The organism is Gordonia sp. B8661-1 (assembly GCF_059427765.1).
Genome location: NZ_JCAHRL010000003.1, coordinates 345,306 through 560,593 on the forward strand (window position 1 = coordinate 345,306; position 215,288 = coordinate 560,593).

At 66.9% G+C, this 215,288-nt stretch carries 196 protein-coding genes, 5 tRNA genes and 1 riboswitch (1 of these 202 only partly in view); of the genes, 140 read left to right on the forward strand and 61 right to left on the reverse strand.

What is annotated here, in order from left to right; all coding sequences use genetic code 11:
- Positions 1-141, reverse strand: the start of a protein-coding gene (locus tag AC4JJG_RS09055; RefSeq protein WP_495401022.1) for a potassium channel family protein. It extends 525 nt beyond the left edge of the window; 141 of the gene's 666 nt are visible here — the first part of the coding sequence; it begins with the start codon at positions 139-141; its stop codon lies off the left edge, out of view.
- 180 nt (positions 142-321) lie between these two features.
- Here AC4JJG_RS09055 and AC4JJG_RS09060 point away from each other — a divergent pair, with 180 nt between their 5' ends.
- The 3 genes from AC4JJG_RS09060 (at position 322) to dxs (ending at position 5,747) form a co-directional block, all read left to right on the forward strand.
- Entirely contained in the window at positions 322-2,328 is a 2,007-nt protein-coding gene (locus AC4JJG_RS09060; RefSeq protein WP_495400799.1) for an APC family permease, read from the forward strand.
- Entirely contained in the window at positions 2,325-3,653 is a 1,329-nt protein-coding gene (locus AC4JJG_RS09065) for a class I SAM-dependent RNA methyltransferase (RefSeq protein ID WP_495400798.1), read from the forward strand. Before AC4JJG_RS09060 ends, AC4JJG_RS09065 begins: the two co-directional genes overlap by 4 nt.
- A gap of 108 nt (positions 3,654-3,761) precedes the next feature.
- Positions 3,762-5,747: a 1-deoxy-D-xylulose-5-phosphate synthase gene (dxs, locus tag AC4JJG_RS09070; RefSeq protein ID WP_495400797.1), complete on the forward strand. Its 1,986-nt coding sequence runs from the start codon at positions 3,762-3,764 to the stop codon at positions 5,745-5,747.
- Between the two features lie 112 nt (positions 5,748-5,859).
- Here dxs and AC4JJG_RS09075 read toward each other — a convergent pair whose 3' ends face one another.
- Both AC4JJG_RS09075 and AC4JJG_RS09080 read right to left on the reverse strand, forming a co-directional pair.
- The gene (locus AC4JJG_RS09075) at positions 5,860-7,122 is read right to left on the reverse strand and encodes an HRDC domain-containing protein (RefSeq protein WP_495400796.1); all 1,263 of its coding nucleotides are present in this window, start codon (positions 7,120-7,122) and stop codon (positions 5,860-5,862) included.
- A 19-nt stretch (positions 7,123-7,141) separates the two neighbouring features.
- Complete coding sequence (locus AC4JJG_RS09080; protein ID WP_495400795.1) at positions 7,142-7,771, reverse strand: DUF3000 domain-containing protein; 630 nt, start codon at positions 7,769-7,771, stop codon at positions 7,142-7,144.
- Between the two features lie 177 nt (positions 7,772-7,948).
- Between AC4JJG_RS09080 and hemE the strand changes: the two genes are divergently transcribed.
- From hemE to hemQ, 3 genes are read left to right on the forward strand one after another with little or no spacing between them, the layout of a single operon-like run.
- Positions 7,949-9,046 (forward strand): uroporphyrinogen decarboxylase, encoded by a 1,098-nt coding sequence (hemE, locus tag AC4JJG_RS09085; RefSeq protein WP_495400794.1) that lies wholly within the window; start codon positions 7,949-7,951, stop codon positions 9,044-9,046.
- Positions 9,047-9,056: 10 nt separating this feature from the next.
- Complete coding sequence (locus AC4JJG_RS09090; RefSeq protein ID WP_495400793.1) at positions 9,057-10,478, forward strand: FAD-dependent oxidoreductase; 1,422 nt, start codon at positions 9,057-9,059, stop codon at positions 10,476-10,478.
- Positions 10,479-10,496: 18 nt separating this feature from the next.
- The gene (gene hemQ, locus AC4JJG_RS09095; protein WP_495400792.1) at positions 10,497-11,192 is read left to right on the forward strand and encodes a hydrogen peroxide-dependent heme synthase; all 696 of its coding nucleotides are present in this window, start codon (positions 10,497-10,499) and stop codon (positions 11,190-11,192) included.
- A 35-nt stretch (positions 11,193-11,227) separates the two neighbouring features.
- Here hemQ and AC4JJG_RS09100 read toward each other — a convergent pair whose 3' ends face one another.
- Together AC4JJG_RS09100 and AC4JJG_RS09105 are read right to left on the reverse strand one after the other, a co-directional pair.
- The gene (locus AC4JJG_RS09100; protein WP_495400791.1) at positions 11,228-11,398 is read right to left on the reverse strand and encodes a hypothetical protein; all 171 of its coding nucleotides are present in this window, start codon (positions 11,396-11,398) and stop codon (positions 11,228-11,230) included.
- 59 nt (positions 11,399-11,457) lie between these two features.
- Entirely contained in the window at positions 11,458-12,453 is a 996-nt protein-coding gene (locus AC4JJG_RS09105) for a Dyp-type peroxidase (protein ID WP_495400790.1), read from the reverse strand.
- A 155-nt stretch (positions 12,454-12,608) separates the two neighbouring features.
- Here AC4JJG_RS09105 and AC4JJG_RS09110 point away from each other — a divergent pair, with 155 nt between their 5' ends.
- On the forward strand, positions 12,609-13,145 hold the full coding sequence (locus AC4JJG_RS09110) for a hypothetical protein (RefSeq protein WP_495405756.1): 537 nt from the start codon (positions 12,609-12,611) through the stop codon (positions 13,143-13,145).
- A gap of 24 nt (positions 13,146-13,169) precedes the next feature.
- Here the strand turns inward: AC4JJG_RS09110 and msrB are convergent, their stop codons facing one another.
- From msrB to AC4JJG_RS09130, 4 genes are read right to left on the reverse strand one after another with little or no spacing between them, the layout of a single operon-like run.
- Positions 13,170-13,616, reverse strand: coding sequence for a peptide-methionine (R)-S-oxide reductase MsrB (msrB, locus tag AC4JJG_RS09115; protein WP_495400788.1), 447 nt, complete (start codon positions 13,614-13,616; stop codon positions 13,170-13,172).
- A complete protein-coding gene (locus AC4JJG_RS09120) occupies positions 13,613-14,836 on the reverse strand; it encodes a glycosyltransferase family 87 protein (RefSeq protein ID WP_495400787.1) in 1,224 nt (407 codons plus the stop codon). Before AC4JJG_RS09120 ends, msrB begins: the two co-directional genes overlap by 4 nt.
- 57 nt (positions 14,837-14,893) lie before the next feature.
- Positions 14,894-16,477: an alpha/beta hydrolase gene (locus AC4JJG_RS09125; RefSeq protein ID WP_495400786.1), complete on the reverse strand. Its 1,584-nt coding sequence runs from the start codon at positions 16,475-16,477 to the stop codon at positions 14,894-14,896.
- A 14-nt stretch (positions 16,478-16,491) separates the two neighbouring features.
- On the reverse strand, positions 16,492-17,292 hold the full coding sequence (locus AC4JJG_RS09130; protein WP_495400785.1) for a dihydrofolate reductase family protein: 801 nt from the start codon (positions 17,290-17,292) through the stop codon (positions 16,492-16,494).
- A 35-nt stretch (positions 17,293-17,327) separates the two neighbouring features.
- Here AC4JJG_RS09130 and zapE point away from each other — a divergent pair, with 35 nt between their 5' ends.
- Positions 17,328-18,341 carry a cell division protein ZapE gene (zapE, locus tag AC4JJG_RS09135; protein WP_495400784.1) on the forward strand — a complete coding sequence of 338 codons (1,014 nt, stop codon included), beginning with the start codon at positions 17,328-17,330 and terminating at the stop codon, positions 18,339-18,341.
- A 39-nt stretch (positions 18,342-18,380) separates the two neighbouring features.
- Here the strand turns inward: zapE and AC4JJG_RS09140 are convergent, their stop codons facing one another.
- Complete coding sequence (locus AC4JJG_RS09140) at positions 18,381-18,941, reverse strand: GNAT family N-acetyltransferase (RefSeq protein ID WP_495400783.1); 561 nt, start codon at positions 18,939-18,941, stop codon at positions 18,381-18,383.
- A 139-nt stretch (positions 18,942-19,080) separates the two neighbouring features.
- Here AC4JJG_RS09140 and AC4JJG_RS09145 point away from each other — a divergent pair, with 139 nt between their 5' ends.
- From AC4JJG_RS09145 to AC4JJG_RS09155, 3 genes are all read left to right on the forward strand, one after another.
- Complete coding sequence (locus AC4JJG_RS09145) at positions 19,081-20,109, forward strand: alpha/beta hydrolase (protein ID WP_495400782.1); 1,029 nt, start codon at positions 19,081-19,083, stop codon at positions 20,107-20,109.
- Positions 20,110-20,210: 101 nt separating this feature from the next.
- Positions 20,211-21,377 carry an acyl-CoA dehydrogenase family protein gene (locus tag AC4JJG_RS09150; protein ID WP_495400781.1) on the forward strand — a complete coding sequence of 389 codons (1,167 nt, stop codon included), beginning with the start codon at positions 20,211-20,213 and terminating at the stop codon, positions 21,375-21,377.
- Positions 21,368-22,741 carry a phosphotransferase family protein gene (locus AC4JJG_RS09155; RefSeq protein ID WP_495400780.1) on the forward strand — a complete coding sequence of 458 codons (1,374 nt, stop codon included), beginning with the start codon at positions 21,368-21,370 and terminating at the stop codon, positions 22,739-22,741. The genes AC4JJG_RS09150 and AC4JJG_RS09155 overlap by 10 nt, the downstream gene beginning before the upstream one ends.
- Before the next feature lie 54 nt (positions 22,742-22,795).
- Here AC4JJG_RS09155 and AC4JJG_RS09160 read toward each other — a convergent pair whose 3' ends face one another.
- The 7 genes from AC4JJG_RS09160 to AC4JJG_RS09190 form a co-directional block, all read right to left on the reverse strand.
- Positions 22,796-23,140: a hypothetical protein gene (locus tag AC4JJG_RS09160; RefSeq protein WP_495400779.1), complete on the reverse strand. Its 345-nt coding sequence runs from the start codon at positions 23,138-23,140 to the stop codon at positions 22,796-22,798.
- Between the two features lie 63 nt (positions 23,141-23,203).
- Positions 23,204-24,079, reverse strand: a complete 876-nt coding sequence (locus AC4JJG_RS09165; RefSeq protein ID WP_495400778.1) for an LLM class flavin-dependent oxidoreductase — start codon at positions 24,077-24,079, stop codon at positions 23,204-23,206.
- 28 nt (positions 24,080-24,107) lie between these two features.
- Positions 24,108-25,106: a DUF808 domain-containing protein gene (locus AC4JJG_RS09170; RefSeq protein WP_495400777.1), complete on the reverse strand. Its 999-nt coding sequence runs from the start codon at positions 25,104-25,106 to the stop codon at positions 24,108-24,110.
- 157 nt (positions 25,107-25,263) lie between these two features.
- Positions 25,264-25,557 carry a hypothetical protein gene (locus AC4JJG_RS09175; protein WP_495400776.1) on the reverse strand — a complete coding sequence of 98 codons (294 nt, stop codon included), beginning with the start codon at positions 25,555-25,557 and terminating at the stop codon, positions 25,264-25,266.
- A gap of 226 nt (positions 25,558-25,783) precedes the next feature.
- Positions 25,784-25,858, reverse strand: a tRNA-Val gene (locus tag AC4JJG_RS09180).
- Positions 25,859-25,876: 18 nt separating this feature from the next.
- A tRNA-Cys gene (locus AC4JJG_RS09185) sits at positions 25,877-25,950 on the reverse strand.
- A gap of 22 nt (positions 25,951-25,972) precedes the next feature.
- Positions 25,973-26,045: transfer RNA gene (locus tag AC4JJG_RS09190), tRNA-Gly, on the reverse strand.
- 219 nt (positions 26,046-26,264) lie between these two features.
- On the opposite strand from AC4JJG_RS09190, the gene AC4JJG_RS09195 reads away from it, so the two are divergent.
- Positions 26,265-26,339: transfer RNA gene (locus tag AC4JJG_RS09195), tRNA-Val, on the forward strand.
- 689 nt (positions 26,340-27,028) lie between these two features.
- Entirely contained in the window at positions 27,029-27,646 is a 618-nt protein-coding gene (locus tag AC4JJG_RS09200) for a uracil-DNA glycosylase (RefSeq protein ID WP_495400775.1), read from the forward strand.
- Positions 27,647-27,752: 106 nt separating this feature from the next.
- Here the strand turns inward: AC4JJG_RS09200 and AC4JJG_RS09205 are convergent, their stop codons facing one another.
- Positions 27,753-28,304: a hypothetical protein gene (locus tag AC4JJG_RS09205; RefSeq protein ID WP_495400774.1), complete on the reverse strand. Its 552-nt coding sequence runs from the start codon at positions 28,302-28,304 to the stop codon at positions 27,753-27,755.
- Positions 28,305-28,535: 231 nt separating this feature from the next.
- On the opposite strand from AC4JJG_RS09205, the gene AC4JJG_RS09210 reads away from it, so the two are divergent.
- From AC4JJG_RS09210 to AC4JJG_RS09320, 23 genes are all read left to right on the forward strand, one after another.
- Positions 28,536-29,888 carry a glycosyltransferase 87 family protein gene (locus tag AC4JJG_RS09210; protein WP_495400773.1) on the forward strand — a complete coding sequence of 451 codons (1,353 nt, stop codon included), beginning with the start codon at positions 28,536-28,538 and terminating at the stop codon, positions 29,886-29,888.
- Positions 29,889-29,942: 54 nt separating this feature from the next.
- Complete coding sequence (locus AC4JJG_RS09215) at positions 29,943-30,356, forward strand: TIGR02611 family protein (protein WP_495400772.1); 414 nt, start codon at positions 29,943-29,945, stop codon at positions 30,354-30,356.
- 142 nt (positions 30,357-30,498) lie between these two features.
- Entirely contained in the window at positions 30,499-32,568 is a 2,070-nt protein-coding gene (gene thrS / locus AC4JJG_RS09220; RefSeq protein ID WP_495400771.1) for a threonine--tRNA ligase, read from the forward strand.
- Complete coding sequence (locus AC4JJG_RS09225) at positions 32,558-33,115, forward strand: ATP adenylyltransferase (RefSeq protein ID WP_495400770.1); 558 nt, start codon at positions 32,558-32,560, stop codon at positions 33,113-33,115. The genes thrS and AC4JJG_RS09225 overlap by 11 nt, the downstream gene beginning before the upstream one ends.
- A gap of 49 nt (positions 33,116-33,164) precedes the next feature.
- Entirely contained in the window at positions 33,165-33,851 is a 687-nt protein-coding gene (gene pgsA, locus AC4JJG_RS09230) for a phosphatidylinositol phosphate synthase (protein WP_495400769.1), read from the forward strand.
- A 25-nt stretch (positions 33,852-33,876) separates the two neighbouring features.
- Positions 33,877-34,821 (forward strand): phosphatidylinositol mannoside acyltransferase, encoded by a 945-nt coding sequence (locus tag AC4JJG_RS09235; protein ID WP_495400768.1) that lies wholly within the window; start codon positions 33,877-33,879, stop codon positions 34,819-34,821.
- Positions 34,818-35,942 carry a glycosyltransferase family 4 protein gene (locus AC4JJG_RS09240; RefSeq protein WP_495400767.1) on the forward strand — a complete coding sequence of 375 codons (1,125 nt, stop codon included), beginning with the start codon at positions 34,818-34,820 and terminating at the stop codon, positions 35,940-35,942. Before AC4JJG_RS09235 ends, AC4JJG_RS09240 begins: the two co-directional genes overlap by 4 nt.
- A 12-nt stretch (positions 35,943-35,954) precedes the next feature.
- Positions 35,955-36,491, forward strand: a complete 537-nt coding sequence (locus tag AC4JJG_RS09245; protein WP_495400766.1) for an NUDIX hydrolase — start codon at positions 35,955-35,957, stop codon at positions 36,489-36,491.
- A gap of 90 nt (positions 36,492-36,581) precedes the next feature.
- Positions 36,582-37,547 carry a pyridoxal 5'-phosphate synthase lyase subunit PdxS gene (gene pdxS / locus AC4JJG_RS09250; protein ID WP_495400765.1) on the forward strand — a complete coding sequence of 322 codons (966 nt, stop codon included), beginning with the start codon at positions 36,582-36,584 and terminating at the stop codon, positions 37,545-37,547.
- A gap of 28 nt (positions 37,548-37,575) precedes the next feature.
- Complete coding sequence (locus AC4JJG_RS09255) at positions 37,576-38,499, forward strand: PP2C family protein-serine/threonine phosphatase (protein WP_495400764.1); 924 nt, start codon at positions 37,576-37,578, stop codon at positions 38,497-38,499.
- Between the two features lie 136 nt (positions 38,500-38,635).
- A complete protein-coding gene (locus tag AC4JJG_RS09260; protein WP_495400763.1) occupies positions 38,636-39,160 on the forward strand; it encodes a helix-turn-helix transcriptional regulator in 525 nt (174 codons plus the stop codon).
- A 55-nt stretch (positions 39,161-39,215) separates the two neighbouring features.
- Positions 39,216-40,070 carry an acyl-CoA thioesterase gene (locus AC4JJG_RS09265; protein WP_495400762.1) on the forward strand — a complete coding sequence of 285 codons (855 nt, stop codon included), beginning with the start codon at positions 39,216-39,218 and terminating at the stop codon, positions 40,068-40,070.
- Positions 40,067-40,684, forward strand: coding sequence for a pyridoxal 5'-phosphate synthase glutaminase subunit PdxT (pdxT, locus tag AC4JJG_RS09270; protein WP_495400761.1), 618 nt, complete (start codon positions 40,067-40,069; stop codon positions 40,682-40,684). Before AC4JJG_RS09265 ends, pdxT begins: the two co-directional genes overlap by 4 nt.
- A 104-nt stretch (positions 40,685-40,788) precedes the next feature.
- The gene (locus AC4JJG_RS09275) at positions 40,789-41,544 is read left to right on the forward strand and encodes a YebC/PmpR family DNA-binding transcriptional regulator (protein WP_495400760.1); all 756 of its coding nucleotides are present in this window, start codon (positions 40,789-40,791) and stop codon (positions 41,542-41,544) included.
- Positions 41,545-41,647: 103 nt separating this feature from the next.
- Positions 41,648-42,226 (forward strand): crossover junction endodeoxyribonuclease RuvC, encoded by a 579-nt coding sequence (ruvC, locus tag AC4JJG_RS09280; protein WP_495400759.1) that lies wholly within the window; start codon positions 41,648-41,650, stop codon positions 42,224-42,226.
- Entirely contained in the window at positions 42,223-42,822 is a 600-nt protein-coding gene (ruvA, locus tag AC4JJG_RS09285) for a Holliday junction branch migration protein RuvA (protein WP_495400758.1), read from the forward strand. The genes ruvC and ruvA overlap by 4 nt, the downstream gene beginning before the upstream one ends.
- Positions 42,819-43,919: a Holliday junction branch migration DNA helicase RuvB gene (ruvB, locus tag AC4JJG_RS09290; protein ID WP_495400757.1), complete on the forward strand. Its 1,101-nt coding sequence runs from the start codon at positions 42,819-42,821 to the stop codon at positions 43,917-43,919. Before ruvA ends, ruvB begins: the two co-directional genes overlap by 4 nt.
- A 181-nt stretch (positions 43,920-44,100) precedes the next feature.
- Positions 44,101-44,484, forward strand: coding sequence for a preprotein translocase subunit YajC (yajC, locus tag AC4JJG_RS09295; RefSeq protein WP_495400756.1), 384 nt, complete (start codon positions 44,101-44,103; stop codon positions 44,482-44,484).
- A gap of 180 nt (positions 44,485-44,664) precedes the next feature.
- Positions 44,665-46,326, forward strand: coding sequence for a protein translocase subunit SecD (secD, locus tag AC4JJG_RS09300; protein WP_495400755.1), 1,662 nt, complete (start codon positions 44,665-44,667; stop codon positions 46,324-46,326).
- Positions 46,323-47,555, forward strand: coding sequence for a protein translocase subunit SecF (secF, locus tag AC4JJG_RS09305; protein ID WP_495400754.1), 1,233 nt, complete (start codon positions 46,323-46,325; stop codon positions 47,553-47,555). Before secD ends, secF begins: the two co-directional genes overlap by 4 nt.
- A 97-nt stretch (positions 47,556-47,652) precedes the next feature.
- On the forward strand, positions 47,653-49,287 hold the full coding sequence (locus AC4JJG_RS09310; RefSeq protein WP_495401021.1) for an ABC transporter substrate-binding protein: 1,635 nt from the start codon (positions 47,653-47,655) through the stop codon (positions 49,285-49,287).
- Positions 49,280-49,885, forward strand: a complete 606-nt coding sequence (locus AC4JJG_RS09315) for an adenine phosphoribosyltransferase (RefSeq protein ID WP_495405757.1) — start codon at positions 49,280-49,282, stop codon at positions 49,883-49,885. Before AC4JJG_RS09310 ends, AC4JJG_RS09315 begins: the two co-directional genes overlap by 8 nt.
- Before the next feature lie 85 nt (positions 49,886-49,970).
- A complete protein-coding gene (locus AC4JJG_RS09320) occupies positions 49,971-52,310 on the forward strand; it encodes a RelA/SpoT family protein (protein WP_495400752.1) in 2,340 nt (779 codons plus the stop codon).
- Between the two features lie 120 nt (positions 52,311-52,430).
- Here the strand turns inward: AC4JJG_RS09320 and AC4JJG_RS09325 are convergent, their stop codons facing one another.
- Positions 52,431-53,384: a peptidylprolyl isomerase gene (locus AC4JJG_RS09325; protein ID WP_495400751.1), complete on the reverse strand. Its 954-nt coding sequence runs from the start codon at positions 53,382-53,384 to the stop codon at positions 52,431-52,433.
- Between the two features lie 223 nt (positions 53,385-53,607).
- On the opposite strand from AC4JJG_RS09325, the gene AC4JJG_RS09330 reads away from it, so the two are divergent.
- The 10 genes from AC4JJG_RS09330 to AC4JJG_RS09375 all read left to right on the forward strand — a co-directional run bounded on the left by AC4JJG_RS09330 (position 53,608) and on the right by AC4JJG_RS09375 (position 65,894).
- A complete protein-coding gene (locus AC4JJG_RS09330; RefSeq protein WP_495400750.1) occupies positions 53,608-54,345 on the forward strand; it encodes an MBL fold metallo-hydrolase in 738 nt (245 codons plus the stop codon).
- Positions 54,342-55,625 (forward strand): histidine--tRNA ligase, encoded by a 1,284-nt coding sequence (hisS, locus tag AC4JJG_RS09335; protein ID WP_495400749.1) that lies wholly within the window; start codon positions 54,342-54,344, stop codon positions 55,623-55,625. Before AC4JJG_RS09330 ends, hisS begins: the two co-directional genes overlap by 4 nt.
- 91 nt (positions 55,626-55,716) lie before the next feature.
- The gene (locus AC4JJG_RS09340; RefSeq protein WP_495400748.1) at positions 55,717-56,598 is read left to right on the forward strand and encodes a CPBP family intramembrane glutamic endopeptidase; all 882 of its coding nucleotides are present in this window, start codon (positions 55,717-55,719) and stop codon (positions 56,596-56,598) included.
- A gap of 65 nt (positions 56,599-56,663) precedes the next feature.
- Positions 56,664-57,050 (forward strand): SseB family protein, encoded by a 387-nt coding sequence (locus AC4JJG_RS09345; protein ID WP_495400747.1) that lies wholly within the window; start codon positions 56,664-56,666, stop codon positions 57,048-57,050.
- The gene (locus tag AC4JJG_RS09350) at positions 57,031-57,663 is read left to right on the forward strand and encodes a hypothetical protein (protein ID WP_495400746.1); all 633 of its coding nucleotides are present in this window, start codon (positions 57,031-57,033) and stop codon (positions 57,661-57,663) included. The genes AC4JJG_RS09345 and AC4JJG_RS09350 overlap by 20 nt, the downstream gene beginning before the upstream one ends.
- Before the next feature lie 23 nt (positions 57,664-57,686).
- Positions 57,687-62,717, forward strand: a complete 5,031-nt coding sequence (locus AC4JJG_RS09355) for a putative T7SS-secreted protein (RefSeq protein ID WP_495400745.1) — start codon at positions 57,687-57,689, stop codon at positions 62,715-62,717.
- 1 nt (position 62,718) lies between these two features.
- Positions 62,719-63,228 (forward strand): hypothetical protein, encoded by a 510-nt coding sequence (locus AC4JJG_RS09360; RefSeq protein ID WP_495400744.1) that lies wholly within the window; start codon positions 62,719-62,721, stop codon positions 63,226-63,228.
- A gap of 96 nt (positions 63,229-63,324) precedes the next feature.
- The gene (locus tag AC4JJG_RS09365) at positions 63,325-63,831 is read left to right on the forward strand and encodes an RHS repeat-associated core domain-containing protein (RefSeq protein WP_495405758.1); all 507 of its coding nucleotides are present in this window, start codon (positions 63,325-63,327) and stop codon (positions 63,829-63,831) included.
- 250 nt (positions 63,832-64,081) lie between these two features.
- A complete protein-coding gene (locus AC4JJG_RS09370; protein WP_495405759.1) occupies positions 64,082-64,681 on the forward strand; it encodes a hypothetical protein in 600 nt (199 codons plus the stop codon).
- Positions 64,682-65,441: 760 nt separating this feature from the next.
- Positions 65,442-65,894 carry a hypothetical protein gene (locus AC4JJG_RS09375; protein WP_495400743.1) on the forward strand — a complete coding sequence of 151 codons (453 nt, stop codon included), beginning with the start codon at positions 65,442-65,444 and terminating at the stop codon, positions 65,892-65,894.
- A 162-nt stretch (positions 65,895-66,056) separates the two neighbouring features.
- On the opposite strand, the gene AC4JJG_RS09380 is transcribed toward AC4JJG_RS09375, so the two are convergent.
- Both AC4JJG_RS09380 and ypfJ read right to left on the reverse strand, forming a co-directional pair.
- Positions 66,057-67,691 carry a DUF885 domain-containing protein gene (locus AC4JJG_RS09380; protein WP_495400742.1) on the reverse strand — a complete coding sequence of 545 codons (1,635 nt, stop codon included), beginning with the start codon at positions 67,689-67,691 and terminating at the stop codon, positions 66,057-66,059.
- Positions 67,688-68,560 carry a KPN_02809 family neutral zinc metallopeptidase gene (gene ypfJ / locus AC4JJG_RS09385; RefSeq protein ID WP_495400741.1) on the reverse strand — a complete coding sequence of 291 codons (873 nt, stop codon included), beginning with the start codon at positions 68,558-68,560 and terminating at the stop codon, positions 67,688-67,690. Before ypfJ ends, AC4JJG_RS09380 begins: the two co-directional genes overlap by 4 nt.
- Positions 68,561-68,773: 213 nt before the next feature.
- On the opposite strand from ypfJ, the gene aspS reads away from it, so the two are divergent.
- The 13 genes from aspS (at position 68,774) to aroB (ending at position 86,441) form a co-directional block, all read left to right on the forward strand.
- Positions 68,774-70,582: an aspartate--tRNA ligase gene (aspS, locus tag AC4JJG_RS09390; RefSeq protein ID WP_495400740.1), complete on the forward strand. Its 1,809-nt coding sequence runs from the start codon at positions 68,774-68,776 to the stop codon at positions 70,580-70,582.
- Positions 70,583-70,618: 36 nt separating this feature from the next.
- Entirely contained in the window at positions 70,619-73,297 is a 2,679-nt protein-coding gene (locus AC4JJG_RS09395; protein WP_495400739.1) for a circularly permuted type 2 ATP-grasp protein, read from the forward strand.
- A gap of 1 nt (position 73,298) precedes the next feature.
- Positions 73,299-74,222: a transglutaminase family protein gene (locus AC4JJG_RS09400; RefSeq protein ID WP_495400738.1), complete on the forward strand. Its 924-nt coding sequence runs from the start codon at positions 73,299-73,301 to the stop codon at positions 74,220-74,222.
- 132 nt (positions 74,223-74,354) lie between these two features.
- Positions 74,355-75,512, forward strand: coding sequence for a hypothetical protein (locus AC4JJG_RS09405; protein WP_495400737.1), 1,158 nt, complete (start codon positions 74,355-74,357; stop codon positions 75,510-75,512).
- A 6-nt stretch (positions 75,513-75,518) separates the two neighbouring features.
- The gene (locus AC4JJG_RS09410) at positions 75,519-76,871 is read left to right on the forward strand and encodes a replication-associated recombination protein A (RefSeq protein ID WP_495400736.1); all 1,353 of its coding nucleotides are present in this window, start codon (positions 75,519-75,521) and stop codon (positions 76,869-76,871) included.
- 115 nt (positions 76,872-76,986) lie between these two features.
- Positions 76,987-79,701: an alanine--tRNA ligase gene (alaS, locus tag AC4JJG_RS09415; protein WP_495400735.1), complete on the forward strand. Its 2,715-nt coding sequence runs from the start codon at positions 76,987-76,989 to the stop codon at positions 79,699-79,701.
- Positions 79,698-80,144, forward strand: coding sequence for a Holliday junction resolvase RuvX (gene ruvX, locus AC4JJG_RS09420; RefSeq protein ID WP_495400734.1), 447 nt, complete (start codon positions 79,698-79,700; stop codon positions 80,142-80,144). Before alaS ends, ruvX begins: the two co-directional genes overlap by 4 nt.
- A gap of 100 nt (positions 80,145-80,244) precedes the next feature.
- Positions 80,245-82,203: an endolytic transglycosylase MltG gene (locus tag AC4JJG_RS09425; RefSeq protein ID WP_495400733.1), complete on the forward strand. Its 1,959-nt coding sequence runs from the start codon at positions 80,245-80,247 to the stop codon at positions 82,201-82,203.
- A 1-nt stretch (position 82,204) separates the two neighbouring features.
- Positions 82,205-83,032, forward strand: a complete 828-nt coding sequence (locus AC4JJG_RS09430; RefSeq protein ID WP_495400732.1) for a shikimate dehydrogenase — start codon at positions 82,205-82,207, stop codon at positions 83,030-83,032.
- Positions 83,033-83,130: 98 nt separating this feature from the next.
- Positions 83,131-83,523, forward strand: a complete 393-nt coding sequence (locus tag AC4JJG_RS09435; RefSeq protein WP_495400731.1) for a prepilin peptidase — start codon at positions 83,131-83,133, stop codon at positions 83,521-83,523.
- 40 nt (positions 83,524-83,563) lie between these two features.
- Positions 83,564-84,772, forward strand: coding sequence for a chorismate synthase (gene aroC / locus AC4JJG_RS09440; RefSeq protein WP_495400730.1), 1,209 nt, complete (start codon positions 83,564-83,566; stop codon positions 84,770-84,772).
- The gene (locus tag AC4JJG_RS09445; RefSeq protein ID WP_495400729.1) at positions 84,769-85,338 is read left to right on the forward strand and encodes a shikimate kinase; all 570 of its coding nucleotides are present in this window, start codon (positions 84,769-84,771) and stop codon (positions 85,336-85,338) included. Before aroC ends, AC4JJG_RS09445 begins: the two co-directional genes overlap by 4 nt.
- Positions 85,335-86,441 (forward strand): 3-dehydroquinate synthase, encoded by a 1,107-nt coding sequence (aroB, locus tag AC4JJG_RS09450; RefSeq protein ID WP_495400728.1) that lies wholly within the window; start codon positions 85,335-85,337, stop codon positions 86,439-86,441. Before AC4JJG_RS09445 ends, aroB begins: the two co-directional genes overlap by 4 nt.
- Before the next feature lie 257 nt (positions 86,442-86,698).
- Here the strand turns inward: aroB and AC4JJG_RS09455 are convergent, their stop codons facing one another.
- Positions 86,699-87,196, reverse strand: a complete 498-nt coding sequence (locus AC4JJG_RS09455) for a B-4DMT family transporter (protein WP_495400727.1) — start codon at positions 87,194-87,196, stop codon at positions 86,699-86,701.
- Between the two features lie 108 nt (positions 87,197-87,304).
- On the opposite strand from AC4JJG_RS09455, the gene AC4JJG_RS09460 reads away from it, so the two are divergent.
- From AC4JJG_RS09460 to pyrF, 10 genes are all read left to right on the forward strand, one after another.
- Entirely contained in the window at positions 87,305-88,456 is a 1,152-nt protein-coding gene (locus tag AC4JJG_RS09460) for a M24 family metallopeptidase (protein WP_495400726.1), read from the forward strand.
- Between the two features lie 57 nt (positions 88,457-88,513).
- Positions 88,514-89,077 carry an elongation factor P gene (gene efp / locus AC4JJG_RS09465; protein ID WP_495400725.1) on the forward strand — a complete coding sequence of 188 codons (564 nt, stop codon included), beginning with the start codon at positions 88,514-88,516 and terminating at the stop codon, positions 89,075-89,077.
- Between the two features lie 21 nt (positions 89,078-89,098).
- Positions 89,099-89,596, forward strand: coding sequence for a transcription antitermination factor NusB (nusB, locus tag AC4JJG_RS09470; RefSeq protein WP_495400724.1), 498 nt, complete (start codon positions 89,099-89,101; stop codon positions 89,594-89,596).
- Between the two features lie 164 nt (positions 89,597-89,760).
- On the forward strand, positions 89,761-90,417 hold the full coding sequence (gene pyrR, locus AC4JJG_RS09475; RefSeq protein ID WP_495401019.1) for a bifunctional pyr operon transcriptional regulator/uracil phosphoribosyltransferase PyrR: 657 nt from the start codon (positions 89,761-89,763) through the stop codon (positions 90,415-90,417).
- A complete protein-coding gene (locus AC4JJG_RS09480) occupies positions 90,417-91,376 on the forward strand; it encodes an aspartate carbamoyltransferase catalytic subunit (protein ID WP_495400723.1) in 960 nt (319 codons plus the stop codon). Before pyrR ends, AC4JJG_RS09480 begins: the two co-directional genes overlap by 1 nt.
- A gap of 18 nt (positions 91,377-91,394) precedes the next feature.
- Entirely contained in the window at positions 91,395-92,711 is a 1,317-nt protein-coding gene (locus AC4JJG_RS09485) for a dihydroorotase (protein WP_495400722.1), read from the forward strand.
- Positions 92,708-93,250: a PH-like domain-containing protein gene (locus AC4JJG_RS09490; protein WP_495400721.1), complete on the forward strand. Its 543-nt coding sequence runs from the start codon at positions 92,708-92,710 to the stop codon at positions 93,248-93,250. Before AC4JJG_RS09485 ends, AC4JJG_RS09490 begins: the two co-directional genes overlap by 4 nt.
- The gene (gene carA, locus AC4JJG_RS09495) at positions 93,247-94,416 is read left to right on the forward strand and encodes a glutamine-hydrolyzing carbamoyl-phosphate synthase small subunit (RefSeq protein WP_495400720.1); all 1,170 of its coding nucleotides are present in this window, start codon (positions 93,247-93,249) and stop codon (positions 94,414-94,416) included. Before AC4JJG_RS09490 ends, carA begins: the two co-directional genes overlap by 4 nt.
- Positions 94,416-97,751, forward strand: coding sequence for a carbamoyl-phosphate synthase large subunit (gene carB, locus AC4JJG_RS09500; protein ID WP_495400719.1), 3,336 nt, complete (start codon positions 94,416-94,418; stop codon positions 97,749-97,751). The genes carA and carB overlap by 1 nt, the downstream gene beginning before the upstream one ends.
- A gap of 4 nt (positions 97,752-97,755) precedes the next feature.
- Positions 97,756-98,583, forward strand: a complete 828-nt coding sequence (pyrF, locus tag AC4JJG_RS09505) for an orotidine-5'-phosphate decarboxylase (RefSeq protein ID WP_495400718.1) — start codon at positions 97,756-97,758, stop codon at positions 98,581-98,583.
- A 19-nt stretch (positions 98,584-98,602) separates the two neighbouring features.
- On the opposite strand, the gene AC4JJG_RS09510 is transcribed toward pyrF, so the two are convergent.
- The 5 genes from AC4JJG_RS09510 to AC4JJG_RS09530 form a co-directional block, all read right to left on the reverse strand.
- Positions 98,603-99,121 (reverse strand): hypothetical protein, encoded by a 519-nt coding sequence (locus AC4JJG_RS09510; RefSeq protein ID WP_495400717.1) that lies wholly within the window; start codon positions 99,119-99,121, stop codon positions 98,603-98,605.
- A 171-nt stretch (positions 99,122-99,292) separates the two neighbouring features.
- Positions 99,293-99,955, reverse strand: a complete 663-nt coding sequence (locus AC4JJG_RS09515) for a hypothetical protein (protein ID WP_495400716.1) — start codon at positions 99,953-99,955, stop codon at positions 99,293-99,295.
- 226 nt (positions 99,956-100,181) lie between these two features.
- Positions 100,182-100,652, reverse strand: coding sequence for a hypothetical protein (locus tag AC4JJG_RS09520; protein ID WP_495405760.1), 471 nt, complete (start codon positions 100,650-100,652; stop codon positions 100,182-100,184).
- 110 nt (positions 100,653-100,762) lie between these two features.
- On the reverse strand, positions 100,763-101,989 hold the full coding sequence (locus AC4JJG_RS09525; RefSeq protein WP_495400714.1) for a DUF6973 domain-containing protein: 1,227 nt from the start codon (positions 101,987-101,989) through the stop codon (positions 100,763-100,765).
- Positions 101,989-102,276 (reverse strand): hypothetical protein, encoded by a 288-nt coding sequence (locus AC4JJG_RS09530; protein ID WP_495400713.1) that lies wholly within the window; start codon positions 102,274-102,276, stop codon positions 101,989-101,991. Before AC4JJG_RS09530 ends, AC4JJG_RS09525 begins: the two co-directional genes overlap by 1 nt.
- Positions 102,277-102,902: 626 nt before the next feature.
- Between AC4JJG_RS09530 and mihF the strand changes: the two genes are divergently transcribed.
- The 23 genes from mihF (at position 102,903) to ppc (ending at position 128,161) form a co-directional block, all read left to right on the forward strand.
- The gene (gene mihF / locus AC4JJG_RS09535; protein ID WP_012834141.1) at positions 102,903-103,217 is read left to right on the forward strand and encodes an integration host factor, actinobacterial type; all 315 of its coding nucleotides are present in this window, start codon (positions 102,903-102,905) and stop codon (positions 103,215-103,217) included.
- Positions 103,218-103,228: 11 nt separating this feature from the next.
- Positions 103,229-103,828 carry a guanylate kinase gene (gmk, locus tag AC4JJG_RS09540; RefSeq protein ID WP_495400712.1) on the forward strand — a complete coding sequence of 200 codons (600 nt, stop codon included), beginning with the start codon at positions 103,229-103,231 and terminating at the stop codon, positions 103,826-103,828.
- A gap of 70 nt (positions 103,829-103,898) precedes the next feature.
- The gene (gene rpoZ / locus AC4JJG_RS09545; RefSeq protein WP_495400711.1) at positions 103,899-104,195 is read left to right on the forward strand and encodes a DNA-directed RNA polymerase subunit omega; all 297 of its coding nucleotides are present in this window, start codon (positions 103,899-103,901) and stop codon (positions 104,193-104,195) included.
- A gap of 20 nt (positions 104,196-104,215) precedes the next feature.
- Positions 104,216-105,484, forward strand: a complete 1,269-nt coding sequence (gene coaBC / locus AC4JJG_RS09550; protein ID WP_495400710.1) for a bifunctional phosphopantothenoylcysteine decarboxylase/phosphopantothenate--cysteine ligase CoaBC — start codon at positions 104,216-104,218, stop codon at positions 105,482-105,484.
- 119 nt (positions 105,485-105,603) lie between these two features.
- A complete protein-coding gene (metK, locus tag AC4JJG_RS09555) occupies positions 105,604-106,818 on the forward strand; it encodes a methionine adenosyltransferase (protein WP_495400709.1) in 1,215 nt (404 codons plus the stop codon).
- Between the two features lie 131 nt (positions 106,819-106,949).
- A complete protein-coding gene (locus tag AC4JJG_RS09560) occupies positions 106,950-108,887 on the forward strand; it encodes a primosomal protein N' (RefSeq protein WP_495401018.1) in 1,938 nt (645 codons plus the stop codon).
- 40 nt (positions 108,888-108,927) lie between these two features.
- Positions 108,928-109,860, forward strand: a complete 933-nt coding sequence (gene fmt, locus AC4JJG_RS09565) for a methionyl-tRNA formyltransferase (RefSeq protein ID WP_495400708.1) — start codon at positions 108,928-108,930, stop codon at positions 109,858-109,860.
- Positions 109,857-111,305, forward strand: a complete 1,449-nt coding sequence (locus AC4JJG_RS09570; RefSeq protein ID WP_495400707.1) for an RsmB/NOP family class I SAM-dependent RNA methyltransferase — start codon at positions 109,857-109,859, stop codon at positions 111,303-111,305. The genes fmt and AC4JJG_RS09570 overlap by 4 nt, the downstream gene beginning before the upstream one ends.
- Positions 111,306-111,327: 22 nt before the next feature.
- Entirely contained in the window at positions 111,328-112,035 is a 708-nt protein-coding gene (rpe, locus tag AC4JJG_RS09575; RefSeq protein WP_495400706.1) for a ribulose-phosphate 3-epimerase, read from the forward strand.
- 16 nt (positions 112,036-112,051) lie between these two features.
- Positions 112,052-113,080, forward strand: a complete 1,029-nt coding sequence (ribD, locus tag AC4JJG_RS09580) for a bifunctional diaminohydroxyphosphoribosylaminopyrimidine deaminase/5-amino-6-(5-phosphoribosylamino)uracil reductase RibD (protein ID WP_495400705.1) — start codon at positions 112,052-112,054, stop codon at positions 113,078-113,080.
- 72 nt (positions 113,081-113,152) lie between these two features.
- Positions 113,153-113,306: riboswitch (FMN riboswitch) on the forward strand.
- A 65-nt stretch (positions 113,307-113,371) separates the two neighbouring features.
- Positions 113,372-114,004: a riboflavin synthase gene (locus AC4JJG_RS09585; RefSeq protein ID WP_495400704.1), complete on the forward strand. Its 633-nt coding sequence runs from the start codon at positions 113,372-113,374 to the stop codon at positions 114,002-114,004.
- Between the two features lie 3 nt (positions 114,005-114,007).
- The gene (locus tag AC4JJG_RS09590; protein ID WP_495400703.1) at positions 114,008-115,348 is read left to right on the forward strand and encodes a bifunctional 3,4-dihydroxy-2-butanone-4-phosphate synthase/GTP cyclohydrolase II; all 1,341 of its coding nucleotides are present in this window, start codon (positions 114,008-114,010) and stop codon (positions 115,346-115,348) included.
- Positions 115,345-115,848 carry a 6,7-dimethyl-8-ribityllumazine synthase gene (gene ribH, locus AC4JJG_RS09595; protein ID WP_495400702.1) on the forward strand — a complete coding sequence of 168 codons (504 nt, stop codon included), beginning with the start codon at positions 115,345-115,347 and terminating at the stop codon, positions 115,846-115,848. The genes AC4JJG_RS09590 and ribH overlap by 4 nt, the downstream gene beginning before the upstream one ends.
- A 47-nt stretch (positions 115,849-115,895) precedes the next feature.
- Positions 115,896-116,327, forward strand: a complete 432-nt coding sequence (locus AC4JJG_RS09600; protein WP_495401017.1) for a PH domain-containing protein — start codon at positions 115,896-115,898, stop codon at positions 116,325-116,327.
- 132 nt (positions 116,328-116,459) lie between these two features.
- A complete protein-coding gene (gene uvrC, locus AC4JJG_RS09605; protein WP_495400701.1) occupies positions 116,460-118,478 on the forward strand; it encodes an excinuclease ABC subunit UvrC in 2,019 nt (672 codons plus the stop codon).
- Positions 118,471-119,355 (forward strand): RNase adapter RapZ, encoded by an 885-nt coding sequence (gene rapZ / locus AC4JJG_RS09610; RefSeq protein WP_495400700.1) that lies wholly within the window; start codon positions 118,471-118,473, stop codon positions 119,353-119,355. The genes uvrC and rapZ overlap by 8 nt, the downstream gene beginning before the upstream one ends.
- Positions 119,352-120,362 (forward strand): gluconeogenesis factor YvcK family protein, encoded by a 1,011-nt coding sequence (locus AC4JJG_RS09615; RefSeq protein WP_495400699.1) that lies wholly within the window; start codon positions 119,352-119,354, stop codon positions 120,360-120,362. Before rapZ ends, AC4JJG_RS09615 begins: the two co-directional genes overlap by 4 nt.
- A gap of 213 nt (positions 120,363-120,575) precedes the next feature.
- The gene (gene whiA, locus AC4JJG_RS09620; protein ID WP_495401016.1) at positions 120,576-121,553 is read left to right on the forward strand and encodes a DNA-binding protein WhiA; all 978 of its coding nucleotides are present in this window, start codon (positions 120,576-120,578) and stop codon (positions 121,551-121,553) included.
- Between the two features lie 168 nt (positions 121,554-121,721).
- A complete protein-coding gene (gene gap, locus AC4JJG_RS09625) occupies positions 121,722-122,744 on the forward strand; it encodes a type I glyceraldehyde-3-phosphate dehydrogenase (protein ID WP_495400698.1) in 1,023 nt (340 codons plus the stop codon).
- Positions 122,745-122,777: 33 nt separating this feature from the next.
- Positions 122,778-123,989 carry a phosphoglycerate kinase gene (locus AC4JJG_RS09630; protein WP_495400697.1) on the forward strand — a complete coding sequence of 404 codons (1,212 nt, stop codon included), beginning with the start codon at positions 122,778-122,780 and terminating at the stop codon, positions 123,987-123,989.
- A complete protein-coding gene (gene tpiA / locus AC4JJG_RS09635) occupies positions 123,989-124,783 on the forward strand; it encodes a triose-phosphate isomerase (RefSeq protein ID WP_495400696.1) in 795 nt (264 codons plus the stop codon). The genes AC4JJG_RS09630 and tpiA overlap by 1 nt, the downstream gene beginning before the upstream one ends.
- A 116-nt stretch (positions 124,784-124,899) precedes the next feature.
- Positions 124,900-125,133, forward strand: a complete 234-nt coding sequence (gene secG, locus AC4JJG_RS09640) for a preprotein translocase subunit SecG (protein ID WP_495400695.1) — start codon at positions 124,900-124,902, stop codon at positions 125,131-125,133.
- A 166-nt stretch (positions 125,134-125,299) separates the two neighbouring features.
- Positions 125,300-128,161, forward strand: a complete 2,862-nt coding sequence (gene ppc / locus AC4JJG_RS09645) for a phosphoenolpyruvate carboxylase (protein WP_495400694.1) — start codon at positions 125,300-125,302, stop codon at positions 128,159-128,161.
- A gap of 122 nt (positions 128,162-128,283) precedes the next feature.
- On the opposite strand, the gene AC4JJG_RS09650 is transcribed toward ppc, so the two are convergent.
- Positions 128,284-129,411, reverse strand: coding sequence for a substrate-binding domain-containing protein (locus AC4JJG_RS09650; protein ID WP_495400693.1), 1,128 nt, complete (start codon positions 129,409-129,411; stop codon positions 128,284-128,286).
- A 57-nt stretch (positions 129,412-129,468) separates the two neighbouring features.
- Between AC4JJG_RS09650 and AC4JJG_RS09655 the strand changes: the two genes are divergently transcribed.
- The 3 genes from AC4JJG_RS09655 (at position 129,469) to fmdA (ending at position 131,621) form a co-directional block, all read left to right on the forward strand.
- Positions 129,469-129,837, forward strand: a complete 369-nt coding sequence (locus tag AC4JJG_RS09655; protein ID WP_495400692.1) for a MarR family winged helix-turn-helix transcriptional regulator — start codon at positions 129,469-129,471, stop codon at positions 129,835-129,837.
- A 240-nt stretch (positions 129,838-130,077) separates the two neighbouring features.
- The gene (locus tag AC4JJG_RS09660; RefSeq protein WP_495400691.1) at positions 130,078-130,347 is read left to right on the forward strand and encodes an FmdB family zinc ribbon protein; all 270 of its coding nucleotides are present in this window, start codon (positions 130,078-130,080) and stop codon (positions 130,345-130,347) included.
- Positions 130,348-130,376: 29 nt separating this feature from the next.
- Positions 130,377-131,621 (forward strand): formamidase, encoded by a 1,245-nt coding sequence (gene fmdA, locus AC4JJG_RS09665; protein WP_495400690.1) that lies wholly within the window; start codon positions 130,377-130,379, stop codon positions 131,619-131,621.
- An 18-nt stretch (positions 131,622-131,639) separates the two neighbouring features.
- Here fmdA and AC4JJG_RS09670 read toward each other — a convergent pair whose 3' ends face one another.
- The 6 genes from AC4JJG_RS09670 to tkt all read right to left on the reverse strand — a co-directional run bounded on the left by AC4JJG_RS09670 (position 131,640) and on the right by tkt (position 138,944).
- The gene (locus tag AC4JJG_RS09670) at positions 131,640-132,335 is read right to left on the reverse strand and encodes an NAD(P)H-dependent oxidoreductase (RefSeq protein WP_495400689.1); all 696 of its coding nucleotides are present in this window, start codon (positions 132,333-132,335) and stop codon (positions 131,640-131,642) included.
- A gap of 78 nt (positions 132,336-132,413) precedes the next feature.
- Positions 132,414-133,145, reverse strand: coding sequence for a 6-phosphogluconolactonase (pgl, locus tag AC4JJG_RS09675; RefSeq protein ID WP_495400688.1), 732 nt, complete (start codon positions 133,143-133,145; stop codon positions 132,414-132,416).
- The gene (locus AC4JJG_RS09680; RefSeq protein WP_495400687.1) at positions 133,142-134,065 is read right to left on the reverse strand and encodes a glucose-6-phosphate dehydrogenase assembly protein OpcA; all 924 of its coding nucleotides are present in this window, start codon (positions 134,063-134,065) and stop codon (positions 133,142-133,144) included. Before AC4JJG_RS09680 ends, pgl begins: the two co-directional genes overlap by 4 nt.
- Positions 134,066-134,115: 50 nt before the next feature.
- Entirely contained in the window at positions 134,116-135,675 is a 1,560-nt protein-coding gene (gene zwf, locus AC4JJG_RS09685; RefSeq protein ID WP_495400686.1) for a glucose-6-phosphate dehydrogenase, read from the reverse strand.
- 5 nt (positions 135,676-135,680) lie between these two features.
- Positions 135,681-136,799 carry a transaldolase gene (gene tal / locus AC4JJG_RS09690; protein ID WP_495400685.1) on the reverse strand — a complete coding sequence of 373 codons (1,119 nt, stop codon included), beginning with the start codon at positions 136,797-136,799 and terminating at the stop codon, positions 135,681-135,683.
- A gap of 63 nt (positions 136,800-136,862) precedes the next feature.
- Positions 136,863-138,944: a transketolase gene (tkt, locus tag AC4JJG_RS09695; RefSeq protein ID WP_495400684.1), complete on the reverse strand. Its 2,082-nt coding sequence runs from the start codon at positions 138,942-138,944 to the stop codon at positions 136,863-136,865.
- A gap of 261 nt (positions 138,945-139,205) precedes the next feature.
- Here tkt and AC4JJG_RS09700 point away from each other — a divergent pair, with 261 nt between their 5' ends.
- The gene (locus tag AC4JJG_RS09700; RefSeq protein ID WP_495400683.1) at positions 139,206-140,216 is read left to right on the forward strand and encodes a heme o synthase; all 1,011 of its coding nucleotides are present in this window, start codon (positions 139,206-139,208) and stop codon (positions 140,214-140,216) included.
- 212 nt (positions 140,217-140,428) lie between these two features.
- On the opposite strand, the gene AC4JJG_RS09705 is transcribed toward AC4JJG_RS09700, so the two are convergent.
- Both AC4JJG_RS09705 and AC4JJG_RS09710 read right to left on the reverse strand, forming a co-directional pair.
- Complete coding sequence (locus AC4JJG_RS09705) at positions 140,429-141,397, reverse strand: quinone oxidoreductase family protein (protein WP_495400682.1); 969 nt, start codon at positions 141,395-141,397, stop codon at positions 140,429-140,431.
- A 42-nt stretch (positions 141,398-141,439) separates the two neighbouring features.
- Positions 141,440-141,964: a MarR family winged helix-turn-helix transcriptional regulator gene (locus AC4JJG_RS09710; protein ID WP_495400681.1), complete on the reverse strand. Its 525-nt coding sequence runs from the start codon at positions 141,962-141,964 to the stop codon at positions 141,440-141,442.
- Between the two features lie 99 nt (positions 141,965-142,063).
- Between AC4JJG_RS09710 and AC4JJG_RS09715 the strand changes: the two genes are divergently transcribed.
- Both AC4JJG_RS09715 and AC4JJG_RS09720 read left to right on the forward strand, forming a co-directional pair.
- The gene (locus AC4JJG_RS09715; RefSeq protein WP_495400680.1) at positions 142,064-142,885 is read left to right on the forward strand and encodes an SDR family NAD(P)-dependent oxidoreductase; all 822 of its coding nucleotides are present in this window, start codon (positions 142,064-142,066) and stop codon (positions 142,883-142,885) included.
- A gap of 45 nt (positions 142,886-142,930) precedes the next feature.
- Complete coding sequence (locus AC4JJG_RS09720; RefSeq protein ID WP_495400679.1) at positions 142,931-143,311, forward strand: hypothetical protein; 381 nt, start codon at positions 142,931-142,933, stop codon at positions 143,309-143,311.
- A gap of 118 nt (positions 143,312-143,429) precedes the next feature.
- Here the strand turns inward: AC4JJG_RS09720 and AC4JJG_RS09725 are convergent, their stop codons facing one another.
- The 4 genes from AC4JJG_RS09725 to mptB all read right to left on the reverse strand — a co-directional run bounded on the left by AC4JJG_RS09725 (position 143,430) and on the right by mptB (position 148,059).
- Complete coding sequence (locus AC4JJG_RS09725) at positions 143,430-144,416, reverse strand: COX15/CtaA family protein (RefSeq protein WP_495400678.1); 987 nt, start codon at positions 144,414-144,416, stop codon at positions 143,430-143,432.
- On the reverse strand, positions 144,413-145,231 hold the full coding sequence (locus AC4JJG_RS09730) for an ABC transporter permease (protein ID WP_495400677.1): 819 nt from the start codon (positions 145,229-145,231) through the stop codon (positions 144,413-144,415). Before AC4JJG_RS09730 ends, AC4JJG_RS09725 begins: the two co-directional genes overlap by 4 nt.
- Positions 145,228-146,136: an ABC transporter ATP-binding protein gene (locus AC4JJG_RS09735; protein WP_495401015.1), complete on the reverse strand. Its 909-nt coding sequence runs from the start codon at positions 146,134-146,136 to the stop codon at positions 145,228-145,230. The genes AC4JJG_RS09730 and AC4JJG_RS09735 overlap by 4 nt, the downstream gene beginning before the upstream one ends.
- Before the next feature lie 120 nt (positions 146,137-146,256).
- On the reverse strand, positions 146,257-148,059 hold the full coding sequence (mptB, locus tag AC4JJG_RS09740) for a polyprenol phosphomannose-dependent alpha 1,6 mannosyltransferase MptB (RefSeq protein ID WP_495401014.1): 1,803 nt from the start codon (positions 148,057-148,059) through the stop codon (positions 146,257-146,259).
- Positions 148,060-148,268: 209 nt separating this feature from the next.
- Between mptB and AC4JJG_RS09745 the strand changes: the two genes are divergently transcribed.
- Genes AC4JJG_RS09745 through AC4JJG_RS09780 form a run of 8 tightly spaced genes read left to right on the forward strand, consistent with a single transcriptional unit; the run spans position 148,269 to position 155,198 of the window.
- Positions 148,269-149,102 (forward strand): helix-turn-helix transcriptional regulator, encoded by an 834-nt coding sequence (locus AC4JJG_RS09745; RefSeq protein WP_495400676.1) that lies wholly within the window; start codon positions 148,269-148,271, stop codon positions 149,100-149,102.
- A complete protein-coding gene (gene sufB / locus AC4JJG_RS09750; RefSeq protein WP_495400675.1) occupies positions 149,099-150,562 on the forward strand; it encodes a Fe-S cluster assembly protein SufB in 1,464 nt (487 codons plus the stop codon). The genes AC4JJG_RS09745 and sufB overlap by 4 nt, the downstream gene beginning before the upstream one ends.
- Complete coding sequence (sufD, locus tag AC4JJG_RS09755) at positions 150,562-151,746, forward strand: Fe-S cluster assembly protein SufD (RefSeq protein ID WP_495400674.1); 1,185 nt, start codon at positions 150,562-150,564, stop codon at positions 151,744-151,746. Before sufB ends, sufD begins: the two co-directional genes overlap by 1 nt.
- 43 nt (positions 151,747-151,789) lie before the next feature.
- On the forward strand, positions 151,790-152,563 hold the full coding sequence (sufC, locus tag AC4JJG_RS09760) for a Fe-S cluster assembly ATPase SufC (protein ID WP_495400673.1): 774 nt from the start codon (positions 151,790-151,792) through the stop codon (positions 152,561-152,563).
- Positions 152,564-152,587: 24 nt separating this feature from the next.
- Positions 152,588-153,877, forward strand: a complete 1,290-nt coding sequence (locus AC4JJG_RS09765; RefSeq protein ID WP_495400672.1) for a cysteine desulfurase — start codon at positions 152,588-152,590, stop codon at positions 153,875-153,877.
- Complete coding sequence (gene sufU, locus AC4JJG_RS09770; RefSeq protein WP_495400671.1) at positions 153,877-154,347, forward strand: Fe-S cluster assembly sulfur transfer protein SufU; 471 nt, start codon at positions 153,877-153,879, stop codon at positions 154,345-154,347. The genes AC4JJG_RS09765 and sufU overlap by 1 nt, the downstream gene beginning before the upstream one ends.
- Positions 154,344-154,775 (forward strand): metal-sulfur cluster assembly factor, encoded by a 432-nt coding sequence (locus tag AC4JJG_RS09775; RefSeq protein WP_495400670.1) that lies wholly within the window; start codon positions 154,344-154,346, stop codon positions 154,773-154,775. The genes sufU and AC4JJG_RS09775 overlap by 4 nt, the downstream gene beginning before the upstream one ends.
- A gap of 24 nt (positions 154,776-154,799) precedes the next feature.
- A complete protein-coding gene (locus AC4JJG_RS09780; RefSeq protein WP_495400669.1) occupies positions 154,800-155,198 on the forward strand; it encodes a DnaJ family domain-containing protein in 399 nt (132 codons plus the stop codon).
- Positions 155,199-155,371: 173 nt separating this feature from the next.
- Here the strand turns inward: AC4JJG_RS09780 and AC4JJG_RS09785 are convergent, their stop codons facing one another.
- Together AC4JJG_RS09785 and AC4JJG_RS09790 are read right to left on the reverse strand one after the other, a co-directional pair.
- Complete coding sequence (locus tag AC4JJG_RS09785) at positions 155,372-155,821, reverse strand: GyrI-like domain-containing protein (RefSeq protein WP_495400668.1); 450 nt, start codon at positions 155,819-155,821, stop codon at positions 155,372-155,374.
- Positions 155,822-155,887: 66 nt separating this feature from the next.
- Positions 155,888-156,709: a MerR family transcriptional regulator gene (locus AC4JJG_RS09790; protein ID WP_495400667.1), complete on the reverse strand. Its 822-nt coding sequence runs from the start codon at positions 156,707-156,709 to the stop codon at positions 155,888-155,890.
- Between the two features lie 88 nt (positions 156,710-156,797).
- Here AC4JJG_RS09790 and AC4JJG_RS09795 point away from each other — a divergent pair, with 88 nt between their 5' ends.
- Both AC4JJG_RS09795 and AC4JJG_RS09800 read left to right on the forward strand, forming a co-directional pair.
- Complete coding sequence (locus AC4JJG_RS09795) at positions 156,798-158,216, forward strand: 3' terminal RNA ribose 2'-O-methyltransferase Hen1 (RefSeq protein WP_495400666.1); 1,419 nt, start codon at positions 156,798-156,800, stop codon at positions 158,214-158,216.
- Positions 158,125-160,734, forward strand: coding sequence for a polynucleotide kinase-phosphatase (locus tag AC4JJG_RS09800; protein WP_495400665.1), 2,610 nt, complete (start codon positions 158,125-158,127; stop codon positions 160,732-160,734). Before AC4JJG_RS09795 ends, AC4JJG_RS09800 begins: the two co-directional genes overlap by 92 nt.
- Before the next feature lie 142 nt (positions 160,735-160,876).
- On the opposite strand, the gene AC4JJG_RS09805 is transcribed toward AC4JJG_RS09800, so the two are convergent.
- Together AC4JJG_RS09805 and AC4JJG_RS09810 are read right to left on the reverse strand one after the other, a co-directional pair.
- Entirely contained in the window at positions 160,877-161,995 is a 1,119-nt protein-coding gene (locus tag AC4JJG_RS09805; RefSeq protein WP_495400664.1) for a lycopene cyclase family protein, read from the reverse strand.
- On the reverse strand, positions 161,992-162,786 hold the full coding sequence (locus AC4JJG_RS09810) for an SDR family oxidoreductase (protein WP_495400663.1): 795 nt from the start codon (positions 162,784-162,786) through the stop codon (positions 161,992-161,994). Before AC4JJG_RS09810 ends, AC4JJG_RS09805 begins: the two co-directional genes overlap by 4 nt.
- An 85-nt stretch (positions 162,787-162,871) precedes the next feature.
- Between AC4JJG_RS09810 and AC4JJG_RS09815 the strand changes: the two genes are divergently transcribed.
- Positions 162,872-164,500 carry an ABC-F family ATP-binding cassette domain-containing protein gene (locus AC4JJG_RS09815; protein ID WP_495400662.1) on the forward strand — a complete coding sequence of 543 codons (1,629 nt, stop codon included), beginning with the start codon at positions 162,872-162,874 and terminating at the stop codon, positions 164,498-164,500.
- A gap of 59 nt (positions 164,501-164,559) precedes the next feature.
- A complete protein-coding gene (locus AC4JJG_RS09820; RefSeq protein ID WP_495400661.1) occupies positions 164,560-165,282 on the forward strand; it encodes a hypothetical protein in 723 nt (240 codons plus the stop codon).
- Here the strand turns inward: AC4JJG_RS09820 and AC4JJG_RS09825 are convergent, their stop codons facing one another.
- The 3 genes from AC4JJG_RS09825 to AC4JJG_RS09835 all read right to left on the reverse strand — a co-directional run bounded on the left by AC4JJG_RS09825 (position 165,283) and on the right by AC4JJG_RS09835 (position 169,089).
- Entirely contained in the window at positions 165,283-166,842 is a 1,560-nt protein-coding gene (locus tag AC4JJG_RS09825) for an acyl-CoA synthetase (RefSeq protein ID WP_495400660.1), read from the reverse strand. It lies immediately after the preceding gene.
- Between the two features lie 95 nt (positions 166,843-166,937).
- Complete coding sequence (locus AC4JJG_RS09830) at positions 166,938-168,479, reverse strand: acyl-CoA synthetase (protein ID WP_495400659.1); 1,542 nt, start codon at positions 168,477-168,479, stop codon at positions 166,938-166,940.
- Positions 168,480-168,651: 172 nt separating this feature from the next.
- Positions 168,652-169,089: a MarR family winged helix-turn-helix transcriptional regulator gene (locus tag AC4JJG_RS09835; protein WP_495400658.1), complete on the reverse strand. Its 438-nt coding sequence runs from the start codon at positions 169,087-169,089 to the stop codon at positions 168,652-168,654.
- A gap of 92 nt (positions 169,090-169,181) precedes the next feature.
- Between AC4JJG_RS09835 and AC4JJG_RS09840 the strand changes: the two genes are divergently transcribed.
- Positions 169,182-169,829: a maleylpyruvate isomerase family mycothiol-dependent enzyme gene (locus tag AC4JJG_RS09840; protein ID WP_495400657.1), complete on the forward strand. Its 648-nt coding sequence runs from the start codon at positions 169,182-169,184 to the stop codon at positions 169,827-169,829.
- Positions 169,830-169,863: 34 nt separating this feature from the next.
- Here the strand turns inward: AC4JJG_RS09840 and AC4JJG_RS09845 are convergent, their stop codons facing one another.
- Entirely contained in the window at positions 169,864-170,430 is a 567-nt protein-coding gene (locus AC4JJG_RS09845) for a TetR/AcrR family transcriptional regulator (protein ID WP_495400656.1), read from the reverse strand.
- 33 nt (positions 170,431-170,463) lie between these two features.
- Complete coding sequence (locus AC4JJG_RS09850; RefSeq protein ID WP_495400655.1) at positions 170,464-173,280, reverse strand: aconitate hydratase; 2,817 nt, start codon at positions 173,278-173,280, stop codon at positions 170,464-170,466.
- Between the two features lie 412 nt (positions 173,281-173,692).
- On the opposite strand from AC4JJG_RS09850, the gene AC4JJG_RS09855 reads away from it, so the two are divergent.
- The 9 genes from AC4JJG_RS09855 to AC4JJG_RS09895 all read left to right on the forward strand — a co-directional run bounded on the left by AC4JJG_RS09855 (position 173,693) and on the right by AC4JJG_RS09895 (position 182,622).
- Complete coding sequence (locus tag AC4JJG_RS09855) at positions 173,693-174,316, forward strand: Rv1476 family membrane protein (RefSeq protein WP_495400654.1); 624 nt, start codon at positions 173,693-173,695, stop codon at positions 174,314-174,316.
- Between the two features lie 333 nt (positions 174,317-174,649).
- Positions 174,650-176,167: an NlpC/P60 family protein gene (locus AC4JJG_RS09860; RefSeq protein ID WP_495400653.1), complete on the forward strand. Its 1,518-nt coding sequence runs from the start codon at positions 174,650-174,652 to the stop codon at positions 176,165-176,167.
- A gap of 223 nt (positions 176,168-176,390) precedes the next feature.
- The gene (locus AC4JJG_RS09865) at positions 176,391-177,569 is read left to right on the forward strand and encodes an AAA family ATPase (RefSeq protein ID WP_495401013.1); all 1,179 of its coding nucleotides are present in this window, start codon (positions 176,391-176,393) and stop codon (positions 177,567-177,569) included.
- Positions 177,556-178,494 (forward strand): DUF58 domain-containing protein, encoded by a 939-nt coding sequence (locus tag AC4JJG_RS09870; RefSeq protein WP_495400652.1) that lies wholly within the window; start codon positions 177,556-177,558, stop codon positions 178,492-178,494. Before AC4JJG_RS09865 ends, AC4JJG_RS09870 begins: the two co-directional genes overlap by 14 nt.
- Positions 178,495-178,502: 8 nt before the next feature.
- Positions 178,503-179,480 (forward strand): VWA domain-containing protein, encoded by a 978-nt coding sequence (locus AC4JJG_RS09875; RefSeq protein ID WP_495400651.1) that lies wholly within the window; start codon positions 178,503-178,505, stop codon positions 179,478-179,480.
- Between the two features lie 101 nt (positions 179,481-179,581).
- Positions 179,582-180,313, forward strand: coding sequence for a 3-oxoacyl-ACP reductase FabG1 (gene fabG1, locus AC4JJG_RS09880; RefSeq protein ID WP_495400650.1), 732 nt, complete (start codon positions 179,582-179,584; stop codon positions 180,311-180,313).
- A gap of 57 nt (positions 180,314-180,370) precedes the next feature.
- Positions 180,371-181,210, forward strand: coding sequence for an NADH-dependent enoyl-ACP reductase InhA (gene inhA, locus AC4JJG_RS09885; protein ID WP_495400649.1), 840 nt, complete (start codon positions 180,371-180,373; stop codon positions 181,208-181,210).
- Between the two features lie 10 nt (positions 181,211-181,220).
- On the forward strand, positions 181,221-182,282 hold the full coding sequence (locus AC4JJG_RS09890) for a ferrochelatase (protein ID WP_495400648.1): 1,062 nt from the start codon (positions 181,221-181,223) through the stop codon (positions 182,280-182,282).
- 136 nt (positions 182,283-182,418) lie between these two features.
- Positions 182,419-182,622 (forward strand): hypothetical protein, encoded by a 204-nt coding sequence (locus tag AC4JJG_RS09895; protein ID WP_495400647.1) that lies wholly within the window; start codon positions 182,419-182,421, stop codon positions 182,620-182,622.
- A gap of 44 nt (positions 182,623-182,666) precedes the next feature.
- Here the strand turns inward: AC4JJG_RS09895 and AC4JJG_RS09900 are convergent, their stop codons facing one another.
- On the reverse strand, positions 182,667-183,440 hold the full coding sequence (locus AC4JJG_RS09900) for an Rv1486c family protein (RefSeq protein ID WP_495400646.1): 774 nt from the start codon (positions 183,438-183,440) through the stop codon (positions 182,667-182,669).
- 111 nt (positions 183,441-183,551) lie between these two features.
- On the opposite strand from AC4JJG_RS09900, the gene AC4JJG_RS09905 reads away from it, so the two are divergent.
- From AC4JJG_RS09905 to AC4JJG_RS09915, 3 genes are all read left to right on the forward strand, one after another.
- Positions 183,552-184,397 carry a DUF3097 family protein gene (locus AC4JJG_RS09905; protein ID WP_495400645.1) on the forward strand — a complete coding sequence of 282 codons (846 nt, stop codon included), beginning with the start codon at positions 183,552-183,554 and terminating at the stop codon, positions 184,395-184,397.
- Between the two features lie 78 nt (positions 184,398-184,475).
- Complete coding sequence (locus AC4JJG_RS09910; RefSeq protein WP_495400644.1) at positions 184,476-184,904, forward strand: NfeD family protein; 429 nt, start codon at positions 184,476-184,478, stop codon at positions 184,902-184,904.
- Between the two features lie 56 nt (positions 184,905-184,960).
- The gene (locus AC4JJG_RS09915; protein ID WP_495400643.1) at positions 184,961-186,223 is read left to right on the forward strand and encodes an SPFH domain-containing protein; all 1,263 of its coding nucleotides are present in this window, start codon (positions 184,961-184,963) and stop codon (positions 186,221-186,223) included.
- A 4-nt stretch (positions 186,224-186,227) separates the two neighbouring features.
- Here AC4JJG_RS09915 and AC4JJG_RS09920 read toward each other — a convergent pair whose 3' ends face one another.
- The 3 genes from AC4JJG_RS09920 to AC4JJG_RS09930 form a co-directional block, all read right to left on the reverse strand.
- On the reverse strand, positions 186,228-186,830 hold the full coding sequence (locus AC4JJG_RS09920) for a hypothetical protein (RefSeq protein WP_495400642.1): 603 nt from the start codon (positions 186,828-186,830) through the stop codon (positions 186,228-186,230).
- Complete coding sequence (locus tag AC4JJG_RS09925; protein ID WP_495400641.1) at positions 186,827-187,432, reverse strand: hypothetical protein; 606 nt, start codon at positions 187,430-187,432, stop codon at positions 186,827-186,829. Before AC4JJG_RS09925 ends, AC4JJG_RS09920 begins: the two co-directional genes overlap by 4 nt.
- A gap of 105 nt (positions 187,433-187,537) precedes the next feature.
- The gene (locus AC4JJG_RS09930) at positions 187,538-188,251 is read right to left on the reverse strand and encodes a TVP38/TMEM64 family protein (protein ID WP_495400640.1); all 714 of its coding nucleotides are present in this window, start codon (positions 188,249-188,251) and stop codon (positions 187,538-187,540) included.
- A gap of 211 nt (positions 188,252-188,462) precedes the next feature.
- On the opposite strand from AC4JJG_RS09930, the gene AC4JJG_RS09935 reads away from it, so the two are divergent.
- The 3 genes from AC4JJG_RS09935 to meaB are packed head-to-tail and all read left to right on the forward strand — an operon-like array spanning position 188,463 to position 193,674.
- Positions 188,463-190,409: a methylmalonyl-CoA mutase family protein gene (locus tag AC4JJG_RS09935; RefSeq protein WP_495400639.1), complete on the forward strand. Its 1,947-nt coding sequence runs from the start codon at positions 188,463-188,465 to the stop codon at positions 190,407-190,409.
- Complete coding sequence (gene scpA, locus AC4JJG_RS09940; protein WP_495400638.1) at positions 190,406-192,670, forward strand: methylmalonyl-CoA mutase; 2,265 nt, start codon at positions 190,406-190,408, stop codon at positions 192,668-192,670. The genes AC4JJG_RS09935 and scpA overlap by 4 nt, the downstream gene beginning before the upstream one ends.
- On the forward strand, positions 192,667-193,674 hold the full coding sequence (gene meaB / locus AC4JJG_RS09945; RefSeq protein WP_495400637.1) for a methylmalonyl Co-A mutase-associated GTPase MeaB: 1,008 nt from the start codon (positions 192,667-192,669) through the stop codon (positions 193,672-193,674). The genes scpA and meaB overlap by 4 nt, the downstream gene beginning before the upstream one ends.
- 236 nt (positions 193,675-193,910) lie before the next feature.
- Here the strand turns inward: meaB and AC4JJG_RS09950 are convergent, their stop codons facing one another.
- The gene (locus AC4JJG_RS09950; protein WP_495400636.1) at positions 193,911-194,933 is read right to left on the reverse strand and encodes a nucleoside hydrolase; all 1,023 of its coding nucleotides are present in this window, start codon (positions 194,931-194,933) and stop codon (positions 193,911-193,913) included.
- A gap of 82 nt (positions 194,934-195,015) precedes the next feature.
- Between AC4JJG_RS09950 and AC4JJG_RS09955 the strand changes: the two genes are divergently transcribed.
- The gene (locus AC4JJG_RS09955; RefSeq protein ID WP_495400635.1) at positions 195,016-195,945 is read left to right on the forward strand and encodes a mechanosensitive ion channel family protein; all 930 of its coding nucleotides are present in this window, start codon (positions 195,016-195,018) and stop codon (positions 195,943-195,945) included.
- Between the two features lie 58 nt (positions 195,946-196,003).
- Here the strand turns inward: AC4JJG_RS09955 and AC4JJG_RS09960 are convergent.
- Positions 196,004-196,089: transfer RNA gene (locus tag AC4JJG_RS09960), tRNA-Leu, on the reverse strand.
- 65 nt (positions 196,090-196,154) lie between these two features.
- Between AC4JJG_RS09960 and AC4JJG_RS09965 the strand changes: the two genes are divergently transcribed.
- Entirely contained in the window at positions 196,155-197,501 is a 1,347-nt protein-coding gene (locus AC4JJG_RS09965) for a M20/M25/M40 family metallo-hydrolase (protein WP_495400634.1), read from the forward strand.
- A 56-nt stretch (positions 197,502-197,557) separates the two neighbouring features.
- Complete coding sequence (locus tag AC4JJG_RS09970) at positions 197,558-198,118, forward strand: YbhB/YbcL family Raf kinase inhibitor-like protein (RefSeq protein WP_495400633.1); 561 nt, start codon at positions 197,558-197,560, stop codon at positions 198,116-198,118.
- A 180-nt stretch (positions 198,119-198,298) separates the two neighbouring features.
- Here the strand turns inward: AC4JJG_RS09970 and AC4JJG_RS09975 are convergent, their stop codons facing one another.
- From AC4JJG_RS09975 to AC4JJG_RS09985, 3 genes are read right to left on the reverse strand one after another with little or no spacing between them, the layout of a single operon-like run.
- Entirely contained in the window at positions 198,299-199,402 is a 1,104-nt protein-coding gene (locus tag AC4JJG_RS09975; RefSeq protein ID WP_495400632.1) for a quinone-dependent dihydroorotate dehydrogenase, read from the reverse strand.
- On the reverse strand, positions 199,396-199,710 hold the full coding sequence (locus tag AC4JJG_RS09980) for a DUF5703 family protein (protein ID WP_495400631.1): 315 nt from the start codon (positions 199,708-199,710) through the stop codon (positions 199,396-199,398). The genes AC4JJG_RS09975 and AC4JJG_RS09980 overlap by 7 nt, the downstream gene beginning before the upstream one ends.
- A 24-nt stretch (positions 199,711-199,734) precedes the next feature.
- Entirely contained in the window at positions 199,735-200,817 is a 1,083-nt protein-coding gene (locus AC4JJG_RS09985; RefSeq protein ID WP_495400630.1) for a YncE family protein, read from the reverse strand.
- Positions 200,818-201,012: 195 nt separating this feature from the next.
- Between AC4JJG_RS09985 and AC4JJG_RS09990 the strand changes: the two genes are divergently transcribed.
- The 6 genes from AC4JJG_RS09990 to AC4JJG_RS10015 all read left to right on the forward strand — a co-directional run bounded on the left by AC4JJG_RS09990 (position 201,013) and on the right by AC4JJG_RS10015 (position 205,845).
- Positions 201,013-201,855 (forward strand): undecaprenyl-diphosphate phosphatase, encoded by an 843-nt coding sequence (locus AC4JJG_RS09990; RefSeq protein WP_495400629.1) that lies wholly within the window; start codon positions 201,013-201,015, stop codon positions 201,853-201,855.
- Positions 201,856-201,869: 14 nt separating this feature from the next.
- Complete coding sequence (locus AC4JJG_RS09995) at positions 201,870-202,592, forward strand: MSMEG_4193 family putative phosphomutase (protein WP_495400628.1); 723 nt, start codon at positions 201,870-201,872, stop codon at positions 202,590-202,592.
- Between the two features lie 25 nt (positions 202,593-202,617).
- A complete protein-coding gene (locus AC4JJG_RS10000; RefSeq protein WP_495400627.1) occupies positions 202,618-203,310 on the forward strand; it encodes a DUF3090 domain-containing protein in 693 nt (230 codons plus the stop codon).
- Positions 203,311-203,351: 41 nt separating this feature from the next.
- A complete protein-coding gene (locus AC4JJG_RS10005) occupies positions 203,352-204,197 on the forward strand; it encodes an SCO1664 family protein (RefSeq protein WP_495400626.1) in 846 nt (281 codons plus the stop codon).
- Between the two features lie 66 nt (positions 204,198-204,263).
- A complete protein-coding gene (mshC, locus tag AC4JJG_RS10010) occupies positions 204,264-205,508 on the forward strand; it encodes a cysteine--1-D-myo-inosityl 2-amino-2-deoxy-alpha-D-glucopyranoside ligase (RefSeq protein WP_495400625.1) in 1,245 nt (414 codons plus the stop codon).
- Positions 205,509-205,536: 28 nt separating this feature from the next.
- A complete protein-coding gene (locus AC4JJG_RS10015; RefSeq protein ID WP_495400624.1) occupies positions 205,537-205,845 on the forward strand; it encodes a hypothetical protein in 309 nt (102 codons plus the stop codon).
- A gap of 6 nt (positions 205,846-205,851) precedes the next feature.
- Here AC4JJG_RS10015 and AC4JJG_RS10020 read toward each other — a convergent pair whose 3' ends face one another.
- Together AC4JJG_RS10020 and AC4JJG_RS10025 are read right to left on the reverse strand one after the other, a co-directional pair.
- A complete protein-coding gene (locus tag AC4JJG_RS10020) occupies positions 205,852-206,937 on the reverse strand; it encodes an alpha/beta fold hydrolase (protein ID WP_495400623.1) in 1,086 nt (361 codons plus the stop codon).
- Complete coding sequence (locus tag AC4JJG_RS10025) at positions 206,937-207,842, reverse strand: PAC2 family protein (RefSeq protein ID WP_495400622.1); 906 nt, start codon at positions 207,840-207,842, stop codon at positions 206,937-206,939. The genes AC4JJG_RS10020 and AC4JJG_RS10025 overlap by 1 nt, the downstream gene beginning before the upstream one ends.
- 51 nt (positions 207,843-207,893) lie before the next feature.
- On the opposite strand from AC4JJG_RS10025, the gene metH reads away from it, so the two are divergent.
- Positions 207,894-211,478, forward strand: coding sequence for a methionine synthase (gene metH, locus AC4JJG_RS10030; RefSeq protein WP_495400621.1), 3,585 nt, complete (start codon positions 207,894-207,896; stop codon positions 211,476-211,478).
- A 77-nt stretch (positions 211,479-211,555) separates the two neighbouring features.
- Here metH and AC4JJG_RS10035 read toward each other — a convergent pair whose 3' ends face one another.
- A complete protein-coding gene (locus tag AC4JJG_RS10035) occupies positions 211,556-212,326 on the reverse strand; it encodes an alpha/beta fold hydrolase (RefSeq protein ID WP_495400620.1) in 771 nt (256 codons plus the stop codon).
- 87 nt (positions 212,327-212,413) lie between these two features.
- Here AC4JJG_RS10035 and AC4JJG_RS10040 point away from each other — a divergent pair, with 87 nt between their 5' ends.
- The 4 genes from AC4JJG_RS10040 to hisG all read left to right on the forward strand — a co-directional run bounded on the left by AC4JJG_RS10040 (position 212,414) and on the right by hisG (position 215,143).
- Positions 212,414-213,217 (forward strand): MmyB family transcriptional regulator, encoded by an 804-nt coding sequence (locus AC4JJG_RS10040; RefSeq protein WP_495400619.1) that lies wholly within the window; start codon positions 212,414-212,416, stop codon positions 213,215-213,217.
- Between the two features lie 33 nt (positions 213,218-213,250).
- Positions 213,251-213,955, forward strand: coding sequence for an HAD family hydrolase (locus AC4JJG_RS10045; protein ID WP_495400618.1), 705 nt, complete (start codon positions 213,251-213,253; stop codon positions 213,953-213,955).
- A gap of 6 nt (positions 213,956-213,961) precedes the next feature.
- Complete coding sequence (locus AC4JJG_RS10050) at positions 213,962-214,225, forward strand: phosphoribosyl-ATP diphosphatase (RefSeq protein WP_495400617.1); 264 nt, start codon at positions 213,962-213,964, stop codon at positions 214,223-214,225.
- Positions 214,226-214,297: 72 nt separating this feature from the next.
- On the forward strand, positions 214,298-215,143 hold the full coding sequence (hisG, locus tag AC4JJG_RS10055) for an ATP phosphoribosyltransferase (RefSeq protein ID WP_495400616.1): 846 nt from the start codon (positions 214,298-214,300) through the stop codon (positions 215,141-215,143).
- Positions 215,144-215,288: the final 145 nt, after the last annotated feature.

The window sequence follows — 215,288 nt, forward strand, 5'->3', positions numbered from 1 at the left end:
GGTCGTGCCGGTGAAGTCCGGACTCAGCCGGCTGAACGCGGCTTCGGAGCGGTCGATGACGGCAACTTCGTGACCGCGTTTCTGCATCGCCATGGCCAGCGACGACCCGACGCGCCCGCACCCCATGATGACTACTCGCACGTCCATCCTTTCCCTTGCGCTTCCGCCCGGATCGGCCGTCGATCACCGATCGGTACGGGCCGGGTGCCGGGCACATTGCGCGGACGCCTCGAACCTACCGTCCGGCGGTCGTGGTCGCGCCATCGACCGCGATTCCGGGTCCTCGTGGCATTCGGTGTGTGCACGCTCTAGGGTTGCCTGGTGTCCACCGTGTCCAAGGTGTCCGTGGCGACAAAACGGCTGCTGCTCGGACGACCGTTCCGCAGTGACCGGCTCGGTCATACCCTCCTGCCCAAGCGGATCGCTCTGCCGGTCTTCGCCTCCGACGCCATGTCGTCGGTCGCCTATGCGCCGCAGGAGATCTTCCTGGTGCTCTCCGTCGCCGGGCTGAGCGCCCTGGCGTTCACGCCCTGGGTGGCGCTGGCCGTCGCCGTGGTCATGGTCGTGGTCGTCGCGAGCTACCGGCAGAACGTCCATGCCTATCCGTCGGGTGGCGGCGACTACGAGGTCGCCACCGTCAATCTCGGGCCGAATGCCGGGCTCACCGTCGGCAGCGCGCTACTGGTCGACTACGTGCTCACGGTCGCGGTATCGATCGCGTCCGCGGCGGAGAACATCGGCTCGGCGATACCGTTCGTGGCCCACCACAAGGTGTGGTTCTGTGTCGCGGCCATCGTGTTGCTCGCGGCGGTGAATCTGCGTGGCATCAAGGAATCGGGGAGCCTGCTCGCGATTCCGACCTACGCCTTCATCATCGGGGTCGCCGCGATGCTGCTGTGGGGCTTCATCGAGATCTTCATACTCGGCGACGAGATCCGCGCGGAGACGGCTGATTTCGGTATCCGCGCCGAAGAACCGCACCTGGCCAACATCGCCTTCATCTTCCTCGTGGCGCGCGCCTTCTCGTCCGGTTGTGCCGCATTGACGGGTGTGGAGGCGATCAGCAACGGGGTGCCGGCCTTCCGGAAACCCAAGTCGCGCAACGCCGCGACCACACTGCTGATGCTCGGCGGGTTCTCCATCGTCCTGCTGCTGGGCATCGTGATGCTGGCCAAGGAGATCGGTGCCAAGTACGTCGCCGATCCCGCCCGTGACCTGATCGGGGCGCCCGAGGGCTATCAGCAGAAGTCGATGATCGCGCAGCTGGGGCATGCGGTCTTCGACGGCTTCACCCCGGGATTCTATTTCGTCGCCGTCGCGACCGCCCTGATCCTGATGCTGGCCGCGAACACCGCCTTCAACGGGTTCCCGGTCCTCGGATCGGTCCTCGCCCAGGACCGGTATCTGCCCCGTCAGCTTCACACCCGCGGCGATCGTCTGGCATTCAGCAACGGCATCCTGTTCCTCGCTCTGGTGGCGATCGTGTTCGTGGTCGCCTTCGGCGCCGAGGTCACCGCGCTCATCCAGCTCTATATCGTGGGTGTGTTCGTGTCGTTCACCCTCAGCCAGACGGGCATGGTGCGGCACTGGACCCGGCATTTGAAGACCGAGACCGATCCGCGCGCGCGGGCACGGATGTACCGGTCGCGGATCATCAACGCGATCGGCCTGGTGATGACCGCGACGGTCCTCGTCGTCGTCCTGATCACCAAGTTCACCGCCGGCGCATGGATTGCGATCCTGGCGATGGTGCTGATCTTCACCCTGATGAAGCTGATCCACCGCCACTACGCCACCGTGCAGCGCGAACTCGATCTCGAGGACGAGGACGCGGTCCTGCCGAGCCGGACCCACTCCATCGTGCTCGTGTCGTCCCTGAATCTGGCGACGAAACGGGCCGTGCTCTACGCCCGTGCGACGCGGCCGGATGTCCTGGAGGCGATCACGGTGAACGTCGACGATCGGGACACCCGAAAGCTGGTGTCCCAGTGGGAGGCCAGTGATGTCACGGTGCCGCTCAAGGTGATCGCCTCGCCGTACCGGGAGATCACCCGGCCGGTCATCGAATACGTACGACGGGTGCGCCGCGAGTCGCCCCGCGATGTCATCACGGTGTTCATTCCCGAATACGTCGTCGGACACTGGTGGGAACAGATCCTGCACAACCAGTCGGCCCTGCGGCTCAAGACGCGACTGCTGTTCGAACCGGGCGTCATGGTCACGTCCGTTCCGTGGCAGCTCAATTCGTCGGACCGCCTCAAGGACCGTTCTCTCAGCTACGCGGCCCCCGGTGACACCAGGCGCGCTCTCGGTGACGACCCACAGTGAGCGGCGGCTCCGACGACGGCCTGGTGACATTGCGGCCGGACCGACCGGCCAACGGCGGCGAGGCGGTCGCGCGCCTCGACGACCGGGTGGTGTTCATCCGGGATGCGATTCCCGGTGAACTGGTCACCGCGCGCATCACCGACGACCGTGGACGCTTCCTGCGTGCCGAGACCGTGGAGGTGCTGGAACCGTCGGCGCATCGCGTCGTCCCGGCCTGTGAGGCGGTGGTGCACGGTGCGGGATGTTGCGATCTCGGATTCATCGACGACGCCCATGCCCGACGCCTGAAAGGGCAGGTTCTCGGCGACGCACTCACACGCATCGGCGGGTTCACCGCCGCTGACCTCGACCGGCTGGGCGTGGACGCGGACGTGGTGCGGCCGATGGGAGTGCATGGTCCCACCGCTGCGGCGGGCACCGAGACGGGCTGGCGCATCCGGGCACGACTGGGCGTGGACCGCGCGGGTCGCGCAGGACTGTTCACACGAGGCGGTCCGGGGATCATCTCGGATCACGCCTGTACCGCGCTGGATCCGGTGGTGCGCGACATCATCGGGTCGGAGGGCCACCGGCCCGGGGCGGAACTGGCCGTCGTGGTCGACGGGAACGGTGGTCGTCACATCACCGAACTGGCTCCGCCGCCCGATGCGCGACGAGCCCGGTCCCGCGACTCACGTGGGCGGGCGCAGGCACGCCGGCGGAGCCGTGAGGCGCCGCGCGCACGACGCGTGATCGAGGGTGACGCCGACGCCGTCCATCGCGTCGGCGGACGATCCTGGCGCATCCCGGTGACCGGATTCTGGCAGGCGCACCGGCAGGCGCCGGACACCTATTCGCGAGCGGTTGCCGACATGGTCGAGGCGGCAGGCCCGTCGGGCGTCGGTCCGGTCGCGTGGGATCTGTACGGCGGTGCCGGGGTCTTCGCGGCGGCGTTGCTCGACGGGCCCGCACCCGACGCAACCGTCCATCTCGTGGAGTCCGATCGCGACGCGATCGCCGCGGCCGCGACGACTTTCGGCGACGAGCGGGTGGTCGGACACCGCGGCGATGTGTCTTCCACGATCGGCGACCTGCCTGCTCCCGACGCCGTCGTCCTCGACCCGCCGCGCACCGGTGCCGGACGTGAGGTCGTGGCCGGCGTCGCGGCGGCCGATCCGGACGTCGTGGTGCTCGTCGGGTGTGATGTCGGACGCTTCGCGCGGGACCTCGGTGTGTTCCGGGACGAGGGCTACGAGGTGCGCGACGTGCGGGCCTTCGACGCGTTTCCGCAGACACATCACGTGGAGGCGATCGCCTGCCTCGTCCCCGCGCACCGATTCCGCTGACGTCGACCCGACGGCGCCGTGGCGGCACGGGCAGTCGGTGCCCGCGCACGTGCAATCGGGGTCCGTAGACTGTCCTGACAACAGCCCGCGACGGTTATGGAGGAGTCGATGAGCGTGCTCGAGGGAATCGATTCACCGGCAGATCTGCGTTCGTTGTCGACGAACGAGATGATCGCGCTGGCAGGGGAGATCCGCGAGTTCCTCATCCACAAGGTGTCCGCGACGGGCGGGCACCTCGGACCGAATCTCGGCGTCGTCGAACTGACCCTGGCACTTCATCGCGTCTTCGATTCCCCGTCGGACCCGATCCTGTTCGACACCGGTCACCAGTGTTACGTCCACAAGATCGTCACCGGGCGCCGCGACGGCTTCGGTGACCTTCGCCAGCAGGGCGGCCTGACCGGCTATCAGGAGCGCGCCGAGAGCGACCACGACTGGGTCGAGTCCTCGCATGCCTCGGCGGCCCTGTCGTACGCCGACGGGTTGTCGAAGTCCTTCGAACTCACCGACCAGTCGGACCGCACCGTGGTCGCGGTCGTCGGCGACGGCGCGCTCACCGGAGGAATGTGTTGGGAGGCGCTCAACAACATCGCGGCCGGTGATCGGCCTGTCGTCGTCGTGGTCAACGACAACGGGCGCTCCTACGCCCCGACCATCGGTGGCCTGGCACAGCACCTTTCGGGTCTTCGTCTCCAGCCCGGTTACGAGCGGCTTCTCGAGGAGGGGCGGAAGGTGGTGCGGCAGGTACCGGTCGTCGGGGAGTCGGCCTATGCGGTACTGCACGGCATGAAGAGCGGTCTCAAGGATCTGCTGGCGCCGCAGGCGATGTTCACCGACCTGGGCATCAAGTATGTGGGGCCGGTGGACGGACACGACATCACGATGCTGGAGTCGGCCTTCCGTCAGGCGCGTAGTTTCGGTGGCCCGGTGATCGTGCACACCGTCACCCGCAAGGGCATGGGTTATGCGCCCGCCGAGAACCATGAGGCCGACCAGATGCACTCCACCGGGGTGATCGACCCGAAGACGGGCCGTGCCACCAGCGTGTCGCCGCAGGACTGGACGTCGGTATTCTCGGCCGCGCTGGTCCAAGCGGGGGCGCGGCGCCGCGACGTCGTCGCGATCACCGCGGCGATGGCGGGTCCCACAGGTCTGGCCGCCTTCGGCGAGAAGTACCCGGATCGGGTGTTCGACGTGGGTATCGCCGAGCAGCACGCGATGACCTCGGCCGCGGGCCTCGCGCTCGGCGGACTGCATCCGGTCGTCGCGATCTATTCGACCTTCCTCAACCGGGCCTTCGATCAACTCCTGATGGACGTGGCGCTGCTGAAGCAACCGGTGACGCTGGTTCTCGACCGCGCGGGCATCACCGGCCCGGACGGGCCCAGCCACCACGGCATGTGGGATCTGTCGCTGTTGTCGCTCGTCCCGGGTATTCGCGTGGCGGCGCCGCGGGATGCGGTCCGCTTACGCGAGGAATTCGACGAGGCCCTGGCGGTCGCCGACGGGCCGACCGTACTGCGGTTCTCCAAAGGTGCGGTGCCCGAGGACATCCGGGCGGTGGAGCGGCTCGCCGACGGGGTCGACGTCCTGCACCGGGCAACGCAGCGGACGAGTTCGGTGTCGGGCGACGTCCTGATCGTCGCGGTGGGCGCTTTCTGCGGCATGGCCGTCGACGCCGCCGAGCGACTGGCCAGCCAGGGCATCGAGGCCACCGTGGTGGATCCGCGCTGGGTGCTCCCGGTGCCCGGATCGATCGTCGAGTTGGCGAAGCGGCATCGGCTGGTGGTCACGCTGGAGGACAGCGGCGTCCGTGGCGGCGTGGGGTCGGCCGTCGGTGACGCGCTCGCCGACGCCGAGGTCAACGTGCCGATCCAGCATCACGGCATTCCGCAGCAGTTCGTGTCCCATGCGACCCGTGGCCAGATCCTGGCCGAATTCGGTCTCACCGCACAGGATCTCGCACGCAGCATCACCGCGACCGTGTCGCGCATGCAGTCCGTCGGTGCGATGGACGCGGAGGATTTCGCGGACGCCGGCGGCGGCGAGAAGGCAGCCAAAGCCGAGTCGTCACGGACGTCGGACTCGGACTAAACGTTCGGCGGTCTCGACACGCGGTTACTCGACCAACGCGTGCTCGGCCGAGTTTGTCGCTGATTGAGTCGCCTCCGAGTGCAGCGAGGACGCGTATCGAGATCCGTTGACCTTACTCGGCGGGAGAAGCCACCGTATTCAGTGCGTCGCTGATCGCCTGGCTGCACAGGTCGCGCTGCCAGGGCCGGGCGTTCTCGTCCGCCAGCCGGCGATCGACCCGCTCGACGGTCGCGGGCACGCCGACGCCGTCCCAGCACAGATGGCGGATCGCGTCGGGGGCCACGAGATTCTCGACCGGCAGGTCGTTGTTCTCCGCGATCTCCCGGACTGCGGGGCGGACGACTGCGGCACGCGCCGCGGCCTCCGGATTGCGCTGATCCCATCGATTGATGGGCGGCAGCCCGGTCGACGGTGTCTTGCGCGGTGGCAGTTGGCCGTCGGGCAACTCCCGTGCGCGTCGCAGCGCGTCGAGCCAGACGCCGGATTGGCGACGCTGGCGTGGGCCCCCGAAGACCGGCAGCCGGGTCAGTTCGGCGGCGGTCGTGGGCATGGCGGTGGCGGCCGTGATGATCGCAGCGTCCGGCAGGACCCGGCCGGGTGCCACATCGCGGCGCCGGGCGATCTCTTCACGCGCGGTCCACAATTCGCGGACCGCGGCCAGACCGCGAGCGTTCTTGATCGAGTGGATGTTGGAGGTCTTGCGCCACCGGTCGGTTCGCGGCGGCGGCACCGGACGCGTCCGGACGTACTCGAATTCCTGCCGGGCCCACCCGTCCTTGCCGCTGTCCGCGAGGGCCGCATCCATCGCGTCGCGCAGTTCGACGAGGACTTCGACGTCGAGGGCGGCGTAGTTCAGCCAGTCGTCAGGGAGTGGACGCTGTGACCAGTCGGCAGCACCGTGGCCCTTCTGCAGTCCGAGTCCGAGGAATTCGGCGACCATCGCGGCGAGATTGACCTTCGCCAGACCGAGGAGCCGTCCCGCGAGTTCGGTGTCATACAGCGTGTGGCATTCGAATCCGAGTTCCCGCAGACAGGGCAGATCCTGGTCGGCCGCGTGCAGGACCCACTCGGGACCGGCCAGTGCCTCGATGACGGGCGCGAGCGCGTCGGGCTCGGGAATCGGGTCGAGCAGGAAGCTGCCCGACCCCACCCGCTTGATCTGCACGAGGTAGGCGCGTTGCGAATAGCGATAACCGGATGCCCGTTCGGTGTCGACGGCGATCGGGCCGGTGCCCGACGCGAGTTGCGCGGCCGCCTCCGCGAAGTCCGCAGCGCTGGTCAGCACACGCGGTACGCCGTCGGCGGGATGGAGAAGCGGCGTCGGCTCGGGGATCGGCGGATCCGCCTCTGCCACCTGCCGGTCGTCGGTGGTCATTGTCGGATCGTAGTCGTTCTCAGACGGAGCCGAGCTCTGTGACACCGACCGGGGGCAGGCCGGCGGCCGAGGACAGCACTTCGCAGAACGCCTCGAGGTGTCCGGCGAGCTCCAGACCGCTCGCCGTCCACGAGGCGCGCAGTTCGAGTTGGTGGGCGCGGGGCGGGCCCGCGATATCCCCGTAGCGGACCGAGGTGGTCGATGTCACGGTGCCACCCAGGGCGGTGACCTCGATACGACGGTCGGTGATCGTGTCCGATCGCGACGCCGTTTCGCCGATCGGCACACCCAGCGCGTCGGAGAGCCAACTCCAGGCGACCTCCGGCAGCAGCGGATCCATGGCGAGTGCCGCCTCGACCTCGGCCTGGATGAACGCGACCATCCGCATGGTCCCGTTCCATGCCTCCTGACCGGCCGGGTCGTACAGCAGGATGAGACGTCCGAACGAGCTGCCGGTCGAGTCGACGGGGACATCGTCCTGGTCGTCGGCGGTGCGCACCTCCGCGCCGATGGCATAGCTGTACGGGGCCAGACGCTGGGGCGGCCGAATCGGGCCGACCTCGATCTCCGGCCGGATTCGCGCCGCATTCAGAGACGCGACCGCGACACGGAAGTCATCAGGCTCCGTCGGAGCTCCAGGAGAGGTCACACCCCAGACGGTAGGACCGGGCACGTCGTGGTGGGCGGAGGCGCGCCGACGTAAATCCTCGGAGGCGCGCCGACGTGAATCTGCGGAGGCGCGCCGAGGTGAGGCCGAGGTGGTAGGCCGTCGTCGCCGGCCCGATTCGCCCGGAACGGACAGGGGAGAGCCGTCGCGGGAGGTGACATGGCAGAGTGGGCGTCGATGTCCGAGAATCGAGTGTCCCCCAGCTCAGGAAGCCGTGCCCGCCGCGCACACCTGCCGCTCGTCGCGGCTGCCACCGGGCAGCAGCCGAGCCGCAGGCCGGTGTGGTTCATGCGTCAGGCCGGTCGCTCCCTGCCCGAATACCGTGCGATCCGTGCCGATCACGGCATGCTGGAGTCCTGCTTCGACGCGGGGCTCGTCTGCGAGATCACGATGCAGCCGGTCCGCCGCCACGACGTGGACGCGGCCATCCTGTTCTCCGACATCGTCGTACCGCTCAAGGCGGCCGGCGTCGACCTCGACATCGTCGCGGGCACCGGGCCGGTGATCGCGCATCCGGTGCGCACCGCCGACGACGTCGCGGCCGTTCCGCGCCTGGAACCGGAGTCGGTGGGGGCCATCGCGCATGCCATCGAACTGATCCTGGCCGAACTCGGTGACGACACCGCGCTGATCGGCTTCGCGGGTGCGCCCTTCACGCTCGCCTCGTACCTCATCGAGGGCGGCCCGAGCCGCAACTACGAACGCACCAAGGCGATGATGCACGGGGCTCCCGAGCTGTGGCACAAGTTGATGGGCAGACTCACCGACGTCACCCTCGGGTTCCTGCGCGTGCAACTCGAGGCAGGCGTCGACGCCGTGCAGCTGTTCGACTCGTGGGCGGGAGCGCTGTCGCTCGCCGACTATCAGACCCACGTCGCACCGCACAGCTCACGGGTCTTCGCCGAGATCGCCGAATACGGTGCGCCGCGTATACATTTCGGGGTCGGCACCGGCGAGCTGCTGCATGCGATGGGCGCGGCCGGCGCGGATGTGGTGGGCGTCGACTGGCGGCTGCCGCTGGACGAGGCGGCGCGCCGTGTCGGCCCCGGCAAGGCACTCCAGGGCAATCTGGATCCGACACTGCTCTTCGCCGGGCGTGACGTGGTCGACACCGCGGTCCGGCGGATCGTCGCCGAAGGCGACCGCGCACGGGCGCACGGAGCCATCGGTCACGTGTTCAATCTCGGCCACGGCGTGCTGCCCGGCACCGATCCCGACGAACTGACCCACGTGGTCGAGCTCGTCCACAGTCTGTGACGCCCCGGCCATGACGGGGTCGGCGACGCAGCGGAGGATCGCCGTCATCGGCGGCGGAGTCTCCGGGCTCACCGCCGCGTACCGCCTGCGCCGTGCACTCGGCGCCGACGTCGCACTTGATCTGTTCGAACGCGGCGACCGTCTGGGCGGCATCCTGCGCACCGTCGGGGTCGGCGGTCAGACGGTCGACGTGGGAGCCGAGGCGTTCATCGTGCGGCGCCCCGAGGCGATCGACCTCGTCACCGAACTCGGACTCGCCGATCGGGTGGTCGCACCGACGACCCGGCGTCCGGCCATCTGGTCGGGCTCGCGCCTGCACCCGCTGCCCGCGCCCGCGTTGATGGGGATTCCGGCCGGACCCGAATCCGTTGCGGGGCTTGTCGATCCGGCGGATCTGGCGCGAATCGAGAGTGAGCGGGACCGGCCCTGGTCGTGGACACCGGGCGCGGATCCGACGGTGGGTCAGCTGGTGGGGGAGCGCTTCGGACCGTCGACCGTCGCGCGGAGCGTGGATCCCATGCTGGGCGGCGTCTACTCGAGCCTGGCCGGTGACATCGGGCTGCGGGAGGCGCTCCCGGCACTGGCCGGCGCGCTCGACGACGGCGCACCCGGCCTCACCGCCGCCGTCACCGAATTGATCAGTCGCGGAACGGGTTCGGGACCGGTCTTCGGCACACTGGTGGGGGGATACGCGGTTCTGATCGAGGCGCTGCGACAGGCCGCAGGCATCGACGCGCACGTCGACCGTGGCGTGGACGAACTGCGATCCACCGCGAACGGGTGGTCGGTGATCGCCGACGGCCGTGCCGTCGACTACGACGGCGTCGTGCTCGCGGTGCCGGCCGCCGACGCCGCCCGACTGCTCGCGCCGTCGGCCCCCGAGCCGGCCGCCGCGCTGGCCGACGTGCCGGGTGCGTCGTCGGTGGTGGTGTCGATCGCGCTGGAACCCGGCACCCGGGTACCGGATCATTCGGGCGTGCTCGTCGCCACGGGAGAAGCGCTGCACGCCAAGGCATTCACGTTCAGTTCGCAGAAGTGGGCACATCTGTCGGCGCCCGACCGTCCGGTGTCGGTGCGCGCGTCCTTCGGGCGCCACGGTGCGCCTGTTCCGGACGTGGACACCGAGCCGGGTGTCGACGACCGTCTGCGCTCGGAGGCTCTCGACGATCTCGACGCCGTGTGTGCCGCGGCCGGAGTCGCCGCGCCGTCGAACAGCGTCGTCGACGTGACCGTGCGTCGCTGGGACCGCGGGCTCCCCGTCTATCGTCCCGGTCATCTGGCCGCGATGGAGCAGGTCGTCGCCGGACGCCCGCGACGGCTGGTGCTGGCCGGAGCGACGTATGCCGGGGTCGGAGTGCCCGCGTGCATCGGTCAGGCAACGCGAGCCGCCTCCCAGCTCCTCGGTGACCTCGATGGTGACGCCCCCATGTGACGGTGGCACGATGGAGACATGAGCCGCCTGGACTACGCAGAACTCAACGCCACCATCCGCTATCTCATGTTCTCGGCCTTCGCCGTTCGCCCCGGCGACCTGACCGACGAGCGTGATGCGGCGAAGTCCGACATCGCCGAGTTCATCAAGTCACTCGAGGACGACGGTGTCGTGGTGCGCGGTATGTACGACGTGTCGGGTCTGCGGGCCGACGCCGATTACCTGATCTGGTGGCATGCCGAGACCATCGAGCAGTTGCAGGCCGCCTACGCACGGTTCCGCCGCGAGACGATTCTCGGCAAGGCGTCGAACCCGGTGTGGAGCAACGCCGCCGTCCACCGGCCCGCGGAGTTCAACAAGAGCCACATCCCCGCGTTCCTGGCGGGCGAGGAGCCGGGCAACTACATCTGCGTCTACCCGTTCGTCCGGTCGTACGAGTGGTATCTCCTGCCCGACGACGAACGCCGCAAGATGCTGGCCGACCACGGAATGGCGGCGCGGTCGTACAAGGACGTGCGCGCCAATACGGTGCCGGCCTTCGCGCTCGGCGATTACGAGTGGATCCTGGCCTTCGAGGCCCCGGAGCTGCACCGGATCGTCGACCTGATGCGCGACCTCCGTGCCACCGAGGCTCGACTGCACGTGCGCGAGGAGACGCCGTTCTTCACCGGGCCGCGCATCGATCCCGCCGAACTCGTGGACGTGCTGCCCTGATCAGCTGAGCAGGGCAGCACGCGAACCGTGTGCGGTCAGACCTCGCCCTGCAGCTGATCGCGCTCGATCTCGGAGTCGGTATCCAGATCGGTGCCGATGGCCTCGCGGGCGTTCCACTCGGTCTCTTCTTTTTCTCGCTGGGCCTCTTCCGGGGTCTCGTCGAGTGCCGAAAGATCGTTATCTGGGTTCTTCGGATCGTTGACCATGAGGCCAATGTAACCCCGCACCGCTTCGTACGCAGTACTAATCGGTGCGGGAGTCCGGCCTAGGAACCGAGATCGGCGAGGAAGCCCGGTGCCGGCGCGAAGAACACCACGCCGGTCACGGCTTTCGAGAAGTCGAGGATGCGGTCGTGGAGCGGCGGAGGGTCGCCGAGGAACATCCGCTCGAGCATCTTGTTGATGACCCACAGGTGCCGTGAGTAGCCGATGAAGTAGGTGCCGTACGTACCGTCGCCGGGCGTCGCGAACGGCATGTTGTCACGCAGGATGTCGTGCTCGCCCTCGTCGTCGGTGATGGTGCACAGCGTCTTGTGCGACTTCTGCTGATCGGGACCGGCATCCGGCAACTCGACGTTGTCCCACTGGGTTCGCCCGATGATGTCCTCGCGCGCCTCGACAGACTCCGATGTCCACTCCGGCAGGTCGTGCAGGTATTTCTGCACCACGATGTAGCTTCCGCCCGCGTAGTCCGGGTCTTCGTCCCCGACCACGGCCGCCGCCGGAATGGCAGGAGCCAGGGGGTTGGCGGTGCCGTCGACGAAGCCGAGGAGGTCACGGCCGTCGAAGTAGCGGAATCCGGCGGTGCTGTCCACCAGGGTGACGGCGTCGCCGAACTGATTCAGCAGGATCTTCTGGAACTCGACGATGAGATCCATGGTTTCGGCGCGCATGTGGTACAGGAGGTCGCCCGGCGTCGACACCGCGGTATGCGCGGCTCCCTTGATCTCGGTGAACGGTGCCAGTTCCGTCGGCAGCGGCTTGCCGGTGACGGCCTCCCACACGCGGTGGCCGATGCCGACCGTGCAGTTGAACTGATTCATGCCCGTGCGGGAACGAACGTCCTTGACCAGGTCGTCGGTCGAGCCGAGGACGGACCGCACGGTCTTGTGCGCTTCGTCGGAATCCTTGACCGAGAGAACGAGAAAAGTGGCGGAATGGAGGTTCGGTGGGACGACGGTCTGGACCGGTGCATCGAGCGGACGTACCGGGGGCTGTGGCTGATTGATGGCAGCTCTCCTCTTCGAATCCGTCCCCGACATGGACTGGTTGTGCGCACGCGGCCGAGCGCGTGACGAGTGATTCGACCCCTCTCTGCACGCTACCAACGATCGGCGGTGCACGGCCTGCCAACTGTGGGTCGTTCACGTCCCGGACACCGTGCGCCGGGGTCACGCCGCGGGCTACGATCGGCCGAATGGGCGGAAACACGCGATCCGGGCCGACGAAATCGGCCGGACCACAAGGTATTCCGCAGGAGTGGACCGTGGCGCGCAGAATCCTGCCGTGGCGACCCCGGTTCGGCGACGAGTTCCCGCCGACGGCGGAGCGCGTCGTCCGGATCGATCAGACGCGTGGGGGAGCGGTCGTGATCAGGCCGCACGTCGATGAGCTCGTCGAGACGGAGGCTCAGGAGACGACCACTGATCGCCTCCTGAGCCTGTTCGACGCTCCGCTCCGCGTCGCGGATCTCGTCGCCGACGCATTCCTGTACGCGGTGTGCTTGGTCGTCGCCGTGCTCGCGGCACCCGTGGTGATCGTTCTCCGGTGGCTCCGGCTGATGACCTGGCGCATCGATGTCCGCGTCGGCGGACAACTCGTCGACAAACAGTTCGTCCGAGGGCTGTCCGCATCCCGGGAGCGTATGGATCACATCGCGGACCTGTTGCACCGCAACCGATTTCGTACTACCGACAGGTTCGCTCAGTTGACGGTGCCCGACGCCCCGAGGTGAATCCGAGGTGAATACAGACGCGCTCTACGTCTCCTCGGGCTCCAGCGTGAGGCTGATGCTGTTGATGCAGTACCGGAGGTCGGTGGGGGTGTCGTAGCCCTCGCCCTCGAAGACATGTCCGAGGTGACTTCCGCAGTTGGCGCACAGCACCTCGACCCGCCGCATGCCGAGTGAGTTGTCCTCGCGTTCGATGATGGTGTCACCGGCGAGCGGGGAGAAGAAGGACGGCCAGCCACAGTGCGATTCGAACTTCTCGGTGCTGCGGAACAATTCGGCTCCGCAGGCGCGGCACCGATACACACCAGGGGTGGTGGTGTCGGTGTATTCGCCGACGAAGGGTGCTTCGGTGCCTGCCTGTCGCAGCACACGGAATTCCGCCGGGTTCAGGCGGACGCGCCATTGGTCGTCGGTGAGGGACTTGGCCTCGTCCGCGGTCAGCGGGGTGGAGGTATCGCCGGTTCCGTCGGTCATTTCTCCACGGTAACCGGATTATCGGAGAGGATGCCACCGGCGACCCCGGCCTTGCGCATGTCGAGGTACCGGAACAGCAGGGAACAGAAGACCGCGATCATCAGGAGCGACCAGCCCCAGGTCACCTTGTTGAACTCAAGCATCCGCCCGAAGGCCTCCCACCGGACCGAGTAGAACTGGTCGAAGGTCATGCACCCGTAGACACCCAGCCAGGCGGGCCAGTTCCGCATCGGCGAGCCGGGCAGGAAGACGGTCATCAGCAACGGGAAGAGCAGCATCGAGTAGTAACCCTGGCCGAGTGCGCTGACCAGGAATTCCGTCACGAGAAGCACGCCGGATGAGGCGGCCAGCCACAGGACCTCGTCCGTCTTGCGGTAGTAGCGATACAGGAACCACAGGGAGAACACGGCCATCAGCACAAAGGCGACGCGGAGCAGGAGCACCAGCCAGTCGGCGACACCGAAGTATGCGCCGTTGCCCGCGATGGAGCTGTTGTAGTAATCGCGTGCTTCACGCAGATACGGCACCGTGCGGTTCACGAAGTCGTTGGCGTCGGTGATCATCACCCAGCCAAGGACGTTGAGTAGCAAGGGTATCGCGACCGCGGCGATGAACACCCGCCACTGTCTGCTCAGCAGCGGCAGCAGGAGCAAGGGAAGCAGCACCGGTTTCACCGCGAAGGTCAGACCCAGCGGAACGCCTGCCCAGAGGTCTTTTCGCTCGACCATCAACACCAGGAAGGCGAGCATGCCCAGCAGTACGAACGAGTTGAAGTTCGTGAAGATCAGGGTGTGCGACACGGTCTCGGTGCTGAAGAAGAAGAACAGGACGACCGGGATGACCCATGACCGCGCGCCGAATCCGAACAGGCGGGCCAGCAGGTAGGCGCTCAGCAGGAGGGCGATGACGCTCGCGGCGATGAAGAGCCAGCGCGCGCGTTCGTAGTCGATGGCCGCCAGCGGTGCCATCAGCAGGGTGCCGGACGGCGGGTACAGGTAGTGCGGGTCGACGGTGGCGTAGTTCTCGCCGTAGACCGGCTGATCGTTGAGGAACCGGAATGCCGCCGCGTAGACGGGACGGAAGTCGTCGGTGCGGTCACCGTTCACTCCCAGGATGACCGAACGCTGGAACAGCATCATCAGCGAGATCGGCCACAACACCATCGGGATGATCCGCTCCACACTCACCGGTGGATGCAGGTACCTGTCGAGAATCGCCACCCGCGAACCGTACTACGTTCGCGCGCCGAAACGTCGCGCCGACCCGACTGCCGACGGTCAGGAAGGGCATCCGCGGTCGGTCGGCCCCGACAGCGGTTCGTTCCCCATGTACTGGCTGATCAGGTCGCCGACGCAGGAACTGCGAGCGGCCGCGGAGTACCCGAGGCCGTCCCAGCTGACGGTGGTCGGCCGGACGCCCGCCTTGATGAACAAGGAACCGAGTGCCTCGCGTCCGCCGGGGCCGTTGATCGGATCTCCGGCGGCCGTGACGATCAGCGGGTTGACCGGCAGCGCGTTCGGCGGATTGACTGCGTTTGCCGGCGCCCACGCATTGCACCGGAGGAGTGACAGTGCGCGGTCGGCCCCGGACAGCGGGTTCTGTTTGGACCAGGCGGTCACCAGTCCAGCTATCTCGTTCTGTCCGACGGGCCCGCGGACGTCATTGCAGCGGGACACCTGCTGGCCGTCGGTATGGCGGAGTTCGGTCGCCTGTGCCGCCCGCCGCTCGAGCGCACCGGTGTCGCCGCGGTCGGCGGCCGCGATGTCCCCCGCGAGGTCGCGTACGGACGCCGGTTCGGGACCGAGAAGTGCCAGCGATGTGGTGATCGCGGACAGTGCCTCGCTGTCCGACAGGGGGCCGAGGCGCCCGGTCCGTCCACGCTCGAGGACGTCGCCGATGGTCGTCATGCCGTCGGCGCCGAGCGCACACGACCCGAGCGCCGAGCAGCGTTGGGTGAAGGCGCGCAACGCGTTCTGGATGCCGTCGGCCTGTTGCTTGGCCCGGTCACGCGTCGGAGCACCGAAAGCGGTCGGCGTATCCAGGATCAACCGTCCCGCGCGGCCCGCGTAATTGCTCGAATAGGCGAGAGCGACATCGGAGCCCTCGCCGATGCCCAGCAGCGCGAGGCGGTCGACGCGCCACGCGATCCGCAGGGCTTCCAGATCGGCTGCCGCGCCCGCCAGTCCGAAGTCCAGTTGGTTGGGCTCGAGGGTCTCGGTGCACCCGTCGGATGCCGAGGATGCCGCACGTGCCAGCCGGTCGATCCGGGCCGTCGTCGAGCCTGGGCCGTCCCCGCTCGGGAGACCGCTGCGGACCAGCGTGGACCGTTCGACGCGGGTCATGCAGTCCACCGCATTGCTGCGCGGGATGCCGCGCCGGTCCACGGCGACGACCGGGTGCTTCTCGAGCAGTGAGCGTCCCGCGCCGGACGCCAGCACCAGCAGGGTCCGCGACGACGGAAGGTCGGCGCCCGAGGTGAGCACGATCGGCGCGGCATCGCGCGGCGTGGACGCCAATTGTGCGCGGGTCACCGCGACGGTCACGGTGCCGCCGTCGGGCCGTTCCGGATCCAATTGCACGGGAAGGTCGGCGCAGTCGAGGCGGACCCCGGCGGGCGTGGCCACGCCACCGAGTTCGGCATTCAGGCGGTTGCCACAGGTCGACCAGTCGAGATCGGCGGCCGGCGTGGGAATGGCCGGGAGTGCCTTCTGCTCCGAGGACTCCGAGGTGGCTGGATCGCCCCCGTTGTCACCGCCACCGGTGATCACTCCGGGCCCCGGATCCGGTCCCACCGTGCAGGCCGAGAGGACGACGGTGGCGCATACCGCCAGGGACATCACTGCCGGCATCAGTCGTCGCATGACCGCGAGCCTAGTCACTGATCGGTGAGCACCTGCGCGTCCGGCCGGGTCCATCGCGTGTACACATATCCGTCGCTGTCGGTGAGGATCATGGCCGGACGCATCCGATGCGGCTTTTCCTCGGCGTCGTGGTGCGCGATGCGGCTGACGTCGCCGGCCACCAGGACCGGACTGGTGGTCACGCACAGTTCGTCGACGGCGTCGGCATCGATCCAGGAACCCAGCAGTGTCGGCCCGCCCTCGTTGAGAACGTTCAGCCATCCGCGTTCGGCGCACACATCCAGCACCTCGGGCACCTCGACATCGTCGTCACCGCAATCGATGATGGTGGCCCCGGCGTCCAGAAGTGCCTCGCGGCGAGCAGGATCCGCGTTCCGGCAGGTCAGGATCACGGTGTCGTCCGCGGCGATCGGAACGTAGTCGGCGGGGATCGTCAGGGTGCGGGACAACAGGGCCAGTGCGGGTGCGGGCGCCTGGCCGCGCGCCTCCCGGTCCGCGGCGAGAACGTCATCCGGCGTGGGCTGGCGATATCCCTCGATGGTCGCGGTGCGGGCGCCCACGAGCACGACGTCGGCGAGCGAGCGCAGGACCCGGAACAACGCGCGGTCCCCGGCATCCGCCAGACTTCCTGCACGTCCGTCGAGTGTCACCGCCCCGTCGATGGAGGCGATCATGTTGCCCCGGACGTACGGTCGCGGCAGGCAGGGGGGCGATGCCGGCCGATCGGGGTAGCGGAACGCGTTCGCGAGCCACCGCAGTGTCTCGTCATCATCGGTTCCGGATGTGACCTGGATCGCTTTCTGTAGACCGAACATGCGACCATCATTCCCCAGATCGCTACTCTCCTCGTATGACGGCACGACTCTGCGATCGAAACCCCGCGGTCGCACCGGAGGCGCTCATCGACGAGATGGTGCCACCGTCGACGTTCGACTCGGTGAGCTTCGACTCCTACATCCCGGACCCGGCGGAACCGAGCCAGGCCGAGGCGGTCTCGAAGGCCCGCGACTTCGTCGCCCGGGTCGGCAAGGTCCGTAGCGGAAAACGCGGCCTGTTCTCCCGGAAGTCCAGCGCGCAGGGTCTCGGTCTTTACCTCGACGGCGGATTCGGTGTCGGCAAGACGCACCTGCTCGCCTCGATCTACCACGCCGTCGACGGCCCCAAGGCGTTCGCCACGTTCGTCGAGCTCACCCATGTCGTCGGAGTTCTCGGCTTCATGAACGCGGTGGAGCGGCTCTCGCAGCACACCGTCCTCTGCATCGACGAATTCGAACTCGACGATCCCGGTGACACGATGCTCGTGTCGCGACTTCTCTCCGAACTGACCGCCAAGGGCGTGTCCATCGCGGCGACTTCGAACACGCTGCCCGGACAGCTGGGCGAGGGACGGTTCGCCGCGCAGGACTTCCTGCGGGAGATCCGGAAACTGTCGTCGGTCTTCGAGACCATCCGCGTCGACGGCCCCGACTACCGGCACCGTGATCTGCCGCCCGCTCCGGAGCCGCGCACGGATGCGGAGCTCGCCGACCTCGCGGAGCACACCGCGGGCGCCACCCTCGACGAGTTCGATGCGCTGTGCGAACACCTCAGCACGCTGCACCCGTCGAAGTACAAGGCGCTCGTCGACGGTGTCTCACTGGTGTGCATCAGTCAGGTGCACCCGGTCGCCGATCAGTCGGTGGCTCTGCGGTTCGTCGTCCTGGCCGACCGCTTGTACGACGCCGGTATCCCGGTGACCGTGTCCGGTGCGAAACTCGACGAGATCTTCACCGACGAGATGCTTGCCGGTGGCTATCGGAAGAAGTACCTGCGTGCCACGTCCCGACTGCTGGCGCTGTCGCGTTTCGCGGAATCGGCGGTCTGAGGGCCGGCGGTCTGAGGGTCGTCCGTCTCGGTCGGCGTCCTATTGCAGCGGTTGGGTGTAGATGTAGTCGTGCTCGACGGACCCGGCGAGATCGAATGTCTTCTCACCGGCCTTCGTGAAACCGGCCTTGCCGTAAAACCGTTGTGCGCGAATGTTTTCCTGGTTGACACCGAGCCACGCGAGGACGCTGCCGCGTTGCCGGCACACGTCGAGTGCGTGGTCAATCAGAAGTCGGGCGGCTGACGGTCTCCCCGCGCGGGTGTGGTGATCGGCGAGTACGTACATTTTCGAGATCTCCGATACCGGCCGCTCGGTGACGACGGCGGCGACGTCGGACTGCGTGGGCTCGCGATGATGCAGGAGGCAGTAACCGATGAGGCCGCCGCCCGGGCGGTCCCGGATCCCGAGAACATCGCTGGCCGGATCGGTGATGTGCCGCGCGAACTCGCTCGGTGACAGGTTCTCGGCGATGAACCGTTCGATCATCGGGGCGGCCGAATGCGGGGGACATGCCAATGGAAACGTCGCCGCCGCGACATCGGCGACCTCATGGGCCAGGGCCGGATCGGTGATGGCCTCCGTGGCGGGATGATCGGACATGATTCGCAATCTACGCCGGGGCATTCTCTCGACCGATTCGACGTCCGCGTGCTTAGATCTACCCGAAGTCGTGACCGATTCGTCGCGACCATCAGGACCGGCGTATCTGGGCCGTCCACGGGGAGATTGAGAAACGTTGATGCGAACACTGCGGGCGAGTGCTGCCGTCCTGGGGACCGTCGCTGCCCTGACCATCAGCGGAGTGGCTTCCGTTGGCCCCGCGTCGGCGGCACCGTCGGACCGCGTTGCGGGCCCGCGCTCGTCGGAAAGGGCTCCCGACGGGTCGCGGATCGTGAATGTATCGATGACGTCGCAGCGTCGGGCGGAGGTCACCGTCGACTCCCGGTCCATGCGTAAACGGGTACGTGTCACCGTGCTGCTGCCCGCGAAGCGAAGTGCACCCCGACCGACGCTCTATCTGCTCGACGGTATCGACGGTGGCGTGTACACCAACTACACCGAGAGCGGCTGGACCAATCAGACCGACATCGTGCGATTCATGGCGGACAAGCCGGTGAACGTCGTTCTGCCGATCGGAGGCACCGCCTCCTATTACACGGACTGGTCGTCGCCGGATCCTGTTCTGGGGCTGAATAAATGGGAGACCTTCCTGACCGAGGAACTGCCGCCGCTGATCGACGAACGGTTCCACGGCAACGGACGTAACGCCATCGGCGGGTTGTCGATGGGCGCGCTCGGCGCGATGACCATCGCCGTCCGCAACCCACGCCTCTATCGCGGCGTGGTCGCACTCAGTGGATGCCTCGACCAGAGCAGCGCCGAGATGCGGCAGGCGACCGCGGCCACGGTCGCCACCCGGGGCGGCAATCCCGACAACATGTGGGGTCCCCTGGACGCGCCCGACTGGGAGGCCCACGATCCGGCCACCAACATCTCGGTGCTCAAGGGGAAACCGATCTTCGTCTCGTCCGGCAACGGTATGCCGGACCCGGCGCTCGGCCTCGCCGGACTGGCCTCGCCGGTCGGTGGCGTTCTCGAGGGTGTCGTGCTGCGATGCACCCGAGCGTTCGAAGCACGCGCCAAGCAGGCGAAAGTGCCTGTGACCTACCATTACCGGGCGGGTCTGCACTCCTGGGGGTACTGGAATCAGGACATGCGCCGTGCGTGGCCCACCGTCGCGAAGGCCCTGCGGGTTCCCGGCCACTGACCGGGTCGGCGGGTGCGGTGAGACGAATGTGCGATCTTGTCGCGCCCGGACTGGCAGGATGAGACCACGGCCGTACACCCCCGGGCCGTGGAAGGGGAACCATGTCCACCGATCTCGACGATCTACGTGCCCGGATGCGTACCTTCATCGATGACGAGGTGATCCCGGCCGAACCCGCCCTCCTCGCCGAGGAAACCCACGCCGAAGCCCTGGACGAATTACGTTCGCGTGCCAAACAATTGGGTCTATGGGCGCTCGGACATCCCGCCGATGTCGGTGGCGGAGGGGTGCCCTTCCTGGATTTCGTCTATCTCAACGAGATCATCGGCCGTTCCGAATTCGGTCAGCTGGCGGTCGGCTCGGTGACGATGCAGGACACCATCATGCTGCACAAGCATGGCACCGACGAGCAGAAGGAACGCTGGATCACCGGGATGGTCGACGGGACGATGCTCCCGTCTGTCGGGCTGACCGAGCCGGAGGTCGCGGGTTCCGATCCGACACTGATCGCGACGCGCGCCGAACTCGTCGGCAACGAATGGATCATCAACGGGCACAAGTGGTTCACCACGGGGGCCGATCAAGCTGCGTACTGCACCGTGTTCGCCCGCACCGAAGACGAGTCGGTCCCGCGGCACGCGCGTATCAGCTCGATCATCGTACCCACCGACACTCCGGGCTTCGAGATCGTGCGGGCCATCCCGACGATGGGTCACGACCCGAGTGATCACTTCGAGGTCCGCCTCACCGATGTCCGCGTGCCGGCGCAGAATCTGCTCGGTGAGCGCGGCAAGGGGTTCGTGATCGCCCAGGATCGCCTCGGCCCCGGCCGCATCTTCCACTGCATGCGGTGGCTGGGGCAAGCGCAGCGTGCCTACGAATTGATGTGTGAGCGTGCGAATTCGAGGTTCGTGCACGGTTCGCTCCTGGCGGAGAAGGGAGAGGTGCACAGGTACATCGCGGAGTCGGCGGCCGAGATCCAGGCGGCACGTCTCATGACCCTGGACGCGGCCCGCGTGATGGACACCGGCGACGATGCACGCGTCGAGATCGGGCTCATCAAATTCTGGGGTGCCCGCATGCTGCACAACGTCGTCGACCGAGCCATCCAGGTGCACGGCGCGTTGGGACTGACGGCCGATCTGCCACTGGAACGGATGTACCGCCAGGCGCGCTACGCACGTGTCTATGACGGCCCCGACGAAGTGCACCGGATGTCGACCGCACGACGCCTGCTTCGTGACCCGGACGCGGCGCCGTGGCGGTGACCGGCGCTGCGGCATTGGCGGACGGAGTCGCCGGAATCCTCACGCGCGCATACGGTGTGGACGTCACCGTGGACTCGGTCCGGCAACTGACCGGTGGCGCGAGTCGCGAGACCTGGGCCGCCGAGGTGACGTCGGCGGGTCCCGTCCCCTCGGTCGTGGTGTTGCGCCGTGACCCGCCCGGCCACGGCGAACCGGACCGGATGCGTGCGGAAGCGGCATGTCTGCGGGCCGGTGCGGCCTCCGGCGTGCCTGTGCCCGCGTTGCTCGCGGCGGGGGACGACGCCCGGGGCATCGACGCGCCCTATGTCCTCACCGAACTCGTGCCCGGGGAGGCGCTCGCGCGAAAGATTCAGCGGAACACCGAATTCGAAGAGGTTCGGCCGCTTCTGGCGCGGGATATGGGCCGCGTTCTCGGGCTCATCCACCGGACACCGACCGACGGGCTGGACGGATTGTCGCGGGAGGATCCGCTCGAGTCGCTCGAGCGGTTACACCGGGGTTTCGACGATCCGCGGCCGGTCGTCGAGGCGGCGTTGGGCTGGCTGCACGAGCATCGCCCGTCCCCGCGGGACGATGCATTGGTGCACGGCGACTTCCGCCTCGGCAATCTGCTCATCGACGGCAGGGGCATCACCGGAGTACTGGACTGGGAACTCGCGCACATCGGTGACCCCATGGAGGATCTTGGCTGGCTGTGTGTGCGGGCCTGGCGGTTCGGCGCGCCGCTGCCCGTCGCCGGAGTCGGTCATCGGGAGGACCTGCTCGACGGGTACGAGGCCGTCACCGGCGTACGGCCGGATGCCCAGGAACTGTTGTGGTGGGAGGTCTTCGGCACCCTGCGCTGGCTGGTGATCAGTCAGATGCAGGCACATCGCCACCTCAGCGGTGAAGAACATTCGCTGGAACTCGCGGCCATCGGGCGCCGGGTCTGCGAATCGGAATACGACCTACTGCTGGTGTTGGATCTCCTCGACGAGTCGGCAGTGCCGCCGTCGGGGCGGACCGGGACCGATGCCGACAGTCTCCACGACCGTCCATCGGTCGAGGAGATTCTCGCCCTCGTGTCGGAGACGATGGCCGGTGACGTCCTGGACGCGTTACCCGCGGACCGTGGCCGGGAGCGCTACCTGGTGAAGATCTGCCTCAATCTTCTCGGCATGGCCGGACGCGAGGTCGGCGCCGCTGATGCGCCGCACGTCCGGCAGGCAGTGACCGCCGCCGGCGTCGAGGACGAGCGCGCCCTGGCCCAGGCCATCCGGTCGGGAGCCGCGAAGGCAACGGATCCCACGGTGCGACAAGCAATGTCGGCGGCCGTGCTGGAACGGCTGCGAGTTGCGAATCCCCGCTATCTGATCGATCGATGATCCCTGTGCCCCGTGCACCTCACTCACCGTGGACGCTGAGCCGGCGTCACCTGCTCAGTAGGTGTACGGACCGGCCCGCCAGCGCTTTCCGTCGCATCGAAGGCCCTTGAAGCGGACTGTCTGACCGATCTGGTACTTCCCGTTGCATCGTTCTCCGGCCCGACGAGGTTGCGGGTCCATACTTCCCGTCGTGCGGGCCCAGGTGTTGCCCTTCCGGCCCTTGAGGCAGATCACCCGGTCTGCCGTGTTGTGGGTGTACCAGACGGTGCCCAGCTGAGCTCTGCTGCAGTGCTTTCCGATGAGCACGGGAGCAGCCTCGGCGGTGGCGGGTACGACGGTGACCAGTGCGCCGGTTGCCGCCAGCGCGGCGAATCCCGCGATGATCCGAGTTTTCATCATGTGCGGAAGTCTAGCGGTGGTCGGCGCTGGGACCGAGCCATGTCATCCGAATGGTGGAGGCATTCAGCGTGCGTCGGCGACCAATTCGCAAGTGGCCGGAGCGACCTCGTCGGCGAAGCGGGCGAGATCCGTCGGATCGTCGGTGGCCAGGATGTAGGTGCTGAACCCGAGCGTCAGAGTGATCTCGGCCAGTTGCTCGGCCCACTGTGCGGGCGAACCCTGGAGAAGCCCTGCGCCCGTGCCGAATCGGCCGTCGATGTTGTAGACGCGCGTGATCGCCGACGGGTCCCGGCCTGCCGCCCGTGCGGCGTCATCGATCTGTTCGGCCATCGCCGGGATCTTCTCCGGTCCGACCACACCGAGGCTGGGCACCCAGGCATCCGCGGTGGACCCGGTGAGACGCAGCATCTTCGGTCCGAGGGCGCCCAGCCAGATCGGGATGTCATGCGCGGGCGGGGGACCGGCGTGCAGTCCCTTCGCCGCATAGAACTCGCCGTCGACGTGCAGCGTGCCGCCGGCCCAGAACCGGCGGATCAGATCGATGGCCTCGGTCAGTGCGCGGACGGCCTCACCGGGCGTGCGCCGGGGTCCGCCGGCAGCGACGATCGCGTCCCAGAACGCGCCCGCTCCGAGGGCGAGTTCCACTCGGCCGCCGGTGATCCGGTCGAGGGATGCGGTTGCCTTCGCCAGCATGACCGGTGGTCGCAGCGGCAGACACGCGACATCGGGGGTCACCCGGAGACGTACGGTACGCGCGCCGATCACCGACAGCAGCGTCCAGGTGTCGAGGAACCGCTTCTGGTAGGGGTGATCCTGGATGGCGACGAGGTCGATGCCTCGCTCCTCGGCGATGCCGACCAGGCCCATGAGGTTGTCGAAGTTGTCGGCGTCCGGGCTCGGGAAGAAGCCGAACTCCAGCGGCAGTCCGTAATCGGGCATGGCCCCTCCTGTGTCGCGGTCGACGGTGCTATCGCTCTGTCGGTGGGTCCGTGTGCTCAGCTGCCGGTGAGGCGGTGTGATCGGCGGGCTCACTCTTCTTCGATCGCTTGGGGATGACGTGCATGATGGCCACGACGACGGCACCCACGACGAGTCCGACGAGCGCGGAGACGGTGGTCCCGGCGATCCACGACAGCACACCGCCGAACCAGCCGTGCACGAGTTCGGCGAACCAATGCTCGAGATCGTGCAGTCGGTCTGCGGGCCAATGGAATCCGGCCTCACCGAGATTGACGATCAGGATGTGGCCGCCGACCCAGAGCATCGCGGCGATGCCGACGACGCTGAGTGTCGCCATCACCTTCGGCATGGCGGAGACGAGCCCCCGGCCGATGCGGCTCATCACCGGCGAATCGCGTCGCGCGAGTGAGAGACCGACATCGTCCATCTTCACGATCACGGCAACGACACCATAGACGAGGGCGGTGATCAGGAAGGCGACGACGATCAGAACCAGCAGGCGTGTGAGGAACGGTTCGGAATCGACCGAGGAGAGCGCGATGACCATGATCTCGGCCGACAGGATCAGATCGGTGCGGATCGCGCCGTTGACCATTGTCTTCTCGAAAGCCGGTCCGCGCTCGGCGGTCTCGTCGGCCTCCTCCTCGTGACCCGTGATCGCCTCGTACACCTTCTCGGCGCCCTCGTAGGCGAGGAACAGGCCGCCGGCGATCAGCAGATAGGGGAGTGCCGCCGGCAGAAACTGACTGAGCAGCATCGCGATCGGGAGAATGATCAGCAGTTTGTTGCGGATCGAACCGAAGGCGATTTTGCCGACGATCGGCAATTCACGGTCGGGCGTGAACCCGTGAACGTATCGCGGGGTGACCGCGGTGTCGTCGACGACTACACCGGTCGCCTTGATGCTCGCCCTGCCCGCCGCGGCGCCGATGTCATCGATGCTTGCGGCCGCGGCCTTGGTGAGCGCCGCGACGTCGTCCAGCAGGGCGACGAGACCTCCGGCCACGGGAACCTCCCAAAGAGTTTGTCGTTGCTTGTATGTCCGGTTTGGAGGATACGTTGCCACGCCTACCGAAGTCGTGAGCGAACCCCGCGTCGGCGTTACGCTCTGCGGCCGGTTTGCAGGTGCCCCGCTTCGTGGTTCTCGTGGCGATGGGTTGTGGTCACGTGGAGTGTCGCGACAGGTATTCGATGAGAGCGGCACGAACCACGGCCGAGGCGGACTCGCCGCTCGATTCGACGTAGGCTGTCAGCTGTTGGTCCAACGCCCGCGGCAGTCGAAAAGCCCGTAGTGGTGACATGCCGCGCGGCTGTGCCGGGCGGCCTATCGGCAGCGAGTGCGGTGCCGGATTGATTTCCCCCGCACCCGGAATCAGGGTGAAATCGCCGCGCTCAAAGTCGTCCGCCAGGGCGTCCAGTTCGGGGTCGTGCTCAATCTCGTCCATCTCGTCATCCATCTGACATCCTCGAATTGCCTCCGTCTGGCGTTCAACCGTGCCTGCCCGCCAGATGCGGTGATCACCCGGCGCTTTCCGGAGTGTAAGGCTGCTTGAACGGGTTTCGCGGATGTGTGGCCCGTGACCGGGTGTCGACCTGCTTCTCGAAGTACTCGCGTGAACAGAGCGCAACTATCGCAGAACAAGTTCAGCCCCGGTGGCAACCGGGGCTGAACTGCTCTAACTCTGGTGCGCGATACAGGGATTGAACCTGTGACCTCTTCCGTGTCAGGGAAGCGCTCTCCCGCTGAGCTAATCGCGCAGGATATGAAATTGGTGGTGGAGGTGGCGACGGGAATCGAACCCGTGTACACGGCTTTGCAGGCCGTTGCCTCACCACTCGGCCACACCACCAGATGCGAGTCGACTCGCGCCGAGCGGATGACGGGATTCGAACCCGCGACCCTCACCTTGGCAAGGTGATGCGCTACCAGCTGCGCTACATCCGCGTGGTCGGGAGCTGATCTTGTGGATCGTTGTTGCTCTCGACGCGAAGCAGAACACTATCGGACGCGACGCAACTACGCCAAATCGCCAGGTCAACGGCGTGGCGTCGAGTAGTGGCCGAACAGTCGTCCGGCGGCCGACGCGCGAGCCGTCCGATTTTGGGAACACGGCGACCACCGTGTAATCTTCTGGCTCGTGCACCGGCGCCTCGCGCCGAGCGCGGTCCCGTGGCTCAGTGGAAGAGCGTCCCGTTCACACCGGGAAGGTCGCTGGTTCGATCCCAGCCGGGACCACCAAGCCGGAGCGTTTTTGCTGGCCAGCATGCATAATACGTGCAATAGCGGCTTAACGAACCCATGCCAGACCGCTTCGATCGGCCCAAGTCTGATGTAGTCAGACAAGCTAGGAGTGGTTGGCCCCGTTAGAAGCCGAGAAGCGCAGAGCGCTTGCCTTCGCTGAGTCGGTCTCGCTTCGCGGTCACTTCATCGGTCCGCCCTCTGACTAGTCCGCCCGGTCTGGTCAATCTCACCGGAGCTTTGCTCCTGCCGTGAGAAGCCAGTCAGCTCTGTTGGGCGTGTCGGCACATGCGATCACGCACGAACTCTGGTTGCCGGAGGATCTCAGCAGCGAAAGTGCGATCAGGCCGGCTAACAGAGTGGTCTATCTATTGAGGGTCGCTAGCAAATGGTCGGCCAGGGCCATCGAGTAAGCAGATTGTTCGTGGAGTGCCGTAGCGGGCGAACCGCTTGCGCGCCACGTCTCCGAATAGCGCTTAGTTACTCGGGAGCGTGAGCCGTGGGCCAGGTGCCCGATTGGATCACGGCCAGGTGGTGCGCGTTGTCGGTCTCGGGGATCTCCAGTGCTCGGCAGACGTCGGCGTGCCGAGCTTCGCCGCTTCGGTGCAGCAGGGCCTCGCGGAAACAACTCCGGGGATTTCCTCCCATCGGGGCGTCGCGCTGTCGGCCGGGGCCGATACAGTTCCCGCATGGTCCGAAAGATGGCTGATCCTCGCTACAGGCGCGAGCAAGCTGACGGTGTCTATCTGCCGCACGTTGAGCCGATCAATCGCCTCGTCGACGAACTCCGCACCGACGGGGAATGGATGCCCTACGTCGCTCCAGCGATGGGCGGCATCAATGCACGATTGCTTGTAATCTTCCGTGACCCGGGGCCGAAGACCCGTGAAGGTCACGGCAGCGGGATGCTGAGCCCCGAGAACGATGACCCGTCGGCCGAACGGCTCATCACGTTGCTCACGGACGCAGGCATCAGCATTGGCGATTTGATGGGCTGGAACACGTACCCTTGGTACGTCAATCGCAAGCCGACGTCTGTCGAGATCGACCGGGGTCTGCCGGTGCTTCGTCGGGTGGCGGCGTTGTGTCCACAGTTGCGGGTCGTGATGGCGCACGGCGGCGATGCTCAGGTCGCGTGGAAGCGATTTCGGCGACGCTATCCCAATGACGTGCGGGGTCTCACTACCATCGAGACTTATCACACCAGCCGACAGGCGCTGTGGACGCCAGATGCCGCTATCCGCGAGCAACGCGAAGCGCACCTCCGTAGTTCGTTCGCAGAGGCCGCCGACGCACTGCGTGACTGACTCAGCTCAGCGTGTGTCCGGGCAGGTTCGATCCAAGCTGGCCCACTAGGTCGAGGCGTTATCCGGTTGTCATGCACGACGTCTGCACAACATCGCACTCGAAAGACTATGGCCTCGGCGAAATGTGCGCCGGGGAAGGTTCAGTGCAGAATCCAATCGCGCGGGCGAACACGGGTGCCGGCTGGCCCCTGGCGCTTTCCTGCCGAAATAGAAACACCTCTGCGTGACACCGGAGAGTGTCGCTGTGCGCAGTGAGCGCGGTGAAGTTGACCTGGTATCCGAACTGGTCGCCCTTGTACGGAACATCGAGGACCGAGTTGGTCGCGTGGTCGGTCGGAGCAACCTCCAACCAGGTCGTCCGAGTGATCGGGGTGCGATTGGGGAGCAACTGCGCCATGACCTCATCGGCGCCGATCTCAGCGTGTGTGTCACCGATAACCGTTGTGAGGCCGACAACGGCCGGTAAGTACACGCAGAACCAGCCGACGAAGAAGATCACCGACCGTCGCCAGCGCCACATCGCTGCCCAACGGAGCTTCCACAGGGCGACAGGCGTGATGAGCAGCAGGAGCGCGCCGAAGAACCCCACATATTGCCAGCCGCTGATGATGGGAGCGGACACATCGGTGAGCTGCGTCCATGTGATGTCGATCAGCACGAGGTTCCTTCGTCGGGCGAGCAACACTCGCGGAGCACCCGCGCGGCGTCGACAGTACCGTCCGGGAAGTTCGATTCGACCGCCGGATGAGTGCGGGCGTGAATCATGCTGCGGTTGAGACGATACAGAGGCGGAGAGTGGATCGACCACCCGTGATGCCGACAAGCCGGATCAATCGGACGTTGCGTGTTTCGCCACGCAAATGAGTCAACCGCCCGATACCGTCATCATGTGGACGACGCGGCGTCGGCGGAGGTGGACCGGCCGACGATCACCTGGTGGATGCTCGCGGGTGCGGCGGTCGCCGCGGTGGGCGTGATCGTCTGGCACATCACCGCGTTCCCCATCGACAATCCGCTGTACGGGTTATTCCACAACAACACCGATCTGATCGTTTATCGCGGGGGAGCGGACACGCTGCTGCGGGGCGATTCGTTGTATCGGACGACCGTCGCCATCGGTATGTACTTCACGTATCCGCCGTTCGCGGCGATCGTGCTGGCGCCGCTCGCGTGGATCGGGCAGGGCGTCGCGAATGTGCTCTGGTTCGTCGCGATCATGGCATGCCTGGTGGCGGTGATCGTCCTCGGCTTCCGTAGCCTGAGCTATCGGATCGGGTTGCGGCTCTTGGTGTTCGGCGGATTGCTGGCCATCTGCTCGACTGCTCTCGAACCCGTCCGGACGACAATCTGGCTCGGCCAGATCAACATTTTCCTGATGTTTCTGGTGCTGCTCGATCTGGTGTTCCTCGGCGCGGCGGCCGCCCGGTACCGCGGTGTGGGCGTGGGCATCGCGGCAGGCATCAAGCTGACGCCGGCGTTCTTCCTGGTCTATCTCGCCGCAACGCGCAGGTGGCGCGCCGCCATCGTCGGTGTCGCGACCTTCGCGGCGACCGTCGTGATCGGTTTCCTTGTGGTGCCGCGTGATTCGTGGCGGTACTGGACGGGCGACTTCGCGGGTTCGGCGCGCATCGGCCGAGTGGATTCGCCCGCGAACCAATCGGTCAAGGGTTTCCTGTCGCAGATGCTGGCCTACTACGACGTCGAGCGATATCTCCATCCGATGCGGGGCGGACCGTACTTCGCGGCGCCGACATGGATGTGGCTGCCCATCGCCGTGCTCGTCGGCACACTCGGGGTGTGGGCCGCGGTCATCGCCCATCGTCGCGGGCAGGAACTGCTCGCGGTGTCGACGACAGGCATGACCGCATCGATGGTGTCGCCGTTCTCCTGGGGACACCACTGGGTGTGGTTCGTGCCGCTGCTGGTCGTCGCCATCGACTACGCGGGGCGCAACGCCGACGCTCGCCGACGGTGGTGGCGATGGCTGGTGCCCGGTGCGATCATCGCGCTGTCCTTCACCTACTGGCATCACTGGTACGAGAGTGGTCCGCGGCTGTTCGGAGCCGACCACGCGATCGCTCTGGGACTCTTCATGATGCCGCGCTGGCCCGACCCGCAGTGGTACGACCGGATTGTGGTGACGCTGTATGCGGGCTGCTACCCGTTGATCGCACTGTGCACGATCGGGGTCATCCTCCTGGGTGAGCGCGCGCGGCGACGTCGAGTTCCGGCTCTCCCGTAGTCTGGATGGCCGATCAGGCAAGTCGGTCATTGGGGCAGGCGGGAAGGACACGAGTTGCGCAGGCGACGACTACGAATCTGGGCCCGGCAACGCCGCTACCTCATCCGCCGGAATCCGCGGCTGCATTCCATCTATCGCATCGCCGTCGGCACCATCGGGGCCATCGTCCTGCTGTGCGGCATCGTGGCCATCCCATATCCCGGGCCCGGCTGGCTGATCGTGTTCCTCGGTCTGGGCATCCTCGCATCGGAATTCAACTGGGCGCACCGTCTGCTGACCTTCGCGCGCGGACGCTACGACGCGTGGATGCAGTGGATAGCCCGGCAGCACTGGTCCATCCAGGGCGGTGTCTGGCTCAGTACGGCGGCCATCGTGGTCGGCACACTGTGGCTGCTCGGAGCCGTGTACATGGTCGCGACATGGGTCAATCTGGAGGCCGACTGGATGGCCAGCCCCATCCTGTCGTGACACCGAGATGCGTCGCGGTGACTTCCTGTCGTTGATCGAGGGTGTCCCAGGGGGTCGTCGGTGAACGCGCGCGGATAATATCGGGAGTCGCACTCATGTTTGTGTTTGTGCCGATGTGTTCGTCCTAAGTGAAGGAGCTCCCGTGCCCGACGACGTCCAGGTGATCATCCCCGCCACCATCACGGTGCCGGCCGGGACCACCGCGGGCACTGCGCTGCGCGAGCACGAGCTGCCGAACAAGGGGCCCGAGGCCATCGTGGTGGTACGTGACGCCGAAGGCCAGTTGCGTGACCTCTCCTGGGCGCCCGACGCCGATGCCGAGGTCGAGCCCGTCGCCGCCAACACCGAGGACGGCCGTAGCGTCGTTCGGCACTCCACTGCGCACGTCCTCGCGCAGGCCGTCCAGGATCTGTTCCCGGACGCAAAGCTCGGCATCGGTCCGCCCATCAAGGACGGCTTCTACTACGACTTCGAGGTCGACGAACCCTTCACCCCCGAGGACCTGACGGCCCTCGAGAAGAAGATGAAGCAGATCATCAAGTCGGGGCAGAAGTTCTCGCGCCGCGTCTACGACTCCAAGGACGAGGCCCGCGCCGAACTCGCCGGTGAGCCGTTCAAGCTCGAACTCATCGACGACAAGGGTGCCGCCGACGATGCCGAGGTGATGGAGGTCGGCGGTGCCGAACTCACCGCCTACGACAATCTGAATCCCCGTACGGGCGAACGCATCTGGTGCGACCTGTGCCGCGGTCCGCATGTGCCGACGACCAAATACATCAACGCCTTCAAGCTGACCCGTAGCTCGGCGGCCTACTGGCGCGGCAACCAGGACAATGCCGATCTGCAGCGCATCTACGGCACCGCCTGGGAGTCGTCGGAAGCCCAGGACGCATACCTGGAGATGCTGGCCGAGGCCGAGAAGCGGGATCATCGCCGGCTCGGTGCCGAACTCGATCTGTTCAGCTTCCCCGACGAGATCGGCTCCGGCCTGCCGGTGTTCCACCCCAAGGGCGGAATCATTCGCAAGGAGCTTGAGGACTACTCACGCCTGCGGCACAGTCAGGCGGGCTACGAGTTCGTCTACACCCCGCATGCCACCAAGGGGGACCTGTTCTCCCTGTCCGGGCATCTCGACTGGTACGCCGACGGCATGTACCCGCCGATGCAGCTCGACGAAGAACTCAACGCCGACGGCTCCGTGCGACGGCCGTCCATCGACTACTACCTCAAGCCGATGAACTGCCCGATGCACAACCTGATCTTCCGCTCCCGGGGGCGCTCGTATCGCGAACTTCCGTTGCGGCTCTTCGAGTTCGGCACCGTGTACCGGTACGAGAAGTCGGGTGTGGTGCACGGCCTGACCCGTGCGCGCGGCTTCACCCAGGACGACGCGCACATCTATACGACCCGCGAGCAGATGGGCGAGGAAGTCCGATCGCTCCTGCAGTTCGTGCTCGACCTGCTCCGCGATTACGGCCTCGACGATTTCTACCTGGAACTGTCGACGCGGAACCCGGACAAGTCCATCGGCTCGGACGAGGCGTGGGAGGAGGCCACCGAGGTGCTGCGCGACGCCGCCGCGAGCTTCGGACTCGACCTCGTCGACGATCCGGGCGGCGCGGCCTTCTACGCGCCGAAGATCTCGGTCCAGGCGCGTGACGCCATCGGCCGCACCTGGCAGATGTCCACCATCCAGGTCGACCTGATGCTGCCGGACCGCTTCGACCTCGAATACACGGGCTCCGACGGCGCCAAGCATCGTCCGGTGATGATCCACCGCGCCCTCTTCGGCTCCATCGAACGGTTCTTCGGTGTGCTCACCGAGCACTACGCGGGCGCCTTCCCGGCCTGGTTGTCGCCGGTGCAGGTCGTCGGTATCCCGGTGGCCGAGGCCTTCGGTGATCATCTGCAGGGGGTCATCGATCAGCTCGTCGCCCGCGGTGTCCGGGCCGAGGTCGATCACTCCGATGACCGCATGCAGAAGAAGATCCGCAACCACACGACCGGCAAGGTGCCGTTCATGCTGCTGGCCGGGGAGCGGGACGCCGAAGCCGGCGCGGTGAGCTTCCGCTTCCGCGACGGCACGCAGGTCAACGGGGTGCCGGTGGATCAGGCCGTCGAGGTGATCGCCGAGTGGGTGTCCTCGCGGCGCAACGATTCGCCGACCGCCGACCTGGTCGGTGAGATCGTCGGGAGTGCCGATGACTCCTGACGACGGCGAGACGATCCGCGATTGCGGCACCGGGCAGCCCGATCGGCTCCAGCGCCTGTGGAGTCCGCATCGCATGACCTACATCACGGCGGATCCCCCACCGACGAACGAGAAGTCGACCGGTCACCCGTTCCTCGACATCCCGACGATGTCCGACGAGGACGGTCTGATCATCGCCCGCGGCGACACCGTGTACGCGGTGCTGAACCTGTACCCGTACAACCCGGGACACACGATGATCGTCCCGTATCGGCAGGTCGCGGACCTCGAAGACCTCACCGATGCGGAGTCGGCCGAATTGATGGCGTTCACCCAGCGGATCATCCGGACCATCAAGTCGGTGTCCAATCCGAACGCCTTCAACGTGGGCCTGAACCTCGGGTATGCCGCGGGCGGATCGCTGTCGGAACATCTGCACCAGCACGTGGTGCCGCGGTGGGTGGGCGACGCCAACTTCATCACGGTTGTCGGCGAGACCAAGGTCATGCCACAGTTGCTGCGCGACACGCGCGCTCTGCTGGCCGACGCGTGGCGCGCACAGACATGATCGACCGGATGAGGTCGATGCCCGTCCGGAGAAGGAGAGGTGCGGTCAGATGCTGAGCATCCGTGGCCGGTCCTCGGTGTCCAAGGTGACGTTGCCCCTCGGCAGGGCTCTCCTGCGCACCGGGCTCACACCCGATCTGATGACCCTGATCGGCACCGCGGCCACCATCGCGGCCGCCCTCACACTGTTCCCGATGGGCCACCTGTTCGTCGGCACGCTGGTGATCTGGCTGTTCGTGATGTTCGACATGCTCGACGGTGCGATGGCCCGCGCCCGGGGCGGCGGCACCCGGTTCGGCGCCGTACTCGACGCCACCTGCGACCGCATCGCCGACGGCGCGATCTTCGCCGGGCTCGCCTGGTGGTGTGCGGTGACGCAGCCCCACGAGCTGCTGTTCGCGGCCACGCTCATCTGTCTCGTCACGTCGCAGGTCATCTCGTACGCGAAGGCCCGCGCCGAGGCCAGCGGTCTCAACGGCGACGGCGGGTGGATCGAGCGACCCGACCGGCTGATCATCGTGCTCGTCGGTGCCGGGCTGACCGGCCTCGGCCTCGATTGGGCCATCCACGTCGCCATGTGGGTGCTGGCGGTGCTCTCGGTCATCACCGTCGGACAGCGCATGTGGTCCATCTACTCCTCGCCCGGCGCCCGGGATCTGATCCCGCTGGCCACCTCGAACACCGACGATCCGGAACCGCCTGCGGGCGAATCGGATTCGCCGGCGACGGACCGGTGACCATGCGTCACCCGAAGGTGCAGTGATGTCGGCTGCCGACGACGTCTCGTTCGGTGCCCGTCTGGCCGATCTCGGGTACGGAGCGGGCTGGGCTGCCGTCCGCCACGCACCCGACGGTCTGGCCCGGGGACTGTTCGACCGCGCCGCCGGTATCGCCGGAAAGCGCAACGGTGGCCCCGATCAACTACGGAAAAACCTCGCCCGGGTGATCGGTACCGCTCCCGACGAGGTGCCCGACCGGCTGGTGGCCGATGCCGTGCGGTCCTATGCCCGCTACTGGTACGAGGCGTTCCGATTGCCGGCCCTGGACCTGAAGGAGACCGCGGAAACGGTCACGGTGTCGCAGCGTGCCCGCGACCACGTCGACGACGCCATGGCGCGCGGCAAAGGACTCGTGCTCACGCTGCCGCACAGCGGCAACTGGGACATGGCCGGCGTGTGGCTGGTACAGCACTACGGCCGGTTCGCGACGGTGGCGGAGCGTCTGAAGCCTGAGTCCCTGTTCACTCGATTCGTCGAGTACCGCGAGTCGCTGGGCTTCGAGATCTTCCCGACCTCCGGCGGCGCGCAGCCCCCGTTCGACCTGCTGGCGGAGCGTCTGCGGGCAGGCGGCATCATCTGCCTGATGGGGGAGCGGGACCTCACGGGTCGCGGTATTCCGGTGAACTTCTTCGGTGAACGCACCCGTATGCCGGGCGGCTCCGCACGACTGGCCATCGAGACCGGGGCGATGCTCCTACCTGTGCACCACGCGTTCACCGACGCGCCGAACTCGGTGATCACAAGCGGTGAGCCGATCGACGTCTCGGTGGGCGTGCAGCGGGCGACGCAGGCGCTCGCCGAGGCCTTCGAGGTCGGCATCGCCGCGCGGCCGCAGGACTGGCACATGATGCAGCCCCTGTGGGAGTCCGACTGGTCTGCCGAGCGTCGTGCGCGCATCGAAGCCGCGGACCGGGAGCACGGCTCATGAAGATCGGCATGGTGTGCCCGTACTCCTTCGACGTGCCGGGCGGGGTACAGGCCCACGTCGTCGAACTCGCCGAGGTCTTCATCCAGCGGGGCCACGATGTCAGCGTGCTGGCGCCTGCCGCGGACGACACGCAACTGCCCGACTTCGTCGTGTCCGCCGGGCCTGCGCTCGCCATCCCGTACAACGGATCGGTCTCGCGCCTCAACTTCAGCCCGAAAGGCTATCTGCGACTGCGTGACTGGGTCGCGTCGAACGACTTCGACGTACTGCACGTCCACGAGCCGAACGCACCGAGCATCTCGATGCTGTCCCTGATGGTGGCGTCCGGGCCGATCGTCACCACGTTCCATACGTCCACCACGAAGTCGTTGTGGCTCACCGTTTTCCAAGGCATTCTGCGTCCGTACCACGAACGGATCGCCGGCAAGATCGCGGTCTCCGAGCTCGCTCGTCGCTGGCAGATGGAGTCCCTGGGATCCGATGCTGTCGAGATCCCCAACGGCATCGACGTGCCGTTCTTCGCCGACGCGGAGCCGCTGGACGGCTATCCGCGGCAAGGGCATTCGATCCTGTTCCTCGGACGTTACGACGAACCGCGCAAAGGGATCGACATCCTGATGCGCGCCCTGCCGTCGATCGTCGAGGCCTTCCCGGACATCGACGTGCTGATCGTCGGCGGCGGAACCGAGCGTGCATTGCGGCGCCGTGCCGGCTCGCTGGCGGGACATCTGACCTTCCTCGGTCAGGTCGACGACGAGACCAAGGCGCGGGCGCTGCGATCCACCGATGTCTACTGCGCACCCAACCTCGGCGGCGAGAGCTTCGGCATCGTCCTCGTGGAGGCCATGGCGGCGGGGGCGGCGGTCGTGGCCAGTGACCTCAACGCGTTCCGTCGCGTGCTCGACGACGGGAGGGCGGGCCGACTGGTCGCCACCGGTGCGCCGGACGAGCTGGCGAAGGCCGTCATCGACCTGCTGTCCGATGATCAGGCCAGGTCGGAGCTGATCGAGTCGGGTCGTCGGCGCGCCGCACGATACGACTGGTCGAAGGTGGCCGACCAGATCCTGCGGGTGTATGAGACTGTGACCGTTGGGGCGGGACCGGTGGTGGTCTCCGATTAGGGGAGTGGAGCAATGACGATTTCCGGTGTGACCATCTTGATCATCTGCGTGGTTGTCGTGGTCATCGGACTGGCGGTCGGCTGGGCCTATCAGACGGCGAATCGGCTCGATCGGCTGAACGTCCGGGTCGATCTGGCCAACCAGGCGCTCGACGCGGCACTCGCGCGGCGAGCGGTGGTGGCCCGGGCCATCGCCTCCGGTATGACGGCGAGCTTCGACGAGGAGACCCGCGCCGCCGGACAGGCGCTGGCCGTCGCAGCCGACCAGGCCGAGCATTCCGGCCCGGGATTCCGTGAGCAGGCGGAGAACCGCGTCTCCGGGCTCCTCGCGCACACCGACATGCAGACGCGGCCGCAGGGGCTCGTGGTGGAACTCGCCGACGCCGAGACGCGGGTGATGATGGCCCGTCGCTTCTACAACGACGCGGTGCGCGACACTCGCAGCCTCGGAGAGCGGCGCGCGGTGCGCTGGCTCCATCTGGGCGGCACCGCCGAGCTGCCCCAGTACTTCGAGATCATCGAGCGCATCACCCCCGGTGGGGGTGCCTGACGGTCCGACACGCGGGGGCATAGAATTGTGGCGAGTGTCTGCGCCTCGGGCCGGCACGATCGCACCGCATCACAACATCAGGAGCTTCACGTGAGTCAATTCCAGTCAGGGAGCACTCCCGGACAGGACGCCCAGAATCCGCTCAACGGTCAGGCGGCCGGCGGGCAGCCGACCGTCGGTCAGGGCACCGCTCGGGTGAAGCGCGGCATGGCAGAGATGCTCAAGGGCGGCGTGATCATGGATGTCGTCACCCCCGACCAGGCGAAGATCGCCGAGGACGCGGGCGCGGTTGCGGTCATGGCTCTCGAGCGCGTCCCCGCGGACATCCGCGCACAGGGCGGCGTCTCCCGCATGAGTGATCCGGACATGATCGACGGCATCATCGAGGCCGTCTCGATCCCGGTGATGGCGAAGGCGCGGATCGGCCACTTCGTCGAGGCGCAGGTGCTGCAGAGCCTGGGCGTCGATTATGTCGACGAGTCCGAGGTGCTCACCCCCGCCGACTACGCCAACCACATCGACAAGTGGGCGTTCACCGTGCCGTTCGTCTGCGGCGCCACGAATCTCGGGGAGGCATTGCGCCGCATCACCGAGGGTGCCGCGATGATCCGCTCGAAGGGTGAGGCCGGTACCGGTGACGTGTCGAACGCCACCACACACATGCGTCAGATCCGTGATCAGATCCGTCGTCTCACCTCGCTGCCGAAGGACGAATTGTACGTCGCGGCAAAGGAATTGCAGGCTCCGTACGAACTGGTCGCCGAGGTCGCCGAGGCCGGCAAGCTGCCGGTCACCCTGTTCACCGCTGGCGGCATCGCGACGCCCGCCGACGCCGCGATGATGATGCAGCTCGGTGCCGAGGGTGTGTTCGTCGGCTCGGGCATCTTCAAGTCCGGGAACCCGGAGCAGCGCGCGGCCGCGATCGTCCAGGCGACGACGTTCCACGACGATCCCGACGTGCTCGCGAAGGTGTCGCGAGGCCTCGGCGAGGCGATGGTCGGCATCAACGTCGACGACATCCCGCAGCCGCATCGTCTCGCGGAACGCGGTTGGTAGGCCGCGCCTACCGTAGTATCTGCTGACCATGGACGCGTCGACGATTGTTCGTGACACTGCTGTCTCGGGCACCGATACGGTGCGGGGACTCCGCCTCGAATGGGCTGCGGCAAGCGATGTCGGTCGCGTACGCGAGGCCAACGAGGATGCCGCGCTCGTCGAGCCCGGGATCTTCCTGCTCGCCGACGGGATGGGCGGCCACGACTGCGGTGAGGTGGCCAGCGAGATCGCGCTGACCACCCTCGCCGGAGTGCAGGTGGACGCCGACCGCACCGATGCACAACTCACGCTGATCGATCTGCTGTCGACGGCCCAGGATTCGATCGAGAACATCGAGACCGAGACCGAGCGACGTGCCGGGACCACGGTCACCGGGATGGTGCTCGTCAGCTACGACGACGCGCCGCACTGGCTCGTTCTCAACATCGGTGACTCGCGCACCTATCGGCTTCAATCGGGGACTCTCGAACAGCTGACCGTCGACCACTCCCAGGTCCAGGAGTTCATCGACGCCGGCTTCCTCACACCCGAGCAGGCGCGTACGGATCCGCGGCGCAACGTGATCACTCGTGCCCTGGGTGCGGGCATGGTGGAACCGCAGGCCGACTTCTTCTCGATGGCGGCACTGCCCGGCGACGTGCTGCTGGTGTGTTCGGACGGACTCACCGGCGAACTGCCCGATTCGGAGATCGCCGACATCCTGCGGGATGCGCCGAGCGCGGAGGCGGCCGCCGGCGCACTCGTCGACGGTGCGCTGGCCCTCGGTGCGCATGACAACGTCACCGTGGTGGTCGTGGCCGTCCACGAGGCCGACACGGAGGACGAGTTCGTCGCCGCCGCGGACGACGCAGAATCCGCCGATTCGGTCGACGAGGTGGTCGCCGACGACTCCGACGGTGATGCCGACGATGCCGAGTCGTCCGCCCGCGGAACGGAATCGACGGAGTCGTGAGCGTCATCACACTCTGACGCCAAGAAAATTCTCACTCGCATGGAACCCTCGCGGGATCCGTCGCGTCTAAGTCACGACAAGCACGGGAAGAACGGCTTTCCTGCGACTGACTGACGACGACATGAGTGAGGAAACCATGACTGTCACCCTGGATCACCTGCCGCAGCACCTTCCGGCATCGACTGCCGATCTTCGGATGCAGCATCGTCAGAACGAGGCAGCCCGCCGTCGTCAGGAAGCCCTGGCGCGCCTGGCCCGGCGCCGGATGCCGTTGCCGGGTCAACAGGGCAGTGGCGACGGGCAACGGCCCCATCGGCTCCGGGTGGCGCCCGTGGTCCCGCTGGACAAGCCCGCCGCCCAGGCCGATCCCGCGATCGCGAGCCCGCCGACCACCCGCGACTCGGTGTGCGAATGCGGCACGTCGGCAGGCATCGAGCGTCCCGCCCTCACCGAGCGTGAGATCGAGGTCCTGCGCGCATGGTTGATGCTCGACACGAAACCGGCTGTCGCGCAAGAGCTTTTCATCTCCCTGGGAACGGTCAACACGCACCTGACCCGCATCCGGGCGAAGTACTCCGACGTCGGCCGTCCCGCTCCGACGAAGGCGGCGCTGGTCGCACGCGCAGTGCAGGACGGGCTGATCTCCCTCGGTGAACTCTGAGGCACCCGCTGCGCCGCCGACATCAGCCCGCATGCGGTAGGAGATACTGATCTGCGTGGCAACCATCGAGCAGATCCTCCAGGTGGAGGTGATCGAGACCGACATCTATCGCGGCCCCTCGATCTCGAGCTATCTGCAGCGCACCTTCGGCGGGCAGGTCGCGGGGCAGGCGCTGATGTCGGCGACACGCACCGTGCCCGACGAGTTCGCGGTGCACTCGCTGCACGGTTACTTCCTGCGACCCGGCGATCCGGATCATCCGACGGTGTTCCTCGTGGATCGCATCCGCGACGGACGATCCTTCGTGACCCGGCGGGTGACGGGTGTCCAGCACGGCGAGGCCATCTTCACGATGTCGGCCTCCTTCCACGTGCGCACCGACGAGGGATATGAACATCAGGACCGGATGCCGCCGGTACCGGCGCCCACCGATCTTCCGGATCGCCTCGACGAATTCTCCGAGGACGAGCAGGCGGTCTTCAAGGAGTGGGAGAACTTCGACATCCGCCTGGTGCCCCGCGAGCAGATGGTGACCTCCGACTACTTCGCCGCGCAGCAGCGCGTGTGGTTCCGCTACCGGCATCCGCTGCCCGACGACCAGGTCTTCCACGTCGGCACACTGGCGTACATGAGTGACATGACATTGCTCGGCTCGTCCCGGGTGCCTCATCCCGACGTCCAGCCGCAGGTAGCCTCGCTCGACCACGCGATGTGGTTCATGCGACCGTTCCGCGCCGACGACTGGCTGCTGTACGACCAGACATCGCCATCCGCCTCGTCGGGACGGGCGCTCACCCAGGGCCGGATCTTCGACCGGTCCGGGCGTCTGGTCGCGGCGGTAACCCAGGAGGGGCTGACCCGCACGGGACGTGTCATGCCCGACGACCAGCACGCGCGGACCGACCGGTGAGCGGCGCACATCCGCACATCGGAGTGCTCGCCGTGCAGGGCGATGTCCGGGAGCACCTGCACGCGCTGGCCGACGCCGGCGCCACCGCGACGGCGGTACGACGCGCCGACGAACTGGCCGACATCGACGGCATCGTCATCCCCGGTGGCGAATCGACGACGATGAGCAAGCTGCTCGACGTGTTCGGCCTCTTCGAACCGTTGCGAGCGCGGCTCGCCGACGGGCTGCCCGCCTACGGTTCCTGCGCCGGGATGATCCTGCTGTCCACGACGATCTTGGACACCCGCCCGGACGCCACGCACCTCGACGCGCTCGATATCACTGTGCGCCGCAACGCGTTCGGTCGCCAGGTGGAGTCCTTCGAGGCTGATGTCCAGATGTCGGGGATCACCGACCGCCCCGGTGAGGACCCGATGCGTGCGGTGTTCATCCGGGCGCCGTGGGTGGAATCGGTCGCGCCCGATGTCGACGTCCTCGCCACCGTGCCGGAGGGTCCGGCAGCGGGCCGGATCGTCGCGGTTCGCCAGGGAGATGTGCTCGCCACGTCGTTTCATCCGGAGGTGACCGGCGACCGACGGGTGCATGAATACTTCGTCGAGATGGTGCGCCGGTAAGATCAAGCGAGTTCGGATGCGGTGCGACGTCGTCGACACCCGCTCGCTGCGCTCCGGCGTGCGGCCCCAGACGACCATCGCAGGCACAACGAAAGGGATCACTCATGAGCGGCCACTCCAAATGGGCCACCACCAAGCACAAGAAGGCGGTCATCGATGCCAAGCGCGGCAAGATGTTCGCCAAGCTGATCAAGAACATCGAGGTGGCCGCCCGTACGGGCGGTGGTGATCCGGCCGGAAATCCGACATTGTTCGACGCCATCCAGAAGGCCAAGAAGTCGTCGGTGCCCAATGACAACATCGAACGCGCCCGCAAGCGCGGCGGCGGCGAGGAAGCCGGCGGCGCCGACTGGCAGACCATCATGTACGAGGGCTACGGACCCAACGGCGTCGCCGTGCTCATCGAGTGCCTCACCGACAACCGCAACCGGGCGGCAGGCGAGGTCCGCACCGCGATGACCCGCAACGGCGGCAACATGGCCGATCCCGGCTCGGTGTCCTACCTGTTCACCCGACGCGGGGTCGTCACCCTCGACAAGAACGACCAGACCGAGGACGACGTCCTGATGGCCGTCCTCGACGCGGGCGCCGAAGAGGTCAACGACCTCGGCGACTCCTTCGAGGTGGTCAGCGAACCCACCGACCTCGTCGCCGTGCGCACCGCACTCCAGGAGGCGGGGATCGACTACGACTCCGCCGAGGCCGACTTCCGCGCATCCGTCGAGGTCCCGGTCGATGCCGACGGCGCCCGCAAGGTGTTCAAACTCGTCGACGCCCTTGAGGACTCCGACGACGTGCAGAACGTGTACACCAATGTCGATGTCAGCGACGAAGTGCTTGCCGAACTCGACGACGAGTGAGGTGAGAGCGGCGGGCGTTCGCCTCCGCGTGTTGATGCCCGCTCCCGTCGCACCCGGCCGATAGAATCTCGAACAACTGTTCGGAGATCGTCGGAGGTGCGCTGTGCGCGTGATGGGTGTCGATCCGGGGCTGACGCGTTGCGGAATCGCGTTGGTGGAGGCGGGACGCGGTCGCGCCGTCACCGCTCTGGATGTCGATGTGGTGCGCACCCCGTCGGACATGGACCTCGCCGAGCGTCTGCTCATGGTCTACACGTCGGCCTGCCATTGGCTCGACACCCACCAACCGGATGTCGTGGCCATCGAACGGGTCTTCGCACAGAACCAGGTGTCCACCGCGATGGGCACCGCGCAGGCGGGCGGAGTGATCGCACTCGCGGCCGGTCAGCGTGACGTTCCGGTGCGTTTTCACACACCGTCCGAGGTCAAGGCCGCGGTGACAGGTAACGGCCGCGCCGACAAGGCGCAGGTCACCGCGATGGTCACGCGAATCCTCGGCATGCAGACCAAACCACGCCCGGCGGATGCCGCGGATGCGCTGGCCCTGGCCATCTGCCATTGCTGGCGCGGACCCATGATGGAGAAGATGGCCGAGGCGCAACGCCGTGCCGATCTCGCGGCACGCAAGCACCGCGAGCGTCTGGCACAGGCGACCGGTCGTAAACGGGGAGGAGCCGCATGATCGCGTCCGTGCGTGGACCGGTGATCGACGTCGCCCTCGATCATGTCGTGATCGATTGTGCGGGAGTCGGTTACCGCGTTCTGGTCACCCCGCCGACCCTCTCGTCGGTGCGGCGCGGCGAGGAAACGACGCTTCTCACGTCGATGATCGTCCGCGAGGACTCGATGACCCTCTACGGGTTCACCGAACCGGACGCGCGATCGCTGTTCGCCCTGCTCCAAACCGTCACCGGGGTCGGGCCGCGGCTCGCGATGGCCACGCTCGCGGTCCTCGAACCCGACGCGTTGCGGCGCGCGCTCGCCGACTCGGATGTGAAAGCGCTGACCACGGTGCCCGGAATCGGCAAACGGGTCGCCGAGCGGCTCGTCGTGGAACTGCGGGACAAGGTCGACGTGCCGACCGGCGGCGCCGTGGGCGCGACCGGCGCTGCGGTGACCGGATCGGTGCGGGATCAGGTGATCGAGGCGCTGGTCGGGCTCGGTTTCACCGCTGCGCCCGCCGAGAAGGCGGTCACGGCCGTACTCGTCGACAATCCGGATGCGGATGCCTCGACGGCACTGCGAAACTCCTTGGCGCTCTTGGGTAAAACGACATGATGCACACACCGGACCCGAACGATCCCGACGCCGACGATCGGGAGGTCTCCGCCGCCGCGCTGGTCGGGGACAGTGAGTTCGATGCGGGGCTGCGGCCACGCTCACTCGCCGATTTCATCGGTCAGCCCCGCGTGTGCGAGCAACTCGAACTGGTGCTGCACGGCGCGAAGGGACGCGGCGGAACGCCGGATCACATCCTGTTGTCCGGCCCCCCGGGCCTCGGCAAGACGTCACTCGCGATGATCATCGCGGCCGAGATGGGTGCGGCGATACGGGTGACCTCCGGACCTGCTCTGGAACGGGCGGGCGATCTGGCCGCCATGCTGTCCAACCTGGTCGAGGGCGATGTCCTGTTCATCGACGAGATCCACCGGATCGCCCGGCCGGCCGAAGAGATGCTGTACCTGGCGATGGAGGACTTCCGCGTCGACGTGGTGGTGGGGAAGGGACCCGGCGCCACATCGATTCCCCTGGACGTGGCGCCGTTCACGCTGGTGGGCGCGACCACCCGATCCGGCTCGCTGACCGGCCCGCTGCGCGACCGGTTCGGCTTCACCGCACACATGGAGTTCTACGAGACGAGCGAACTCGTCCGGGTGCTGCGGCGTTCCGCGGGCATCCTCGGGATTCCGTTGCAGGACGACGCCGCCACGGAGGTGGCAGGGCGGTCGCGCGGCACACCACGGATCGCGAACCGATTGTTGCGCCGCGTGCGCGACTATGCGGAGGTCCGCGGTGACGGTGTGGTCACCGTCGACGTCGCCCGCGCCGCGCTCGCGGTGTACGACGTCGACGCACTCGGATTCGATCGCCTGGACCGTGCGGTGCTCAATGCGCTCGTCCGGGGTTTCGGCGGTGGGCCGGTGGGTGTGTCGACGCTCGCGGTTGCCGTGGGGGAGGAACCCGCGACGGTCGAGGAGGTGTGCGAACCGTTCCTGGTGCGTGCCGGGATGGTCGCCCGGACCCCGCGCGGCCGGGTGGCCACCGCCGCCGCCTGGCATCATCTCGGGCTGACTCCGCCGGCCGGCGCGCTCAACGCGAGCTTCGGTGTGCGGACTCGCGACAACGGTGCGCCAGGCCTCTTCGATGACTTCTGACCGGCGGGATCCGTCAACACCATGCAGCGCATGGCACACTGAATAACGGCCGTTGGATCGATTCGGATGCATTCGTGTGGATGTGCACGACCCTGAACCGATCCCGAAAATCGGACAATTCTCCCGGCGGCCGGATCTCAGATCCTCCGACGAACCGACAACAAGGATTGACGCAGTAGCCATGGAATCACTTTTGTTCCCCCTCCTCTTCGCGATGCTGATCGTGTTCATGTTCTTCAGCATGCGGAAGCAGAAGAAGCGCATGACCGAGATCCAGGAGATGCAGCAGGCCGTCTCCACAGGCGCTCGGGTTCAGCTCACCGCGGGGCTCTTCGCTACCGTCGTCGACGCATCGTCCGACGATTACGTCGACCTCGAGATCGCCACGGGCGTCGTCTCGCGATTCAACCGTCAGGCCATTGTCCGCGTCGTCCCCGTCGACGAAGCCGGACAGACCTACCCGGGCGCCCTCGATGTGCATCCGGAGCAGATCGACGACGTCGATCTGGATTCGCCGAAGGACGTGGACACCCCGTCCGACGGTTCCTCCGACGACACCAAGTGATCGAACGCTGACCGCGTTGCCGATACCCGGGCGAACAGAGCCCCGGGTGTCGGCCCTTCGGTGTGTCAGCGCAGTCAGTAGAGTGGGCGACCGACCACTCTGCGGGTCGCGTCGGGCCTCGGGCCCGTTCGACCCGCGCGTCCGTCCGAGTTTTTGCGCATCCAGGAGATCAGAACAGCAGTGACGACATCCCGCCGAGCGTCGGCGAAGCGGTCGGGGCCTCAGAACGAGATCCCGCCGTGGAGGCCTCTGACAGCATTCCTAGCGTTGCTGGCCATCGTGTATGGCCTGGTCTTCTTCACCGGAGGCGGTTCGATCGAACCGAAACTGGGCATCGATCTGCAGGGCGGAACGCGCGTGACCCTGACCGCGCGTACCCCGGACGGTAAGGCGCCGCCCAAGGAGCAGCTCGACCAGGCCAAGCAGATCATCGAGCAGCGTGTGAACGGTCTCGGTGTCTCCGGCTCCGAAGTCGTGGTCAGCGGCTCGAATCTGGTCATCACGGTCCCCGGCGACGACGGCAAGCAGGCGCGATCGCTGGGTCAGACGGCGCGGCTGTTCGTGCGCCCGGTGGAGCAGGTGCAGCCCACGACTCCGGATCAGAACAAAGAGGTTCCGAAGAGCGCCACGGACAAGAACCTCGATCAGCAGGATCGCGAGACCCAGGCCAAGGCGATCGAGGCGCAGCGCAAACTCCGACAGGCACCCAAGGGGTCGCCTCCGCAGGCACTCGCCGGGCAGATGGCGAAAGTGAACTGCGCGCCCAACGCGAACGACCCGCTGCTCGGCAATGATCTGCCGGATCAGTATCTGGTGGCCTGTTCGCAGGACGGCACCGAGGTGTATCTCCTCGGCCCGCAGATCATCGACGGCCGGGACATCAAGGCCGCCAACGCACACACGACGCAGCAGGCGGGCTCGTGGGTCGTCTCGGTCGAATTCAAGGGCGGCGCACAGCAGTTCTGGCCCACCTACACAGCTCAGAACGTCGGCAAGCAGACCGCCTTCACGCTCGATTCCCGCGTGGTGTCCGCACCGCAGATCCAGGGCGCGATCACCACCCCGCAGACCGAGATCAGCGGCAACTTCACCCAGGACGACGCGAAGAACCTCGCGAACGTGCTCAAGTACGGGTCGCTCCCGCTGTCGTTCGAATCGTCGGACGCCGAATCGGTCTCGGCGTCGCTGGGCAGTTCGTATCTGCAGGCGGGCCTGATCGCAGGCGCGATCGGACTCATCGCGGTGCTGCTGTACGCCCTGCTCTACTACCGCATGCTCGGCATCCTCACGATCCTGTCGCTGATCCTGTCCGGCCTCATGGTCTACGGCATCATCGTGCTGCTGGGTCGCTGGATCGGCTTCACGCTCGACCTGGCCGGTATCGCCGGTCTGATCATCGGTATCGGCATGACGGCCGACTCGTTCGTCGTCTACTTCGAACGAATAAAGGACGAGATGCGCGAGGGCCGAAGTTTCCGGTCCGCGGTGCCACGTGGCTGGGCCAGTGCCCGTCGCACCATCTGGTCGGGTAACGCCGTCAGCTTCATCGCCGCCGTCGTCATCTACGTGCTCGCGGTCGGTGAGGTGAAGGGCTTCGCCTTCACCCTCGGCCTGACGACCATCCTCGACGTCGTCGTCGTGTTCCTGGTGACCCACCCGCTGGTGGTGCTGGCCAGCCGGTCGAACTTCCTGTCGCGCCCGGGCGTCACGGGACTCGGTGCCGTCAGCGAGATCGCGCGTGAACGTCGCATCGCCCGCGCCGAACGCCTGGCCAAACTCGTACCGGCGGGCTCGTCGGCGCAATCCGATCCGGCATCGAGTGGAGAGGAGCCGACGCGATGATCATGCAGACCCCAGAACCCGGTCGTCCCAACTCCGGACGTATCGGCGGTGGCCGCGGTGTCCCGCCCCGGCCCACCCCCACCATCGATCCGGACGACGACCCGACCGTCGACGAGTACGTGGTCGACGACACGGATCTCGTCGCGGAGAAGGACCGCTCCTTCCTGTCGCGGTTGTACACGGGCACCGGTGCGTTCCAGATCGTGCAGCGTCGGCGCATGTGGTACCTCATCACCGCCGCGATCCTGCTCGTGTGCCTGCTCTCGATGATCTTCCGGGGCTTCACCCTGGGCATCGACTTCGAGGGCGGCACGCAGGTCTCGCTCCCGGCCACGTCGAGCAGCGTCACCACCGACGCCGTCAAGGACGTGTTCACGCAAGCCATCGGTGATGAGCCACAGCTCGTGGAGAGCGCCGGTTCCGGGGCATCCAAGACCATCCAGGTACGCACCGAGTCGCTGACGCTGCCGCAGACCGAGCAACTCAGTCAGGCACTCGCCGAACGATTCGCGCCCGACATCACGGTCTCCGACGTCAGCTCCTCGGACGTGAGTTCGACCTGGGGCGGCGAGATCACCAAGAAGATGATCATCGCGCTGATCGTCTTCCTCGTCATCGTCTTCGTCTACATCGCGGTCCGATTCGACAGGGAGATGTCGATCGCCGCGATGGCATCGCTCTTCTTCGACATCGTGGTCACCGCCGGTGTCTACTCCCTGGTCGGCTGGGAGGTCACGCCGGCGACAGTCATCGGTCTGCTCACCATTCTCGGCTTCTCCGTCTACGACACGGTGGTGGTGTTCGACAAGGTCGGCGAGAACACCCGTTCGGTACTCGCGACCACGCGTCGTACCTATGCGGAGCAGACGAACCTCGCGGTCAACCAGACACTCATGCGGTCGATCAACACCACGGTCATCTCGGTGCTCCCGATCATCGCCCTGATGGTCATCGCGGTGTGGTTGCTGGGCGTCGGCACGCTCAAGGACCTGGGCCTGATCCAGCTCGTCGGCGTGGTCGTCGGTACCTACTCGTCGATCTTCCTCGCCGCGCCACTGTTGGTGACGCTGAAGGAACGCCGCAAGGACATCGCGAAACACACCAAGCGGGTCATGGATCGTCGCGCACGGATCGAGGCGGGGGAGACCGTGACCGAGCCCCGCCGTGTGCGCGCACGCAGCGGTGACGCTTCGCAGAGTCCGACCGGAAAACGTCGTCGCTCGCGTTAATGTACGGATCGTGACAGTGCATTCGTCCCGCCGGAACGGATCGTCCGGCAGCGGCACCCGGGGTGGCGTGGTCGTCGGGCTGGTTGCGGTCCTGGCGATGATCGCGGGCCTGCTGACCGCATGTGGTGAGGACGGCCCACCGACCATCGACTATGTCGTCGATGCCCGGATCGACTCGTACAACGCGAATACCGTGTCCGGCAACGCTTCCGGTGTCCTGATGGCGACGACCCGGATGCTGCCCGGTTTCAGCTTCCTGGGTGCTTCCGGTCAGGTGACACCCGACCGGGACGTCGGCACGGTGACGCGTGTCGAGGGGCCGTCGCTCACCCTGCGCTACGACTTCACCAAGGCGGCCGAGTTCTCCGACGGCCAGGCTCTCGACTGCGACGATCTGCAGTTGGCGTGGGCCGCGATGAGCGGGCGATTCCCGGAATTCCGGCCCGCGACGACAGCGGGTTACCGGGACATCACCCGGGTCGACTGCGGGGCGGGCGACAAGACCGCGACCGTGACCTTCGCGCCCGGCCGCGATTACCGGAACTGGTTGTCGCTGTTCGGCGCCGGCACACTGATGCCGGCGCACGTCGTGGCCCGGGAGGCGGGCATCGCGACGGTCATCGATCCGATCCGGACCCGCGACGGCGAGGTACTCGCCCGCATCGCGAAGGCCTGGAACACCGGGTTCGCGCTGACCCCCGGAGAGAAGCCGGATCCCGAGCGGTTCCCGTCATCCGGTCCGTATCGCATCGACGACTATTCGGCGTCGGGCGGACTGCGCCTGGTCGCCAACGACAAGTGGTGGGGTGATGCCCCGGCCACCGGACAGATCGTGGTGTGGGGGCGCGGTACCGAGACCGAGAAGCGGCTGACCGACCATGCCTTCGACGTGTCGGACGTCACAGCGGGACTGGTCGAGGGCGATGTCACGACCGACGATCCCGACGCGAAGCCCGCACAGTCCGATCCGCGTCGGGCGCTGGCCGTCGAACAGCTCGTGCTCGCGCAGTCCGGGGTGCTCGGCGACCTTCGGGCACGTCAGGCCTTCGCGTCGTGTGTCCCGCGTAATGACCTGGCGAAGCAGTTCGGTCAGGGCGGCCAGATGTGGAACCTGCGGGCGCTCGCCCCCGCCGACACTCTGGCCGGTCAGCTGAACGGTTCCTTCGGTCGGGGATACGCACGGCCGGACATCTCCCGGGCTCGTGGGCTCGCCGACGAGATCGCGCAATCGGGCCCGGGGCGGCCCCGTATCCGGATCGGCTATCTGGCGCCGACGCAGCGCCGCAAGGACATGGTGGCCGCGATCACGGAATCCTGTCGCGGTGCCGGAATCGAGATCGTCGACAGCGGTTCACCCTCGGCGGCACCGAGATTCGGTCGAGACGTGGATGTGCTGATCACCGTGAGTGGCGCGGCATTCGCGGCGGCGGGCGCCGCCGACCCCTCCCGTGATTCCTATCAGCTGCGGGCGGGGGATCCGCTGAACATCGGCGACTACCGGGACCCGGCCGTGACACCCGCCATCGACAAACTCGTGGTGTCCGACCTCGCCGCGGACCGACTGGACCTGGTACGCGCCGTGGAGAACGCGGCCTGGGGATCGTTGCCGTCGATCCCGCTGTTCGCCGCACCGCGCGTGCAACTGCATCGTGCACGGGTCGTCAACGTGGTACCGGGGCAGGGACGCAACGGTACGGGCTGGAACATGGACCGGTGGGCGATACATGACTGACATTCGAGCGACTGTGGAAAGTGCAGTGACACAAGTGGATTCCATTACACAGCAGGCGCTGGCGGCGGCCCGTGCGGCGATCGACGACCATGCGCGCACAGTGCCGGACTTCCCGGCGCCCGGAATCACCTTCAAGGACCTGACTCCTGTGCTGGCGCACCCGGACGGTCTGTCCGCGGTCGTCACCGCGCTCACACACGGGTGCGGCGGAGTCGACCTCGTAGCCGGCATCGATGCACGGGGATTCCTCCTCGGCGGTGCGGTCGCCCGCGAACTGGGGGTGGGTGTGCTCGCCGTGCGCAAGGGCGGCAAACTGCCGCCTCCGGTGCGAAGCGTCGACTATGCCCTGGAGTACGGGTCGGCCACTCTCGAGATCCCCGCGACCGGACTTGACATCACCGGTCAGCGGGTGCTGATCGTCGACGACGTGCTCGCCACCGGCGGCACGATCGTGGCGGCCGCGGATCTGTTGCGTGACGCGGGTGCGGTCGTGGAGGCCGTTGCCGTGATCATGGAACTCGACGGTCTCGGCGGACGTGCGACCATCGCGAAGGGCTGTGGAAGCGAACTTCCTGTGCTGAGCGTGACATCGGACTGAGCATGGCATCGTCGGTGGGGGCACGTTCGCTGGGCGGCGCGGACTAGAATCGACAGTTCAGAACAGCGGACCGAGAGGAGACCGGATGCACGACGAGGTCGACACCGGGCCGCGACAGTCCGCCGAGCAGGCGTTGTCGCCCGACACGGGCGGATCGTCCTCCGCCTCGCGCCGTGTGCGGGCGAGGCTCGCGCGCCGCATGACCGCGACCCGCAGTCCCGTTCGGCCGGTCCTCGAGCCGCTCGTGACGCTGCATCGGGAGATCTACCCGAAGGCCGACGTCGCACTGCTGCAGCATGCCTACGACGTGGCCGATGAGCGCCACCGCGGACAGATGCGCAAGTCCGGCGACCCCTACATCACCCACCCCCTGGCGGTCGCGACGATCCTCGCCGATCTCGGCATGGACACCATCACGCTCGTCGCCGGTCTGCTGCACGACACCGTCGAGGACACCGGCTACACCCTCGCGGAACTGGAGAAGGACTTCGGTGCCGATGTCGCGCACCTCGTCGACGGCGTGACCAAACTCGACAAGGTCGCGCTGGGCAGCGCCGCCGAGGCCGAGACGATCCGCAAGATGATCATCGCGATGGCACGCGACCCGCGCGTGCTCGTTATCAAGGTCGCCGACCGTCTGCACAACATGCGCACGATGCGTTTCCTGCCGCCCGAGAAGCAGGCACGCAAGGCCCGCGAAACCCTCGAAGTCATTGCGCCACTTGCTCATCGGCTGGGAATGGCGACGGTCAAATGGGAGCTCGAGGACCTGTCCTTCGCGATTCTGCACCCCAAGCGCTATGAGGAGATCGTGCGCCTGGTCGCCGACCGCGCACCGTCGCGCGACACCTATCTGGCACGGGTACGGGCCGACATCAACAACGCGCTCGGCGCCGCACGCATCTCCGCGGTCGTCGAGGGACGTCCGAAGCATTATTGGTCGATCTATCAGAAGATGATCGTCAAGGGCCGCGACTTCGACGACATCCATGACCTCGTCGGCATCCGGATCCTGTGCCACGAGGAGCGCGACTGCTATGCGGCCGTCGGCGTGGTGCATTCGCTGTGGCAACCGATGGCCGGACGCTTCAAGGACTACATCGCGCAACCCCGCTTCGGCGTCTATCAGTCGTTGCACACCACCGTCATCGGGCCGGAGGGCAAGCCGCTCGAAGTGCAGATCCGGACCGAGGAAATGCACCGGACCGCCGAGTTCGGGATCGCCGCGCACTGGCGCTACAAGGAGAACGGGTACCGGAGCCGCGGTAAGGGTGGCCGGAAACCGACCGACACCGCCGAGGTCGACGACATGGCGTGGATGCGCCAGCTCCTCGACTGGCAGCGTGAGGCCGCCGACCCCGGTGAGTTCCTCGAATCCTTGCGTTACGACCTAGCGGTGCAGGAGATCTTCGTGTTCACGCCGAAGGGCGACGTGATCACGTTGCCTGCCGGGTCGACGCCCGTCGACTTCGCCTACGCCGTCCACACCGAGGTCGGGCATCGCTGCATCGGTGCCCGGGTCAACGGCAGGCTGGTGGCGCTCGAACGCCCCCTCGAGAACGGTGAGGTCATCGAGGTGTTCACCTCGAAGGCTCCGAACGCCGGTCCGAGCAAGGACTGGCAGAACTTCGTGGTGTCACCGCGCGCGAAGGCCAAGATCCGGCAGTGGTTCGCGAAGGAACGTCGCGAAGAGGCGCTGGAATCCGGCAAGGAAGCCATCGTCAAGGAGGTGCGACGCGGCGGAATGCCGTTGCAGCGCTTGCTGAATGCCGACTCGATGGCGGCGGTCGCCAAGGAACTGCGCTACACGGATGTATCGGCGCTCTACACCGCCGTGGGCGAGAATCATGTGTCCGCGCGACACGTGGTCAACCGCCTGGTGGCCTTGCTCGGCGGCATCGACGACGCGGTCGACGAAATCGCGGAACGGTCCACGCCGTCGACCATGCCGACCCGCACCCGCCAGGGGGGCGACGCCGGTGTCATCGTCGAGGGAGCCGACAACATCCTGGCCAAATTGGCGAAGTGCTGTACGCCGGTGCCCGGCGACGAGATCATGGGGTTCGTCACACGCGGCGGTGGGATCAGTGTGCATCGCACCGACTGCACCAACGCGGAGTCACTGCGTGAACAACCCGAACGCATTCTCGAGGTGTCGTGGGCACCGTCGGCGTCGTCGGTGTTCCTGGTCGCGATTCAGGTGGAGGCGCTCGACCGGCACCGGCTGCTGTCGGATGTCACCAAGGTGCTGGCCGACGAACGCGTGAACATCCTGTCCGCCTCGGTCACGACCAGCCGCGACCGGGTGGCGGTCAGCAAGTTCACCTTCGAGATGGGCGACCCGAAGCATCTCGGGCATGTCCTCAACGTGGTGCGCAACGTCGAGGGCGTCTACGACGTCTATCGCGTCACCTCGGCCGCCTGACCGCTGCTTCACTCCGCTTGCTGTTGAGCTTCACTCCGTCGGTTGCGCGTCACTCCGCTGGTTGAGCTCGTCGAAACCACTGGCGCGTTCCGACGAGCTCAACCGCATCGGAGTCCCCGGTCAGGCGATCGTGGCCTTCTCGAAGGTGACGGGCATCTTCGGCTTGCCGTCCTGCGGATTGCGCTGGGGCATACCGGTCATCGGGTTGGGGCTGATGCCGGGGTTGACGCCGCCGGCGAAGACCTTGTCGACGACCTTCATGCCATCGGGCTCGACGGTGCCGACCACCGCGTAGTTCGGGGGCAGCTGGCCGTCCTGGACCAGGATGAAGAACTGCGACGACCCGCCCGAATTGCTCTCACCCTGCTGCGGCTGGCCCGAATTGGCGATGGCGACCGTACCGCGCGGGTAGATCGAGAGCTGCTGCTGACCACCCATCGGATCAGCCTGGCCGGCAGGCTTCAGCGTGGTCGGCGGCTCGTCGGGGCTGGCCCAGCCGGGACCGCCGATGCCCGTGCCGGTCGGATCGCCGCACTGGAGCACCTTGAGCTCCGCAGTGGTCATGCGATGGCAGGGAGCGTTGTCATAGAAGCCGTTCTCGGCCAGCGAGATGACGGCGCCGGTGTTGCACGGTGCGCCCTTGCGGTCGAGCTTGACCGGCAGGTCGCCCTGGTTGGTCGTGATCGTCAGGTTCGTCGTACCTTCCTTGGCCTGCGACTTCGGCGGCTTGGGAGCGGTACGGTCCTTGCCCTTGCCCGCCTGCACGGTCTCCATCTGCTCCTTGTAGAGAGCGCGTGCCGCGGGATCGGTCAGCTGCGGCGGGATATCGGTCTTCAGATCCTTGAAGTTGCTGGCCTTGTCGGTGTAATCGCAGGTGACGTGCGCGTTGTTGTAGCGGTCGGTCTGGATCTTGTCGACGATGAAGTAGGTCGCGGTGGCGACGACGGCGATCACCACGGCACCGGAGATGGAGCCGATGATGAGTTTGCGGCGACGTGCTTCCTGTCGTTCCCGCTCGAGGCGTTCTTCGAGTTTCCGCTTGGCCGCTTCGCGGCGTTCCTCGTTGGTGGACACGCGCTGCTGATCCTCCTGAAAATCGTGTGCCGTGGCTTCCCCAGCTGGGTGCTCGTCCGTCAGTGCCCGGCAGGCAACGGCGCTGATGCTACCGCGCGAGGTCAGTCTGCCAGCAGAACCTGAGAGTTCGATGTCCGGGTTGCCGTCGGCCCGGACACCCCTCGTGGCGTCTACCGGTCATGGCAGCGGTGATCATGCCGCGGGTGTTTGCCACAATGGAGGAATGCTGATCACCGGATTTCCGGCAGGTATGTTCCAGACGAACTGCTATCTGCTGGCCAACGAACCCGGCTCGGAGGCCGTCATCATCGACCCGGGCCAGGATTCGGCTCCGCGTGTCCGTGAATTGCTCAAGGAGCACGACCTGACGCCTGTCGCCGTACTTCTCACGCACGGACACCTCGATCACACGTGGAATGCGACCGAACTGGCCGACGAATACGGCATTCCCGTCTACATCCACGCCGACGACCGGCCGATGCTCACCGATCCCGGTATGGGCATGGGCAAGGCGCTCGAGTCGGTGATCGGTGCACTCGACTTCCGCGAACCCGACAAGGTCATCGAGTTCGAGGACGGCGAGGACGTCGAGCTCGCGGGCATCCGTATGTCGGTCGACCTGGCGCCCGGCCACACGCAGGGGTCGGTGCTACTGGGCATCGACGTGCCGCTGCCGTCCGAGGACGGATCGGAGAGCGAGCAGACCGTGCCGGTGGTCTTCTCCGGCGATGTGCTGTTCGCCGGCTCGATCGGCCGCACCGACCTGCCCGGGGGCGATCATCAGCAGCTGCTGGACTCCATCTCGTCGAAGCTGCTGCCGCTCTCCGACGACACCCAGGTTCTGCCCGGACACGGCCCGCAGACGTCGATCGGTGCGGAGCGAGCGGGCAACCCGTTCCTCACCGGACTGACCGCCGGCACCGAACCGGGAACCCCCAAGAAGGGACGCTACGGACTGTGAGCGCCGATTTCGCCGCACCGAAGGGCATTCCGGACTATTACCCGCCGAACTCCGCGGACTTCCGTCGGGTCCGCGACACCCTCACCGACGCGGCCCGGCGCGCCGGGTACGGGCACATCGAGCTGCCGGTCTTCGAGGACACGTCCCTGTTCGCCCGGGGCGTCGGTGAGTCGACCGACGTCGTGAGCAAGGAGATGTACACCTTCGCCGACCGTGGCGACCGCTCGGTGACGCTTCGCCCCGAGGGCACCGCCGGTGTGGTGCGTGCGGTCATCCAGCACGGCCTCGATCGTGGCCAGTTGCCGGTGAAGCTCTGTTATGCGGGGCCGTTCTTCCGATACGAGCGTCCGCAGGCCGGTCGCTACCGGCAGTTGCAGCAGGTCGGCGTGGAGGCGATCGGCATCGACGATCCGGCGCTCGACGCCGAGGTGATCGCGATCGCGGACGAGGGTTACCGCCGGCTCGGCCTGACCGGTTTCCGGTTGGAGATCACCTCGCTGGGTGATGATGCCAGCCGCGGCCCCTACCGGGAAGCGTTGCAGCAGTTCCTGTTCGGGCTCGATCTGGACGAGGCGACACGCAAGCGTGCGGAGATCAATCCGCTGCGTGTGCTCGACGACAAGCGTCCCGAGATCAAGGAGGCGACCGCCGGCGCGCCGCTGCTCGTCGATTACCTGACCGGCGAGGCCAAGGCGCACTTCGATGTCGTGCTGGCACACCTCGATCGGCTGAGTGTCCCCTACGTGGTCAATCCGCGACTGGTGCGCGGGCTCGACTACTACACCAAGACGACCTTCGAGTTCGTCCACGACGGCCTCGGCGCGCAGTCGGGCATCGGCGGCGGTGGTCGCTACGACGGTCTGATGACACTGCTCGGCGCGAAACAGGACCTGTCCGGCATCGGGTTCGGGCTCGGCGTCGACCGCACGATGCTCGCGCTGGAGGCCGAGGGCATCGCGCACGCCGACACCGCGCGCTGCGAGGTCTTCGGCGTACCGCTCGGTATGGATGCGAAAGCCGAAATGGTCGCTGTCGCAGGTCAACTGCGAGCTGCGGGCATCAGCGTCGACCTTGCCTACGGCGACCGCGCGCTCAAGGGTGCGATGAAAGCCGCCGACCGGTCCGGCGCCAGGCTCGCTCTCGTGCTCGGAGATCGTGAACTCGCCGAGCGGCGTATTGACATCAAGGACCTGACCAACGGTGAACAGACACAGGTGGCCCTCGACGACGTCGTCGGCACCGTCACGCGGATGCTCGACGGCGGCACGGCCGCCGGATAGCGAAGGCGAGCGGCGCTTGTCGCGCTGACTCCACGACAAGGGTAGTGCTGGCACCATCGTGCGCGACTGAATCGCGCGGTGTGATGGTGGCATGCGATCACGCGGGGTCATCTGGTATCTCAAACTGTCCTTCGTACCTGCCTGGATATCCTGGCTGATCGTCGCTGCGGCGGGTGGAACGATGGACGATCCCGTCGTGCAATTGGTGACGGCGGCGTTCGTGCCCGCGATGGCGGCGATCGTCGTCCGGACTGTGGTGACCGGAGAGGGATTTGCCGACGCCGGAATGTCGCTGCGACTCCGAAGCCATTGGCGCAGTTACCTTTTCGCGCTTGCCTTGGCGCCGATCACCCTCGGCATCGCCTTGGCCATGGCGTGGCTGATCGGCGTGTGGAGCCCGGGGGAGACGGATTGGGCGCAGCACCGAGGATTTCTCCTTGCCATACCGGTCATTCCGCTGCTGGCGGCGCCGATCTTCTTCGGGGAGGAATTCGGGTGGACCGCCTACCTCCGTGATCGACTGCTGCCGGGCCGGCCCATCGCCACCACCTTCCTGACCGGCCTGATCTGGGGCATCTGGCATTGGCCGCTGCCGTGGGTCGGCTACTTCGGCGGTTCCTCGCTCGCCATGGGTGACGCCGTGATCGCGATGCTGTTGTGGATTCCGCTGTCGATACTCCTGGAGTTCCTGATCGGATTCGTCTGGGGAAGAAGTGGTTCGGTGTGGCCGTCGACCATCGTCCACGGCGGTGGCAACCTGGTCGTCGCGGCCGGCATCGACATCCTCACCGGATCGGCATTGTCTGTCACCGGGAGCACGCTCCTCTACATCGCGGCGATGGTTCCGGTCGTTGCAGTGGTGGTGGTGTGGCCGGCTGTTGCGCGACGTGGTGGTGTCGGTCAAACGGTAGACATTCGGCGAGACGCATTGTCCGTGTCCTGCGCGCCGAGGCTCGATTACACGAAAGGATGATGGCGGCTCATCCTCGTTGACTGCTAGCGTTTCTCGCGATATTCGCACGAGATGAAGGGCAGGACATGGCAACCCACGCCGAAACATTGACTGCCGAGATCGATGCGTTCTATCAGGGCTTCGGTCAGCCTCGTGCACTGATGGACGCTCTGCGGTCGTCGGTGTTGCTTCTGCCGCTCACCGATGACGAGCGCGTCTGGCGCAGTGAGGTCGGTGGCCTCGGGTGGGTGAGTGTGTTCACCGAGGAGGCGCAATACGCGGCGTTCGTCGCGGCCAAAGGTGAGGACGGTACGGACAAGAAGTACTCCATGATGTCGGGGGCCCAGGTCATCGACGACGTGGCAACGAGTTTCGGGTCGCCGACCGGGATCGTCGTCGACCCGTGTGGTGACCATCCGATGGCGTTCCCGCCGGAGCTGGAAGGAGTGCCGGATGGCCGACGGGGGTGGTGAACTCAACGTCTCGCCCGATGTGCTGAACAAGGCTGCCGCGGGGATCACCGGGATCATCGGCGAATTGTCGGAATTGGGGATCGGCGAGACAGGTGCGGTGGGCCGAGGCTTCGCAATGCTGTCGTTGTCGCCTGTCGAGGCCGGATCAGAAACCGTACAGAAGTCCTTTGAGGAGTTCGCCGAACGGTGGTCGTGGGGCGTACGCAACCTCGTCCAATCGGCGAACGACATGGCGGAGACTCTCGGTCTTGCCGCAGGCCGCTACCACATCATGGAGCGCGAGAACGTTGACGCCATGAAGACTGCGTGGACCCATGTGCTCGGCAATCCGTACTTGTCGGATGAGGAGATCGCCAAGCGATCGGCTGATGAGACCTTCGCGGACAACGGCATCAACCACATCCTGCACCCGGACTACAGCAAAGAGTCGTTCGACGACGCGTACCGCGAGGGCATCCAGAACGGACACGGGCTGTTGGCGGCCAAGGATCAGATTCTTGCCAACATCTCCGGCCGGGAGGTCGGCGACGCCCGGCCCGGTTACGACACCGGCGCCGCGGAGAAGATCGCCGACGCACAAGCTCGGCACGCGCCTTCGGGCGATGGCCGCTGACCTCGATTCGGAACTGGATTCGCATGGGATTCCTGGACAAGGTCGGCGATGCCGTCAACAAGGTCGGCGACGCCGCCGAGAACGCCCTCGAGTCGGGCCTTGAGAAGGGTGGCCAGCTTCTCGATGCCGGTGTGGACGCGGCCGCCGACGGAGCCCGCCGAGTAGGCGCCGACGGCGTCGCGGACAAACTCGATGACCTCGGCGACACCATCACCAACGCCACCGGAGGCAAGGTCGATGAGCGCGAACTCGGTGAATCGGAGGACAAACGCGAGCTGATCCGCGGAGATGTCGCATCGATCAACGACAGATCAACGAAGCTGTCCGATCTGGCGCGCAACATTGAATCCACTGGCAATGCGCTCTCCACGATTCACACGGCGGACTGGCGAGGGCAGGCCGCCGACGCGTTCGATGCCGCATACAACGAGCAAGCGAAACTGTGGCATGTGGCATCGGCCGCGATGTCCGCGACCTCCGCGACGATGGCGGGCTGGGGTAGCACCGTCGAGTGGGCCCAGTCGCAAGCAGCGGAGGCCATTGCCCTGTGGAAGGCGGCCGAAGAGGAGGAGAGAAACCGGAAGAACAGCTGGAATGCGTTGTCCGACGACGAGAAGCACGAGACACCCCTCGTCGATACCTGGACCTCGAAATACGACGAGGCCAAACGACTGCTGAAATCAGCTCGGACAGAGCGGGATTCGATCGCCGACGAGACGGCCGGCAAGATCTCGTCGCAAACGAACGAGGCGCCGAAGGAACCATCATTCATCAACCGGATGGGCGCGAACCTGGACGACCTCGGAAGCGTTGCCGAGCATGGCGGCCAGAACATCGGCATCGGGGCGGTGACGTCGGTGACAGGATGGGTCCAGTTCGCTCGCCAAAGGCAGCCCCTCGACACGTACAACCTGACGCATCCTGCCGAGTTCATCAATGGGGTCGGCGACCTCACGATGGGAATCGTGACCACTGTCGCCGACCCGGGTGCCACTGTGCACGCGATCAAGACCGACGCTCGTGAAAACCCGTTCAAGACGATCGGCAGCCTCGGCGTGGATGCCGCACTGACTGCGGGAACCGGCGGGGCCGGGGGTGCGGTCGCGGGTGGTAAGGCAGCGGTGAAGATGCTGAAGGGCGGCACAGATGCGGCCAAGGCCGGTGCCGGGGCCGCACGCGCGGCCGAGCGCGGAGCGCGGGAGGGAGCCCGAGCCGCCGAGCACGCGCCGAAGCCGGATGCCGCCAAGGAGCATGGGGCGCAGGCATCGGAGAGCACAGGCGAGAAGGGGCAGACGAAAGCGCCGGTGGACGCGGCGCACCAGAATGAGGCAGCACCGAAGGCGGAGGGAGACAAGGCCACTCATCCGCAGAACGGGCCGGAGCAAGGATCACCGGACAGGCATTCGTCACACGATGGTCAGAGTGGAGGTGACACGCAGCCGAACAGTCACGATCCGGCGGGCAACGATACGCATTCCGGTCAGCGTGATCCTGCTGGCTCGTCGGAACATGCCGGACGCGCGGACAACGACCAGCAGGCACCGCACGAAGCAGACAAGGATGGTCCACGGTCGGACCAGTGCGATAAGCAGGTGTGCGATGGCCGCGATCCCGTCGACATCGCAACCGGCGAGTTCCTATTGCCCGAAACCGATGCGCATCTGCCCGGTGTGCTGCCGCTTCTGCTGAAGCGCCGTCATCGGTCGAGCTACCGATTCGGGCGCTGGTTCGGACCGAGTTGGTCAACGACGCTCGATATGCGTGTGGTCGTGACCACCGACAGCGTGACCCTCATCGCCGAGGACGGCGTCATGATCGTCTATCCGCACCCGCGAGTGGATGAACCGGTCGAGCCACGGAGTTCGCGGCAGCGGTGGACACTGTCGCGGACCGACAGCGGCGGGTACGTGGTCCACGATCCGGATAGCCGGATCAATTGGCATTTCGCGCCCGAGCCCGCACTGGGCGGTCTCGACCGGGCGTTGGGCAACTATGCGATCAGCGCCATCACCGATCGGTTCTTCAATCGGGTGCGCTTCCACTACGACTCCGATGGTGCCCCTGTCGCGCTGACGCACTCGGGCGGTTATCAACTGGACATCACGACCGACGCCGGACGGATCACACGCCTGGCGGTTCGCTCGGAGCCCGGATTCGAGCCGACGGTGATTCGGGCATTCGGTTACACGGCAGGACATTTGACGTCGGTGACGAAACCGTCCGGGGGCACGACTCGGTATTCCTATGACGATGACGGGCAGATGCTGTCGTGGCAGGACGCCAATGGCAATCAGATGGTCAATACGTACGACGGTGATGGGCGGGTCATCGCGCAGGCCGGTACCGACAACATCATGTCGTCGCGCTTCGACTATCTCTCCACCGACGACGGCAGCGGGACGATGACGATCGTCACCGATTCGCTCGGCGGCCAGACCGTTCAGGGATTCGACAAGGATCTTCGTCTGCGGGACACTGCGACACCGACTGGATTGCGCACGCATACCGACTACAACGAACGCCGAGACCCATTGACCGTCACCGGGCCTGACGGCGCGACGACGCGATACCTCTACACGCCCGAGGGGGACCTCGCCCAACTGACCCGACCCGATGGGAAGGCGATACGCGTCGATTACGCCGCCCCGGGGCAGCCGTCGGCGATCTATCACGTCGACGGTACGACGACCCGGCAGGAATGGGATGACCGCGGCAATCTCGTCGCGGTACGCGATACCCACGGTGGCCGAACGGAATACACGTATCGTGCCAACGGAACCGTCGCCACCGTCACTGATCCGACGGGTGCGCGTACCGCGATCGACTGCAACCCTGCGGGACTTCCGGTAGCAGTCACGGATCCGGTCGGAGGGATTACCCGTATCGAGCGAGACGAGTTCGGGCGTCCTGTTGCCGTGACCGATCCTGCGGGTGCCACAACCCAATACGGGTGGTCGCCGGACGGGCTGCTCCTCGAGCGCGTCAATCCCGACGGCACCGTCGAAACCTGGGAGTACGACGGCGAAGGCAACCTCGTGAGGCACGCCGATGCCGCCGGTGCCGTTACGTCGCACACCTATGGGGCATTCGACCTTTTGGCATCGACCACCACACCTGATGGCGCTATCACACGGTACGAGTGGGATACCGAACGCCGGCTGCGAAAGGTCATCAACCCGCTGGGGCAGGAGTGGATCTACGACTACGATGCTGACGGTCGGGTTATCGCCGAAGCCGACTTCAATGGCGCCCGAACGACATACGGCCACACGGCAGGCCGGGTCGCATCGATTACGACGCCCACCGGAGTCACCCGAAGGCTGAGCTACGACATTCTTGGGCGGCTGACCGAGGCCCGTGCGGATACAGGTGAATTCCGTTCGTACACATACGATGTAGCGGGTCGTCGACTGTCCGCGGTCAGTGGCGCAGGTGGCGATATCGCGCACTCGGTGGAGTTCGGGTATTCCCCGTCCGGAGATCTGGTGCGCGAGTACGTCGACGGGGATGCGTCGAAGCTGGACTTCACTGTTGACCAGCACGGTCGCCGGATACAGCGACGCAGTGCATCCGGCGGCAGCACCGGATGGTTGTGGGGTGCGAACGGGATGGTGTCGGCGGTCGACGTCGACGGGCGACGTGTCGGCGTTGATTATGACCCTCGGGGTTCGGTCACCGGATGGCGCGTGGGCGAGTTGTCGGTGGCGCGTACGCACGATGCATGCGGCCGGTTGGTGGGCCAGCAGGTGGAGGCGTTTCCGTTGATGACGCTGAATCTGGATTTCGGGCCGGAGCGCCCGGAGCCGAAGTTGGTGCGTGCGGATTCGTTCGAGTATCGGGCTGATGGATTTGTGGCGGCGCAGTCGACGCGTACGGCCGAGGGTGTGGTGCCGCGTGTACTGGATCTGGATGCCGGTGGCAGGATCACCGGGGTGTCCGCGGGTGGCGCGCGAATTGAGGAGTACGGCTACGACGGCTTGAGCAATGTGGTGTCGTCGAGTGGTGTGCGGCGGGAGTTCCGGGGGAATCTACTGGTGGCCGATGGTCGGTCGCGGTACCGATATGACGCGGCCGGTCGTGTGGTGGAGAAGTCGGTGGCGAGGTTGTCGCGGCCGCGGGATGTGTGGCGTTACGTCTGGGATGCGTTTGATCAGTTGGTGGGTGTCGTTACTCCGGATGGCGCGCGGTGGCGGTATTCGTATGACGCGTTGGGGCGGCGGGTGCTCAAGCAGCGGTTGGATGACGCTGGTGCGGTGGTGGAACAGGTTCGTTTCGTGTGGGATGAGTCCACGATGATCGAGGCTGTGTCCGAGAGTGACCTGGTGCGGTGGTGCTATCGGCCCGGGTCGTTTGCGCCGCTCACGCAGTCGCGGGTGGATGTGTCGGATCAGGATGCGGTGGATGCGGAGTTTTATGCGTTGGTGACGGATGTGGTGGGGTCGCCGACGGAGGTGGTGGATCCGGACAGTGGTGCGGTGGTGGGTCGGGCGAGATCGTCGGTGTGGGGTCGGACGGTGTGGTCGGGTGAGGTGTCGACGCCGTTGCGGTTTCCAGGGCAGTATTGGGATGCGGAGACGGGCTGGCATTACAACCTGCATCGGTTCTACGATCCGGATGCTGCCCGGTATGTGTCGCCGGATCCGTTGGGCCTTGCGCCGTCCCCGAATCCGCAGGGGTATCCGTTTAATCCGATGGCGTGGATCGACCCGTTGGGTTTGGTGCCGTCAGGCTGTGAGCCTGGCAGTGGGTCGAGTCCACCTGGGCCTAACAACATGGGTCTCGAAGCTGACAAACTAGAGTGGTCAAAGGCTGCAGCAGCTCACTTCGACGAATACGGCAAGGATCTGCTTCCCGCGCGTCCATACCTGCGATCGAATCAGTTCATCCAGGAAATTTTGGATTCAGTGCGACCAGTTCCAGACCCAATGGGAAGTCCGGGAGTGTGGCGTTGGGATGTTCCTGGTTCAGTCCGTGGTCGCGAAGGTATATTTGAACTCGTTGTCGATGTTGTCAACGGCAGAATATTTCACTTCGAATTTGAGGGAGGTAAGTGACATGAAACTTCAGTTCGAAATCGGCCATGGCGACGAGATGGTTGTGGCTGATCCTATCTATTACGACGACGAGGACTCGCTCAGCCAAGGGGATGTCGCCAGCATTCGCAGAAAATACGTGGGCGCCGAAGGAAGCACGAGTATGCTTTTCAGTTACACGCAGTTGGAGATTGACGTGGCGTCCGGCCGGCTTCTCTATTGTTGGGGCTATAACCCCAAGATAGCTTGGCGAATGGTGGACACTGATCAGCCAAAGTTTACGGCTGGAGGAGTTTGGATAAGTTCTGACCCTCCGCTAGAGCGTGGTGTCAGTTTTTCTGTTCCCGGGGCACGTCAATGGTTGACCTACAAAGAGCCAAGTGGGTGGCTACGTATCTCGGACACAAAGTGGAAGTCAGAAGGGGAACGTCGTTACGAGTTCGCTACAAACTCGCTAATCGGTTTGACCGACGGGGAGGTTACATCGGTTTGGATTCTTCCGCGGCCTGAACTCGCGGTGAAAAGCGAATGAATTGCCGAGTATCAACGACTAGACATTTTGATTGGGAGGGGGAAGAACGGCCTTCAACATGGTGATGATGCGCCAGAGACCACGATGATTGAGGCTGTGTCCGAGAGTGATGTGGTGCGGTGGTGCTATCGGCCGGGGTCGTTTGCGCCGTTGACGCAGTCGCGGGTGGATGTGTCGGATCAGGACGCGGTGGATGCGGAGTTCTATGCGTTGGTGACGGATCTGGTGGGGTCGCCGACGGAGGTGGTGGATCCGGACAGCGGTGTGGTGGTGGGTCGGGCGAGATCGTCGGTGTGGGGTCGGACGGTGTGGTCGGGTGATGTGTCGACGCCGTTGCGGTTTCCGGGGCAGTACTGGGATGCGGAGACGGGTTGGCATTACAACCTGCATCGGTCTTACGATCCGGATGCTGCGCGGTATGTGTCGCCGGATCCGTTGGGGTTGGCGCCGTCGCCGAATCCGCAGGGTTATCCGTTCCGTTTAATCCGATGGCGTGGATCGATCCCTTGGGGCTGGTTCCGTGCCCGCCGGCATCAGACGCGACGCCAGATAGAACCACGGCACCTGATGGCTCAATGCTCGGTGAGAATGGCACGCAAGTGACGAGCAAGACGTTGACGCCAGGCTCTACTATGAGGGCAGGAGATCCGCCCTGGCGAATCGACGTCGAAAATCCTGACCCGGGAGGTCGGGCAGGTCAAATGCACTTGCAGGTGAATGGCGAAAAGTATTACTACAACTTCCACACCGATGAGTTCGAGGGCGCCCCTAAGGGGCTGATTAAGCAGTTGAAGAGATCGCCGTTCTATGATCGAGCGATATCAAAGGGGTCTGATTATCTACTTGGAGAATCATGAGTGATCAAAACGCATTCTGGCCTGCGGAACCGAAATACGACGAGTCTTACGTGACCAAGTATCTACTGAAAGGTAGAGGGTATATAGAGTCAGTGTACGATAGCTTTTCCATAAATGATGGCTATCAGAATAATGATATCATGTTGGCAACAAAACCGGTAACTGCAGCCGTAGTTTCGTGTATACCGTTATCGGCTACAGAGAACTGGACAGATGGCCTCGGAGTCGGCGAACCGATCGGTGTTGATCCTCGCGAGCAACTGACTGGCCAACAAGTAAGAGATCAACGCAAGTGGGGCAAATTTCGGAGATGGATATATCGAAGACTTAAGTCAAACGAATTTCCCCGCGAACCCACAGTGCCGCAACCGTGGGTCGGTCAACCCATTTCTCCTCCGCCTGCCTTCTTCTCATTGCGACTATCCGTTGGCGATCAACCACTGAAGGTTCTGGCTCACGGCTACCGGTGGAAAGAGGATGAACTGGTGTTCTATATAACAATGAACGACCATGGTCGCATATACGATTACGAGCATGTTCGCGTGGCGAAAACTTCCGTCCAACTCGGGCCGAATGGCCAAGCAATCCTGTTGTAGAAGGGCTTGCGCCGTCGCCGAATCCGCAGGGTTATCCGTTCAATCCGCTGGCGTGGATCGACCCTTTGGGGCTGGCGCCCTGCCCCACTGAAGGCAGTGGACGTAGCGGTATCGAATCGTCGCGCCAAGGAGAATCGATTCCATGGGGAAGTCTTTTTGATTATCGACATGGACATCGGCCGATAGCCGCAATTGAGCACGTGTTATATCGGCCTTGGTCGGACTCCGGCTTTACGAATGTCGGCAAGTTTCTCGAAGGTTCAACGCTTAGGGATATCAAGGGTATGGTCGACCATGCTATCGGTTCGAGCCGGTTAAACATCAATCGTGGTGTTGGGTCTGTAAACTTTGACTTCGGTCGTGCAATCGGAATTGATAGAAATGGTAACCTCGCCTCTAGTATCGATATCTTCATAAGAGACGGACAGATCAGGACGGTATACCCAAGTGACAAAAGCTGAGACTGTGAGGAAACTAATTGCAGATGACGGGTCGATATCATCCGCAAAGTCCCAGATACTATCTGACCTGGCAGAAGTCGGGCCAGGACAATGGCGCGAACGGCCATACAACACGTTCACAATCACATACGATGGTACTGACAGAGTGGCTCTCGTGGAGCACGAATTCGACTTGGAGGTGTCGTTTAATATGACATACCAGGAACTGGAGAATGCAGTCCGTTCAATGCCGGACGGCCGACAGTCTCCACTATCCGTTTCAGGAGTGACTAGAAGGGCGCGTCGCGGACAGATTTGTGATGGCAAGTAGCAGTTGGAGGTTGCTGCCGAAAGTTCAAGAGTACGGGACCAGCATGGACCCAAGTGCTTATCTACTCAACTTTGGCGACTTAACGACCGCAGTGGCTGTCGTCGAGCTATGTCACCCAAGGTTTGTTGAGATCTATAGTTGCATTGTAATATTTGGCACTAACCCGAAGTCGGTTCGCGATTGGATGGAGAAACTAGGATCGAAGCGGGCCGTAGAACAAATGATAAATCATGTGCATCTGTGGGATATTTTACCTGAACTTGGCGACGTGCCGGTGGATGTCGCCTTGTATCTTGGTTCTATGATTGCCGATGGTTGGTCGAGTTCAGCAAGTCGTCAATTCGCCGGACGTGAATTTGAAGCTATATCTGAAGAGGGGGATTACGGCGTTGAGGTAACAATCTGTGAGGACCTTCCGGGTTCTGGAAGGCCCCTGCTATGAGCTGCGGCGGAGTTTCGGTGGGGGCACTGCGTTCTCGATACGCGGACTCGCTGCGCTCGCCGGCTACCCGACCGGCGGTGGGGGGCGCTGCGGTCGCGCATCCGCTATTCGACCGCGGTAAGTTGCGCTTGGAGGCGTTCCGCGGAACGCGGAGACGTCGTTTCAGGTGAGCTCCGAGGCGAGGACGTCGAGGGTGACGCCACCGAGCGCGAGGGCACGGGTGTGGAAGTCCTTGAGTGACCATTCCGGGTGTGCTGCGAGAGCGGCGTCGCGGGTTTGTTCCCAGACTCGTTGTCCCAGAGCGTAGGACGGGGCCTGCCCCGGCCATCCGAGGTAGCGATTGAGTTCGAACCGCAGGACGGTGCGATCCATGGCGACGGCGTCGGTGAGGAAGGCCCAGGCCTTCTCGGCGTCCCAGGTGCCGCCGCCGACGGAGTCGGGTGCGCGCAGCCCGCAATGGACGCCGATGTCAACAACGACCCGTGCCGCGCGGAGGCGCTGGGAGTCGAGCATGCCCATACGGTCGCCGGGATCGTCGAGCCAGCCGAGGTCGCCCATCAGGCGTTCGGCGTACAGTGCCCAGCCTTCACCATGGCCCGACGTGAACGAGGCGAGTTTGCGCCAGTCGTTCAATTCCTCGCTGACGATCGCGGAACCCAATTGCAGATGATGGCCGGGAACACCCTCGTGGAAGACCGTGGTCGTCTCCTGCCACGTGTGGAAGACCGCCTGCTCCGGCGGCACCGACCACCACATGCGTCCCGGCCGCGACAGATCGGCGCTCGGCTGCGTGTAGTAGATGATGCCGGTGGCCGACGGCGCGAGCCTGCATTCGAGCCGGGTCAGGCGCTCCGGGATGTCGAAGTGGGTGCCGCCCAACTCATCGACGGCTCGATCCGACAGCTCCTGCATCCACGCGACGAACTCGTGCCGATCGGTGATCGCGTACTGCGACAACCCATTCAGATGAGCGAGGGCGTCCCGGATGGTGCCGCCCGGAACAAGTGACTCGGCGATCGCCCGCTGTTCGGCCTCGATCGTTGCAAGATGCTCAAGACCCCACGCGTACGCCTCGTCGGGGTCGACGTCGGCACCGAGATACGCGGGCAGAAACCTCAGATAACGTTCGCGCCCGACAGCATCCCGATCCACCGCGTGCGGTGCGACCTCGGTCCGCAATACCTCGGCGAAGTCCGCGAAAGCCGCGCCCGCCGCGTCAAGAGCATCGGCGACCCCGAGGGCCGGATCGTCGGCTAACGACGAGGTGTTCGACGCGATCCCCGACACCGCGTCGTCGGCTTGCGCAGCGACGAGACCCACCTGGCGCGCGGCGAATTCGGGTCCGTGTGCCAATCGATGACGTAGCCCCTCGACTGCCGTGCAGAGTGCGGCGGGCAATCCGCGCAATCGCTCGGCGAAGACCTCACGCTGCTCGCCGGTGTTCGTCGGCATCAGATCGAACACGTCCCGCAGGCCCTGCAGCGGGGACGCGATCACATTGCACTCACCGACAACCTCACCCGCGTCCGCCAGAGCGATCTCGCGTCGCAGCGATGCCGACATGGTTGCGACCGTCACCCGGTCCACGTCGTCGACCACTGACAGTCGTGCGAGATCCTCGAGCGCCGCGCGTGCCGTATCGACCCGCACGGCGCTGGCCTCGGGGGAGAAGTCGGTCAACTCGGCATCGAAGCCGCTGATGCCGACCTCGGTGGCGAACAGCGGATCGAGCCGTGCGGTCTGTGTGAGGTACGCCTCGGCGCGCTCATCGACAGCGGTGCGGGCGCGTGGACTCACAGGTCGTTGGTGGCGAAGGTGTCGCACTGACGCATGTCACCCGACTTGTAGCCGATGGTGAACCAGCGAGCTCGCTGCTGTGCCGAGCCATGCGTCCAGCCCTCGGGATTGGAGTTGCTGCCCTGGATCGTGTCGTCACCGATGGCCTTCGCGGTCTGGATGACCGAACGGATCTGTTCGTCGGTGAGCGGCTCCAGCGTGGCGTTCGGACCGTCGTCGGCGTGGTTCGCCCAGATGCCGGCCAGGCAGTCGGCCTGCAGTTCGACACGCACCGAACCCGAGCGCGGCCCCTGCGAGCCCATCTGCTGGCCCTTGGCGAGTGCGCCGGTCAGATTCTGGATGTGGTGACCATATTCGTGGGCGACGACGTACTCCTGCGCGAGCGGGCCGTTGCTGCCGCCCATCCGCTGCAAGGTCTCGAAGAACGACGGATCGAAGTAGGCGGTCTTGTCGACCGGGCAGTAGAACGGTCCGACATCGGAAGTCGCCGCCCCGCAGCCGGTGTCGATGGAACCGGAGAAGATACGGGTCCGCGGTGGCGTGTAGTCCGGCATGATCGTCGGCCACACCGTGTTGAGACTGTTCACCGTGGCCGTGATGAGGCAGATCGGGTCGCCGTCGTTGGCCTTCTCGATGGTGCAGGACTGGATCTGTTCCTGAATGGCATTCGCGGAGGACGATGATGAGGACGTGCCCTGGTCGGTGCCGGATCCGGTGATGTCGCCGGGATTGATGCCGAAGAACAATGCGATCAGCGTGATGATCAGGCCGGCGCCGCCACCGAGTGCGATGCGCCCACCTCCGCCCCCGCCCCCGCCGCCACCCGATACGGATGAGGTGTCGATCGAGCCACTGCCAGTGAAGGTCATGCGCACAATGATTACACGCGCGACAGGGGCGGAAGTGCTTTCGGCGCGTCCCCGGACGACGCGTGTCCGCCCACCGAAACGCGTGCGTGTGCAAGCGACTGGAGGGTCGTTTGAATGACGGGCCGCAGACCGAGTGCGCTCGACGTGAGCCGATACGGCACCATGGACAACGACAAACTCGGGCCCCACGCTCATTCCGGAAGGACCTCGTCAGTGCTCCGCACGCATTACGCCGGCTCGCTTCGCCGCTCCGACGCCTCGCAGACCGTCACCGTTGCCGGATGGGTGGCACGTCGCCGCGATCACGGCGGTGTGGTCTTCATCGATCTGCGCGACAGTTCCGGGCTCGTGCAGGTGGTCTTCCGTGACGAGGCCGTGGCCGAGGCCGCACACCGTCTGCGCGCGGAGTACGTCGTCGCCGTCACCGGCGTCGTCGAGGTGCGTCCCGAGGGCAGCGAGAACCCGAACCTGCCGTCCGGCGACATCGAGATCAACGCGCTGAGCCTCGAAGTCCTGAACGCGTCGGCGCCGCTCCCGTTCCAGCTCGACGAGACACCCGGTGAGGAAGCGCGTCTCAAGTATCGCTATCTCGACCTGCGCCGCGAACGGCCCGCCCGCGCACTTCGGTTGCGCTCCAAGGCAAATGCCGCCGCCCGCGCCGTGCTGGCCGACCATGATTTCGTCGAGGTCGAGACCCCGACGCTGACCCGGTCCACGCCGGAGGGCGCTCGTGACTTCCTCGTTCCGGCTCGCCTGCAGCCGGGCACCTTCTACGCGCTGCCGCAGAGCCCGCAGCTCTTCAAGCAGTTGCTCATGGTTGCCGGACTCGAGCGGTACTACCAGATCGCCCGCGCCTATCGCGACGAGGATTTCCGTGCCGACCGGCAGCCGGAATTCACTCAGCTCGACATCGAGATGAGCTTCGTTGATCAGGACGACGTGATCGCCCTGGCCGAGGAGATCCTGGTCGCACTCTGGAAGCTCATCGGGGTGGAGATCTCGACGCCCATTCCGCGGATCACCTACGCGGAGGCCATGCGCCGCTACGGAAGTGACAAGCCGGACCTTCGCTTCGACATCGAACTCGTGGAGTGCACCGACTACTTCAAGGACACTCCGTTCCGAGTCTTCAAGGCGCCGTATGTGGGCGCCGTCGTGATGGCCGGGGGCGCTTCGCAGCCGCGCCGGCAGCTCGACGCGTGGCAGGAATGGGCCAAGCAGCGCGGCGCGAAGGGGCTCGCCTACGTGCTGATCGGTGAGGACGGCACGCTCTCGGGGCCGGTCGCCAAGAACCTGTCCGACGAGGAGCGCGCCGGACTGGCCGAGCACGTGGGCGCGAAGCCGGGCGACTGTGTGTTCTTCGCGGCGGGTGAGACCAAGCCGATGCGTGCACTCCTCGGTGCCGCACGCGGTGAGATCGCCAACCGCCTCGGCCTCATCTCCGACGACGACTGGGCCTTCACCTGGGTCGTGGACGCGCCGATGTTCGAGCCGGCCGCCGACGCGACCGCTTCCGGTGATGTGGCACTGGGACATTCGGCGTGGACGGCCGTCCACCATGCCTTCACGTCGCCGAAGCCCGAGTGCCTCGACGACCTCGAGGCCGATCCGGGCGCCGCGGTCGCCTACGCCTACGACATCGTCTGCAACGGCAACGAGATCGGTGGCGGATCGATCCGTATCCACCGCCGCGACGTGCAGGAGCGGGTCTTCGCGATCATGGGCATCACCGAAGAGGAGGCGCAGGAGAAGTTCGGCTTCCTCCTCGATGCGTTCGCCTTCGGTGCGCCGCCGCACGGCGGCATCGCGTTCGGCTGGGACCGCATCGCCTCGCTGCTCGCGGGCGAGAGTTCGATCCGCGAGGTGATCGCCTTCCCCAAGTCCGGTGGCGGCGTCGACCCGCTGACCGACGCGCCGGCGGCCATTACCCCGCAGCAGCGCAAGGAGTCGGGTATCGACGCGAAGCCGGTGCCGCGCAAGGCCGCTGCCGAGCAGACCGACGACCCGGCAGCCGGTTCCTGACGGGACGATCGCGCTGATTCCACGTAGGGTGTCTCGGTGACCGTTTCGCCGGACAACGCACTACCGGGAGCCTTCGACGGCTATGGCCCGGCCGCCCCGGCGCTCTTCGCAACCGAGCCGGACGCACAGTTCGACGAGCTGGTCGACGACGACGGACGAGTCCGTCCCGCGTGGTCGGATCTGGTCGCACAGTACGGCTCCTGGGGACCCGACCGCCTCCGTTCAGCGACGACCAGGCTCGCCACCGCGGCACGCGACGAAGGCGTCATCTACAACCAGTTCGACGGCGAGCACACCGAGGCGCGCGACTGGCAGATCGATCCGGTGCCGTTGATCGTCGACGGCACCGAATGGTCCGAACTGGAGAAGGCGATCGCCCAGCGATCGCTGCTCCTGGACCTGCTGCTGCGTGACATCTATCACGATCAGAAGACGATCACCTCCGGGCTGGTGCCGCCGGAGTTCGTCTACGGCCATCCGGGATATCTGCGCAAGGCGACTCGCCTCGAAGTACCCGGCCCGCACGCGCTGTTCCTGCACGCCGTCGACCTCGGACGGGACGCGGACGGACGCCACCGGGTGGTTGCCGACCGCACCCAGGCACCCTCCGGGATCGGTTACGCCACCGTGGGCCGCCGCCTCATGTCGCGGACCTTCCCGAATCTGTTCTCCGCGTGCGCGCCACGTCCCATCACGACCTTCGCCGGAACGCTACGGTTGGCGCTGCTCGATTACGCCCCGCCCGGCGTCGACGACCCGACAGTCGTGGTGCTCAGTCCCGGCAGCATGTCCGAGACCGCGTTCGACCAGGCATATCTCGCGTCGATGCTCGGCGTTCCGCTCGTCGAGGGCTCCGACCTGACCGTGCGTGGCGGCACGGTGTACATGCGCTCGCTCGGACGCTACAAGCGCGTCGACGTCCTGCTGCGGCGTGTCGATGCCGAGTTCACCGACCCACTCGATCTGCGCACGAGTTCGCGGCTCGGTGTCGCAGGACTGGTCGAAGCGATCTCACGGGGCACGGTCACCGTCGTCAACACGCTGGGCAGCGCGGTTCTGGAGAACCCGGCGTGGCATACCGTCCTGGAGCGGCTGGCGCCCGTGCTGCTCGACGACGATCTGCTGCTGCCGTCGGTGGAGACCTGGTGGGCGGGAGATGACCTGCAGCGCACCAAGATCCGGGCCGACCTTCCGGAGTTGTCGCTCACCGATTTCCATGGCGGTGCGGAAGTGAACGCGGCATTCCTGGATGCGACCGCCCGCGACGATCTCGCCGCACGGATCGAGGCCGAGCCGTGGCGCTGGGTCGCGCGGCGCATGGAATCCTCGTCGCTCGCACCGACACTCGCGATCCGCCCCGGCCCCGGGGACACCGGCACGGCAACGCTGCGGGCCGCGCCGACGGGCTTGCGTGCGTTCAGCGTGGCCAGTGGTCCCGGTTATGCGGTCATGCCGGGTGGTCTGGGGACGGTGCTCGCTCCGTCCACCGCCGGATCGTCGCTGAATACCTTTGCGGCCAAGGATGTCTGGGTGACGAGCGCCGATGTCGGCGGTCATGTCTCGCGCAAGGCGGGCGGCCAGATCGCCGGTGCGGAGGAGATCCCGGCCGTCGAGACCGGTGCGTACTCCCACGGCGCCGTGGCCGCGACACCACGCGTGCTCAACGACCTGTTCTGGTTCGGCAGGTACGGCGAACGCACCGAACTGATCACCCGGCTCGCCGCGGTCAGCCGGGACCGCTACCAGGACGTCCAGTATCGCCCGTGGATGAGCGGGTCGGCCGCGGTGCCGATGGTGCTTCATGCCGCGGCCGAGGTGACCGGTACGAGTGGATATCTCGGCACCACGGACCTCGTCGGCACCGCTCAGGAACCGACCGACACCGATATCGGCGCCGGCCTCGCGAAGATCATCGACCTGACCGTGTCGCGGTCGGTGCCCGGCACCATCGCCCACTCGCTGGACCGACTGGTCGGCTCCGCGCGTGCGGTCCGTGACCAGTTGTCCACCAGCACCTGGATGGTCCTGACCCCGATCGAGGAAGCGGTCCAGGAATTCGGCCGCCAGGTGATCGCCTCCCGACGATCCGGGGAGCCCGCACTCGACCTGGTCTCCGAACTGGGCCGCACCCACGACGACGTGCTGCACGGTGCGCTCGCGCTGGCCGGTCTGCAGGCGGAGTCGATGGTTCAGGATCCGGGATGGCTGTTCATGGACGTCGGACGGCGGATCGAGCGCGTCGTCACGCTCGCAGATCTGACCAGGACGATGTTCGTCGAGCCGCTGGACCGGGAGGTCGAACAGGCTCTGCTCGAATCCTTCCTGGTGGCCAACGAATCGTCGATCACCTACCGACGCCGCAACCGTGGCATGTACCGATTCGGTGCCGTCGCCGACCTCCTGTACTTCGACGAATCCAATCCGCGGTCGATGATCTATCAACTCGACCGCATGCGCTCCGACCTCGACGCGGTCGACGAGGAACTGCGGTCGGCCGCCGCGGAACGGATCGTCGAGGACCTGATCGCCACCGTGCGGCGGTCGGATCCGGTGAGTCTCGCGGGTACCGGCTCCGACGGGCGTCGGCGCGATCTCGAGATCGTCACCACGACGCTGGCCGACGGTGCGCGGGAACTGTCCGACGTACTCGGCCGCACCCGGCTCGCGCCGCCGCAGCAGGCGCAACCGATCTGGGCAGGGGAGGTGACCACCTGACATGGCAACCATTCCGTCGCCCGACGCGACGTCCCGCCGCTACCGGGTCATGCACCGCACCAGCTACACGTATGCCGCGGATGTGACGTCCTCCTTCGGCCGGTGTTACCTCACCCCGCGCGATCTTCCGGGGCAGCGCGTGCTGGAATCCGATGTGCACATCGAACCGGAGCCCGACGACTGGTCCACCGGCATCGACGTCTACGGCAACACCGATTCGTACTTCCACGTGCGCACCAATCACACCAAGCTGATCGTCACCGCGACGTCGCTCGTCGACGTCGATCCGCCGGACGCCGGGGTGCGGATGTCACCGGCCGCACTCGGACCGTGGGAGGACGCGCGACCCGCAGAAGCCGGGGCGGGCGGTGCCCGCGCCGTCGAGTTCACCCTCGATCTGCAGCCGCCCGAGATCACCCGGGCGGTGCGGGACTACGCGGCCGAGGTCTTCACGCCGGGGCGTCCGCTGGTCGAGGCGATCAGCGACCTCACGACCCGGATCTACACCGACTTCACCTATCAGTCCGGCTCGACCGCCATCAGCACACGCGTCGACACCGTGATGGAGCGCCGGATGGGCGTCTGCCAGGACTTCGCGCGGGTGGCCATCGCCTGCCTCCGATCGGTCGGTCTGGCCGCCCGGTACGAGTCCGGATACCTCGCGACCGATCCGCCGCCCGGCAAGGAGCGGATCTTCGGTGCCGATGCCAGTCATGCGTGGGCGGCCGTCTGGCTGCCGGGGGACCGGTGGCTCGCCTTCGATCCGACCAACGACAAATTCGTCGACGAACGCCACGTCACGGTCGCATGGGGGCGCGACTACGACGACGTACCGCCACTGCGCGGTGTCATCTACACCGATTCCGCGTCGAGCAAGATCGACGTGTCGGTCGATGTGAGCCCGGTTGACCCGAGTGACCGATGAGGCTGGGGTGAACGTGAGCTACGTTGTGCCAGATAGCATCTGGTGTCCCGTCGATTTCTCATCCGCAATCGCGTTGCGAATGAGAAACGTTGACGACGCGCGCATCGCGGATTCGGTACGTTGGTTGGTGACATGACGGTAATCACGGAGAATCGCATAGTGGGCGTGGTACGAGCAGCCGAGTCGGTGCTGTCGATCCGTGCCGGCTCGCCGGTCACACTCGCCGACCCCGAAGACCTCGGGGGCAGTGGCCGCACCGTTGTGGTGCGTGTCCGTGTTCTCGACAATCCACTCTCGATGGACCGTTCGCTCGTCATCAAGGCGCTCCCGGACGACGAGGATCCCCACGCATTCCACCGCGAGATGGCGTCGTACAAGTACGCCACCGCATTGCCCACCGAATCCCGGCCTGGACCGCAGTTGATCGCCTCCGATCCGGAAGCGCGGTTGCTGGTGCTGTCCGACCTCGGCAACGGACGTCCGATGACCTCCCTGCTCTCCGGACTCGACCCCGTCGAGACCTCGCACGCGGTCAGCGCATGGGGGCAGGCGCTCGGACGCATGCACGCGGCGACGGTCGGCGGAGAACACGACTACCTGGCATTGCTCCGCCGTGGCTCGGCCGGGGCGGGGGACACCGATGTGCTCGGTGAGGCCGTACTTCGGTCCGTTGCCGAATCCACGGCGCTGACCGCCGGTATCGGCGTGGAGGTGCCCGAAGTCATCCGTGAGCGTCTGATCGCGGCGTGCGCCCTGTTCACCGAGGGTGAGCATCGCGCATTCAGCCCGTCGGACGTGGGCCCGGAGAACATCATCATCAACGGCGACGGCGTCCAGTTCATGGACTACGAATGGGGTGGCTTCCGGGACGCCACTCTCGACATCGCGTATGCACTCGTCACGCTGGGCGCCCAGGTCCAGACCGACAATGTGAACCTTGTCGCCCTCGAGACGGCGATGGTGGACGCGTGGCACTCCGAGGTGCGCTCGATCTGGCCGTCGCTGGGACACGCGGCCAGTGCCCGCGGCATTCTCACCGCACGTCTGCTCTGGGTCTGGTTGTCGACCATCTGGTTGCTGCCGACCGACGCCGACGATTCGGGTGCCGACCTCGCGCAGTACGGCAGCGCGGGCTACGGCCACGAATGGGCGCTGCATTCCAATGATCCGCGCGTGGTCGTGTCGCGATGGACCGAATTGTCGGCGGCGGCCGCGACCGTCGGTGAATCCGAGATCGCCGAGTTCGCCGCCGAATGCGGGAGCACCCTGTACGACCGCTGGTTGGCCTGACGGCGAATGGACGGCCTGTTCGACCCGCCCGATACCCTGGTGTCGGCCGGTCTCCCCACGACACCACCGCCGAACGCGCCGCTCGCGGTACGGATGCGCCCCGAGAATCTCGATGAGATCGTCGGTCAGCAACATCTACTCGGAACCGGGTCGCCGCTGCGGCGCCTGATCAACGGCTCCGGCGCCGCGTCGGTGCTGCTGTACGGCCCGCCGGGCACCGGGAAGACGACGATGGCCGGACTCATCTCACGGGCCACCGGCGGCCGTTTCGAAGCGCTGTCGGCGTTGTCCGCGGGCGTCAAGGAGGTGCGGGCGGTCATCGACATGGCCCGCCGCCGCCTCATCGACGGCCAGCAGACGGTGCTCTTCATCGACGAGGTGCACCGGTTCTCGAAGACCCAGCAGGACGCGCTGCTCGACGCGGTGGAGAACCGGATCGTGCTGCTCGTGGCCGCGACCACGGAGAACCCGTCGTTCTCGGTCGTCGCGCCGCTGCTGTCACGCTCGCTGGTGCTCCAGCTCCGCTCGCTGTCCGACGACGATGTCCGTGAGGTCCTGACCCGGGCCATCACCGACGAACGGGGTCTCGGGGGACGTGTCGAGGTCACCGACGAGGCACTCGATCACCTCGTCGCGGTGGCCGGCGGCGATGCGCGGCGCGCGCTCACCGCGCTCGAGGCGAGCGCCGATGCCGCGGACAAAACGGTTCTCGAGGTCGACGACGTGGCGGCGGCCATTGATCGCGCCGCCGTCCGCTACGACCGCGACGGCGACCAGCACTACGACGTCACCAGTGCGTTCATCAAGTCGATCCGCGGCTCCGACGTCGATGCGGCGCTCCACTATCTGGCACGGATGATCGCCGCCGGGGAGGACCCCCGGTTCATCGCACGGCGCCTGATGATCCACGCCAGCGAGGACATCGGGATGGCCGACCCGATGGCGCTGCAAACCGCGGTGGCCGCCGCCCAGGTCGTCGCACTCGTCGGGATGCCGGAGGCGAAACTGGCTCTCGCGCAGGCGACGATCCACCTGGCGACCGCGCCCAAGTCCGGGGGCGTCGTCTCGGCGATCGGGGCCGCACTCTCCGATGTCAACGCCGGGAAGTCGGGAGCGGTGCCCGCACATCTGCGCGATGGCCACTACAAGGGCGCCAAGGATCTGGGCAACGCGATCGGGTATCGCTATCCGCACAACGATCCGGACGGGGTGCTGGCTCAGCAATACCCGCCCGACGATCTGGTGGGCGTCGACTACTACGAGCCGACCGACCACGGCTTCGAGCGGGACATCTCCGCGCGTCTGGGGCGTCTGCGCTCGATCATCCGGGGCACGGTGAAGCGGCCGCGGCGTTCCTGAGCTCTCTCGGCGCTCTCGATTCAAAATCCGGATGCACACGACGGTAGGCTGATGAGTTGCGAGACGGTCCCGCTCGCGACGGCCACCCCCATCAGCAAGGACGGACGACAGCCAAGTGCAGACGCATGACATCCGGCAGCGGTTCCTGGATCACTTCATCAAGGCCGGGCACACGGAGGTACCGAGCGCCTCGTTGATCCTCGACGATCCGAATCTGCTCTTCGTCAACGCGGGCATGGTGCCGTTCAAGCCGTACTTCCTGGGGGAGCAGACGCCGCCCTTCGATCGTGCGACGAGCGTGCAGAAATGTGTTCGCACCCTCGACATCGACGAGGTGGGCATCACCACCCGGCACAACACGTTCTTCCAGATGGCGGGCAACTTCTCGTTCGGCGATTACTTCAAGCGTGAGGCCATCGAATTCGCCTGGTCGCTGCTGACGAACAGCGTCGAGGACGGCGGATACGGGATCGACCCCGAAAAGCTGTGGCCCACCGTGTATCTCGATGACGACGAGGCCGAGACCATCTGGCGTGACGTCATCGGAGTGCCCGCGGAGCGCATCCAGCGCCGCGGGATGAAGGACAACTATTGGTCGATGGGCGTGCCCGGCCCGTGCGGTCCGTGCTCGGAGATCTTCTACGACCGCGGGCCCGACTACGGGGTCGAGGGCGGCCCCGAGGTGGACGAGGACCGGTACATCGAGATCTGGAATCTCGTGTTCATGCAGAACATCCGTGGTCCCGGCGGCGGCAAGGAGGGCTACGAGATCCTCGGCCCGCTGCCGAAGAAGAACATCGACACCGGCATGGGCATCGAGCGTGTCGCCTGCCTGCTGCAGGGCGTCGACAACGTCTACGAGACCGACCTGCTGAAGCCGGTGATCGACCTCGCCGCCGAATTGACGGGCCGCACCTATGGAGCGGGCAATCACGAGGACGATGTCCGCTTCCGGGTCATCGCCGATCACTCCCGGACCGCCGCCATGCTCATCGGCGACGGTGTGCTGCCCGGCAACGACGGACGGGGCTATGTGCTCCGTCGCCTGCTGCGGCGGGTGGTCCGCTCGGTACGTCTTCTCAGTGCGGCCACCGAGGCCGCGGGCACCACACCCGCGGCCGCCGGGCGTCCGGTGATGGCCGACCTGACCAATCTCGTCATCGACCTGATGTCGCCGTCCTACCCGGAGCTGGCCGGAAGCCGCACCCACATCGTCGACGTGGCGTCGGCGGAAGAGGCATCGTTCGCGAAGACCCTCGCCGCCGGATCGAAGTTGTTCGCCGACGCCGCATCGGCCACGAAGGCCGCGAAGCGTTCCGAGATCAGCGGTGACGACGCCTTCACCCTGCACGACACCTACGGTTTCCCGATCGACCTGACACTGGAGATGGCCGCCGAGGCCGGCCTGTCGGTCGATCAGGCGGGCTTCACCGAACTGATGGCCGAGCAGAAACAGCGGGCCAAGGCCGATGCCACGGCACGCAAGACCGGGCACGCCGACATGTCGGTGTACCGGGAATTCCTGGACCGCGGTCCCACGGACTTCACCGGTTTCGACGAACTGGTGTCCGAGGCCCGCGTGCTCGGGCTGGTCGCCGACGGCGCGCGCGTCCGCAGTGCCACCCCCGGCGAGGAATTGATCGTCATCCTCGACCGCACCCCGCTGTACGCCGAGTCCGGTGGACAGATGGCCGACATCGGCACCATCACGACCAGTACCGGTGCCCGTCTGCGGGTCACCGACGTGCAGAAGGCCGGTAAATCGGTGTGGCTGCACAAGGTGGTCGTCGAGGAAGGCGAGATCGCCGAGGGCGACGAGGTCATCGCATCCGTCGACCAGGGCTGGCGACATGGTGCGACACAAGGACATTCGGGTACCCACATGGTGCATGCCGCGCTGCGTGAGGTGCTCGGGCCCGGCGCGACACAGGCCGGTTCGCTGAACCGTCCCGGCTATCTGCGATTCGACTTCCAATCCGGAAAGGCGTTGTCGGAGAGTCAGCGCCGCGAGATCGAGGAGATCTCCAACTCGGCGGTCGAGGCGAACTATCCGGTGCACACCTTCGAGACCGGACTCACCGAGGCCAAGGCCATGGGCGCGATGGCGCTCTTCGGCGAGAACTACGGCGACGTCGTGCGCGTCGTGGAGATCGGCGGACCGTTCTCCATGGAGTTGTGCGGCGGCACCCACGTGGCGTCGTCGTCGCAGATCGGACCGATCACGGTGATCGGCGAGTCGTCGGTCGGTTCGGGCGTGCGTCGCGTCGAGGCGTACGTCGGCATGGATTCGTTCCGCTACCTGTCCAAGGAACGTGCACTGATGGCCGGACTCGCGTCCTCGCTCAAGGTGCCGAGCGACGAGGTGCCCGGCCGGGTGGAGCAACTCGTCACCCGGCTCCGCGATGCCGAGAAGCAGGTCGATCGCCTGCGCGAGGAGGCCGCCCGTTCAGCCGCGTCGGGACTCATCGATGACGCGACCACCGCGGGCTCGACACTGATCGTCGGCGGACGACTGCCCGACGGCCTCGACGCGAACGGGTTGCGGGGCATCGCCACCGACCTGCGCGGCAAGGTCGCCGACCGCTCCGCGGTGATCGCGCTGTTCTCGGCGATCCCGGACGGGGATTCCACCAAGGTGCCGTTCGTCATCGCCACCACCGAGGCCGCACGTGACCTCGGCATCAAGGCCGGTGACGTCGTCAAGGAGGTGTCCGGCCTCGTCGGCGGCCGCGGAGGCGGTAAACCGGACCTCGCGCAGGGGTCGGGAACCGACGCGGACGGCATCACCGCCGCGATGAACCGTGTCCGCGACCTCGCCGGGGACAAGTGAGTTCGTCCGCGGACTCCGTGGCGCGTGGTCGTCGCCTCGGCATCGATGTCGGCAGTGTGCGGATCGGGGTCGCGGTCTGCGATCCCGACGGCATCCTCGCGACACCGGTCGAGACCGTGACACGCACGCCGTCCGGTGACGGAGACATCAAGCGCATCGCCGAGATCGCGGCCGAATACGAGGTGGTCGGTGTGGTCGTCGGACTGCCGCGCACGCTGCGGAACACCGACGGTGCGGCAGCCGGGCTGGCCAGGGATTTCGGAACGAGTCTCGCGGCCGCGATCGACCCGGTGGCGGTCGAGTATCAGGACGAGCGGTTCACCACGGTCACCGCGACCCAGGCGCTGCGGGCCAGTGGCCGGAATGCCAAATCGTCGCGCGCCGTCGTTGATCAAGCGGCCGCGGTCGCTATTCTTCAGGGGTGGCTGGATACCCGACGATGACGCATGTTTCATTCCGGCCGGATCGCACAGTGATATTCATGATCTCGAAGCGTCGCTGCACCGTGTCTCACGGTCGCGGAGACCTGGGAGGAATCGTCCGGTGACCGACGAACCCCACCGGCCTCGACGGCGCGACCATTCGGTTCCGCCCGGAGACCCGAACGAGATCGAGCGGATGCGGTACTTCACGCAGCCGTCCGCCGATCGGCCGACGACCCGACATCGGCGACGCCGTGTCGGCGACGAACACGACGGCCCCTCGATCACCCGGTCACAGCCGGCGGAAGGGGAGCGCGCGGCACCGCGCCGTATTCCTCCGCGGGAGGCGGGACCGGAGTCCGGCGGTTTCCGTACGGCGCCCCCGCCGCCCGCCGATCGGTCGCGCTCCGGGGAGTACCGCGACCCGGGCCACAACATCAGCCCGCACCGCACCGAAGGCCAGTCCGGCCCCTCGGACGCCCGGGTGATGCGGTCCGCGCCGCCTCCGACTGCGCGTACACCGATGCCTCCGCCGACCCGCCGCGAGGCGTACCCCCGCGCCGGGGAACCCGACGCGCCGGAAGTCGACGTCGACCTGGACATGGCGGGACTGGATCCGTCGCCCGGCACACGTCCCACTCGTTCGGCACCTCCCACACAATCGAGGCCCGCGGCACAACCGCCGGCGGGCCGGGTGCCGCGAAGCGTCCCGCCCCGCAGGGAATCACCGGACACCGGCGGCTTCGCGACGGCCTCCCATCTGTTCGACGACGAGCGCGTCGACAGCGGCGCATTGGCCCTCGACGACACCGACGACACCCGAACCGGTGCCGGGCGCGGGACACGGAGTCGGGGCAAGGACACCCGCGACAAACGCCGGAGCCGTGGATCGTCGCGCCCGGCCAAGGCCGCCGGTGGCGGCGACGCCCGGGACCGGCGGCGGAAACGCAGGCGCGTGGTGCTCGCCCTGGTTCTGACCTGCCTCCTGGTGGCGGTCGGCGGCGTCGCATTCGTCGGACTGCGCGCCTTCGGCATGCTCGACGACCGAACCGACTACTCGAATGCGGCCGGTGTCTCCGACGTCATCGTCGACATCCCGGAGAACTCGACGCTCCAGGACTTCGGCCGGATCCTGCACGACAAGAACGTGGTCGGCAGCGTCCGTGCCTTCCTGGACGCGGCCGACGGGCAGGCGATCTCCGGCGGCTATTACAAACTGCGCACCGAGATCCCCGCCAGTACCGCGGTCTCCATGATGACCAGCGGCAACGAACATCGCGTTGGCCGGATGGTGGTGCCCGAAGGTCTGCAGCTCGACAGCAAGACCGGCGTCGACAAGAAGGTGACCACCGGAATCTTCCAGATGATCGAGAACGCCACGGCGATCACGCTCAACGGCAAACGCATCGGCGTCACCACCGCCGAGCTGGAGTCGGCGGCGGCGCAGGACGGACCCGACGTGCTGGGCGTACCCGAGTGGGCGCGGCCGACGGTCGAGAAGCTGACCGGAGATCACCGGCGCATCGAGGGCCTCATCGCGCCGGGCACCTGGGAAACCATCAACCCCGAGCAGTCGGCGTCGCAGATTTTGCATGACCTGATCGTCGCGAGCGTGTCCCGTTTCGAACAGTGGGGCCTGCTGACACCGCGCGAGTCGGATCTCTCGGCCTACGACACCCTGGTCGCCGCATCGGTGGTCGAGCGTGAGGTCACCGACCCCGAGGACTTCCCCAAGGTCGCCCGGGTCATCCTGAACCGGCTCGACAAGGACCAGCGACTGGAGATGGACTCGACCGCCAACTACACCGCGCGCGTCACGAACATCGACGTCTACGGCGACGCCTACAAGGCCGAGAGCATCTGGAACACCTATCAGTCCAAGGGGCTGCCCGCCACACCGATCGGTGCCGTCGGGGAGCGCGCCCTCACCGCCACCGAACATCCGGCGACCGGTAACTGGCTGTACTTCGTCACCATCGACAAGACCGGCAAGACGCTGTTCGCCGACACCTTCGAGCAGCACAAGAAGAACCGTGAAAAGGCTTGTGACAACAAGTTCCTGACCACCGGATGCAGCTGAGGTGACGACCGCACGCCGTGCCGCGGTGCTCGGTTCGCCCATCGATCACTCCCGGTCACCCGATCTGCACCTCGCGGCGTATCGCGCCCTGGGGCTCGATGACTGGACCTATGAGCGCATCGAGTGCACCGCCGAACAACTGCCCGGGGTCGTCGACGGTCTCGGACCGGAGTTCATCGGATTGTCGGTGACGATGCCCGCCAAGCTCGCCGCCCTGGCGTACGCCGACGAACGGACTCCACGCGCCGAGTTGGTCGGCTCGGCGAACACCCTGGTGCGGACCGGCCAAGGGTGGCGCGCCGACTGCACCGACATCGACGGTATGACGGGCGCCCTCGGCGAGGTCGGTGCCGACGCCGCGGCACGTCCCTCGGCGATCATCGTGGGCGCAGGCGGCACCGCTCTGCCCACGGTCGCCGCGCTCGTAGCGGCCGGCTTCACCGATCTCACCGTGGTCGCCCGGGATGCCGAACGTGCCGCCCCGGTGCTGGACCTCGCCCGTGGCCAGGGCATGCGGACCGACTGGCTGGCCTTCGAGCCCGGCGCCGAGCTGGCCGACCGCTGCCGCGCGAGCGGCGTGGTGGTGTCCACCGTGCCCGCCCCGGCAGCCGCGGGACTGACGGAGGCGTTGGCACATGCGCCGCGGGTCGTCGATGTCATCTACCACCCCTGGCCGACTCCGCTGGCGGCCGCTGTGACGGCTGCCGGAGGTGAGGTCGTCGGTGGCCTCGTCATGCTGCTGCATCAGGCATTCAGTCAGGTCGAGCAATTCACCGGTCGCCCGGCCCCGCGCGCCGCCATGGCCGCGGCGCTCGACGCGACTCTCTGACCGACCGGTTGTCCACAGACGCCCGGTGATCCACAGAACGTGGGCACGACGGCCACCGGGACCGGGTTCCTGGCGAGCCGCCTCGCGAAGATCGGGGCATGAGCAGTTGTCTCGTCGCGGTGTGGCTGGCCGTCGTGGCCGTCGGGGATCACCGCACCGGCCGGATCCCGAACGCACTCGTCTGGCCCGGCATCGTCGCCGTGCTGTGCTCCTCGGTCGGTCACCCGGTGATCGGTGTCTCGGCCCTCGCCACGATGCTGCCGTACCTGGTCGGCGCGCTGAGCCGGACAAGTGGTGGCGGCGACGTGAAACTCGCCCTCGTCATCGGCGGACTGGTGGCAGACCCGGTCCTTGGTGCCATGACGATCCTCACTGCTGCGATCATCCACCTGGTCGCCACCCGCCGGCCGGCACCGGGTAGCTCGCGACGGGCCCGTCCACACGCTCCGGCCCTGGTGACGGCCGCGGTCATCGCGCTCGGCCCGGGCTGAGCGCGCGACACGACACCGGCAGCGACGTTCCCGCGTGGTCATGGAACAATTGAGCACTGTGTTGCGCTGGATAACTGCCGGAGAATCCCACGGACCGGCCCTGGTCGCCATCGTCGAGGGGATGGTCGCCGGAGTGGACGTCACCTCGTCGGACATCGCCGAGCAATTGGCACGTCGCCGGCTCGGCTACGGCCGTGGTGCCCGGATGAAGTTCGAGGCCGACCAGGTCACGGTCGTCGGCGGGCTCCGTCACGGCACCACCATGGGTGGACCCGTCGCCATCGAGATCGGCAACACGGAGTGGCCCAAGTGGGAGACCGTGATGTCGGCGGATCCGGTCGACGACGCCGAACTTGAGGGCAGTGCGCGTAACGCGCCGCTCACGCGCCCGCGGCCCGGTCACGCCGACTACTCCGGCATGCTCAAATACGGCTTCGACGACGCGCGTCCGATCCTGGAACGGGCGAGCGCACGGGAGACCGCTGCGCGCGTCGCCGCCGGCACCGTCGCGCGCAACTTCCTGCGCCAGGTCTTCGGCATCGAGATCCTGTCGCACGTCATCTCCATCGGGGCAAGCGACCCCTACGACGGTCCGGCCCCGCGCTACGACGACCTCGAGGCGATCGACGCCAGTCCGGTACGCGCGTTCGACTCGGCCGCCGAAGAACAGATGATCACCGAGATCGAGGCCGCCAAGAAGGACGGCGACACCCTCGGTGGCGTCGTGGAGGTCGTGGCGACCGGCGTTCCGGTCGGACTCGGATCGCACGTCAGCGGTGAGACCCGGCTCGACGCCCGTCTCGCGGCGGCTCTCATGGGCATTCAGGCGATCAAGGGTGTCGAGGTCGGCGACGGTTTCACCACCGCTCGCCGCCGCGGCAGCCAAGCGCATGACGAGATGGTCCCGGGACCCGACGGCGTGCTGCGGTCCACCAACCGCGCGGGTGGCCTTGAAGGCGGCATGACCAACGGCGAAGACCTGCGTGTACGCGCCGCCATGAAGCCGATCTCCACCGTGCCGCGTGCCCTCGCGACGGTCGACATGACTACCGGTGAACCGGCCAGCGCCATCCACCAGCGCTCCGACGTCTGCGCCGTCCCGGCAGCCGGGGTCGTCGCCGAGTCGATGGTGGCTCTCGTCCTCGCGCAGGCGGCGCTGGAGAAGTTCGGTGGCGACTCGGCGGCGGAGACCGCGTCGAATCTCGACGCCTACCGCAAGCGCATCGAAGCACGGCCTCCGCACTCATGAGTTCTGCGGTGCCCGAACGGTCCCCGGCAGCGATCCTGATCGGCTTCATGGGGGCAGGCAAGTCGACGGTCGGCCGGATTCTGGCCGACCGCCTCGGTGTCGACTTCATCGACACCGACGAGGAGATCGTGCGGCGAACCGGGCGTGAGATCCCGGAGATCTTCGACACCGACGGCGCGCAGCGGTTCCGGGAGCTGGAACGCGACATCGTGCTCGAGGTCGTCGCCGCACACCGCGGGGTCGTCGCCCTCGGCGGGGGAGCGGTCACCACGCCCGCCGTCGCCGACGTACTGGCCGGGCATCGTGTCGTTTATCTGCGTATCGGCGCCGACGAGGGCTTCGCTCGCGTCGACGGCACCGACCGCCCGCTCATCGCCACCGACGACCCGGCGGCGCGTTACCGTGAACTCCTGGCCGAACGTGACGACATCTATTCGCGCACCGGAAGTTTCGTCGTCGATGCGGGTGCGGGTGAGCCCGATGACGTCGCAGATCAGATCGTCACGGAACTCGCGCTGAAACTGGCGGGCGATCGTTCCGAACCCGAAACGGAGGCATCCCGATGACCGAACCCGTCGCGATCACGGTGAACGCCGGCTCGCCCTACGACGTGCTGATCGGGCGCGGACTGCTCGATGACGTGGCCACCGCGGCGGAGGGTGCCGACCGTGTCGCCATCCTGTATCAGCCCCCGCTGAAGCAGACGGCCGAGCAGATCCGGGAGTACCTGGCGGACAAGGGGTTCGACGCGCATCGGGTGGAGATCCCCGACGCCGAGGCGGGCAAGGACCTGTCGGTTGCCGCGTTCTGCTGGGACGTCTTCGGCCGGATCGGGCTCAAGCGCAACGACAAGGTGATCAGCCTCGGCGGCGGGGCGGCCACCGACCTCGCCGGCTTCGTCGCGGCCACCTGGATGCGCGGCATCGGCGTGATCCACATCCCGACGACGCTGCTCGCCATGGTCGACGCCGCCGTGGGCGGGAAGACCGGCATCAACACCGACGCAGGCAAGAATCTCGTCGGTTCATTCCACGAACCCGATGCCGTGCTGATCGACACCGCGACACTGGAAACGGTGCCGCGCAACGAGATCATCGCCGGTCTGGCCGAGATCATCAAAACCGGATTCATCGCGGACCCGGTGATCCTCGACATCATCGAAGCCGACCCCGAGGCCGCGCTCGACCCGACCGGAACCGTACTGCCGGAACTGATCCGGCGTTCGGTGCAGGTCAAGGCGGACGTGGTGTCCGCCGACCTGAAGGAGTCCTCCCTGCGGGAGATCCTCAATTACGGACACACCCTGGGACACGCCATCGAACGCCGTGAGCGGTACAAGTGGCGCCACGGGGCCGCCGTCTCCGTCGGGCTGGTCTTCGCGGCCGAGCTCGCGCGTCTCGCGGGGCGGCTCGACGACGAGACCGCGGACCGGCACAAGAGGATCCTCGATCTGGTGGGGCTGCCGACGACATACGACGCCGACGCGTTGCCCGAACTTCTCACCACGATGGCGGGGGACAAGAAGAACCGCTCGGGCGTCACGCGTTTCGTGGTTCTCGACGGTCTGGGCAAACCTGGGCGACTCGAGGGACCGGACCCCTCGCTGGTTGCCGCGGCCTACTCGGCGGTGGCCGCCGACGCACAGCCCGGAGGCGGCGTCCTGCTCTGACGGGGCGGCGGTTCGAGTCGGGTCTCGATACGCGTCGGGCTCGCTGCCGCTCGCTCGTCGCTACTCGACCATCGGTGGAATGTGTCATTCAGTGATCGAGACCATCGATGGGGTGTGTCATTCGGTGATCGAGACCATCGGTGGGGTGTGTCATTCGGTGATCGAGACCATCGGTGGGGTGTGTCATTCGGTGATCGAGTAGCCCGCGAGCGGAGCGAGCGGGCGTATCGAGATCCGGTCGGCGGCCCGGCTCGTGATCAGGCGGTCGGAACCGGGCGGGTGTCCTCGGATCGCGTCTCGGTCCAGTCATCCGATGAGCGATCCGACTTCCGCTGGTCCCGACGGACCAGGAAGCGACCCACGGCCGCACCGACGAACGCCGGGCCGAAGATCACCAGCGCGGTGAAGGAGCCGCCGGCGAACAGTTCGATGAAGAATCCCGCCTCGCCGATTCCGGCGAAGAAGAACCGGCCGAGAATCCAGCAGACGATCGCCGAGATGACGCCTGCGAGCAGGCCGGCCTTGAGCCAGCGGACGGTCAGGTCCTCGTAATCGTCGGGATCGGGATTCGCGCGGGCGTCGCGGACCCCGTCGATGCCGCCCCAGATGATCGCGATCAGTACGACCGCGGCGACGGCCAGGGTCTTCCAGACAGTGGAGTGCAGAGGTGCCTGCACGATCGCGACACCGAGTAGAACGCGCGCCAGGATGTGGACAACGGACATCGCGAGACCGCGCAGCAACCACGAAGACATGCGGACAGGGTACTGAAAGTGAAACGTGTTCGGAACCACATCCCCCGGTTGCGGTCGTCAGGTCCGGCGTGGCCGCACTCGGCCGTGGACAGACGGTAGCGTTGAAATATGGCTTCCACCCCGATGACCAGCAACTACCGGGCGCGCCGTGACCGGCTGCGCGCGCTGTTACGCGCCGACGACGGTCCCCTGGCCCGACTCCGGCCGGAGTCCGAGGTCGACGGCTTCGTCGTCAGCGATCTGGTGAACGTCCGCTACCTCACCGGGTTCACCGGGTCCAACGCGGCCGTTCTGATCAGTGCCGTCGACGCCGACGGTGACCGCATCAGCACCGATGGCCGTTATCTCACGCAGGTGGCGGAGCAGGCCGGTGATCTCGAGGCGGTGATCGAGCGCAACTGCTCGACGGCTCTGGTCCGGCACGCCCGCGATGGGGGTGCGCACGCCGTCGGATTCGAGGCCGACGCCGTCACGGTGGCCGCACACCGTGCGCTCGTCGCCGTCCTCGCCGACGAACTGCCCGCTGTCGGCCTGGTGGGGGCGTCCGGGGTGGTGCAGACGCTGCGCGAGGTCAAGGACGACAGCGAGATCGCGTCGCTCCGGAAGGCCGCGGCGGTCGCGGACGCCGCCCTCGCCGACATCATCGAACGCGGACTCATCCGGCCCGGCGTCACCGAACGGTCCGTCGCGCGAGCGCTCGAATGGGAGATGTACGCGCGTGGCGCCGACGCCATCGCCTTCGAGACCATTGTCGCCGCCGGACCGAATTCGGCAGTGCCACACCATCGTCCGACCGAGGCCGTCCTCGCCGACGGGGATTTCGTGAAGATCGATTTCGGGGCGGTCGTCGACGGTTACCACTCCGACATGACCCGCACCTACGTGCTCGGCCACGCCGCGTACTGGCAGCGGGAGATCTACGACCTCGTCGCGACCGCCCAGGCCGCCGGTCGTGCGGCGCTCGAGCCCGGTGCCGAACTGCGTGCCGTCGACTCGGCGGCGCGCACGGTGATCGCCGATGCCGGGTACGGCGAGCGCTACGTGCACGGACTCGGGCACGGCGTCGGACTGCAGATCCATGAAGCGCCCGGAATCGGTGCCACGGCAACGGGTACACTGCCTTGCGGCGCAGCGGTGACCGTGGAACCCGGCGTCTACCTCCCCGGTCGAGGTGGCGTCAGGATCGAGGACACTCTCGTCGTCACGAACGACGCTCCGGAGCTGTTGACCGCCACCGACAAGGCATTCACCGTCCTGTAGACGGATGTTTCCGCCCCAGACGACCCAGCCGACGACCAAGAGGGAAGAGTAACGACGATGGCGACCACCGCCGATTTCAAGAATGGCCTCGTGCTGCGCATGGACGACCAGCTCTGGCAGATCATGGAGTTCCAGCACGTCAAGCCGGGCAAGGGCCCCGCGTTCGTGCGCACCAAGATCAAGAACGTGCTGAGCGGAAAGACCGTCGACAAGACGTTCAACGCGGGCGTGAAGGTGGAGACCGCGACCGTCGACCGTCGTGACATGACCTTCCTGTACAACGACGGCACCGATTACGTGTTCATGGACTCGCAGGATTACGAGCAGTACCCGCTCGCTCCGGCGACCGTCGGTGAAGGTGCCCGTTTCCTGCTGGAGAACATGACCGTGCAGGTGTCGCTGAACGACGGCAACCCGCTGTTCGTCGAACTCCCGGTGAGCGTGGAGCTCGTCGTCACCCACACCGATCCGGGCCTGCAGGGCGACCGCTCTACCGGCGGTACCAAGCCGGCCACCGTGGAGACCGGTACCGAGATCCAGGTTCCGCTCTTCATCAATACCGGGGACAAACTGAAGATCGACACCCGTGACGGCAGCTACCTCAGCCGCGTCAACAGCTGATCGCGCGAGACCAGAACCAGCGTGAAGCAACCCGGAACCCGGCACAAAGCCCGCCGCCGCGCCGTCGATCTGCTGTTCGAGGCGGAGGCCAAGGGCGTTAGCCCCGAACAACTGGTCAACGAGCGCCGCGAGTTGGTGCGTGACGACGAGAGTGTCGGCACGATCCACGATTACACGGCGCGCGCGATCGACGGTCTGGCGGCGGACGCCGGGCAGGTCGACGCCGTCGTGTCCTCCCATCTGCGGGGGTGGACGTTGGAGCGCCTGCCCGCGGTTGATCGTGCGATCTTGCGGCTCGCCACCTGGGAGCTGTTCAATGCCGTCGACGTCGATCCGGTCGTGATCGTCGACGAGGCCGTCGAACTCGCCAAGGAACTGTCGACCGACGATTCGCCCGCCTTCGTCAACGGTGTCCTGGCGCGGATCGCCGAGCTGGCCCCGCAGGTGCGTGCAGCGGCGGCGGCTACCGCACCGCGAGACGAGAGCGGTTCGGCGACAACAGATTCCGCGGAGAACTGAGCCGTAGCCACGGGATCGTCGGTGGTACGTGACCCGGATCTCGCCTGATCGGCTCGGTTTGCCGATACGCGCGGTGTAAAGTACTTCGACGACAGACATCCTTTAACGATCCGTCCTGCGAGGCGGAGAAGGAGGTCGGCGTGGCCATGGCCACCGACAGCGGTATGCCCTCCGGCGGTGACGCATCTTCCGACGATGCCCAGCCCCGTACCCGGGTTCTCCTCGACGCTTCCGACGTCTCGCGTACCGTCGCCCGCATCGCGCACCAGATCATCGAGAAGACCGCGCTGGACTCGCCGGCCGGTCCCCATGTGGTGATCATCGGAATACCCACCCGCGGAACATCTCTCGCCAGCAGGCTGGCCGAGCGGATCAACGAGTTCGCAGGCACCGAGGTGCCGGTCGGCTTCCTCGACATCACCCTGTACCGCGACGACCTGCGCGACAAACCACATCGGGCCCTCGAACGCACCATGGTGCCGGCGGGTGGCGTCGACAACGCGGTGGTCATTCTCGTCGACGACGTCCTGTTCTCCGGTCGCACAGTCCGCGCCGCACTGGACGCGCTGCGCGATCTCGGCAGGCCCGCCGCGGTCCAGTTGGCCGTGCTGGTGGATCGCGGGCACCGGGAGCTGCCGTTGCGCGCCGATTACGTCGGCAAGAACATCCCCACCTCACGGGACGAGAGCGTCTCGGTGCACCTGGTCGAACACGACGGCGTCGACGAGGTCATCCTGACTCCGGCCCCGCTCGGCGGCCCCGCGACCACATCGCCTCCCGGCGAGACATCCCACGACGAGACGAAGGGCGGCCGATCCTGATGCGGCATCTGTTGTCCACTCAGGATCTATCCGCAGACGAGATCACCTCACTCCTCGACGAGGCCGAACGCTTCGAGCAGGCCCTGACGGGTCGGGAGGTCCGAAAGCTGCCGACGCTCCGGGGCCGCACGGTGATGACGGTCTTCTACGAGAACTCCACCCGCACCCGCGTGTCCTTCGAGGTCGCGGGCAAATGGATGAGCGCCGACGTGATCAACGTCAGCGCGTCCAGCAGCTCGGTCGGCAAGGGAGAATCGTTGCGGGACACCGCGAAGACCCTCCGGGCAGCCGGTGCCGATGCATTGATCGTGCGTCACCCGGCCTCCGGTGCGGCGCACCAGATCGCGGAGTGGACCTCGGAGATCGGCGCCGACGGCGAGATCGACGGCCCCGCGATCATCAATGCCGGTGACGGCACCCACGAACATCCCACGCAAGCATTGCTCGACGCGCTCACGTTGCGGCAGCGGCTGGGGAATCTCGACGGACGCCGCATCGCCCTCGTCGGCGACATCCTGCACTCGCGGGTCGCGCGCTCCAACGTCCACCTGCTCTCCACGCTGGGCGCCGAGGTGGTGCTCGTCGCGCCGCCGACATTGCTGCCGGTCGGAGTCGAGCAGTGGCCGGTGCAGGTCTCCGACGACCTCGATGCCGAACTGTCCGCCGTCGACGCGGTGATGATGCTGCGTGTCCAGGCCGAGCGGATGAACGGCGGATTCTTCCCGAGCGCCCGCGAGTACTCCGTGCGATACGGGCTCAACGACCGGCGCATGGCGCTGCTGTCCGACGATGCGGTCGTCCTGCACCCCGGACCGATGTTGCGCGGCATGGAGATCGGCTACTCGGTCGCCGACGCACCCCGGGCGACCGTACTCGATCAGGTCCGCAACGGCGTCCATGTCCGCATGGCGGTGCTGTTCCGCCTGCTCGTCGGTACCGACAGCACAGCAACCCAGTAAGCAGAGATGAGGCAAGAAGTGCAGAACGCAGGTCCGGCAGTCGGGTCGGTTCTCCTCGCCGACGTCCGGCCGTACGGTGAGGGCGATCCGGTGGATGTCCTGGTGGTCGACGGTGTGATCACCGAGATCGGCGCCGGACTGACCGCGCCGGAGGACATCGAGCGCATCGAGGGCGGTGGAGCGATTCTGCTGCCGGGCTTCGTCGATCTCCACACCCACCTGCGCGAGCCGGGACGCGAGGACACCGAAACCATCCGGAGTGGTTCGGCCGCAGCGGCTCTCGGCGGCTACACGGCGGTGTTCGCGATGGCGAACACCGATCCGGTCGCGGACAACTCGACGATCACCGACAACGTCTGGCGCACCGGGCGTGAGGTCGGGCTCGTCGATGTGCACCCGGTCGGTGCCGTCACGGTCGGGCTCGAGGGCAAGCAGCTCGCCGAGATGGGCATGATGGCCCGCGGTGCCGCCGGAGTCCGGATGTTCAGCGACGACGGCAAATGCGTCGATGATCCGCTGGTCATGCGCCGCGCACTGGAGTACGCGAAGAGTCTGGACGTGCTGATCGCACAACATGCCGAGGAACCCCGGCTGACCGTCGGTGCGGTGGCCAACGAGGGCGCGAACGCCGCTCGCCTCGGATTGACCGGCTGGCCGCGTGCGGCGGAGGAATCGATCGTCATCCGCGACGCGTTGCTGGCCCGTGATGCGGGGACCCGGGTGCACATCTGTCATGCGTCCACCGAGGGCACGGTCGAGTTGCTGCGCTGGGCACGGGAGCAGGGCATCGCGATCAGCGCCGAGGTCACGCCTCACCACCTGCTGCTCGACGACAACCGTCTCGCCACCTATGACGCCGTCAACAAGGTGAATCCGCCCCTGCGGGAGGAACGCGACAGCGTGGCACTCCGTCAGGCGCTGGCCGACGGTGTGATCGATTGTGTGGCAACCGATCACGCCCCGCACGCGGCGCAGGACAAGACCTGTGAGTTCGCGCAGGCCCGGCCGGGGATGCTGGGTCTGGAGACCGCGCTGCCGATCGTCGTCGAGACAATGGTCACCCCGGGACTGCTGGATTGGCGCGGGGTCGCGCGCGTGATGAGTGAACGGCCCGCGGAGATCGTCGGGCTCACCGATCAGGGCCGGCCGATCGCGGTCGGCGAACCCGGTTCGCTGGCCCTGGTTGATCCGGACACGTCCTGGGTGGTGTCCGGCGAGAGGCTCGCGAGCCTGTCGTCGAACACGCCGTACGAGGAGATGACGATGCCGGCCACCGTGGTCGCGACCGTGCTGCGCGGCCGGGTGACCGCACGCGACGGGGAGGTGGCGCGATGAGCAACACGCTGCTGCGCATCATTATCGTCGCGATCGTGCTCCTGGTCTGGCTCGGGTTGGTCGCACTCGTCCTTCGCGGATGGCGCAACCGTGGTCTGCGGCAGGCCGACTCGATCGGCGCATTGCCCGCGGTTCCCGAACCGCTGCCCGACCCGTTGCTCGGACCGCACTCCGGCCTGTACGTGGGCAGCACGATGGCGCCGAGCTGGCAGGATCGAGTAGCGGTGGGGGACATCGGCGATCGCGCCGCAAGCCTCATCGCCGGGTATCCCGACGGGATTCTGATCGGCAGGCAGGGAGCCACCGAGATCTGGATACCGCGCGACTCGATCGTCGCGATCCGGACCGAACGCGGCCTTGCGGGCAAGGTGATGACGGCCGACGGTGTGCTCGTGATCCGCTGGCAGCTGCCGACCGGCACCGAGATCGACTCGGGTCTGCGCGCCGACGACAAGAGCATCTATCCGGAGTGGATACGGGAGTTCACACCGGACACCGGGAACACAGAGAACGACGCCGAACAGAGGAAAGATCAATGAGCACAGCGGTTCTGGTGCTGGAGAACGGACAGGTCTTCCGGGGTCGGCCATACGGCGCGGAAGGCGAGACCCTCGGCGAGGCGGTGTTCTGCACCGCGATGACGGGCTACCAGGAAACCCTCACCGACCCCAGCTATCACCGGCAGATCGTGGTGGCGACCGCCCCGCAGATCGGCAACACCGGCTGGAACACCGAGGACGGCGAGAGCACCGGCAGCGCCGGAAGCGACTCGGCCACCGGTGATTCCGGAAAGATCTGGGTGGCCGGTTACGCGGTCCGCAATCCCACGCGCCGCGTGTCGAACTGGCGCGCGACGACCTCACTCGAGGACGAATTGACCGCCCAGGGCGTCGTCGGGATCTCCGGCATCGACACCCGCTCACTCGTGCGGGTATTGCGCGACCACGGATCGATGCGCGCGGGTGTCTTCTCCGGTGCGGCGATGGCCACCAACGACGAACTGCTGGCCCGGGTGCGCAATCAGCCGGAGATGACCGGCGCCAATCTGTCCGGCGAAGTCACGACCGACAACGCCTACGTCATCGAACCGACGTCCGGTGAGCCCCGATTCACGGTGGCCGCCATCGATCTGGGCATCAAGACCAATACCCCGCGGATGTTCGCCGCACGTGGTGTGCGCGTGCACGTCCTGCCCTCGACCATCGGTCTGGACGCCATCACCGACATCACACCGGACGGCGTGTTCCTCTCCAACGGCCCCGGCGACCCGGCCACCGCGGACAGCATGGTGGAACTGACCCGTCAGGTGCTCGGCGAGGACATCCCGCTGTTCGGCATCTGCTTCGGTAACCAGATTCTCGGACGTGCCCTGGGCCGCAACACCTACAAGATGAAGTTCGGTCACCGCGGTATCAACATCCCGGTCATCGACCAGGCCACCGGCAAGGTGTCGATCACCGCACAGAACCACGGCTTCGCCCTCGAGGGGGAGGCAGGTGAGGAATTCGACACCGACTTCGGACGGGCCCGCGTGAGTCACGTGTGCGCCAACGACGGAACCGTCGAGGGTGTGGAACTCGCGTCCGGACAAGCCTTTTCGGTGCAGTATCACCCGGAGGCGGCGGCCGGCCCACATGACGCCGCATATCTCTTCGACAAGTTCACGGCTCTCCTGGAGAGCCGCGCACACGGAACGGGGGCCTGATGCCACGCCGTACAGACATCCAGCACGTCCTGGTGATCGGCTCCGGCCCGATCGTCATCGGACAGGCCTGCGAGTTCGACTATTCGGGCACCCAGGCCTGCCGGGTCCTCAAGTCCGAGGGCCTGCGCGTCAGCCTGGTCAACTCCAACCCGGCGACGATCATGACCGACCCGGAGTTCGCCGACGCCACCTACATCGAGCCGATCACGCCGGAGTACGTGGAGAAGGTCATCGAGGCCGAGCGGGACGCCGGGCACCCGATCGATGCCGTGCTCGCCACCCTGGGCGGGCAGACCGCGCTCAATGCCGCTGTCGCCCTGCATGATCGCGGCTCGTTGGAGAAGTACGACATCGAGCTGATCGGTGCCGACTTCGATGCCATCCAGCGTGGCGAGGACCGGCAGATGTTCAAGGACATCGTCGCCAAGGTCGGCGGCGAGAGCGCCCGGTCCCGCGTCTGTCACACGATGGACGAGGTGCGCGAGACGGTTGCCGAGCTCGGCTATCCGGTCGTCGTGCGACCGTCCTTCACCATGGGCGGACTCGGCTCCGGAATGGCGTACGACGAGGCGGATCTCGAACGTATCGCCGGCGGCGGTCTGGCCGCCTCGCCGACCGCCAACGTCCTCATCGAGGAATCCATCCTGGGCTGGAAGGAATACGAACTCGAGTTGATGCGCGACAACCGCGACAACGTGGTGGTCGTCTGCTCGATCGAGAACGTCGATCCGGTCGGTGTGCACACCGGCGACTCGGTGACCGTCGCGCCCGCGATGACGCTCACCGACCGCGAATACCAGAAGATGCGCAACCTCTCGATCGACATCCTGCGGGAGGTCGGCGTCGACACCGGCGGCTGCAACATCCAGTTCGCGCAGGACCCCAAGGACGGACGCCTCGTCGTCATCGAGATGAATCCACGGGTGTCGCGCTCGTCGGCACTGGCGTCCAAGGCTACGGGATTCCCGATCGCGAAGATCGCCGCGAAGCTCGCCATCGGCTACAGCCTCGACGAGATCGTCAACGACATCACCAAGGAGACGCCCGCCTCCTTCGAGCCGACCCTCGACTACGTCGTCGTCAAGGCACCGCGGTTCGCGTTCGAGAAGTTCCCGGGTGCCGACGACACGCTGACCACGACGATGAAGTCGGTGGGCGAGGCGATGAGCCTGGGCCGCAGCTTCGCCGAAGCCCTCGGCAAGGTGATGCGCTCGCTGGAGACCAAGGCCGCGGGTTTCTGGACCGAACCCGATCGGCCCGATCCGGCTACCGTTGATCTTCCGGCCCTCCTGGAGACCCTGAAGACGCCGAAGGACGGACGCCTGTACGGCATCATGCTGGCGCTCGACGCGGGTGCGAGCGTGGAGGACCTGTACGCGGCCACCGCCATCGATCCCTGGTTCCTCGCCGAGATCGACGGCATCCGGGCGGTGGGCAATGCCGTGCGCGACGCCGAGAATCTGGACGAGGATCTGCTGCGCGAGGCGAAGTCGACGGGACTGTCGGACCGTCAGATCGCCGCACTGCGTGACGATCTGGCCGACGAGGCCGCGGTTCGTGCTCTGCGCGAGGAGTTGGGCGTCCACCCCGTCTACAAGACGGTGGACACCTGTGCGGCCGAATTCGAGGCGAAGACGCCGTATCACTATTCGACGTACGAACTCGATCCGGCTGCCACGAGTGAGGTTGCCCCGCAAACGGATCGGCCGAAGGTGCTCATCCTCGGCTCCGGCCCGAACCGCATCGGCCAGGGCATCGAGTTCGACTACTCCTGTGTGCACGCGGCGATCACCCTGTCCGAGGCCGGGTACGAGACCGTCATGGTCAACTGCAACCCGGAGACGGTGTCCACCGACTACGACACCGCCGACCGTCTGTACTTCGAGCCGCTGACCTTCGAGGACGTCCTCGAGGTGTACCGCGCGGAGTCCGCGTCGGGCACCGTCGCCGGTGTGATCGTGCAACTCGGCGGTCAGACCCCACTGGGTCTCGCGGAACGACTCGAAGCCGCGGGTGTCCCGATCGTCGGAACCAGCCCGGAGGCGATCGACCTCGCCGAGGATCGTGGCGAGTTCGGCAAGGTGCTCACGGCCGCCGACCTGCCCGCGCCCGCCTTCGGCACGGCGACCTCGTTCGACGAGGCCCGTGAGACCGCGGCGCGCATCGGCTATCCGGTGCTGGTGCGACCGTCGTATGTGCTCGGCGGTCGTGGCATGGAGATCGTGTATGACGAGAAGTCCCTGGAGGACTACATCTCTCGCGCCACCGAACTCAAGCCCGATCACCCGGTGCTGGTCGACCGCTTCCTCGAGGATGCGGTGGAGATCGATGTCGACGCCCTCTGCGACGGCGACGAGGTCTACATCGGCGGCGTGATGGAGCACATCGAGGAGGCCGGCATCCACTCCGGTGACTCGGCCTGTGCGCTGCCACCCGTGACGCTGGGTCGTTCCGATCTCGCGATGGTGCGTGCCTCCACCGAGGCCCTCGCCAAGGGCATTGGCGTCAAGGGACTGCTGAACGTCCAGTACGCCCTCAAGGACGACATCCTCTATGTGCTGGAAGCGAATCCGCGGGCCAGCCGGACCGTGCCGTTCGTGTCGAAGGCCACCGCGGTACAGCTTGCCAAGGCGTGTGCCCGGGTCATGCTGGGGGAGTCGATCGCCGATCTGCGCACGGCGGGCGTACTGCCGGAGAGCGGCGACGGCGGCGATGCACCGATCGACGCACCGATCTCGGTCAAGGAAGCGGTGCTGCCGTTCAATCGGTTCCGCCGCGAGGACGGCACCGGTGTCGACTCGCTGCTCAGCCCGGAGATGAAGTCCACCGGCGAGGTCATGGGCATCGACGCCGACTTCGGCCGCGCCTTCGCGAAGTCCCAGACCGCGGCCTACGGCTCGCTGCCCACGTCGGGGGCGATCTTCGTGTCGGTGGCGAACAAGGACAAGCGCGCCCTGCTGTTCCCGGTGAAGCGGCTGGCCGATCTCGGATTCGAGATCCTCGCCACCGAGGGTACGGCGGATGTGCTGCGCCGCAACGGTATCCACTGCCGGACGGTCCGCAAGCACTATGAGGCCGCCGAGGGGGTGTCCACCATCGTCGACCTGATCCGTGCGGGTGAGGTCGCGATGGTCATCAATACTCCGTACGGCAACTCGGGCCCGCGCGTCGACGGCTATGAGATCCGCAGTGCCGCGGTGTCGGCGACCATCCCGTGCATCACGACGGTGCAAGGTGCGAGCGCCGCGGTACAGGGCATCGAGGCCGCCCTGAGCGGGGAGATCGGCGTGGAGTCACTGCAGCGGCGGCATGCGGCCATGGGGACCAAGGAGTAGCGCGATGAACCGGCAGGGTTACGGGGCACGACACCGGGACGCGGTCGCCGCGCGCGGCCGGCTGTGTGCGGGCATCGATCCGCACGCGGCCCTGCTGGAGCACTGGGGTCTGACGGTCGACATCGACGGACTGGCCCGGTTCGCCGACATCTGCGTGGAGGCGCTCGGACCGGTGGCCGCGGTGATCAAGCCGCAGGTCGCGTTCTTCGAGGTCTTCGGTGCGGCCGGTTTCACCGTGCTCGAACGGGTCATCACCGGATGCCAGGAGGCGGGCGCCCTGGTGCTCGCGGACGCGAAGCGCGGCGACATCGGATCGACCATGGATGCCTACGCGGTCGCGTGGCTCAAGGACATGTCGCCGTTGTGCGCGGATGCGGTGACCGTGTCGCCGTATCTCGGCTTCGGCTCGCTGTCACCGGCCATCGACGCCGCGCGGGCCGCCGATCGCGGGGTCTTCGCACTGGCGCGCACCTCCAATCCGGAAGGTGCGGATGTGCAGCTGGCCGATGCCGGGGGCCGCAGCGTCGGACAGTCGATCGTGGACGCGGCAGCGGCCGAGAATGCCGACGGGAGCGGCACTCTCGGGCTGGTCGTCGGTGCGACGCGGGCACACGGCCTCGACCTCGCGGCCCTGAACGGCCCGATCCTCGCGCCCGGACTGGGCGCCCAAGGCGCCACCGCGGCCGACCTGCCGGAGGTCTTCGCGGGTGCGGACCGCTCGTGGCTGCTGCCGGCCAGTAGCAGGGGAGTTCTGCGAGCCGGCCCCGACCCTGCGGCTCTTCGCACCGCCTTCACGGTCGCACGTGATGAGGTCGAGATGGCCTTGCGCTGACTTCGAATCGCAGGCGAACTCAGGGCGCTTGCGGTTCCAGAACCGGCCGCGCGCGGGTCGCGTTCGACACCACCGTCGTCGTTCGGGATATGACCGGTATATGTTCTTCGCCGGGCACGTCGATGGGTTGGTCGTTGTCGTAATTCCACGGGACCGCCTGAACCGGGGTATTCCGATACAGGAATATGTAGTCTCCGGCTGATCGGGTCACCTGGTCCATATCGGCCTCCCAATAGTTCCAGCACACGCCCGTCGTACCCGAGAATCTGTCCAGTCTCTCAGGGCCGATCCCTTCTCTTTGGATGACAAGGCGATCCCACTTCCCAGTCCAGCCAGCTGCATCTGCGATCTGCCCCAGAGTGGTTGGCTGTCCGACGTTGTTCGCCGCGCGTCGAGCGGCAGCCATGAAGGCCTTCGACGAGCCCAGCGGCTCCGGTCGGTCTTCGGCGGGGAATTCCGGAGTGTTGCACTGTCTTTGGGGTGTGGACATTGAGGCGAACGGGTTTGACACGAGACCGCATGCGGTGGTCGAAGCCACGACAACACCAGCGAGGATCGCTGCGAGTCCGGCTTTGGCAGCTCGGTGGTGTCGCCGCGTGATCATGGTGTCCCCGCCGGAAGGGGCACGCTGGTGGTGCCCATGTTCTGGGGGCCGCGCAACGATGAAGTCGTACTCCGAGGACAGTGGCCTTACCTCCTTAGGTGTAATTCAGGGAACCCGTGGTTCCAGAGCCGGTGGATCGTAGGTCGCGTTCGACACGATCGTCGTGCTCCGATGGATCACTGCGGGCCGATCCACGGTGGTGACGATAGGTCTGTCATCGCCCCAGGAGATCGCCTGGAGGGGAGAGTTGCCACGCAAGAAAATGTAGTCCCCCGCGTGGCCACCGCGGTCGGGATCGGCCGCCCAGTAGTGCCAGCAGACGCCTGTCGTGCCCGAGACGCGGTCGAGATCAGCGGGACCCATCCAATCTTCTTGCATGACAAGCCGATCCCAGGAGCCGGTCCATCCGGCTGCATCGGCGATCTGACCGAGCGTGGTTGGCTGGCCGATCCTGTTGGCAGCTTCGCGCGCCGCGGAGATAAATGCCGCCGAGGAGCCCAAAGGCTCGGGGCGCCCCTTCACAGGGAACTCCGGAGTGGTGCACTGCCTTTCCGTAGTGGTCATGGGGGAGAAGGGGCTCGGCAGGATTCCGCAGCCGACTGTCGAAGCCATGACGATGGCTGCCAAAGCTGCGCATCCGGAGCGGCGGCCTGAGTACCGCCGTCGCATGGTCACCGCGACCGTCTGAAGAACCTTTTCGACATCAACTACCACGTGAATGCTTCCCTTGGTCTCGGACGTTCGCTCGCGGGAGCGCACGTCGGACATTTGTGTCGATGGCCGTGGCGCCCTCGGGCTGGTTGTGAATCGAACGCGGTCACCAGGCCCCGACCTCACACCGCCCTGAACGGCCCGATTCTCGTGCGGTCCTCGGCGCCCAAGCCGCTACGGCGAATTGTTGGCCGGAGGTCTTCACGGGGCGGATACGTCATAGCTTTCATGGCCGAACGTGATGAGATCGAGGCGGCCTTGGGCTGACGCCCGCATAGGTGGCTCAGGGGGCTTGCGGTTCCAGAATCGGCCGCGCGCGGGTCGCGTTCGACACCACCGTCGTCGTTCGGGATATGACCGGTATATGTTCTTCGCCGGGCACGTCGATGGGTTGGTCGTCGTCGTAATTCCACGGGACCGCCTGAACCGGGGTGTCCCGATACAGGAATATGTAGTCTCCGGCTGATCGGGTCACCTGGTCCATATCGGCCTCCCAATAGTTCCAGCACACGCCGGTAGTGCCCGAGAAGCGATCAAGTGTTTCCGGTCCGTTCCCGTCTTGTTGTATGACGAGACGATCCCAGACGCCAGTCCATCCGGCCGCGATGGCGATCTGACCGAGAGTCGTCGGCTGTCCGATATTGTCGGCCGCGCGTCGAGCGGCAGCCATGAAGGCCTTCGACGAGCCCAGCGGCTCCGGTCGGTCTTCGGCGGGGAATTCCGGAGTGTTGCAGTGTCTTTGGGGTGTGGACATTGGGGCGAACGGGTTTGACACGAGACCGCATGCGGTGGTCGAAGCCACGACAACACCGGCGAGGATCGCTGCGAGTCCGGCTTTGGCAGCTCGGTGGTGTCGCCGCGTGATCATGGTGTCCCTGCCGGGAGGGTCACACCGGTGGTGCCAACGTTCCGGGGTTTGCCGTGCACGCGGTTTGTCCAATCGATTTTGCCGTCGTCGCCGATAGCGACTGTTTTCCCGGTACTCACCTGTGCCGCAACATGATCGGCCAGTACGGAAGGAGACGCGCCCTGATGTGCAGCGGCGACGCCTCGGCCGACCTCGTTGTTGTATAGGTCCATCGCTTCCCGATTCGCGGGCTGACCACCAAGGCCTTCGTGTGCAGTGGTGTATTTCTTGGTCCACTCCTCCCCGTACTTCTGCGTCATCAAGGCGTTCCAATAGGCATGCCGGAAGGCGTCACCCTTCCCATCGTTTATCGAACGGCGATACCGCTTCGTCGCCTCTTCCTCGGCCTGTTTCTTGATAGCGTTAAATTCGGTGATACCACCCGGATCGCCGTCCTCGAACGGATTGGCTTTGTTGAGGAGCGATTTGAGAGCCATCTTATTGAGCATCTCGGCTTCTTCTCTCGACACAAGCTTAGGGTCCATTCCGATGTCAATGCCGGCCTTTTTCGCCTTCTCGATCAAACTCGGCGGTGGCCACAGTGCCGCTCCGTCTGGTGATGCCGAAACTTGATAGTTGTTGAGGATCTCTTTGAGCTTGGGATCGGTTGGAGTGGGAACCACACCCTCCTGGACGCCGCGAGACAGATTTTCGAACGCGCGACGGACCACATCGGAGCCGGCTTGATCTAGTTGATAGATATCCGCCCGGGCGCCAGAGATGGCGGAGCTCAGGAAGTGCTGTTCAGCGGTCATGGCCGGAAGTTTCACCGGTGTCTTCCAGCCCCAGATGTCCGTCCACTCGTCTACGGACTTGCGGGAGTGAACATCGCCTTCGGGCGTCACGACGAAGTCGTACTCTGAGGACTCGGCCTCTTTCATCTTGTCGTCGAGAACCTTGACCTGTGCCTCGATTTGCCCGATCAGCTTGCTCGACCTGTCCACGATGTCTTCCATGACCGCGACTGATCGCGTGAGGTCCTGATGATGCTGATTTGACAGATTCCGGGCCGCGTCGCCACTACGCGCGTCCCAGATATTGCGCGACCGGTCGAAGTCGCCTGCTGACGTATCGCCCTGACTAGTAATCTCCGCGCCTTTTGAGGTCATCGAAGCCAAGGCCGCGTGTGCACTGTTGAATGTCCACGTGCGCAGCTTGTGAACTGAGTATCTGTCGTCACTCATCAGTTGCCGATCACGTCGAACGCCTCAGTCGACATGTCCTCGGTCTTCTGATAGTCGCGTGCCGCCTGAATCGATAGGTCGCCGAAGTGACTGAGACGAGTCGCGTGGTACTCGAAGATCGAATCGAATGCCTTGGCCGCGTCATCGAGATTGCGGGCGATCTCGCTGCCACCGCACCCATGGGTGGGCGCGTTGCCGCCGTTCATGGGTTTCTGGCCACGGATTGCGTCTCCGTGCGCCTTGGTCGAATTGCCCAGCGCGACAACCTTCTCGACATCAATTTCCACGTGAGTGCTTCCTTGGTATCTGATGTTCGCTCCGGCAGCGCACGTCGGAGTTTGATCTTGTCAACGAGCTGTGTGGAGCGTCAATTCTTGTCATGCGCGCGATCGACAGGAGCGTCGGTTAGCCCAGGGGGGCGGTCTCCGTGCGCCGGTGGACGTTGCCCCACGACGCCGGATGAGTCGGGGGCGAACCCGCGACACGCGCGGTTGGGCACGGTCTTTCCTGAGAATCCGTCACGACCTCACGAGTCACACGTGCCCCATGCCTTGTTTCCGTGAAAACGGCGTGTGCCTGCGAGAACGTCGTGATACCTCCTCGGACGAGCCGATGTGACCTGCGACTTTGCGGCATCGTGCGACGTCAGGGCGGTGTCGTCGAAACCGGTCCCGGCAGCGCCCCGCTCCGGTTGGCGACGCAAGCTACAACACTGAGATTCGCCCACTTTTCGGGGGGTGGCGCTCGCAAATGCCTGTTCAGATGGGTACGGTCGCTTTCGCCGCATCAAAACGTCGGCTGTGGTCGACCACATCGCGTGACCGCCACCGCCGCACCGGCGACCAAACCGCCGTCAGGCGCCGAACGGAGTCTGACGACAGTCCAGAAGTACACACGAAAGACGGAGGAACCCGTGGCCCTTCCCCAGTTGACAGACGAGCAGCGCGCTGCAGCGTTGGAGAAGGCTGCTGCCGCCCGGCGGGCCCGCGCCGAGCTCAAGGAGCGCCTGAAGCGCGGCGGCACCGACCTCAAGCAGGTCCTCAAGGATGCCGAGAACGACGAGATCCTCGGCAAGATGAAGGTCTCTGCTCTGCTCGAGGCCCTGCCGAAGGTCGGCAAGGTCAAGGCGCAGGAAATCATGACCGAACTGGAGATCGCCCCGACCCGCCGCCTGCGTGGCCTCGGCGATCGTCAGCGCAAGGCTCTGCTCGAGAAGTTCAGCTCCTGAACGAGCACCGCATGAGCACGAGGGGCCGACTGGTAATTCTGGTCGGCCCCTCGGCCGTAGGTAAGTCCACCGTTGTCCGGAGGGTCCGGCAGCTCGTCCCGCAGCTGTACTTCAGTGTGTCGGTGACGACCCGCGATCCGCGGCCCGGTGAGGTCGACGGTCGCGACTATCACTTCGTGTCGCGCGCCGAATTCGATGCCATGATCGCCGCCGACCGGCTTCTGGAATGGGCCGAGATCCACGGAGGCCTGCAGCGTTCGGGCACACCGGCCGCCCCGGTCGAGAACGCGCTGGAGCGCGGTGCGCCCGTGCTCGTCGAGGTCGACCTGCAGGGTGCGCGCAACGTCGTCCACCGACTCCCGGAGGCCGTCACGGTCTTTCTCGCGCCGCCGAGCTGGGAGATTCTGGTCGAACGCCTGACCGGCCGCGGCACCGAGTCGCCGCAGGCGGTGGAGCGTCGCCTGGCCACCGCTCGCGAGGAGATGGCCGCCCAGGACGAGTTCGATCATGTACTCGTGAACACCGAAGTCGACCAGGTGGCATCGGAATTGGTATCCTTGCTGGTCGGGCCCGAAGCTCCGGCTTCCGGGCGGCCGGCCCCCATCGTTTGAACCGCCAGGTGATCTCGTCGCCGACGGCCGATACGTACACCGGATAGAGCACAGTGATGCAGGAGAATGCGTGAGCACCCAGAATTTGGAACTGACCGAGATCGTCGACGCACCGGCATATGACACCCCGCTGGGCATCACCAACCCGCCCATCGACGATCTGCTCGATCGGGCATCGTCGAAGTACGCGCTGGTGATCTACGCCGCCAAGCGCGCACGTCAGATCAACGACTACTACAACCAGCTCGGTGACGGCATCCTCGAGTACGTCGGCCCGCTCGTCGAGCCGGGCCTGCAGGAGAAGCCGCTGTCCATCGCGATGCGGGAGATCCACTCCGACCTCCTCGAGCACACCGAAGGCGAATAGAGGATTCCGCGGGATCGGGGATGAGCGCAGCGACCGGCGACGCAACTCGGCGCCGCATCCTGATCGGTGTGGGCGGCGGGATCGCCGCCTACAAGGTCTGTTCGGTGATCCGCCATTTCACCGAGGCCGGCCATGAAGTCCGCGTGGTTCCTACGCGGGCGGCGCTGGAATTCGTCGGCAAGGCGACCTTCGAGGCACTGACCGGGAACCCGGTGAGCACCGAGGTCTTCGACGACGTCGACCAGGTGGCACACGTGCGCCTCGGTCAGCACGCGGATCTGGTGATCGTCGCACCCGCCACCGCCGACCTGATGTCGCGGGCGGCGGCCGGCCGCGCCGACGACCTGCTGACGGCATCCCTGCTGACGGCGACCTGTCCGGTGCTGTTCGTGCCCGCGATGCACACCGAGATGTGGCAACACCCGGCCACGCAGGCGAACGTCGCGACCCTCCGGTCGCACGGGGTCACCGTGATGACCCCGGCATCGGGACGACTCACCGGTACCGACAGCGGACCGGGGCGTCTCCCGGACCCGCAGGAGATCTCGCTGATCGGCGAACTGCTCCTCGATCGACCCGACGCGCTGCCCCACGACCTCTCGGGGGTGCGCATCGTCATCAGTGCGGGCGGCACTCGGGAGCCGCTCGACCCGGTGCGTTTTCTGGGCAACCACAGCTCCGGCAAACAGGGCTTCGCTCTTGCGCGTGCGGCGGCCCAGCGCGGTGCGACCGTCACCGTGGTGGCCGGCTCCACGGCCGATCCGGGGGATCCGGCGGGCGTCGAGATCGTGCGTATCGACAGCGCCCAGGAACTTGCCGACGAGATGGCCAAGCGTGCCGCGGAGGCCGACGTCGTCATCATGGCGGCCGCCGTCGCCGACTTCCGGCCGATCGCCGTCGCCGACGCCAAGATCAAGAAGGGCGCCGACGGACCGGCACCCATCGAACTGGCCACCAACCCGGACATTCTGCGCGGACTCGTCGAAGCCCGCACCGACGGCCGGATCCCCGACAGCACCGTCATCGTCGGATTCGCCGCCGAAACCGGCGACGAACACGGTGGAGTCCTCGACCACGGACGCGAGAAGTTGCGCCGCAAGGGTTGCGATCTGCTGGTGGTCAATGCGGTCGGCGACGGCAAGGCGTTCGGCACCGAGGACAACACCGGCTGGCTGCTGTCGTCGACCGGCACCGAGACCGCGTTACCACTCGGATCCAAAACGCTCATGTCGAGCCGAATACTTGACGAGGTCCGCGCCCTGGTGCCAGATGGACAGGGCTCGGCCTGACCATCTTGCCGTCGGACCCGATGTGTAGGTTGGAACAGTTCCCGACCGGCCGAGACACGGCCGTCCACAGACATAGTGCCTGCCCCGTCCGAGGGGCCCGGAAGACCTGAGAGGACCAGATGACCACCTCTGCGTCACGCCTGTTCACCAGCGAGTCCGTCACCGAAGGCCACCCCGACAAGATCTGCGACGCGATCAGCGACTCCGTGCTCGACGCACTGCTGAGCGCCGACCCGGCCGCCAAGGTCGCGGTCGAGACCCTGGTGACCACCGGCCAGGTCCACGTCGCCGGTGAGGTCAACACCACCGCCTACGCCGACATCCCGACCATCGTCCGCGAGAAGATCCTGGAGATCGGCTACGACTCGTCGACGAAGGGATTCGACGGTGCCTCGTGCGGTGTGAACGTCGCGATCGGCGCGCAGTCGCCCGAGATCGCCCAGGGACTGACCGACTCGCACGAGTCGCGGTACGGCCAGGGCGGCGACGACATCGACAAACAGGGCGCCGGCGATCAGGGACTGATGTTCGGGTATGCCACCGATGAGACACCGGAACTCATGCCGCTGCCGATCTCGTTGGCGCACAAGCTTGCTCGTCGTCTGACCGAAGTCCGCAAGAACGGCACGCTGCCGTACCTCCGGCCGGACGGCAAGACCCAGGTCACCGTCGAGTACGACGGTGAGGTCCCGGTTCGTCTCGACACCGTGGTCGTCTCCACCCAGCACGCGGCCGACATCGATATCGATAACATGTTGACCCCCGACATCCGCGCCGAGGTACTGGCGCCGGTGTTCGAGGCGCTGGATCTGCCGAACGAGCTCGACACCTCCGACTTCCGTCTTCTGGTCAACCCGACCGGACGCTTCGTGCTCGGCGGACCGATGGGCGACGCCGGGCTGACCGGCCGCAAGATCATCGTCGACACCTACGGTGGCATGTCCCGCCACGGCGGCGGCGCCTTCTCCGGCAAGGATCCGTCGAAGGTGGACCGCAGCGCGGCCTACGCGATGCGCTGGGTGGCGAAGAACGCCGTGGCCGCCGGACTCGCCAGCCGCATCGAGGTGCAGGTCGCCTACGCGATCGGCAAGGCCGCGCCGGTCGGGCTGTTCGTCGAGACCTTCGGCACCGAGAAGGTGGACCCGGCGACGATCCAGAAGGCCATCTCCGAGGTGTTCGACCTGCGTCCCGGCGCGATCATCCGCGACCTCGACCTGCTGCGGCCGATCTACGCGCCGACCGCCGCCTACGGGCACTTCGGCCGCACCGACATCGATCTGCCCTGGGAGAACACCGACCGCGCCGAGAAGCTGCGGGCGGCCGCGGGTCTGTAGGGCCGGGAGTGTGCGCGGCGTCCGCGCGGCAACCGGCGCCGGAGCAGCAGACGATCGACGCGACACCGGCGTCGACGCCCAAGGGCGGTCGGCAGCCGGCCCCTGAGCTGCCCATCGGCAAAGTGCTGCCGATGCTGGGGCTCGCGCATCTGGATCGCCCGTTCGACTACCGGATCGACGCCGAGCAGGACGAGATCGCGAAACCCGGTGTGCGCGTGCGGGTTCGCTTCGGTGGCCGGCTGGTCGACGGCTATCTGCTGGAGCGTGTCGAGACCAGCGATCATCCCGGTCGGCTCGGCTGGCTCGACCGGGTCGTGTCTCCGGAGCCCGTTCTCGGTCCGGAGTTGCTCGAGCTCTGTCGTGCGGTGGCCGAGCGGTATGCGGGCACATTGTCGGACGTGATCCGGCTGGCCGTGCCCCCACGCCATGCGCGAACGGAGAAGGAGACCACGCCGGAACCCGAGACGCCGAGGCCGGAGACGGTGGATCTCGAGGGCTGGTCGGCATACCCCGCCGCGGAGTCCTTCGTCACGTCCGCCCGGACCGGGACGCCGCGGGCGGTGTGGCAGGCCACGCCGGGGGAGGACTGGCCGAGCCGGATCGCCGAGTTGGTCACCGCGACGGTCGCGAACGGGCGTGGCGCCATCGTCGTGGTGCCCGACCAGCGTGATCTCGAACGTCTGGAGGCGGCGTGTGCCGCGCTGGGCGATCGATGCGTGACCCTGGCCGCCGGCCTCGGTCCGACCGCCCGGTACCGGCGCTGGCTGCGGGTGCGGCGCGGTGCCGCCGATGTGGTCATCGGTACCCGCAGCGCGATCTTCGCCCCGGTCCACGACCCGGGTCTGATCGTCGTCTGGGACGACGGCGACGACAGCCTCAACGAGCCGCGCGCGCCCTATCCGCATCCGCGCGAGGTCGCGGTATTGCGTTCGCACCTGGAGAAGTCCGCGCTGGTCATCGGCGGCTATGCGCGAACGACCGAAGCGCAGTCGCTGGTCAGCGCGGGATGGGCGCACGACCTGGTCGCCGAGCGGGCGACCGTGCGCGCCCGTACGGCCCGGGTGGTCGCGCTCAGTGATGAGGACCGCCGCGTGGCCGACGACCCGATGGCGCGAGCCGCCCGCATTCCGAAAGTGGCCTTCGAGGCGGCCCGCGGGGCGCTCGATGCCGACCGCCCGGTCCTGTTCAGCGTGCCGCGACGCGGCTACATCCCGTCACTCGCCTGTGCCCGCTGCCGGGCGCGGGCGCGCTGCCGCGCCTGCCACGGTCCTCTCGAGTTCACCTCGCAGGGGCGATTGTCCTGTCGATGGTGCGGACGGCCGGAGACGTCGTTCCGCTGCCCGGAGTGTGGTCACACCTCCGTCCGCGCCCAGACGACCGGTGCGCGCCGCACCGCCGAAGAACTCGGTCGGGCGTTCGCCGGCGTGCCGGTCGTCACCTCGGGCGGCTCGACGATCTCCGACACCGTCGAGCCCGGTGCCCGCGTGGTCGTCGCGACCCCGGGAGCCGAGCCGCGCGTCGAGGGTGGGTACGGCGCAGCCGTCGTCCTGGACACCTGGGCACAACTCGACCGCGCCGATCTCCGGGCGGGTGAGGACGCGGTCCGACGATGGATGGCGGTCGGTGCCCTGGTGCGGCCGCACGGCGACGGGGGCACGCTGGTTCTCGTCGCCGATGCGGGTCTGGTTCCGGTGCAGGCCGTCGTCCGGTGGGATCCGGTCGGATTCGCGGATCGTGAACTGGCACAACGCATCGCTCTGGGATTTCCGCCCGCGGTGGCGATGGCGTCGGTCGACGGTGCACCCGACGCGGTGGCCGCGTTCGTCGATGCGGTGGACCTGCCGGCGGGCGGTGAGATCCTCGGCCCGGTTCCGCTACCACCCGGCGTGCGGCCCCCGTCCGGATCCGGTGAGAAGCTCGACGGTGACGTGGAACGTGTGCTGCTGCGCGTGGATCGACGTGCGGGCAAGGCGCTCGCGGCCGCATTGACGACCGCGCAGATTCATCGCAACACCCATCACGAGACCGGACCGATCCGTGTGCAGGTCGATCCGCCTACCATCGGATGACACATTCGCGTGCCCCGGTGCGCGGCAACGAGAGGTTCGTATGAGGGTCGTATTCGCCGGCACACCCGACGTGGCGGTGCCGTCGCTGACACTGCTGTTGCAGTCGCCGCAGCATGAGGTCGTCGGTGTCATCTCCCGTCCGGACACGGTGTCCGGACGCGGGCGCAAGGTCTCCCGATCGCCCGTCGCGACCCTCGCCGACGAACACGGCATCGAGGTCATCACGCCACGCAGGCTGGGGGAGCCGGAGGTCATCGAGACACTGCGGTCCTGGCGGCCTGACTGCGGCGCCGTGGTGGCCTACGGCGGGCTCGTGCCGCCGGCTCTGCTCGAGGTGCCCACGCACGGCTGGATCAACCTGCACTTCTCCGTGCTGCCCGCATGGCGCGGCGCAGGCCCGGTGCAGGCGGCCATTGCGGCGGGTGACGAGTTCACCGGCGCGAGCACCTTCCGGCTGGAGGAGGGTCTCGATACGGGGCCGGTTTTCGGAGTCATCACCGAACGCATCACGGACACCGATACCAGTGGAGATCTCCTCGGCCGGCTGTCGGAATCGGGTGCGCAACTGCTGGTCGCGACTCTCGACGGGATCGCCGACGGCTCCCTGGCTCCCGTCCCGCAGGAACGCGACGGGATCAGTCACGCACCGAAGGTCGAGGTCGATGACGCGCGGGTGCGCTGGGATCTGCCCGCTCACATCGTCGATCGACGCATCCGGGCGCACACGCCCGCTCCGGGCGCATGGACGACGCTCGACGGCACCCGCATCAAGATCGGGCCGGTGCAGGTGGAATCCCCACCGGGCGAACAGATTCCGCCCGGCCGCCTGGTCGTCACCAAGAAGGCTGTGTCGGTGGGCACGGCCACCGCACCCGTCGTGCTCGGACAGGTGCAGCCACCCGGCAAGAAGCCGATGCCCGCCGCCGACTGGGCGCGCGGGGCGCGCCTCACCGATGGGATGGAACTGTCATGATTCGACCGGACGACCGGCGCGGTACCTCGTCGCGCGGGGGATCGGCACGAACCCCGTCGCGTGGTGCCTCGGGCAACGCGAAGATGACGCGGGACAAGGCCGTGGACGCGCCGCGCGCCGCCGCCCGGGACACACTGCGGGCGGTCCGCGAACGGGATGCCTACGCCAACCTCGTACTGCCGAAGATGTTGCGGGAGAGAGGGATCACCGGGCGCGACGCGGCTCTGGCGACCGAACTCGCCTACGGCGCCGCCCGTGCCCAGGGTTTGCTCGACGCGGTCATCGCGGCGGCCGCGAAACGTCCGGTCGACGAGATAGACGGGGCGGTCCTCGACGTTCTCCGGCTCGGCGCCTACCAATTGCTGCGCACGCGGATCGGCGCGCACGCCGCCGTGTCGACATCAGTCGACCTCGTGCGCTCCGAGGCGGGCATGGGGCCGGCCGGGTTCGTGAACGCGGTGCTGCGCAAGGTATCCCAGCGCGACGAGGAACTCTGGATCGATGAACTCGCGCCGTCCATCGCCGACGACCTGATCGGCAACCTGGCTTTCCGGTACGCCCACCCGCGGTGGATCGCGCAGGTCTTCGCCGACGCGCTCGGGGGATCGGCCGGTGCGCTGCAGGCCGCGCTGGCCGCCGATGACGACCGCCCGCCGGTGCATCTCGTCGCCCGTCCCGGGTTCATCACCGCCGAGGAACTGGCACTGACGAGCGAGGGCGACATCGGCCGCTATTCGCCGTATTGCGTGTACCTGCCGGGCGGTGATCCGGGAGACCTGGAGGCGATCCGCGACGGCTATGCGGGTGTCCAGGACGAGGGCAGCCAGCTGGTCGGCCGCGCTCTGACGGTGGCCGATGTCGCCGACGATCAGGGGCGTTGGCTCGACATGTGTGCCGGACCGGGCGGCAAAGCAGCACTTGTGGCCGCGATCGCCGACATCGACGGTGCGCATCTCGACGCCATCGAGATCTCCGAGCACCGTGCCGATCTGATCCGGAAGGCCGTCCGGGATCTGCCGGTCGACGTGCATGTCGCCGACGCCCGCGACTCCGGACTCGAACCGGGCTTCGATCGCATCCTCCTCGACGCGCCGTGCAGCGGACTCGGCTCGTTGCGCCGACGACCCGAGGCGCGGTGGCGCCGGAAACCGTCCGATGTCGAGGAACTCGTGGTGTTGCAGCGAGAGCTTCTCGACGAGGCGCTGCGACTCGTGAAACCCGGTGGGGTCGTGGTCTATTCGACATGCTCACCCCATCCGGCGGAAACCGTCGAGGTCGTCGACGCGGTGCTGGCCGACCATCCCGGAGTCGAACGGCTCGATGCCCGCGAGCTCGTGCCGGTGCCCGCCGACGAACTCGGCGACGGCCCGGACGTACAGCTGTGGCCACATCGGCACGGCACGGACGCGATGTTCCTGGCCGCGCTGCGGCGAACCGCGGACTAGGCGCCGCCTACAATCTGGGGTCATGTGTGAGCGCCCCCAGCATCCGATGATCGCCCCGTCCATCCTGTCCGCGGATTTCGCCAACCTGGCGTCGGAGGCGCGCGCGGTCTCGGGCCCGGGGCCCGAACGTGCCGACTGGCTGCACGTCGACGTGATGGACAACCACTTCGTCCCCAACCTCACCCTCGGCCTGCCGATCGTCGAGAGCCTGCTGAAGGTCACCGACATCCCCCTCGACTGTCACCTGATGATCGAGGACCCGGCCCGCTGGGCTCCGCCCTACGCGGAGGCGGGCGCACACAACGTGACCTTCCACGCCGAGGCCACCGACGATCCGATCGCCGTCGGCCGGGACATCCGCGCGGCGGGCGGCAAGGCGGGCCTGGCCATCAAGCCGGGCACCCCTGTCGAGCCCTACCTGGAGATCCTGAAGGACTTCGACACCCTGCTCATCATGAGCGTCGAACCGGGCTTCGGCGGTCAGAAGTTCATCCCCGAGGTACTCGGCAAGTCACGCCTGATCCGCGAACGCATCGACGCGGGAGAGCTGAAGCTACTGGTGGAGATCGACGGCGGCATCAACGCCGACACCATCGAACAGGCTGCCGAGGCGGGCATCGACTGCTTCGTCGCCGGCTCCGCGGTCTACAACACCGCCGACCCGGGAGAGGCCGTCGCCGCACTGCGCGCCGATGCCGCCGCGGCCGGTGGTTGGCCGCACGCCCACTGAATCGATCGGTCCCGCGATGACCCCCGACACTGCTGCCATCGATGCCGCGATGTCCGATGCGCTCGCTCAGTCGCGTCATGCACTGGGCGTCAGTTCACCGAACCCTCCGGTGGGAGCGGTCATCCTGGATTCGGCCGGACACGTCGTCGGACGCGGTCACACCCAACCGGTCGGCGGCCCGCACGCCGAGGTGATGGCGTTACGCGAGGCGGGCGACGCGGCCCGGGGCGGTACCGCGGTCGTCACGCTGGAGCCCTGCGCACACACCGGGCGCACCGGACCCTGTACCGACGCGCTGCGCGACGCCGGTGTCACCACCGTCCACTACGCGGTCGATGACCCCAATCCGCAGGCCGCCGGCGGTGCGGACGTGCTCCGGGCGGCGGGCATCGACGTGCACGCCGGTACGTCGGCCGCGGTGGTTTCCGCAGGGCCGTTGCGCGGGTGGCTGTTCCGGCAACGACACGGACGCCCGTTCGTGACGGTCAAGATGGCGACCACGCTCGACGGCCGGGTGGCCGCCCCGGACGGCACCAGCCAGTGGATCACCGGCCCGGACGCGCGGGCCCGCGCACACCGGCAGCGCGCCGAGATCGACGCGATCATCGTGGGGACCGGCACCGTGCTGCGCGACGATCCGTCACTGACCGCGCGCGACGCACAGGGCGCTCTGCGTGACCACCAGCCGATCCGAGTGGTGATGGGCACCCGTGATCTGCCCGAGGGGGCTCGGATCACCGACAACGCCGCGAGCACCGAACACATCCGCAGCCACGACCCGGCCGAGGTCCTGGCCGCGCTACCGGACGCACTGTGGGTGCTCGTCGAGGGCGGACCGTCGATCATCGGTGCATTCATCGAGGCCGGGCTCGTCGACGAGATCGAGGCGTATCTGGCGCCGGTCGTGCTCGGCGCCGGGGCCGCGGGCGTCGAGATCCCCGGCGTCACCACGCTGAGCGATGCCCACCGGTTCACGGTGTCGGACACGGAGAGATTGGGCGAGGACGTCCTCGTCCGCCTTGCCCGCGGGACGTCGTCGGCGTGACGAAAGCCACCGAGATTTACTCAGCGAGGTGGCTAAATGTCAGTCGTGTGGTGATCGTGCTAATTTCGATAGCAGAGTTCTCGGGGCGGGGTGAAATTCCCCACCGGCGGTGATGGTGTCGAGTGAATCGGACATCGAGCCCGCGAGCGCCTGCCGAGTGGCAGGGACAGCAGATCCGGTGTGAATCCGGAGCCGACGGTCAGAGTCCGGATGTGAGAGAACCTGGCGGCCACCGACGGCCCCTCTTCTCACGTCACCTTCATGCTCCGGGTTCGCCAGCGAGGAGCAGGAGTGTTTACCGGAATCGTCGAGGAACTCGGCACCATCGTGCGCCGGGAAGAACTGCCGGATGCCGCACGACTCACCGTGCGCGGACCGCTCGTCACCGAGGATGCGAAATTCGGTGACTCGATCGCGGTCAACGGAGTCTGCCTCACCGTGGTCGAACAGACCCCCGGCGAATTCACCGTCGACGTGATGGCCGAAACCCTGCGCCGCAGCTCACTGGCCGCGCTCACCGATGGCAGCCCGGTCAACCTCGAACGCGCCATGGCGGCGGGCGGCCGTTTCGGCGGACACATCGTCCAGGGACACGTGGACGGCGTCGGTCGCGTGCTCTCGATCTCGCCCTCGGACAACTGGACCGTGGTGCGCGTTGCCGTGCCCGCCGAGCTGTCCCGCTACATCGTGGAGAAGGGTTCCATCACCGTCGACGGGGTCTCCCTGACCGTCGCGACGCTGGGCGAGGATGATGGCGGGGGTGGGTGGTTCGAGGTGTCGCTCATCCCGACCACGCTGCAGGAGACCAATCTGGGGACACTGGCCGTCGGAGCGCCGGTGAACCTCGAGGTGGACGTGATCGCAAAGTATGTCGAGCGCCTGCATCCCGCCCTGCGGGACGCCCAGGTGTCAGGAGTGGAGTGAACGATGTCCAGTGAAGCCATTCGGCCGGACGAATCCGTAATCGACAGCACCACAACCGATTCCGGCGCGGGCACCCGATTCGACACGGTGGAACGCGCCATCGCCGACATCGCGGCCGGCAAGGCCGTGGTGGTGGTCGACGACGAGGACCGCGAGAACGAGGGCGACCTGATCTTCGCCGCCGAGAAGGCGACGCCGGAGCTGGTGGCCTTCATGGTGCGTTACACCTCCGGTTACCTGTGCGTGCCGCTCGACGGCGACGACTGTGACCGGCTCGGGCTGCCGCCCATGTACTCGATGAATCAGGACAAACACGGCACCGCGTACACCGTGACCGTGGACGCCCGGGAAGGCATCGGCACCGGCATCAGCGCCTCCGACCGTGCGGCGACCATGCGGCTGCTGGCGAAGCCGGACAGCACCGCCGCCGATTTCACCCGCCCCGGACACGTGGTTCCGCTACGAGCCAAGGAGGGCGGCGTGCTGCGTCGCCCCGGCCACACCGAGGCCGCGGTCGACCTGGCCCGTCTGGCCGGACTCACCCCCGCCGGCGTCATCTGCGAGATCGTCAGTCAGAAGGACGAGGGTTCGATGGCGCAGACCGACGAACTGCGGGTCTTCGCCGACGATCACGATCTGGCCCTCATCTCGATCGCCGATCTGATCTCGTGGCGCCGACGCCACGAGAAGCATGTGGTGCGGGTCGCCGAGGCGCGGATCCCCACGCGGCACGGGGAATTCCGTGCGGTCGGCTACTCCAGCATCTACGACGAGACAGAGCACGTCGCCCTCGTGATGGGTGACATCACGGGCGCAGACGGGGCCGGACACGACGTATTGGTACGTGTGCATTCGGAGTGCCTCACCGGGGACGTCTTCGGTTCCCTCCGGTGCGATTGCGGACCGCAACTGGACGCGGCGATGGAGATGGTGGCCGCCGAGGGCCGGGGCATCGTGCTCTACATGCGCGGTCACGAGGGACGTGGCATCGGTCTGATGCACAAGCTGCAGGCATATCAGCTGCAGGACGCCGGAGCCGACACCGTGGACGCGAATCTCGAGTTGGGGCTCCCCGCCGACTCCCGTGATTACGGGCTGGGGGCGCAGATCCTCGTCGATCTCGGGGTGAGCTCCATGCGGCTGCTGACCAACAACCCGGCGAAACGCGTCGGCCTCGACGGCTACGGTCTGCAGATCGTCGACCGCGTACCGATGCCGGTCCGGGCCAACGCCGAGAATCTTCGCTACCTGCGCACCAAGCGTGACCGGATGGGGCATGACCTCATCGGACTCGACGAGGCGGGCTTCGCCATCGACGCCGAGCAGTCGGGAGACAGCGCATGAGCGGTCAGGGCGAACCCACCCTCGATCTGTCGGACGCCTCCGGACTGCGGCTGGCCATCGTGTCGTCGCAATGGCATGCGACGATCTGCACCGCGCTGCTCGACGGTGCGGTCCGGGCGGCAGCCGCGGCGGGCGTGCGCAATCCGACGATCGTGCACGTCGCCGGTGCGATCGAGCTGCCGGTGATCGTGCAGGCTCTGGCCCGCACCCACGATGCGGTCGTGGCGCTCGGCGTCGTGATCAAGGGTGAGACACCGCATTTCGAGTACGTCTGTGATGCGGTGACCGCCGGTCTGACCCGGGTGTCCCTCGACGAATCGACGCCCGTCGGCAACGGCGTGCTCACCACGCTCGACGAGCAGCAGGCGCTGGACCGTGCCGGACTGCCGGATTCCAAAGAGGACAAGGGAGCTCAGGCGGCAACCGCTGCCCTCGCGTCGGCGCTGACGCTGCGCGCCCTCGCCGCCGGCGAACCCTCCTCCGGGAAGCAGGCGGTGTGAGCCGGACGCAGGACACCGGACGGGCCACGACGGCGCCGGCCTGGGATATGGAGTACCGGCCACGGCGTATGCCGATGATCGCGATCATCGCGGCCGTCGTCGTGCTCGCGATTCACATCACCTTCGGTGCGTTGCTCACGATCTCGGACACCGGCGTGAAGAACATCGGAACCGGAGACCAGGTGGCGCTCGTGGTGATCGGCGTGGTGATCGCGGGCGCCATCCTGCTGTTCACGCGGGCCCGCCTACGCGTCGGCCCGCAGGGCGTCGGAGTCCGGAACCTGGTGGGGGAGCGGATCTTCGAATGGGACCGCGTCCGCGGACTGACCTACCCGGACAAGGGCATCGCCGCCCGGCTTCTGCTGCCGGAGGACGAACACGTTCCCGTGCTGGCCGTGCAGGCCTGGGATTCCGATCGGGCGGTCGACGCGATGAACCGTTTCCGGGAGATCGAGGAACGCTACCGCACCGGGGCCTGATCGTCCGCTCGGCTGCTCGGAGTTCGACCTCGTCCAGCTTCCCGGTGGCGACGTCGCAGACGAAAGCCGCGGGGGCCTGCGGAAACGACCATCGACTCGGCGGTGTCACTAACGCCAACTAGCCTGTAGGACGTGGCTGATCCGATGACCTACCGTCCCGCGCCGGGAACCATCCCGACCGATCCCGGGGTGTACAAGTTCCGCGACAGCCATCAGCGCGTCATCTACGTCGGCAAGGCGAAGAATCTGCGTTCGCGTCTGACGTCGTACTTCGCCGACCTGGCGTCCCTGCACCCGAGAACCCGGCAGATGGTGACCACTGCGGCGTCGGTGGAGTGGACGGTCGTCGGCACGGAGGTCGAGGCCCTCCAGCTGGAATACAACTGGATCAAGGAATTCGATCCGCGCTTCAATGTGCGCTACCGGGACGACAAGACCTATCCGGTGCTCGCGGTCACACTGAACGAGGAGTATCCGCGACTGCACGTCTATCGCGGACCGCGCAGGCGCGGAGTGCGCTACTTCGGCCCGTACTCCCACGCGTGGGCGATTCGCGAGACCGTGGATCTGCTCACCCGGGTGTTCCCGGCCCGCACCTGTTCGGCCGGGGTGTTCAAACGTCATCGTCAGATCGACCGGCCCTGCCTGCTCGGTTACATCGACAAGTGCTCGGCGCCGTGCATCGGACGTGTGACCGCCGAGGAGCATCGTGCGATCGTCGACGACTTCTGCGAGTTCCTCGCCGGTCGCACGGACACCATGGTCAAACGTATGGAACGCGAGATGGCCGCGGCCGCAGAGGAACTCGACTTCGAACGAGCCGCCCGGCTACGCGACGACGTGACCGCGATGCGCCGGGCCATGGAGAAGCAGGCCGTGGTGCTGGGAGACGGTACCGACGCGGACGTGGTGGCCATGGTCGGCGACGAACTGGAGATGTCGGTCCAGGTGTTCCACGTGCGTGACGGCCGGGTACGTGGTCAGCGCGGCTGGGTGGTCGAGCGCGAGGACGACGACTCGCTGGGGGCGCAGGTCGGTCAGTTCATCACGCAGTTCTACGGCACGCAGGCGGATCTGGACGCGACCGTCGAGGTGAACGACGAGCGACTCGGCAGCGAGTCGGTGCCGCGGCAGGTGCTGGTGCCCGAGCTGCCCGACGACCATGAGGAACTGGAACAGTGGCTGTCCGGACTGCGCGGTTCCAAGGTGGTGCTTCGCGTGCCCCAGCGTGGCGACAAGAAAGCACTGTTCGACACCGTCGCCCGCAACGCGTCGGAAGCGTTGGCGCAGCACAAGTTACGTCGCGCGGGCGATCTGACGACGAGATCCGCGGCACTCACCGAACTACAGGAGGCGCTCGGTCTGGATCAGGCGCCGTTGCGTATCGAGTGCGTCGACATCTCGCACGTCCAGGGCACCGACGTGGTCGCCTCGCTGGTGGTCTTCGAGGACGGTCTGGCCCGGAAGTCGGACTACCGTCATTACTCCATCCGTGAGGCGGCCGGCGAGGGGCGCTCCGACGACGTGGCATCCATCGCGGAGGTCACCCGGCGGCGCTTCCTCCGCCATCGGCAGGATCAGGGCGAGCAGCCCGCGGTGGATCCGGAATCCGGTAAACCCCGCCGCTTCGCCTACCCGCCTAACCTTTTCGTGGTCGACGGCGGCGCTCCGCAGGTCCACGCCGCCGCCGCGGTGCTCGACGAACTCGGCGTCACCGACGTGGCCGTGATCGGATTGGCGAAACGTCTCGAGGAGGTGTGGATTCCGGGGGACGATGATCCGGTGATCCTGCCCAGGACGTCCGAGGCGCTGTTCCTGCTGCAGCGCGTTCGCGACGAGGCGCACCGATTCGCGATCACCTTCCATCGCAGCAAACGCAGCAAGCGCATGACCGAGTCGGTGCTCGACGGCGTTCCCGGTCTCGGGAAAGCCCGGCGGACCGCGCTGGTCACCCACTTCGGTTCGGTGGCCCGGCTGCGGGAGGCCACCCCCGAAGACATCGCCGCGGTGCCCGGTGTCGGCCTCGCAACCGCTCGTGCCGTCCGTGACGCGCTTGCCGCCGAATCGCCATCGGTGACCGGATCGGGTGACATGGGCGGAGGCGGAGCCGACCGTGGGGAGTCGACAGCCGAGGAGAAGGCCGATGAGTGATCTGACCGTTCTGTTCGTCGCCGGAATGTCCGGTGCCGGGCGTTCCACCGCCGCCAACGTGCTCGAGGACGACGGCTGGTACGTCGCGGACAACGTCCCGCCGTCGCTCATCTCGACGATGGTCGAGATGGTGCGGGAGAACGATCCCGGGCTCACGCGGCTTGCCATGGTGATCCGCGCCTCCGACGACACCCTCGGCCGGCAGCTGGCCGAGGTGCGGAAGTCGTTGGAGGCCAGCGGGGCTCGCACGAAGGTGCTGTTCCTCGAAGCCAGTGATCAGGTTCTGGTCCGTAGATTCGAACAGGTGCGCAGACGTCATCCGCTGCAGGGCAGCGAAACGCTGATCGACGGAATCGCGCGTGAGCGCACACTGCTCGCACCGATCAAGGACACCGCGGATCTGGTGGTGGAGACCTCGGCACTGACCACGGCGAAGCTCCGTGAGGTCGTCGAGGGCGTGTACCCGCACGACACCGATCAGCGGCTCAGCGTGGCGATTCAGTCCTTCGGCTTCAAATACGGCCTGCCGATCGATTCGGATCTGGTCGCCGACATGCGATTCCTGCCGAATCCCTATTGGGTGCCCGAACTCCGGGAACACAACGGCCGCGACGCCGACGTCCGCGACTACGTCCTCGGACAGGAGGACGCCGAACCGTTTCTGCGCCTCTACCTGGAACTCGTGGATGTGGTGTCCACGGGCTATCTCCGAGAAGGCAAGCGGTACATGACGATCGGCATCGGATGCACCGGTGGCAAACATCGGAGCGTGGCGGTCTCGGAGGAGATCGGGCGACGACTTCGTGAGGTGACCGGCGAGAACGGAGCCCCCCGCTACGACGTGCGGGTGATCCACCGCGATCTGGGGCGCGAATGAGCAGGCGCATCGTTGCCCTCGGTGGGGGACACGGGCTGTACGCGACGCTCACCGCGATGCGCTACCTCACCGACGATCTGACCGCGGTCGTGACGGTCGCCGACGACGGCGGATCGTCGGGGCGCCTCCGCGCCGAGTTGGGACTGATTCCGCCGGGTGATCTCCGAATGGCGTTGTCGGCGTTGATGTCCGCGCCCGCGGCGCTGTCCGCCCGGCCGGTGTCCTCCGGCCACAACGGCGCGGCGCTGGACCGCGGTGAGCATGTGATGTGGGCCGACGTCATCCAGCATCGGTTCGGCGGTCGGGGTGCCCTCGCGGGGCACCCCATCGGCAATCTGTTGCTCGCCGGGATGACCGAACTGATCGGCGATCCCGTCGCGGCTCTCGACGCGCTGATCCGGGTCTTCGACGTCGACGGCCGGGTCCTTCCGATGTCGACGGTGCCCCTCGACATCGAGGCCGACGTGTCGGGACTCGAAAGCGATCCCCGGATCAGTCGGTGCATCCGGGGGCAGGTCGCGGTCGCCACGACACCGGGAAAGGTGCGCCGCGTGCGACTGCTGCCGACCGAACCGCCCGCCTGCCCGGAGGCCATCGCCGCCATCGAGGCCGCCGACGTGGTGGTCCTCGGGCCCGGCTCCTGGTTCTCCAGCGTCATTCCGCACGTCCTGGTGCCCGAACAGCTGAAAGCGTTGCGCGAGAGCGAATCCCGGAAGATCCTCATCGTCAACCTGGCGCCCGAACCGGGGGAGACGCCCGGCTTCTCCGTCGAACGTCACCTGCACGTGCTGCACGCGCACGCCGATTCCCTGCGCATCGACGACGTCATCGTGGACGAGGCCTCGGTGCCCGCCGGCCGTGAGCGGGATCACCTCGCGCGCGCGGCGGAGTTGTTCGGTGCTGCCCTGCATGTCGGCGACCTCGCGGTGCCCGGCCGGCATGTGCACGACCCCCAGAAAGTCGCCACTCTGGTGAATGAACTGTGCGAAGGTGAATTGAATGGCTAGTCTGTCCGAGCACAGGAAGTCTCATGAACGTGCAGGGTCGGGGTTGATCGAGTCCTCGTCGGCGTCGGCCGGCGTTTCGGGACCGAATGGTCGGGGATGTTTCGTCGGGGCCGGTTGTGGTCGCCGCGACCGGATGCCGGTGGGCATCATCGGGCACGGCCGCACATCGCCCACGACAGGAGGATCGTGACAGGAGGGCAGGGACCGGTGGCGATGACCGCTGCGGTGAAAGACGAGCTGTCGCGGCTTGCCGTGACGCAGGTGAGTGCGCGCAAGGCCGAGGTGTCGGCGCTGCTGCGCTTCGCCGGTGGCCTGCACATCGTGGCGGGCCGAGTGGTCGTCGAGGCCGAGGTCGACCTCGGGAATGTTGCCCGGAGACTCCGGCGGGAGATCTTCGACCTCTACGGGTACGGGTCGGACGTTCACGTACTGCGCAGCGGCGGTATCCGTAAGGGTGCTCGCTACATCGTGCGCATCACCAAGGACGGCGAGGGACTGGCGCGCCAGACGGGATTGCTCGATCTGCGGGGCCGTCCTGTGCGAGGTCTGCCCGCACAGGTCGTCGGCGGCAGTGTCGCGGACTCCGAGGCGGCCTGGCGCGGTGCCTTTCTCGCTCACGGCTCGCTGACCGAGCCCGGCCGGTCATCGGCCCTCGAGGTCAGCTGTCCGGGGCCGGAGGCCGCGCTGGCACTCGTCGGTGCGGCGCGCCGGCTCGGTGTGGCGGCGAAGGCCCGCGAGGTCCGCGGAGCCGACCGGGTCGTGATCCGCGACGGTGAGGCGATCGGCGCACTGCTGACCCGGATGGGCGCGCACGACACGCGGCTCGTCTGGGAGGAGCGGCGGATGCGGCGCGAGGTGCGGGCGACGGCGAACCGGCTCGCGAACTTCGACGATGCGAACCTGCGGCGCTCGGCGCGGGCGGCCGTGGCGGCCGCTGCCCGGGTGGAGCGTGCCCTGGCCATTCTCGGCGACGAGGTGCCCGATCACCTGGTCGCCGCCGGTCAACTGCGCGTGACCCACCGGCAGGCGTCGCTGGAGGAGTTGGGTCAGTTGGCCGATCCGCCGATGACCAAGGACGCCGTGGCCGGTCGTATTCGCCGCCTGCTGTCGATGGCGGACAAGAAGGCTCGTGCGGAGGGAATCCCGGACACGGAATCGGCGGTGACGTCCGACCTGCTCGACGAGGCGTGAGCGCACGCGGGCGGCGAACGTAGCGGGAAATGGCGGAATCGCACCCTTACGTATGACCTCCATAGGGTGGCCTACTAGGCTGAGGCATGCCGTGGATACGTTCACGATGGTGAATGTGACCGCGATCACCCCGCAGGCTTGATGAGTAATTCGCTAAGGAGCGCAACTGTGACCATTCGGGTAGGCGTCAACGGATTCGGCCGCATCGGCCGCAACTTCTTCCGTGCCGTGGAAGCGCAAAAGGCGTTGGGCACCACCGACATCGAGATCGTGGCGGTGAATGACCTCACCGACAACGCGACCCTCGCTCACCTGCTGAAGTTCGACTCCATTCTCGGACGCCTCGACAAGGACGTCAGCCTCGAGGGCGACGACACCATCGTCGTCGGCGATCAGAAGATCAAGGCACTCGAGGTCAAGGAAGGTCCCGCCGCACTGCCGTGGGGCGACCTGGGCGTCGACGTCGTCGTCGAGTCGACCGGCATCTTCACCGACGCCGCCAAGGCGAAGGGGCACCTCGACGCGGGCGCCAAGAAGGTCATCATCTCCGCGCCGGCAACCGATCCGGACATCACCATCGTGATGGGCGTCAACGACGACAAGTACGACGGTAGCCAGAACATCATCTCCAACGCCTCGTGCACCACGAACTGCCTCGGACCGCTCGCCAAGGTCGTCAACGACGAGTTCGGCATCGTGAAGGGTCTGATGACCACGGTCCACGCGTACACCGCCGACCAGAATCTCCAGGACGGCCCGCACAAGGATCTGCGTCGCGCTCGCGCGGCGGCGACCAACATCGTCCCCACCTCGACCGGTGCGGCCAAGGCCATCGGTCTCGTGCTGCCCGAACTGCTGGGCAAGCTGGACGGTTACGCGCTGCGCGTGCCGATCCCGACCGGCTCGATCACCGACCTCACCGTCGAGCTCGAGAAGTCGCCGTCCGTCGATGAGATCAACGCCGCACTCAAGGCTGCCGCCGAGGGACCGCTGAAGGGCATTCTCAAGTACTACGACGCACCGATCGTGTCCAGCGACATCGTCACCGACCCGCACTCGTCGATCTTCGATGCCGGACTGACCAAGGTCATCGACGGCAACCTGGCGAAGGTGAGCAGCTGGTACGACAACGAGTGGGGCTACTCGAACCGTCTCGTTGACCTGTCCGGCCTCGTCGGCAAGTCGCTCTGACACCCGTTCCCCACCTCGAGGAGTAGCGCCGCCATGGGCGTACCAACACTGAAAGACCTTCTGGACGAAGGCGTTTCGGGTCGTGGAGTGCTGGTCCGGTCGGATTTCAATGTCCCGCTCGACGGGGACGAGATCACCGATCCGGGCCGGATCCTGGCCTCGCTGCCGACGCTGTCGGCACTGATCGACGCGGGTGCCAAGGTGATCATCACCGCGCACCTCGGCCGTCCCGACGGGGCACCCGACCCGAAGTTCTCGCTGGCACCGGTTGCCGCCCGGCTCGGCGAAGAACTCGGACGCAATGTCCAGTTGGCCGGTGACGTGGTGGGTAGCGACGCCCTGGCGCGCGCCGAGGGATTGACCGACGGCGACGTCCTGCTGCTGGAGAACGTGCGGTTCGATCCGCGCGAGACCTCCAAGGACGACGCGCAGCGCGAGGCCCTCGCCAAGGCCCTGGTCGAACTCGTCGGGGACGACGGTGCGTTCGTCTCCGACGGGTTCGGTGTGGTGCATCGCAAGCAGGCGTCGGTCTACGACGTCGCGAAGCTGCTGCCGCATTACGCGGGCACCCTGGTCGAGGCCGAGGTCGATGTGCTCTCCAAGCTCACCGAGGACGTCGCCCGCCCCTACGCGGTGGTGCTCGGCGGGTCCAAGGTGTCGGACAAGCTCGGTGTCATCGAAGCGCTGGCACCCAAGGTCGACACCCTGGTGATCGGTGGCGGAATGGCGTTCACCTTCCTTGCCGCACAAGGGCATTCGGTTGGCGATTCGCTCCTGCAGGACGATCAGATCGAGGTCTGCAAGGACCTCCTGGAGCGGTTCGGCGACGTGATCCACCTACCCGTCGACGTCGTGGTCGCGGACAAGTTCGCCGCTGACGCGGAGGCGAAGACGGTGCCCGTCGACGAGATCCCGGACGGCTGGATGGGTCTCGACATCGGTCCGGAGTCGGTGAAGCGTTTTGCCGCGGTCCTCTCCGGTGCTCAGACGATCTTCTGGAACGGCCCGTCGGGTGTCTTCGAGTTCGAGAAGTTCGCCGACGGCACCCGCGGGGTGGCCGAGGCGATCGCCGGGGCGACCGGCAACGGCGCCTTCACCGTGGTCGGCGGTGGCGACTCCGCTGCCGCGGTCCGCACCCTCGGACTGCCCGACGACGGCTTCTCGCACATCTCCACCGGAGGTGGCGCGTCGCTGGAGTACCTCGAGGGCAAGGAACTTCCCGGACTGAAGGTGTTGGAGAACTGATGGCGAACGCACAACGGAAGCCCCTGATCGCGGGCAACTGGAAGATGAACCTCAATCACCTCGAGGCCATCGCCCTGGTGCAGAAGATCGCGTTCGCGCTGCCGGCGAAGTACTTCGAGAAGGTCGACGTGACGGTGATCCCGCCGTTCACCGACATCCGCAGCGTGCAGACCGTCGTCGATGGCGACAAACTCCTGCTCACCTATGGCGCGCAGGACATCTCCGAGCACGATTCCGGCGCGTACACCGGCGAGATCAGCGGTGCGTTCCTGGCCAAGTTGGGCTGCACCTTCGTGATCGTCGGGCACTCCGAGCGCCGCACACTGCACGGTGAGACCAATGAGGTCGTCCTGGCGAAGACCAAGGCGGCCCTGCGGCACGGTCTGACCCCGATCGTCTGCATCGGTGAGGGGCTCGAGGTCCGCGAGGCCGGCGATCAGGTCGCCTACAACGTCGAGCAGCTCAAGGGCTCGCTCGCCGGGTTGTCCGCCGAGGAGATCGGCAAGGTCGTCGTCGCCTACGAGCCGGTGTGGGCCATCGGCACCGGCCGCGTCGCCAGTGCTCAGGACGCGCAGGAGGTGTGCCACGCGATCCGCGGGGCGCTCGCCGAGATCGCCGACGAGGCCACCGCGAACGGTGTCCGCGTGCTCTACGGCGGTTCCGTCAACGCCAAGAATGTCGGCGACATCGTCGGTCAGGCCGACGTCGACGGCGCGCTCGTGGGCGGTGCGTCGCTCAAGTCCGACGAGTTCGCCACGCTGTCGGCCATCGCCGCCGGTGGGCCGCTGCCCTGACGGGCCGCAGAGATCTGTAGACTGTTGCGGGTTGTGCCCGATGCCGCGTCAGGGGCCGGGCACACCCCGCAGCTTTCGTTTCAGAGCCCGATTAGCAGATCAAGGACAGACGACACGTGACTCTCGCACTCGACATCGGTTTGGTCGTCACCAGCGCGTTGATGATTGTGTTGGTGCTGCTCCACCGCGGTAAGGGCGGCGGTTTGTCATCGCTGTTCGGTGGTGGCGTGCAGTCCAGCCTGTCCGGTTCCAGCGTGGTGGAGCGCAACCTCGACCGCCTGACCGTCTTCGTCGGCATCATCTGGTTCATCTTCATCGTCGCGATCGGCCTCGACATCAGCCTCGGCTGACCGCACCAGACCATCCTCGTCGGCCCGGTTCTCTGCTTCGGCGGATGACCGGGCCGTCGTCGTATGCGGATCGCACGCACAACAGAGCCGCAGGAGCGGGACGATGTCGTGCGGCCGTTGGCTCCAGGGGATGCAGGTGCCGGGGGATGCCCGGATACTTGGAGGGATGACGCACACGAAGGACTCACGGGGCGCCCCCGACTGGCGGCCGTCCATCTCGATCGTCGAACATGTCACCGTCGATGACGAGGGCCGCGCACTGACGGAGCCCCTGCGCGAGGACATCCGGCTGCTGGGCGGGATCCTGGGCGAGGTGATCCGCGAGCACGCCGGCGAGGAGATCTTCGATCTGGTCGAGGCGGCCCGGGTCGCGGCCTTCCGGATTCGCCGTGCCGAGATGGATCGCGGGCAACTGGCCGACATCCTCAGCGACGTCGACATCGCCACAGCGGTACCGGTGATCCGCGCCTTCAGCACGTTCGCGCTCCTGGCCAATCTCGCCGAGGACATCCATCGGGAACGGCGCCGCGCCATCCACCTGCGTGCCGGTGACCCGCCGCAGAACAGCAGCCTGGCCGCGACCTACGGCAAGCTGGAGGCGGCCGGTCTCACGGACGCCGAAGTGGGTGCGGGGCTGGCCGATTCCACGGTCGTGCCGGTGATCACGGCGCATCCGACCGAGACACGGCGGCGCTCGGTGTCCGATGCACAGAACCGGATCACCGAGCTCATGCGGTTCCGTGGCCGCACGCAGCTCACCCCGGCCGAGGAGGCCGAGGTCGTCGACGGCATCCGGCGGCAGATCCTGACTCTGTGGCAGACCGCGCTGATCCGTCTCGAACGGCTGACGATTCAGGATGAGATCCGTTCCGGCCTGCGGTATTACGATGCCTCGTTCTTCGACGTGGTGCCCCGGATCAACCACACCATGAGACTGAGGCTCCGGGAGACCTACCCGGACGCGGGCCTCGACGATCATCCGATGATCCGGATGGGCTCGTGGATCGGTGGCGACCGTGACGGCAATCCCTTCGTCGACGGTGAGGTGGTGGAGTTGGCGACGACGCTGGCCGCGCAGACGGCCATCGACCACCACCTGTCGGAGTTGTCGGAGCTGCGCCGTGAACTGAGCATGTCGGCGCGGCTCATCGACGATGCGGGCGGTCTGCTCGACCTTGCCGGTATCGCAGCGGACGATCCGGCCGCCGACGAGCCGTTCCGTGCCGCCCTCCGGCACATCCGGTCGAGGCTGATGGCCACGGGTGCTGCGATGTTCGCGGGCAAGGGCGACGGCCTGTACCTGAACAGTGACGACGGTCCGCACCCGTGGGAGCAGATCGGCAACGGTGATTCCACGCCCTATGCGACCGCCGACGAACTGGCCGCCGATCTCGACGTGATCGACGCGGCGTTGCGGGCGAATCAGGATGGCGCCATCGCGGACGACCGTCTCCTTCGTCTGCGAGAAGCCGTGCGCACCTTTGGCTTTCACCTGTCCGGCCTGGACATGCGACAGAATTCGGATGTCCACGAGGAGGTCGTCGCCGAATTGCTCGCCTGGGCGGGCGTCCATCCCGACTACGCGGCACTCGGCGAGGACGAACGGGTCGAGATCCTCTCCGCCGAATTGCAGGCCCGTAGGCCGCTGACGACCCCCGACGCCGAGTTGTCGGAACTGGCCCGCAAGGAACTCGCCATCGTGCGGGCGGCTGCGGCCGCGGTGAAATCCTATGGCCGGCAAGCGGTCCCGAACTACATCATCAGCATGTGCACCTCGGTCAGCGACATGCTGGAGGCGATGATCCTTCTGAAGGAGGGCGGCCTGTACGACCCGAACGCGGGGGAGCCCGTGTGCTCGGTGCGTGTGGTGCCGCTGTTCGAGACCATCGAAGACCTGCAGCAGGGCGCCGAGACCCTGCTCGGTGCACTCGAGATCCCGTTCTATCGGCGGCTTGTCGAGTCCCAGCAGGGCATGCAGGAGATCATGCTCGGTTATTCCGACTCCAACAAAGATGGCGGATACATGGCTGCCAACTGGGCGCTCTACCGTGCCGAACTCGATCTGGTGGAGGCGGCGAAGAAGGCCGGAATCAGGTTACGGCTCTTCCACGGCCGCGGTGGCACGGTCGGGCGCGGTGGCGGTCCGAGTTATGACGCGATCCTCGCGCAACCGCCCGGCGCGGTGCACGGATCGCTTCGGATCACCGAGCAGGGCGAGATCATCGCCGCCAAGTACGCCGAGCCGGTCATCGCCGAACGCAACCTCGAAACCCTCCTCGCCGCGACCATCGAATCGACACTGCTCGACGTCGAGGGACTGGGTGACGAATCCGAAGCCGCCTACGTGATCATGGACGAGATCGCCGCGCTGGCCCGTAGCGCGTACGGCGAGCTGGTGCACGAAACACCGGGATTCGTCGACTATTTCACCCAGTCGACCCCGCTGTCGGAGATCGGCGCGCTCAACATCGGCAGCCGTCCCGCGTCTCGGAAGCAGACTGAGAAGATCTCGGATCTGCGTGCCATTCCGTGGGTGCTGTCCTGGACCCAATCGCGGGTGATGCTGCCCGGCTGGTACGGCACCGGTTCGGCGTTCGAGCAGTGGATCGGCGACGACGACGAACGCCTCGCGACCCTGCGCCGCTACTACCGTGAGTGGCCGTTCTTCGCGAGCGTGATGTCGAATATGGCGCAGGTGCTGGCCAAATCCGATATGGGGCTGGCGCACCGCTACGCACAGTTGGTGCCGGACGAAGCATTGCGCGACACCGTGTTCGGGATGATTGTCGACGAGCACGAGCGGACCATCGACATGTACTCGAAGATCACCGGTTCCGATGATCTGCTGTCGGACAACGCCGCGCTGAAACGATCCGTCTACAACCGCTTCCCGTATCTGGAGCCGCTCAACCTCCTGCAGGTGGAATTGCTGCGCCGCTTCCGCGCCGGAGAGGATTCCGACCTGGTGCGCCGGGGAATCCAGTTGACGATGAACGGGCTCGCCACCGCGTTGCGCAACAGCGGCTGACAGCGGGAGCGCAGTGGCCGACGTCGTCGCGGGCTGCGGAAAACAGCGCCCTGAGCGGCCTTCGAGGGCATATTGCCCTCGGGGAGGGCTGTCGGCGATGTTTTCGGCAGCGGTCGGCGGTATCAGATCACCCGGTCGACAACGGTGAGGTCAACGCCGTCGGCGCGCGCGAGATGGACACGGTGGCGGGCCACACCGCCGCGAAGATCAACCGGCCCGTGCGGGGAGTCCCAGCCGTAGGACTCGTAGGCGCGTCGCGCGTCATGGATGGTGGGCAGCGAATCTCCCGCGATCCCTGCGAGTACATGGATGGCGGAGTGGGTGGTCTCGGCCATCGTCCCCGGTGGCGGTGCGTCGGCCGGACCGCCCGGTCCCGCGCCGTTGAGAAGGTGGAACGCACGACGGAATCCCGAGACGAAATCGTCGGCGGCGGTGCCGCCGAGGTCGGCGAACCATCCCGCGGCCACGAACAGGTCGTCGGTGGCGTCGGGCCCGGTGGCCAGGACGACGGTCTCATCGGTGAACGGACTGAAGCGGGTGATGCCCAAGGTCCCCGGATGCGCGGCGAAGGCCCGATGGAAACGCACCGCGTCGGAACCGACGAGCAGGGTCACCACCGCGTCCGCGCCGGCTGCGCACACATCGTCGACGATCCGCGCCCAGCGCAGGTCGTCGTCGAGGCCCAGAGGCACGAATGTCGCACCGGAGATGGAGATATCGGTGCCGGCAAGGGCCGCGCGGGTGCCGGCCGCGGTGCCGCGTGGCCACACGTAGTCGTTGCCGACGATGAACCATCGCCGGATGCCGTGGTGGTCGCGGAACCAGCGGAGTGCGGCCAGCACCTGATCGCCGGGTGTCTCGCCGCTGCACAACACGCCGTCCGAGGCCTCGCCGCCCTCATAGGCGGTGGCGTACACGTAGGGGATACGGCCGGCGGTGACCGAGGTGATCGCCTGCCTGGTGTTCGACAGGTGCCAGCCGGAGACGGCGTGGATGCGACCGGAATCGAGGAGTGCCCGAATGTCGCCGGCCACCTCGTGCGGTGCGCGTCCGGCGTCGACATGGACGAACTCCACCGATCGGCCTGCCACTCCGCCCGCGGCCTCGATCTCCGAGGCGGCCAGTTCGGCGGCGGCGTGGCACTCGAGGGCGAACATCCCCGCGGGTCCCCGGCGGGGAACGGCCAGGGCGACGCGAAACCCGCGGTCCGCCGGGCCGATCGGTTCGAGTGTGATGTCATTGTTTGGCATGCTGATACGGCCGAACGTATCAGCGGCCGGTTCCACCGATCCGACAGGAGTCCACGCATGTCCGAAGTCACGGCGGCCCTCCGCCTGCTGCGTGAGGCAGCGGTCGTGGGCGGGCAGATCGACGCCGCGGTGCGCGGGCACGGACTGACCGTCGATCGATGGCGCGCCCTGGTGGTCATCGCCGGGAATCCCGGGTGCTCCATGGGGGAGGTCATCGACGCGCTGGTGCTCCCGGCCACGACGGCGACACGCACCGTCGACGCCCTCGTCGACATGGGGGCTGTGTACCGGACCCCGGCCGTCGAGGATCGTCGACGCGTCACGCTGCGCGCGTCCGGTCATGGCCTCACCCTCCTGCGCGGCCTCGAGTCGGGCGTCGAGTCGATCATGGTGGCGCATACTGCCGCATCCGTCGACATCGGCTGACCGTCTCGTAGCCCCCTCGGCCGCGAACCTCTCCCTCCAGACTGCCGGATTCCGTCCGCGCGTGCATGTCGCATGCGTAACATGCGGGCCCGGTTGCGGCCACTCCCGGTGACGATCTGGTTAATTGTCATGTCTTCTGTTGGGCGCCAGTCGATTTCGAATTGACATCGGAGTCCGGCCGAGTAGGTTCCCTACACATCCCGAATGGGATCAATGCCACCCCGGACACGGAGACGCCTCATGCCGACCTATCGCTATCGCTGTGCCGAGCACGGAGACTTCGACAGCAGCCATCCGATCACCACGGTGCCCGAACGGCGACCATGCGCACTGTGCCCGGCAACCGCCGTGCGCGTCTTCACCCCGCCGGGGCTACTGACCACCTCGGCGACAGTTGCTCGGGTGATGGATCTCCATGCCCGCTCCGCAACCGCCCCGGCCGTGACGAACCGGGCAACCATCGGCTCGCCGGCCCGTGCCGGTCGCCATTCCGCGCTGCCCCGTCCCTGACTCTTCCACCCCGTCAACCAGGAGCCTTCATGCCCGATGTGATCTTTCCCGTCGATCAGACCCTTCCGTTCCGGGAGCAGGAGTTGGTCGGCCACAACCGCTGGCACCCCGACATCCCGCCGGTGGCGACCGTGAAATCCGGTGACGTGTTCCGCGTCGAATCCAAGGAGTGGTTCGACGGCACGATACTCAACACCGATGACGCCGACGACATCCGTGACTGCGACCTGTCGATGGTGCATCAGTTGTCCGGGCCCTTCGGGGTGGAGGGTGCGCGGCCCGGTGACCTGCTGATGGTCGACGTCCTCGACGTCGGGCCGGTGCCGCAGGAGGTCGGTCCGGTCGCCGGTCAGGGGTGGGGATACACCGGGATCTTCGCCAAGGAGAACGGCGGAGGCTTCCTGACCGACTGGTTCCCGCAGGCGTACAAGGCGATCTGGGACTTCACCGGGCAGCGGGCCACGAGCCGGCACGTACCGGGCGTGGAATTCATGGGATTGATCCATCCCGGTCTGATGGGCACCGCACCCAGCCACGAGTTGCTGGCCCTGTGGAATGCCCGGGAGCAGAGGCTCATCGATACGGACCCGGATCGTGTTCCCGCACTGGCACTTCCGCCGCTACCGCACAACGCGGTGCTGGGTTCGCTCACCGGCGACGATTTCGAGCGCGCGGCCGCCGAGGCGGCACGGACGGCGCCGCCCCGGGAGAACGGCGGCAACCAGGACATCAAGAACCTGTCCAAGGGCAGCCGGATCTTCTACCCGGTGTTCGTCGACGGTGCGAACCTGTCGCTGGGTGATCTGCATTTCTCCCAGGGAGATGGTGAGATCACGTTCTGCGGTGCCATTGAGATGGGTGGGTTCATCGATCTCCGGGTGGAGGTCATCCCCGGCGGTATGGAGACGTACGGCATCACCACCAATCCGGTGTTCATCCCCGGCACCGTCGATCCTCGGTACTCCGAATTCCTCACCTTCGTGGGCTTCTCGGTCGATCAGCATGGCACACAACACTTTCTGGACTCGACCCTCGCCTACCAGAACGCATGCCTCAATGCGATCGAGTACCTCTCACGGTTCGGCTGGACACGGGAGCAGGTGTACCTGATGCTCGGCGCGGCCCCCGTGGAAGCGCGATTCTCCGGAGTGGTCGACGTACCGAATTCCTGTGCGACGCTCTACATTCCGACCGCGATCTTCGATGTCGACGTGCGGCCGTCGGCGTCCGGACCGGTGCGGGTCGACCGCGGTCAGTGTGCGGTCAGTACCTGAGGCCGGTCCGGTCGACCTTCATGCGCGGTGAGCGTCGAGGCCGACCGTCTCGGCCGCGACGTGGGGATGCAGGGCGATGCTGTGGTCGTAGTAGCGATCGTTCATCGGCAGATACCGAATCGGTTCCTCGTCGGCGATGCCGCGGAGTCGTGCGGTGAAGGCACCCTCGACATCCGGCAGCGAGCACGTGTCGACATCGCGGGCACGGGTGATCAGGTGCGGCCGAAGCGGGTCCATTCCCGTGTACCAGAAGGTGCCGTGCAGCGTGGTCCAGAGGACGTCCTCGATGTCACCGCTGATGCCGCGGGGACCGAGGGTGCCGGGCCGATCGCCCGCGGTCACCACGGCGAGAGCGCGACGGCCGACGAGTCCGCCGTCGCCGTATTTGCGTGCGCGGCCGGTCGCGGGATCGATGACGTCATAGGCGAATCCGGCCTCGAAGACCCGGTCGATCCACCCTTTGAGCATCGCGGGCATGCCGTACCACCAGAGCGGGAATTGCAGTACCACCAGGTCCGCCGACATCAGTTTCTGCTGCTCACGCCGGACGTCGTCGCCGCCCTCGGTTCGCAGCACCGGATCCCAGTCCATCGCGTAGAGATCGGATTCGATAATGTCCCAGCCGGATTCCCTCAGGGTGGCCAGCCCGGTGTCCCGGAGCCGGGCGTTGAGGGAGTCGGGGTGCGGGTGTGCCAGAACCCAGAGTGCGCGCACGGGAAACGTCCTGCCGTCGTCGGTGATGGTGCGCCCGGTGCAACCCTCGTCGACGGCGGTTGATTCCGCGGGCGGTCCTCAGAGGTCGGCTGCGGCCGCCCGGTCCAGGAACCACACCGTGGCATCGGTGCCGTGGGCGCCGGCACAGGGCCAGTCCTCCGGGTCGGCGCCACGATGCGCGGCGGCCACCGCTTCGGCCTTGTCCGCACCCGACACCAGGAACCACACCTGCTTCGACAGGTTCACGACCGGGAGGGTCAGCGTGATCCGGCGTGGCGGCGGTTTCGGTGAATCCTCCACCCCGAGCACCGGCCGCTGCTTCTCGGCAACCGCGGGAGTATGCGGGAACAGCGAATTGATGTGGCCTTCGCCGCCCATGCCGAGCAGGTGCACGTCGAAGACGGGCAGCCGACCGTCCGCGGCCCCTTCGAGGACCAGTGCGTAATCCTGGACGGCCGCGTCGAGGTCGTCGCCGAGCGGGCCGTCGGACGGCTGCATCGGATGGACGCGGTCGGGATCGACCGGGACGTGGTCGAGGAGGGCTTCGCGTGCCTGACGGTAATTGCGTTCCGGATCGTCGGCGGGGACGAAACGGTCGTCGCCCCAGAAGATCTCGACGCGCGACCAATCGATCGGGCTGCTGTTCGCCGCGAGCGCGCGAAGCAGCGCGATGCCGTTGGAGCCACCGGTGAGCGCCACGCGGGCGATGCCACGTTCGGCCTGTGCGGTGGTGACCAGATCGACGAAGCGCGCGGCGGCGGTCGTGGTCAGTTCGTCCTTGTCGTCGAAGACCAGTGTTTCGGTGCTCATCGGGTACCTGCCTCGGTGTCGTGGCGGACGCTCGCGACCCCGGCCAGGGCCCGAGCGTAGATCTCGTCGTCGTCAAGCCTGCGCAACTCTTCGGCCAGCAGGAAGGGAAGATCGCGCCGGGTCATCGCGACCCGACCGTCCGGATGGCCGGGAACCGACAGGACCGCATTGTTCTGTTCGTCGACGGCCAGCACGATCGGGCCGTCGTCGCGGATGAGTCGCACCTCGAAGCTGCCGGACAGCCGATGCGTGGGGACATCGAGTTCGGCGCTGAGCCACCCGGCCAGTAGGTCGACCCCGGGGGAGTCGGCGGGGCCGCTGACCTGCACCTCGGTGATGGGGGAGTGCGGCGGCCGGTCCAGCGCGGAGGCGAGCAGCGCGCGCCAGTGTGTGATGTGTGTCCAGGCCAGATCGGAGTCGCCGGGCGCATACGTCTCCAGACGGTGCGCGAGGATGGTGTCCGGGTCGGATGCCTTGTTGGCGTCCAGGATCCGGCGATGTCCCAGTTCGCCCATCGGGTCCTCCGAGGGGTTCTCCGGCGCCGTGCCGGGCCACCACGTCACCACCGGGGTGTCCGGCAGTAGGAACGGAAGCACCACGGAGCGTGGATGATTCGCGAGCTCGCCGACGAGGTTGAGGATGACGACCTCGGATGCACCCGCGTCACCGCCGACACGGATCTCCGCGTCGAGGCGGGAATCACCCTCGGTGGTCCCGCGCACCACCACGATGACTCGGCTCGGGTGTTCGCGACTGGCGCCGATCGCCGCCTCGATCGCGCCTTCGGTGGGTTCGCCCGCCTCGGTGCAGACGACGAGGGTCAGCACCCGGCCGAGGCTGATCGCGCCACCGGCCTCCCGGACCTCGACGATCTTCTTGGCCACCTCTGCCGTGGACGTGTTCGGGAGTTCGACGATCATGCGGTGTCCTTCTGTCGGCTGGTCACGGCGCAGGGGTCACGGCTGCCGGGTCAGGGTCGTCGCCAGGCGCGGCCGTGCCGGGTCATCATCTCGTCGGCCGAGGTCGGGCCCCAGGTACCTGATTCGTAGGTATCCGGCCTGCCACCCTCGGCCCAGTGTTCGATCACCGGATCCAGGATGCGCCATGCCAATTCGACCTCTTCGTTCACCGGGAACAGCGACGGTTCGCCCAGGAGCACGTCGAGGATGAGGCGCTCGTAGGCCTCCGGCGATGCCTCGGTGAACGCGGTTCCGTAGCTGAAGTCCATGTTGACGTCACGCACCTCCATGCTCGACGCAGGCACCTTGGACCCGAACCGCAGGGTGATGCCCTCGTCCGGCTGAATCCGGATGACGAGGGCGTTCTGGCTCAACTCCTCGGTCATCGTCTCGTCGAAGGGCAGATGCGGTGCGCGTTTGAAGACGATGGCGATCTCGGTCACCCTGCGCCCCAGTCGTTTTCCTGTTCGCAGGTAGAATGGCACGCCCGCCCAGCGGCGCGTATCAACCTCGAGTGCGATGGCGGCATAGGTCTCGGTGGTCGAGTCCTTGGAGAAACCCTCTTCCTCCAGCAGGCCGGGCACCTGCTGGCTGCCCTGCCAGCCCGGTCCGTACTGGCCGCGCGCGGTGTTCTCGTCCAGCGGCAGGATGTTTCGCGTCGCCGAGAGCACCTTGATCTTCTCCGTCTGCAATTGCTCAGGGGAGAAGGAGATCGGTTCCTCCATGGTGATCAGTGCCATCAGCTGTAGCAGGTGATTCTGGATGACATCACGCGCCGCGCCGATCCCGTCGTAATATCCTGCGCGACCGCCCAGTCCGATGTCCTCGGCCATGGTGATCTGGACGTGATCGACGTAATGCGAACTCCACAGCGGATCGAACAGCTGATTGGCGAACCGCAGCGCCAGGATGTTCTGGACGGTTTCCTTGCCGAGGTAGTGGTCGATGCGGAACACCGACGACTCGGGGAACACCTTGTTGACGATCGCGTTGAGCTCCTGCGCGGACTCCAGGTCATGACCGAACGGCTTCTCGATGACCACCCGGCGCCAGCTGCCCTCCGGCGGATCGGCGAGACCACTGCGCTGCAGTTGCTCGCAGACGACCGGGAAGGCCTTCGGAGGGACGGACAGGTAGAAGGCGTAGTTGCCGTCCGTGCCGCGCTCGGTGTCCAGGTCGTGCAGAGTGGACACCAACCGGTCGAAGGCCTTGTCGTCGTCGAAGGACCCCTCGACGAACCGGAAGCCCTCGGCGAGGCGTTCCCAGACCTCCTCGCGGAACTCGGTGCGTGAGTGCTCACGCACCGCATCGTGGACGACCGTGGCGAAATCCTCGTTGTCCCAATCCCGCCGGGCAAAGCCGACGAGTGCGAAGGACGGCGGGAGCAATCCGCGATTCGCCAGGTCGTACACGGCGGGCATCAGCTTCTTGCGTGCCAGGTCGCCGGTAACGCCGAAGATGACGAGGACACACGGTCCGGCGATGCGGGGAAGTCGTTTGTCGTCGGGGTCGCGGAGCGGATTCTGCCAGGCCTCCGCCGTCCGATCGGTGACCGCGAACGGCGCGGACACGGAGGTCAGGCCTTCGCCGCGTCGAGTTGCTCGGCCGTCGCGTCGAGCAATTCCTTCCAGGCGACCTCGAACTTCTCGACGCCCTCGTCCTCGAGCACCCGGAATACGTCGGGGAGGTCGATGCCGATCGCCGTCAGAGCGTCGAAGAGCTCCTGCGATTCGGGTCCGCGACCGATGATCGAGCCGGTGTCCACCCATCCGTGGTCGGCGAACGCATCCACGGTCTTGCCCGGCATGGTGTTCACCGTATTGGGCGCGACGAGTTCGCTGACATACAGCGTGTCCGGGTAGTCGGGGTTCTTCACGCCGGTCGATGCCCACAGCGGCCGCTGCGGGCGGGCACCCTGCGCCAGCAGATCCGGGAAGCGGGACTCGACCTCGAAGACCTGCTGATACGCCTGGTAGGCGAGGCGCGCGTTGGCGAGTCCGGCCTTGCCCCGCAGTTCCTGCGCGTCGGGGGTGCCGATGGCGTCGAGGCGCTTGTCGATCTCGGTGTCGACGCGCGAGACGAAGAACGACGCGACCGAGTGCAGCGTGGACAGGTCGTGACCGGCACGCGCCGCGGCGTCGAGTCCGTCGAGATAGGCGTCCATGACCTCCTGGTAGCGCTCCACTGAGAAGATCAGGGTGACGTTGACGCTGATGCCCTCGGCGAGGGTCCGGGTGATCGCCGGAAGCCCCGCCTTGGTGGCCGGGATCTTGATGAGCAGATTCGGGCGGTCGACGATCTTCCAGAGTTCGACGGCCTGCGCCACGGTGGCATCGGTGTCATGGGCCAGACGGGGGTCGACCTCGATGGACACCCGGCCGTCGACACCCTGCGTCTCCTCGAAGACCGGAGCCAGGACGTCGCACGCGTTGCGCACGTCGTCGGTGGTGACCGTACGGATCGTCGCGTCGACGTCGGCACCCTGCGCCGCGAGCTCGTTGACCTGGGCGTCGTAGGCGCTGCCCTTGGACAGTGCGGCCTGGAAGATCGCGGGGTTGGTGGTCACTCCGACGACGGACTTGGTGTTGATGAGCTCGGCCAGGTCGCCGGACCCGATCAGGTCGCGGGACAGGTCGTCGAGCCACACCGAGACACCGGCGGCGGACAGTTCGGCGAGCTTCTCGTTCTGGGTCACGATTTCTCTCCTCTGATGCGATGGTGTGCGGTCGCGCGTCGCGACGTGGGTCTTCGCCCGACGCTACTTGTTCGCGATGGCCTTCTGTGCGGCCTCCACGACGGCATCCGCGGTGATGTCGAACTCGCGGAAGAGGATCTTGTAGTCGGCGGAGGCACCGAAGTGATCGAGGGACACGATCTCGCCACCCGGGCCGACGATCCGGTACCAGGGCATGGCGATGCCGGCCTCGACCGAGACGCGCGGCACGCCCTCGGGGAAGACCGAGTTCTGGTACTCGGTGGTCTGCTCGTCGAACCACTCGAAGCACGGCATGGAGACGACGCGGGCATTGATGCCCTTCTCCGCCAAGGTCTTCCGCGCTTCGACGGCCAGCTGGACCTCGGAACCGGTGCCGATCAGCACGACGTCGGGGGTGCCGTCGGCGTCGATCAGCGTGTAGGCGCCGGCGGCGACGCCCTCGGCAGTGGTGCCCTCGAGGATGGGGACGCCCTGACGGGTCAGTGCCAGACCTGCCGGGTGGTCGCGCCGGGTCAGGATGTGCTGCCAGGCGTAGGCGGTCTCGTTCGCGTCGGCGGGACGCACGACATCGAGGTTGGGGATCGCGCGCAGCGCGGCGAGGTGCTCCACCGGCTGATGCGTGGGTCCGTCCTCGCCGAGCCCGATCGAGTCATGCGTCCAGACGTAGATCGGGTCGATCTCCATCAGTGAGGCCAGACGGACGGACGGCCGCATGTAGTCGGCGAACTGCAGGAAGGTGCCGCCGTAGGCGCGCGTCGGCCCGTGCAGCACGATGCCCGACAGGATCGCGCCCATCGCGTGCTCCCGGACGCCGAAGTGCAGAGTCCGGCCGTACGGCTGTGCGTTCCAGGTCGACGTGCTGATCGACGACGGGCCGAAGGAGTCTGCGCCGTCGATGGTCGTGTTGTTGCTGCCCGCGAGGTCGGCCGAACCGCCCCACAGCTCCGGCAATACCGGTCCGAGTGCACCGAGCACCTTTCCGGAGGCGGCGCGCGTGGCGACGTCCTTGTCGCCGACCTTCCAGGACGGCAGCACGTCGGTCCAGCCATCGGGCAGCTCATGCGCCTGCAGACGGTCGAAGAGCTTCTTGCGCTCCGGGTTGGCGGCGGCCCAGGAGTCGAAGGACGTGGTCCACTCGGCCTTCTCCGCCTCGCCTCGCTTGACCAGTTCCCGGGTGTGGGAGATGACCTCGTCGGAGACGTCGAAGTTCTTCTCCGGATCGAAGCCGAGGATCTTCTTGGTGGCCGCGACCTCGTCGTCGCCGAGTGCCGCACCATGTGCCGCACCGGTGTTCATCTTGTTCGGCGCGGGATAGCCGATGATGGTGCGCAACACGATGATCGACGGCTTGTCGGTCACGGCCTTGGCGGCGTCGACGGCGTCGATGATGCCGGTGACGTTCTCGCCGCCCTCTACGGTCTGCACGTGCCAGCCGTAGGACTCGTAGCGCTTCGCGACGTCCTCCGACAGCGCGATGTCGGTGTTGTCCTCGATGGAGATCTGGTTGGCGTCGTAGAAGACGATGAGGTTGCCGAGCTGCTGGGTGCCGGCCCAGGACGACGCCTCACTGGTGACGCCCTCCTCGATGTCGCCGTCGGAGGCGATCACATAGATGAAGTGATCGAAGGGGCTGGATCCGGGAGCCGCATCGGGATCGAACAGCCCGCGCTCGTAGCGCGATGCGGCGCTCATGCCGACGGCCGAGCCGAGGCCCTGGCCCAGCGGGCCGGTGGTGATCTCGACACCCTTGGTGTGGCCGTACTCGGGATGGCCCGGTGTGAGCGAGTCCCACGTGCGCAGCGCCTCGAGATCGGAGAGTTCGAGGCCGAACCCGCCGAGGTACAGCTGGATGTACTGGGTGAGGCTGGAATGGCCTGCGGAGAGCACGAAGCGGTCGCGCCCGACCCAGTGCGGATCGGCGGGATCGTGTCGCATGATCCGCTGGTACAGCGTGTAGGCCAGGGGAGCGAGGCTCATCGCGGTGCCCGGGTGGCCGCTGCCGCACTTCTGCACGGCATCGGCGGCCAGGATGCGGGCGGTGTCCACGGCGCGGGTGTCCACGTCGGTCCAGTCGGCCGGGTGAGCGGGCGTGGTCAGTTCGCGGATGTCGTCGGTGGGCGCCACGGTGCTTGCTGTCTCCTCTGGGCTTGGCGATGTCGTCGCTTGTGCAATGTCCGGAGCCGAGCCGAACGCAGGATCGTCGGCGGCTACATGCACCAGCCTAATGCGCTTGACCGAGTGGGGTGCGACGGCACCGCGTGTTCCGCCCGCCCACCGGCGCGATTCTTTGATCGGCGAACGTGCGGTCTACCATGCTCTGTAGTAGCCCACCGGCGATCTGCCGGTCCCGGCATCGAAGCAGCCACAGTGAGGATTGGGGAGCATGTGAGCGGAGATCTGTCCGCCGCGTCGCAGCGCACCGCAGGATCCGCCGCTTCTCGACCCGATCCCGCGGTCACGGATGCGACTCCAGCGAGCCCGGAGCGACTGTCGTTGCCGGCGCGTATCAAGGGCACGGTTCTCGCCTACATCGCGCTGACCAAACCGCGTGTCATCGAGTTGCTGCTCGTCGCCACCATCCCGGTGATGCTGCAGGCCGATCGCGGGCATGTCGACCTGGCCCTCGTGGCGTTCACACTGATCGGCGGATGGCTCGGCGCCGCAAGCGCGAACACGCTGAACATGGTCGTCGATGCCGACATCGATCAGAAGATGAAGCGCACGGCGCGCAGGCCGCTGGCCCGGCACGCGGTGTCCACGCGTGCGGCCCTGATTTTCGGCATCGTGCTGTGGATCGCGTCCTTCGCGGTCCTGTGGTGGGCGGCCAACCTGCTCAGCGCTCTGCTCGTCACCGCGACGATCGCGTTCTACGTGGGCGTCTACACGATGATCCTCAAGCGCCGTACCTGGCAGAACGTTGTGTGGGGCGGCGCTGCCGGGTGTATGCCGACGCTCGTCGGCTGGGCCGCGGTGACCAACAGCATCAGCTGGCAGCCCATCGTGCTGTTCCTGGTGATCTTCTTCTGGACGCCGCCGCACACGTGGGCGCTCGCCATGCGCTACAAGGAGGATTACCGAGCGGCAGGCGTGCCGATGCTGCCGGTGATCGCGACCGAGGAACGCGTCACCCGGCAGATGGTGTTCTACACCTGGGCGACGGTCCTGGCCTCCCTGGTCCTGCTCTGGGGCGCGAGCTGGATCTACGCGGCGATCGCCGTGGTCGCCGGCGGCTGGTTCGCCAGCCGGGTGCACAAGCTGTACCGCGAGACCAAGGCGGGCGCCGAGGTGGCACCGCTGAAGATCTTCCTGCAGTCCAACGAGTACCTCGCGATTCTGTTCTGCGGTCTGGCCGTCGACGCCGTGGTGAATCTGCCGACGATCTCCAGCTACTTCTGATCCTGATCGGCTGATCTCGATACGCCCTCGGCTATCGCCTCGGTCTACTCGATCAGCGGTCTACCCGAATTTCGGTGGTCGAGTGGCGTCGTGCCACTCGATCGGCGGTCTGCTCGATTTTTCGGTGGTCGAGTAGCGTCGCGCGAGCGCAGCGAGCCCGGCGCGTATCGAGACCCGGCGACATGATCTCGATACCCACTCGGTGGCCGCACTCACCCGGGGACGAGCGCAGTGGCGCCGGTCGTCGACCTGGCCTCCAGATCGCGATGTGCATCGGCGGCATCGGACAGCCGGTACTTCTGACCGACGCGAACATCCAGATCGCCGGACGCGATGGCACCCAGGTATTCGCCGGTCCGCCACCGGAGTTCGTCCGGGTCGGCGATGAAATGCGCCAGGGTCGGCCGGGTCACCGACAGCGATCCGGCACCGTTGAGGCGCTGCAGATCGAACGGTGGCACCGGGCCCGACGCGGCCCCGAACAGCACAACCGTGCCCCGCACCGCGGTGGCGGCGATCGACTGCTCGAAGGTGTCCGCGCCGACTCCGTCGTACACCACGGCGACGCCCGCGCCGTCGGTCAGCGTGCGGACCCGAGCCGCCAGGTCGTCGTCGTAGCGCAGCACGTGATCGGCTCCGGCGGCCCGCGAGAGTGCCTCCTTCTCGTCGCTCGACACCGTGGTGATCACCGTGAGTCCCTTGAGCTTCGCCATCTGCGTCAGGATGAGTCCGACGCCACCGGCTCCGGCATGGACGAGGATCGTGTCACCGGAATCCGGGTGGGCGCTGCCGTCGAGGAGATAGTGCGCGGTCAGGCCGCGCAGCAGTGCCGCACCGGCGACCTCGTAGGAGACGCCGTCCGGGATCGGTACGGCACGGGCGGCGGGCACCGCGACGAGTTCGGCGTAACTCGCGGGGGCGTCGACCCAGCACACCCGGTCGCCGACGGAGAGCGAGTCCACATCGGCGCCCACCGCGACGACCTCGCCCGCGCCCTCGGTACCCGGGATGTACGGCGGCTGGGACGGATACATGCCGCGCCGGAGATACGTGTCGATGAAGTTGACGCCGATCGCATGCGTCTTCACCAGTACTTCGCCGGGGGCGGGAATCGGGTCGTCGACGGTGCCGTGTTCCAGGACCTCCGGGCCGCCGTGTCTGATCACCTGTGTCGCTCGCATGGCCTCAGTTCTACACGGCCACGCGGTCGCTCGGCGCGTCGCTCATTCGACGCGATCGTGACGCGACGCCGTGCCGTACCTGTCCTCGAAACGTCCGAGGATCTCGGAGAGGTCCCGGTTGACTGTGGCGAGGCCGGCCATGTCGAGGCCCGCGAACATCTCCTTCTCGCGCGCCACCCGATCACGGGTCGCCGCGCTCCACGTCCGCCTGCCCGCCGCGGTGAGGGTGATAGGGCGGCTGCGACCGTCCTCGGACGCCACCGTCTCGACGAGCCGGGCACGGGACAGGCGGTTGATGCGGGTGCTGACCGTCCCGGACGTGAGGCCCAGGGTCGCTCCGAGTTCGGTTGGCGTGCAGGGTCCGTCACGGCGGGCGAGGACCGACAGGGCCTCCCAGTCGCCCATCGACATGTCGTGGGCTTCGGCGACCTCGGCGAGAACGTGCCCGAACACCCGTGACAGGCGGCCGATGCGTTGCCGGGCCTCCTCGACGCATGCGGCGCGCGTACCCCGTTCGATGCCCATACAGTCAAGCCATTCGTCCAGCTCATGCGACAACGAATCCATGACAACTCCCTCGGTACGACAATTCCCTTGATACTCAAGATAACCGGGCCTAGGGTTACTTGAGTATCAAGATAGATGGCCGCTAACCCAGGAGGGGCGATGTCGAAGGTATGGCTGATCACCGGTGCGAACACCGGATTCGGTCGCGCGATCGCGGAGGAGGTCACCGCATCGGGCGACACCGTCGTGGCGACCGCCCGTGACCCCGAGACGATCGCCGACTACAAGCAGCGGCTGCAACTCGACGTGCGGGATCCGGAGCGGGCCGAGGCGGTCGTCGCGGAGGTGACCGACAGGTTCGGTGCCATCGACGTGCTCGTGAACAACGCGGGCCACGGCTTTCTCGGAGCCGTCGAGGAGTTGAGTGATGACGACCTCCGGGACGTGCTGGACACCAACGTCTTCGGGGTTCTTCGGATGACCCGCGCGGTGCTACCGGGAATGCGTGGACAGGGCAGCGGCACGATCGTCCAGATGGGATCGGTGGGTGGCGTGGTCGGAAATCCCGGCCATGCCGCGTACGCGACATCGAAGTTCGCGCTCGAGGGGTTGTCCGAGGCGCTCGCAGGAGAGGTCGCCGGTTTCGGTATCCGGGTGCTGATCGTCGAACCCGGGCCGTTCCGTACGGAGTTCGCGGGCCGGTCGATTCGCGCGGCGGAAGCCATCGACGCGTACGCCGAGTCGCCCGCGGGGGAGTTGCGCCGCCGGTTCCCGACGCAGGACGGCGCGCAGCCGAACGACCCGCGACGCGGTGCGCGGATCATCGTCGACGCGGTGCGGAATCCCGACGCGCCCCTGCGGCTGCCACTCGGCCCCGAGGCGATAACGCGGATCCGGAGCAAGCTCACGGCACAACTCGACGATGTGTCCCGGTGGGCCGACCGAGCGGCCGGCACCGCCTTCGACGAACACACCGGATGATCCCGCGGGCCGGAGCCGTCGACCGCGGACGGTATGCTTCGACCCATGAGCGATCAGCCCGGATCCGAAACCCCAGCAACCGAACCCACCACGACGGTCACCGCGCCCGACGAGGTCGTCCGTTCGATCAAGGGCTTCATCCGCCACGAGGGCGGCTCGGCGAAGGCCGTCCTGCAGCCCGTCGGCGAGGCCGGTGTCCGCATCACGCTCGTCGGCGAGAAGGGCGGAATCCTCGGTGATCGCGTCGTGGTCGACTCGGCCACCGCCGAAGCGGTCGTCGCCGCCGTGCCGGACCTGGAGCAGGCCGAATGGGATCGCCAACTCAACGCCGACACCAACGTGCTGCCGAAGCACTGGCGCAAGATGGCCGGCTGGGTGGCCCACCAGTTCATCTATCCGAAGGCCCGCAACAGCGCCATCATCTGATCGGCGTCGGTCCGCGAGATCTCGCGGCGGAGTGCGTGATCTCGATACGACGGCTCGCTGCGCTCGCGGCCTACTCGATCAGCGGGTGGGCTGCTCGATCGACGGGTGGGCCGTTCGATCAGTGGGCGAGCGCTTCGCTCTTCCGCGTTCCGAACTCCAAAATCTGCCAGGTCGCGCAGATCAGGAGCAGCGCGCTGCCGGTCATGTGCGCGATGACCCAGGCGATCGGGAGGCCGGTGTTGTATTGGATGACGCCGATCGCTCCCTGGAGGAGCAGCAGTCCGAAGAACGTATAGGCGGTGCGTCGCGCCCGGAGTCCGCTCACGCGGGTGAACACGATGAGCGCGACCGACAAACCGATCAGGACGAACACGGCGTCGGCATGCAATTGGGTCGCGTTGTCGGGGGCCAGTCCGTTGCGGGGGGCGTCGGCGTCACCCGCATGCGGACCGGAGCCGGTGACCACCGTTCCCAGGTAGATCGTCACCCAGGTCACCAGATACTGGAGCCAGGAGAGTTGACGGCCCAGGCGCATCCGTGTCGACTCCGCCGGACGCTCGGGTGCATCGGGACGCAAGCGATACACGACCACGGTCGCGCCGGACACCAGGACCATCGAGAGCACGAAATGCAGTGAGACGACCCAGGGATTGAGCTTCGTCAGCACGGTTATGCCACCGATGACGCCCTGGAACGGGATGCCGAGCGCCACCAGGGTGACCAGCCAGCGGGAGTCGCGGGCGGCCGCGTCGACGCGTGCCCGCCGCCAGATCGCCACCCAGGCCGCGATCGCGATGACGATGAGCACCCACGTGAGCATGCGGTTGCCGAACTCGATGGCGCCGTGCAAGCCGAGAGCGGAATGGGGGACGAAGGATTCGTCGGTACAGCGTGGCCACGTCGGGCAGCCGAGGCCGGAACTGGTGAGGCGGACCGCACCACCGGTCGCGACGATGCCGACATTCGCCACGAGCAGGGCGATCGCCCACCAGAACACGAAGCGCGCGGTCGGGCGGCCGAAGCCCGGAATTCGATCGAAACGTCCGGGGGCCGACGCGCTCCCGGCGGCATTCGTTGTCGGGGGCGTCTGCGTGTCTGACGTCATTGGAACCGGAACCACCTCACTGCCAGCAGGCCGCCGACCGCGGCCCACACCAGCAACACACCGATACCGAAAAAGTCCACCGAACCATGGGTGGCCTGTCCGAGCGCCTCGGTGAGGGCGCCCGATGGAAGACAACGCGCGACCCAGTGGGCGGCATCGGGTACGCGGTCGCCGAGCACGACCAGACTTCCGACGCCCACGAGCGCGAACCAGAGAAGATTTGCCAGCGCGAGAACGATCTCGGCCTTGAGTGTGCCGCCCAGCAGGAGGCCCAGCGCCGCGAACGTCAGTGTGCCGATGGCGATGACGACGATGCCGAGCAGAAGGCCCGCGATCGAGGGCCGCCAGCCGAACGCGTAGCCGATGGCCCCGATGATCAGCGCCTGCAGCGCGACCACGGCGACGACCGCGAGGGATTTGCCCGCGATGATGCCCCACCGGGGAATCGGCGTGGCGCCCAGGCGTTTCAGAGCTCCGTACCGTCGGTCGAAGCCCACCGCGATGGCCTGCCCGGTGAACGCGGTCGACATGATCGCCACGGTCATGATGGCGGGTACGAACCGGGCCGCGCGTTCGGCCGTCGAGTCGCCGAGGCCGGAGTCGATCGGCAGCAGACAGAGTCCGATCAGCAACGTGATCGGGATGAACATCGTCAGCAGGAGCTGTTCGCCGTTGCGGAGCAGCAGGGTCAGCTCGAGTCGGGTCTGCGCCAGCAGCATGGACGGCAGCGAGGCTGCGCGGGGACGCGGCGTGAAGGTGCCGGGGGCGAAACGATTGTCGTGGGCGGCCGCGGCGGTCGCCGGGTCCGGGGTCACGAGCGCACCTCCCGTCCGGTGAGATCCAGGAAGACGTCGGACAGGCTGCGGGACTCGACGCGGAGATCTGTCGCGAGCACGTTCATCTCCGCACACCAGGTCGTGACGGCCACCAGGATCTGCGGCGTCACCTCACCACGGACGAGATAGGTGCCCGGCGCGGGTTCGCTGCAGTGGTAGCCGTCCGGGAGATTCCGTTCGAGGCTCCCCGGGTCCAGTCCGCGGGGAGCCGTGAAGCGCAGTTCGTGTTCGGCGCCACGGCTCGCGAGATCCTCGGGCGAGCCCGCCGCGACGACCCGTCCGTGATCGATGATGACCACCTGGTCGGCGAGTTCCTCGGCCTCGTCCATGAGATGGGTCGTCAGCAGTACCGAAACGCCGTCGCTGCGCAGGCGGTCGATCAACTCCCACACCAGGATTCGGGCGTGGGCGTCGAGTCCGGCGGTGGGTTCGTCGAGGAACACCAGCTCCGGGCGGCCGACGATGGCGCAGGCGAGCGACAGGCGCTGCTGTTGTCCGCCGGACAGTCTGCGGAACGGTGTGCGCGCCGCGTCGGCGAGACCGAGGACGTCGAGAAGCCAGTCGGGGTCGATGGGATCGGCACTGTACGCCGCGCAGAGGCGCAGCATCTCGGCCGCGCGGGCGCCCGGGTAGGCGCCTCCGCCTTGCAGCATCACGCCGATCCGGCGTCGCAGTTCGTCGTTGTCGGCCACCGGATCGAGGCCGAGGACACGGACCGTGCCGGCATCCGGCGTCAGGAATCCTTCGCAGAGTTCGACGGTCGTGGTCTTGCCCGCACCGTTGGGTCCCAGCAGGGCGAGCACGGTTCCGCGATCGAGATGGAGGTCGAGCCCGTCGACGGCGACCTTGTCCCCATACCGCTTGACGAGGCCGGTGACATCCAGAGCGGAGGACGTGTCGGCGGGATGACCGGTGGGGCGGTCATCGCCGTGGTGTCGCTCTCGGGTCGTCGTGCCGTGCACATCGGCAACCCTATTCCCTCGGCGGCCACGGCCAAAAACGGCTCAGGAGCGGTCGCTGCCCTCCGGGGCACGGTCGCGTCGTGTGAGGCGGCGCAGCCAGCGATGGATGGGCAGATCCTCGAAGAACAGCGCGGTCATCACCGCGACCATGATCACACCGGCCAGGAGTCCTTGTGCGAGAACGACTCCGCTGGTGTTGGAGCTCGTCGGCATCACCACGATGGCGATGATGGCGGTGACCGCGACGGCGGTGAGGCGGAACCACGGCCGGGTCGCCCAGGCGGCCAGGGGGATGACCGCCCAGAGCAGATACCAGGCCTGGACGAAGGGGAAGAACACCACGACTGTGGCCATTGACACACCGAGGGCACCCAGCGGGTGCAGTCGTCCCGCAAGACAGGCGAGCATCCACCGGACGATGAAGATCGCGGCTATCAGCTGTCCGAGCGGGCGGCCCACCTCGAGAATCGCCTGCGTCTGATCGCCGAGTCCGAGTCCCAGTCCGACACGTCCGGTGGTCACCGAGAGGAGGGTGGGTATGGACATCCAGGACCGCACCACGTCGCCGGTCGACAGGGTGCGTGTCCAGCCGAAGCCCAGCCCGGTGCCCAGGCAGATGCCGACCATGACGACCAGCAGGACTCCGAAGAGGAATCCCGCCGATCCGGTCAGCGCGATGATCGAGCGGCGTGAGCGATGCCACCACTCGCGCACGGGGGCGTTGCGCAGCGCGGGGAGTCCGGCGCCCCAGCGTTGGGCCAGGGCGATGCCGATGAATCCCATCGCCAGCAGCGAGGTGACCTTGACCATCGACGACGCGGAGATGACGGCCGCGCCCGCGATGAGTGTCCAGCCCGCGCTGCTCGGCCAGAGTGATCCGGCGCGGTGGAGGGCCTCCACCCCGTAGATGGCGCGGAAACACAGCTCCATGCCGACGAGCATCATGCCGAGCATCAGCGCCTCGTTGTGAATGCCGCCGACCAGATGCAGGATCAGCAGCGGATTCATGGCACCGAGCCAGAGCGCGGCGACCGACGAGACCCCGCATCGGCGAGCCAGCCGGGGCAGGGCCCAGACGATGAGTGCGATCCCGACCAGCGCGAGAAGCCGGTGCAGGAAGATCGCGGCGGTGATGTTGTCACCGGTGATCGCCGTGATGCCCTTGCCGAGCCAGAGGAACAGCGGGCCGTACGGCGCGGGCGTGTCCCGCCAGATGTTGGGCACCGAGCGCGTGAGGGTGTCCTCGACGCCGAGTCCGCGCAGCGGGCTGACCTCGTACGGGTCCATCCCGCGATGCGCGATGGCGCTCTGTGCGAGATAGGAATAGATGTCCTTGCTCAGCAGCGGGGGCGCGATGATGATCGGCGCGATCCACAGCATGAGGGTGCGGTCGGCCTGCTGACGGGTCATCCGGCGTTCCGGGCTCCGTCCGTGCCGGACCTCGACGCTGAACCGTCCGACGGCGAAGCGTCCGATCAGCAGCCATGCCACGACCAGCATGATCGTGCCGCCGATCGACAGCGTCAGCGCGGTACTCCACATACGGGACGGAAGAGACAGGACGCGCATCCCGGCGATCGGGTTCTGCAGGACGGGGATCGCACCGGTGGCGAGGGAACCGATCAGCAGCAGGACCGAGCCGGTGGCACCGAAGAGCTTGATGCGGGTCAGGCGGCTGTTCTCGGCGGCATTGAGCGGGCCGACCTCGCGTTCGTCGTCGTGCAGGCGCGCAACGGTCTTGCCGTAGTCGCCCCGGCGTTCGGTCGACGGGGGACGGGTGACTCGTTCGCCCTCCTGTCGCCGGAGCCCGAGGAAGTCGGTGGTGTCACGCACGATGCGGCGCACGGGACCCGGGCGTCGGTCCGTCGCGGTGTCCGCCGCTGTCGTTTCTGGCACGCCGCTGACTCTAATGCCTGACGCGGGCGCCGCGGTCGACGGTCGAACGGTGGCGCTGCTCGCTCGTGGGCGGCGGGGCGCATATTCCCGTTCACGCGCACAAGTCACTAAGGTCACCCTTGGTAGCCACCTGCACTCAATTACGTCACACTTGTGTTGTGAAAACACTGCGGACGACTGAGGGGCTGCCCGGCGGAGGTGCACGCGTGCACTCCGCAGGTTCCGCGTCCGACGGTGTTTCCGCTGTTCACGACGGTCAGACCCGTGCGGCGGTGGTGTCTCTCCTGATGGAGGACGGCCCGTTGACCGCCGGCGAGATCGGTGACCGTCTCGGCATCAGCGCGGCCGGTGTGCGGCGTCATCTCGATTTGCTGACCGAGGCCGGTGATGTGGAGACCTCCGCATCCGGATTCGGTCGTCGCGGCCGGGGACGACCCGCCAAGTGGTTCCAGCTCACCGCCGCGGGCCGCGGAAAAATGCATCACGCATACGACGATCTGGCCGGTTCCGCGATGCGGAAGCTCCGCGAGATCGGTGGACAGGAGGCCGTCGACGCATTCGCCCGCGAACGCGTCGAGCGGATCGTCGCCGATGTCTCCCCGGCCACCGAGTCGGGATCGGTCACCGGCACCGTCGAGCAGATCGCCGACGCCTTCACCGGCGCCGGGTTCTCGGCGAACACCCGGCAGGTCGGTGCGGGCGTGCAGATCTGTCAGCACCACTGTCCGGTGGCGCACGTCGCGGGTGAATTCCCCGAACTGTGCGAGGCCGAGACCGCGGTGTTCTCCGAGCTGCTGGGCACCCACGTGCAGCGCCTGGCCACCATCGCCAACGGGGACTGCGCCTGCACGACCCACGTGCCGTTGCATCCGCCCGTGACCAGTCAGGCGGAACCGGGAGATCCCGCGACACAACCGAACACACAGCCACCTCCGGATGTGCAGCCCACATCCGAATCCGCACCCGAAAACCAAGGAAAGGCCCCGCGATGACAGTCACCGACCCGAACGCGACCGATACCGGCGCACCGGTCGCAGGTGCACCGCTCACCCAGGAAGAGACGATTGCCTCGCTCGGCACCTACGGATACGGCTGGGCCGATTCCGACGTGGCGGGGGCCAGCGCGCAGCGCGGTCTGTCCGAGGCTGTCGTGGCCGACATCTCCGGCAAGAAGGACGAGCCCGAGTGGATGCTCGAGCAGCGTCTCAAGGCTCTGAAGATCTTCGACCGCAAGCCCATGCCGCACTGGGGTGCCGAACTCGACGGCATCGACTTCGACAACATCAAGTACTTCGTGCGGTCCACCGAGAAGCAGGCCACCTCCTGGGAGGAACTGCCCGAGGACATCAAGAACACCTACGACAAGCTCGGCATCCCCGAGGCGGAGAAGCAGCGCCTCGTCGCAGGCGTGGCCGCGCAGTACGAGTCGGAGGTCGTCTATCACCAGATCCGCGAGGATCTGGAGGAGCAGGGCGTGATCTTCGTCGACACCGACACCGGACTGCGTGAGCATCCGGAGATCTTCCGTGAGTACTTCGGCTCGGTGATCCCGGCAGGCGACAACAAGTTCTCCGCGCTCAACACCGCGGTGTGGTCGGGTGGATCGTTCATCTACGTTCCGCCGGGAGTGCACGTCGACATCCCGCTCCAGGCCTACTTCCGGATCAACACCGAGAACATGGGTCAGTTCGAGCGGACCCTGATCATCGTCGACGAGGATGCCTACGTGCACTACGTCGAGGGCTGTACCGCACCGATCTACAAGACCGACTCGCTGCACTCGGCGGTCGTCGAGATCGTCGTGAAGAAGGGCGGCCGGTGCCGCTACACGACCATCCAGAACTGGTCGAACAACGTCTACAACCTGGTCACCAAGCGTGCGAAGGCCGAGGCCGGCGCGACGATGGAATGGGTCGACGGCAACATCGGCTCGAAGGTCACCATGAAGTACCCGGCCGTGTGGCTCACCGGTGAGCACGCCAAGGGTGAGGTTCTCTCGGTGGCGTTCGCCGGTGCCGGTCAGCACCAGGACACCGGATCGAAGATGGTCCACCTGGCGCCCAACACCTCGAGCAACGTGGTCTCCAAGTCGGTGGCCCGCGGCGGTGGCCGGTCGTCGTACCGCGGTCTGATCAAGGTCAACCCGGGTGCGCACGGCAGCCGCTCGACGGTCGTCTGTGATGCGCTGCTGGTCGACCAGATCAGTCGCAGCGACACCTATCCGTACGTGGACATCCGCGAGGACGACGTGACGATGGGCCACGAGGCCACCGTCTCCCGTGTGAGCGACGAGCAGCTCTTCTACCTGATGAGCCGCGGGCTCACCGAAGAGGAGGCGATGGCGATGGTCGTGCGCGGCTTCGTCGAGCCGATCGCCAAGGAGCTGCCGATGGAGTACGCGCTCGAACTCAACCGGCTCATCGAGCTGCAAATGGAAGGAGCCGTCGGCTGATGACGGAGGTCACCGACAATCAGGCCGCATCCGCGGGTGCGATCGCCACGAACAAGGGCGAGCTGTTCACGTCCTTCGACGTCGAGGCCTTCGAGGTACCGAATCAGCACGAGGAGGCGTGGCGGTTCACGCCGTTCCGCCGGCTGCGGGGACTGCATGAAGGCACCGTGCCGGCAACCGGCACCGTGGGCGTCGAGGTCACCGGCGCGGGCGACGACGTGTCCGTGGAGACCGTCGGCCGCGACGACCAGCGTCTCGGTACCGCCGGCGCGCCCTTCGATCGCATTGCGGCGCAGGCCTACAGCGGCTTCGAGCAGGCCACGATCGTCACCGCGCGTCGCGAGGCGCAGGTGGCCGAGCCGGTCGTGATCACCACGACGGGACCGGGCGAGGGCGAGGTCGCGTACTCGCACGTGCAGATACGTGCCGAGGCGTTCGCGAAGGTCGTCGTCGTCCTCGATCAGCGTGGCGGCGGCACCATCGCCGAGAACGTCGAGATCATCGCCGACGACAGCGCCCATCTGTCCGTCGTCAACGTGCACGACTGGGACGACGACGCCGTGCACGTCACCGCGCATCATGTCTCGGTCGGCCGCGACGCGGTGATCAAGCACTTCGCGATCAGCTTGGGCGGCAACACCGTTCGGCTGTCCCCGCGCGTCAGCTACCGTGGCCCCGGCGGCGACGCCGAGCTGTGGGGTCTGTACTTCGCCGATGCCGGACAGCACCTCGAGCAGCGACTGCTGGTCGATCACGCGCAGCCGAACTGCCGGTCGCGAGTTGTATACAAGGGTGCGCTGCAGGGTGACACCTCGGGCGATCGTCGCCGCGAGGCACACACCGTGTGGATCGGCGACGTGCTGATTCGCGCCGAGGCCGAGGGCACCGACACCTACGAGCTCAACCGGAACCTGGTACTCACCGACAACGCACGCGCGGACTCGGTCCCGAATCTCGAGATCGAGACCGGCGAGATCGTCGGCGCGGGCCATGCCAGCGCCACCGGCCGCTTCGACGACGAGCAACTGTTCTACCTGCAGGCCCGCGGCATCCCGGAGGATCAGGCCCGTCGCCTGGTGATCCGCGGATTCTTCGGCGAGGTGCTCGCCAAGATCACCGTGCCGGAGGTGCGTGAGCGCCTCGAGGCGGCCATCGAGGCCGAACTCGAGATCGCCGGCGCCTGACCCCTCACCTCCCAGACCCCAACAGCCCGAGGAAATATCACCGATGACCACACTGGAAATCCGCGACCTGCATGTTGATGTCGCACAGTCCGATTCCGACGCCGAGCCCATCCACATCCTCAAGGGTGTTAACCTGACGGTGAAGTCGGGGGAGACGCACGCCATCATGGGGCCCAACGGTTCCGGCAAGTCGACGCTCTCCTACGCCATCGCCGGTCACCCGAAGTACGAGATCACCAGCGGCACCATCACTCTCGACGGCGAGAACGTGCTCGACATGTCCGTCGACGAGCGGGCGCGAGCGGGGCTGTTCCTCGCCATGCAGTACCCGGTCGAGGTGCCCGGCGTGTCGATGAGCAACTTCCTGCGCACCGCGGCCACCGCGGTCCGTGGCGAGGCTCCCAAGCTGCGTCACTGGGTCAAGGAGACCAAGGAGGCGATGACCGAGCTCGAGATCGATCCGGCGTTCTCCGAGCGCAGCGTCAACGAGGGTTTCTCCGGCGGTGAGAAGAAGCGACACGAGATCCTGCAGCTGTCGCTACTCAAGCCGAAGATCGCGATCCTCGACGAGACCGACTCCGGTCTGGACGTCGACGCGCTGCGTGTCGTCTCCGAGGGCGTGAATCGCTACAAGGAGCGCGAGGACGGCGGAGTCCTGCTCATCACGCACTACACGCGGATTCTCCGCTACATCAAGCCCGACTTCGTCCACGTGTTCGTCAACGGGCGCATCGTCGAGTCCGGTGGTGCGGAACTGGCCGACGAACTCGAAGAGAACGGCTACGAGCGCTTCACCGCAGCGGCAGCAGCCAAGTAGCCGAAGGCCACAGGAGGCACGCATATGAGCATTGCCACCGATATTCCACAGTCGCTCGACGTCGCGCGTCTGCGGCAGGATTTCCCGATCCTGTCGCGGACCGTCCGCGACGACAAACCGTTGGTGTATCTGGATTCCGGTGCCACCGCGCAGCGTCCGCTGCAGGTGCTCGACGCCGAGCGTGAGTTCCTCGTCACCCACAACGCCGCGGTGCATCGCGGTGCGCATCAGCTCGCCGAGGAGGCGACCGACGCCTACGAGGGTGCGCGCGAGGGCATCGCGCGGTTCGTCGGTGTCAGCGCCGACGAGATCGTGTTCACCAAGAACGCCACCGAGGCGCTGAACCTGGTCACCTACACGCTGGGCGACGAGCGAAGCGCGGCGGTGCTGGGCGGCAAGCCACTCGGTCCGGGTGACACGGTGGTCATCACCGAACTCGAACATCACGCGAATCTCGTTCCCTGGCAGGAACTCTGCCGCCGGACGGGTGCGACGCTCAAGTGGTACGGGGTCACCGACGACGGCCGTATCGATCTGGATTCACTGGAACTCGACGAGTCGGTCAGGGTGGTGTCGTTCACGCACCAGTCCAATGTCACCGGTGCGGTGGCAGATGTCGCCGAATTGTCGCGCCGCGCACGGGAAGTCGGCGCCCTTGTGGTGCTCGACGCCTGCCAGTCGGTGCCGCATGCACCGGTCGACTTCCGGGCTCTCGACGTGGACTTCGCCGCGTTCTCCGGGCACAAGATGTTCGGTCCGTCCGGGGTCGGGGTGCTGTACGGAAAGGCGGAACTGCTCACGCAGCTGCCGCCGTTCATCACCGGTGGCTCGATGATCGAGACCGTCACCATGGAGGGTTCGACCTATGCGGCGCCGCCGCAGCGATTCGAGGCCGGGGTGCCGATGACCTCCCAGGTCGTCGGACTCGGAGCCGCCGTGGACTACCTGAACGCCATCGGCATGGATGCCGTTGCGGCACATGAACATGCGTTGGTGTCACGAGCCCTCGACCGGCTCGGAGCGATCGACGGCCTGCGGATCGTCGGTCCGACGACCGCCGAGAACCGTGGTGGGGCGGTGTCGTTCGTCGTTGACGGCATCCACGCCCACGACCTCGGTCAGATCCTCGACGACGAAGGTGTGGCGATTCGTGTGGGCCATCATTGCGCCTGGCCGCTGCACCGCCGATTCGGTATCGCTGCGACCGCCCGTGCCTCCTTCGCGGCGTACAACACCCTGGACGAGGTCGATGTGCTGGCTGCCGCGATCGAACGGGCGCAGGACTTCTTCGGTGCGCGGGGAGGTGCGGCCTAGTGCGGATGGAGCAGATGTACCAGGAGGTCATCCTGGATCACTACAAGCACCCGCACGGTCGCGGTCTCCGGGATCCGTTCGGTGCGGAAGTCCATCACGTGAATCCGACCTGCGGTGACGAGGTGACCCTGCGGGTCGAATTGTCGCCGGACGGCACGACCGTCTCCGACATCTCCTACGACGGGCAGGGCTGCTCGATCTCGCAGGCCTCCACGTCGGTGCTCTATGACCAGCTCGTGGGCGCGCCCGTCGCCGATGCGTTGGCGACGGTGGATGCGTTCAACGCGATGATGACCTCCCGCGGCGCGGACGACGGGGACGAGGACGTGATCGGCGACGGCATCGCCTTCGCCGGGGTGAGCAAGTATCCGGCTCGCGTGAAATGTGCCCTCCTGGGATGGATGGCGTTCAAGGATGCGTTGGCACAGACAGTCGACGCAACACATTCGTCAGAAGCGGAGTCAGCATGAGTGACGACACCACCACCCCGGTCGCCGACGACACGGTGACCGATACCCCGGCCGGCGACACCGCCGCCCCACAGGCGGATTCGTCTGCGGAGCCGACGGTTCCGGCATCGCAGCTGCCCACCGTCGACGATGTCGAAGAGGCGATGCGCGATGTCGTGGACCCCGAACTCGGCATCAATGTCGTCGACCTCGGTCTCGTGTACGGCATCGAGGTCGACAACGACGCCGCCGCGAAGATCGACATGACGCTGACCTCGGCGGCCTGTCCGCTGACCGACGTCATCGAGGATCAGACCCGTGGTGCACTCGTGAACAGCGGACTGTGCACCGACATGGAGATCAACTGGGTGTGGCTGCCGCCGTGGGGCCCGGACAAGATCACCGACGACGGCCGCGAACAGCTGAGGGCGCTCGGCTTCACCGTCTAGACACCCGACCGGGAGGGATTGTCGATGGGCCGCATCGAGGACCGCGTGGAACGCATGATCCGCGAGGCGACCGAGGCCGGCGCCTTCGACGACCTGCCCGGCAGCGGCAAGCCCCTCGACCTGTCCGACTCGGACGACCCGAACTGGTGGGTCAAACGCAAGATCCGCGAGGAGGATCTCGACTCGGCCGCGCTGCTGCCCGAGCCCCTGCAATTGCGCAAGGAGGCCCAGGGCTTTCCGGAGTCCTTGCGGGACATACCGACCGAGGCGATGGTCCGGCAGATTCTCGACGACTACAACACCCGCGTTCGCCGGTCACGTCTGACGACGAGACTGCGCGGCCCCGTGGTGTCGGCTGTCGCGCAGACCGTCGACGTCGACGATCTCGTGGCGCAGTGGCGAGCGCTCCGCGATTTCCGGTGACGCCGGTCTCGATACACGGCGGCTCGCTACGCTCACCGCCGCTACTCGACCATCGAATGGCCTCGTCGACCATCGGAGGGGCTCGTCCTGACTGTGTCCCGCCGGTGGTCGAGTAGCGGCCGAGCCGCCAGCCGAGGAAGCGTATCGAGACCCGCGCCCGGCGCCGTTGTCGGTCAAGCAATCGGCTGCTGCAGATCGACGACCCACGAGTCGGGCTGGTCGATGTTTCCTTCGAGGTAGACCTCGCGGCAGGGCCCGACCGGCGTGTGCCCGTCGGCGATCAGCTGCTCATGGAGCGCTGCCCAGGCCGTGCCGATGCCTTCGAGAGTGCCGCGATGGCGAACGGTGATTGCCTTGGCCGCCCCCGGCAACTGATGCCGTTCGAGGCCGCCGATCGCAGGGGCATTCGACTCGACGCCGACCCCGAGTTCGGTGACGTCGGTGCCGCCGCCATACCAGGCGACCGTCGGATGATCCGGGGACAGCCCCAGTGCGGGCAGCTGCGGTATCAGCCGCGCGAACAGCCCGCCGACCGTCTCCGGCACCTCGGCTTGGGAGCGAACCTGCGCCGGATACTGCAGCAGCGTCAGGGCCGGCAGCGATGTGGTCGGGTAGTCGGTCATGGTGTGCTCCTTGATGATCGGTCCGTCATGGCAGGAACAGTTGTACGGATTGACACACTGTGAAGGTCAAGCGCCGGGGTGCTGTCCGGCCGGGATATCGATCGGCAACTGGACTTCGGTGACCCATTCGTCCGGGTGATCGAACGGCGTCTCGTGATAGACCTCGCGGCCGGGGCCCGCGACCGCATACCCGCGAGCATCGACCTCGCGGGCGAGTGACTGCCACGCGCGATCGATGCGGTCGATGACTCCGTGATGCACCGTGGTCAATGCAGCGGGCGATTCGGGCAGGTCCACGGTGGGGAGTCCGTCCGGAACCGTTGCGGGTGCGCGAAATCCGACTCCGAAATGCATGCTGTCGCCTATGGTTTCGTACCACGCGTAGGACGGGGCCGTCATCGGCAGTCCATGGCCGGCGAGATCCGTTGCGAGTGATTGGAACAGCGGTCCGACGGCCTGGTTCAGTTCGCCCGCGTCATCGACAACGCCGGTCCGATGCACGAGGCGCAGAGCAGGCATGGAGCGCTGAACGAAGGCGAGATCACCGGCGTTCTCGTCGGCGATCAGGTCGAGGCGCGCATCCACCGCGGCCAATCTGCGGCGGTCCGCCTCGATGTCCGCGGCCAGGGCATCCCGCCGGCGTGCCAGGCTCGCCCGCGTCGTTTCCGCATCGGCGTCGAGCAACGTACCAATTTCCTGCAGGCCGAAACCCAGCTCTCGCAAGGCGATGAGCCGATTCAGCCGGGTCAGTTGCGCGGCGTTGTAGTAGCGGTATCCCGAGGATTCGTCGACCCGATCCGGTTGCAGCAGCCCCAGGCCGTCGTAGTGGCGCAGCATCCGCGTCGAGACGCCGGCCAGGCGCGCGAAGTCTCCGATGGTCAGCGGCATGCGTCCACCATGTCAGAAAGTCTGTACCCAATCCGGATCAGTTGTTCGGCGGACGATATTCGATTGCCGCCATCGATAGTGTGATCGAGTGATTGTCACCATCGACGTCGCCGGGGATGATCTCCGGCCCGCCACCGACCTCGGCTTCCTGCTGCACAAACATCCGGATCGGGTGCAGACCTTTCCCACCACGCAGGGCACGGCGACGGTCTTCTACCCCGTGGCGACGGTCGCGCGTTGCCGTGCAGTGCTTCGTGTCGACGGTGCAGGGGCTCGAGCCACCACGGATGCGGGCGAACGGTACGTGAACACCATTCCGTACGCGGGTTCATCGCGTCTGGTCGTGGCGCTGGGGAAGGTCTTCGGTGATGCGATCGGGGGCCGGTCACCGCGTGCCGACGCGGTGGGGCATCGTTGGCCGATGACGCTGACGGTCGCGGCCGTGCCGCTCGACGGGGACGTGTCTCCCGAGGATCTCTTCGGGCCGCTGGGCTGGGACGTCGAGGTGCGGCGTCGGCCGCTGACACCGCCGGAGTGGGGAGACTCCGACGTCGCGACCGTGAGACTTCGAGGCGAGCACACAGTCCGTGATGCTCTCCGGCATCTGAGCGTGCTGATCCCGGTGATCGCCGGGGACAAGCACTATTTCGTCGACGATTCGGAGGTCGACAAACTGCAGCGCCTCGGCGACGGTTGGCTCGCGGCGCATCCACGACGCGACGATATCGTGCACGGCTACCTGAAGCGCATTCGCTCGCTGGCGGACGAGGCGATCGGCCGGATCGCGGGGGCCGACATCGTCGACGAACCCGTCGGCACGCCCCGAGAGTCACTGGCGCGCAAGCGACTCGAGGTGGTTGTGGATCTCGTGAAGGCATCGGGTGCCCGGTCGGTGCTCGACATCGGTTGTGGCGAGGGCCGATTGTTGGCCGCGCTCGCCGAGCGGGCCGGAATCCCGCGGCTCGCCGGGGTCGACGTGTCGATCGGCGAACTGCGTCGCGCGCAGCGGCGCCTGGCACGTTACCGAGATGTGGAGCTATGGCAGTCCTCGGTCATGTACACCGACGACCGCTGTCGCGGTTTCGGCACCGCCGTCCTCATGGAGGTCATCGAACACATCGAACCGGAGCGCCTGCCGATGGCGATGGCGTCGGTCTTCGGCGCCATGGCGCCCCGCACGGTCGTGGTGACCACCCCGAACCGCGAGTACAACCCGGTGTACGGTCTGACGGATACGTTCCGGCATCCCGATCATCGATTCGAGTCCACCAGAACGGAATTCGCCGAGTGGGCGGCGCGTATCGCCGATGACTACCGCTACACCGTCACCTACCATCCGATCGGCGATCCGGTGGACGGTCTCGGCGCGCCGACGCAGTGCGCGGTCTTCACCCGCATCGACGACGGAGGGCTTCATGACGACGCGGAACGAGAACGGCACCGGGGGAGTGCTGGAGATACCGCAGCTGTGCCTCGTCGTGCTCGTGGGAGCCTCCGGGGCCGGTAAATCCACCTTTGCGCGCAGGCACTTTCGCGACACCGAGGTCCTGTCATCGGACGTCTTCCGGGGGATGGTGTCCGACGATCCCACCTCGCAGGAGGCCACCGGGGACGCCTTCGCGGCGCTCCTCGACGTGGCCGCACGGCGCTTGCGGCGGGGACTGCTGACGGTCGTCGACGCGACGTCGGTGCGGCCGGAGGATCGGAAGGTTCTCCTGGACCTCGCCAAGGACCTCGACGTGTTCGCCGTGGCGACCGTTCTGGATCCACCTCAAGGAGAACTGCAACGCCGTGTGGACGCCAGGCTCGAGAACGATCCGTCGGCTGCGGACCGGGCGGTGGCGCTCCGCCAGCACCGGATGCTGCGCGAACGCGGAAAGAACCTGCGCAAAGAGGGATTCAGGTTCGTATACACCCTGTCGCGGGCCGACGAGATCGATGCGGTGCAGGTGGTGCGCACGCGACTGTTCAACGATCGCACCGACGACCACGGTCCCTTCGACATCATCGGGGACGTCCACGGCTGCTTCACCGAACTCTGCGATCTCCTGCGTGCCTTGGGCTGGGAGACCGCATCGGAGCCGGACGGCGTCGTATCCGGTGTGCACGATCATCCGGAGGGGCGACGTGTGGTGTTCGTCGGTGATCTCGTCGATCGGGGACCGGACACACCCGGCGTGCTGCGGTTGGTGATGTCGATGGTCGCCCGGGGACAGGCGGTCTGTGTACGCGGGAATCACGAGGAGAAGCTGTTGCGGGCACTTCGGTCACGCAACGGCCGGGATCGTTCGGGCAAGCAGATGTCCACCGGCAACGGGCTCGCCGAATCGCTGGAGCAACTCGGCAGTACACCAACAGAATTCGTCACCGAGGTCACCGAATTCCTGGACGGCCTCGTCTCTCATCTGGTCTTCGACGACGGACGCCTCGTCGTGTCGCATGCCGGCCTGGCGGAGCGATACCACGGACGTACGTCGGGGCGGGTGCGAAACCTCGCGATGTACGGCGAGACGACCGGTGAGACCGACCGCTGGGGCTACCCGGTTCGGGTCGACTGGGCGCGGGACTACCGGGGGCCGGCCCGCGTCGTGTACGGCCACACCCCGGTTGCCCAGGCCGCGTGGACCAACAACACACTCTGCATCGACACCGGGTGCGTCTTCGGCGGCCGACTCACGGCGGTGCGATATCCGGAACTGGAGATCGTCGACGTGGACGCCCGGGCTGTGTACTGGGTGCCGGAGCGGCCGATGGGATACGGCGACACGGCGGCCGACGCTCTGCTCCGGGCTGAGATGGCGATCACGGATGTGGCCGGAAAGCGCAGTGTCCGAACACGGTTCGGCGGCTCGGTCACAATCCGCGAAGAAAACGCCGCGGCAGCCCTGGAGGTCATGTCGCGCCATGCGATCGATCCGCGGTGGCTGCGCTACCTGCCGCCGACGATGAGTCCGATCGGGAGCAAGCGTCCCGATCTGCTGGAGGATCCGGAGGCCGCCTTCGATCACTACGCGGAACTCGGTGTTCGCGAAGTGATCTGCGAACGTAAACACATGGGGTCGCGTGGCGTGCTGGTCGTCTCTCGCGACGACGGCGTCGCAGCAGCCGCATTCGACGATGCGCCGGGCCACGGGGCGCTCTACACCCGTACCGGACGGTCATTCTTCGACGCATCGGCCACCGAGCAGATTCTTCGGCGGGCGCGAACCGCCGCCGAGCCGGTCTTCGCGGATCTCGGATGTGACTGGCTGATCCTCGACGCGGAGGTGCTGCCGTGGAACATCAAGGGGGAGAAGCTGATCCGGGACCGGTTCGTGGGACTCGCCGCGACCGCGGTCGATGAGCTGGAACTCGTCGACGCCGAACTGAGGCAGGCCGCCGAGCGGGGACTCCCGGTTGGGGAGTTGCTCGACGAGGTGCGCCGGAATCGGCGGGACGTCGACGATTTCACCACCGCCTACCTGAGCCACGTTCAGGTGGGAGCCGGAATCGATGATGTTCGCATCGCCCCCTTCGAAGTACTGGCCGCCGGAACGAGGGAGACGCGGCACACCTTCGAAAAGCACTCCCATGATTGGCATCTGGCGGTCGCCGATCAGCTCGCAACGTCGGATCCGGCGCTCTTCGAGAGGACCGACCGACTGGTCGTGGACACCGGATCGGCCGAGTCACGGGCACGGGGGGCGCGGTGGTGGACGGAGATCACCGATACCGGAGGCGAGGGCATGGTCGTGAAGCCGCTCGGGAATCTGGTGCGGGATCAGCGCGATCGGCCCCTGCCGCCCGGCATCAAGGTCCGTGGCGCCGAATATCTGCGGATCATCTACGGACCGGGATATCAGCGAAACCTGGATCGCCTGCGTTCCAGGGATCTGCGCCACAAGCGATCGATGGCGATGCGCGAGTACCAACTGGGCCGGGAGGCGCTGGCCAGACATGCCGACGGCGCGCCGCTGTGGCAGGTCCACGAGTGCGTGTTCGGGGTGCTGGCACTGGAATCCGAGCCGGTCGATCCGCGGTTGTAGGTGGATCTCGATACACGATCAGCGGTGGTTTTCGCGGGTCGGGTAGCGGTGCGGGCGTAGCCCTTTCCGGGGTCGAGTAGCGACGTGCGAGCGCAGCGAGTCCGCCGCGTATCGAGACCACCACCCGCAACCCTCGATACGATCAGCGTCGGAACATGGCTCGCGCCAGAGTGTTTCGGGTCCGGTTGGGTACGCGTCGGAAGACTGCCGTCATTGCGGCCGAGACTCGTAACAGGTCCGTTCTCTCGGACAGAAAGGCCCGTTGGTGATCAACCGGAAGTTGCGCGAAGACGTCGAAGAACATTCGCACGTCGTCGTCGGGTAGGTCGAGCAGGGCCCGCATGCCGACGAGCCGCAGCCGGTGGATGACTCGGGCACCGCGAGGCCACAGGGCACGGCGCGGGTCGCGCCCCTCGGCAATCGCGATGGCGACCGTCTCGGCGGCGCACAGCGCGGCGGCCACGCCGTAGCCGGTGGCCGGGTGCATGAGTCCGCCCCGCGCGCCGAACGTCATCGGAGTGGACCGCCAGGGTGTCGGGCTCGGGCCGGTCAAGGGAAATGACACGGTCTCGGTGTCCTCGATGCTTGCGACATCCACCTCCGGAAGTCTGTCCGCGAGACGTCCGGCGAGCTCGGCCCGGGTGAGCGCGGGCGAACCCGCGAGGCATGTCTCCTCCAGCAGCACTCGCTGCTCGTCCACCGGTACCGCATAGAGAAAACTCGGCAACCCCTCGTCGGCCGATGCACCCTCCGGCATCGACCAGTCCATGAGGATCCCCTCCGTGCCACCGAGGATCTCGTCGGCTCGCGCGGTGGGCACGATGACCCCGAAGGCCGTCTGGCGTGGTCCGGTCCCGCCGGGACCACGGGCGTCGATCACGAGTGCGCCCCGCAGACGCTCGCGAGACGACAACTCCACATGGTCGGCGGCGATGCCGACCACGCGGCCGGACACGATTCGGGCGTCGTCCACGGTGAGTGCCCGCCGGAGCGCGTCGTTGTCCAGGACGCCGTACCCGCGGTCGACGTCTGCCACCCGCTCGCCGCGAATGCGCACCGAGCGGAGGGACACCCTGAGGACATTGTGCGGCAGCCAGTCCGGCAGTTCGTCGATCCAGCAGGCGTAGGTGGCCCGCCACGGGCGCTGCGGGGCCGGATCGACCAGTGTCACCGGCACCGACCGGCGCAGAAGTCGATGGGCCAGTGCGCGGCCGGCCGGGCCGGCGCCGACGATGATGACGTCGGCGCGCGGCACGGTCACATCGAGCCGGTGGCGAGCACCCCACCGTCGACGGCGAGTGTCTCACCGGTGATCCAGGACGATTCGTCGCCGGCGAGGAAGGCCGCGGCCCGCGCGATGTCGGCGGGCTCACCGAGCCTGCCGAGCGGATAGGCGGCCACGGCGCGCGCCTCGTTCTCACCCGCGATCAGATCCTTCGCGAACTGGGTCCGCACGATCGCGGGAGCAATGGCGTTCACACGAATCTTGTTGGGGCCCAACTCCCAGGCCAATTCGGCGGTCAGGCGGATGAGCGCGGCCTTCGACGCGCCGTACGCGCCGAGGACACCGGTCGACCGGATCCCGGCGACCGACGAGATGTTCACGATCGCACCGCCGTTCTCTCGCATACCGGCATGAAAGGCCTCCTGGACGAATCCGAGCGTGGCCACCACGTTGGTGTCGAAGATCTTCCGGACGGCACCGAGGTCGGCGTTCATCATGGGGCCGAAGGTCGGGTTGATGCCGGTGTTGTTGATCAGGATGTCGATGCCGTTGCCCTGGGCGACCGTCGCCGCGACGGCCTCCGCGCGGTGGTTCTCGTCGCCGGTGTTGCCGGGGCACGCGGTCACGACGGCGCCGGGAACGTCGGTGCGGATCTGCTCGGCAGCCTCGGACAGCGGGTCCGGTTTACGGCTCGTGATCACCACTGCCGCCCCGCGGCGGGCGAGTTCGGTGGCGATCGCCAGCCCGATGCCCCGGCTTGCGCCGGTCACCAGTGCGGATCGTCCGGACAGGGAAGATGTCGATGTCTCTGCTGTGGGTTCGCTCACGTTTGTCACCGTAACCGGCCGGTGAGTGCCGTGGCGCCGGTCGGGCGGGAAAACCTGTGGTGGATGGCGGGTAGACTTGGCCGCCGTGATCACCGCGACCGACCTGGAAGTTCGAGCGGGCGCGAGGACTCTGTTGTCGGCGCCCGGCGATCAATTGCGCATTCAGCCCGGCGACCGCATCGGTCTCGTCGGCCGCAACGGCGCCGGAAAGACCACCACGCTCCGGATTCTCGCGGGGGAGACGCAACCGTACAGCGGCGCGGTCCGCACCTCCGGGCCGATCGGCTACCTGCCACAGGATCCGAAAGAGGGTGACCTCGACGTCCTGGCCAAGGACCGGGTGCTCTCCGCTCGCGGCCTCGACGAGATCCTGTCCGGGATGGCGAAGCAGCAGCGTCTGATGGAGGAGACCGCCGACGACAAGGTGCGCGATCGGGCCATCGCCAAATATGCGCGTCTCGAGGAGCGTTTCGGCGCACTCGGCGGTTATGAGGCAGAGTCGGATGCCGCGCGGATCTGTTCGAGCCTGGCTCTGCCGGATCGGGTCCTGGCGCAACCGCTCCGCACGCTGTCGGGTGGCCAGCGACGCCGAATCGAGTTGGCGCGCATCCTCTTCGCCGCCTCCGACGGCTCCGGGAAATCCGATACCACCCTGCTGCTCGACGAGCCGACCAACCACCTCGACGCGGACTCGATCGCCTGGCTGCGGACCTTTCTGCAGAATCATGAGGGCGGACTCGTGGTGATCAGCCACGATGTCGACCTCCTCGCCGACGTGGTGAACCGGGTCTGGTTCCTCGACGCGGTGCGTGGTGAGGCCGATGTCTACAACATGGGCTGGAAGCGGTACCTGGATGCACGCGCCACCGACGAACAGCGTCGTAAGCGGGAACGGGCCAACGCGGAGAAGAAGGCCGGAGCGTTGCGCGCGCAGGCCGCGAAACTGGGTGCGAAGGCCACCAAGGCGACTGCCGCACAGCAGATGCTGAAGCGCGCCGACCGGATGATCGACGCTCTCGACGAGGAGATCGTGGCCGATCGCACGGCCCGTATCCGCTTCCCGGAGCCCGCGACCTGCGGCAAGACGCCGTTGATGGCCAGCGGACTGACGAAGATGTACGGCTCGCTGGAGATCTTCGCGGGGGTGGACCTGGCCATCGACAAGGGGAGCCGTGTCGTCGTCCTGGGGCTGAACGGTGCGGGCAAGACCACGTTGCTGAAACTGCTCGCGGGTGTGGAGAAACCGGATACCGGCGAACTGGAACCCGGCTACGGCCTCAAGATCGGCTACTTCGCCCAGGAGCACGACACCCTCGACGACGACGCGACGGTCTGGGAGAACATCCGGCACGCCGCACCCGACGCCGGTGAACAGGATCTGCGCGGTCTGCTCGGTGCGTTCATGTTCAGCGGGCCGCAACTCGAACAGCCGGCGGGCACCCTGTCCGGTGGCGAGAAGACGCGTCTGACCCTGGCCGGTCTCGTCTCGTCGGCGGCCAATGTGCTGCTGCTCGACGAGCCGACGAACAACCTGGACCCGGTGTCCCGTGAACAGGTGCTCGACGCACTCCGCAGCTACACCGGAGCAGTTGTCCTGGTGACCCACGATCCGGGCGCGGCAGCGGCCCTGGAGCCCGAGCGTGTCATCCTGCTGCCCGACGGCACCGAGGATCACTGGTCCGACGAGTATCAGGAACTCATCGAACTCGCCTGATCCGACGTCGCCGACGGAAGGTGCGGCTCGTTCTCCGGTGGACGGTCGATAATCGATCCATGGCACAGTCTTCGGGCCGACGCGCACCGCTGGGGCCGGATGCGCTCCGGACGTTCATGGTCGCGACCTACTTCACCCTGCGGGTGATCATCGCGGGCAGCGCCATCGGGTTGCCCGCGGTGCTCCTGTCCTGGAGTGCTCTGGATCCGGATCTGGGATCGCCGGGCTCGCTGAGCGCCTACTACTACACGGACGCCCGGACGGTCTTCGTCGGTGCGGTGGTCGCCATCGGTGTCAGTCTCATCGCCTACCGGGGCTACGCGGTCGGTGAGAACTGGTTGCTCAATGCCGCCGGCATCTGTGCGATAGCGCTCGCACTCAGTCCGACAACCCCGCCCGGCGTACGGGATATGAACGCGGGCAACATCGTTCATGCGGTATCGGCGGTGCTGTTCTTCCTCTTCGTCAGTGCTGCCATCGTGCTGTATTCACGGACGACGCTGCCCCTGCTGCCGGCGCGGGTCGCCCGGGCGTATCTCGTTGCCTACGTGATCCTGTCGGTCTGCCTCGTCGCCCTGCCGGTGCTCGCCGTGGCAGTGCTCGATCTGACCGGCCCGGGAAAGACGCTGCTGGGACTCGAGACCGGGGCGATCGTGGCGTTCGCCGCCTACTGGGCACTCAAGACACTGGAGTTGCGCAGCTCATCGGCCGACGACCGGACCGTCGACGGGCGGATCGAGGTACGCGCGGACGGGTGCCTGATACCCCGGCCGGACTCCTGATCAGGCGGAGGGCCAATACTGCTTGCGCAGTTCGCCTTTGACGAGTTTGCCGGTGGGTGTCCGGGGAAGTTCCTCGACGAAGTCCACGGTCCGGGGTGCCTTGAACGCGGCGAGTGAGGACGTCGTGTACGCGAGCAGTTCGTCGGCGAGCTCCTCGGACGGCGAATATCCGTCCGCCAGTTGAACGCACGCCTTGACCTGCTCACCACGATCATCGTCGGGTACCCCGATCACCGCAACGTCGTAGACCGCCGGGTGGCCGATGAGGATGCTCTCGGCCTCCTGGGGGTAGATGTTCACGCCGCCGGAGATGATCATGAAGGCCTTGCGATCGGTGAGGTACAGGTAGCCGTCCGCGTCGACGTACCCCATATCGCCTGTCGTGGCCCAGTTCTCGTGTTCCGGGTGCTGCGCCTTCTTCGTCTTGTCCGGATCGTTGTGGTAGCGGAACGGCACCTCGTCGCGTTCGAAGTAGATCAGTCCGGTCTCGCCGGTGGGCAGTTCGGTTCCGTCGTCGTCGCAGATGTGCAGGATGCCCTGACCGGCGCGGCCGACCGAACCGGGTCGTTCGAGAGCCTCGTCGGGGCCGATGAAGGTGGCGCCTGCGGCCTCCGTCGCCGCGTAGTACTCGTGGATGACGGGTCCCCACCACTCGATCATGGCGCGTTTGACGTGTGCGGGGCAGGGTGCCGCGGCGTGGATGGCGATCGTCATGGTGCTCACGTCGTGCGCGGCACGCTTCTCCTCGGGCAGCTTCAGCATGCGGACGAACATCGTCGGCACCCACTGGCTGTGGGTGGCGCCGTACCGTTCGATGTCCGACAGGGCGGTGTCCGGTTCGAATCGGTCGGCGAACACCACCGTGCCGCCGACCGAGTTCGTCATCGCGCAAAACCGCAGCGGCGCCGCATGATAGAGCGGTGCGGGGGAGTAGTACACGGTGCTCGAGTCGAACCCGTAGATGATCGAGAACACCGGGGTCAGCCGATCGGGGATCTCGTCGATCTGCCCCTCGGGCAGCGGTAGCTTGATGCCCTTCGGGTGTCCCGTGGTACCCGACGAATACAACATGTCGGTACCGCGGGGCTGATCCGCCCGCGGGGTGGCCGGCGTGCGCGCGAGGATGTCGTCGAGATCGACGAAGCCTTCCGGAAGCGCTTCGGGAGTTGCTGCGCCCCAGGCGATCCGGTGCCCGTCGACGGCGAGCGGGGCTAAGGAGTCCGTATCCGCGACCGCCCTGGGCGCCGACCGGTCGGCGAACAACACCTTGGCGTCGCAGTCGGCCAGGATGTAGTTCGTCTCCGCTGCGGTCAGATGGTGATTGATGGCGGTGATGTACATGCCGCTGCGAACGGCGGCCCAGTAGACCTCGAACATGTGGAGGTCGTTCGTCGAGACCATCGCCACGGTGTCGCCGGCCCGGAGGCCGAGGGCATCGAGATGGTTCGCGATGCGCGTCGAGTTCTCATCGAGCTCACGGTAGGTGAGTTGCTCGCCGGTCGCGGCCCGGATCACCGCGGCCTTGTCGGGTGTCGTGACTGCGAAAATCCCAGGGAACAACGCGCCCTCCTCCGTCGGTGTCCCACCCAACGAAAGACGATGGGGCCGGTCCCGTCAACCATGTCGGCGGCGAGACCGCCCCATCGGGGATTCGTTCAGGCAGGCCAATACTGCTTGCGCAGTTCGCCCTTGACCAGCTTGCCGGTGGGCGTGCGGGGAAGATCGTTCACGAAGTCGACGCTGCGGGGCACCTTGTAGGCAGCCAGATTGTCCTTGGTGTACTCGATGAGTTCGGCCGCGAGTTCCGGCGACGGAGCGAAGCCGTCTTGGAGTTGCACGCAGGCCTTGGCGACTTCGCCGAGATCGTCGTCGGGTACGCCGATGACGCCCACGTCGTACACCGCCGGGTGATTCACGAGGACGTTCTCGGCCTCCTGCGGATAGATGTTGACGCCGCCGGAGATGATCATGAACGCCTTGCGGTCGGTCAGGTACAGGTAACCCTCGTCGTCGACATAGCCGACATCGCCTGTGGTGGACCATTTCTGATGTTCGGGATGTTGTGAGGCGCGGGTCTTCTCGGGGTCGTTGTGATACTCGAAGGGCACCTCGTCGCGTTCGAAGTAGACCTGGCCGACCTCGCCGGTCGGCAACTCCTTGCCGTCTTCGTCGCAGATGTGGATGATGCCGAGCAGGGGTTTGCCGACGGAACCGGGATGGTCGAGGGCTTCCTGCGGTCCGATGAAGGTGGCGCCTGCGGCCTCGGTCGAGGCGTAGTACTCGTGGACGACCGGTCCCCACCACTCGATCATGGCGCGCTTGACCTCGACGGGACACGGCGCGGCGGCGTGGACGGCGAGGCGGATGCTGGACACGTCGTACTTCGCGCGGACCTCCTCGGGCAGTTTGAGCAGGCGGATGAACATCGTCGGCACCCACTGGCTGTGCGTCACCCCGAACTTTTCGATCGCTGCGAGCGCCTCTTCGGGATCGAAGCGATCCATGAAGACGACGGTGCCGCCGACCGAGTTCGTGACCCCGCAATATCGAAGGGGTGCAGCGTGATACAGGGGTGCGGGGGAGAGATACACGGTGTCGGTGCCGAAGCCGTACATCGGCCCGAAGATCGCGGTGTAGGTGTCGGGCACCTCGTCCACCTGTCCGACCGGGAGTGGCGTCTTGATGCCTTTCGGCCGACCGGTGGTGCCCGACGAATAGAGCATGTCGGTGCCCCGTGGCTGATCATTGCGTGCAGAGTCGGAGGCCGTCGCGAGCACGTCGTCGTAGGACTCGAAGCCGGCGATGTCACCGCCCCAGGCGAGCCGGTGGCCGCGCTCGGCGAGAACGCCGATGTCCTCCGACTCGGCGACCGCATCCGCGACCGATGCCCCCGCGAACAGGACCTTCGCGCCACAGTCGGACAGGATGTAGTTGGTTTCCGACGCGGTCAGATGATGGTTGATCGCCGTGACGTAGAGGCCGCTGCGCAAGGCGGCCCAATAGACCTCGAACATGTGCAGATCGTTCTGCGAGATCATCGCGATGCAGTCGCCGGGACGCAGTCCGAGCGACTCGAGATGGTTGGCGAGCTTGGTCGAGTTGACGTCGAGCTCGCGATAGGTCAGTTGGTCACCGGTCGCCGCGCGGATCACCGCAGGCTTGTCGGGGGTGGATGCGGCGAAAACTCCAGGGAACAACGTAACTCTCCTCTGCCATTGCGGGACAACGCGATCGGGCGTCATGACGGCAGATATCGTTACGCTACCGAACGATCGATCGGGTCGAATTCGACAGTACCGGATGGACGCGGGCGCGGATGTTCGATTGCACGCGAAAGTGTCGCGGGGGCCGATCGTCGATGTCGAAGGACTAGCGCGGGTCCATATAGGGATCGGTGATGGGGCGCAGTTCGGTGAGAAGGCGATACAACTCGGCCATTCCCTCGGTGCCGAGACGTTGTTCCCATTCGTTCTCGATGCTCGATACGGCAGCGTTCGCCACCGCTCGGGCACGGTCGCCGAGTTCGGTGATGCGCACCAGACGTACCCGTCGGTCATACGGTGCGCTCACTCGTTCGGTGTATCCGCGTGCTTCCAGCTGGTCGACGAGAAAGCCGGCCGTCTGCTTCGTGATCTGAGCGGATTCCGCCAGCTTGCTCATGGGCGTACCTCCGGGATCGATGCGTGCGAAAACGCGCCCCTGGGCCAGCGTTACGTCGAAACCCGCGTCGACGACGGCCCGCCAGGCCGCCTGTTCCATGTGCCGGAACGCCACGAGCATCAGTACGCCAAGCGGTGGATTCTCCATGCCTGCTGTCCTTGTCGGCGGAATGAGGTCTTGAGTTAGTCAGAGTATCTGACTATTTTAGTCAGAAAGACTAGGTTGTCGGAAGGGCGGCCATGGACAGGGACGACGTGTGGCGCCAAACGGACCGGGCACGGATGAACATGGCCGCACTGCTCGAGGACATCGGGGCGAGCGAGTGGAATCACCGGTCGCTGTGCTCGAAATGGGTCGTGTCCGATGTCGCGGCCCACATGTCGCTCGCGCCCAGCGCGACCATCTCATTCGTCGCGCGCGAACTGATACGAGCTCGGGGTGATATGGACGAGGTGATCCGTCGGACGGCGATCGAGAGGTCGAGCAGGCGGACGCCGGAGCAGTTGGTCGCGGACGTCACCACGCTCATCGGCAGCCGGCGCCTCGCGCCCACCACGTTTGTGCGAGATCCGTTGCTGGACACACTCGTTCACACCATGGATATCGCGATTTCATTGGGTCGGCCAGTGGTCGCCGACCCGATGGCGCTACGGGAGGCGGCGGAGTGGGCATGGCGTCGTCGTTTCCCGTTCTTCCCGGCACGCCGGCTGTCCGGGGTTCAGCTCATCGCCGATGACATCGAGTGGTCACGCGGCAGCGGTGCGCCGGTGCGCGGGCCCATCGCGTCGTTGCTGCTGTTGATAACCGGTCGCGGCGGCGCGGCGACCGGGCTGCGAGGGGACGGAATGGATGTCATTCCCACGATGTTGCCGACGGATCAGACGTGACGGCTGCGTGTGACCGAGTGGCCGGCGACCGGACTCAACGTTCGGCGCGCACCGATTCCTCGACGAGGTCGAGCACGGCGTGCAGATCGTCGGTGGGCTGGCCGGAGGCGAGCCGGGTGATCAATCCGTCGAGGATCAGATCGAGATATTTCAGCAGGACGGCGGTGGGGACGTCGTCTCGCAGACGTCCGGATTCGCGGCCCCGTTCGAGTCGCCGGAGTGTGGCGGCCTCGACATCGGCGGAGTGGGCCAGCCACGCCGACCGGAACGACGGGTCGGTGCGCAGCTTGCGGGCGATTTCCAGGCGGGTGCCGAGCCAGTCGAAATCCTGTGGGCGCGTGAGCATGTCACGCATGACCTGAACAAGGCCCTGATCGGCGGCGACGTCCGCCATACGTTCGGCGTCCTCCTGTGCCAACGCCAGGAAGAGCGCCTCCTTGTCCCGGAAGTGGTGAAAGATGGCGCCGCGGGACAGGCCGGTCGATTCCTCGATCCGCTTGACGGTGGCGCCGTCGTAACCGTATTCGGCGAAGCAGTGCCGCGCGCCGTCGAGAATTTCCCGACGACGCGCGGCGAGCCGGTCATCACTGACCTTGGGCACGTTTCCTGCTCCCCGAATCGTTGATCGGCGACATCAGTCGCTGATCATGTTGCGCAGCACGTACTGCAGGATGCCTCCGTTGCGGTAGTAATCGGCCTCACCGGGGGTGTCGATGCGGACCTTCGCGTCGAACTCCACGGTCGAGCCGTCCTCCTTGGTGGCGACGACGTGCACGGTCTCGGGCGTGGTGCCCGAGTTGAGCTCCTCGATACCGGTGATGTCGAAGGTCTCGGTGCCGTCGAGGCCCAGCGACTTGTGCGACTCACCGTCGGGGAACTGCAGCGGGATGACGCCCATGCCGATCAGGTTCGAGCGGTGGATGCGCTCGAAGCTCTCGGTGATGACTGCCTTGACGCCCAGCAGACGGGTGCCCTTGGCGGCCCAGTCACGCGAGCTGCCGGTGCCGTACTCCTTGCCGCCCAGCACGACCAGCGGGGTGTCCTGCGCCGCGTAGTTCTGTGCGGCGTCGTAGATGAACGACTGCGGGCCGCCGTCCTGGGTGAAGTCACGGGTGTAGCCACCGGCGACGTCGACCAGCTGGTTCTGCAGGCGGATGTTGCCGAAGGTCGACCGGATCATCACCTCGTGGTTGCCGCGACGGGCGCCCAGCGAGTTGTAGTCCTTGCGCTCCACGCCGTGCGAATCGAGATACTGCGCGGCGGGGGTGCCCGGCTTGATGGTCGAGGCGGGGGAGATGTGGTCGGTGGTGACCGAGTCGCCCAGCTTCGCCAGCACGCGTGCGCCCTTGATATCGGAGACGGGCTCCGGCTGCAGGGTCATGCCCTCGAAGTACGGAGGCTTCCGCACGTAGGTGGACTCGTCGTCCCACTCGTAGATCTTGCCGTCCGGGGTGGGCAGGTTCTGCCAGCGCTCGTCGCCCTTGAAGACGTCGGCGTAATCCTCGGCGTACTGCTCCGGCGAGATCGACGACTCGATGGCGCTCTGGATCTCCTCGTTGGACGGCCAGATGTCCTTCAGGAAGACGTCGTTGCCGTCGGCATCCTGACCCAGCGGATCCGACTCGAAGTCGAAGTCCATGGTGCCGGCCAGTGCGTAGGCGATGACCAGCGGCGGGGACGCGAGGTAGTTCATCTTCACGTCCGGGTTGATCCGGCCCTCGAAGTTGCGGTTACCCGACAGCACCGCGGTGGCCGCGAGGTCGTTGTCGTTGATCGCCTTGCTGATCTCCTCGGGCAGCGGGCCCGAGTTGCCGATGCAGGTGGTGCAGCCGTAGCCGACGAGGAAGAAGCCCAGCTTCTCCAGGTACGGCCACAGGCCGGCCTTGTCGTAGTAGCCGGTGACGACCTGCGAGCCCGGTGCCATGGAGGTCTTGACCCACGGCTTGGAGGTGAGGCCCTTCTCGACGGCCTTCTTGGCGAGCAGGCCCGCGCCGAGCATGACCGACGGGTTCGAGGTGTTGGTGCACGAGGTGATCGACGCGATCGTCACGATGCCGTGGTCGAGGACCATCTTGCCGCGCTCCGCGGAGTCGACCGTGACCGGATTGGTCGGGCGGCCCTCGGCACGCTCGGACGCGTTGTGCAGGGGCTGATCGTCATCGGAGAACGACAGCGTCGCCGCGCCCGGATTGATGGCGGGCGAATCGGAGGCCGGGAAGCTCTCCTCGTTGGACTCGTCGACACCGTTGATCTTCGGGGTGTTGCCCTCTTCCACATAGTTGTGGATGTCCTTGCGGAACGCGTTCTTCGCATCCCAGAGCTCGATGCGGTCCTGCGGGCGCTTCGGGCCGGCGATCGACGGCACGACGTCGCCGAGATCGAGCTCGAGGTACTCCGAGTACTGCGGCTCGGTCGCGTCCTTCTCCAGCCACATGCCCTGCTCCTTGGCGTACGCCTCGACGAGGTCGAGGGTCTCCTTGGAGCGTCCGGTCAGCTCGAGGTACTTGATGGTCTCGCCGTCGATCGGGAAGATCGCACAGGTCGAGCCGAACTCCGGGCTCATGTTGCCGATGGTGGCGCGGTTGGCCAGCGGGACCTCGGCGACACCGTTGCCGTAGAACTCGACGAACTTGCCGACCACACCGTGCTTGCGGAGCATGTCGGTGATCGTGAGCACCACGTCGGTGGCGGTCACGCCCGGCTTCGCGGCACCGGTCAGCTTGAAGCCGACGACACGCGGGATGAGCATGGAGACGGGCTGTCCGAGCATCGCGGCCTCGGCCTCGATGCCGCCGACGCCCCAGCCCAGCACGCCGAGGCCGTTCTCCATGGTGGTGTGCGAGTCGGTGCCGATGCAGGTGTCGGGGTAGGCCTGGCCGTTGCGGACCATGACCGAGCGCGCGAGGTGCTCGATGTTGACCTGGTGCACGATGCCGGTGCCCGGGGGGACGACCTTGAAGTCGTCGAATGCGCCCTGGCCCCAGCGGAGGAACTTGTAGCGCTCCTCGTTGCGCTGGTACTCGATCTCGACGTTGCGCTCGAAGGCCTGCGCGTTGCCGAAGGCCTCGATGATGACGGAGTGGTCGATCACCATCTCGGCGGGAGCGAGCGGGTTCACCTTGTCGGGATCGCCGCCGAGCTGCTTGACGGCATCACGCATGGTTGCGAGGTCGACGATGCACGGCACGCCGGTGAAGTCCTGCATGATCACGCGGGCCGGCGTGAACTGGATCTCGACGCTCGGCTCGGCGTTCGGATCCCAGTTGGCGATCGCCTCGATGTGGTCGGAGGTGATGTTCGCGCCGTCTTCGGTGCGGAGCAGGTTCTCGGCGAGAACCTTCAGCGCGTAGGGAAGTTTCTCGGTACCCGGGACCGCGTTCAGTCGGAAGATCTCGTAGGAATTGTCGCCCACCTCAAGGGTGCCCTTGGCGCCAAAGGAATCGATACTCACCTGTTGTCCACTCTCCTCAGAACGTGCCGGCGGGCTGCGCCGGCCTCTTTGTCACTCCCGACGGGCTGCGTCGGCGATGCTGCTGCAGCGGGTGTACACGCTGCGACGGGGGTGTCGGGTGCGGACGCGTCCGAGCGGAGCGCACCGCGGCGACGACCCCACCATGTTAACAGTACGGCCGTACTGTTAACAAGCTTTTCCGGTGCGACACGCCCGGTCATCCGGGGAGTGCGAAAGGTGCGCGTCGGGGACCTGGCGGCACCGGGTCCTCCCATTCTGACGTACGGTTCTGCAGAAGGTTCGCCCGTGATGGCATCCGTCCGGGTGAATTCACGCCCGGGACACCTCGGTGGACCGGCGCTGACAGGCGCACCGCGACGACGGTGGTGCAGATCGATGTGAGGATGGGTAGATGACGACCGGTGCGACGACCCACCATGTGCTGGCGCTTCCGCCGCTGGCGGCTCCCGAGGGTGCCACCGGCACGAGTCTCCCCGAATCCGTCGACATGCAGGCCATCAAGGACGCGGTCAAGGCCGAACGCGTCTCGGCGCCCGCCGACCAGGTGCCTGCGCTGCGTCAGTTGGTCGCGGACGCCAAGGCCGACGGCCACGACGTGAGCTTCGTCGTGCTGCCGGGGGCGCAGTTCAAGTTCACCATCTACCGGGACATCGCCTCCGAGGTGCAGTCGGAGGTGGGCGGCACCGTGATCGTGCTCGGCGCCAACTCCGTCGGCAGCGCATCGCCGAACTTCAGCCGGGTGGTGCAGGAAGAGGCCACCGACAACCTGACTCTGACCAATCCGCCGCTGGCGGCTCGTCAGATGTGGGACCAGATGTCCGGTCCGTCGCTCAACTGGACGGCGATCACCCTGGTGCTGATCCTCGTGGTGGTCGTCGGTGCCGTGGTCGCACGCTGGCGCCAGGTGCGCGCTCGCGGCGCCGATCCCGCGACCGACGATCGGACCGCCACCACCGCCACGTCGACCGATGCCGTCGACGACCTCGCCGAGGACACTCCGCAGCGCGGTTCCTGATCGTCGGTGCCGGCCGTCGACGGCCCGCCGTCATCTCGTCCCGGCGACGTTGGCGTCGCGTGATACTCCCTGCCGACCCGACGCGGGCATTTCGTTGCGAATTCGAGACATCCGACGCCGGGTGCTCTTTGGCCTGTTCACGGCATTTTCCCAGGTAATCACCTGTATGTAATTCGTTGCCATTGTTTTCCGATGTGTCGGATGTGACGTACGGTTCGTATGTCACGTGTGGTGAATCTGATGTTTGAGAAGCCTCACGTGATGCATGTTGTAGGGCGTCACGGCAATTTCGGGGTGACGGGACGCCTGTGGAAACCGACAGGGGAGTCAAGGGTGAGCCGAGGAGAATCCGGGCAGGCGCGGAGCGGGTTCGCGTACGCGCGTCTGTGCGCGTTCGTGGTGGTGCTCCTGTTCTCGGTCGTCGGTGCGGGGCAGGCCCTTGCCGCGCCGGACCGCAAGTCCGGCGGAGTCGCCTCGCTGATCAATCAGATCGCCAAGGCGAACCAGAATCTCGCCGATCTCGACAACGCCGTCGCCGTACGCCAGGAGAACGTGAACCGCGCTCTGGTCGACTACCAGAACTCGGTCGCCGCCGAGCGGCTCGCCGCGCTCGCGGCGAACGGCGCCAAGAAGTCGCTCGCCGATTCGGCGAAGAAGGTGAGCGCCGCGCAGAAGAAGTTCGACGGCTTCGTGCGCAACGTCTACCGCAACGGCAGTGCGCAGGGATCGATGTCGAACTATGTCTCGTCGGACAATCCCGATCAGGTCCTGAACCGCGTCTCCGTGCTCGATCGCCTCGGGCGCGAACAGCGCGCGACCATCGATCGTCTCCAGGTCGCACGCAATCAGCAGGCCAACAAGGTCGCCGCCTTGCAGGCAAGCCGCAAGCAGGCGGCCTTCGCAACCCGGAGTGCTGCGACCCGCAAGGAGGACGCACTCGCCGCGGTCGCGCAGGCCCGCTCCGCCGCGGCCTCCGAACAGCAGCGACGGACGGCACTGGTCGCCCAGCGCGACAAGGTCCAGAAGTCGTTGGATCGGTTGCGCGGCACCGTTCCCCGCAAACCGGTCGAGGGTCCGGCCGCGTCGGATCTGCTCAAGAACCTCTTCCCGGACAGTCCGGGACAACCCGCTCCGCCCGCGACGCCCAATGCGCCCGGCGCCGTCCCGGCCGGCGACAACCAGGCGCTCGCCGTGGCCGCTCAGGCAGCCGCGAAGCTGGCCCTCGACGTCGGGCAGCAGGCGCTCGCCGCGCTGGTCGGCAAGCAGCAGGTCCCGCATTCCCAGTTGCTCGACGAACTCGGCGTCGGCGGCTCCGACATGACCGGCAGCGGCTCCAACTCGCTGAGCTCGGTGCTGTCCACCGGCAGCCTCGGCTCACTGTTCGGCAGTTCGTCGGGCGGCGGGGGCATGGTCCGGCCGGGTCTGCGCGGACCGCAGGCGGTGGAGGTCGCCGTGAACCGTGCGCTCTCGCAGCTCGGCGTGACCTACGCCTGGGGTGGCGGCGACGCGAACGGCGCGACGCGGGGCATCCGGGACGGCGGCGTCGCCGACGCGCACGGTGACTACAACAAGGTGGGCTTCGACTGCTCGGGTCTGATGATCTACGCCTTCGCCGGCGTCGGCATCGAACTCCCGCACTACACCGGTTACCAGTACACGTCGGGCCCGCAGTTCCCGCTGTCGCAGATCAAGCGCGGCGACATGATCTTCTACGGTCCCAACGCCAGCCAGCACGTCGCGCTCTACCTCGGCGACAACAAGATGGTCGAGGCACCGGAGTCCGGTTCGGTCGTCAAGGTGTCGCCGCTGCGTACCGACGGCGCGATGCCGATGGTCGTTCGCCTGCTCTGAACGATCCGGGTCGATCGAATGACCGATCCGGCCGACCTTCTTGGTCGCATATCAGGTGATCCCGCTACGCTGGCGTCAACGGGCACCCGTCTGTCGTCGATCGGTGTACGCGGGGCCTCCAGGACACATCCGAACACGTAACAGTGCACGTTCCGAACAGGAGTACCGGTTGACCTCCACTCAATCCCCAACCGATCCCGGCGGTCAGGGCCGCGACGGGTCGGTGTCACTGTCCGACGCCGACGTGAAGCTCCTCGAGCGCGCCATCTACGAGGTGAAGCGGGTCATCGTCGGCCAGGACCAGCTGGTGGAGCGCATCCTCGTCGGCCTCCTGGCGCGCGGGCACATCCTGCTCGAAGGTGTTCCCGGCGTCGCGAAGACCCTTGCGGTGGAGACCTTCGCGAAAGTCGTCGGCGGCTCCTTCTCCCGCGTGCAGTTCACCCCCGACCTGGTGCCCACCGACCTCATCGGAACCCGCATCTACCGTCAGGGCAAAGAGGAATTCGACACCGAACTCGGCCCGGTCGTCGCCAACTTCCTGCTGGCCGACGAGATCAACCGTGCGCCGGCGAAGGTGCAGTCGGCGCTCCTCGAGGTGATGGCCGAGCGTCACGTGTCCATCGGCGGCACAACCTATCCGATGCCCGATCCGTTCCTCGTCATGGCCACGCAGAACCCGATCGAGAACGAGGGCGTCTACCCGCTGCCCGAGGCCCAGCGTGACCGCTTCCTGTTCAAGGTCCTCGTCGATTACCCCTCCGTCGAGGAGGAGCGCGAGATCGTCTACCGGATGGGCAACGTGCCGCCCACCGCGTCGCAGGTGCTGGATCCCGAGGCGATGATCCGCCTGCAGAAGACCGCCGCGAACGTCTTCGTGCACCATGCTCTGGTCGATTACGTGGTGCGCGTGATCAATGCGACGCGGCGTCCGAAAGACTTGGGGCTCAACGATGTTGCGTCGTGGCTGTCCTACGGCGCCTCGCCGCGCGCGACGCTGGGCATCGTCGCCGCCGCCCGTGCGCTCGCGCTGGTACGTGGACGCGACTATGTGATCCCGCAGGACATCGTGGAGATCGTGCCGGACGTTCTGCGTCATCGCCTGGTGCTGTCCTACGATGCGCTCGCCGACGAGGTGGACGCGGATCAGGTCATCACGCGTGTGCTGCAGACCATCGGCCTGCCGCAGGTCGGTGCCCAGCCGGTCACCGCGGGCACCTCGGGTGTCAACGGCGGACTGAGCACACCGCAGGGCGGTGCGCCCGCCGGGCAGCAGGGCTACCAGCAGCAGGCCCCCAACCAGCAGCACGCCCCGAACCAGCAGGGCAGCGTGCCGCACCCGGGGCAGCAGCAGCCGAGTGGCAACCCAACCACCCAGGGGCCGCCGCGGTATGCCGGCCAATAAGGACCTGCCGTCGCTGGGAGCGGGGGTGTTGTCGGAGCCGCAGCTGACCGCTGCGCTGCGCACCCTGGAACTCACCGTGCGACGCAAGCTGGACGGGGTGCTCCAGGGCGAACACCTGGGACTGATCCCGGGGCCCGGATCGGAGCCCGGCGAGGCGCGTCCCTATCAGCCCGGCGACGACATCCGTCGCATGGAATGGTCGGTGACCGCCCGGACCACGCAGCCGCACGTCCGGCAGATGGTCGCGGACCGGGAACTCGAGACCTGGCTGGTCGTCGACGTGTCGGCCAGCCTCGACTTCGGCACCGTCAACTGCACCAAGCGTGATCTGGCCGTGGCGGCCGCCGCCGCGATCGTGCATCTGACCTCGGGCGGCGGCAACCGGCACGGCGCGATCATCGTGACCGGTGATCAGGTGGTCCGCGTGCCCGCCCGATCGGGTCGCGCGCATACGCGCAACCTGCTGCAGACGATCGCCACGACGACCCGCGCCTCGCAGGGCGTTCGCGGGGACCTGAATGCCGGCATCGAGGCGCTGCGCCGCCCTCAGCGACGTCGCGGCCTGGCAGTGGTGATCAGCGACTTCCTCGGTCCCGTCGACTGGGAGCGGTCGCTGCGCGCGGTGGGCGCCCATCACGAACTGCTCGCCGTCGAGGTGCTCGATCCCCGCGACCTGGACATCCCGGATGTCGGCGAGGTGACCCTGGCCGACGCCGAGAGCGGACAGATCCGCGACGTGACCGTCACCCCCGCGTTGCGACGGGACTTCGCCGCCGCGGCCCGGGCACACCAGCGCAAGGTCCATCGCACCATTCGTAGCTGCGGCGGTCCGGTGCTGAGTCTGTCGACGGATCGCGACTGGATCACCGACACGGTGAAGTTCGTGGCGCAGCGGCGCCGCGGACTGGCCGCCGGGGTCGGGTGAGGTTGTCGATGTTCTCCAATCCCTGGTGGCTGTTGCTGCTGCTGGTGGTCGCCGGCCTCGGTGGCCTCTACGTCTACATCCAGCGCATGCGCCGCAAGCGTGCGCTGAAGTTCGCCAATCTCGAAGTGCTCGACTCGGTGACGTCGGCCGAAAAGGACTGGCGCCGATGGCTCCGGCATGTGCCGATCGCCGTCCTCCTCATCTCCATGGTGGTCCTCGTGATCGCGCTGGCCGGACCACAGGCCGAGCGGAACGTGCCGCGTAACAAGGCCACGGTCATCCTGGTGATGGACGTGTCGCGGTCGATGAACGCGACGGACGTCGCGCCGTCGCGGATCAAGGCCGCACAGGACGCGGCCAAAAAATTCGCCGACGACCTGACCGACGGCATCAACCTCGGACTGATCTCGTTCGCGGGTACCGCCGCCACGCTCGTGTCGCCCACGCCCGACCATGACGCCACGAAGCGGGCCGTCGACAAACTGCAACTCGACGACAAGACGGCCACCGGTGAGGGCATCTTCGCCGCGATCCAGCAAATCCAGACCCTCAACGCGGTCCTCGGCGGTCAGGGCGTCGCGCCGCCGGCGCGGATCGTCCTGCTGTCCGACGGCAAACAGACCGTCCCCGACGATCCCGACGATCCGCGCGGAGCCTTCAGCGCGGCCCGCAAGGCGAAGGAGGAGAAGATCCCGGTCTCCACCATCTCCTTCGGCACCAAGACCGGAACGGTCGATCTCGAAGGTGATCGGGTGCCGGTGCCGGTCGACGACGAATCGCTGCGCAAGATCGCGAATCTCAGTGGGGGACAGTTCTTCACGGCGTCGAGCCTGGCCGAGCTGAACAAGGTGTATTCGACGCTGCAACAGCAGATCGGCTACGAGAAGGTCAAGGGTGACGACTATTGGCCGTGGCTGCTGGTCGGCACGGTACTCGCGCTCATTGCCGCATTCTCGGCGCTGTTCATCAATCAGCGACTACCCTGACCCCGGCGTACCACCCTGCACATCGACTCCGCGGGCAGGGGCAGCGTGGCGCAGTCAACCTGCTCGGCGTCCGCGGATCATGAACCGATAGGTTTGCATTCATGGCAGATAGCACCGCACCGGGACCCGTGTCCCGCTCCGTTCTCGTCACCGGCGGCAACCGTGGCATCGGTCTGGCCGTCGCCCAGCGACTCGCCGCCGACGGTCACAAGGTGGCCGTCACCCATCGCGGCTCGGGAGCCCCCGAGGGCCTGTTCGGCGTGCAATGCGATGTCACCGACAACGAGTCGGTCGAGCGGGCCTTCAAGGAGGTCGCCGAGCATCAGGGGCCGGTGGAGATCCTCGTGGCCAACGCCGGTATCACCGACAACATGCTGCTGATGCGGCTCTCGGAGGAGTCTTTCGAGAAGGTCGTCGACGCCAACCTCACCGGCGCGTTCCGCTGTGCGAAGCAGGCCACCAAGGGTATGCAGCGAGCCAAGTGGGGTCGCATGATCTTCCTCGGTTCGGTCGTCGCGACGTCCGGCATCCCGGGGCAGGCGAACTACGCCGCCTCGAAGGCCGGGCTCATCGGTCTGGCCCGATCGATCGCCCGTGAGGTCGGATCGCGCAACATCACGGCGAACGTCGTGGCGCCCGGTTTCATCGACACCGACATGACCGCCGCCATGGAGGACCGCTACATCGAGATGGCCAAGCAGGCCATCCCACTCGGGCGCACCGGCAAGCCCGAGGACGTCGCCGCCGCCATCAGCTTCCTCGCCTCGGACGAGGGCGGTTACATCACCGGCGCCGTGATCCCCGTCGACGGTGGCATGGGGATGGGTAATTAGCCTCCCGGCCGTCGCCGCAGATCCGACAGACATCGACCCCCGACCCAGGAGTACTCAATGACCGGCATCCTCGACGGCAAGACCATTCTGGTCACCGGCATCATCACCGACGCCTCGATTGCCTTCAGCACCGCCAAGGTGGCCCAGGAACAGGGCGCCACCGTGATCATCACCGGAATCCCGGAGCGGTTGCGGCTCATCGACCGCATCGCGAAGCGGCTGCCGCAGGAGGTGCCGCCGGCGATCCCGCTCGACGTGACCGACGAGGAGTACCTCGGTGGCCTCGCCGACAAGATCCGCGAGCTCGCACCGGAGGGTGTCGATGGCGTCGTGCACTCGATCGCCTTCGCCCCGCGCACACTGATGGGGCCGGATGCACTGCCGTTCCTCGAGGGACCGGGGCCGGACGTGGCGAAGTCGTTCGAGATCTCGGCGTGGAGTTACGCCTCGCTGGCGCGCGCCGTGCTGCCCGCCATGAACGAGGGCGGCTCGATCGTCGGTATGGACTTCGATCCCCGTACCGCGTTGCCCGACTACAACTGGATGGGCGTCGCGAAGGCCGCGCTCGAGTCGGTGAATCGCTACGTGGCCCGCGAGGTCGGTTACGCCAAGCGGGTCCGTTCGAACCTGGTGGCTGCCGGTCCGATCAAAACCCTTGCTGCCAAGGCGATCTCGGGTACCGCCACCGATGACGCCAAGAAGCTGAACATGCTCAACGAGTACTGGAACGGCGCCTCGCCGATCGGCTGGAACGTCGACGATCCGGAGGTCGTCGGCAAGAGCGTGGTGGCATTGCTGTCCGACTTCCTGCCCGGTACCACCGGCTCCATCGTGTACGTCGACGGTGGCGCCAGCCACAACACGTGGTTCCCGGAGAAGTTCATGGACGAGGCCTGAGCCGCCGGCGATGACCGGGTCCACCGGCTTCGACGCCGTCCTGTTCCTCTCCTTCGGCGGGCCGGACGGCCCCGACGACGTCATGCCGTTCCTGGAGAACGTCACGCGAGGCCGTGGCGTGCCCCGCGAACGACTCGAGGCCGTCGCCGAGCACTATCTGCACTTCGGCGGCGTGTCACCGATCAATCGACTCAACCTCGACATGATCGATGCCCTCCGGGATGTGTTGCGCGAGCGGGGTATCGATCTTCCGGTGTACTTCGGCAACCGCAACTGGCACCCGATGGCCGAGGACACCCTCGCCGAGATGTATCGCGACGGGCATCGGCGGATTCTCGTGTTTCCGACGTCGGCGTGGGGCGGGTACTCCGGCTGCCGTCAGTACCACGAGGACATCGGCCGTGCGATCGACGCCCTCCGCGATCGGGAACCCGCCAGCATCGACGATCCGGTGCTGTTGCGCAAACTCCCGCAGTACTGGAACGAACCCGCGTTCGTGGCGGCCGGTGCCGACGCCGTCCGGGGTGCGTGTGCGGAACTGCCCGAGTCCGACGAGGCGCCGCGTCTCGTGTGCACCGCACACTCCGTACCGGTCTCCGCCGACCGCACCTCCGGTCCGCCCGACGAGGGTGGGGGACTCTACTCACGTCAGGTCGCGGCCGCCGCGGATGCGGTGACCACCGCTGCGGGGATGAGCGATCGCGATCAGGTGTGGCAGTCGCGTTCCGGCCCGCCGCAGATCCCCTGGCTGGAGCCGGATATCTGCGATCATCTGGAAACGATTGCCGGACAAGGCGCCACGCAGGTCGTCGTCTACCCGGTCGGGTTCATCTCGGATCATCTCGAGGTGATCTGGGACCTGGACAACGAGGCCGCCGAGGAGGCGGACCGTCTCGGCGTGGATTATGCACGCGCCGCTACGGTGGGTACCGATCCACGGTTCGTGGAGATGATCGCGGACCTCATCGGACGCTACGCCGACGGCGGGGGAGACCTGGAGGCTCTCGGGTGCGGCGACAACGGCGGGCCGTGCCGGCCGGGCTGCTGTGAGCCGCCGGCTCGTCGCGGTTGAGTGCTTTGACCGATTGTGCGCTCCGGCAGCACTTTCCGGTCTGTCCGATCGGTGGCCGGATACCGCGGAGAGATGGCATGCTGACCGTGGTCGCGGCGCGTGGGACCGCGGCATCAACAGGTCAGGAGATGAACGCATGGCAATCGCCGACAAGTTCGACAAGGCGTACGAGGACAAGTCGATCGACGAACTCGCCGCTGCTCCGGTGGCCGCCCTGCAGGGCGTGAGCGACAAGGATGCCGAACTCCTCAAGGAGGCCTTCAACATCACCACCGTGAAGGATCTCGGCACCAACAAGTTCTTCCGGTGGGCACAGGCGGTCGCCACACTGGCCGAGTGAGAGCACGTCGTGCCACCGCCGGCCCATGGCGGCGGCACGACGGGTCAGGCCAGCAGCCTCGACAGGGTCCGGTTCATCGCGGCGGTGCGGGCGGTGCGCGCCAGGCCCGACAAGCGACGCAGTTCGTCGTCGCCGGTGACGGCCTGACCGGCCGTCACCGCGGGTACGGCGTTGCGGGCGGCGTCCACGATCGCCTCGACCTGTGCCGCGGTATCCACCATCCGGTCGGCGCGCGCGTCGTCGTGTGGCGGCAGGGATATCCGCAATTCGGCGGTGCGCGTCCGGATCCGTTCACGGAGATCGGCCGGTGCGAAACGAACCCCCGAGAGTCTGCCGATGATCTGTGCACTCTCCGAGACGGCTTGTCGCAGTTCGTATTCGATGTCGCCGGCATTCTCCGGCCCGACAGTGGGGCGTGCGACGGGTGCGCGGAACACCTGCCAGCGGCAGGTCGTCCCGTCGCATGCGGGCACCACCACGAGTGGATCGGCTCCGGTTCCGTCGTCGACGATGACGGCTTCGCCCGATTCGACGGCGGCCGCGGTGGCGGCATGCGGGGGCATGCCCTGGGGATCGCCGGGGGACGGCAGGCGCACGGTGATCGACCGGGCGCCCCGGAAGAGTCCGAGTACTCCGAGCACGCCCTCGGCGGGTTCGACGCCGTCGGCACACGGTTCGACGACGTGCCGATCGGCGAATTCCGCGAGCGTGTCGGCGACGTCGTCGGGCGCGCATCGACCGGCGACCCAGGCGGCGGCCCAGCCCGCGAGGGCGCAGGCGGGCAAGGCCTGTCGCAGAGTCCGGTCGGTGGATGTCACGGGGATCCACGATACCGGCGGCGCGACGGTCGGCGACATCCGTCACTGCCGGACGGGTTGTCGGCGTGGCGTGCTGCGGTGAGTGGTTGTCGCACCTAGCGTCTGGAGACCATGGCCGACGATCGTTATGGACGGGATGTGCTCTCCGCGCCCCGGCGGAAGGCTCCGCGGGTGCCGGAGGTGGCCGCCGAGCGGGACCTGGTGGCCGAGGATGCGGCGACCGGGTTCTGTGGCGCCGTGGTCGGCTGGGAGAAGTCCTATGCCGGCGATCTGGTGCGCCTCGAGGACCGTCACGGGCAGACGCGGGTCTTCCTGATGAACCCGGCGGCATTCCTGATCGACGGCAAGCCGGTGACACTGGTGAAGCCGAGGGCGGCGGGCCGGGCGCCGGGCGCGCCCGCCGCGCCGACGATCAATCGCACGGCGTCGGGATCGCGTGCGGTAGCGCGGCAGCGCGCACGCACCGCCCGGGCGAGCCGCATCTTCGTCGAGGGAGTGCACGACGCGACTCTGCTGGAGCGCGTCTGGGGCGACGACCTGCGAGTCGAGGGAGTTGTGGTGGAGAGCCTCGACGGTCTCGACAATCTCGACGACGCGCTCGTGGACTTCGGCCTCGCCGACAACCGGCGGGCCGGTGTCCTGGTCGACCATCTGGTGGCGGGGTCCAAGGAGATGCGACTGACCGAGCGACTCGGCGACCACGTGCTCGTCTGCGGGCACCCGTACATCGACGTCTGGCAGGCGGTGAAACCCGCGTCGGTGCGGATCCCCGCCTGGCCGGTCATCCCGCGCGGAACCGATTGGAAGACCGGGATCTGCCGTGAATTGGGTTGGGGCACACCACAGGACGGCTGGCGCAGGGTGCTCGGCGGTGTCCGCGATTTCCGGGATCTCGAAGTGGACCTGTTGCGATCGGTCGAGGAGCTCATCGACTTCGTGACCGCCGCCCCGGAGTGAGTACACGGCAGGTAGGCGGAGAGTTCGTCGCGGTGTGATCGCCGACCTGCGGGAGGGCCGGTCTGGCAGACTGGAGTCATGACCGCGCTGATATGGCTGGGAGCCGCGAACCTGTTGGTCATCGCGGAGATCTTCAGTGGCGATCTCGTCCTGCTGATGCTCGGCGGTGGGGCTCTGGCGGCAGCCGGTGCGGACGAGGTGTTCGATCCGCCGATCTGGGTCGACGGCGTGGTGTTCGCGGTGGTGTCGGTGCTCCTGTTGCTCGTGGTCCGGCCGATCGCGCGACGGCATATGCTCTCGCGACCGCGCGTGCTCACGAACGCCGAGGCGCTCGAAGGCCGTCCCGCCGTGGTCACCGAACAGGTCGACGGACAGGGCGGTCGGGTGAAGATCGGCGGTGACGTGTGGTCGGCGCGCGCCTTGTCTGCGGACGACGTCTTCGAGACGGGCGCCCACGTGACCGTCACGGCGATCGACGGCGCCACCGCGGTGGTCTCGCGGATCTGATCAGGAGTCAATCGTGTCCGGGGGCGTGAGCCCGCCGGGAAGGGAAGAGGATCCGGATGGAAATCTTCGGTTTGGTCGTACTCGTACTACTGGTCCTCCTGGTGGTGGTGACCCTCGTCAAATCGGTCGCACTGATACCGCAGGCCGAGGCCGCGGTGATCGAACGCCTCGGGCGCTACACGCGAACGGTGTCCGGCCAGCTGACCCTGCTCCTGCCCTTCATCGACCGGATTCGCCAGCGCGTCGATATCCGTGAGCGGGTGGTCTCCTTCCCGCCGCAGCCGGTCATCACCGAGGACAACCTGACCCTGTCCATCGATACCGTCGTCTACTTCCAGGTCACCAATCCGCAGGCCGCGGTCTACGAGATCGACGACTACATCGCCGGCGTCGAACAGCTGACCATCACCACGCTGCGCAACGTCGTCGGCGGCATGACCCTCGAGGAGACACTGACCTCGCGCGACTCCATCAACGGGCAGCTGCGCGGTGTGCTCGACGAGGCCACCGGACGCTGGGGCCTGCGGGTCGCGCGGGTGGAATTGAAGAGCATCATGCCGCCCCCGTCGATCCAGGAGTCGATGGAGAAGCAGATGAAGGCCGACCGCGAGAAGCGGGCGACCATCCTTGCCGCGGAAGGCAATCGGGAGTCGGCGATCAAGACCGCCGAGGGCAACAAGCAGAGCCAGATCCTCGCGGCCGAGGGTGCCAAGCAGGCGGCGATCCTCGGGGCCGAGGCCGAACGCCAGTCCCGCATCCTCCGCGCACAGGGTGAGCGTGGCGCGGCCTACCTGAGGGCGCAGGGTGAGGCGAAGGCGATCGAGAAGACCTTCGCGGCGATCAAGTCGGCCCGCCCGACGCCGGAGTTGCTCGCGTACCAGTACCTGCAGCAGCTGCCCGAGATGGCCAAGGGCGAGGGCAGCAAGGTGTGGGTGGTGCCCTCCGATTTCGGTTCGGCCCTACAGGGTTTCGCGAAGTCCTTCGGAGTGCAGGGCACCGACGGTGTGTTCCGGTACGAGCCGTCGGCCGACGACAGCCCCACGCCGGTCGACGAGTCGGAGATCGAGGACTGGTTCTCGCTGGCCAGTGACCCGAAGGTCGCGCAGGCGGTCGCCGAGGCCGAGGCGGTGGCGCGCACGCCGATCGCCGAGACGGATACCCCGGCCGCCCGCGCGGCCCAGCGGGAGGTCACCCGGCAGTCGAGGCTTCAGGTGGAGGAGCGGCAACCGTCCCCCGAGCCGAACCCCACCGATCCCGCTGCGCGCAATCCGGCGGTCACTCCGCAGGCGGCCGACGATGAGCAGGGGCCGGCCGTATAGGCGGTCAGTGCAGGATCAGATAGCCGAGACCGGACATGCCGGCCGCCCACAGCACCGACGCGAAGGTTCCCATGATGAACTGTTCGCTCGCATGTGGGGCGCGCAATTCCGGGTAGCGCGCAAGGCTTTTCACCGCGAGGATGACGGCCATGCCCTCCGGCCAGCCGACGAGGAGCACGATGGCCACCGCCGAGCGCTCGAGGTAGCCGATGACGCGTCCGCCGCGCAGGGGGCCGACCACTGCGCGTTCCGGATCGTCGGTGTCGTCGGGGGTGGCCGGGTCGCCTGCCCCGGATGCGGGTGCCGGGCTGATCACGCCACCGGCGGCCAGTACCCGACGGACCACGAATCCGCCGCCGGTCGTCGCCGCGACCACCGCCGCGCATGTGGTGACGACCGCCCCGACGCCGTGTGCGGCGCCGCCGGCGAGCGCGAACCCCGCGACGACGGCTGCGATCACGGCGAAGAGCACGACCGTGACGGAATCGATCACGGGTCGGGGATCGTTGTCGGATCCGCCTCGGCGAGTGATGGTTTCCCGCACGATGGCCGGTCCGATCGGGATCAGGGACATGACGACGAGCAGGACGATGGCGGTTGCGGTCATGCGGTCTCGGCCTCTCGGTTCGGTGCGTCGGCACGGGTGAGTAAGTCGGTGACAAGTGCGAACGCGTCGTTCTCGATGTCCCAGCGTGCGGTGCGCAGTCGCAGGGACATCGCCTGCGGGGTGATGCCGAGCTCCTTCGCGGCGGCCTGCTGGGTGGCGCCCGCCCGCATCGCGGTGACGGCCTCGTGTCCCGCGTCGCTCCGCGCGCGCAGGACATCGGCCAGGAGCGCGGCGGCGGTCTGTGCGTGTCGGCATGCCTCCTCGTCGCTGCCGCGGACCGCGAGCGGGACGCGCTGTCCCTTGGCGGCCTCCACCGCGTCGCGGGCGTATTCGAAGGCCGGGCCGCGGCCGGCGCGTGTCTGCTCGGGGAGTGGCTCGTCGACGCGGGCCACTCCGAGCCCGACACTCCAGTGGCCGTCGGCGGCGACGGTGATCGCGAGTCTGGCCGCGAGTTCGGGATCGTCGGTGACCGCCTGGACCTCGTCGCCTGCCGTACGTTCGAAACCCCGGAGCAGTTTTTCGCCCGCGACCGAGGTCAGCAGATCGTCGACGCGATCGATGTCGGTGCGGCTGCCGCGCTGGTCGATGGTGAGAACGAACATGGGCTCGTCATCCTTACCGGCCGCTAGTGGGCGACCTGTAGGCAGGATATCAAGCTGTAAGGCTTGATTGTCAAGTATCAAGTCCAATAGCTTGATATTGCTCGATCAAGCAACAGGGCTTGAACCGGAAGGCGCGGGCGACGTCGCCGTCGTCGACGTGGTCGAATCCCGGCGCACGGGCAGCCGCGCGTCCAGGATCAGTCCGATCACACCGGTCGCGAACAGGGCCGCGCTCAGCAGCAGGAGCCACGGATTGCGCTCACCGGTCAACGCGTTGCCGAGCAGCACCACGGCCGCCGTTCCCGGCGCGATCCCGACCGCCGATGCCAGCAGGTAGGGGAGCAGGCGCACCGACGACAGCGCCGAACAGTAATTGGCGACCGAGAACGGGCACGCCGCGATCAGTCGCAAGGAGCCGACGGCGAGCCATCCGCGCCGCTGCAGCCGATATTCGATGGCGGCGAGCACCGGTTTCTTCAGATAGGGCCGCACGCGTTCCCGGCCCAGTCGACGGACCACGATGAACGCCAGCAGCGCGGCGCTCATGGAGGCGATCATGGCTCCGGCGAAGCCGACGGCCGGCCCGAACAGCACCCCCGACATCACCGTGAAGGTCGTCCGCGGAACGGGGCCGACGGTGATGATCGCGTAGGCGGCGAAGAACATCCAGGCAAACCAGGGGCCGAGACCGTCGCCCCAGTCGCGGACGCTGGCGACCGAGGGGAGCGGGATGAGATAGGAACCCACCAGAAGGGCCGCGACGAGAGCCGCCCCGAGGAGTGCCCGGCGCAGCACCCTGGGATCGATACGGGACGGCACCAGGGCCACCTTACTGGGGTGACGCGGTACCGAAGTCCGAAGCCGCCGGGTCGCCGCAACCCTGGTGAGTCGATTCACATCGACGGCCTCATGTGAGGGCCGAGCGAGCGTTCGGCTAAAGTCGAGAACGCGCTCGACCGAGCGACTCGGTACGCCCGCTTCGCCACCGCCGGCCCGCCCGGACGGGGCAACATGGAGGTTTCGCTCACCCATGCCGCAGACCAACGAACCGGATTCCGCGTCGACCGCCCGTTCGCTCGACGAGGCGTACGCAGCCTGGTCGGACGCCGCCGCGGCGGTCCTGGCGAAGGCGCGCCGCGTCGACGCCGCGGAACTCCCGGACACCCCCGAGACGCTGCTGTCGACGCACACCCTCGACGGTCTCACCGTCCGCCCCCTCTACACACGCCGCGACGAGATCCCCGAAGCGGGACTTCCCGGCGAGTTCCCGTACGTCCGCGGGGCCGACCCCGATCGGGACGTGACCGTCGGATGGCGCGTCACCGAGCGCTTCGGCGACGGTGATCTCGACGGCAGCGCAGCCGAACTCAACAACGCGGTTCTCGACGCCCTGGGCAACGGTGCGAGCGGACTCTGGCTCTCGTTCGGCAACGGCATCACCCCCGACGATCTGCCTGCGCTTCTCGACGGCGTCTACCTCGACCTGATCCCGGTGACACTCGACGCCGGAAGCGACGGCATCGCGGCCGCCCGCGCACTGCTCGACCTCCGCGCCCGGGCCGACTCGGCGCCGCAGGCCGCACCGGCGACCGCCGCGACCATCACCTCGCTCGGATTGTCGCCGCTCACCGCCGCGTACTCCGGACGCCCGACGGTCGACGCCGCGGAGGCCACCGGTCTCGCCGCCGGACTCGGCGACGCCGCCGGATCGGTGCGCACTTTCCGCGTAGACGGCACCGATTTCGCGACCGCGGGCGCCGACGACGTCGTCGAACTGGCGCTGATCGTCGCCGCTGCGGTCGAGCATCTGCGCGATCTCACCGGGGCCGGACTCTCCGCCGCCGATGCCCTGCGGCAGATCAGCTTCGCCGTCGCCGCGGGCGACGACCAGTTCGCGACCATTGCCAAGTTCCGCGCACTGCGCACTCTGTGGGCCCGCGTGGCCGAGGTTCTCGGGGCGCCCGAGGCCGGTGCCGCGATCACGCACGGCGTCACCGACCTGTCCATGCAGTCGCAGCGTGACCCCTGGGTGAACATGCTCCGCACCACCATCGCCGCTTTCGGCGCCGGTGTCGGTGGCGCCGACCAGGTGACGGTGCTCGGCTACGACGCCGCGATCCCCGCCGACCGGCGGACCTCGAGTGCGACCTTCTCGCGGCGCATCGCGCGCAACACGCAATTGCTGCTGCTGGAGGAATCCAATATCGGTCGCGTCCTGGATCCGGCGGGCGGATCATGGTTCGTCGAGTCCCTGACCGTCGACCAGGCGGCTGCGGCCTGGGCGCTGTTCACCGAGATCGAGGCGGCCGGTGGATATCGTGCGGCGCTCGAGTCGGGCTGGGTCGCCGACCGGGTCGATGCGTCGCTGGGCCGCCGGGACGACGCCGTCGCCCATCGGTCCGCCGCACTGACCGGAGTCAACGAGTTCCCGAATCCGGACGAGAAGCCGCTCGGCGACGGCGCCGCCGACACCACCGACATCCCGCTCGGGAGCCCGCGTCTGGCACGTGTCGGGCGGGCCTACGAGAAGTTGCGCGACCGTTCCGACGCGATCCTGGCCGCCGATGGTCAACGGCCCGAAATCCTGCTGCTGCCTTTGGGATCCGTTGCCGAGCACAATGGACGCACGACCTTCGTCGCCAACCTGCTCGCCGCAGGCGGCATCGCGGTCAACAATCCCGGACCGTTGACCGCCGACACCATCGCCGGGGCCGTGGCACCGACGACCTCGATCGCGGTCCTGTGCGGAACCAAACAGCGATACGCCGACGACGGTCCGGCCGCCCTCGCCGCGGCACGCGCGGCCGGCTTGCAGACCGTGCTGATGGCCGGCGCCGACAAGGAGTGGCCGGACGGCGACGATCGTCCCGACGGCTCGCTGCGTGTCGGTATCGATGCCGTTGCCGTTCTCAGTGACCTGCTGGACCGGCTGTCGCCGGCTACCTCCACCCCCGAGTCCGCTGGAGCATCATCATGACCCAGACCGAATCGACGTCCACCGTCCCGAACTTCGCCGATGTGCCGCTGACCTCCGGGAGTGCCCCGGTGGCAACGGGTTCCGCCGGTTCGGCGACCGAACGACTCGCCTCCGCGCACGGCTACACGGCCGAACAGGTCACCTGGAGCACGCCCGAGCAGATCGACGTGCAGCCCGTCTACACGCGGGCCGAGCGCACCGAGGTCACCGACGGCGGCGACCACCCGTACCCGCTCGATTCGATTCCCGGTGAGGCGCCGTTCATCCGCGGGCCCTATCCCACGATGTACGTCAACCAGCCGTGGACGATCCGCCAGTACGCCGGGTTCTCGACCGCGGCCGAATCGAACGCCTTCTACCGCCGGAATCTGGCCGCGGGCCAGAAGGGTCTGTCGGTGGCCTTCGACCTCGCGACGCACCGCGGCTACGACTCCGATCATCCGCGCGTCGCCGGCGACGTCGGCATGGCGGGTGTCGCGATCGACTCGATCCTCGACATGCGTCAGCTCTTCGACGGGATCGACCTGGGCAATGTCTCGGTGTCGATGACGATGAACGGCGCCGTCCTGCCGATCCTCGCGCTCTACGTGGTGGCCGCCGAGGAACAGGGCGTACCTCCGGAGAAGCTGGCCGGGACCATCCAGAACGACATTCTCAAAGAGTTCATGGTCCGCAACACCTACATCTATCCGCCGAAGCCCTCGATGCGGATCATCTCGAATATCTTCGAGTACACCAGCCAGAAGATGCCGAAGTTCAACTCCATCTCCATCTCCGGCTATCACATCCAGGAGGCCGGGGCGACGGCCGATCTGGAACTCGCGTACACACTTGCCGACGGCGTCGAGTACATCCGCGCCGGTCTCGAGGCCGGGCTCGACATCGACAAGTTCGCGCCGCGCCTCTCGTTCTTCTGGGGCATCGGCATGAATTTCTTCATGGAGGTCGCGAAGCTTCGTGCCGCGCGCCTGCTGTGGAGTGAGCTCGTCGCACAGTTCGAGCCGAAGAACGCGAAATCGCTGTCGCTGCGCACACATTCGCAGACCTCCGGGTGGTCGCTGACCGCGCAGGACGTGTTCAACAACGTGGCGCGAACCTGTGTGGAGGCGATGGCCGCGACCCAGGGACACACCCAGTCGCTGCACACCAACGCCCTCGACGAGGCCATCGCTCTGCCGACCGACTTCTCCGCCCGCATCGCGCGCAACACCCAGCTGTTGCTGCAGCAGGAGTCCGGAACCACCCGGCCGATCGACCCGTGGGCGGGTTCCAACTACGTCGAGTGGCTAACCCATCAGCTTGCGCAGAAGGCTCGCGCACATATCGCCGAGGTCGAGGAGACCGGCGGAATGACGCAGGCTATCAACGAGGGGCTGCCGAAGCTGCGCATCGAGGAGGCCGCCGCGCGCACGCAGGCCCGTATCGATTCGGGTCAGCAGCCGCTCGTCGGCGTCAACAAGTACCAGGTGACCGACGACGAGGAGATCGAGGTCCTCAAGGTCGAGAACTCCAAGGTGCGCGCCGAACAGCTCGACAAGCTCAAGCGCCTGCGCGACGGTCGCGACCAGGCGGCGGTCGACCACGCGCTCGCGGAACTCAGCCGCGCCGCGGAGTCCAACGAGGGCGGTCTAGAGAACAACCTGATGGCCCTGGCCATCGAGGCCGCTCGGCATCAGGCCACCGTCGGCGAGATCTCCGACGCCCTGGAGAAGGTCTATGGTCGGCATCAGGCGGAGATCAAGACCATCAGCGGTGTGTATCGGCATGAGGCGGGCGATGTGAGCAATGTGGACGCGGCCATCGACGTCGTGAAAGCATTCGCCGACGCCGAGGGTCGCCGTCCCCGTGTGCTCGTCGCCAAGATGGGTCAGGACGGCCACGACCGCGGCCAGAAGGTCATCGCCACCGCCTTCGCCGACCTCGGCTTCGACGTCGACGTGGGTCCGCTGTTCGCCACCCCGGAGGAGGTCGCGGCGCAGGCCGCCGACAACGACGTGCACGTCGTCGGTGTGTCCTCCCTGGCGGCCGGCCACCTGACCCTGGTGCCCGCATTGCGCAAGGCACTTGAGGAGGTGGGACGTCCCGACATCATGATCGTGGTCGGCGGCGTGATCCCGCCCGGTGATTTCGACGAACTGCACGAGGCCGGTGCCGCGGCGATCTTCCCGCCGGGCTCCGTGATCGCCGACACCGCGGTGGAGCTGATCCGGAAGCTGGCCGAGCGTCTGGGCCACGAGCTCCCCGACACCGCCGCATCGTGACCGGCGGGACGCCGGGGCCGGCCCGCCGGGTCGACGTCGACGCCCTGGAGGAAGGCGTGCTGGCCAATCGCCGGGCTGATCTGGCGCGGGCGATCACCCTGGTCGAATCGACGCGACCGGATCATCGCGCCGCAGCGCAGGAGTTGCTGCTGCGCCTGACGCCGGAGTCGAGCAAGTCTTTCCGGGTGGGGATCACCGGTGTTCCCGGGGTCGGGAAGTCGACGACTATCGAGACGCTCGGCATGTACCTCATCGAGCAGGGACATCGCGTGGCCGTGCTCGCCGTCGATCCGTCGTCGACCCGCACGGGTGGTTCGATTCTCGGTGACAAGACCCGGATGGGCAGGCTCTCCGGCGAACCCAACGCCTACATCAGGCCGTCACCGACATCCGGCACGCTCGGCGGCGTCGCCAAGGCGACACGCGAGACGATCGTGCTGGTCGAGGCGGCGGGCTTCGATGTGGTCCTCGTGGAGACCGTCGGCGTCGGTCAATCCGAGGTGACCGTCGCGAACATGGTGGACACCTTCACCTTCCTGACCCTGGCACGCACGGGAGATTCGTTGCAGGGCATCAAGAAGGGCGTGCTGGAACTCGCCGACCTGGTGGTGGTGAACAAGGCCGACGGCAAACACGTCAACGAGGCGAAATCGGCTGCGCGTGAACTCCGGAACGCGCTGAAGCTCATCTACCCCCACGACGCGCTGTGGACGCCACCGGTGCTCACCATGAGCGCGATCGAGAACACCGGCGTGGACGACTTCTGGACCGCCGTGCTCAAGCATAAGGAAACCCTTACCGCCGCAGGCGAATTCGAGGCACGCCGCAACCAGCAGCAGATCGACTGGACGTGGGCGATGGTCCGCGACGAAGTGCTCTCCCGGCTCGCCGACAGTCCGTCGGTGAAGTCCATCCGCCGTGACGTGGAAAACGGAGTGCGTTCCGGTGATCTCACGCCTGCGCTGGCGGCTCAGCAGATCGTCGAGGCCTTCGACAAGCGGTGATCTCGATACGCTTCCTCGCCTGGCGGCTCGGAGGCTACTCGATCAGCATCGGGTGGGGGCGTGTTGTCGCCTGGACGGCTCGGACTACTCGATCAGCATCCGGGGCCACTGCCCTCGCTGGTCGAGTAACGGCGTGCGAGCGCAGCGAGCCCGACGTGTATCGAGACACACGTCCACGCACCGAGCCCGACGCGGATCGAGACACACACGTCCACCCGCAGAGCACGGACGTCGTCCTACGCCGAAACGATTCTGGCGAGCCCCGCGATGCGGTCCAGTAGTTCGTCGAAGACCGCGTCGACGTCGATGCCCGTGACGATCCGCGCGTTCGCCGGCCCGGTCATGCCACGCTCGTCGGCGACCGTCATGCCGCGGGTCAGGGTCCCGTTCAGTTCGACGCCGATGCGGGCGGGCACCGTCTCGGCCATGTCCGGTGCGAGCGCCACCAGGGTGGCCATCGGATCGTGCATGTGCGCGATGTAGCCCTCGTCGACGGACTCGTGGAACTCGAAGTAGAACCGTACGGCGTCGACGAGGTGCCGGACGATCTCGTTGCTCGCCACCGAGCGGCCGCCGGGTTCGTCGGTGGCATCCGGGCATTCGACCGGCGCACTGCCTGCCGCCGCGGCAAGCCGTACCAGGTGATCCGGCGTCATCGCGACGGACTCGGTCACATCGAGCGCGCACACGAGAGGATGCGGGGCGCCGTCGATACCGAACGCCTCGAACGCCTCAGCCGCTGCCTCCGGATCGACCACCACATTCCATTCGCCGGTCGGAGTTGTGTTGCCGTGGACATGGAACGCACCGCCCATCACTACGAGCCGACTCAGTCGGGACGGCAGCGTGGGATCCCGGCGGATCGCGGTCGCCAGTGAGGTCAGGGGACCTGTGACGACACCGATCAACTCGCCGTCATGCGCCACCGACGCATCGATCCAGGCGTCCGCGGCATCGACAGGGGAAGCCGGTGTCGTTGCCGACGGCAACTCCGCATAGCCCACCCCCAGGGGTCCATGCGTGTCCTCGGCGGTCCGCAGCGTACCCACGAGTGGCGCGGACGCACCGAGGTGCACAGGAACGTCGGTGCGCCCGCAGAGCTCGAGCCAGGCCAGATTGTTGGCGGCCACCACGTCCACCGGTACGTTGCCAGCCGTCGATGCCACGCCGACGATCTCGACGTCGTTTCGCGCGAGCAGATACAGCAGGGCGAGGGAATCGTCGATGCCGGTGTCGCAGTCGAGGAAGAGTCGGGCCACACCTCATTGTGACCGGACGCCGGACGGCGACCCGACCTCGGGGGCGCTCGACAGATCGCGAGGAGTCGTTACGGTCGGGTCCATGGTCACTCAGCACATCGCATTCGAATGGACCGACACGAGCCGCATGTGGTTGATCGAGAGTCCCATCCGTATCGCCGCCTATGTGGTGGGCGCCCTGGTCGTGCGGTTCGTCCTGCACCGCCTGATCGATCGGGCCACGCGGCGGAAGAAGACGGAAAGCGTACCGGTCGAAGCGAATTCGGGGTTTCTGCACAAATCCGGGGCCAAACAGCGCCGCGTCCGGAGTCCGGAGGCGGCCGAACGCCGTGCCCAGCGCGCCCGGACGATCGGTTCGGTGCTCAAGTCGACGGTGTCGATCGTCCTGCTCATCTGGGTGGTGCTGTCGATCCTCAGCGTGCTGGGCGTGAACATCGCGCCGTTCATCGCCTCCGCGGGCATCGTCGGGCTGGCGATCGGCTTCGGCGCCCAGAATCTGGTGCGGGACTTCGTGTCCGGGATCTTCATGCTGCTCGAGGACCAGTACGGTGTCGGTGACTTCATCGATCTCGGCGAGGCGGTCGGTGAGGTGGAGAGCGTCGGACTGCGCGTCACCACCGTCCGCGACATCGACGGCACCCTCTGGTACGTGCGCAACGGCGAGATCGCCCGCGTGGGCAACATGAGCCAGGAGTACGCGGTCGCACGCGTGGAGGTGCCCCTCGCGCTCTCCGCCGACATCGACCGCGCGGAGCAGATCGCCTCCGGGGCCGCGTCCACGGCCATCACCGATCCCGCCATCGCGAAGGACGTCCTCGGCACGCCCGAGATGCTGGGCGTTCAGGAGGTTGCGCCGGACATGGTGGTGTTGCGTCTCACACTCACGACGAAGCCGAACGCGCAGTGGGCAATCCAGCGCCGCATCCGGCGCGAGATCCTGCGCGAGTACGAGGCCAACGACATCGCGCTGCCGTACCGGCACGGCATGCTCGTCGGCGCCGCGGCCCGCTGACGAGCGCCCGATCAACGAGAGAACCCCCGGTCGATCGACCGGGGGTTCTCGCTCTGTGTGTCCGGAGGGGGACTTGAACCCCCACGCCCGTTAATAGGGCACTAGCACCTCAAGCTAGCGCGTCTGCCATTCCGCCACCCGGACCCGGTGTAGCGCGCACAAGACTAACCGAGGTTGCCCGGCTAACCCAAATCACGTAGGAAACAGGTGTGACATCCCAGCACAACGAGGTCCGGGCCGTCGACGAAGTCGTCGACATCGTGAGCCGTCTGATCCGCTTCGACACGTCCAACACCGGCGAGCCGGAGACCACGAAGGGCGAGGCCGAGTGTGCCGCGTGGGTGGCTCAGCAACTCGAGGATGTCGGCTACACCACCCAGACGGTGGAGAGCGGCAGGCCTGGACGGGCCAACGTGTTCGCCCGGCTCGCGGGTCCGCCGGACAGTGATCGCGGCGCGCTGCTCCTCCACACGCATCTGGACGTGGTCCCCGCCGAGCCGGCGGACTGGAGCGTGCACCCGTTCTCCGGATCGATTTCCGACGGCTACATCTGGGGCCGGGGCGCGGTCGACATGAAGGACATGGTGGGCATGGCGCTCGCGCTGGCCCGCCAGTTCAAGCGGGACGGAACGGTCCCGCCGAGAGAGATCGTGTTCGCGTTCCTGGCCGACGAGGAGGCCGGCGGCACCTGGGGATCCCAATGGCTGGTGGCGAATCGGCCGGATCTGTTCGAAGGCATCACCGAAGCCGTCGGTGAGGTCGGCGGATTCTCGCTGACGGTCGATCGCCCGGACGGCACGCAGAAGCGCCTGTATCTCGTCGAGACGGCCGAGAAGGGCCTCTCGTGGATGCGACTCACCGCGGAGGCGACGGCGGGCCACGGATCGTTCCTGCACGCCGACAACGCCGTCACCGAGATCGCCGAGACGGTCGCGCGGATCGGCAGGCACACCTTCCCGCTCGTGATGACCGATTCGGTGCGGGAATTCCTCTCGACGGTCTCCGACGAGACCGGTCTCGATCTGAGCCCGGAGTCACCGGATCTGGACACCACGCTGTTCAAGCTCGGCAATCTGGCCCGCATCATCGGTGCGACCTTGCGCGACACCGCGAATCCGACGATGCTGCGCGCCGGCTACAAGGCCAACGTGATCCCGCAGAAGGCGGAGGCTGTCATCGACTGCCGCGTGCTGCCCGGCAGGCAGGCCGCGTTCGAGAAGGAGATCGACGAGCTGCTCGGCCCCAATGTGCGGCGCGAATGGATCACCCATCTCGATTCGTACGAGACCACTTTCGACGGCGATCTGGTGGACGCCATGAACGCGGCCATCCTCGCTCACGATCCGGATGGAAAGACCGTGCCCTACATGCTGTCCGGCGGCACCGACGCCAAGGCCTTCGCGAAACTCGGTATCCGCTGCTTCGGTTTCGCACCGCTGCGACTGCCGCCGGATCTGGACTTCGCCGCGCTGTTCCACGGCGTCGACGAGCGGGTTCCCGTTGACGCCGTGCGATTCGGCACCGACGTGCTCGAGCACTTCCTGCTCCACAGCTGATCCCGTCCGGCATCATCGAAGGACGACGTCCCCACCGACCGACGAAAGGCGCATACATGTCCGCGGACACACCTCGCACCCCGAATCCCTACGACGCGCTGCCCGCTCTGCCGACCTTCACCCTGACCTCGGAGAACGTCACCGACGGTCAGCCCCTGCGTACACCGCAGGTGAGCGGACTGATGGGGGCCGGCGGCGAGGACCTGTCGCCCCAGTTGTCCTGGTCCGGATTCCCCGAGGGCACAAAGAGTTTCGCGGTCACCGTCTACGATCCCGATGCCCCGACGGCCTCCGGGTTCTGGCACTGGGCCGTCGCCGACATCCCGGCGTCGGTGACCTCACTCGCCGAAGGCGCGGGCGACGAGAAGGGCAGCGGACTGCCCGATGCCGCGCAGACGCTGGCCAACGACGCCGCCCTGAAGCGGTTCGTCGGTGCGGCACCGCCGCCCGGACACGGACCGCACCGGTACTACATCGTGGTGCACGCCGTCGACGTCGAATCCCTCGACCTGCCCGACGAGGCCACACCCGCGTACCTGGGATTCAACCTGTTCTCCCACGCCATCGGCCGGGCGATCCTCGTCGGTACCTACGAGGAGGCATCCGAGGACGTCTGAGCGCCGGGACTACCGGTACTGGCGTCGGTCTCGATACGCGGCGGACTTCGTCCGGCGCTACTCGACCGGCGGGGGCCGCGCCGGTAGGGCCCCTGTCGATCGGGTGGCGGTTGCTGCTGATCGAGTAGGCCCCGAGCGAAGCGAGGCGCCGTATCGAGATCCCCCAGCACTCCTGGGCCGTCAGTCGTGCGCGTCGATGCCGACGGCGTCGGCGAGCGACGTCAGGCCGGCCGCCCGCACCCGTTGCGCGAGTCCGCGGTGGATCTCACGAGCCCACAGAGGACCGCCGTAGATGAAGCCGGTGTAGCCCTGCAGTAGTGAGGCGCCCGCGCGGATGCGTTCCCACGCCTGATCCGCCGTCTCGATGCCGCCGACACTGATCAGTGTCACCCGGCCACCGACCCGGCGGTGCAGCCTGCGCAGCACGGCCAGGGACCGGTCGGCGAGCGGCGCGCCCGACAGGCCACCCGCTCCCATCTCGGCGACTTCGTCGGCGGGTGTTTGAAGACCACTGCGGGCGATGGTGGTGTTCGTCGCGACGATGCCCGCGAGTCCGAGTTCGAGCGCGAGATCGGCGACGGCGTCGATGTCGTCGTCGGCGAGGTCGGGTGCGATCTTCACCAGGACGGGGACGTCGACCTCGTCCTGGACCGCCGCCAGGATCGGACGAAGCGAGTCGACGGCCTGCAGGTCGCGCAGCCCGGGGGTGTTCGGCGAACTGACGTTCACCACCACGAAGTCGGCGAGCGGCCCCAACATGCGTGCACTGAACCGATAATCGTCGACGGCCTCGTCCACCGGGACGACCTTGGTCTTGCCGATGTTGGCGCCGATCGGCACCCGCACCGGGCCGGGGCGCAATCCTCCGAGGTTCTCGGCGGCGGCCAGTGCACCGGGATTGTTGAAGCCCATCCGATTCACCAGCGCGCGGTCGGCGGGCAGCCGGAACAGCCGCGGCGCCGGATTGCCGGGCTGTGCCTGCCCGGTGATGGTGCCGACCTCGGCGTAGCCGAAACCCAGTTGGCCCCAGGCGTTCACCGCGGACGCGGTCTTGTCGAAGCCGGCTGCCAGCCCGAGCGGCGCCGGGAAATCCACCCCGAAGACCTCCTGGCGCAGGATCGGATCGTGGCCCGCGAGTACGCGCGCCGCCAGGCGGCGCAGCAGGGGATTGCGGCCGGTGATCCGGATGGCCGCCGACGAGAGACCGTGGATCCGTTCCGGGGGCAGCAGGAACATCAGTCGCAGCAGGACCGGATAGAACAGGTGGTTGATCCGGCTCAACATGCTTCGGCTCCGGGGGTGTCGTCGGGAAGGATGCGGGGACGATCCGGCCGCGGATGGCCCACAGGGTCGGGATCGGACCGGCGCCGTGGAGGCTTCCGGCGGCGCAGCAGGACCTTGCGGGTGCCGTCGGTGTAGCGCCGGACCCGCTTCAGTTCCCAGCCGCCGAATTCGGCTTCGATGGACAGGCGCATCGACGCGGTCACGCGTGTCACGTCGGGCGGCAAGGTGATCAGGACGACCTCATGATCGGCCGTCGACACCTCCCAGCCGTGGGGGTGCCGTGAGCCGATCCGGGCGCCGGCCGACATCAGAGGGCTCCGATCGAGGAGCGGTCAGCCGACACGGATCGCCTGCAGCCCGTCCCGATCGGACAGGACGTACACCGTGCCGGTGCGATCGTCCACGGCGATGTTGTTCGGTTGCGGGACCGTCGGGAAACGATGCCTCTCGACGGGTTCGCCTCCGGACAGGTCATACGCCACCACCTCGTTGTTGCCGGTCGTCGAGATCCACGCCAGGTTGCGCGAATCGTCGTAGTCTACGGCGTACGGACCGTCCGGCACCGGGTAGCGGAAGCGCATGACCAGCGGAGATCCGAAGAACCCGATGATCTCTCCGTCGCGGGTGTTGGCCGTGAGGATCCGTCCGTAGCGGTCGACGACGGTGTTCGTGGCGCCGTTGCCCGCGCGCAAGGCGGCGCCGAACTCGCCGTCGGCGATGGTTACCGGTGTCACCGAGGACTGGGCGCGATCAAGGACCACGACCTGTTCGCGCGGCAGGTCGGCGCCCGCAGGGGAGACCGTGATGTCGTCGACGCGAACGAAGCCGTCGATGTCGCGGAGGTGCTTCAGGTTCTTGTCGAACACCAGAATCCGGCCGTCCGCGGTGCCCACGAGCACATCGCCGGATGCGGAGTGCGCCAACGCGGTCGGCTGATCCGTCCCGATGTCGGAGGTCGTCACGGCGCCGTCGGCGGCGATCCGGACGAGGACCGAGGGGCCCGCACCGAGGAAGCCGTCGCCGCTCCCGATCAGCTGCGTCAGCGGCGGCGTCGCGACCGGTGCGGCGGGACGGGTGAGATCGTCGGCGGCGTAGCGCGTGACCGATGTACCGGCGGCGTCGAGAACCGCGACGACATTCCCGTCGAGGGCGAGGGCCCGGCTGCCCGGGGCAGTGGATACCACGATTCCCGCGGGTGCGGCGGTGCCGGTCGGCGGTGACGCCACGGCCGTCGCCGGAGCGACCGTCGGCACATCGGGCGTCGACGACGAGTCGCCGGAATCGCCGCACGCGGTGAGTCCCACGGCCAGCAGCGCGGCCGACAGGCCGGTCCCGAGGCGGACCGCCATCGTGCGGGAGAGTCCGATCCGTCCCCGAGGCGTCGGCGGCGGCGAGAACGTGGGGGCGGCGTGCATGCCAACCATCTTGCGGCACGACCGTCGGGGCGTGCCGCCGGGGGCGTGTCCGTCGGGGCGGAATCGGACTGCACATCGATATCCGGCAAAGCGCCCACCTGCGGATAGCCCGTGCACACGGGCGAATCGAGGGTGGTCCACGACCACGGGCGCCGGTTTCCGGAGCGCCGTTGGGTACCAGTAGCATCGGTCGCCGTGAGTGACACCATGACGTGGACCCAGTCGATCGTGCTCGGCGCCCTCCAGGGGCTCACCGAGTTCCTGCCGGTCTCGTCGTCGGGGCACCTGCGTATCGCGTCGGAGATCATGTTCGGCCAGGACGCCGGAGCCTCGTTCACCGCGGTCACCCAGCTGGGCACCGAAGCCGCGGTGCTCGTCTACTTCGCCCGCGACATCGTCCGGATCGTCGTCGCCTGGTTCCGCGGACTCTTCCATCGCGACGAACGAGGTCTCGACTACCGGATCGGCTGGTATGTGATCTTCGCGACCATCCCCATCGGTGTTCTCGGGTTCCTGCTGAAGGATCAGATCCGGACCGTCGGCCGGAACCTGTGGCTGGTGGCCACCGTGCTGATCCTCTTCGCCGGCGTCATCTGGCTCGCCGAACGGTACGGCCGCAAGGATCGGTCGATGGATCAACTGACCCTGCGTGACGGCCTGGTGATGGGTCTGGCGCAGTGCCTCGCCCTGATCCCCGGAGTGTCCAGGTCCGGTGCGACGGCCAGCGCCGGCCTGTTCCTCGGCCTGAATCGTGAAGCGGCATTTCGCTTCTCGTTCCTCCTGGCGATTCCGGCGGTGACCGCCTCCGGTCTGTTCAGCCTGCCCGATGCGTTCAATCCGAGCGGCGAAGGGCTGGAGGCGAGCGGATCGCAACTGCTGGTCGCCACACTGATCGCGTTCGTGATCGGTTACGCATCCATCGCCTGGCTGCTCCGATTCGTCAGTGCGCATTCGATGAACTGGTTCGGCGCCTACCGGGTGATCCTCGGCCTCGTGGTGTTCGGGCTCCTCATCGGCGGCGTCATCTCGGCGACCTGACCTATGGTTGTCCCATGACCGTGATCCTGGTGCGGCACGGCCGGTCGACGGCCAACACCTCCGGAGTGCTCGCCGGCCGGACTCCGGGAGTCTCGCTCGACGAGAAGGGGCTCGAACAGGCCGCCGCGTTGCTACCGCGTCTCGGAAACCACATCGATGACCTGCGTGCCGTGGTGCGTTCACCGCTGGATCGGTGCGCACAGACGGTGGCGCCATTGGTGGCCGCGCTGGACGCGGATCCGGAGCGTGACGTCCCGGAAATCGTCGTCGATGCTCTCGCCGAGGTCGACTACGGGGACTGGACCAACCGGCCGATCAAGGAGCTGCTGGCCGAACCGCTCTGGAAAACGGTGCAGCATCACCCGTCGGCGGCGGTGTTCCCCGACGGCGAAGGACTCGCCGACGTGCAGACCCGGGCGGTCTCCGCGATCCGGCAACTCGATCGCACCTATGGTGGGGAGAACGGACTGTGGCTGGCGTGTTCGCACGGTGACGTCATCAAATCCGTCATCGCCGACGCCATGGGTATGCACCTCGACGCCTTTCAGCGCATCGTCGTGGAACCGGCATCCATCAGCGTCATCCGCTACGGGGCGAGCCGTCCGTACGTGCACACCGTGAACCACACCGCGGTGCTGTCGGTGCCGCTACCGCGCACCGACGCGGGCCGCGACGACGCAACCGTCGGCGGCGAAACCGGCGCCTCCGCTGCACGAGCACCCGCCGGACGCGGATAATGGACGACACGACGAAGGAGGTCTGATGTCACGCGCGATACATGTGTTCCGTACCCCGGACCGGTTCGTCGCCGGTACCGTCGGCCAGCCCGGCGACCGCACGTTTTACCTGCAGGCCGTCCACGAATCGCGGATCGTCAGCGTGCTGCTGGAGAAGCAGCAGGTGGCGATTCTGGCGGACCGGATCGGAGCTCTGCTCGAGGAGATCCATCGGCGTTTCGGAACCCCGCTGCCGCCGGAGACGGACCGGGTCGGCGATCTGAGTCCGCTCGTGATGCCGGTCGATGCCGAATTCCGCGTCGGCACGATGGGCCTCGGCTGGGACGCCGAGGCCGAAGCCGTGGTCGTGGAGTTGCTCGCCATCACCGAGGGCGACTTCGACGAGAGTGTCGTGCTCGACGACTCCGAGGAGGGGCCGGACGCGGTGCGTGTGTTCCTCAGCACCATCGCGGCCCGGGAGTTCGCGGCGCGGTCGTCGCGGGTGATCTCCGCCGGGCGACCGCCGTGCCCGCTGTGCCACGAACCGCTGGACCCGGACGGTCATCTCTGCATTCGGACCAATGGCTACAAGCGCGGCGCCGAACTCAGCAAGTCGGTGGACTTCGTCGACCCCGAGGTGTTCCGGCACCTGCAGATGCCGAGCGAGTCCGAGTACGGCGACGACCCCGATCTCGGGGAGGGCGACGACACCGATCCCGGCCGGCCACAGCAGGACTGACCGCACATGGGTGTCATGACGGGCGACCGGTGAGCGGCGATGTGGCCGACGACAGCGCGCCGGGGTTGTCGGCTCTGCCGCCGGTACGTGTGGACGAGATTCTTCGCACCGGTGAGCTGATCGTCCTCGGCCGGATCCCGCACGCCAGCAACGCCACCCTCGTCTGCGACGCCGTCCTCGACGGTGATGAGGTGCGCTGCGTCTACAAACCCGTACGCGGTGAGGTGCCGCTGTGGGATTTCCCCGACGGCACGCTCGCCGGACGTGAGGTCGCGTCGGCGACGATCTCCGACGCCCTCGGCTGGAAGGTGATACCGCCGACGATCCATCGCGACGGACCGCTGGGGCCCGGCATGGTGCAGCTGTGGGTCGACATGGATCTGTCCGGCGAGGACGGCGACGAACTCGACCTGGTGGATCTGTGCCCGGTCGCGCAGGTGCCGGACGGGTACCGGATCATCCTGCGGGCCCTGGACGCATCCGGTGAGCCGGTAGTCCTGGTCCACGCCGACGATCCACGTCTGTTCCGGATAGCGGTCCTCGACGTGGTCCTGAACAACGCGGACCGCAAGGGCGGTCACGTCCTGATGGGCGACGACGGCGCCGTCCACGGGATCGACCACGGGATCTGCCTGCACAGCGACGACAAATTGCGGACGGTGCTGTGGGGTTGGGCGGGCGAGCCGGTGCCCGCGGACCTGCTCGCCGACCTCAGACGGCTGCGTAACAGACTCGCCGACTCCGCCGACCCGGTCACGCAGGCGCTGTGCGCACATCTCACGGTCGACGAGATGCGGGCACTCGACGAGCGGATCGCCACCCTTCTCCACACCGGGGTCATGCCGCTGCCGCCGGGCCATCGGCCCATTCCGTGGCCACCCTTCTGACGCCCGGCAACGGAACCGGCACGGCCCGAAACGGCCACCCGAACAGGCGGGCCATACAGTAGGGGCATGCAGTCGTGGCCTGATCCCGTCCTGCCGGCGGTGCCCGGCTCCGGACCCGCACTCCGCCTCTACGACACCGCCGACGACGCGGTACGTCCGGTCAGTCCCGGCGAGACCGCAACGATGTACGTCTGCGGTATCACTCCTTATGACGCAACCCATCTGGGACATGCGGCCACCTACCTGACCTTCGATCTCGTGAATCGGGTGCTCCGCGACCAGGGCCACGACGTCCACTACGTGCAGAACATCACCGACGTCGACGATCCGTTGTTCGAGCGCGCCGAGCGGGACGGCGTCGACTGGCGGGACCTCGGTAACCGCGAGATCGATCTGTTCCGTGAGGACATGTCCGCGCTGCGGATCGTGCCGCCGCGCGACTACATCGGAGCCATCGAATCCATCGACGAGGTGATCGAGGTCGTCGGCAAGCTGCTGCAGTCCGGCGCCGCCTACGTCGTCGACGATGCGGAGTTCCCGGACGTCTATTTCCGTGCCGATGCGACCGAGCAGTTCGGATACGAATCCGGGTACGACGCGGAGACCATGGCCCGGTTGTTCGCCGAGCGTGGCGGCGATCCCGATCGTCCGGGAAAGCGGGATCCGCTCGACGCGCTGCTCTGGCGGGCGGCACGTCCCGGTGAGCCGTCCTGGGACTCGCCGATGGGGCCGGGACGACCCGGATGGCACATCGAATGTTCCGCGATCGCCCTCAATCGTCTCGGGGTGAACTTCGACATCCAGGGCGGCGGCAACGATCTGATCTTCCCGCACCACGAGTTCTCTGCCGCTCATGGTGAATCGCTCACCGGAGCACGACGTTTCGCCCGCCACTACGTCCACACCGGGATGGTCGGCCTGGACGGCGAGAAGATGTCCAAGAGCCGCGGAAACCTGGTCTTCGTGTCCGCGTTGCGTCGCGACGGTGTCGATCCCGCCGGGATTCGCCTGGCGCTGCTCGCCGATCACTATCGCGGCGATCGGATGTGGACCGATGACGTGCTGTCGACCGCGTTGACCCGCCTCGATCGGTGGCGGAAGGCGGCGTCGGCCCCTGCCGGACCCGACGCCGAGCCGGTGATCGCGCGAATCCGGCAGCATCTCGCCGACGACCTGGACACCCCGAAGGCGCTGGATGCGGTGGACGGGTGGGTGCGCGACGTCGAACAGGGCATCGGTGGTTCGGCCCAGGCGCCCGCCGACCTCACCGCGGCGGTCGATGCCCTGCTGGGCGTCGACCTCGCGCGCTGATCGTGCGCCACGCTAGTAGAGTGCAGCCGTGGCACTAGCGCAGGAGATCGCTTCCGATACGACCGGTGGGGTGTGGACCGTGGTGACCCGCACCTCCACCTATCTGTTGGATTTCGACGAGATGACCCTGCTCCGAGCGCCCGGCGTGGGGGGCACGGAGAGCGAGGAATGGACGGTCAGCCGACTCCGTCGGGACAGCGAGGACATCCCGCTGCTCGGCGTGAAGTCGTGCCGGGTGGGGGAGTCCGCCCAGTTCTGGGTGCGGGCGGCCGACGATCCGGATGTGCGGACCTGGAGGATCACGACGCCGGTGGTGTCGATCGAACGGATCGGCTGAGATCCGTCACCTGCTGCGGCGTAATTCCTGCAGCAGACCGATCATGAGTTCCGACTTGTCCCGCTTCACGTCGTGGCCGGTACGCACGTCGTCGACGAGGCGGCTGCCGTCGATGAGTCGGTGTGCGCGTTGCGCGTCCGCATCGCTTGCGGCGCCGAGCAATACGCCGTCCGCGGCATGCCGGACGCGGGTGTGGACGAGGGTGGTCGGTGCCGTGATTGCGCTGAGCGTCGCCTGCTGGTCGAAGCCGTCGAACCAGCTGCCGTCGTAGAACATCCGTCCGAAGCGCAGGTCGTAGTCGCCGGTGCCGTCCTGGAGGCAGGCGGTCAGGTCGAAGGCACGATTCATCGAGATGCCCAGCCACCAGAGACGCGGAATCCGCATCGGGTCACGATCCATCTGCCGTCGCGCCGGACGCGCGACCATCGGCTCCCACCCGTTGCCCCACAGGGTCCGCAGATAGTTGTGGTCGAGCCAGTAGCGCGTCCACCGCGTGCGGTCGGCAGGCGGGATCGACAGGTAGTCGTGCATCGGCCGAAATCCGTCGAGCCAGGCGTAGGTACCGGGCGCGCGGTCCGGTTCGGTGGCGAAGAACGGCGCGTCCTCGACCAGCAGACCGCTCACCAGGTGCGGCGACCGTGCGGCGAGCAGCGACGCGAGCAGCCCGCCCGATGAGTGGCCGGACACGACGGCCGGTGCGCCGATCACCTCGTCGACGAACCAGCTCAGTGAGTCGGCCTGCGCACGTGCGGGATAGCGGTCCGGCTCCTTCGCCGACCCGCCGTGGCCGAAGCAGTCGACGGCGAAGACGTGGAAGTCACGCGTGAGTGCACCGAGGACGGGTGCGTAGTCCCACCACGACGACATCTGCCCGTGAATGAGCAGCAGGGGGTTCCCTCCCGCGGGCCCTTCGCCGTAGGCGATGAGTCCGCCGTCGGGATCGGTGACCGTCGATTCGACCATCCCCGCGCGGTCGATGCGCCCACGGTCGGCCCGGTCATAGGTGAGGTTGCGGAGCGCGGCGGCTCCGGTGACCGCGATGGCCGCCGCGCCCGCCCCGATGCCGAGCCGTGCTCCGGGCGGGAGCGGCATCAGCCGAAGGAACCCGGAGTGCGGCCCGAAGAGCCGCCCGGGCCGGGACCACGCCGCTTGAGATAGCGCTCGAACTCGGCGGCGAGAGCGTCGCCGTCGATCTTCGACATCACCTCGTCGGGATCGATCTCTGCGTCACCGCGTTCCTCGAGTCCCCGGACGTAGTCGGCGATCTCCTCGTCGTCCTCGGTCATCTCGGTGACCGCGTGCTCCCATTCCTCGGCCTGCTCCGGCAGTGTGCCGAGCGGCACCTCGATGTCGAGGACCTCCTCGACCCGGTTCAGCAGGGCGACGGTGGCCTTCGGGTTCGGCGGGGTGGAGACGTAATGCGGGACCGCGGCCCAGAAGGCGACGGCGGGCAGGCCGGCCTGGACGAACAGGTCCTGCAGGACACCGGTGATCCCGGTCGGTCCCTCGTACCGGCTCTCGGCCAGGTTGAAACGGGCCGCGGACTCGCTGCTGTACGCCGTACCGGTGACGGGGACCGGACGCGTGTGTGGTGTGTCGGCCAGCAGTGCGCCCAGCATGACCGTCGTCTCCACCTCGAGTGCCTCGGCCAGGTCGACGATCTCGGCGCTGAACGCCCGCCAGCGCATATTCGGCTCGATCCCGCGCAGGAGTACGATGTCACGGTCCGCACCCGGGGGAGAGCAGTACGAGATGGATGTGGTGGGCCAATCGATACGCCTGGTCACGCCGTCGATCTGCCGGACCGTCGGACGGTTGACCTGAAAGTCGTAGTAGTCGTCGGAGTCGATCTCCATCAGCGGCACCGCGTCCCAGGCCAACGCCAGATGCTCGACCGCAGCGGTTGCCGCGTCGGCCGCGTCGTTCCAGCCCTCGAAGGCAGCGAGAATGATGGGCCTGCGAAGTGTGGGAAGGTTCGACTTCTGCGCGGCGTTCACTGAACCAGCCTACGACCGAACCCCAAGAGAGAGCGAACTACGCTGAGAACCATGTCTAACATCTCCGACGACCGACAGAACTACGACACGACATTGCTCACCGCGATGTCGCGTCGCGTGTTGATCGGGGATGGGGCGATGGGCACGATGCTGCAGGCCGCCGATCTGACGCTCGATGACTTCCAGGGACTCGAGGGCTGCAACGAGATTCTCAACGAGACCCGGCCGGACGTCCTCGCGCACATTCATCGCTCGTACTTCGAGGCCGGCGCAGACGCCGTGGAGACGAACACGTTCGGCTGCAACCTGTCCAACCTCGGTGACTATGACATCGCCGACCGCATCCGGGAACTCGCCTACAAGGGCACCGCGATCGCACGTGGTGTTGCCGACGAGATGGGACCGTCGGCGGACGGCACGGACCGGTTCGTGCTCGGCTCGATCGGTCCGGGCACCAAATTGCCGAGTCTGGGACACACGACCTTCGAGGTCATCCGCGATGCCTACTACGAGTGCGTCGCGGGCATGCTCGACGGTGGTGCCGACGCGATCCTCGTGGAGACCTCCCAGGATCTTCTGCAGGTGAAGGCCGTCGTGGTCGCGGCTCGCCGGGCGATGGCCGATCTGGGTCGCCACCTTCCGATCATCAGTCACGTGACCGTGGAGACCACGGGCACGATGCTCCTCGGATCCGAGATCGGTGCGGCACTGACCGCCATCGAACCCCTGGGCGTCGACATGATCGGGCTGAACTGTGCGACCGGTCCCGCCGAGATGAGCGAGCACCTGCGGTACCTGTCGAAGCATGCCCGGGTTCCGGTGTCGGTGATGCCGAATGCCGGTCTGCCGGTTCTCGGCCCCAACGGAGCCGAATATCCGCTGCGCCCCGACGAATTGGCGACGGCCCTCGGCGATTTCGTCGGTGACTACGGTCTGTCCCTGGTGGGTGGATGCTGTGGCACCACCCCGGAGCACATCCGGCAGGTCGCCGAGCGTGTGGCCGAGGTGACGCCCGCGCAACGGAAGCCGGAGCACAGCTCCGAGACGTCGTCGCTGTACACGGCGGTGCCGTTCGATCAGGACTCGAGCTTCCTGGTGATCGGTGAGCGCACCAACTCCAACGGCTCCAAGGCCTTCCGTGAGGCGATGATCGCCGAGGACTACCAGAAGTGCCTCGACATCGCGAAGGATCAGACCCGCGACGGCGCGCATATGCTCGACCTCAACGTGGACTACGTGGGCCGTGACGGTGCGGCCGACATGACCGCGCTCGCAACACGTTTCGCGACGTCGTCGACGCTGCCGATCATGCTCGACTCGACCGAGCCCGACGTGATCCGCGCCGGTCTGGAGGCCCTCGGTGGTCGATGCGCGGTCAACTCGGTCAACTACGAGGACGGCGACGGGCCCGATTCGCGGTTCGCCCGCATCATGGCGCTGGCCGTCGAGCACGGCGCCGCCGTGGTCGCGCTGACCATCGACGAGGAGGGGCAGGCCCGCACCGCGGACTGGAAGGTCCGGATCGCCGAGCGTCTCATCGCCGACATCACCGGGAACTGGGGATTGTCGGAAGAGGACATCATCATCGACGCCCTCACCTTCCCGATCTCGACGGGCCAGGAGGAGGTGCGTCGCGACGGCATCGAGACCATCGAGGCGATCCGCCGTCTCCACGAGGCGCATCCCGACATCCACTTCACCCTCGGCATCTCGAACATCTCGTTCGGCTTGAATCCCGCTGCGCGACAGGTTCTGAACTCGGTGTTCCTGCACGAGTGCGTGCAGGCCGGTCTGGACACCGCGATCGTGCACGCCTCGAAGATCCTCCCGATGGCGCGGATTCCGGAGGAACAGCGCGAGGTGGCGCTCGATCTGGTGTACGACCGCAGGCGCGAGGGCTACGACCCGCTGCAGAAGCTGATGGAGCTGTTCGAGGGGGTGTCGGCGGCCTCGGCACGTGAATCCCGCGCGGCGGAGCTGGCCAAGCTGCCGCTGTTCGAGCGTCTGGAACGACGCATCGTCGACGGCGAGCGCAACGGCCTCGAGGACGATCTCGACGAGGCGATGACACAGGTGCCGCCCCTGCAGATCATCAACGAGACACTGCTGTCCGGCATGAAGACTGTCGGTGAGCTCTTCGGTTCCGGTCAGATGCAGCTGCCGTTCGTGCTGCAATCCGCCGAGGTCATGAAAACCGCTGTCGCACACCTGGAACCGCATATGGAGTCCACCGGCGAGGACGGCAAGGGCCGGATCGTGCTGGCCACCGTCAAGGGCGACGTCCACGACATCGGCAAGAATCTCGTCGACATCATCCTGTCCAACAACGGATACGAGGTGGTCAACCTCGGCATCAAGCAGCCGATCAACACCATCCTGGAAGCGGCGGCGGACAAGCGTGCCGACGTCATCGGTATGTCCGGCCTGCTCGTGAAGTCGACCGTGGTGATGAAGGAGAACCTCGAGGAGATCAACGCCCGCGGCGTCGCCGACACCTACCCGGTGCTGCTGGGTGGTGCGGCACTCACCCGTTCCTACGTGGAAAACGATCTGACCGAAACCTACGAGGGCGACGTTCACTATGCGCGTGATGCGTTCGAGGGTCTGCGTCTGATGGACGAGATCATGGCGACCAAACGCGGCGAAGGGCCTGCCCCGGACAGTCCGGAAGCCCTGGCCGCCAAAGAAAAGGCCGCCGAACGCAAGGCGCGGCACGAACGATCCAAGCGGATCGCGGAGAAGCGGAAGGCCGCGGAGGTGCCGGTCGAGGTGCCGGCCCGATCGGACGTCGCCACCGACAACCCGGTGCCGTCACCGCCGTTCTGGGGCTCACGGATCATCAAGGGTGTGCCGGTCGCCGACTACCTGCAGTTGCTCGACGAGCGCGCACTGTTCCTGGGGCAGTGGGGTCTTCGAGGAGCGCGGGGCGGCGACGGACCGTCGTACGAGGATCTCGTGGAGACCGAGGGCCGCCCTCGGCTGCGCTACTGGATCGACCGGTTGTCGACCGAGGGCATTCTGCAGCACGCGGCGGTCGTCTACGGGTATTTCCCTGCGGTGAGCGACGGAGACACGGTGCACGTGCTGGCCGAACCGCACCCGGACGCCGAGATCCGGCACAGCTTCACCTTCCCTCGGCAGCAGCGCTCGCGGTTCCTGTGCATCGCCGACTTCATCACGTCGGCCGAAGAAGCCCGGGCGACGGGTCAGGTCGACGTGTTGCCGTTCCAGCTCGTCACCATGGGCCAGCCGATCGCGGACTTCGCGAACAAGCTGTTCGCCGAAGACGCCTACCGGGATTACCTGGAGGTGCACGGTATCGGCGTGCAGCTCACCGAGGCACTCGCGGAGTACTGGCATCAGCGGGTCCGCGGTGAATTGACCGTCGCCGGAACATCATTCGCCGGGGACGATCCGGACGACGCGCAGGGCTTCTTCGACCTCGAATACCGGGGTGCGCGCTACTCCTTCGGTTACGGCGCATGCCCGGACCTCGAGGACCGCGCGAAGATGATCGATCTGCTCGAGCCGGAGCGCATCGGCGTCGAGCTGTCCGAGGAACTGCAGTTGCATCCCGAACAGTCGACCGACGCGTTCGTGCTCCACCACCCGGAGGCGAAGTACTTCAACACCTAGGCGCTTGTGCGACCTTGTTTCGTTCCCGCGATCTCGGCCGAAGTCGCGGGAACGATACGAGGTCGCAGCACCGTCGATCAGGTCTCGCGGGACGGCAGTGGTCGGCACTGCGACCACCAGCCGACGATCCGGTCGACGACCGCATCCGGGTGACGTGCCCATCGGACGTGATCGGTGGTGCCCCCCGGCGGACAATCCGCTGCCGTGTAGGTCCAGCGGGTCAGTGCTTCCGGAGAGATTGCCTGTTCGTGTGCGCGGCAGGCGGATTCGGTGACGAAGGTGTCGTTCTCGAGGAAGATCGACAGTGTGGGGACCGTGGTGGCGCCGTCGGTGGGAAAGGGGGCGCGACCGGTCACCACCATCGCGGCCCATTCGCGCATCAGTGTGCGAGCGTTGGGTGCCCCGAAACCCGGTGTGGGCCAATAGCCCGCGACGACACTGACCGGAAAGACCGCCAGTCCCATCCCGAGCAATGCCGCACCGGAACGCAACGGATAGCGGGCGAAGAACGGAATCGATCCCGCGATGGCCACGATGCCGTCGGGGCGGCCCTCGGCCGGGCCGCGGGCGACCAGTTGGGCCAATTGGGCGCCGATGCTGTGGCCGGCCAGCACGATCCGTTCGGTACCCGCTGCCCGCAGGCGCGCGATCTCGCCGGAGAGTCGGTCCGCCTCATCCTGGTAGGACCAATCAGCAGAGCGGGACGGCGAGGCGTCCCCGTCCTCGATCCCACGACGCGCGACGATCGACGCCGACCATCCCTGCTCCCGCGCGGACTCGGCGAATCGGTCATAGAAGCGGGCGGGCACCGCCATCGCCGGGGAGACGAGCATATGAGGTCGGGACATGTCGGTCAGTCTCACACCTCCGCATCGGCGGAGCCACTACCTGCCGGGTAATCGAGTTCATTACCCGCCGATGCCTACCATGACCACATGACGGTCACGGTCGGGGCGCTGCTGCAACAGTGGCGTTCGCGCCGGTCCATCAGCCAACTCGACCTCGCCTACCGCGCGGGCGTGTCTCCCCGCCACCTGAGTTTCGTGGAAACCGGGAAGTCGACGCCGAGCGCCGCCCTGCTCGAGACCCTCGCCGAGCATCTCGATGTGCCACTGCGGGAACGTAATTCGTTGCTCATGGCGGCCGGCCACGCCCCGCGGTATTCCGAAAGGTCCCTCGACTCGGAGGCCATGCGACGGGTGCGGGGGTCGGTACAGCGACTACTCGACGCACATCAGCCGAATCCAGGGCTTGCCGTCGATCGCGTGTGGGACGTGGTACTCGCCAACGATGCCGCGGTCGCCCTCGCCGCGCTCCTGCCCGAACATCTGGTCCGGCCGACGATGAATCTCTTTCGCGCATCGCTGCATCCGGAGGGGTTCGCGCGATTCACGGTGAACTTCGACGCGTGGGGGACGTATCTGCTCGACATGCTGCGTCGTCTGGTGCGCACGACCGGCGACACGGCGTTGGCTGAGCTCGAGCGAGAGGTCGCGACGTTCCCCACGGTTGTCGAGTTGGACACCCGGGCCACACGGCAATCGGTGCTGTCGCCCGAACCGTTGCTGCTCGTGCCCTTCGAACTTCGTGTCGGCGACACCGCGCTGGCGTTCTTCACGACACTGACGACCTTCGGAACTCCGCGCGACATCACCCTTGAGGAGCTGACGATCGAGCTGTTCTATCCCGTAGACGAGGCCACCGAACACTGGCTGACGTCCTCGGCACCATGCCGCTGAGCGGACGCGGCAGCAGGTTGCGATGATGCAGGGGTGACGTTTGCTCAGACCGGCCCTGCCGCAGTCCTCTGGGACATGGACGGAACCCTGCTCGATACCGAGCCGCTATGGGACATCGCGATGGTGGACTTCGCGCTCAAGAACGGGATCACCATGAGCCCTGAACTCCGCGAGTCGACGTTGGGCAATTCGTTGCCCAACGCGCTCACCAAGGTCTACGACGCGGCCGACGTCGCCGCGAAGGACCAGGATCGCGAGGCCGACAGCCGGTGGATGCTCGACCGGGTCATCGAGATCTTCGCGCAGGACCTGCCCTGGCGCCCGGGCGCCCGCGACGCGCTGGACCTGGTGGCCGACCGTGGGCTCCCGATGGTGCTGGTCACCAACACCGTTCGAGAGCTCACCGACCACATGCTCGACACCATCGGACGGGAACGGTTCACCGCGACGATCTGCGGTGATGAGGTGCGCAACGGCAAACCCGCCCCCGACATCTACCTGCGCGCCGCCGATCTCGTCGATCTACGCACCGGGCAGTGTCTTGCCGTGGAGGATTCTCCGACCGGCACGCATGCGGCGACGACCGCCGGGGTGCCGACTCTGGTGGTGCCCTCGGCGGTGCCCGTTCCGCAGGGGCCGCTACGGACGTTCCGCGGATCACTGACCGGACTGCGCGACACCGACCTGGATCACGCCTGGACCGGGCAGCGCACCGGCGATTCCGACATGCGAGAATGAGACATCGTGAAGACTTTCGATGAGCTGTTCGCCGAACTGAGCGACAAGGCGCAGAACCGGCCCGCGGGCAGCGGGACCGTCGCCGCTCTCGATTCGGGTGTGCACACCCTCGGCAAGAAGATCATCGAGGAGGCCGGCGAGGTGTGGCTCGCGGCCGAGTACGAATCGGACGAGTCGCTCGGCGAGGAGATCTCGCAACTGCTGTACTGGCTCCAGGTGATGATGATCAAGCGTGGTCTGACGTTGCAGGACGTGTACCGGCATCTGTAGGGGCGCCGGCACCCGGTGCCCCGAGAGCACACCGACTCCGATGACACCCACCTCTCGTTAGGACCTTTCGACATGCTGCGCGTGGCCGTGCCCAACAAGGGATCGCTGTCCGAATCCGCCGGGGCCATCTTGGCCGAGGCCGGGTACCGGAAGCGGTCCGACGCCAAGGACCTCACCGTCCTGGACAATCACAACGACGTCGAGTTCTTCTTTCTTCGCCCCAAGGACATCGCGATCTATGTCGGTCAGGGCACCCTCGACCTCGGCATCACCGGACGGGATCTCGCGGGGGACTCAGGCGCCGCCGTCGACGAACAACTCGCGATGGGATTCGGATCGTCGACGTTCCGCTACGCGGCGCCCGCGGGCCAGCAGTGGTCGGTCGACGACCTCGCGGGCAAGCGGATCGCGACCTCGTACCCCAACCTGGTCCGGCGCGACCTCGCGGAGCGCGGGATCGAGGCCGAGATCATCCGCCTCGACGGCGCCGTGGAGATCTCCATTCAGCTCGGCGTCGCCGACGCGATCGCCGACGTGGTGGGTTCCGGCCGAACGCTGCGCGCCCATGAGCTGGCGGCGTTCGGTGAGTCGCTGTGCGACTCCGAGGGCGTGCTGATCTCCCGCGTGGACGCGGAACTGTCGAAGGCGGCGCGGCAATTCATCGCCCGCGTGCAGGGCGTGGTCTTCGGGCAGAAGTACGTGATGATCGACTACGACTGCCCGCGTTCACTGCTCGATCAGGCCACCGCGCTGACCCCGGGAATCGAATCGCCGACGGTCTCGCCGATGGCCGATCCCGACTGGATCGCCGTGCGCGCGATGGTGCCCCGCAAGGATCACCAGAACCTGATGGACGAACTGTCCGAACTCGGCGCCAAGGCCATCCTGGCCACCGATATCCGTTCCTGCCGTTTCTGACTCTCCCGCTGGTCGCACGCGGCAGGCAGGTGGGGATCTCGATACGCTGCCTCGCTGCGCTCGGTAGCTACTCGATCAACGGGTTCGGGTGTCTGTCGTCCGTTGGTGGAGTGGCCGCGCAATTGGTTCCACGGGTTCGTGCGTC

What these genes read in the sequence shown, in the direction of transcription:
- dxs (WP_495400797.1), top strand. Translation starts at nt 3,762, where the DNA reads ATGAGCGTGCTCGAGGGAATCGATTCACCGGCAGATCTGCGTTCGTTG.
- AC4JJG_RS09075 (WP_495400796.1), bottom strand. Translation starts at nt 7,122, where the DNA reads ATGACCACCGACGACCGGCAGGTGGCAGAGGCGGATCCGCCGATCCCC.
- hemE (WP_495400794.1), top strand. Translation starts at nt 7,949, where the DNA reads ATGGCAGAGTGGGCGTCGATGTCCGAGAATCGAGTGTCCCCCAGCTCA.
- AC4JJG_RS09090 (WP_495400793.1), top strand. Translation starts at nt 9,057, where the DNA reads ATGACGGGGTCGGCGACGCAGCGGAGGATCGCCGTCATCGGCGGCGGA.
- hemQ (WP_495400792.1), top strand. Translation starts at nt 10,497, where the DNA reads ATGAGCCGCCTGGACTACGCAGAACTCAACGCCACCATCCGCTATCTC.
- AC4JJG_RS09100 (WP_495400791.1), bottom strand. Translation starts at nt 11,398, where the DNA reads ATGGTCAACGATCCGAAGAACCCAGATAACGATCTTTCGGCACTCGAC.
- AC4JJG_RS09105 (WP_495400790.1), bottom strand. Translation starts at nt 12,453, where the DNA reads ATGTCGGGGACGGATTCGAAGAGGAGAGCTGCCATCAATCAGCCACAG.
- AC4JJG_RS09110 (WP_495405756.1), top strand. Translation starts at nt 12,609, where the DNA reads ATGGGCGGAAACACGCGATCCGGGCCGACGAAATCGGCCGGACCACAA.
- msrB (WP_495400788.1), bottom strand. Translation starts at nt 13,616, where the DNA reads ATGACCGACGGAACCGGCGATACCTCCACCCCGCTGACCGCGGACGAG.
- AC4JJG_RS09125 (WP_495400786.1), bottom strand. Translation starts at nt 16,477, where the DNA reads ATGCGACGACTGATGCCGGCAGTGATGTCCCTGGCGGTATGCGCCACC.
- AC4JJG_RS09130 (WP_495400785.1), bottom strand. Translation starts at nt 17,292, where the DNA reads ATGTTCGGTCTACAGAAAGCGATCCAGGTCACATCCGGAACCGATGAT.
- zapE (WP_495400784.1), top strand. Translation starts at nt 17,328, where the DNA reads ATGACGGCACGACTCTGCGATCGAAACCCCGCGGTCGCACCGGAGGCG.
- AC4JJG_RS09140 (WP_495400783.1), bottom strand. Translation starts at nt 18,941, where the DNA reads ATGTCCGATCATCCCGCCACGGAGGCCATCACCGATCCGGCCCTGGCC.
- AC4JJG_RS09145 (WP_495400782.1), top strand. Translation starts at nt 19,081, where the DNA reads ATGCGAACACTGCGGGCGAGTGCTGCCGTCCTGGGGACCGTCGCTGCC.
- AC4JJG_RS09150 (WP_495400781.1), top strand. Translation starts at nt 20,211, where the DNA reads ATGTCCACCGATCTCGACGATCTACGTGCCCGGATGCGTACCTTCATC.
- AC4JJG_RS09160 (WP_495400779.1), bottom strand. Translation starts at nt 23,140, where the DNA reads ATGATGAAAACTCGGATCATCGCGGGATTCGCCGCGCTGGCGGCAACC.
- AC4JJG_RS09165 (WP_495400778.1), bottom strand. Translation starts at nt 24,079, where the DNA reads ATGCCCGATTACGGACTGCCGCTGGAGTTCGGCTTCTTCCCGAGCCCG.
- AC4JJG_RS09175 (WP_495400776.1), bottom strand. Translation starts at nt 25,557, where the DNA reads ATGGATGACGAGATGGACGAGATTGAGCACGACCCCGAACTGGACGCC.
- AC4JJG_RS09200 (WP_495400775.1), top strand. Translation starts at nt 27,029, where the DNA reads ATGGTCCGAAAGATGGCTGATCCTCGCTACAGGCGCGAGCAAGCTGAC.
- AC4JJG_RS09225 (WP_495400770.1), top strand. Translation starts at nt 32,558, where the DNA reads ATGACTCCTGACGACGGCGAGACGATCCGCGATTGCGGCACCGGGCAG.
- pgsA (WP_495400769.1), top strand. Translation starts at nt 33,165, where the DNA reads ATGCTGAGCATCCGTGGCCGGTCCTCGGTGTCCAAGGTGACGTTGCCC.
- AC4JJG_RS09235 (WP_495400768.1), top strand. Translation starts at nt 33,877, where the DNA reads ATGTCGGCTGCCGACGACGTCTCGTTCGGTGCCCGTCTGGCCGATCTC.
- AC4JJG_RS09240 (WP_495400767.1), top strand. Translation starts at nt 34,818, where the DNA reads ATGAAGATCGGCATGGTGTGCCCGTACTCCTTCGACGTGCCGGGCGGG.
- AC4JJG_RS09245 (WP_495400766.1), top strand. Translation starts at nt 35,955, where the DNA reads ATGACGATTTCCGGTGTGACCATCTTGATCATCTGCGTGGTTGTCGTG.
- AC4JJG_RS09255 (WP_495400764.1), top strand. Translation starts at nt 37,576, where the DNA reads ATGGACGCGTCGACGATTGTTCGTGACACTGCTGTCTCGGGCACCGAT.
- AC4JJG_RS09260 (WP_495400763.1), top strand. Translation starts at nt 38,636, where the DNA reads ATGACTGTCACCCTGGATCACCTGCCGCAGCACCTTCCGGCATCGACT.
- AC4JJG_RS09275 (WP_495400760.1), top strand. Translation starts at nt 40,789, where the DNA reads ATGAGCGGCCACTCCAAATGGGCCACCACCAAGCACAAGAAGGCGGTC.
- ruvA (WP_495400758.1), top strand. Translation starts at nt 42,223, where the DNA reads ATGATCGCGTCCGTGCGTGGACCGGTGATCGACGTCGCCCTCGATCAT.
- ruvB (WP_495400757.1), top strand. Translation starts at nt 42,819, where the DNA reads ATGATGCACACACCGGACCCGAACGATCCCGACGCCGACGATCGGGAG.
- yajC (WP_495400756.1), top strand. Translation starts at nt 44,101, where the DNA reads ATGGAATCACTTTTGTTCCCCCTCCTCTTCGCGATGCTGATCGTGTTC.
- secF (WP_495400754.1), top strand. Translation starts at nt 46,323, where the DNA reads ATGATCATGCAGACCCCAGAACCCGGTCGTCCCAACTCCGGACGTATC.
- AC4JJG_RS09310 (WP_495401021.1), top strand. Translation starts at nt 47,653, where the DNA reads ATGATCGCGGGCCTGCTGACCGCATGTGGTGAGGACGGCCCACCGACC.
- AC4JJG_RS09315 (WP_495405757.1), top strand. Translation starts at nt 49,280, where the DNA reads ATGACTGACATTCGAGCGACTGTGGAAAGTGCAGTGACACAAGTGGAT.
- AC4JJG_RS09320 (WP_495400752.1), top strand. Translation starts at nt 49,971, where the DNA reads ATGCACGACGAGGTCGACACCGGGCCGCGACAGTCCGCCGAGCAGGCG.
- AC4JJG_RS09330 (WP_495400750.1), top strand. Translation starts at nt 53,608, where the DNA reads ATGCTGATCACCGGATTTCCGGCAGGTATGTTCCAGACGAACTGCTAT.
- AC4JJG_RS09340 (WP_495400748.1), top strand. Translation starts at nt 55,717, where the DNA reads ATGCGATCACGCGGGGTCATCTGGTATCTCAAACTGTCCTTCGTACCT.
- AC4JJG_RS09345 (WP_495400747.1), top strand. Translation starts at nt 56,664, where the DNA reads ATGGCAACCCACGCCGAAACATTGACTGCCGAGATCGATGCGTTCTAT.
- AC4JJG_RS09350 (WP_495400746.1), top strand. Translation starts at nt 57,031, where the DNA reads ATGGCCGACGGGGGTGGTGAACTCAACGTCTCGCCCGATGTGCTGAAC.
- AC4JJG_RS09355 (WP_495400745.1), top strand. Translation starts at nt 57,687, where the DNA reads ATGGGATTCCTGGACAAGGTCGGCGATGCCGTCAACAAGGTCGGCGAC.
- AC4JJG_RS09360 (WP_495400744.1), top strand. Translation starts at nt 62,719, where the DNA reads ATGAAACTTCAGTTCGAAATCGGCCATGGCGACGAGATGGTTGTGGCT.
- AC4JJG_RS09370 (WP_495405759.1), top strand. Translation starts at nt 64,082, where the DNA reads ATGAGTGATCAAAACGCATTCTGGCCTGCGGAACCGAAATACGACGAG.
- AC4JJG_RS09375 (WP_495400743.1), top strand. Translation starts at nt 65,442, where the DNA reads ATGGCAAGTAGCAGTTGGAGGTTGCTGCCGAAAGTTCAAGAGTACGGG.
- ypfJ (WP_495400741.1), bottom strand. Translation starts at nt 68,560, where the DNA reads ATGACCTTCACTGGCAGTGGCTCGATCGACACCTCATCCGTATCGGGT.
- AC4JJG_RS09400 (WP_495400738.1), top strand. Translation starts at nt 73,299, where the DNA reads ATGGCAACCATTCCGTCGCCCGACGCGACGTCCCGCCGCTACCGGGTC.
- AC4JJG_RS09405 (WP_495400737.1), top strand. Translation starts at nt 74,355, where the DNA reads ATGACGGTAATCACGGAGAATCGCATAGTGGGCGTGGTACGAGCAGCC.
- AC4JJG_RS09410 (WP_495400736.1), top strand. Translation starts at nt 75,519, where the DNA reads ATGGACGGCCTGTTCGACCCGCCCGATACCCTGGTGTCGGCCGGTCTC.
- AC4JJG_RS09435 (WP_495400731.1), top strand. Translation starts at nt 83,131, where the DNA reads ATGAGCAGTTGTCTCGTCGCGGTGTGGCTGGCCGTCGTGGCCGTCGGG.
- aroC (WP_495400730.1), top strand. Translation starts at nt 83,564, where the DNA reads ATGGAACAATTGAGCACTGTGTTGCGCTGGATAACTGCCGGAGAATCC.
- AC4JJG_RS09445 (WP_495400729.1), top strand. Translation starts at nt 84,769, where the DNA reads ATGAGTTCTGCGGTGCCCGAACGGTCCCCGGCAGCGATCCTGATCGGC.
- aroB (WP_495400728.1), top strand. Translation starts at nt 85,335, where the DNA reads ATGACCGAACCCGTCGCGATCACGGTGAACGCCGGCTCGCCCTACGAC.
- AC4JJG_RS09455 (WP_495400727.1), bottom strand. Translation starts at nt 87,196, where the DNA reads ATGTCTTCGTGGTTGCTGCGCGGTCTCGCGATGTCCGTTGTCCACATC.
- AC4JJG_RS09460 (WP_495400726.1), top strand. Translation starts at nt 87,305, where the DNA reads ATGGCTTCCACCCCGATGACCAGCAACTACCGGGCGCGCCGTGACCGG.
- efp (WP_495400725.1), top strand. Translation starts at nt 88,514, where the DNA reads ATGGCGACCACCGCCGATTTCAAGAATGGCCTCGTGCTGCGCATGGAC.
- pyrR (WP_495401019.1), top strand. Translation starts at nt 89,761, where the DNA reads ATGCCCTCCGGCGGTGACGCATCTTCCGACGATGCCCAGCCCCGTACC.
- AC4JJG_RS09480 (WP_495400723.1), top strand. Translation starts at nt 90,417, where the DNA reads ATGCGGCATCTGTTGTCCACTCAGGATCTATCCGCAGACGAGATCACC.
- AC4JJG_RS09490 (WP_495400721.1), top strand. Translation starts at nt 92,708, where the DNA reads ATGAGCAACACGCTGCTGCGCATCATTATCGTCGCGATCGTGCTCCTG.
- carA (WP_495400720.1), top strand. Translation starts at nt 93,247, where the DNA reads ATGAGCACAGCGGTTCTGGTGCTGGAGAACGGACAGGTCTTCCGGGGT.
- carB (WP_495400719.1), top strand. Translation starts at nt 94,416, where the DNA reads ATGCCACGCCGTACAGACATCCAGCACGTCCTGGTGATCGGCTCCGGC.
- pyrF (WP_495400718.1), top strand. Translation starts at nt 97,756, where the DNA reads ATGAACCGGCAGGGTTACGGGGCACGACACCGGGACGCGGTCGCCGCG.
- AC4JJG_RS09515 (WP_495400716.1), bottom strand. Translation starts at nt 99,955, where the DNA reads ATGTCCGACGTGCGCTCCCGCGAGCGAACGTCCGAGACCAAGGGAAGC.
- AC4JJG_RS09520 (WP_495405760.1), bottom strand. Translation starts at nt 100,652, where the DNA reads ATGTCCACACCCCAAAGACACTGCAACACTCCGGAATTCCCCGCCGAA.
- AC4JJG_RS09525 (WP_495400714.1), bottom strand. Translation starts at nt 101,989, where the DNA reads ATGAGTGACGACAGATACTCAGTTCACAAGCTGCGCACGTGGACATTC.
- gmk (WP_495400712.1), top strand. Translation starts at nt 103,229, where the DNA reads ATGAGCACGAGGGGCCGACTGGTAATTCTGGTCGGCCCCTCGGCCGTA.
- coaBC (WP_495400710.1), top strand. Translation starts at nt 104,216, where the DNA reads ATGAGCGCAGCGACCGGCGACGCAACTCGGCGCCGCATCCTGATCGGT.
- metK (WP_495400709.1), top strand. Translation starts at nt 105,604, where the DNA reads ATGACCACCTCTGCGTCACGCCTGTTCACCAGCGAGTCCGTCACCGAA.
- AC4JJG_RS09560 (WP_495401018.1), top strand. Translation starts at nt 106,950, where the DNA reads ATGCTGGGGCTCGCGCATCTGGATCGCCCGTTCGACTACCGGATCGAC.
- fmt (WP_495400708.1), top strand. Translation starts at nt 108,928, where the DNA reads ATGAGGGTCGTATTCGCCGGCACACCCGACGTGGCGGTGCCGTCGCTG.
- AC4JJG_RS09570 (WP_495400707.1), top strand. Translation starts at nt 109,857, where the DNA reads ATGATTCGACCGGACGACCGGCGCGGTACCTCGTCGCGCGGGGGATCG.
- rpe (WP_495400706.1), top strand. Translation starts at nt 111,328, where the DNA reads ATGTGTGAGCGCCCCCAGCATCCGATGATCGCCCCGTCCATCCTGTCC.
- ribD (WP_495400705.1), top strand. Translation starts at nt 112,052, where the DNA reads ATGACCCCCGACACTGCTGCCATCGATGCCGCGATGTCCGATGCGCTC.
- AC4JJG_RS09590 (WP_495400703.1), top strand. Translation starts at nt 114,008, where the DNA reads ATGTCCAGTGAAGCCATTCGGCCGGACGAATCCGTAATCGACAGCACC.
- ribH (WP_495400702.1), top strand. Translation starts at nt 115,345, where the DNA reads ATGAGCGGTCAGGGCGAACCCACCCTCGATCTGTCGGACGCCTCCGGA.
- AC4JJG_RS09600 (WP_495401017.1), top strand. Translation starts at nt 115,896, where the DNA reads ATGGAGTACCGGCCACGGCGTATGCCGATGATCGCGATCATCGCGGCC.
- rapZ (WP_495400700.1), top strand. Translation starts at nt 118,471, where the DNA reads ATGAGTGATCTGACCGTTCTGTTCGTCGCCGGAATGTCCGGTGCCGGG.
- AC4JJG_RS09615 (WP_495400699.1), top strand. Translation starts at nt 119,352, where the DNA reads ATGAGCAGGCGCATCGTTGCCCTCGGTGGGGGACACGGGCTGTACGCG.
- whiA (WP_495401016.1), top strand. Translation starts at nt 120,576, where the DNA reads ATGACCGCTGCGGTGAAAGACGAGCTGTCGCGGCTTGCCGTGACGCAG.
- AC4JJG_RS09630 (WP_495400697.1), top strand. Translation starts at nt 122,778, where the DNA reads ATGGGCGTACCAACACTGAAAGACCTTCTGGACGAAGGCGTTTCGGGT.
- tpiA (WP_495400696.1), top strand. Translation starts at nt 123,989, where the DNA reads ATGGCGAACGCACAACGGAAGCCCCTGATCGCGGGCAACTGGAAGATG.
- ppc (WP_495400694.1), top strand. Translation starts at nt 125,300, where the DNA reads ATGACGCACACGAAGGACTCACGGGGCGCCCCCGACTGGCGGCCGTCC.
- AC4JJG_RS09650 (WP_495400693.1), bottom strand. Translation starts at nt 129,411, where the DNA reads ATGCCAAACAATGACATCACACTCGAACCGATCGGCCCGGCGGACCGC.
- AC4JJG_RS09655 (WP_495400692.1), top strand. Translation starts at nt 129,469, where the DNA reads ATGTCCGAAGTCACGGCGGCCCTCCGCCTGCTGCGTGAGGCAGCGGTC.
- AC4JJG_RS09660 (WP_495400691.1), top strand. Translation starts at nt 130,078, where the DNA reads ATGCCGACCTATCGCTATCGCTGTGCCGAGCACGGAGACTTCGACAGC.
- fmdA (WP_495400690.1), top strand. Translation starts at nt 130,377, where the DNA reads ATGCCCGATGTGATCTTTCCCGTCGATCAGACCCTTCCGTTCCGGGAG.
- pgl (WP_495400688.1), bottom strand. Translation starts at nt 133,145, where the DNA reads ATGAGCACCGAAACACTGGTCTTCGACGACAAGGACGAACTGACCACG.
- AC4JJG_RS09680 (WP_495400687.1), bottom strand. Translation starts at nt 134,065, where the DNA reads ATGATCGTCGAACTCCCGAACACGTCCACGGCAGAGGTGGCCAAGAAG.
- AC4JJG_RS09705 (WP_495400682.1), bottom strand. Translation starts at nt 141,397, where the DNA reads ATGCGAGCGACACAGGTGATCAGACACGGCGGCCCGGAGGTCCTGGAA.
- AC4JJG_RS09710 (WP_495400681.1), bottom strand. Translation starts at nt 141,964, where the DNA reads ATGGATTCGTTGTCGCATGAGCTGGACGAATGGCTTGACTGTATGGGC.
- AC4JJG_RS09715 (WP_495400680.1), top strand. Translation starts at nt 142,064, where the DNA reads ATGTCGAAGGTATGGCTGATCACCGGTGCGAACACCGGATTCGGTCGC.
- AC4JJG_RS09720 (WP_495400679.1), top strand. Translation starts at nt 142,931, where the DNA reads ATGAGCGATCAGCCCGGATCCGAAACCCCAGCAACCGAACCCACCACG.
- AC4JJG_RS09725 (WP_495400678.1), bottom strand. Translation starts at nt 144,416, where the DNA reads ATGACGTCAGACACGCAGACGCCCCCGACAACGAATGCCGCCGGGAGC.
- sufB (WP_495400675.1), top strand. Translation starts at nt 149,099, where the DNA reads ATGACAGTCACCGACCCGAACGCGACCGATACCGGCGCACCGGTCGCA.
- sufD (WP_495400674.1), top strand. Translation starts at nt 150,562, where the DNA reads ATGACGGAGGTCACCGACAATCAGGCCGCATCCGCGGGTGCGATCGCC.
- sufC (WP_495400673.1), top strand. Translation starts at nt 151,790, where the DNA reads ATGACCACACTGGAAATCCGCGACCTGCATGTTGATGTCGCACAGTCC.
- AC4JJG_RS09765 (WP_495400672.1), top strand. Translation starts at nt 152,588, where the DNA reads ATGAGCATTGCCACCGATATTCCACAGTCGCTCGACGTCGCGCGTCTG.
- AC4JJG_RS09775 (WP_495400670.1), top strand. Translation starts at nt 154,344, where the DNA reads ATGAGTGACGACACCACCACCCCGGTCGCCGACGACACGGTGACCGAT.
- AC4JJG_RS09780 (WP_495400669.1), top strand. Translation starts at nt 154,800, where the DNA reads ATGGGCCGCATCGAGGACCGCGTGGAACGCATGATCCGCGAGGCGACC.
- AC4JJG_RS09785 (WP_495400668.1), bottom strand. Translation starts at nt 155,821, where the DNA reads ATGACCGACTACCCGACCACATCGCTGCCGGCCCTGACGCTGCTGCAG.
- AC4JJG_RS09790 (WP_495400667.1), bottom strand. Translation starts at nt 156,709, where the DNA reads ATGCCGCTGACCATCGGAGACTTCGCGCGCCTGGCCGGCGTCTCGACG.
- AC4JJG_RS09800 (WP_495400665.1), top strand. Translation starts at nt 158,125, where the DNA reads ATGACGACGCGGAACGAGAACGGCACCGGGGGAGTGCTGGAGATACCG.
- AC4JJG_RS09820 (WP_495400661.1), top strand. Translation starts at nt 164,560, where the DNA reads ATGGCACAGTCTTCGGGCCGACGCGCACCGCTGGGGCCGGATGCGCTC.
- AC4JJG_RS09835 (WP_495400658.1), bottom strand. Translation starts at nt 169,089, where the DNA reads ATGGAGAATCCACCGCTTGGCGTACTGATGCTCGTGGCGTTCCGGCAC.
- AC4JJG_RS09840 (WP_495400657.1), top strand. Translation starts at nt 169,182, where the DNA reads ATGGACAGGGACGACGTGTGGCGCCAAACGGACCGGGCACGGATGAAC.
- AC4JJG_RS09855 (WP_495400654.1), top strand. Translation starts at nt 173,693, where the DNA reads ATGACGACCGGTGCGACGACCCACCATGTGCTGGCGCTTCCGCCGCTG.
- AC4JJG_RS09870 (WP_495400652.1), top strand. Translation starts at nt 177,556, where the DNA reads ATGCCGGCCAATAAGGACCTGCCGTCGCTGGGAGCGGGGGTGTTGTCG.
- AC4JJG_RS09875 (WP_495400651.1), top strand. Translation starts at nt 178,503, where the DNA reads ATGTTCTCCAATCCCTGGTGGCTGTTGCTGCTGCTGGTGGTCGCCGGC.
- fabG1 (WP_495400650.1), top strand. Translation starts at nt 179,582, where the DNA reads ATGGCAGATAGCACCGCACCGGGACCCGTGTCCCGCTCCGTTCTCGTC.
- inhA (WP_495400649.1), top strand. Translation starts at nt 180,371, where the DNA reads ATGACCGGCATCCTCGACGGCAAGACCATTCTGGTCACCGGCATCATC.
- AC4JJG_RS09890 (WP_495400648.1), top strand. Translation starts at nt 181,221, where the DNA reads ATGACCGGGTCCACCGGCTTCGACGCCGTCCTGTTCCTCTCCTTCGGC.
- AC4JJG_RS09895 (WP_495400647.1), top strand. Translation starts at nt 182,419, where the DNA reads ATGGCAATCGCCGACAAGTTCGACAAGGCGTACGAGGACAAGTCGATC.
- AC4JJG_RS09905 (WP_495400645.1), top strand. Translation starts at nt 183,552, where the DNA reads ATGGCCGACGATCGTTATGGACGGGATGTGCTCTCCGCGCCCCGGCGG.
- AC4JJG_RS09910 (WP_495400644.1), top strand. Translation starts at nt 184,476, where the DNA reads ATGACCGCGCTGATATGGCTGGGAGCCGCGAACCTGTTGGTCATCGCG.
- AC4JJG_RS09915 (WP_495400643.1), top strand. Translation starts at nt 184,961, where the DNA reads ATGGAAATCTTCGGTTTGGTCGTACTCGTACTACTGGTCCTCCTGGTG.
- AC4JJG_RS09920 (WP_495400642.1), bottom strand. Translation starts at nt 186,830, where the DNA reads ATGACCGCAACCGCCATCGTCCTGCTCGTCGTCATGTCCCTGATCCCG.
- AC4JJG_RS09925 (WP_495400641.1), bottom strand. Translation starts at nt 187,432, where the DNA reads ATGTTCGTTCTCACCATCGACCAGCGCGGCAGCCGCACCGACATCGAT.
- AC4JJG_RS09935 (WP_495400639.1), top strand. Translation starts at nt 188,463, where the DNA reads ATGCCGCAGACCAACGAACCGGATTCCGCGTCGACCGCCCGTTCGCTC.
- scpA (WP_495400638.1), top strand. Translation starts at nt 190,406, where the DNA reads ATGACCCAGACCGAATCGACGTCCACCGTCCCGAACTTCGCCGATGTG.
- AC4JJG_RS09955 (WP_495400635.1), top strand. Translation starts at nt 195,016, where the DNA reads ATGGTCACTCAGCACATCGCATTCGAATGGACCGACACGAGCCGCATG.
- AC4JJG_RS09970 (WP_495400633.1), top strand. Translation starts at nt 197,558, where the DNA reads ATGTCCGCGGACACACCTCGCACCCCGAATCCCTACGACGCGCTGCCC.
- AC4JJG_RS09975 (WP_495400632.1), bottom strand. Translation starts at nt 199,402, where the DNA reads ATGTTGAGCCGGATCAACCACCTGTTCTATCCGGTCCTGCTGCGACTG.
- AC4JJG_RS09980 (WP_495400631.1), bottom strand. Translation starts at nt 199,710, where the DNA reads ATGTCGGCCGGCGCCCGGATCGGCTCACGGCACCCCCACGGCTGGGAG.
- AC4JJG_RS09985 (WP_495400630.1), bottom strand. Translation starts at nt 200,817, where the DNA reads ATGCACGCCGCCCCCACGTTCTCGCCGCCGCCGACGCCTCGGGGACGG.
- AC4JJG_RS09995 (WP_495400628.1), top strand. Translation starts at nt 201,870, where the DNA reads ATGACCGTGATCCTGGTGCGGCACGGCCGGTCGACGGCCAACACCTCC.
- AC4JJG_RS10000 (WP_495400627.1), top strand. Translation starts at nt 202,618, where the DNA reads ATGTCACGCGCGATACATGTGTTCCGTACCCCGGACCGGTTCGTCGCC.
- mshC (WP_495400625.1), top strand. Translation starts at nt 204,264, where the DNA reads ATGCAGTCGTGGCCTGATCCCGTCCTGCCGGCGGTGCCCGGCTCCGGA.
- AC4JJG_RS10020 (WP_495400623.1), bottom strand. Translation starts at nt 206,937, where the DNA reads ATGCCGCTCCCGCCCGGAGCACGGCTCGGCATCGGGGCGGGCGCGGCG.
- metH (WP_495400621.1), top strand. Translation starts at nt 207,894, where the DNA reads ATGTCTAACATCTCCGACGACCGACAGAACTACGACACGACATTGCTC.
- AC4JJG_RS10035 (WP_495400620.1), bottom strand. Translation starts at nt 212,326, where the DNA reads ATGTCCCGACCTCATATGCTCGTCTCCCCGGCGATGGCGGTGCCCGCC.
- AC4JJG_RS10040 (WP_495400619.1), top strand. Translation starts at nt 212,414, where the DNA reads ATGACGGTCACGGTCGGGGCGCTGCTGCAACAGTGGCGTTCGCGCCGG.
- hisG (WP_495400616.1), top strand. Translation starts at nt 214,298, where the DNA reads ATGCTGCGCGTGGCCGTGCCCAACAAGGGATCGCTGTCCGAATCCGCC.